This window comes from Actinomadura syzygii, from assembly GCF_008085905.1.
Taxonomy (GTDB): Bacteria; Actinomycetota; Actinomycetes; order Streptosporangiales; family Streptosporangiaceae; genus Spirillospora; species Spirillospora syzygii.
In genome coordinates this window covers 112,241-340,759 of record NZ_VSFF01000010.1, presented here as the reverse complement: position 1 = coordinate 340,759, position 228,519 = coordinate 112,241, and the positions used below count along the sequence as shown (strand labels likewise).

Below are 228,519 nucleotides of genomic sequence, written 5' to 3'. Positions count from 1 at the left end.
GCCGGGGAAGCTGCGACGCCGCGAAGGTGCTGCGCGACCGCGTCGCGTTCTGGTCGGTGCTGGCCGAGGACGAGGGCCGCTCCTGCGAGCTGATCGGCGCGGAACGCCCCGCGCCGCTCCCGCTGCCCGGCACCGAACTCGCCGCCGCCGTGGACGCCCTGCTCGGCAACATCTTCCGGCACACGTCCGAGGGCACCGGGTTCGCCGTCACCCTCCACCAGGGGCAGGGCGTCACCGGCATCCTCGTCGCCGACGGCGGCCCCGGCATCGCCGACCCCGACGCCGCGCTGAAGCGGGGGAGCAGCGGCGGCGGCTCCACCGGCCTCGGCCTGGACATCGCGCGCCGCGCCGCCGAGTCCACAGGCGGCTACCTGCGCATCCACCGGAGCGTCCTCGGCGGCGCGCAGGTGCAGATGTGGTTCCGGACGAAATGGCTCCCGCCCGCCCGCCGCTCCCGCCGCCTCGTCCGCCGCCGCCACTCCCGCTCCCGCGGCTAGCGGTTCGGGTGGCTAGACGTCCCGGTGGTAGCCGGTTTCGCTGTCGATCAGCTCGCGGACGATGTCCATGTGCCCGGCGTGCCGAGCCGTCTCCTCGATCATGTGCAGCAGCACCCACCTCAGCGACACGGTCACGCCGCGCCAGGAGGTGCCGAGGGCGTCGAGGTCCAGCTCGTCGATGGTCCGGTCGGACGCCTCCCGCGCGCGCCGGTAGTAGGCGACGATGTCCGCCGTCGTCTCGTGGGGCTCCGCGCGCATGTCGGCGTCGGGATCGTCCTCCTCGTACGGGACGGCGTCGGACTCGCGGCCGAACGTCTCGCAGAACCACCCGTACTCGACGGACGCCAGATGCTTGGTCAGACCGAGCAGGTTCGTCCCGGACGGCGTCATCGGCCGCCGGACCCGCTCCTCGTCCAGCCCCTCGAGCTTCCACAGCACCACGTCGCGGTGCCGGTCGAGGCTGGACTTCAGGTTCTCCTTCTCGCCGCCGGTGTACGGCACGCCGTCCATACCGGCAGACGCTACCAACGAAGGCCGGGGCCGGCGCCCGCGCGCCGGCCCCGGCGCCCGCTCAGCAGTTCGAGTACCGCACGTACCACTTGCCGTTGTTACCGGTGCCGAGCTTGTAGTCGGCGATCCAGTGGGTGCTGTTGGCGAGCCGCACCCACAGGTAGCCGTCCCGGCGCTGGATGGTGTCCCAGTCCGTCGTGATGTGCGTGCCGCGGTTGTAGTGCCCGACGACGGCGAAACTGAGACCCGGCCCTCTGCGGATGTTCAGCCGCTCGACGACGACCGTCCCGCGGCAGAGGCGGACCCGCTGCTCGTCCTGGTCCACCATCCGCTGCAGCGCGAGGGCGTTGCCCTCGGGCCCGACGAAGATCGCCCCGGGGCCCTGGCCCTCCTCGGCCGGCCCGGGCGCGGCCTGCGCCGACTGGTCCTGCCCCGGCTGCGGCGGGGGCGCCGCGGCCTCGGCGACCGCCCCGTAACTCAGCGCGCTCCCGGCCAGCACGAAGGCCGCCAGCCCCGCACCGAGCTTGACACCTAGCTCCATCTGTTCCCCTCCAGTGTGTTCCGACCTACACCCCGCCAAGTACCCAAAGTAATCAAGCAAATACTCTAAGTAGTGAAGACTCTTAGTGAAGCAACCCCCAAGCCCCCCGCCCCCGAGAGCCACGAGCCCGACTTGTGACCGCATCTCGCCCCAGCGAACGCCCGGATGGAAATCACCGGCGATCGACGTCCTAACGACCTATCCGCACAGGCGGGCGGTTCTCCGTCCGCTCTGGCGACGATATGGCGAGCATGTCCTGGAAAATGCCACTTCCTGTTTGCGGAGCTGAATGGCGCTGGACCAGGCGGCTCGAAAGGAGATAGCCGATTGTGGACACAGTACGGCGTTCGCACGTCGGAGACAGTGCAACCTCATTGTGGGCTGTAATATATAGCCAACAAGGGTCGACTCGCGTGCGTCGCGATCTCAAAATTCGCAGCTATGAGGACGTTGCAACGGATCAATGCCGCGGATCGCATTTCCTGGCATCTGGGCGCCAGTTGGGGTCCCGTAGTGGCCCGCGCCGCTTCTTTCGGCGTCCGCTCCACTTCGGTGCGGGGTCGGGAGCCGATCTCGGGAGCCAGCGCCGGTCGGTTTGGTTCGACGGTGCTGGACGGGCCCGGACTGCTCCCGTTACCTCCATCCCTTGTTTTCGCAGGTGAGCGGCTCCCTGGCCGACTTCCTCGGACGGTGCCGGACGGGGCGTGAATAAGGGTTGCTCAGCGGTTCCCTAAGTGAGGGTTAAGGGGGTTCTTTTGGGGTGGGGGGCGGCTTAGCGTTCTGGGTGTCACATCGGAGACACGGCCGGAGGTGCACAGGCGGAGAGCAGAGCGAACGTCGGCTGAGGTTCCGACTGAGGTTCCTGTATGAGACAGGTTTCTGGCCTGCACGGCCTTGTACCCCGCTCTGGGGCCGTGCGGGCCAGAATCCTTTCTACGGTCGGGGGAGGGCGCCTTGGAGGAGCAGGCGGAAGGCGTCGGCGGTGCCGGTGGCGGTGGTGTCGCCGGTGGCCAGGCGGCGGACGGCCAGGCCGTAGAGGAGGGCCACCACCGCGGGGGCGTGGCGTTCGGCGTCGGGGATGCCCAGGGCGGTGAGGATGGTCGCGGCCAGGCGGTCGTACGCCTCTACCGAGCGGGTCGAGGTCTCGCGGAGGGACGGGTCGCGGGCCGCGTGCAGGTGTAGTTCCAGGTTGGCGATCTGTTCCGGGCCGCGGGCGAAGGCGGCCACGGCCTTTTCCACCTCGGCGGGGACGTCGGCCGGGGACATGGCGGTGAAGGCCGTGACATGGGCCGTGATGCGGGCGATCTCGTTTTCCACGAAGGTGTGCAGGGCTTCGCGGAGAAGGTCTTCCTGGCTCGGGAAATGGTAGGTGAGGGAGCCCAGGGAGACGCCGGCGGCGCGGGCCACGGCGCGGTTGGTCACGGCGCCGATGCCCTGTTCGCCGATCAGGCGGAGGGTGGCCTGGACGATCTCGTCTCGCGCGCTCATCGGTGCACAGTCTTCCGCAGTTTGGGTGCCTTCTGTATCGTTCGTTCGAACGAACGATAGCGGGTGGTGGTGTGGTGCTGGGGTTGGCCGGACAGGCGGACGCGCTGGCGCGGGGGGAGGTGTCCGCGCGGGAGTTGGTCGAGGAGTCTCTGGAGAGCATCGGGCGGCAGGAGTCGCTTGGCGCGTTTCGGGTCGTGCGGGTGGAGGCGGCCCGGCGGGAGGCGCTTGCGGCGGATAGGCGGCTTGCGGAAGGGGAGCGGCTGCCGTTGTTGGGGGTTCCCGTTGCTGTCAAGGACGACACTGATGTGGCGGGGGAGACGACGCCGTTCGCCGTGGCGGGAGACCATCGTCCGGCGGTGAATGACGGGGAGGTCGTGAGCAAGCTGCGGGCGGCCGGGGCGATCGTCGTGGGGAAGACCACGACGTGTGAGCTGGGGCTGTGGCCGTTCAGCGAGTCGCCCGGATTCGGGGCGGCGCGGAATCCGTGGAATCCCGAATACACGCCGGGCGGGTCGTCGGGTGGGTCGGCGGCGGCCGTGGCGGCGGGAATGGTCGCGGGGGCGGTGGGTTCGGACGGGGCCGGGTCGATCCGCATTCCGGCGGCGTGGACGGGGCTCGTCGGCATCAAGCCGCAGCGGGGGAGGGTCTCCGCCCATCCGCACACCGATCCGTTCAACGGGCTCACCGTTTGGGGGCCGCTCGCCAGGAATGTCGCTGACGCGGCGCTTCTGCTCGATGTGTTGAGTGGAAGCCATCGCGAGGACGTGCATCGGCTTGATCCGATGGTGACGCCTTTTGTGGAGGCGGCTAGGAGGGAGCCGGGGAGGCTGCGTGTCGCTGTTTCGTTTCGGACGGCGTTCGGGGTCAGCGGGAAACTCGACCCGGAGATCCGGGCTGCTGTTGAGCGGGTGGCGCGGAGGTTGACCGGGCTCGGGCACAAGGTCTTCCCCGCCGATCCCGATTATGGGTTGGTGGGGCTCGGGCTCATTCCTCGTGGCACGGTCGGGGTCGCTGAGTGGCTCGATTCCATTCCGGGGGCGCGTCCGGAGCGGCGGACGGAGGTCGAAGCGCGGATCGGGCGCACGGTCGGCAAACGGCTGCTGCCCTTGGCGAAACGCTTGGACCCCTATCTGAGGAGAAAGGTCGGGCGGATCTTCCAGGTCGCAGACGTAGTGCTGACGCCGACGACCGCACAGCCGCCGCTGAAAGTGGGCGCCTTCGACGGGAAGGGGTACCGGGAGACGCAGTCCGGGGTCGCCGCCGCGTGCCCCTATGCGTGGACGTGGAACGTCCTCGGCTGGCCGGGAGTGAACGTCCCCGCGGGATTCACCGAAGCGGGATTGCCGATCGGGGCGCAGCTTCTCGGGCACGACTCCGACGAGGCGACGCTGATCTCGCTCGCCGCCCAGTTGGAGTCGGCCGAGGGCTGGGCCGAACGGCGCCCGCGCGAACTCAGTAGCCCGCTCCGGTGAGCATTCCGCCGTCGACGAGGACCTCGCTGCCCGTGCAGTAGGACGAGTCGTCCGACGCCAGGTAGACGACGAGCCCCGAGACCTCTTTCGACTTTCCCATCCGGCCGAGCGGAAGGGCTTTCAGGAAGGCGTCGGCGCTGTCCGCGGTGGCGGCGACGACGTCCTCCTGGAGGGAGAGGGGAGTCAGGACGCCGCCGGGATGAATGGAGTTCACCCGGATCCCGTACTGGCCGAGTTCGCGGGCGGCGGCCTTGGTGAGGCCGCGGACCCCGAACTTGCTGGCGCTGTAGGCGGAGAGGCCGGACGCGCCGATGAAGCCCTCCGTCGAGGACACGTTGACGATCGATCCGCCGCCCGCCTCCCGCATCGGCGCGATGACGGACTTCACCCCGAGCCATTGTCCGAGCAGGTTCACGTCGACGACCCGGCGGAATTCGTCGACGGACATCTCCTCGATGGTCTTGTGCCGGATGATTCCCGCGTTGTTGACGAGGACGTCCAGCCGCCCGAAGGCGGAGGTCGCGGTCTCGACGGCGGCGGACCAGTCGTCCTCGCGCGTCACGTCCATGGCGATGAACCGAGCATTGGGCCCCAGGTCGGCGGCGAGTTCGGCGCCCTCGTCCGTCAGGACGTCGCCGAACACCACCTTGGCGCCCTCGTCCAGGAACCGGCGGACGTGGGACTTGCCCATCCCGCGCGCACCACCGGTGATCAGCGCAACCTTGCCGTCCAGCCGCCCCATCAACGCTCCTCGTGCCGTGCCGCGCGCCCGTACGACCGTTAACCTAGCGAACGCTTGGTCAAACGAACAAGCCTAGCCGGTGCGCAGGCCGTCGAAGAGCAGCGCCAGCATCCGGTCGGAGTACGCGGCCGGGTCGGAGGTGCGCTCGGCGGCGACGCCGATCGCGTTGGTGATCCGCAGCAGGTCGCGCGGGCCGACCTCGGGACGGATGGCGCCCGCGCGCTGCGCCCGGTCCAGCAGCCGGCCGAGCGCGTCGCAGATCGCGGCGGCGGCGGCGCCGAGCCCGGTGTGCGCCCACTCCGCCGACATCGCCTCGATGATCACCGTGGCGGTGCCGCGCGGGGTGGCCGCGCCGGTCAGGTAGGTGCGCAGCCAGCGGCCGAGCGCGGCCTCGGCGTCGAGCGCCTCGGCCTCCGGATCGGGCGCGGCCTCCGGAACGGGCGCGGGCGCGGGCTCGGCGAGGAGCTCGTCGGCGTGGGCGAGCAGCGCGTCGATCCGGTCGCGCAGGACGGCGTGCAGCAGGGCGTCCCTGGTGGGGAAGTGGCGGTAGAGCGTGCCGGAGCCGACTCCGGCACGCTTCGCGATGTCGTCGAGGGACGCGCCCGTGCCGTGCTCCATGAACGCGGTGCGGGCCGTCGTGATCAGTCGTTCGTAGTTGCGGCGGGCGTCGGCCCGCATCGGCCGGGTGTCCAAGGGCACCGTCCAGCGGGTGTCGCGGATGACCTGGGGTTGTCACCGTCTACTTGCAGACGAGGTTGCCATTTTCCGCAACTCCGCGCCACCCGCCGCCGCGCCACCGGTCCGCCGTCATGAGGTGAGGGCGTCGCGCGACAGACGGTCCGCCCTGCGGGTCGTCTCCGGCAGCCGGTACCGGGGCGACAGGGCGAGGACGTTGCGGCACGCCGTGTCGAGGTCGGTGCGGTGGCCGACCGACACGAACACCGGCTTCACGCCGTCCTGCGTGCGGAGGACGCGGCCGACGACCTCGCCGCCGTCCACGAGCGGGGTGGCGTCGCCGCGCCGCGGGCCGGGCGGCGCGTACGTGCCGACGAAGGCGGTCTTGCCCACGCCGACGCAGGGCAGGCCGGTCAGCACGCCGAGGTGGCACGCGAGCCCGAACCGGCGCGGGTGCGCGACGCCGAACCCGTCGCAGACGAGCAGGTCGGGGACGGTCTTGAGGGCGCGCAGCGCGTCGACCAGCGCGGGCAGCTCGCGGAACGCGAACAGCCCGGGGACGTAGGGGAACGCGGCCGTCCCGACGGCGACCGACTCCTCGACGACGTCCAGGGTCGTCCCGTCGAGGACGACGACCGCGGCGGCGAGCCGGCCGTCGTCCGCGTAGGAGACGTCGAGGCCCGCGACGGTGCGGGGCGTCGCGGGGCCGGGAGCGTCCAGTTCGAGCAGCGGGCGCAGCCGGTCCTGGATCGCCTCGGCGGCCGACTCGCCGGACGGCCACTCGTGCGGAACGCGCACCTCCATGAATCCGCACATTACGCCGGATGTTAGGAATTGATCGAACGGGATTCGGAGGTGCGCATGGACGGAATCAGCCTGACCGGGACGAGACTCGACGGCCGCACGGCGGTGGTGACCGGCGGAGCCGGCGGCATGGGACGCGCGATCTGCGCCGACCTCGCCGCGCTCGGCGCCCGCGTAATCGTCGCCGACCGGGACGAGGCGGGCGCCCGCGAGGTCGCGGACGCCCTCGGCGGCGTCGCGGCCCCCGTCGACCTCGCCGACACCGGCGCCGTCGACGCGTTCGCCGCCGGGATCGGGCCGGTCGACGTGCTCGTCCACAACGCGGGCGTCGCGATCATCGAGCCGTTCGCCGCCAGCGACCCGGCGCACTGGGACCTGATGTGGCGCGTCAACCTGCGCGCGCCCATGCAGCTCACGCACCGGCTGCTGCCCGGCATGACCGAGCGCGGCTGGGGACGGCTCGTGTTCGTCTCCTCGGACGGCGCGCGGGCGGGCGGCGGCGGGGAGGCGGCCTACGCGGCGACGAAGTCCGGGCTGTTCGGGCTCGCGAAGACGCTGGCGCGGGAGGCGGCGCGCGGCGGCGTCACGTCCAACGTCGTGTGCCCGGGGCCGACGGACACGCCGATGCTCCGCCGCGGCGGCGCCGACCCCGACTCCGGGATGCTCGACAAGTTCGTCAAGCAGATCCCGCTGCGCCGGATCGGGCGTCCGGACGACGTCGCCGGGCTGGTCGCCTTCCTCTGCACCGACCGCGCCGAATACATCACCGGCCAGACGATCTCCGTCAGCGGCGGCATCACGATGCACTGAGCCTTCAGCAAGCGGCCGTGGAGGCGGCCTGCGTCAGCCGGTAGGCGCGCAGGTCGCCGGACGGCAGGTTCCGCGTCACCCCAGGTGGTGGACGGGCTCGGTCGCCGGGTCCGCGGCGCGGCGGGCCGGGCGCGTCCGGCCGAACTCCAGCGTGAGCAGCGCGGCGGCCACCCAGGCGATGTCGAACCACGACCGGAACATCACGTTGCGCGGCTTGTAGGACGGCCTGAACTTCTTGTCGAACAGGTACAGCGACTCCACCGCGATCCACGGGTCGAGCAGGTGCAGGGCACGGTAGCCCGCCTTCTCCAGGGGCGTGCGGTCCGCTGTGTCGAGCAGCTCGCGGAACGCGGCGAAGTTCAGCGACACGACCCCATGTCCGCGCTCGCCCGCGTACTCGACCATTTCAACGATCAGCCGCTCGTTGACGCCGTTGGGCCCGTCGGGGTCGCGGCGCATCGCGTCCAGGCTGACGCCCTCGCCCGCCGTCACGTAGCGCTGGAACGCGATGGGCTCCGCGTCCTGGTCGTAGGCGATGGCGACGAGCGCGCCGGGGTGGTAGCCGGTGAGCAGCTCGTCCAGGTTCATGGAGAAGCCGCGCTCGGCCGCGCCGCCAAGGGATCGGGACGCGACGTCCAGCAGCCGGTCGCGCAGCGCGGGCGCCAGCTCCCGCTCTGGGACGATCTCGGACGTGACCCCGGCGTTCTCCGTCCGCCGCACCGCCTGCCGGACGTTCCGCATCGTCCGTCCGGACAGCGTGAACTCCGCCGGGCGGATCACGACCTCGTCGCCGAAGCCGATGGAGCGGAACCGTCCCCACACCGGGAGCAGGCCGTCGCTCGCGCCGAGCACGGCGGGACGCCAGCCGGTCGTCCGGCACAGCGCGAGGAACGCGCGGACGGCGGCGGCGTGCGAGCCGGGGTCCCCGACCGGGTCGCCGCCCGCCACCGCCAGCCCGAACAGGACGCGGTAGCCGATCGCGGCGCGCCCGTCCGGGCTGAACACGTACGCCTTGTCGCGGCGCAGCGCGAACGGGGCGAGGGTGTCGGAGCCGGGGTGCGCGACGAGGCCCGCGACGCGGCGGCGCTCGGCCTCGTCGCCGGGCGGCGGCGCCGGGTCGGGCGCGAGCAGCGTGATGACGATGACGAGCAGCCCGGCCGCGCCCGCGAGCGCGAGGACGCCGGGCAGCCACGACGCGCCGTCGATGGGCGCGCCGGTCGCGCCGAGCCCGCCCGCGACCTGCCCGACCGACCGGACCGACACGCCGCCGAGGACGAGCGACCCGGCGACCGCGCCGACCACCAGGAACGCCCCGGTCTTCACGGCCGTGCGGACGCGCTCGGGATGCGGCCGCACCGGGAACCGTCCGCGCTCCAGCCACAGCCCCCCGATGACGGCGGCGAGCAGCGGCAGCCGCCAGGCCGGGTCCTCCCCGGTCAGGACGGCGAGCAGGCCGAGCAGCACCAGCAGGACCAGCCCGTACCAGGCGGCGCGGCGGCGCAGCAGGACGCCGCGCGCGACCAGCAGCAGCGCGAGGCCGAGCGCCATGGCGTGCGCCGGGAGCAGCGGGCTGCCGGTGACCAGCCGGGACACCGGCCCGAGCCACTCGGGCGACACGGTCGCCGCCGGGACGACGACCAGCGCGGCGACGGCCAGCGTGACGGCGGCGAGCGGCCACACCGGCCGTGCCGCGTCGGCGGCCTGTCCCGGCCGTGCCGGAAGTGAGGGATCGTCCCCCCAGGATGATTCGCCTTGCACGAAGGACACCTCCGCTGGGCTCACAACCAAGATCCTTAGGAACTCATTCCCCGGACCGGACGTTGATCATGTCCGCACACTTCAGATTACGGCGGTTCGGGCGAGCCGGGGAGCACCCGGGAAGGGATCCCTTCCCACGTCGGGGCCGTTCGCACACGGTCTAGTGTCGTGGTGGTGAAGAGGCTGCTGATCGTCCATCACACGCCGTCGCCGAACCTCCAGGCGATGTTCGAGGCGGTGCGGTCCGGTGCGGGCGCCGACGAGATCGAGGGCGTGGACGTCGTGACCCGACCGGCGCTCGGGGCCACCGCCGTGGACGTCCTCGAAGCGGACGGCTACCTGCTCGGCTCGCCGGTCAACCTCGGCTACCTGTCCGGGGCGCTCAAGCACTTCTTCGACCAGGTCTACTACCCGTGCCTCGAAGAGACCGTCCGGCGGCCGTTCGGGGCGTACCTGCACGGCGGCAGCGACGCGACGGGCGCGCTGCGCGCCCTTGAGTCGATCACCACGGGGTTGAAGTGGAAGGCCGTGCAACCGCCGGTGGTCGTGACGGGGGAGCCGTCCAGGGAGGATCTGGAGGCGTGCTGGGAGCTCGGCGCCGTCACGGCGGCGGAACTGGGCACCCTCTGATCGGCGGCGTCGCGGCCGGGCCCCGATAACGTGCCCCCATGAGCGGATTCCGGCATGTGGCGATGTTCAGGTGGGCCGAGGGCACGACGACCGGCCAGCAGGACGAGGTCGCGGCGCGGCTGGGCGAGCTGCCCGGCGTGCTCCCGGAGATCCGGGAGTACAGCCTCGGGACGAACGCCGGGGTGAACCCGGGCGGGTACGACTTCGTCGTGGTCGCGGACTTCGCCGACAAGGACGACTACCTCGCCTACCGCGACCACCCGGCCCACCGGGCGGTGGTCGAGGAGTTCGTGTCGCCGATCGCGGCGGAGCGCGCGGCCATCCAGTACGAGCTGTAGCCGCGCGCTCGCGGGCCGGTGACCATGGCGGGCACGCCACCGGTCGAGCTCGGAGAAGCACCGAGCAAGCGCTTGTGCCTGAACGATTTTCAGGTTACGTTCCTGACAGACGCCCGCCGGGGACGGATCGCGCCCCGTCCCCGGTGGGCGGCACGCCGCCCTTTCTCTCCGCGCCCTTTCTTTTCGTGCCCGCTCTTTTCGTAGGGCTCAGCCCCTGCTCCGGATGCTGAGGATCTCCTCGCGGAGCTGCTGCGGAGTCGGCGCCTCCACCAAGCGCGGACCCCCGCGCGTCGGCACCAGCGCCCACCACGACCCGGTCGACTCGCCGTACCAGACCCGCACGCCCGGGAACTGCTCCTGCAGGCCGCGCGCGGTGGCGGCCCGCATCGCGGCGGGCGTGGGCTCGTCGCGACCGGCGGCGCCCCGTTGAGCCGTCATGTCGCCCTCCCCCCGTCGATCTCTCCGGTAACAGCGTCCCCACGGGCCAAAGCGTCACCCCTACTCGGCAAATTGTGACTAAGCACACTATGGGGCTTAGGGGACTCGCACAGTGGGATACCGCGCCGGGTGTACTCCAACGGATGTACACGGCCGGACGGATGACACCGCGCGTCCGATGTGTCGGGGCCCGCCTAAAGGCAACGCTGTAGCAGCCGTCACATTCCCCAGTGCCCGGACGTCACCAGGTCATCGACGGCGCATGCGGACCGACGCATCCAGGCGGACGCACGCAGACGACACGGCACGCACACGAAGGTGGTTCCCCATGAGGCTGGCCCGGCTCGCCCGATTCTGCTATCGGCGGCGACGTCTGACGGTGGCGGGCTGGATAGCCGGCCTGGTCGTCGTGCTGGCGGTCGGCTTCGGCTTCGCGGCCGAGCCGCTGAACGACTTCTCCGGCGGGAACTCCGGGTCGGCGAAGGCGAGCGACATCCTCGACGAGCACTTCCCGAAGCAGAGCGGCGACGAGATCACGCTCGCCGTCCACGCGCCCGGCGGCGTCCAGAGCCCGGAGGCGAAGGCGAAGGTCGAGCAGGCGATCGGACGGCTCGCCAAGACGCCGCACGTGTCGTCGGTGTCGTCGCCCTACGCGACGCCGGGGCAGGTGTCCAAGGACGGGAAGACGGCGTTCGCCGCCGCCAACCTGGACGTCACGTCCGACGAGATGCCGAAGTCCGACGTCAAGGCGTTGCTGGACGACGTCCGCACCGACTCGGGTCCCGTCCAGATCGAGCTGGGCGGCTCGGCCGTGGACTCCGCCGAGACGCCGGGCGGCGGGCCGTCCGAGGGCATCGGCGTGATCGCCGCGATGGTGATCCTGCTCGTCGCGTTCGGCTCGGTGCTCGCGATGGGCCTGCCGATCCTGACCGCGCTGTTCGGCATCGGCACCGGCCTCTCGCTGATCATGCTGATCGGGCACCTGCTGCCCGCCCCGTCGTTCAGCCCGATCGTCGCGGCGCTCATCGGGCTCGGCGTCGGCATCGACTACGCGCTGTTCATCGTCACCCGCTACCGGGAGGAGCTGCACGCCGGGAACGACCCCGAGGACGCGGTCGTCACCTCCGTCACCACCGCCGGGCGCGCCGTCCTGTTCGCGGGCACCACCGTGGTGATCGCGCTGATGGGCCTGTTCGTCATGCAGCAGAGCCTGCTCAACGGCGTCGCGGTCGCCGCCGGGGTCACGGTCCTGATGACGATGTTCGCCGCCGTGACCCTGCTGCCCGCCCTGCTCGGCTTCGCCGGGCACGCCATCGACCGGCTCCGGCTGCCGGGCACCCGGCACGGCGCCGGCGGCGGCGGGCGCCGTCCGCTCGCGGAGCGGTGGGCGCGGGTCGTGCAGCGCCACCCGGTCGTCGCGGGGCTGTGCGCGGCCGCGATCCTGCTGGTCCTCGCCGTGCCCGCGCTGTCGATGCGGCTCAGCCTGCCCGACTCCAGCGTCCAGCCGCACGACCACAGCGGCTACCAGGCGAGCCAGATCATGGCGCGCGGCTTCGGGCCCGGCACGGCCGCGCCGCTGATCCTCGTCACCGAGGGCGGGACGCAGGCCGACGCGGGACGGCTCGCCGCCGCCGTCCGGCAGACGCCGGGCGTCGCGGCCGTCCAGCCGCCGCGCACCAGCGCGGACGGCGCCGCGTCCATCGTCATCGCGTTCCCGACGACCGGCGTGCAGGACGAGGCGACGCCGAAACTCGTCCACACGCTGCGCGACGACGTCATCCCGGGCGTGAACAAGGGGACGGGCGCGCACACCTACGTCGGCGGGCAGAACGCCGCGTCCATCGACTTCGCGGAGAGCGTCAGCACCCGGCTGCCGTGGCTGATCGCCGTCGTCGTCGGCCTGTCGCTGCTGCTGCTCGTCGTCCTCGTCCGGTCGCTGACGGTGGCGCTCCAGGCCGCGGTGATGAACCTGCTGTCGATCGCGGCGGCGTACGGGGTGGTGACGGCGGTCGTCCAGTGGGGCTGGGCGGGGCGCCTGCTCGGGTTCCCGACGGACATGCCGGTGACGACCTGGGTGCCGCTGATGATGTTCCCGATCCTGTTCGGGCTCTCGATGGACTACGAGGTGTTCCTCGTGTCCCGCATCCGCGAGACGTACGAGTCGGGCGTCGCGACCCGGGAGGCGGTGGCGCTCGGGCTGTCCCGCACCGCCCGGGTGATCACGGCGGCCGCGGCGATCATGGTGATGGTGTTCCTGTCGGTGCTGCTCGGCGCGGACGTCGCGGTCAAGCAGATGGGCCTTGGGCTAGGCGTCGCGATCCTGATCGACGCGACGGTGGTGCGGCTGGTGCTCGTCCCGGCGCTGATGGAACTGTTCGGCGAGGCGAACTGGTGGCTCCCGCGCCCGCTGGCGAAGCTGCTGCCCCCGCACCGCGCGGAGCCCGCCGCGGAGCGGCGCCCGGCGGGGGCGCGGGGCTAGGGCTCCCGCGGTCTAGGACTCGGGCGACGCGGCCGGGTGGACGTTGATGCCGTCGAACATCACCTTGAGGTAGTGCTCGGCGAGCCCCTCGGCGTCCAGCCGGCCGCCCGGCCGGAACCACCGGACCGCGACCCAGATCGTGTCGCGGATCATCCGGTAGGTGAGCTGGGGGTCGAGGTCGTCGCGGAACAGGCCCCGCTCCTGGCCGGACGCGAGGGCGTCCACCCAGATCTTCTCGACCTCCTCCTCGGACCTCGTGAGGTAGGCGAAGCGGGACATGCCCTGGAGGTAGTTCCAGTCGTTCTGCATGACCGTGATCGCGGCGCGGTGCGGCTCCAGGCTGCCGAACGCGACCCGGACGAGCCCCGCGACCGTCTCGCGCGGGCCCGCGCTCTCCTCGACCACCCGCTGGTACGCCGCCATGATCTCGGTGAAGAAGCCCGCGAGGATCTCGTCGACGATCGACTCCTTGGAGTCGAAGTGGTGGTACAGGCTGCCCGACAGGATGCCCGCCTCGTCGGCGATGTTGCGGACCGTCGTGGCCTGGAACCCCTTCTCGGCGAACAGCTCGGCGGCCAGCCGCACGAGGTGCTCGCGCCGTTCCGACGCCGGGCCGGACGAGCCCCGGCCGCGGCGGCGGGGCCCGCCCTCGCCGGCGGCGCGGCTTCTCGATCGTCCGGATTCAGCGCTCGTGGTCGTCACCCCCTCATTATGCCGTGCCGGCCCCGCCGAGTCGCCCTACCGCTTGCTCGGTGGGGGCACCAGGGTACGCCTGCACCAAGCGCTTGGTACCACTCCGACGAGGAGGCGGCGGGGGTGAGGCCGGGGCAGGTCGCGCGTAGGGTCGGGGCATGTCCGATGTGATCGTTTTCGACCTGTTCGGAGTCATCGCGCGCGCTCAGACCCCCGAGTCGGTGCGGCGGATCGAGGAGATCGCCGGGGCGGGCGGCGCGTCGTTCTGGGAGGCGTACTGGTCCTGCCGCCCCGCCTACGACGCGGGGCGGGAGAGCGCGGCCTACTGGGCGGACGTCGCGGGCCTGCTCGGCACCGCGTTCCCCGACGTCCCGGCCCTGATCGAGGCCGACCTCGCGAGCTGGACGGAGGCGGACGGGGAGATGGTCGCCCTCGTCCACGAGCTCGCCGACGACGGCCGGACGCTCGGGCTCCTGTCGAACATCATCGACGACCTCGTGCCCCGCTTCGAGGCCCGGCACGGCGGCTGGCTCGGCCGGTTCGACGCGCTCACCTACTCCTGCCGCATCGGCGTCGCCAAGCCCGATCCGCGCGCCTACGAGATCTGCGCCGAACGGCTCGGCGTCGCCCTGTCGGACGTCCTGTTCATCGACGACACCGAGCGCAACATCGCCGCCGCCCGCGCCCTCGGCATGCGCGCCGAGCTGTTCGAGTCGCCCGCCCAGGTCCGCGCTCTCCTCTGAGCCGGGGGGCTAGGGCGGTAGTTCGTCGGCCGCCTCGGCGGCCTTGGCGAGGCGTTCGCGCAGCGTCCTGACCAGCTCGTGGCTCTGCCCGTTCAGCCGCTCGATCGCGGGCAGCGCGAGGTCGTCGCGGACGGTGTCGGCGAGCAGCTCGTCGTACTCGTGCGCCTTCTCGGCGATCGTCTCCAGATGGCGCTGGGCGTGCAGGGCCTCGTCCGCTGCCTGCGCGCTCCGCGCGTACCGTTCGAGCGCCTCGACGCGGCGGGTCACGGCCTCGACGGACACGTCGAGCTTCGCGCGCAGCGGCCGCAGCGCCGCCTCCACCTCCGGCAGCGTCGCGCCCTCGGCCAGCTCCCGCTGCTCGGCCCGCAGCCTGGACTGGCGCGCGAGGACCTGCGCGATCTCCCATTCCTGGCGGGGCAGCGTGACGGCGTTGGCGACCGCGTCCAGCATGCCCTCGCGGTTGACCTCGGAGGCGGTGACCGCGTCCACCGCCGCCTGGACGCGGGCGAGCAGCGCCCGCCCCTCGTCGTCGAAGTCGTCCGGGACGAAGTAGCGGTCGCGGCTGCGTTCGAGCTCGCGGGCGCGCCGCAGGTCGAGCGACACCGACGGGGTGCCGAGCGCGACCAGCACCGCGAGCATGCCGAGCGCGATCAGCCACAGCGAGCCGAGCAGCGGGTGCCCGACCAGCCCGAGCCCGAGGACCGACAGCGGCGCCAGCCACACCAGCGGGCGGCGGCGCGCGATGAGGGTGTCCAGCTCGGCGCGCAGCGCCGGGTCGGCGACCGGGCGCGGCTCGGCGGGGGCGGCGTCCTCGGCGGCGCGGGGCGGCGCGATCCGCCGCCAGTAGGTGGACACGTGCGTCTCGAACGCGAAGTCGGTGCGCGCGATCTCGATCTCGACCGGGCCCGCGGGCAGCGGCCACGAGCCGACCGGGTCGCCGCCGCCGGGGCCGGTGAAGCGCACCCACCAGCCGCCCTTGCCCTGGTCGCACCGGTAGCGGCCGGGGGCGACGTCGATCCCGACGAAGAACGTCCCGACACCCGGTATGGAATCGCTCCACGTGCCACTGGTCACCGGCGACCTCCGACCCGACTGCTCCGCCGTGCCACCTCGCCCGTGACGGCGAGGACCGTCCAGCCCGTGACAGGAGGAACGTCCGGGGGACGGTACAAGTTGCAGTACCCACTACCGGGTCGGGAAAGCCGCGTTCGGTTTGGAATACTCCACCCGTGCGTCCTGAATACGACCCCCGCGACGACCCGCCCTGGGCGATGCAACTGGTGGTACGCGCCGAGAAGGCCGATCCGCCGGGCCACCGCGCCGTGTGCGAGGCGGCGGCCACGGCGGTCGTCCGGCTGCTGACCGACCCGCGCGCGGCCGAGCCCGGCGGGGAGTGGCACGGCGCGGTCCTGGAATGGGAGTCGCGCCGCATCCGGAAGGTGACGCGGCGGGCGCGCGGGGTGCGGTGGCCGGAGGCCGAGGCGCTGCCGGGCGTGACCGTCGAGCACGCGGGCGCGCAGGTCCGGGCGTTCCCACCGGCGCCGGTGGCGGACGTCCCGCCCGCGCTCGCGAAGCTCCAGGTCGCCGGGCTCGACCTCGCGGACGAGGGCGCCGCGCCGCCGCCCGAACCGCCGTACGCGGTGATCGCGATCAACCCGGACGTGACGATGACCACCGGGAAGGCAGCCGCGCAGTGCGGGCACGCCGCCCAGCTCCTGCTGCGCGGCGGGCGCCGCAAGGACGTCGCCGCCTGGGTGGACGGCGGCGCCCGCGTCCACCTCGCGGCCGACGTCCCGTGGCAGCGGTGCGTGAAGGAGGCGGCGGTGGCGGTCCGCGACGGCGGGTTCACCGAGGTCCCGCCCGGCACGATGACCGCGATCGCCTGGATCGTCCGGAAGTAGCGCGCGGCGCGCCGGGACGCCCCCGGCGCGCCGCGCGACCGTCACGGCAGGACGACGGCGACCGGGTCGATCCCGGCCTTCCGGATCAGGGACGGCAGCCGTCCGGCGAACGGATGGTGGTCGGTCGGCAGCCCGCGTGGGTTGTCCACCACGTAGTGAACGACGTCGCCGCTGCGGCTCTCCGTCCACGTCGCGCCGACCGAGCGCAGCACGGACGCCGCCTTCGCCGCGTCGGCCGCCTTCACCGACACGCGGATCGGCGACTCGTACGACGGCAGCGCGGCGGCCCGCTCCGCCGCCTTCGCGGTGGCCGTGGCCTGCGGCGCGTTCGCCGGATCCGGGCCGAGGATCGCGTTGTAGAGCAGCTTGGCCGTCCCGTCGCTGAACGCGCGGAAGTTGGGGTCGGCCGCGAACACCACGGAACGCCCCCTGTCCACGGCCTGGTCGACGACGGCGGCGGTGCCGCCCAGCTCGGCCGCGCCCTTCTCGAACCCGGACACGAACCAGTCGGGCGAGTCCGTCGCCGGGTAGGAGACGGCGACGCCGCCGGACGCCCGCATGACCATGTCGTAGGACGTGAAGTTCCACGCAGTCGCGCCCACGCCCTTGCCGAGCGGGCTGCTCCCGTCCACCTTGACGCGGAACAGGGTGCCGGGGATGTCGGACGTCGGCGCGTCCAGCGTCGCCGTCGTCAGCCCGAGCCAGGCGGCGATCTGCGTGCCGCCCTGCCAGCCGATGTAGCGGCCGCCGTCCCGCGTCCACCGCTGGAGCGCGGCCCGCCCGGCGTCGCCGAGCGCGGCGTAGCCGGGGGCCGCCGGGCCGTCCGGCGTCACCAGGACCTCGATCCCGGCGAGCTTGCCCGCCGCGACGTCGGCCGGGGTGAGGAGGGTGAACGGCAGCTTCCAGTCGCGGTCGAGGCGGTCGCGCAGCCAGCCGGTCGACTGGCGCGCCGCCGACGACGTCGCCGACAGTTGCAGGACGGCGAGCTTCGGCGCCTTCCCCTCATGCCCCGGACGCGCGGCCGGGAGCGTCCGCACCGGCACGGCGTTCGGCCGCAGCACCGCGCCCGACGACCCGCCGGACACGTTCCCGAGCAGCGGCAGGCTCCACGCCGTCACGTCGTAGAAGTAGGGGAACGGCGTGTAGGAGTCCTCGTTGAGCATCGCCTGGATCCAGTGCTTCTGGCCCTGCGCCATCGAGATCCAGTACGTCCCGGCGGGCAGCGTCGTCCTCGCCTCGGCGCGCCCGTACTCCTTGAAGTCCGGGACGGTCAGCGGCCGCACGAGCCGCTCCACGCGCACGCCCATCCGCTGGAGCCGCCGCACGATCAGGTTCACCTGGGCGCGCTTGGCGGGGACGTCGTCCCGCAGGAAGTAGCTCCGCACCTTCCGGTCGGGCACCGGACGGTCGATCTGGTTCGGCGGGTTGTAGATCTGGTTGGGCTCCAGCGTGCCCGCCTTGCCCTGCTCGTAGGCGTCCACGGTCATCTGCCGCCACTCGCCGAGGATGCGGTGCCGGTTGCGCGCCGCCGCCGACAGCGACACCCACTGCGTGAGGTACTGCTCCTTCACGCGCTCCGGGTAGGGGCTCTCGTCGCCCTTCTCGTACGTCATCCCGGCGGCGTGGAACGCGCTGGTCGGGACCGAGTCGCCGTACCCCTGGTAGAAGAGGTCGTACACGTCGCGGTTGAAGTAGTCGATGCCCTGCCGGGTGAACTCGGCGGCCATCGCCGCGCCGTACAGGTCGTTGATCCAGCCGACCGCCTGCTCGGGCGTCTCGTGGTAGATCGGGTCGGCGTTCGGCGGGAAGAAGAACGACGTCCCGCCCATCTCGTGCGCGTCGATGTAGAGCGCGGGCGGGTACTGGTTCAGCATCGCGAGCTTGCCGTCCGTCTCCGGCTGGGTGCGCGCGAACCAGTCGCGGTTCATGTCGAAGCCGTAGGCGTTCTGGCGCGTGACCGCCTCGCGGCCGTCCGGGTTCTGCGTCGGCAGGACGATCACGAGCGCGTTGTCGAGGATCGACGTCGCCGCGCAGTCGGACCGGTCGCCGAGGTCGCGGAGCACCTTCAGCGCCGCGTCCGTGCCGCTCGGCTCGTCGCCGTGCACGTTCCCGCTGATCCACAGGATCGGGACGCCGCGGTCGGTGATGCGCTTCGCGAGCGCGGCGGGCGTGCGCGGGTCGCGGAGCAGTCCCGCCTCCAGCCGGGTCTTCGCCAGGCCCGCCTTGGAGACGAGCGCGGGACGTCCCACGATCGCGTACTTCAGCGGACGGCCCTGCGCCGTCGTCGCGAGCGTCCCGGACACGACCCGCTCGCTCTTCGCGGCGACCGTCTCCAGGTACCTGTCGGACTCGGCGGCCGTGGCCTGCCGGTCACCGAGGTCGAAGCCGAGGACCTGCTTGGGGGAGGGGACCTCGCCCCGGTAGACCGGTGCGGTCTGCGTAGGGTCGCAGGCCGCCGGAGGGGACGCCGGGGGCTGCGCGGTGGCGGGCGTCAGCAGCGACGCGGGCACCACCAGGGACGCCGCCAGTGCCAGCGGCAACGTCAGTCTTCGGGCTCTCATGGGCCACAAGGTGACACCGCCGCGGAGGCCCACCAAGGGCAACTTCTGCCAAGATCGGCCGCGTCGAGGTCGGCTGTGTCTTGGTCGGTCGTGGCTTGGTCAGTCGTGTCGGCCGGGACGGGGCCGGGGGGCGGTCAGCCCGGTGGGGATCCGGTTGATCGCCTGGAGCGCGAACTCCTGCGTCCGGGTGAGCCCGCGCGAACCGGCGGACGGGTCGTCCGGAGCCTCCCGCGCGGCCCCGGCGAGCTGCGCCTTCGCGCTCAGCCCGTAGGACAGGAACAGCAGCAGGACGAATCCGGCCAGGTAGACGAGGTGCTCGGCGAGGCCGCCCCACCGCGCGGTGAACACGTCGAGGACGCCGAACATCGCGAACCCCGCCATCCAGCCCGCGAGCGCGGGCACGAACAGCATGTCGCGGCGCAGCGCCACGCCCGCGACGGCGGCGAGCACGAGCGCCGCCTCCACCGCCTTCACGAGGACGAGCACGCCGGTCGCCGTCCCGGACCCGACGGAGGCGAAGTAGCCCTCGATCTCGTCGCGCCGGTCGGTCCAGAGGAGGACGCCGGTGGCGAGGCCCGTCACGCCGTAGGCGATGAGGAACACGCCGACCGCGTAGTGGAAGCGGTGCCACGTCCGGCCGCTCCGCGTCCGCGCGCCCGCCGGTCCGCCCGGCCCCGGCGCCCCCGGACCCGGTACGCCCGGCAATGGTGCGCCCGGCATCGGTGCGCCCGGCATCGGTGCGCCCGGCATCGGTGCGCCCGGCACCGGTGCGCCCGGCACCGGTGGGACGGCGCCCGCCGGGGTGCCGACGATCGGAGTGGCGTCCGGGTCGGCTGCCGGCTCCGGGCCCAGCGTCATCTTCGCCCCCATGCTCCCGCTTCACTGCCTACGCGCAAGATATCCCGTAACCGCGCGCGATATGTCGCGGAGCCCGCGCGCCGCGTCGTCCGCGCCGCGCCGCACCGCGCTGACCTGCGGGGTGCTTGATTCCCGCGCGGGGAGGGGGGAGGCTGTGATCTCGTCGGGCCACGCGGAGTCCGTGAGGGGACTGAGGATGACGCCTGACGATACGGGAACCGCCGCGCCGTCGAAGACGCGGATCGAATATCTGGAAGAGCTCGGCGAAGAACTCGTGAAGCGCGGTCTCCGGGTGCGGATCGTCCAGCCCAGGGGCCAGTCGCCCGCCCTGCACGTGCTGAACCCGGAGGCGTCCGCGCTCACCGAGAACATCATCGCCGAGCAGGGCCCCGACGGCTGGTGGTACTGGTGGTCGTGGGCCGAGCGCATCGTGCCCGCCGGGGACGCGGCGGGCGCCGCCGACCGCGTCGCGCGCGTCCTCGCCGTCTGAGCGCGTGCCCGCCGTCTAAGAGCGGCGCGCCTTCTCTTCCTTCCCAGCGCCCTGCCCGGGACGGGCGGCTCGTCGCCGCCGCCGGGCACGGCGCGGGCTGAAATGTTGAGCCGCCGAACATTCGGCTGAGCCCGCGCCGTCGCGCGCCCTCCCGCCGCTTCCGCCCACCGTGTCCGACTTCTCGGGCGTGAACTCGCGTTACTTGATTGTTATCGCTCGCAACAAATCGACCGTCCGGCAGGTCTGGCGCGACGGACACGTGCGACATAAGTTGCGGGACACAACATTCCCGGCCGGGGCCGCGCCGAGCGCGGCCACCGGCACCGGCCATCCCCCCGGCCGCGGCACGGCGGCCGCCCCCAGAAAGGACCCGGGCACATGCGCAAGGGGATCCTCACCCTGATGGCCGTCGCGACGACCGCGGCGCTCACTCTCACCGCATGCGGGGACGACTCCGACGGTGGCGCCGCCGCGTCCGGCTCCGGAGCGGTCAAGGGCAAGGTCGGCGTGATCCTGCCCGACACGACATCGTCCGTCCGCTACGAGAGCTTCGACCGGCCCTACCTGGAGCAGGCGTTCAAGGCCGCCGGGGTCGGCTACGACATCCAGAACGCGGAGGGCTCGACCCAGCGGTTCCAGACGATCGCCGACCAGATGCTCACGAGCGGCGTCACCGTCCTCATCGTGGACGGCCTGGACTCCAACTCCGCGGCCGCCGTCCAGCGCAAGGCGCAGGCGCAGGGCGTGAAGACCATCGACTACGACCGGCTGGCGCTCGGCGGCGTGTCCGACTACTACGTGTCGTTCGACAACGTGAAGGTCGGCGAGGAGCTCGGCAAGGGCCTGCAGAAGTGCCTCGGCGACAAGAAGAGCAACATCGTCTACCTGAACGGCGCGCCCACCGACAACAACGCGACGCTGTTCGCGCAGGGCGCGCACGGCGTCCTCGACAAGGCCGCGGCGTACACGAAGGTCGCGGAGCAGGCCGTCCCGGAGTGGAAGGCCGAGAACGCCGCCACGATCTTCGAGCAGATGTGGACGGAGCAGAAGGGCGCCATCGACGGCGTCCTCGCCGCCAACGACGGGGTCGGCAACGCGGTGGTGTCGATCCTCAAGAAGAACAAGGAGGCCGGCAAGGTCGCCGTCACCGGCCAGGACGCGACGCTCGAGGGCCTGCAGAACATCCTCGACGGCAACCAGTGCATGACGGTCTACAAGCCGGTCAAGCAGGAGGCCGACGCCGTCGCCAAGCTCGCCGTCGCCCTGATCAAGGGCGAGAAGGGCGAGACGAACGGCACCGTCAACGACCCGGAGGGCAAGCGGGACGTCCCGTCCATGCTGCTCAACCCCGTCCCGATCTTCAAGGACGGCGTCAAACAGGTCGTCGACGACGGCTTCGTCAAGAAGGCCGACCTCTGCAAGGGCGCGTACGCCGCCAAGTGCAAGGACGCGGGCATCGAGTAGCCCTGCCCACCTCTGCCCACCTCGGAAGGAGACACGTGGCAGAAAACGGAGACCCCGTCCTCCGCCTGATCGGGCTCAACAAGAGCTTCGGCGCCGTCCATGTGCTGCGCGACGTGGACTTCGCGGTGCGGCTCGGCGAGGTGATGGCCCTCGTCGGCGACAACGGCGCCGGGAAGTCCACGCTGATCAAGTGCATCGCCGGGATCCACCCGATCGACTCGGGGCGGATCGAGTTCGACGGCCGCCCGGTGTCGATCGACGGCCCGCGCGCCGCGTCCGCGCTCGGGATCGAGGTCGTCTACCAGGACCTCGCACTTGCCGACAACCTGGACATCGTGCAGAACATGTTCCTCGGCCGCGAACGGCGGAAGGGGATCGTCCTGGACGAGGCGTCCATGGAGGAGGCGGCGAGGCGGACCCTCGCCCGGCTGTCGGTGCGGACGGTGCGGTCCGTCCGGCAGCGGGTCGCGAGCCTGTCCGGCGGGCAGCGGCAGACCGTCGCGATCGCCAAGGCCGCGCTGTGGGAGTCCAAGCTCGTGATCCTGGACGAGCCCACCGCCGCGCTCGGCGTCGCGCAGACCCGGCAGGTGCTCGACCTCGTCCGGCGGCTCGCCGACACCGGGCACGCCGTCGTCCTCATCTCGCACAACATGAACGACGTGTTCGAGGTCGCGGACCGCGTCACCGCGCTCTACCTCGGCCGGGTCGCGGCGGACGTGGCCCGCGCCGACGTCACCCGCGGCCAGGTCGTGGAGCTCATCACCGCCGGCCGATCCGGCGATCTCGGCCTCGCGCCGCGGACCGCCGCCGAGAGCATCTGAAAGGGGGACCAGGTGTCCACCGACATCCCCGGGAAAAGCCTCGCCGCGGGCGGCGCCGCCGACGGCGGGGAGGCGGCCATGGCCCTGTCGGACGGCGACTTCGCCGCCGACCGCCGCGAGCACGACATGCGGTCCGCGCTGCGGGACTACCGGGACCGGATCAGGTCCGGCGAGCTCGGCGCCCTCCCCGCCGTCCTCGGGCTGATCTCCCTGGTCGCGCTGTTCGCCGCGCTGAAGCCCGACACGTTCCTCAGCAAGGGGAACATGGCGAACCTCTCGGTGCAGGCGCTGCCGATCACGATCCTCGCGATGGGGCTCGTGTTCGTCCTGCTCCTCGGCGAGATCGACCTGTCCGCGGGCGTCGCGAGCGGGCTGTGCGCGGCGGTGCTGGCCAAGCTGGTCACCGACGCCGGGCAGCCCTGGTACGTCGCGGCGATCAGCGCCGTCGCGATCGGCATCGTGATCGGGACCACGATCGGGTGGCTCGTCTCGGTGCTGCGGATCCCGTCGTTCGTCGTCACGCTGGCGTTCTTCCTCGGCCTCCAGGGCGTCACGCTGAAGCTGATCGGGCAGGGCGGCACGGTGCCCGTCCGGGACGACGTGGTCTACGCGCTCGCCAACAAGAACATGCCGGTCTGGCTCGGCTGGGTCCTCGCCGCGGGCTGCGCCGCCGCGTACACGGCGACGCAGGTGCTGCGCCGGCGGCGGCAGCGCGTCCGCGGGCTGCACTCCCGGCCGCTGGAGTTCGTCCTCGCGCAGAGCGCGGTCGTCTCCGCGGCCCTGCTGGTCAGCGCCTACGTCCTCAACCTGGACCGCGCGCCCAGCCCGCTGATCACGCTCGGCGGCATTCCGTGGGGCGTGCTGCTCGCGGGCGTCCTGCTGGTCGTCTGCTCGTTCGTGCTCGGACGCACCGCCTACGGACGGCACATCTACGCGGTCGGCGGCAACGCCGAGGCCGCCCGCCGGGCCGGGATCAACGTCACCCGCATCCGGATCTCGGTGTTCATGATCGGGTCAGGGCTGGCCGCGATCAGCGGGATCGTCGCCGCGTCCCGGCTCAGCTCCGTCGCCACCGACGCGGGCGGCGGGAACACGCTGCTGTACGCGGTCGGCGCCGCCGTCATCGGCGGGACGAGCCTGTTCGGCGGGCGCGGCAAGGCCCGCGACGCCGTCCTCGGCGGGCTCGTCATCGCGCTGATCGCCAACGGGCTCGGGCTGCTCGGCACCAGCGCCTACCTCAGCTACCTGATCACCGGCCTGGTGCTGCTGCTCGCCGCGAGCATCGACGCGCTGGCCCGGCGGCGCCGCTCCACCGCCGGGAGATGACCCCGTGAACCCGGCCGGGCACGGTGGCGGCGCGGGCGGCGGGGAGCCGGTGGCCCGCGCCATCGGCTCCCCGGCCGTCCCGGACGGCGCGGGTCCGGATCGTTACGGCGCTCCGTACGCTGCTGATACGCTCACTGACCACGACCGCCTGGCGCGCGGGGGCGGTGTGGCACGGTGGGAGCCCCTCGGCATGTCAGTGACGCCAGCTCTGGATCTGCGCGGCGTCGACAAGAGCTTCGGTTCCGTCCGGGTGCTCCACGACGTCGCGTTCACGGCCTGTCCGGGCGAGGTCACGGCGCTCGTCGGCGACAACGGCGCGGGCAAGACCACCCTCGTGAAGTGCATCGGCGGCATCGACCCGTTCGACCGGGGCGAGTACCGCTTCGAGGGCCGCCCGGTGCGGGTCGGCAGCCCGCGCGACGCGAGCCGGCTCGGGATCGAGGTCGTCCACCAGGACCTCGCGCTCTGCGAGAACCTCGACATCGTCCAGAACCTCTTCCTCGGCCGGGAGCGGCGCCGCGGCCTGTCGCTCGACGAGGACACGATGGAGGAGATGGCGCGGACGGCGCTGTCCGGGCTCGCCGTCCGCACGATGGGGTCGGTGCGGCAGCGGGTCTCGACGCTGTCCGGCGGGCAGCGGCAGACCGTCGCGATCGCCCGCGCCGTCCTCTACGACAGCAAGGTCGTCGTGCTGGACGAGCCCGCCGCCGCGCTCGGCGTCGCGCAGACCCAGCAGGTGCTGGAGACCGTCCGGCGGCTCGCCGACCGCGGCCTCGCCGTCGTGCTGATCTCGCACAACATGAACGACGTCTTCGCGGTCTCCGACCGGATCGCCGCGCTCTACCTCGGCCGGATGGTCGCCCAGGTCAGGACCGCCGACGTCACCCACCGGCAGATCGTCGAGCTGATCACCTCGGGCGCCTCCGGAGACCTCGGGCCGCGTCGATGATGAAGGGCGGACCGTCCCAGGAGGACATCCGGCGCCACAACCTCGGCACGCTGCTGCGGTTCGTGCACCTGCGCGGCCCGGCGTCGCGGGCCGTGCTCGCCGAGTCCCTCGGGCTCAACCGCAGCACGATCATGGCGCTGACGGCCGACCTCACGGCGGCGGGGCTCGTCCGCGAGGAGCTGCCGCGCGGCCCCGGACGGCGGGCCGGGCGGCCGTCCCTGGTCGTGCGGCCCGAGTCGACCCGCGTGTACGTGCTGGCCTTCGAGGTCGGCGTCGACCGGCTCGTCGTCGCCCGGGTGGGGCTCGGCGGCGTCGTCCTGGACCGGCGCGAGGGCGTCCGCGCCCGCGACTCCGACCCCGCCGACCTGCTGGGCGTGCTCGTCGCGGGGGCGCGGGCGCTCGTCCGCAAGGCCGAGCGGGACGCGGTCTGCGTCGGCGCGTCGGTCGGGTTCCCGGGCACCGTCCGCCGCTCCGACGACATGATCATGTTCGGACCCAACCTGGACGTCGGCGACCTGCGGCTCGGCGACGCGCTGTCCCGCCGCCTCGGACTCGGCATCCCGGTCTCCGTCTGCAACGACGCCAACCTCGGCGCGCTCGCCGAGCACGAGCGCGGCGCCGGGGTGGGCTGCGACAACCTGATCTACCTGCACGGCGACGTCGGCGTCGGCGGCGGCATCATCGCGCACGGCCGGCTGCTCGGCGGGGACGAGGGGTACGGCGGCGAGATCGGCCACATGATCGTCAACCCGGGCGGGCGGCCCTGCGCGTGCGGCTCGAACGGCTGCCTGGAGGCCGAGGTGGGGGAGCGGACGCTGCTGTGCCTCGCGGGCCGCGAAGAGATCCCCGGCCAGGCCGGACGGGACGCGGTGCGCGACATCGTCGCCGCCGCCGACGCGGGCGACATCGCCGCGCGGGAGGCGCTCCAGCGGGTCGGCAAGTGGCTCGGGCTCGGCGTCGCCAACCTCGTCAACGTGTTCAACCCCGGCATGGTCGTCTTCGGCGGGACGCTCCGCGACATCTACCTCGGGTCGGCGGCGCAGATCCGCAGCGTCCTCGCCACGGGTGCGCTCGCCGCGCCCCGCGAGAAGGTCAAGCTCCGCACCGCCGCGCTCGGGGACGACACGACCCTGGTCGGCGCGGCGGAGTTCGCCTTCGCCGAGGTCCTCGCGGACCCGCTCCAGGTGCTGGCGCGGCTGCGCGCCCCCGAGGGCTCAACCGTCAGCTGAACGTGCCGTAGGAGCTGCGGTAGAAGACCAGCGGCGCGCCCTCGTGGTGCTCGGCCAGGTCGAGGACGCGGGCGACGACGATCATGTGGTCGCCCGCGACGTGCTCCTGCTCCACCGCGCACTCGATCCAGGCGATCGCGTCGTCGATCATCGGAGCGCCGCCGGGGGACGCCGTCCAGCCGATCCCGGCGAACTTGTCGCCGCCCCGCAGCGCCAGCCGCTCGGACACCTCCAGCTGCGCCTCGCCCAGGATGCTGACGCACAGCAGGTCCGCGTCACGCAGCCGCGGCCAGGTCGTGCTGGTGTGCGCCACGCAGAAAGCGATGAGCGGCGGGTCGAGGGAGACGGACGTGAACGAGTTCGCGACCAGGCCCACGGGACGTCCCGTGCCCGGCTCGGCGGCGGCGACCGCGACCACGCCGGTCGCGAACCGGGCCAGCACCGAGCGGAAGGCGGCGGGGTCGGCGGCGGTCAGCGGTCGACCGGAGGACGGGCCGTTGGGCGATCCGTACATGGCAGTCCGTTTCATGGCCGGGGCTGGGTCGCTGACCACTAAAGCCCCTCATGCGCCCTTCTGATTCCCCGGCCCCTCGATCTCAGCCGAAGGTCCCGCCCCGACCTCGGCCCATCGACCGACTCCGCACCAAGCCCTTTCTAGACGGGCCGGAGTTACGGGCGGCGGGGTTCGGCGGGGGTGTTCATGATGATCGCGGCGTAGGGGGTGAGCGCGACCCTGGTGGTGCCCTCCAGGAACAGGCACACGGCCCCGGCCAGGCGCGCCTTGACGCGGGCCGGGACGCGCGGGCCCTCGTGCAGCGCGAGCCACGCGATCCAGCCGACCGTGACCACCGCCCAGTAGGACACCAGCCGGTAGAGGCCCACGGCCGCGACGGCGGGGGACAGCGTCGCGCCCAGCGCGACCAGCGACGCGGCCATGCTGCCCTCGATCGCGCCGAGCCCGCCGGGCAGCAGCGGCAGGATGCTGCCCGCCGCCTGCGCGGCGAAGTAGGTGAGGGCGACGCCGTCCAGGTCGACGGCGACGCCGACCGCGTGCGCGGCCGCCAGCAGCGCCAGGATGTCGAAGACCCAGTTCAGCACGGAAAGCGCGATCAGCGCCGCCCAGTCGCGCCGGGTCGGGCGCAGCACCGCTGGGACGCCCGCCAGCCGCTCCGCGTGCGGCGCGATCCGCGGGTGGGCCACCGCCGCGCGGTACAGCCGCCGGAGCGGCGCGGTGACGAGGGCGCGCGTCGGCCGCCACGCGAGCGCGGCGGCGACCAGCGCCGCCCCGGCGAGCGGGACGGACAGCGCCACCAGCGCCGGGCCGCGCGACCCCGGCGCGACGAGCAGCGCGGCCAGCCCGATCAGCGAGTACGCCGACGTGGTGATCACCCCGCCGGCGAGGATCACGGCCGTGGCGAGCTGCGCCGACGCCCCGTTGCGGCGGAACTGCCGGAACGTGTAGACGACGCTCACCGCGGGCCCGGCGGGCAGCGTCGTGGACAAGGCGTTGCCCGCGTAGGTGATCGCGCACGCGCGGCGCATCGACATCCGCAGCCCGCCGACACGCAGCAGCCTGCGCTGGAGCCGGGCGAACGCGCCCATCGACCCCGCCACCGCGAGGACGACCACCGCGAGCCAGCCCGCGTCGGCGTGCGACACCGACGTCCACATGAGGCCGAGGTCGGGGAGTTGGTCCTGGTACAGCGGGAACGCGGCGAGCACGCCGACGACCAGCGCCCACTGCGTGAGCACCCCCGCTCGACGCCACCGAGGCCGCGCCCGCGCGCCCTCCGGCTCGACCAAACCCGCACTGAGGTCGACGCCGCCGTCGCCGGTGTCGACGTCCGCCCTGTCGACGGTGTCGGCGGCTGTGATGCCTGCGATGTTGGCGTCTGTGATGCCTGCGGTGCCGATGTCCGTGCTGTCTGTGGCGCCAGCGTGCGGGACTGCGTCCGTGCCGTCCTTGGGGGTGGCGTCGGTCGGAGGGCGGACCGGTGCCGTGACTGTGTCGTGCATGTCCCGGTCACCTCGCAAGCTAGCCCCGCTTTGCGCAACCTATGCCGTGCCTATGACATTCCCCGCGGCGTGAGGCCGAACCGCGAGGAAACTCTCGCCACACCCGTTACCCGGGCAGCGCTCCGCAGGTTGATCAGGACTTCGGGCGGCCCGGCCGGGGCGGCTCCGGCCGCCTCCGGTCAGGGTCTCCGGGTCGGGTTTACGGCGTCGGTCTCGGCGGCGACGTCCGGTCGCGGACGCTCGTCCTCGCCCGGCCGCGCGGCCTCCCGCTCGTACTCGGAGATCCCGAGCCCGTCCCTGCTCTCCTCGGGCTCCTCGATCCTCAGCCCCTCGGGCGGGTCGGTGACGTACTCCTCCGTCAGGGCGATCTGCTCGTCCTGCGTGTTGTCGCCCATGTCGTCGATGTCCGCGCGGAAGTCGCGGGACTCGCCGGGCTCGCGCGCCCTCATGGCTCCTCCCCGGTCGATTGATTTCACCTGGTTCGTTCCATTTTCGCCAGGTTTTGGTGTTGCATCGTTATCCCCGGTGACGGGCGCGCTATGCGCGGGCGGCGGACGGCGACGCGCGGTCCATGCCGAAAACAGGGGTGGTCTGTCGTACCCGGATGGTTACGATCCGGTCATGGGCGTAGAAGCTGTGATCTTCGACTGGGGCGGCACGCTGACCCCGTGGCACGACCTCGAACTGGCCGACATGTGGCGCGCGATCTGCTCCGCCCACCTCCCCCCGGACGACGTCGAGAAGGCCGCGACCGAGCTGGCCCGCGCCGAGCTAGACCTGTGGAAGCGCAGCGACGAGGAGCACCGCAGCGGCACCCTGGACGAGCTCTTCGACCTCGCGGGCGTCCGGCCGACCGGCGAGATGCTCGCCACCCACTTCGAGGTCTGGACGCCGCACACGCACACCGACCCCGCCGTCCCCGTGCTGTTCAACGCCCTCCGCGAGCGGGGGATCAAGGTCGGCGTCCTGTCCAACACGATGTGGTCGCGCGACCTGCACGAGCGCATCTTCGCCCGGGACGACGTCCTGCACCTGCTCGACGGCGCCGTCTATTCCAGCGAGATCCCCTGGACGAAGCCGCACGCGGAGGCGTTCCGCGCCGCCATGGACGCCGTGGGCGCGGCCGACCCCTCGTCCTGCGTGTTCGTCGGCGACCGCCCCTACGACGACATCCACGGAGCCAAGTCCGCCGGGCTGCGCGCCGTGCAGATCTGGCACCAGACGACCCACGCCTTCGACCGTCCCGGCCTCACCCCGCCCGACGCCCTCATCCACGACCTCGGCGAACTGCTCCCGCACGTGGAGCGCTGGCACGCCGTCTGACCGCCCCGCCGTCTGACCGCCGGGTCCGGCTAGGGCTTGCGGGCGGTGATCAGGTCGCGGGTGATGGCCTGGTCGACGCGGTGGCGGAAACCGCGGTACGCCTCGGAGTCCTGCACCTCAAGCCCGCTGGAGGCGAGGATGTCGGCGAGGTCCTCGCGGCGTCCGACGTAGGTGTTCCAGGAGATGCCGACGGCGCCGCCCGGCCGCAGCAGCGCCGCCCATTCGGGGACGGCCGCCGCCAGCAGCTCGACGGGGCTGCGCGAGAGCTGCGGCTTGCCCCGGCGGCTCGGCTGCCCGCCCTTCGGACGGCTCCCGTGCTGCACCCCGTACGGCGCGTCCGTCACGATCAGGTCGAACGAGGCGGGCCGGAAGAAGCTCCCGGCGGCGAGGGAGTCGGCGTTCACGACGGTGATCTCCATCGTCTCGCCGCTCTTGTACCGCTCCTTGGACGCGCCGAGCGTCACGTGGAGGCGGCGGCCGAGCACGGCCTTCTCGCGGCGGATGTTGGCGATCTCCGCCTGGTGCTTCACCCTGTTGTTCTTCAGCCACGTCTTGATGAAGGCGGCGTAGGCGTCGAAGTCCTTGGCGTCGATGTCGATCCCGGCGGCGTCGAGGCCGTACATCATGGCCTGGTTGAGGGTGGTGCCCCGGCCGCACATCGGGTCGAGGACGCGGGGACGTCCCGTCACCAGGTCCATGGGGGAGCCGGACGCCATCGCGGTGACGTTCAGCAGCAGCTTGGTGAAGTACTCGTTCGTCTTGCCGGAGTATTTCTGGATGGTGAGCAGGTCACTGCCGAACAGATCGAGCGGCTGCACCATGACGGGACGCAGCAGCTCGTCGTCCTCGATCTGGAACAGCGCGTAGAGCGACGACAGGTTCGACAGGAGCCGGACGTCCTGCTCCGACAGCTCGTCCGCCGTGAACGTCACGTACGGGACGCCGCCGATGGAGGTCTCGCGGATGTCGCGGACGCGCCCGTCCAAGGCCCGTTCGCTGAACACCGCCAGCTCCGCCTTGACCAGCGCGGCGGCCGACTGTGCGTAGACCCGGTTGTGCGAGGGGGAGACGAGGAGGCCGTACGCGGTCATTCGCCCGACCCTACCGGCTCACCGCCGCCCGTCCCGCCGCAGACGGCGGAGGCCGCCGGGAGCCGTGCTCCCGGCGGCCTCCCCACGGCCCTTGGGCGGGCCGTTCCCTCCCGGTTCAGGCGGCCCGCGCCGGACGCTCCCCGTCACCGGACCCGCCGGACGGGGAGGCCGCGGGCAGGGCCCGGCGGGTGGCGGCCGGAAGCTCCGGCGGCCCGCTCGGCTCCAGGTCGGGAAGGTGGCGCGCGGCGGCGGCCAGCAGTTCCTGGACGCTGCTCTGCAGGCTGGCGAGGTCGGCCCGCGCCACGTCGGCCTGCGCCTGGGCCCGCCGCGCCTGGCGGCGCGCGGCGTCCCGCTCGGCGGCGAGCCGGTTGAGCTGCTCGTGGTACGCGGCCCGCAGTTCGTCGAGGGCGCTGCGCTGCGGAGTGGTGGACATGGCGGGTGTGGACTCCCTCCCCCGAGATCATCCCTTTTGAAAGGGACTAACGCGATCAAACAGGCGTTTCGTTCCCGCCGTGCGGCAGATCACTCGCCCTGATCGAAACGGAATCGGAACAGATCGGCCGCGGATGGGAAGAGGGCCGGACGCGGCTATTCGCCGGGTTCGGGACGCGGGTCCACCGCCGAGTCCGGCAGCCCCGGGAAGGCGTCCGCGGGCATCGCGACGCCCGCCCTGGAGCGCCAGGCGGCCGACCGCGCCACCGACCGTCGCGCCCCGTCGGCGGCGAAGGCGCGCAGGTCGGGGGACGAGACCCCGGCGAGCCCGACATAGGCGGGGACGAGCCCGTCCTCCAGCGCAGCCGCGAGCTGCGCGGCGCTGCGCGCGGACGTCGGCCGGACGGGCAGCCGGTAGGCGGGCGCGGCCGCGACGGGCGTCCCCGACACGATCGCGATCAGCCGGTCGCGCTGGGCGCGGTGCTCCACCCAGACGGCCTTCGCGATCCCGCGCAGCGTCCCGGCGAGCCGGGCGCCGAGCACCCCGTACCCGTAAACCGCGGCGTGCTCGGCGGCCAGCGCCCGCTGGACGGCCTCGGCGTCCGACCGCGTCCCGACCGCCGGCGGCTGCCCCTTCACCGTCACGGCGTGTCCCGCCTCGCACGCGCCGATGCTCGCCAGCAGTTGGGCCAGCGCGGGAGTGGCCTTCGCGGCGTCCGCCGTGCGCGCCCGAGCCGCGCGTTCCTCCAGGTCGCGCAGCACCGCGAGGGCGCCGCCGCCGACCGGCACCGGCACCGCGCGCGGCGCCGGGATCGCGCCGCCCTCCTCCGCCCGGTCGCCCGAACCGGGCAGGTAGTGCCGCCGCAGGGCGGCGAGGTGCGCGCGATGGTGGGCGAGGACCGGCGCCAGCCGCTTCACCAGCCACGACTCCGCGGACCTGGCCGCCGCGTACGCCGCCTCGTAGGTGGCGACGAGGTCCTGCTCGGCCGCGATCGCCGCCGCGAGCGTCGACACGTCCGTGCGCGGGGCGGCCTCCGCGGCGCACCCCGCCAGCCACGGCAGGGCGAGCGCCCCGCCCGCCAGCGCGGCGCCCCGGCCGAGCAGCGCCCGGCGCGACAGGGTTCCGGGCGGGAGGGCTGTTTCGGGCAGGCGCGGCTGAGGTACCGGCCGGGCTCCCCGCGGGGGTCCCGGCGTGCGCGTCCCGGCCTCTGGCAAGGGGGTCTCCTCACCCGGTGACGTGGTGGCGGCGGCCTGGCGCGGCCCCGGCGGCGGGGGCGTCCATCAGGCCAGCTCAAGCATTCCATATCCGCCGCGCCGGTGAGCCGTCCGAAAAACCGCTGCGGTCTCCGGCTGTCGATAGTCTTGAGGTGTCAACGGACGAGCGGCGACATCCGCCCATCACGGGCGGCACAACAGGAGGAGGTCCCATGAGCGTCGAGTCCCGCGGTGGCCGCGCTCAGGGGAGGCGCGGCGAGGCCGACCGCGCGTCCGGCCGCGAACCCGCCCGGACGGACGCGCCCGCGCGTCCCGGCCGGGCCGCCGCCGTCGCCGAGCTGACCGCGCTGCTCGCGCCCGCCGTGGCCGCGGCGGGCTTCGACCTGGAGGAGGTCGAGGTGCGCCCCGCCGGGCGGCGCCGGCTGGTCCGCGTCATCGTGGACGGCGACGACGGAGTCGGCCTCGACGACATCGCCGCGATCAGCGAGCGCGCCTCCGCGCTGCTCGACGCCACCGACGCCATGGGGACCACGCCCTACGTGCTGGAGGTGTCCTCCCCGGGCGTCGACCGCCCCCTCACCGAGCCGCGGCACTGGCGCCGCGCCGTCGGGCGGCTGATCGTCGCCCCGCTGGCCGAGGGCGGCCAGATCGAGGGCCGGGTGGTCGCGGCCGACGACACGACCGTGGAGATCGACGTCGTCCAGAAGCGCAGGGGCAAGGGAACCGGCGCGGGCGGCGCCGGGTCCGCCGGGCAGAAGGCCGCCAAGTCCCCCGGGAAGCCCGCCGGGACCGTGCGCCGCCGGTTCGGCCTGGGCGAGCTGGGGCGCGGCCGCGTGCAGGTGGAGTTCAGCCCGCCGCGCACGGCCGAGGGAACGCGTTCTCCGGCTGAGCCGGACTAGAGGGGGGAACCTCGTGGACATCGACATGACCGCCCTGCGGTCCCTGGAGAGCGAGAAGGACATCTCGCTCGACGTGGCCGTCAAGGCCATCGAAGACGCGCTGCTGATCGCCTACCACCGGACGGAGGGCGCCGCGCCCCGCGCGCGCGTCCAACTCGACCGGCAGAGCGGGCACGTCACCGTGTGGGCGACCGAGACCGACGACGAGGACAACGCCGTCGGGGAGTACGACGACACCCCGTCCGGGTTCGGACGGATCGCCGCGACCACCGCCAAGCAGGTCATCCTGCAGCGCCTCCGCGACGCCGAGGACGAGCTGACCTTCGGCGAGTACGCGGGCCGCGAGGGCGACATCGTCAGCGGCATCATCCAGCAGGGCAAGGACCCGCGGAACGTGCTGGTCGACCTCGGCAAGATCGAGGCCGTCCTGCCGCCGCAGGAGCAGGTGCCCGGCGAGCGCTACGAGCACGGCGAGCGGCTGCGCGCCTACGTGGTGCAGGTCCGCAAGGGGCACCGCGGCCCGTCGGTGCAGCTCTCCCGGACGCACCCGAACCTCGTCCGCAAGCTGTTCGCGCTGGAGGTCCCGGAGATCGCGGACGGCACCGTCGAGATCGCGGCGATCGCCCGCGAGGCCGGCCACCGCACCAAGATCGCGGTGCGTTCGCGCAAGACCGGGGTGAACGCCAAGGGCGCCTGCATCGGCCCGCTCGGCAGCCGCGTCCGCAACGTGATGGCCGAGCTGCACGGCGAGAAGATCGACATCGTCGACTGGTCGGACGACCCGGCCGAGTTCGTCGGGAATGCGCTGTCGCCCGCGCGGGTTTCGCACGTGGAGGTCGTGGACGCCGACGCCAGGGTCGCCCGGGTCGTCGTCCCCGACTACCAGTTGTCCCTGGCCATCGGCAAGGAGGGGCAGAACGCGCGGCTCGCCGCGCGGCTCACCGGCTGGCGGATCGACATCAGGTCCGACACCGAACCCGAGCAGACTTCTCCGAAGGTCGCCGAATCCGACGAAACGGGATCTTCTACGCCAGGGGCCCATGCGACCGGCCCCGCCGACGCGTCGGCGCGGTAGACTCATGAAACGTGGCCGGGCGGCCCGATACAGGTTCGGGCGGTGAACTCAGTTCGCACGTGTGTGGGTTGCCGGGTTCGCACGGTCAAGTCCGACTTGCTGCGCCTTGTTGTGGTCGAGGACGTCATCGTCCCCGACCCGCGTGGGCGGCTGCCGGGGCGGGGCGCGCATCTGCACCCCGATCCGGAGTGCCTTGAGCTCGCAGAGCGGCGTCGGGCGTTCCCGCGGGCTTTTCGCCTGCCGGGGCCGCTCGACAGCGCGGCGCTGCGAGCGCGGCTTGCGGCCCGCGCCGCGCGGCAGCAGGATGGCCGAATGGAAAGCGACGTCTAGTCGGAAGCAGGTCGAGATTGCTATGAGCGCTCGATGAGCACGCCGCGATGAGTACGGCAAGTTAGCGACGGTCCGGAGGCCGCACCCCCGGACCGAGTTAGGGAGTGCAGTGGCCAAGGTCCGGGTGTACGAACTCGCCAAGGAGTTCGGTGTAGAGAGCAAGGTCGTCATGGCCAAGCTCCAGGAGATGGGCGAGTTCGTAAGGTCGGCGTCCTCCACGATCGAGGCGCCGGTCGTCCGCAGGCTGACAGAAGCCTTCTCAAATTCTTCTTCCTCCAAGCAGGGGGACAGGCGGGCCGCGCCGAAGCGCCCTTCGGCGCCGCGGCCCGCCGCGCCGCGTCCGGGTCCGCCCGGCGGCGGCGATTCCCAGGGTTCGCGCCAGCAGGCCCCGCGGCCTGCCGCGCCGCGTCCGCCCGGGCCGAAGCCGGGTCCCGCTGGCCCCGGTGGCCCCGCACCCAGCGTGCCGAGCCCCGGCGGCCAGGGCGGCCCCGGCGGCCAGGGCGCTCCGGGCGGCGGCCCGCGACCGGGTCCGCCCCGGCCGGTCCCGCCCGCGCCGAGCACCCCGGTGAACGCGCCCGCGGCGCAGGCGCCGAGCGCCCCGCCCGCGGCCGCTCCCGGCGGTCAGGGCGGCCAGGGTGGTCAGGGCGGCGCCGGCGGTGCCGGTACCCGCGCGCCGGGTGGCGGCGGTCCGAAGCCGGGCCCCCGCAGTCCGAAGCCCGGTCCGCGTCCCGGCCCCCGACAGGGCGGCGAGCGCGGCGGCCGCGGCCCCGGTGGGCCGCGTCCCGGCAACAACCCGTTCAGCTCGACCAACACCGGCATGGGCCAGGCGCCCAAGCCCGGTCCGCGTCCCGGCCCGCGGCAGGGCGCCGGTGACCGTCCCGGCGGCGGCGAGCGCGGCGACCGAGGCGAGCGCGGCGCCCGTCCCGGGCCGCGGCCCGGCGGCGCTCCGGGCGCCGGCGGTCCCCGTCCGAACCCGGGCGGCATGCCGCCCCGGCCGGGCGGTCCGCGTCCGAGTCCGATGAACATGCCGTCCTCGCGGCCGTCCGGCGCCCCCGGGCGCGGCGGTCCGGGCGGCGGCGGTGGCGGCGGTCGCGGCCCTGGCGGCGGCGGGCGCGGTCCCGGCGGCGGTGGCCGCGGTCCCGGTGGCGGCGGTCGTCCCGGTGGCGGCGGCGGCTTCGGCGCGCCCCGCGCGGGCGGCGGCGGTGGCGGCGGCGGTCGTCCGGGCTTCGGGCCCCGTCCCGGTGGCGGCGGTCGCGGACGCGGCGGCACACAGGGCGCCTTCGGCCGTCCGGGCGGACGTCCCGCGCGCGGTCGCAAGTCGAAGCGGGCGCGTCGTCAGGAGTTCGAGAACATGCAGGCCCCCGCGGTCGGCGGCGTCTCGGCTCCGCGCGGCGGCGGCAAGACGATCCGGCTGCCGCAGGGCGCGTCCCTGACCGACTTCGCCGAGAAGATCGGCGCCAACCCGGCGTCGCTCGTCGCGATCATGATGCACCTCGGCAAGATGGTCACCGCGACCCAGTCCGTCGACCCCGACGACCTCATGTCGCTCGGGCTCGAACTGGACTTCGACGTCCAGGTCGTCAGCCCCGAGGACGAGGACCGCGCCCTCCTCGAGTCGTTCGACATCGAGTACGGCGAGGACGAGGGCGGCGAGGAGCACCTCCAGTCCCGTCCGCCGGTCGTCACCGTCATGGGCCACGTCGACCACGGCAAGACCAAGCTGCTGGACGCCGTCCGCCACGCCAACGTGCAGGCGGGCGAGGCCGGCGGCATCACCCAGCACATCGGCGCCTACCAGGTGGAGACGGAGGTCGACGGCGAGAAGCGCGCCATCACCTTCATCGACACCCCGGGCCACGAGGCGTTCACCGCCATGCGCGCCCGCGGCGCCGACACCACCGACCTGGTGGTGCTGGTGGTCGCCGCCGACGACGGCGTCAAGCCGCAGACCACGGAGGCGATCGACCACGCCACCGCGGCCGGGGTGCCGATCGTCGTCGCGGTCAACAAGATCGACGTCGAGGGCGCCGACCCGAACCGGGTGCGGGCGCAGCTCACCGAGTACGGCCTGGTCGCCGAGGAGTTCGGCGGTCAGACGCAGTTCGTCGACGTGTCCGCCAGGGAGCGGATCAACATCGACGGGCTGCTGGAGGCGATCGTCCTGACCGCCGACGCCGAACTCGACCTGAAGGCCAACCCCGACATGCCCGCCCAGGGCTCCGCGATCGAGGCCCACCTCGACAAGGGCCGGGGCGCCGTGGCGACCGTGCTGGTGCAGCGCGGCACGCTGCGGGTCGGCGACTCGATCGTCTGCGGCGTGGCGCACGGCCGCGTCCGCGCGATGCTCGACGAGAACCTGGAGAACATCACGGAGGCGGGTCCGTCCCGCCCGGTGGAGGTGCTCGGCCTCGCGGCCGTGCCCGGCGCCGGTGACAACTTCCTCGTCGTCGAGGACGACCGGATCGCCCGGCAGATCGCCGACAAGCGGGTCGCGCGCAAGCGCAACGCCGAACTGCTCAAGAGCCGCAAGAGCAGCTCCCTCGAAGAGCTGTTCAAGGACCTGGAGCGCGGCGAGCGGCAGGAGCTGCTGCTCATCCTCAAGGGCGACGTGTCCGGCTCCGTGGAGGCGCTGGAGGACTCCCTGCTCAAGATCGACGTGGGCGAGGAGGTCAACCTGCGGATCATCCGCCGCGGCGTCGGCGCGATCACGCAGGACGACGTCAACCTGTCGCTGGCGTCCGAGGGCGCGGTGATCATCGGCTTCAACGTGCGTCCCGAGCGGAACGCGCAGGAGCTGGCCGACCGCGAGGGCGTCGACATCCGGTACTACTCGATCATCTACCAGGCGATCGAGGAGATCGAGGCCGCCCTCAAGGGCATGCTCAAGCCGGAGTTCGAGGAGGTCCAGCTCGGCCAGGCCGAGATCCGCGAGATCTTCAAGGTGCCGCGGATCGGCAGCGTCGCGGGCTCGATGGTCACTTCGGGGATCATCCAGCGCAACGCCAAGGCCCGGCTCGTCCGCGACGGCGTCGTCGTCGCCGACAACCTCACGGTGTCGTCGCTGCGCCGCTTCAAGGACGACGCGACCGAGGTCCGCGAGGGCTTCGAGTGCGGTATCGGCGTGGGCTACAACGACATCAAGCTCGGCGACGTCATCGAGTGCTTCGAGATGCGGGAGAAGCCGCGCGACTGAGGTCGCGCGACCAGGCCGCGCACGTCCGCGCGGCACCGGCCGGACACCCGTCCGGCCGGTGCCGCGCGGCGTCCGGCCGGGCGCTCCCGCGGGCGCGCCGACGTGATCGTCCGACGCCTTCGCGACTCGATCGCGACGTGATCGTTTAATCCGGTGACATGACGCCAGGCGGATCTTCTAGCCTGGCGTCTGTCATGTCCGGCTCGTCCCCGTCCGGGGGCGGTCCGGGAACACGGCGGGCAGGCACCGTCGTTCAGTCTTCTGTAGATCCCGAGGTGATCGACCAGGTGTACGTGGGTGCGCTGACGCTCGACCTGCTGCTGGGGGACGTCCGCTCGCTGAAGCAGAAGCGGGCCGTCCTGCGGCCCCTCATCGCGGAGGTGCAGAAGCACTTCCCGGGGGTGGCCGTCGCCGAGACCGGCGACAACGACCTGTACCGCAGGGCGGAGATCGGGGTGGCGGTGGTCTCGGGCACCGCCGGGAACTGCACCCAGGTGCTCGACAGGTGCGAACGGCTCGTGGCCGGGAGGCCGGAGATAGAACTGCTGTCCGCGAGGCAGCGGCTTTTCAACGACGACGACGAGTGAGTGTGTCCCCCCGGAGTGGGGGAGGCGGACGGGCGTCGTTGGACCATAGAGGGGTCCGCAGACCACAGAAAGGGAGTGCGATCATGGTGGACGCAGCCCGGGCGCGCAAGCTCGCCGACCGCATCCAGCAGATCGTGGCCGAGATGCTGGAGCGGCGGATCAAGGACCCGCGGCTCGGCTTCGTGACCGTGACGGACACCCGCATCACCAACGACCTGCGCGACGCGACCGTGTACTACACGGTGTACGGGTCGGACGGCGAGCGCGCCGAGACGGCCGCCGCGCTGGAGAGCGCCAAGGGCGTCATCCGGTCGGAGGTGGGCAGGAAGACCGGCGTCCGGCACACGCCGAGCATCACGTTCGTCATGGACTCCCTGATGGAGAACGCGGCGCACATCGACGACCTGCTGGCCCAGGCGAGGGCGAAGGACGCCGAGGTGGCGAAGACCGCGCAGGGCGCGTCCCCGGCGGGCGACCCGAACCCCTACCGCGTCGCGGACGAAGACGAGGGCGAGGACGCCGACACGACCGAGGACACTGACGACGGCTCCGCCGGGCCGCCCGGAGCGGCGGACGGCGCGGACGGCCGTCCGGGTCGCCCGCCGTCGTGACCGGGGACGAGGGGCGCGCGGAGGCGCCCGGCCCCGGCACTTCCGGGGAATGGCCGCCGCACGACGCGGGCGGGCATTCCGTCGCCGGGCACGACGTCGTCTCGCGCAACGGCGCGGGCCGCCGCGTCACCGACCCCGCCTTCGCGTCCACCGCGCCCACGCCGCCCACCGCCGTGACCGCCCTCCCCGCGTCGCCCGGCCCCGCCGGACCGGCGCAGGCGCCGGCCGCGGAGCTGGAGTGGGAGCGCGCCGTCGAGCTGATCCACGCGGCCGGGGAGGTGTCCCTCGCCTGCCACGTCGCCCCGGACGGCGACGCGCTCGGCTCGATGCTGGCGCTCGCGCAGGCGCTCCGCTCGCTGGGCAAACGATGTTTCGCCTCTTTCGGCGAGCCGTTCGCCGTCCCGGCCATCCTCCGGTTCCTGCCCGGCCAGGAGTTGCTGGTCGAGCCCGCCGCGATGCCGCCCGCGCCGGAGCTGATGATCTCCCTGGACGCGGCCGGGCGGGCCCGCCTCGGCGCGCTCGCCGACGCGGCCGACCGGGCCGGTTCGCTGATCGTGGTCGACCACCACGCGTCCAACATCGGGTTCGGCGGCGTGCGGCTCGTCGACCCGGACGCGGCCGCGACGGCGGTGCTCGTCGAGGAGCTGATCCGCAGGCTCGGCGTCCCGCTCGACCAGGACATCGCGCAGGGCCTGTACGCGGGCCTCGCCAGCGACACCGGTTCGTTCAAGTACCCGTGCACGACCCCGAAGGTCCACGACCTGGCGGGACGGCTGCTCACCGCGGGCGTCCGGCCGGAGGCCGTCAGCCGCGAGCTGTGGGACCGGGCGCCGTTCGGCTACCTCCAGGTCCTCGCGGGCGCGCTGTCGCGGGCCCGGCTGGAGCGCGACGCCGCGGGCGGCCGCGGCCTCGTCTGGACGACGATCGCCCGCTCCGACCGCCGCTCCGTCCCCTACGACCAGCTCGAAGGGATCATCGACCAGCTCCGCCGGACGGACGAGGCCGAGGTCGCGGTCGTCTGCAAGGAGACCGACGACGGGCGCTGGTACTTCTCCGTCCGGTCCAAGGGCAACATCGACCTGAGCGTGGTGTGCGCGGCGCTGAACGGCGGCGGCCACCGCGAGATGGCGGGCTTCCTCTGGTCCGGCACCGTGGACGACGCGCTCGACCGCCTCCGCGCCCTGCTCCCCGCCGCGGACTGACGGCACTGGCTGACGGCACGGGGCGGGGCCCGAGGGCCGTTAGAATCGGCGTCTTCCGTTGTCCGCCGAGGTCGAGGTGAAGCGAGAGCCATGGAATCGGGGCTTGTCATCGTGGACAAGCCGGCGGGCTGGACGTCCCACGACGTCGTCGGCCGGATGCGGAAGCTCGCGAAGACCCGGCGGGTCGGGCACGCGGGCACCCTGGACCCGATGGCGACGGGCGTCCTCGTCCTCGGCATCGGGAAGGCGACGCGCCTCCTCGGGCACCTGGCGCTGACGGAGAAGGCGTACGACGGCACGATCCGGCTGGGCGAGTCGACCAACACCGACGACGCCGAGGGTGAGATCACGGCGACCTCGCCCGCCGACTCCGTCGCCGACGTGGAGCTGCGCGCCGGGATCGCCGCCCTGACCGGGCCGATCCGGCAGGTCCCGCCGCAGGTCAGCGCGATCAAGGTGAACGGGGAGCGGGCCTACAAGATGGCGCGCAAGGGCGAGGAGGTCGATCTCGCCGCCCGCCCGGTCACCGTGCACGGCTTCACGGTCACGGGCGTCCGGCGGCACGGCGAGCTGATCGACGTGGACGCGACCGTCGTCTGCTCGTCCGGCACCTACATCCGCGCGCTGGCCCGCGACCTCGGCGCGTCGCTCGGCTGCGGCGGGCACCTCACCGCGCTGCGCCGCACCCGCGTCGGCCCGTACGACCTGTCCATGGCGCGGACGCTCGACCGTCTCGCCGAGAACCTGGAGATCATCCCGATGGAGGACGCGGTGGCCGCCGTGTTCCCGCGCCGGGACGTGTCCGACGACGACGCCCGCAAGGTCGCGCACGGCGGACGGCTCCCGGCGGCGGGCCTCGGCCCCGGTCCCGTCGGGGTCTTCGCGCCGGACGGCTCGCTGCTCGCGCTCGTCGAGGAGCAGGGCGAGGTCGCCAAGCCGCTGGCGGTCTTCGTCCCCTGACTCCGGGGAAGGACAGGGGTGGACGGGACGCCCGGCACGTGGCGATCATCACCGGGGAAACCGGTGCGCTCTCAACCTACGGTCGCGTAACCTACGATTCCGTAGGTTACTTGCCCGAGGAGGTGCCCATGATCTCGGTGGACGAGACCCAGGCGGCGTCCCCGACCCGCCCGATGCTGCGCGGCTGGCTGCACGTCGGGGCGTTCCCCGCGGTGCTGGTCGCCGGGCTCGTGCTGGTCGCGCTCGGCCCGTCGACGCAGGCGCGGCTCGCGTCCGCGATCTACGTGGCGACGTCCGCGATGCTGTTCGGCATCTCGGGGACGTACCACCGGCAGACCTCGCTGCGGCTGCTGGAGGTGCTGCGCCGGTTCGACCACGCCAACATCTACCTGATCATCGCGGGGACGTACACGCCGTTCGCCGTCCTCGCGCTGGACGGCGGCGTCCGCGTCGCCGTCCTCGCCATCGTCTGGACGGGCGCCATCGCGGGCGTCGTCTTCCGGACGACCTGGATCGGCGCCCCGCGCGCCCTCTACGTCACCCTCTACATCGTCCTCGGCTGGGTGGCGGTGTTCTTCCTGCCGCAGTTCGTGTCCGGAGCGGGGCTCCCGGCCTGCCTCATGGTCGCCCTCGGCGGCGTCTGCTACAGCGTCGGGGGAGTGGTGTACGGGCTGCGGCGCCCGAACCCGTCGCCGCGCTGGTTCGGGTTCCACGAGGTCTTCCACGCCTGCACGCTCGCCGCGTACGTCCTGCAGTACATCGCCGTCTCGCTGGTCGTCTACCGTTCCGCCTGAGCCCCGCCTCCGTTCCGCCTGAACCCGGGTTCCACCCCGTCCGCCCGCGCATGGCACTCTTAGGGACGGCAGGAAAGTCCGGGCAGGCACGTCCTACGCAGGGAGAGCATGGTGCGGCGCTGGAATGGCCTCGGCGAGGTCCCCGCTGACTGGGGCCGCTCGGTGGTCACCATCGGGGTGTTCGACGGCGTTCACCGCGGCCATCAGCGGATCGTCGGCGCCGCCGCGGACGAGGCGCGCCGCCGCGGGCTGCGGTCCGTGGTGATCACCTTCGACCCGCACCCGGACGAGGTCGTCCGGCCGGGCACCCACCCGCCGCTGCTCGCCAGCACCCGGCGGCGCGTCGAGCTGCTCGAAGGGCTCGGCACCGACGCCGTCGTGGTCGTGCCGTTCACGCTGGAGCTGTCGAAGATGGCGCCGGACGAGTTCGTCCAGTCGGTGCTGGCCGACCGGCTGCACGCGGCGCACGTGATCGTCGGCGAGGACTTCCGGTTCGGGCACAAGGCCAAGGGCGACGTGGCGCTGCTGCGCGACCTCGGTGAGAAGTACGACTTCACCGCCGAGGGGATGCCGCTCGTGGCGAACGGCGACACGATCACGTCCACCTACGTCCGCGGGCGGCTCGACGCGGGCGAGGTGGCGGAGGCGGCGCGGGCGCTCGGCCGGCCGCACCGGGTCGAGGGCGTCGTCGTGCGCGGGCACCAGCGGGGCCGCGCGCTCGGGTTCCCCACCGCGAACCTGGAGACGCAGCCGCACACCGCGATCCCCGCGGACGGCGTGTACGCGGGCTGGCTCGTCTGCGACTCCGACCGCTACCCGGGCTTCCGCTGGCCCGCCGCGATCTCCATCGGCACGAATCCGACGTTCGAGGGCGCCGGGGAGCGGACCGTCGAGGCGTACGCGCTGGACCGCGACGACCTCGACCTCTACGGCGAGCACATGGCCGTCGACTTCGTCGCCCGCATCCGGGACACGCTCAAGTTCGAGTCGGTCGAGGCGCTGATCGAGGAGATGCACCGGGACGTCGACCGCGCCCGGGAGATCACCTCCCCGTGACCCGCGCGCGACCGGCGGCGGCCGCCACGCGCCTCGGCGGCGGCTGCCACGCCGCCTGGCGGCGGCTGCCTCCGCGAGCGGCGCATACCCTGCGACAACACCGCTTTCCGCAACGTGACCGGGGGGCTTTCCGGCATGGTACGGTGAATAGTCGCCGGGAAGGGCCCCGGCGCGGCTGGCTGCACCCTCATGCGGCCCGCCAATCTCTTAATTACGCACCATGCGGACCCGTGCGCCCACCGGGCCCCGGATCTGCGGGTGTCGATCCATCGAAGGAGCCACGTGTCGCTCGACACCGCCACCAAAAACAAGATCATCTCCGAGTACGCGACCACTGAGGGTGACACCGGTTCCCCGGAGGTCCAGGTCGCGCTGCTCACGCGTCGGATCAACGATCTGACGGAGCACCTCAAGGAGCACAAGCACGACCACCACAGCCGCCGCGGCCTCCTGCTGCTGGTCGGCCGTCGTCGCCGGCTCCTGAAGTACCTGTCCAACAAGGACATCAACCGCTATCGGCAGCTCATCGAGCGACTCGGACTGCGCCGCTAGCAAGGTGCGGGAGTGGCCCCCGGGGCCACTCCCTTCCTTTTTGGCCGGACGGGGAGGCGCCGGAGCACGGCGCGCCCCGACCGGCGCGCCGGAGGCCCGGCCGACACCGTTCGGCCTTCCGGCGCGCCCGGCCGCCCGGGGCCCCGTACGAGGGGCGCGGGAGGGCCAGTAAAACTGGAGACAAGCCTCGCGGACACCGCTGGTGCGGGCCGGTCCTCGGTAGTGGCTTCCGGATCTCGATCCGGGCGCTTCGATCGAAGACCGGCAGCGTGACAAACCACGGGAAACGGCCGCGAGGACCGACATGGAACCCTGAGGAGGTTTCCCGTGACAGAAGCCGTTCGCATCGACGGCGCGCACAGCACCGAGGCCGTGATCGACAACGGCACGTTCGGCACCCGCACCATCCGTTTCGAGACGGGCCGGCTGGCCCGCCAGGCGGCCGGCTCGGCCGTCGCCTACCTCGACGACGACACGATGGTGCTCTCGGCGACGACCGCGTCGAAGAAGCCGAAGGACAACCTCGACTTCTTCCCGCTGACCGTCGACGTCGAGGAGCGCATGTACGCGGCCGGGCGCATCCCCGGCTCGTTCTTCCGGCGCGAGGGCCGGCCGTCCGAGGACGCGATCCTCACCTGCCGCCTGATCGACCGGCCGCTGCGCCCGTCGTTCACCAAGGGGCTGCGCAACGAGATCCAGGTCGTCGAGACGATCATGGCGCTGCACCCCGACCACCTGTACGACGTCGTCGCGATCAACGCGGCCTCGATGTCGACGCAGCTCGCGGGCCTGCCGTTCTCCGGCCCGATCGGCGGCGTCCGCGTCGCGCTGATCGAGGGCCAGTGGATCGGGTTCCCGACCCACCCCGAGCTGGAGAACGCGACCTTCGACATGGTCGTCGCCGGGCGCGTCCTGGAGGACGGCGACGTCGCGATCATGATGGTCGAGGCGGAGTCCACCCGCGACACCCTGAAGCTCGTCGGCGACGGCGCCGCCGCGCCGACCGAGGAGACCGTCGCGCAGGGCCTGGAGGCGGCCAAGCCGTTCATCAAGGCGCTGTGCAAGGCGCAGAGCGACCTCGCGGCCGTCGCCGCGAAGGAGACCGCCGAGTACCCGATCTTCCTCGACTACCAGGACGACGTGCTCGCCGCCGTCACCGAGTCGGTCAGCGAGGACCTCGCGCAGGCCCTCACGATCGCCGGCAAGCAGGAGCGCGAGTCCCGGCTGGACGAGCTGAAGGCCGGCGTCGCGGAGAAGCTCGCCGAGCAGTTCGAGGGGCGCGAGAAGGAGATCTCCGCCGCCTACCGCGCCGTGACCAAGAAGCTCGTCCGGGAGCGGATCATCCGCGACTCGGTCCGCATGGACGGCCGCGGCCCGAAGGACATCCGCCAGCTCACCGCGGAGGCGCACGTCATTCCGCGGGTGCACGGGTCGGCGCTGTTCGAGCGCGGCGAGACGCAGATCCTCGGCGTGACGACGCTGAACATGCTCCGCATGGAGCAGATGATCGACACGCTCAACCCGGAGCGCACCAAGCGCTACATGCACAACTACAACTTCCCGCCGTACTCCACCGGCGAGACGGGCCGGGTCGGGTCGCCGAAGCGCCGCGAGATCGGGCACGGCGCGCTCGCCGAGCGGGCGCTGATCCCGGTGCTGCCGAGCCGCGAGGAGTTCCCGTACGCGATCCGCCAGGTGTCGGAGGCGCTCGGATCGAACGGGTCCACCTCGATGGGCTCGGTGTGCGCGTCCACCATGTCGCTGCTGGACGCGGGCGTGCCGCTCAAGCAGATGGTGGCGGGCATCGCGATGGGCCTGATCAACGAGGGCGACGAGTACGTCACGCTGACCGACATCCTCGGCGCCGAGGACGCCTTCGGCGACATGGACTTCAAGGTCGCCGGCACCCGCGACCTCATCACCGCGCTGCAGCTCGACACCAAGCTCGACGGCATCCCCGCGTCGGTGCTGGCCGCCGCGCTGCGGCAGGCGAAGGGCGCCCGGCTCGCGATCCTCGACGTGATGCAGGAGGCGATCGAGGCCCCGGCCGAGATGAGCCCGAACGCGCCGCGGATCATCACGATCAAGGTCCCGGTCGACAAGATCGGCGAGGTCATCGGCCCCAAGGGCAAGATGATCAACTCGATCCAGGACGACACCGGCGCCGACATCACGATCGAGGACGACGGCACCATCTACGTCGGCGCCACCGACGGGCCGTCCGCGGAGGCCGCGCGGCAGGCGATCAACTCGATCGCGAACCCGCACATGCCGGAGATCGGCGAGCGCTACCTCGGCACCGTCGTGAAGACGACGACGTTCGGCGCGTTCGTGTCGCTGCTGCCCGGCAAGGACGGCCTGCTGCACGTCTCGCAGATCCGCAAGCTGCACGGCGGCGCCCGGATCGAGAACGTCGAGGACGTGATGAGCGTCGGCGAGAAGATCCAGGTCGAGGTCACCGAGATCGACCAGCGCGGCAAGCTGTCGCTGGTCCCGGTCGAGGTCGTCGAGCGCGAGTCCGCGGGCGACGCCGGCGACGGCGGGGCCCCGGCGGGCGGCGCGTCCGACGACGGCGAGTCCGGCGAGCGCAAGGAGGGCCGCGACGACGGCGAGCGGCGGCCGCGCCGCCGCCGCACCCGGCGCGGCGGGGACGACGAGTCCCGCAACTCCTGACCCCTCGGCGATGACCGGCCGGCCGTCCCCCGCGCGGGGACGGTCGGTCGGCGCTTTCCAACGACGGAATGTGAGCGACACGTGACCCTGCCGGCGAGGGCGCAGGAGCCCGGCACCACCACCACGATCCACACGGAGGGCGCCGGCGCGGTGCGGCGCACCGTCCTGCCCGGCGGGCTGCGGATCATCACCGAGACCATGCCGACGGTGCGGTCCGCCGCGTTCGGCATCTGGTCTGCGGTCGGCTCCCGGGACGAGGCGCCCGCCGACGCGGGCGCCAGCCACTACCTGGAGCACGTGCTGTTCAAGGGCACCGCCCGGCGGACGGCGCTGGAGATCTCCGCGGCGGTCGACGCGGTCGGCGGCGACCTCAACGCCTTCACGGCGAAGGAGTACACCTGCTACTACGCGCGGGTGCTCGACTCCGACCTGCCGCTCGCGGTGGACGTGGTGTCCGACATGGTCGCCGGGTCGGTGAACCGCCCGGAGGACGTCGAGGCCGAGCGCGGCGTGATCCTCGAAGAGATCCACATGCGCGACGACGACCCGGGCGACCTGATCCACGACGAGTTCGCGACCGCGCTGTACGGCGACACCCCGCTCGGGCGCCCGATCCTCGGCACCGAGGAGTCGATCAACGCGCTCTCGCGGGACCGCATCCACGGGTACTACCGGGAGCACTACGTCCCGTCCAACCTGGTGGTGTCGGTGGCGGGCAACATCGACCACGACGAGGTCGTGCGGCTCGTGTCCGGCGCGTTCGCCGAGTACCTGACCGGCGACGCCGAGCCCGCCGCGCCCCGGCTGGACGGCGCGGCCGCGCCGGTCGACCCGCGCAACGTGGTGATCGACAAGGACACCGAGCAGGCGCACATCATCCTCGGCGGCGCGGGGGTGTCCCGCACCGACGACCGGCGGTTCGCGCTCGGCGTGCTGAACGCGGCGCTCGGCGGCGGGATGTCGTCCCGCCTGTTCCAGGAGATCCGGGAGAAGCGGGGCCTCGCGTACTCGGTGTACAGCTACACCGCGCAGTACGCCGACTCCGGCGTCTTCGGCGTCTACGCGGGCTGCCAGCCCGCCAAGGCGGAGGAGGTGCTGTCGATCTGCCGGGACGAGCTCGGCAAGGCCGCCGCCGAGAGCCTCACCGACGAGGAACTGGAGCGCGGGAAGGGGCAGCTCCGCGGCGCCATGGTCCTCGGCCTGGAGGACACCGGGTCCCGGATGAGCCGCATCGGCAAGAGCGAGCTGGTGTACGAGTCGCTGCTGCCGGTGGACGAGGTGCTCGCCCGCATCGAGGCCGTCACGCTCGACGACGTGCGCGCGATCGCCCGCGAGGTGCTGACCGCCCCGCAGGCGCTGACGGTGATCGGCCCGGTGGGGGACCGCGACTTCGCGGCCTAGCGGCGGACTTGATAAGCGGACCAGGGTCCGTTACTCTCTCGGGGAGTAACCGGACCCTGGTCCGTATTTCTTTGGGAGGACTCCTCATGTCCCGTCTGCTGCACATCTCCGCCTCGCCCCGGGGCGCCGCGTCCGAGTCCCTGGCGATCGCGGAGACCTTCCTCGACTCCTACCGGGAGACCCACGGGGACGTGGTCGACCACCACGACCTGTGGGACGGCACGCTCCCCGAGTTCGGCCCGGCCGCGGCCGCCGCCAAGATGACCGTGCTGGCGGGCGGGACGCCTACCGGCGACCAGGCCACCGCCTACCAGGCCGCGCGCCGCGTGTTCGAGCGCTATGACTCCTACGACCGGTACCTGTTCAGCGTCCCGATGTGGAACTCCAGCGTCCCGTACATCCTGAAGCAGTTCATCGACGTCGTGTCACAGCCCGGCTGGGTGTTCTCCTTCGACCCGGACGCGGGCTACACCGGCCTGCTGAGCGGCAAGAAGGTCGCCGTCGTCTACACCAGCGCCGTGTACGGCGACGGGCGTCCGCCCGCGTTCGGGACCGACACCCAGCGGCCGTTCCTCGAAGGCTGGCTGCGCTGGACGGGGATCACCGACATCGAGGCCGTCGAGTTCCGCCCGAACCTCGCCACCGCCGACGCCGAGTCGGGCCGCCGCGCCGCGCACGCCGCGGCGCGGGAGCTGGGCAAGCGCTTCTGACGATAGGCTCTGCGGCGGAACGCCGTAGGGGAGGAACACGTGATCAAGGTCGGGGTGCTGGGCGCGCGGGGCCGGATGGGCGCCGAGGTCTGCCGTGCCGTGCGGGACGCGGACGACATGGAACTGGTCGCCGCCGTCGACCAGGACGACGCCCGCGACCCGCTCACCGGGGCCGAGGTCGTCGTCGACTTCACCCACCCGGACGCCGTCATGGGCAACCTCGAATGGTGCGTCGGGCACGGCCTGCACGTCGTCGTCGGCACCACCGGGTTCGACGCGCCCCGGCTCGACTCCGTCCGGTCCTGGCTCGCGGCGGACGGCGCGTCCGGCAACGTGATCATCGCGCCGAACTTCGGCATCGGCGCGGTGCTCATGATGCACTTCGCGCAGAAGGCCGCGCCGTTCTTCGACTCCGTCGAGATCGTCGAGACGCACCACCCGAAGAAGGCCGACGCGCCGTCCGGCACCGCCCGCCGCACCGCCGAGCTGGTCGCCGCGGCCCGCGCCGAGGCGGGCCGCGCGCCGTCCCCGGACGCCACGACGTCCGGGCTCGACGGCGCCCGCGGCGCAGACGTGGACGGCGTCCGCGTGCACGCCGTCCGCATGTCCGGCGCCGTCGCGCACCAGGAGGTCGTCCTCGGCGGGCACGGCGAGCTGCTCACCGTCCGGCACGACTCGATGGACCGCACGTCCTTCATGCCGGGCGTCCTCCTCGCCGTCCGCCGGATCCCCGAGCTCGACCGCCTGACGATCGGCATCGAGACCCTCCTCGGCCTGTGACCGCCCCGCGGCCCGCGGCACCGGACGCCTAGTCGAGGACCGTGAGGTCCAGGGCGGCCAGGCGGTCGGGGTCGGCGAGGATGTCGACGGCGGCGACGCGGCCGTTCACCACCGTGAAGGACAGCACCGACCTGGCGCGGCCGTTCACGATGCCGACCACGCCGGCGGCGCCGTTGACCAGGGCCGGGCGCGCGTCGCCGCCCGCGCTGCGGAAGAGGAGGGCCTGCCCGGCGACGGCCTTCGCGCCGCGGAGCTCGATGCGTCCGACGGCGGGGCCGGGGTCGGCGCGGAGCACCACGTCCGGGGCGAGGACGGCGACGAGCGCGTCGAAGTCGCCGCCCCGGGCCGCGGCGAGGAAGGCGTCCACGACCTCGCGCTGGCGCACCGGGTCCGGCTCCGGGACGGGCGCCGCGCCGCGCACCCGGCGGCGGGCGCGGCTCGCGAGCTGCCGGGCGGCGGCGGGGGAGCGCCCGATGATCGCGGCGATGTCGTCGAACGGGACGGCGAACGTGTCGTGCAGGACGAACGCGAGCCGCTCGGCGGGGCTGAGCGACTGGAGCACCACCTGCAGCGCGAGGCCGACCGAGTCGGCCATGAGCGCCTCGTGCTCGGGGTCGACGCCGGACGCGGGGTCGAGGATCGGGTCCGGCAGCGGCTCGTCGAGGGGGTCCTCGCGGCGGGACGTGCGCGAGCGCAGCATGTCCAGGCAGACGCGCCCGACGACGGTGGTCAGCCAGCCGCCGAGGTTGTCGATGCCGGACGGGTCGGACTTGGCGAGCCGCAGCCACGCCTCCTGGACGGCGTCGTCGGCCTCGGCGAGCGAGCCGAGCATCCGGTACGCCACGGCCCGCAGGTGGCCGCGGTGCCGCTCGAACCGGTCGGCCAGGTAGTCGCGCTCGTCCATCGGGTCCCCCTCGTCCGCTCCGTCTTCAGCCTTGACGGAGCGGCGGGGGCCGATGTGACATCCGCCGGTCAGCCGCCCGCGGACCGGGCGGCCGGGGTGGCGAAGCCGTACTTGTTGAACAGCTTCCGCGCGTCCGGTGTGACCAGCCAGGACAGGAACTCGTCCGTCTCCGCCGCGTGGTCGCCGTCCTTGATCGACGTGGCGGGGAAGGCGGCGGTGACGTTCAGCCGCGCCGGGATCGGGACGCTGCTCGCCGCCACGCCCGCCGAGGCGAGGTCGGTGACGTAGACGAGGCCCGCGTCCGCCTCGCCGGAGCGCACCCGGTCCAGGACGGCCCGCGCGCTGATCTCCTGCGAGCTCCACCGGACGGCCACGCCCGCCTGCGCGAACACCTGCCGCGTGTAGCGGCCCACCGGGACCGACTCCGCGCCGACCGCCACCCGCAGGCCGGGCCGGGTCAGGTCGCGCAGGTCGCGGATGCCGAGCGGGTCGCCGGGCGCGACGGCGATGGTCATCGAGCTGAGCGCGACGATCCGCCGCTGCGGGCCGAGGTAGCGGCTCTCCTCGTCCAGGCTCGCGAGGTCCGTCGTCACGAGGACGTCGCCGGGTTCGTGGCGGGACAGCCGGTTCGCCAGCTCGGGCGCCGCGCCGAACTCGAACCGCAGCCGGACGCCGGGGCGCTCCTGCGCGTAGGCCGTCCCGATCTCGCCGAACACCTCGGTCAGCGACGAGTTCGCGAGGACGGTGAGCGTCACCGGCCCGGACGTCCCGCCGCAGCCCACGCCGAGCAGCGGCAGGGCCAGCGCGGCGAGCGGCACGGAGGCCCGCAGCCGCTGCCGTCGGGGGGAATCGGGCATATGACGTCATCCTAGAGTCGGGGCCGGTCCGCTCCCGGGATTCCGGCCGGTGTGTCAGCCGACCGGTCCGCAGCCCCTGCGGGAAGGCCGTTTCGCCCGGGTCCGCCGCAGCACCGAAAATGGTCAGTGGGCGCGGCTAGGGTTTTCGGCAAGTGGAGATCCCGTCCCGGAGGCCCGACGATGTCGCTCGACCTGATGGAACTGCTGCCCGCCGACTGGCGGGAGCGGCTCGACCCCCTGCTCGACCCGCTGAGCACGGCCGCGCTGGCCGCGTTCGTCGAAGGGGAGTACGCGGAGCAGACCGTCTACCCGCCGCGGGACGACCTGTTCAGCGCGTTCCGGCACTGCCCGTACGACCGGGCCCGCGTCCTCGTCCTCGGCCAGGACCCGTACCACGGGCCGGGGCAGGCGCACGGGCTCAGCTTCAGCGTCCGGGACGGCGTGCGCCTGCCGCCGTCGCTGCGCAACATCTACAAGGAGCTCGCGACCGACCTGGAGGTCCCGGCCGCGAAGTCCGGCGACCTGACCCGCTGGGCCGACCAGGGCGTCCTGCTGCTGAACGCGGTGCTGACCGTCCGCGCGGGCGAGGCGGGCTCGCACGCGGGCAAGGGCTGGGAGGACTTCACCGACGCCGCGATCCGCGCGCTGAACGACAAGGCCGAGCGGGTGGTGTTCGTGCTGTGGGGCGCGTACGCCCGCAAGAAGGCCCGGCTGATCACGGGCCCGCAGCACACCGTGATCGAGTCGGCGCATCCGAGCCCGCTCAGCGCCAAGAAGTTCTTCGGGACGCGCCCGTTCAGCGCCGTGAACAAGGCCCTCGTCGACGCCGGGCTCCCGGAGATCGACTGGGGCGCGGCGGCGCGCACGGACTGACGGCTTACGCCGCGCACGGACTGACGGCTTACGCCGGGGGCGGACTGACGGCGTAGCCCGCGCGGGGGAGGGGCCGCGCCGGTTTCCCCACCCGGCGGGAAGAGCCGCCCGCCGGGTCTGGGCCATCGTCGGGGCATGACCGTTTCAGCTTCGTCGCCCCTCCGGCGGACGCCCGCCGCGCCCGCCGCGCCAGGCTCTCCCGGACGTCTCCGGCTGGCCGTGTGCGCGGCGACCGTCGCGGCGTGCGTCCCGTACCTGGCCATCAAGACCGCGTGGCTGTCCGGCAGCACGGTCGGGTGGAACGACGCCGACGCCGCCCAGGATTCGGCCCTCTACGTGGGCAACGCGATCAGCATGGCCATGGACGCGACGGCCGTGCTGGTCGCGCTCGCGTTCACGTTCCCGTGGGGGCGGCGCGTCCCGGCGTGGCTGGTGCTGACGCCGATGTGGATCGCCGCCGGGCTGCTCGCGCCGATCGCGCTGGCCGTGCCGCTCGGCACCGTGCTGCAGGTGCTGTTCTCCTCGCAGCCGGTGGTCGATCCCGGCGGCGAGCTCCAGGGGTGGGTGTACGGCGTCGTGTACACCGGCTTCACTCTGCAGGGGATCGGGTTGGTCGCGGCGTTCGTCCTGTACGCCCGCGACAGGTGGACGCACGTGTTCACCGTCCGCACCGAGGACATCCCCAGGGGCGCGACACATCAGCTCCAGGTTCTCCTGGCCCGGACGGCGGCCGTGTTCGCCGCCCTGTTCGCGGCCGTGCACCTCTTCTGGGCGTTCGGCGGGACGGCCGGTCTCATCGCGGAGGAGTACCTGAGCCGGGGCCCGGCCAGGCAGACCGTCGACGGCGTGATGGGCCTCCTGGCCCTCGCCGCCGCCGCGGCGCTGCTGGCGAGCGTCGGCCGGGCGCGCCGACCGCGCCGGTTCGCCGTCCCGCTGGCGGGGGCGTGGGTCGGCGCGGCCGCCACGTTCTCCTGGTCGCTCTACCTGCTCATCGTGACGATCGCCCAGCCGGGCCACCTCGGCTCGCACTCGACGGCGGCGGTCAACATGACGCTGCTGTGCGGGCTCCTGGCCGGGCTGCTGATGGGCGTGACGGGGGCCGTCCTGCTCGCGGAACTCGCCGAGCGGGACGTTCAGATCGCCAGTCCGACGGCGAGCAGCACGCCGTAGGCGATCTGGAGCCGGCCGGTCTCGCCCAGCACGGGGATCAGGGCGGGGCCAGCCGCGCCGTTCAGCACCTTCTGCGTCGGCGGCAGCGACAGCGGCGCGGCGAGCAGCGCGATCAGCGCCCACGGGTGCGGTGCCGCCAGCACCAGCACGACCATGAACGGCAGCGCGGTGCATGCCGCGTACAGGATGCGGGTCCAGCGGTCGCCGAGGACGACGGCGAGCGTCCGCTTGTTCGCCTCCCGGTCGGTGGGGATGTCGCGCAGGTTGTTCGCGACGAGCAGCCCGCAGGCCAGCATCCCGATCGGGACGGCCGCCGCCCACGCCTCCCACGGCAGGCCCTCGACCTGCACGTAGACCGTCCCGACGACGGCGACCAGGCCGAAGAACACGAACACCGACACCTCGCCGAGCGCCCGGTACCCGTACGGCGTCTTCCCGCCCGTGTAGAACCAGGCGGCGAGGATCGCGAACGCGCCGACGAGCAGCAGCCACCAGGTCGTCACGGCGGCGAGGACGAGCCCGGCGACGGCGGCGGCGAGGAAGCAGCCGAGCGCGGCGGCGAGCACCTGGCGCGGCGGCGCGGCCTTCGACCCGACGAGCCGCAGCGGTCCGACGCGCTCCTCGTCGGTGCCGCGGACGCCGTCGCTGTAGTCGTTGGAGAAGTTCACCCCGATCTGCAGGACGAGCGCCACGGCCGCGGCGAGCAGGGCGCGCCACCAGACGGCGCCGCCCTCGCCCGCGGCGACGCCGGTTCCGACGACGACGGGGACGAGGGACGTGGGCAGGGTGCGGGGCCGGGATCCGGCGACCCATTGGGACAGCGTGGCCACAGTTACCGCTCGTTCTCGTGGGGCGACAGGGGGACTATCCCTTCGATTCTTCCGGATGACGATCACCGCTCGGACTCAGCCGCAGCGACATCGCGAGGCCGAGCGCGAGAATCGCGGCGGTGGTCAGGGCGGCGTTCCTGGTCGCGGCGGCGAGGCTCGCGTCCGCGGCGTGGGCCTCGGCGGCGCGCGCGGGCGTCGCGTGCAGCTCGCGCCCGTAGGTCCCGGCGCTCTCGCGCAGCTCGTGCGCGACGGCGGCGCGCCGCTCCGGCGGCAGCGCGGACCCCGACAGCCGGTCGGCCATCGCGTGCCCGAGGCTCGTGGCGAAGACCGTCCCGATGGCGGCGATGCCGAGCGCGGCGCCGACCTGCCGGGCGGTGGACTGCGTCCCGGCCGCCTGCCCCGCCCGCTCCGCCGGGACGTCCGCCAGCGACACGTTCGTGAGCTGCGCGGACGTCAGCCCGAGGCCGAGCCCGTAGAGCAGCATCCAGGGCGCGAGCCCGAGCCCGCCGGTGGTCGCCGACACGGTCGCCGCCAGCCCGGCGACGGCGGCGACCTCCAGCGCCATCCCGATCCGCACGACCCGGTGCGGGCCGCGCCGGTTGGCGAGCCGTCCCGCGTACCCGCCGGACAGGAACGAGCCGACCGCGAGGGGCAGGATCGCGAGGCTGATCTGCAGCGGGTTCGTCCCGTGGACGCCGAGCAGGAACAGCGGCAGGACGAACAGCAGCCCCAGCTCGCCCACGTTGATCAGCGCGGACGCGAGGTTGCCGCGCCGGAAGTTCGGGATGCGCCACAGGTCGAGGTCGAGCATCACCGGGCGCCCGGCCGCCGCCCGCGACCGCTCGACGGCGACCAGCGCCGCGAGCAGCAGCGCGCCGAGCGCGAGGACGACCGGCACCGGCGACAGGCCGGGCGCGGGCCAGTCGAACCCGGCGATCGAGAACGGGCGCGTCGCCGCCCACCAGCCGTACGTCTGGCCCTCGATGATCCCGGCCACCAGTGCGCCGAGCCCGAGCGCGGACAGCACGCCGCCAGTCCAGTCGATCTCGTGCCGCGCGGAGCCGCCCGCCCGCGCCCGCCGGGTCTCCGGCATGAACCGCAGCGCCCCCGCGACCAGCAGCGCGCCGAGCGGCAGGTTGACCCCGAACGCCCAGCGCCAGCCGCCGCCGGTGGCGAGCGCGCCGCCCGCGAGCGGCCCGAGCGCCGCCATGCCGCTGATCATCGAGCCCCAGATGCCGAAGGCGACGGCGCGGTCCCGCCCGGTGAACACGGCGTTCAGCGTGGACAGCGTGGCGGGCATGATCATGGCGCCGCCGACGCCCTGCCCGGCCCGCGCCGTGATCAGCGCCGCGCCGCTCCCGGCGAGCGCGGCGGCGACGCTCGCCGCCGCGAACACCGCGACGCCGAGGACGAACATCCGGCGCCGTCCGAACAGGTCGCCCGCGCGCCCGAACGGGATCAGCAGCGCGGCGAAGACCAGCGCGTACACCGAGGTGACCCATTCGGCGTCCGTGGTCGTGAGGCCGAGGTCGGCGACGATCCGCGGGGTCAGGACGCCGACGATCGTCGCGTCCACGACGATCAGCGAGACGCCGAGGCTGATCACCACCATGGCGAGCCAGCGGCGGCGGCCGGCGGGCGGCTCCGCCACGGCGGGGGGCGGCGGCGTCAGGGAGGTGGACTCGGGCACGGATTCAAAGATATGGCCGGTCCGGCCAGGGTCGGCACCTGCCCCCGGCTCAGCCCGCGGCGCCGGAGTCGGAGTCCGCGTCGGCGTCGGCGCTGATGTCGGTGTGGAGGCGGATCTGGCGGACCGGCTCGCCCATGTCGAGGGTGCGGGCCGTCCCGTCCGGGGCCCATCCGGCGGAGCCGAGGAACGTCCGGGTCACGTCGTCGGCCTCGAAGACCCAGCTCGTCAGGACGGTGAAGCCGTCCTCGCGGAGCAGGTCGGCGGTCGCGGCGAGCAGCCTGCTGCCGTGCCCGGCGCGGGTGTGCATCGGGTCGACCAGCAGCGTGATCAGCTCGGCGGCGGAGCCGGGGTCGAGGTCGGCGTCCTCGGCGGGGCCGTGCGCGGCGAACCCGACGACGAGGTCGGAGGCGACCGCGACGAGCAGCCGGTGCCGCGGCGACGGCGGCGCGGTCGCGGCCTCGGCCCACCTGTCCCGCCACACCTCCACGGCCGCGGGCCCGGTGACCTCGGCGAGGACGGCCGCGGGCAGCAGGTCGCGGTAACCGTGCCGCCACGCCCGCACCTGGATGTCGGCGACGGCGGCCGCGTCGGCCCGCCCGGCGGGCCGGACGCCCACGTCGGCCATGGCCCCGTCCTCTCCTCGGTGATCTCCGGTGATCTCCGGCTCACCCTAGCGAGCGGCGGGACGGCGGCGTGCCCGGTAGGCCCGCGTCTTGGTGCGGTTCCCGCAGACGCGCATCGAGCACCAGGAGCGCGACCGGTTCTTGGACGTGTCGAGGAACGCCCAGCGGCAGGTGTCCTCCTGGCAGACCTTGAGGCGGGGCCACGTCCCGGCGGCGACCGAGTCCGTGATCGCGGCGGCGAGGCGGGCGAGCCCGGCGGCGGCCGTCCCCGGCGGGTCGAGCGGGACGAGCGCGGGCCGCGCCCCCGTCAGCGTGATCCGCAGGGGGAGGGCGGCGAGCGCGTCGTCGAGGTCCTCGGGGAGGTCGGCCTCGCGCGGGCCGTGGTGCGCGGACATGGCCTCGCGCAGCCCCTCCCGCAGCGCTGTCGCCACGCGCAGGTCGGCCGTCGTGGCGCTGGCGCCGTCCGGGACCAGCCCGCGCTCGGCGAGCCACCCGCCGACGTCGGCGGGCGTGGCCAGCCGGTCGTCGCCGTCCTCGACGTTGAGCGTGTTGACGAAGTCCGCCAGCAGCAGCGCGGGGTCGTCCTGAGCGCCGGTCATCGCGCCTCCTGCCTGTCCGCCGGGGAGTCTACCAACCTGCGACACCGCCTTTTGGTTTTCACTGGTTGCATCTGTGGCGACACCGACGTTAGGGTTTCGCTGGTGTCAAGCAAGGGAGGGACGCGATGACCGACATCACCCCGCGGGTCACCACGCTCGTGATCGACTGCGCCGACCTCGACGTCATGGCCGCGTTCTGGGGCGGGCTGCTCGGCATGAAGCCGACCGGCCGCGAGGAGGACTGGCTCGACCTGGAGCCCCTAGCGGGCAACGGCCCTGCCTCTGGTGGGGGGACGACCCCCCACGCCCCCCGGAACGGCCCGGTGCTGGCCTTCCAACGCGTCCTCGAGGGCAAGACGGCCAAGAACCGGTTGCACCTCGACCTGGACGTCCCCGACATCCACGCGGCGGGCGAGCGGGCCCGGCGGCTCGGCGCGACGCCCGCGGGCGAGCCGATGGGCGACCCGCGCACGCCGTTCCAGGTCTGGTACGACCCCGAGGGCAACGAGTTCTGCTTCTGCACAGCGCGCTGACTGAGAAGGCTCAGGAGAGGACGGCGGCGAGCCGCCGCGCGCCCTCGGCCAGCTCCGCCGTCGAGGCGGCCGTCCCGTAGCTGATCCGCAGGTGCGGGGCGGGGGCCTCGGCGGGGAAGAACGGCCGTCCCGCGCTGACCAGGACGCCGCCGCGCAGCGCGGCCTCGGCGACGGCGGTGTCGTCGACGCCGTCCGGCAGCCGGATCCACAGGTGGAGCCCGCCGCCCGGCCGGCTCGCCCGCAGCCCCGGCAGGTCGCGGGCGAACGCGGCGAGGGTCGCGTCGCGGCGCTCCCGCAGCGCCGTCCGGACGGCCCGCAGGTGCCGGGCCCAGCCGGGCGAGCTGACGAGTTCGAGCAGCGTCTCCTGCAGCGGCCGCGCCGGGAAGAACTCCTCGACGAGCTGGGTCGCGCGGATCCGCGCGGCGGCCGGGCCGCGGGCGATCACCGCGGCGACGCGCAGGCTGGGCGCGGTCGCCTTGGTCAGCGACGCGATGTGCACGACGCGGCCCTCGCCATCCCGCGCGACGAGCGGCGGCGGCGGGGGAGCGGCGACGCCGAGGTGGCGGGCGAAGTCGTCCTCGATCACGAACGCGCCCGCCGCGCGGGCCACGTCCAGCACCTGGCCGCGGCGCTCGTCGCTCAGCACCGCGCCGGTCGGGTTGTGGAAGGTGGGCTGGGTGTAGAGGGCGCGGGCCCCGCTCAGCGCGAACGCCTCGGCGAGCAGGTCGGGACGGACGCCGTCCGCGTCCACCGGGACGGGCACCGGGTGCAGCCCGCTCGCCCGCGCGACGGCGAGCGCGCCGAGGTAGGTCGGCGACTCGACCAGCAGCGGCGCGCCCGGCGCGAGCAGCGCCCGCAGCACGGTCGTCAGCGACTGCTGCCCGCCGCTGGTGATCACCACGTCGGCGGGGGAGACGGCGCCGCCGACCGTCCGGGCGAACCAGGCGCGCAGCTCGGGCAGGCCGCCGAGCGCGGGCATGTCCCAGGCGTCCGGCCGCCGGGCGGCCCGCGCCGCGGCCGTCGCGAGCGCCCGCACGGGCTGGAGCGAGGGGTGCAGGTAGCCGCCGCTGAGCGCGACGACGCCGTCCGGGGCGGGGGTGAGCAGCCACGACACCCCGGACGGATCGACGGCGCGGTCGCCGAGCGTGACCGCCTGCCAGCCGAAGTCGGCCGGTTCCGGCGCGGCGCTCGGACGCTCCGCCGCGAACGCTCCGCTACCCGGCCGCGTCACGATGAGCCCCTCGGCGGCGAGCAGCCCGAGCGCCCGCGACACCGTCACCGGGCTGACGCGGTGCCGCTCGACCAGCGCCCGGCTCGACGGGAGGCGCTCGCCCGGCCCCATCCGGCGGACGTCGCCGCGCAGCGCGTCGGCCAGCGCCGCCACACTGCTATCCTTTTTCATGAAGACCAAGGATAGCGCTACTGCCTCGACGCCGATAGCGGACGACCGGCCGGGGCTCGGCCTCGGGCTCGCCGCGATCGGCGTCCTGATCTACTCGTTCACCATCCCCAGCACGGCCGCCGTCCTGGGCGACCTCGACCCGTACCTCATCGGCGTCGGCCGCTCCGCCGCCGCGGCCGTGCTCGCCGCCGGGGCCCTGCTCGCGGTGCGCGCCCGCCCGCCCCGCCGCGACCAGCTCGCCGCGTTCGCGGTGGTCGTCGCCGGAGTGGTCTTCGGGTTCCCGGTGCTCAGCACGCTCGCGCTCGACCACGGCGCGTCGTCCGGCCACTCGGCGGTCGTGGTCGGGCTGCTGCCCGCCGCCACCGCCGTGCTCGGCGCGCTGCGCGCGGGCGAGCGGCCGTCGCGGGCGTTCTGGCTGGCGGGCGCGGCGGGCGCGGCGTGCGTCACCGCGTTCGCGGTGGTCCGCGGCGCGGGCCGGGTCACGGCCGCCGACCTGCTGCTGTTCGGCGCGCTGCTCGCCGCGGCGGCCGGGTACACCGAGGGCGCGCGGCTGTCCCGCGACATGCCCGGCTGGCGGGTGATCTCCTGGGCGACCGTGCTGGCCGCGCCGATCACCGTGCCGGTGACGGGGTGGCTGCTCGCGACGAGCGACCCGCACTGGACCGGACGCGCCGTCCTCGGCTTCGGCTACGTCGCCGCCTTCTCCGCCTACCTCGGGTTCTTCGCCTGGTACGAGGGCCTCGCGCGGGCGGGGATCGCCCGCGCGAGCCAGCTCCAGCTCGTCCAGCCGGTGCTGACCCTCGCGTGGTCGGCGGTCCTGCTGGACGAGCGGGTCGACGCGACCACGGCGCTCGCCGCCGTCGCCGTCCTGGTCTGCGTGGCGCTCACCCAGCGCGCCCGCGTCCGCAGGTCCCCGCTCGCCGCGCGCGGCATGCCGCACCGGTCCGGGCGGCGTGGGAGGCCGTCCCCCCACCCGAATCCGGACCGGGCGCGCGACGGGCGGGAGACCCTCACGCCCCGGTGATCTCCGGGGTCGTCCCGGTCTTCCGGATCCTCCTCAGTCCTTGACGATCTGGGCGAGAAGGGTGACGACGCCGACGCCGACCCCGATCGGGAGCGCGAGCCCCGGGGCGGCGAAGGTGAGCGCGGCGGCCCCGACCGCCACGAGGACGATCACGAGGGCGCGCGTGCTGATCAGAGGCTTCGGTTCGGCCTTGTTCGTCGGTTCGGCCCGGTTCGGTCGTCGCATGTCGGTTCGCATGTCGGTTCGACCTCCATCCCCTTGCACGGGTTGGGTCCGCGGCGGCTCCCCGTCGGGTCCGGCGGGCGCGGGTCCACAGAACGCGGGTCCACAGAACGCGAGTCCACAGGGCGCGGGTCCAGCGGGCCGACCTGGAGCCGCCGCGTCGTCACAGCGTGGACCGGCTGTCAACGGCCCGCCGCGCGCGGCGCGCGATCCCGTCCAGATCATGGACGGCGCGTGACCGGATGCTGGACGGGCCGAGGGGGAACCGGGGGCTCGGCGTCCGGTCCGTCCGGAACTTCCGGGATCATTGCCGGATGGCGCGACGCGGATGGGCCCGGCGGGGCCTGCGGTGGCTCGGCTGGACGGCGGCGTACGTCCTCGGCCTGGCGGCGCTCGCGGTCGCGGGCGCGTGGACGTGGTGGCAGCCGGACCCGTCCGCGCCCGGCACCGACACGAACGCGCTGTGGGCCCGCCACCAGTGGGTCGGCGAGCCGCACACCGACGCCGAGTATCAGGCGCTCGGGACGCTCCTCAAGCAGAACCGCATCAGCGACGTCTACTTCCACGCGGGCCCGGTCGAGGCGGACGGGACCGTCCCGCCCGCCAAGTACCGCTACGCGCGGCAGCTCATCGAGGCCGTCCGCGAGTACGCGCCCGGCGTCCGCGCCCAGGCGTACCTGGGGCAGGTGCGAAAGGTGGACGGCTCAGGAGTCATCGACTTGGACGACCCCAAGGTGCGCGAACAGGTCGTCAAGACCGACGCCGTCTTCCTCGACCTCGGTTTCGACGGCATCCACTACGACTTCGAGCCCATCTACCCCGACGACCACGCCTTCCTCAAGCTCATGGACGCCACCCGCGAGCTGACCCGGTCGCGGGGACGGCTCCTGTCCGTCGCGCTCGAACAGCCCGCGCTCCTGGACGCCCTCCAGCCCGTCTACAAGGCGCTGATCCCGCGCACCGGGGCCGTCCACTACCCGCCGCGCCCGACCAGGGACTTCCTGCTCGCCGTCGCCGACCGCGCCGACCAGGTCGCGATCATGACGTACGACGTGTCGCTGCCCACCGACGCCCTCACGGGCTGGCACTTCGCCCGGCACACCCGGACCACCCTGGAGTTGATCGGCGACCGGACGACGGTGTTCATGGGCGTTCCCACCTACCGCCCGCGCGCGGAGTGGTCGGAGACCCTGGACGTCGCGCTCCGTGGCGTCCGGCGCGGTGTCGACGACTTGGAGCGCCCGCCGAAACGCCCGTACGGCGTCGGCGTGTACGCGGATTGGACGACCCGTCCGGACGAATGGGCCCGTTATCGCGCCCTTTGGCCCTCCCCGGCGGCCTCCGCGCCGAGCGGCTGACTTGACCCGAGATGACCGCGGGGTCACGTTATGCGATCGAGTCCGGGAAGTGGCCGGACTGACCCCGTAACGCGGCATTTGCGTGCCACGATGTGTTCTGGGAGCCGTCGCCACGCGTACCCCCGAGCGTGTGGCGGCGGCTTCCTCCGTTCCGCCCTCCGGACCCCGCCCTCGGCGCCCGTCCGATGTCAGCTTGGACCTGCGGGTCCACCGAGTACGGCCGGAACGGTACCGTTCGATACATGGCACCCAGCACAACACCTGACGCTCCGTTCGGGCGGATGCTGACCGCGATGGTCACCCCGTTCCTGCCCGACGGCGGCGTCGACTACGACGGCGCCGCGCGCCTCGCGACCCACCTGGTCGACGAGCGGCGCCACGACGGCCTGGTCGTCAACGGGACGACGGGCGAGTCGCCGACGACGAGCGACGACGAGAAACAGCAGCTTCTGCGCGCGGTGATCGACGCGGTCGGCGACCGCGCCGTGATCGTCGCCGGTGCCGGGACCAACCACACTGAGCACACCCTGAAACTCGCGCGGGAGGCCGAGGCCGCCGGCGCGCACGCCCTGCTCGTGGTGACGCCCTACTACAACAAGCCCCCGCAGGAGGGGCTGATCCGCCACTTCACGGCGGTGGCGGACGCCACCGCCCTGCCCGCCATGCTCTACGACATCCCCGGCCGCGCCGGGGTGCCGATCGAGAACGCGACGCTGATGCGGCTCGCCGAGCACCCGCGGATCATCGCCGTCAAGGACGCCAAGGGCGACCTGTTCGGCGCGTCCCGCGTCATGGCCGAGACCGACCTCGTCTGGTACTCCGGCGACGACAACCTCAACCTGCCGTGGCTGTCGGTCGGCGCCGCCGGGTTCGTCAGCGTGATCGGCCACGTCGTCGGCGCCGAGTTGCATGAGATGATCGACGCGTACCGCGCCGGCGACATCGCCCGCGCTCTGGAGATCCACCGGCGGCTGCTGCCCGTGGTCGCCGCCATCATGACCCGTACGCAGGGCGCCATCGCCGTCAAGGCAGCGCTGAACCTGCTCGGCCTTCCCGGCGGCGGCCCGCTCCGCGCGCCGCTCGTGGAGGCCCCGCCGGAGTTCGCGGCGCGCCTGCGTGAAGACCTGACGATTGGGGGAGTGAAAGTGCCGGAGGTTGTCATCCCGGAGGTCAGCCGATGACCGCAGCGAAACGAGGATCGTCGGGTGACCGGCCCGGACATCTAGGGGGCGCCCCTCGGAAAGGCGGGGGCCGGTGAGTCATCCGCACCCGGAACTGTCGGACCCGCCCGTCGTGCCCAAGGGCGGGCTGCGCATCGTCGCGCTCGGCGGGCTCGGGGAGATCGGCCGCAACATGACGGTGTTCGAGTACGGCAAACGCCTGCTCGTCGTCGACTGCGGCGTCCTCTTCCCCGAGACCGAGCAGCCCGGCGTCGACTTGATACTGCCCGACTTCGAATACATCAGGGAGCGCCTGGACGACATCGAGGCCGTCATCCTCACGCACGGCCACGAGGACCACATCGGCGCCGTCCCGTACCTGCTGCGGGAGCGGCGCGACATCCCGCTCGTCGGCTCCAGGCTCACGCTCGCGCTGCTGGAGGCCAAGCTCGCCGAACACCGCATCAAACCCGTCACCAACGTCGTCGCGGAGGGCGAGCGGTGCGTCCTCGGGCCGTTCGACTGCGAGTTCCTCGCCGTCAACCACTCGATCCCGGACGCGCTCGCCGTCGCGATCCGCACGCCCGCGGGGCTCGTCCTGCACACCGGCGACTTCAAGATGGACCAGCTCCCGCTGGACGGCCGGCTCACCGACCTGCCCGGCTTCGCGCGCCTCGGCGGTGAGGGCATCGACCTGCTGATGTCCGACTCGACCAACGCCGAGGTGCCCGGGTTCGTCACGAGCGAGCGCAACATCGGCCCGGTCGTGGACGAGGTGTTCCGCACCGCGGAGGAACGGCTCATCGTCGCCTGCTTCGCCTCGCACATCCACCGCGTCCAGCAGGTCCTGGACGCGGCCGTCGCCAACGGGCGCAAGGTGTGCTTCGTCGGACGCTCGATGGTCCGCAACATGGGCGTCGCGCGCGAGCTCGGCTACCTCAACGTGCCCGACGACATCATGGTCGAGCAGAAGGAGCTCGACGACATCCCGGGCGACCGGCTGGTCCTGGTCTGCACCGGGTCGCAGGGCGAGCCGATGTCCGCGCTGTCGCGGATGGCGAACCGCGACCACTCGATCCGCATCACCGACCGCGACACCGTGATGCTCGCGTCCTCGCTGATCCCGGGCAACGAGAACGCGGTCAACCGCGTCATCAACGGGCTCACCCGCTGGGGCGCGCGCGTCGTGCACAAGGGCAACGCGCTGGTGCACGTGTCCGGGCACGCGTCGGCGGGCGAACTGCTGTACGTCCTCAACGTGACGAAGCCCGGCAACTTCATGCCGATCCATGGCGAGTGGCGGCACCTTCGCGCGCACGCCAAGCTCGCGGCGCTCACCGGCGTCCCCGAGGACGGCGTCGTCATCGCCGAGGACGGCGTGGTCGTCGACCTCGTGGACGGGCGCGCCGCCATCGTCGGGGCCGTCCCGGCGGGCTACGTGTACGTCGACGGGCTGTCCGTGGGCGAGGTCACCGAGACGTCGCTGAAGGACCGGCGCATCCTCGGCGAGGAGGGGTTCGTCTCCATCGTCGTCGGGATCGACTCGACGTCCGGCAAGGTCGTCGCCGGCCCCGAGGTGCACGCCCGCGGCGCGGGCATCACCAACGAGGACTTCGACGACGTCATCGCCCGCATCGAGGGCGTCCTGCGCGACGCGGCCGGGGACGGCGTCAACGACCTGCACCAGTTGAGCCAGCTCATCCGGCGGACGGTCGGCAAGTGGGTGAGCGACAACTACCGCCGCCGCCCGATGATCGTCCCCGTGGTCGTCGAGGTCTGAGCGCCGCCGAGATGTGAGGGGGCGGGCGGGCGCGTGTCAACACGCCCGCCCGCCATCCCGGGAACCTCTTGGGTCCTTGGTTACTCTCATAATCATGGCCACACGTGCGTCTGGGGGTACCAAGGGGACGGCTGGGCGCAGCCATGGGACGCAGACCTCCTCGCGGACGGGGAGCACGACCCGCAAGTCCGCCGGGACGTCCGCCCGCAGGCGGCCGAGCGCCGCCAAGGGCGGCCGCGGCTCCGGCAGGGCGCGCGCCCAGCAGAAGCCCGACCCGATCTCCCAGGCGGTGCTCGGCTTCTTCAAGCTGCTGTTCAGGCTGTACCTGCTCGCCGCCGTCGCGGTCGGCTCGATCTTCCGCGCGTACGGCAACGGCGCCCGCAACCTCGACGCCGAGCACCGCCGCGACGGCCTCGGCCTCGCGCTGCTCGGCTCGTCCATCGTGCTGGCCTCCGTCACCTGGTTCCGGCCGGACGGCGTCGTCACCATCGCGCTGGAGAAGGTCGTGCGCGGCGGGCTCGGCATCCTCGCGATGGCGCTGCCCGTCCTGCTGGCCCTGCTGGCGTGGCGGACGCTGCGCCACCCCGAGCAGCACGAGGACACCGGGCGCGTCGTCATCGGCGTGACCGCGCTCGGCGTCGGCGTGCTCGGCATCCTGCACATCGCGGCGGGCGTCCCGTCCCCGGCCGAGGACATGCCCGGCGTGCGCGGGGCGGGCGGCGTCGTCGGGTGGCTCGTGTCCGCGCCGCTGGACGCCGCGCTCAGCGGCTGGGTGGCGGTGCCGTTGCTGCTCCTGCTGTCCGGCTTCGGGCTCCTGGTCGTCACGGCGACGCCGATCAACCGCGTCCCCGAGCGGGTGTCCGAGCTGTGGGCCGTGGCGACGCTGCAGGGTCGTCCGCAGCGCGAGTCCGGCGACGAGGCCAAGGAGGAGGGCGGGGACGCGCCGAAGAAGCGCCGCCGCAAGAAGAAGTCCGACGACGACCCGGACGAGCTGGAGGTCGGCGAGCACTCCCGCCCGTACGACACGCCCCTCCTGGAGGACGGCCCCAAGGAGAAGCCCGCGCGCCCGCGCCGCGACCTCGCCGACGAGCTGTTCGAGCCCGACCCGTTCCAGGCCGACGTCCCGCCGCCCGCCCCGCCCGCCGACGACGTCCCGCCCCCGCCGGAGGACGGCGACGAGCACGTCGCGGGCGAGCACATGTCCGAGCAGCCGTCCGGGGTGCACGGCGAGGCGCCCCGCGCGGACGTCCGCGACCCGACGCCCGCGCCGCGCCGGACCGAGCAGCTCCCGCTGTCGTCGTCCGGCGAGATCTACATGCTGCCCGACCCGTCGGCCCTGCGTCCGGGCAGCGTCTCCAAGCCGCGCACGAAGGCCAACGACACGGTCGTGAACGCGCTGACCGGCGTGCTGGAGCAGTTCGACATCGACGCGCAGGTCACCGGCTTCACCCGCGGTCCGACGATCACCCGCTACGAGATCGAGCTCGGCCCGGCGGTGAAGGTCGAGAAGGTCACCGCGCTGACGAAGAACATCGCGTACGCGGTGAAGAGCGCGGACGTGCGCATCATCTCCCCGATCCCCGGCAAGTCGGCGATCGGCGTGGAGATCCCGAACACCGACAAGGACATCGTCAGCCTCGGCGACGTCCTCCGCTCGCCCGCCGCGACCAACGAGCACCACCCGATGGTCGTCGGCCTCGGCAAGGACGTTGAGGGGCGCACCGTCGTCGCCAACCTCGCGAAGATGCCGCACATCCTCATCGCGGGCGCGACCGGCGCGGGCAAGTCGACGTGCATCAACGGGCTCATCACCTCGGTCCTGATGCGCGCCACCCCGGACGAGGTGCGGATGATCCTCGTCGACCCCAAGCGGGTCGAGCTGACGATGTACCAGGGCATCCCGCACCTGATCACACCGATCATCACCAACCCGAAGAAGGCCGCCGAGGCCCTCGAATGGGTCGTCGGCGAGATGGACCGCCGCTACGACGACCTCGCCGCGTCCGGCTTCCGGCACATCGACGACTTCAACAAGGCGGTCAAGGCCGGGAAGCTGAAGGCGCCGCCCGGCAGCGAGCGCGTCTACACCCCCTACCCGTACATGCTCGTCATCGTGGACGAGCTGGCCGACCTCATGATGGTCGCGCCGCGCGACGTGGAGGACTCGGTCGTCCGCATCACCCAGCTCGCCCGCGCCGCCGGGATCCATCTCGTCCTCGCGACGCAGCGCCCCTCGGTGGACGTCGTCACCGGCCTCATCAAGGCGAACGTCCCGTCCCGGCTGGCGTTCGCGACGTCGTCGCTGTCGGACAGCCGCGTCATCCTCGACCAGCCCGGCGCGGAGAAGCTCGTCGGGCAGGGCGACGCGCTGTTCCTGCCGATGGGCGCGAGCAAGCCGATGCGCATCCAGAACGCCTACGTGGCCGAGAAGGAGATCCACGGGATCGTCGACCACTGCAAGGGGCAGATGGAGGCGAACTACCGGGAGGACGTCGCCGAGTCGTCCGCGCCGAAGAAGGAGATCGACGAGGAGATCGGCGACGACATGGACCTGCTCGTCCAGGCCATCGAGCTGGTCGTGTCCACCCAGTTCGGGTCGACGTCGATGCTGCAGCGCAAGCTCCGGGTCGGGTTCGCCAAGGCGGGCCGCCTGATGGACCTGATGGAGAGCCGCGACATCGTCGGGCCGAGCGAGGGCTCGAAGGCGCGCGACGTCCTCACCAAGCCGGACGACCTCCCCGGCGTCCTCGCGGAGCTGCGCGGCGGCTGAGCGGAGGGCGCGGCGGCGGCTCGGCGGGGGGCTCGGTGGGGGGCCGGGCGGCGGCGAGGTGACGCCGGGGCGGCGCGGAGGCGGCGCGAAGGTCACGAGCGGGCGTCGGGCCGCCGGGCATTGCGGAATGATGCGAAATCTTGCCCACTTTCGAACGTGTTGGCTGTCGCCTAGTGGGCATTGCCGTTCCTAGACTGGTTTCCAGAAGATCGGCCACGAGCGCCCTCAAAGGAGGCCCGGCGTGAGCATCGGTGAGACCTTGGCGGAGGAGCGCGAGCGGGCCGGTCTCTCGGTGACACAGGTGAGCCTCCAGACCCGGATACGCGAGACCGTGATCCGCGGCATGGAGGCCGACGACTTCTCGGCCTGCGGCGGCAACTTCTACGCGCGCGGCCACATCCGCAGCATCTCGCGGGTCATCGGCATCGACCCGGAGCCGCTCGTCGCCGAGTTCGACGCGACGCACGGCGGCGCGCCGCAGCCCGTCTCGGCGGTGTCGGCGTTCGAGCCGGAGCAGCCCGTCGCGTTCCGCGAGCGCCGCTCGCCGAACTGGAGCGCCGCGATGGCGCTCGCGCTCGCCCTCGTGGTCATCTACGGGGTCGTCCAGGTGGTCGGGAACGGCGGGGAGAGCGAGCACCGCACCGCGCGGCAGGTCGCCGGCACGCCCGCGCCGCCGACCACGGCGCCGCCCGCGCCGCCGAAGCACGACGGCCCGGTCGCGACCGCGCCGCGCACCAAGGTGGAGGTGCGGGTCGTGGCCAAGCGGACGACGTGGCTGAACGTCCGCGACGACCGCGGCAAGACGCTGTTCAGCGGCATGCTGCGCAAGGGCGACCAGAAGGAGTTCACCGCCAAGAAGAAGGTGAACCTGGTCATCGGCGTCGGCGGCAGCGTCGGACTCACCGTCAACGGCAAGGACCTCGGCGCGCCCGGCAAGGGCAAGGGCGTCCAGCGGGTGAGCTTCGACCGGAACGACCCCGAGCGCGCCTGAGCCCCCGCCGCCCCCCGCTCGCCCGGCGCGGCCCGGATCGGCCGGGTTGCTGGTCTTCCCCGGGGTCCGGGCGCATTACCTTAGGGTCATGTCAACTCGCCGCAAGGTCTCGCTCATCACCCTCGGCTGCGCCCGCAACGAGGTCGACTCCGAGGAGCTCGCCGCGCGCATCGAGGACGCGGGCTGGGACCTGGCGGACGGCGCCGACGGCACGGACGGCGCCGACGTCGTGGTCGTCAACACCTGCGGCTTCATCGAGGCCGCGAAGAAGGACTCCATCGACACGCTCCTCGCCGCGCACGACTCGGGCGCGAAGGTCGTCGCGGCGGGCTGCATGGCGGAGCGGTACGGGCGCGAGCTGGCCGAGGCGCTGCCCGAGGCCGACGCCGTGCTCGGCTTCGACGACTACGCCGACATCGGCGACCGGCTCGACGACGTCCTCGCCGGGCGCAGAAGGGACGCGCACACGCCGCGCGACCGGCGCGTCCTGCTGCCGATCAGCCCGGTGGAGCGCGCGTCGGCGGCGGTGGCGATCCCGGGGCACGGGCCCGAGGACCTCCCGGACGGGGTGGCGCCCGCGTCCGGTCCGCGGGTGCTGCGGCGGCGGCTCGGCGGCGGCCCGGTCGCGCCGCTGAAGCTGGCGTCCGGCTGCGACCGGCGGTGCACGTTCTGCGCGATCCCGGCGTTCCGCGGCGCGTACGTGTCGCGTCCGCCCGCGGAGGTGCTGGCGGAGGCGCGGTGGCTCGCCGGGCACGGTGTGCGCGAGCTGTTCCTCGTCAGCGAGAACTCGACGTCCTACGGCAAGGACCTCGGCGACCTTCGGGCGCTGGAGAAGCTGCTGCCCGAACTCGCCGCCGTCGACGGGATCGAGCGCGTCCGGGTGAGCTACCTGCAACCCGCCGAGACGCGGCCGGGCCTGATCGAGGCGATCTGCGGGACGCCGGGCGTCGCGCCCTACTTCGACCTGTCGTTCCAGCACGCGAGCGGCCCGGTGCTGCGGTCGATGCGTCGGTTCGGCGACCGGGAGCGGTTCCTCGGCCTGCTCGACCGGATCCGCGAGCTGGCGCCCGAGGCGGGCGTCCGGTCGAACTTCATCGTCGGGTTCCCCGGCGAGACCGAGGACGACGTCGACGAACTGGCCGAGTTCCTGTCCGCCGCCCGGCTCGACGCGATCGGCGTGTTCGGCTACTCCGACGAGGACGGCACCGAGGCCGCCGACCTCGACGGCAAGCTCGACGCCGCGGAGGTCGCCGCCCGCGTCGAGGAGCTGTCGAGCCTCGCCGACGAGCTGACCGCGCAGCGCGCCGAGGACCGGATCGGCACGGCGGTCAGCGTCCTGCTGGAGGACAAGGCGGACGACGGCCTCGTCGAGGGCCGCGCCGAGCACCAGGCGCCGGAGGTGGACGGGACGGTCCGCGTCCGCGGCGCCGGGCTCACCCTCGGCGAGATCGTCGCGGCCCGGGTGACCGGCAGCGACGGCGTGGACCTGACCGCGGACGTGTCGTGATCGCGGGCACCCCGGACCCGGTCGCGGGCTCGCAGGGCCCGCCGCCCGCCGGCGTCTGGAACGTCGCGAACGCGCTGACCCTCGTGCGCATCGCGCTGGTGCCGGTGTTCGTCTGGTTCCTGTTCCTGGACGGCGACGGCTGGCGGCTCGCCGCGTTCGCCGTGTTCGCCGCCGCCTCGATCACCGACAAGATCGACGGCGATCTGGCCCGGGCCCGCGGCCTGGTCACCGACTTCGGCAAGATCGCCGACCCGATCGCCGACAAGGCGCTCACCGGCGCGGCGCTCGTCAGCCTGTCGCTGATGGGGGAGCTGTGGTGGTGGGTCACCGCCGTGATCATGACCCGCGAGATCGGCATCACGGTGCTGCGGTTCATCGTGATCCGGCGCGGCGTGATCCCGGCGAGCAAGGGCGGCAAGCTGAAGACGATGCTCCAGGTCATCGCGATCGGCCTGTACATCCTGCCCGGACCGCTCGACCCGCTGCGCTGGGCCACGATGGGCGCCGCGCTGGTCGTCACCGTCGTCACGGGTGCGGACTACGTCGTCCAGGCATGGCGGCTGCGCCGCGGGCCCGCCGCCTCCTGACCGGGGTTCGAGGTGGGCTGCGGGACCACGCCCACCCCGGTCGTGGCCCCGCAGCCCCGATCGCGGCGCCGCGATGCACGATTATCCTCGTGATCCTCCCCGCGGACGAATCGGGGGAATGAGGTCTGACTCACAATGTGACCTGCGATTCCCGAAAGGGTCGGGCGGGGGCCGGGCGGGTCGCGGCGACGATGCGCGTCCCGTCCGCCATGCCCGCCGCGCGCACTGTCGGACGAGGCGGGCGCACGGCGCACAATGCGCGGCCCTCCCTTTTCTTCGGCGACGGAAATGGGAAATCGGGTTGGACCGGTTCGATCTTCGGCCGGGGCCGTCGTCCGCATTCGGACTTCTTCTCCCGTCAACCGGCGGGTGGGCAGGTCCGTCCCGCGACCGGGCCGCCGGTAGATTCGGGACGCCCGGCACCCAGCCCCTGGACCGCCGAAACCTGGACCGCCGAAACGAGGACGCGATGCGGGTCGAACTGCTCACCGTCGGGGACGAGCTGCTCCTCGGCGACACGGTCAACGGCAACGCCGCCTGGCTCGGCCGCCGGCTCGCCGACCACGGAGTCGACGTCACCCGCAGCGTGGTCGTCGGCGACGAGCTGGACGTCATCGTCGAGGCGGTGCGGGCCGCGCTCGGCCGCGCCGACGCGGTGATCACGACCGGCGGGCTCGGCCCCACCTACGACGACCTGACCCGCGACGCGCTCGCCGAGGCGGCGGGGGTGGCGCTCGTCCGGGACGCGGGCCTGGAGCGGCGGCTGCGCGAGCGGGTCGCGCGGGCCGGGCGCGAGCTGCGGCCGATGGCGCTGCGCATGGCGGACGTCCCCGAGGGCGCGCGGATCCTGCGCAACTCGGCCGGGTCGGCGCCCGGCCTGCGCGTCGAGCTGCCCGGCGGGATCGTGTACGCGCTGCCCGGCGTCCCGTTCGAGATGCGGACGATCACCGACGAGGTCGTCCTGCCGGAGCTGAAGGAGATCGCCGGGCTGCCCGCGGTGGCGCGCCGCACCCTGCGCACCGCGCGGATGTGGGAGTCGGTCGTCGCGTCGCGGCTCGCAGAGGTGGAGGAGATGGACGGCGTCCGGCTCGCCTACCTGCCGGATCCCGCCGAGGTGAAGGTCCGCATCACGGTCGCGGGCAGGGACGCCGCCGGACGGCTCGCGGACGTCGAGGCGCGCGTCCGGGAGCTGCTCGGATCCGCGGTGTACGGGGCCGAGGACGAGTCGCTGGACCGGGTCGTCCACCGGCTGCTCGCCGAGCGGTCCGCGACGGTCGCGACGGCCGAGTCGCTCACCGGCGGCCTCATCGGCGCGGAGCTGACCGCGATGCCCGGCTCGTCGGCGACGTTCGCCGGCGGCCTCGTGACGTACGCCACGGACGCGAAGCGGGGCATGCTCGGCGTCCCCGCGGGCCTCCTCGAAGAGCACGGGGCCGTCCACCCGGACGTGGCCGCCGCGATGGCGGCGGGCGCCAGGGACGCGCTCGGCGCGACGTACGGGCTCGCCGTGACCGGAGTCGCCGGACCCGAGCCGCAGGACGGCCAGGAGGTCGGAACGGTCTACATCGGCGTGGCCGGTCCCGGAAAATCGCCCATCGTGGCCGCGCCGCGACTTCCCGTGCCCGGAGCCGGGCCCGAGACCCGGGCGGTGATCCGGCGGATGACCGTCGTCCACGCCCTTGAGCTGCTGAGACGTGTCCTGGTCGGGCTTCCCGAACCGGATCCGGACGACCCGGCTCGGGAAGATCGGGAAGATCCGGGCTGATTACAGCGTTACGTTCCGAGCGAACACGAAATCAACGGTCTGCCATGGCCGCCGTCAAGGCGGGTACGGTGGAACCGGCAGATGGTCCGAACTGAGGGAGGGAGCGAGACGATGGTCCTGCTTCGCCAGCTGCTCGGTGACGTACTGCGGCAGCTGCGGCTGCGCCAGGGACGCACCCTCCGTGAGGTGTCCGCGGCGGCGCGGGTGTCACTCGGCTACCTGTCCGAGGTCGAACGGGGGCAGAAAGAGGCTTCTTCGGAATTGCTCTCCTCGATCTGCAAGGCACTCGGGGTCCCGCTGTCGCACGTGCTCAGGGAAGTGGCGGACCAACTCGCCCTCGCCGAGCTGCAGCACGAGCCGGTCATGGCGGGCGCGCCGGAGCACGAGCGCATCCCCACCGAGCGCATCCCGGAGACGCCCGAGGAGATCACCGGGGAGTTCCGCGGCGACATGGTCGCCGCCTGACGCTCCGCGATTTCCGCACATTCCTCGTCCGCGGGGCACGTGCGGGGGGTTCGCCCTCCCGTGCCGTCCCGCCCGAGCTGAGGCCGCGCGGTGTGCGCGGCCTCACGTATGAGCGCGGCATTTGCGGGGATGGTCCCGTGTTGTAGGCGGACAACCGTAACGACGCGGAAGGAGCCCATCATGGCGGCCGTCAAGAGCCCCCTCAGCGACGAGGCCCTCAAGGTCACCGGGGACGCCCTCCAGGGCTCCCTCATCGACCTCATCGATCTGTCGCTGCTCGCCAAGCAGGCCCACTGGAACCTCACCGGGCGCAACTTCAAGGTCGTTCACGAGCACCTGGACGAGATCGTCGCCCTCGCTCGCACCGGTCAGGACGACGTCGCCGAGCGCGCCGTCGCGATCGGCCTGAACCCCGACGGACGCTCCCGCACGGTGGCGGACCGCACGGCCCTCGCGCAGCTGGAGGCCGGGTACCTCGCCGACGACAAGGTCGTCGCCGCGATCACCGACATCCTCGCGCAGATCATCGCGCGGTTCCGCGAGCGGATCGAGGCGACCGACGAGCCCGACCAGGTCACCCAGGACCTGCTCATCAGCCTCACCGCGCAGCTCGAGAAGCAGCACTGGATGTTCCAGGCGCAGGTCTGACACGTCCCGCGTCCCGGACGTCCGGGACGCGACGAAGCCCCGGTCCCCGCCGCCGTCACGGCGGGGACCGGGGCTTCGCCGTTTCCCGTCGCGGGCGCGGTCAGGGCGGCAGGTGCGCGAGGACGGTCTCCGCGAACTCGGCGGCGAGCGGGCTGAGCGCGTCCCACCGGCGGGCGGCCCACCCGGCCGCGAGCGGCGGCAGGTCCGGGATCGGGACGAGCCGGACGCCGCCCCGCCCGCGTCCCCAGCCGGGCAGCGCGGGCAGGATCGCGTGGCCGAGGCCCAGCTCGGCGAGCAGCAGGGCGGTGTCCCAGTCGGCGACGCTCGTCGTGGACGTCAGCCGCACCCCGTGCCGTCCGAGGTGCGCCTCCAGGTGGACGCGGGACGTCGAGTGCTCCGGCAGCTCGATGTGCCGGATGCCGGACAGGTCGGCCGGCGCGACGGACGCCCGCTCCGCCAGCGGGTCGCCGGAGTGGACGGCGAGCATCCAGGGCAGCTCGCGGGACGGGCGCTGCTCGACGCCGTCCAGCGGCGGCCCGACCGTCACCCACGCCAGGTCGGCGGCGTGCGCGCGGACGGCCTCCAGGCACCGGCGGCTGGACCCGGCCGTCTCGAACTGGAGCGCCGTCTCGGGGCGGCGCTCGCGGAACGCGGCCACGCCCGCCGCCATGAAGTGCCGGACGGTCGTCGCCCCGGTCGCGACGCGGACCGTCCCGCCGACGCCGCGGCGCAGGTCGTCGAGGCGGCGCAGCGCCGCGTCCAGCCCGGCGATGCCCTCCGCGGCGGCCCGCTCCAGGACGCGCCCCGCCCCGGTCGGCACGACGCCGCGCGGCCGCCGCTCCAGCAGGGCGAGCCCCGTCTCCCGTTCGAGCCGCTTGACGTGCTGGCTGACCGCCGACTGGCTGCACGACAGGTCGCGGGCGACGGCGCTGAGGTTGCCCGCCGCGCAGACGGCCACGAACACGCGGAGATCGTCCAAGGTCATTTCCCCAAGGTAGAGCTGGGGGATCGATAAGAAAACCCGAGAATTGACTTGGAACGGTCTCCGACCGAGGATGCGGAGGACGGGCGCAGGATCCGGCGACCCGCGAGAGATCAGGCGGCGACCCGCCCGCACGTCCCGGGGGCGGCCGGGCGGGCGCCGACCGTGTCCGCTAGGCGGGGGCCGGCTGGCAGCGCGGGCACCAGAACGTGACCCGCTCGCCCACCCGGGACGCCTGGTCGCGGCGTTCGATCCGGGCGCCGCAGCGGCGGCAGGGCCGCCCGGCCCGCCCGTACACCCAGTGCTCGCGGCCCCGTCCCAGGTCACCGGTCGTGATGTGGCCGTGCCGCGCCTTGTTGAGGTCCAGGAGCCGGTGAGCGAGCTCCACCAGCCCTTGCAGGTCGGGAACGTCCCTCATGGCGGCCCACGGATGCACGCCCCGCAGGAACAGGATCTCGGCCTTGTAGACGTTCCCGATCCCGGCGAGCAGCGTCTGGTCGAGCAGCGCCTCGCCGATCGCCCGGTCGGGCAGCCCGGCCAGCCGGGCGACCGCCTCGGCCGCGAGCCCCGCGTCCCACGACGGGTCGAGCAGGTCGGGCCCGAGATGGCCGACCGCCCTGTCCTCCTCGGCGGTCCGCAGCAGCTCCACGAGGCCGAGGGAGTAGCCCACCGCCTGCCACTCGGTGTTGGCCAGCACGAGCCGGACGCGGTGGTCGCGCGGCGCGGGCCCTCTCCGGTTCGGGGGGTGTGGGGGGTCGTCCCCCCACGGGAAACCGGCCCGGCCGATCCGCCAGCGCCCCTCCATCAGCAGGTGCGTGTGGACGGTCAGCCCGCCCTCCACCCGGATGAGCAGGTGCTTGCCGCGCGGCTCGGCGGCGAGGACCGTCCGGCCGCGCAGGTCGGCGGTCGCGAGCCGGGGGACGCGGAAGTCCGAGCGCGTGAGCGGCCGCCCGGCGAGCGCCTCGCGCAGCCTGCGGGCGGTCAGCCAGACGACGTCACCTTCCGGCATGGGGACTCAGATGAAGGAGGGGCTTTCCCAGGCGGACGGGTCCTCGGTGAGCTTGCGGACGGGCTCCGGCAGCTCGCCCGCCGCGATGTGGGAGAGCATGACCTGCTCCAGGATGGAGCGCTCGCTGGCGCGCAGCGCGATCCACACCTCCTGGAGGGAGCTCGCGGGCCCCTCGTACCCGACGTGCTCGGGGCGCTCGCCCCGGACGCCGAGCAGCGGCCCGTCGATGGCGCGGATGATGTCGGCGAGGGAGATCTCCTCGGCCGGGCGCGCCAGCCAGTAGCCGCCCTCGGGCCCCCGCTGGCTCCGGATGAGACCGGACCGGCGCAGCTGGCCGAGGATGTTCTCCAGGAACTTGGGCGGTATCTGCTGCGCCTCGGCGAGCTGCACCGCGGTCACCGGGCGGGACCCGGCGACCGCCAGCTCGGCGGAGGCGCGCAAGGCGTAGTCGACCCGGGCGGACAATCGCATGTACGCATTATCCCTTGTCGTCCGCACCGCTCGGACCGGCGGGGCCGCCGTGAGCGTGACACGCCCGCCGGAACCGGGCTCTTGTCCGGCGGGCGCGCCACGGGTCGGCGGGCCGCGTTCCGGCGCCCCCGGCCGGGCCGCACGGGCTCGGCCGGGGGGACGGACGCGGTCGGTTCACGGTCGGTTCACGGTTGGTTCGCCATCAGGCCGCGGTCAGACCGCGGCCGTCAGGCCGAGCAGCTCGGCGGCGGCCTGGGCGTTGGCGGCGGCGGCGCCGTAGGTGGCCACGTACACCGCCGAGCCGGGACGCCACACCGGGAGGCCCATCTCCACCACCACCGTGTCGGGACGGGCCGTCAGCAGCGCGTTGGCGAGCGCGCGCTGGCCGGCGTGGCGGTGCGCGTCCCGCAGCACGATGATCAGACCGCGGTCTTTGGCACGGTCCAAGACCTTCTCCACCGTTCCGTCCGCGCCGTCCGCTCGAACAGCGTCCGGCGCCCACGGACCGAGGCCCCACGGGGTCGGGCCGACCGCGATGTTGCCGCTCGACTCGGTCTCGACGACGAGCGGCGCGGCGTCCCAGCCGGGCAGCGAGCCCGACACCCGGACGGCGCGGCGCGCGGCCTCCAGCCCGGCGGCGCGGTCGACGACGGCGGAGGTGCTGCCCGCGAGCCACTCCTTCAGCCGCCGGGTGCGCTCCCCGGCGTCCCACAGCCGCTCCGGCGCGAGCCGGCCGGTGCGGACGGCCTCGCCGATCGCGGCGAGCGTCGCCGCGACCGTCTCGGCGTGCTCGTTCGGGCCGAGGCAGAGCAGGTCGGCGCCCGCGATGAGGGCCCGCACGGACGCCTCGGGAATGCCGATCGCGCCGCTCGCGCCCTCCATGTCCAGCGCGTCGGTGACGATCACGCCCTGGTAGCCGAGGTGCTCGCGGAGCAGCCCGGTGATCGCCTCGGGGGAGAGGGTCGCCGGCACTCCGCGGGTGATGGCGGGCAGGTTGAGGTGCCCGGTCATCACCGCGCGGGTACCGGCCTCGATCGCCGCCCGGAACGGGACCAGCTCGCGCCGGTCCAGCAGTTCCAGGTCGGCGTCGACGAGCGGGATGGACAGGTGCGAGTCGTCCACGGTCGCGCCGTGGCCGGGGAAGTGCTTCGCGCAGGCGGCGACGCCCGCCTCCTGCGTCCCCGCGACGGACGCGGCGGCGTGCCGCGCGACCAGCTCGGGGTCGGCGCCGAACGAGCGGGTGCCGATCACCGGGTTGTCGTCGGCGGTGTTGACGTCCACCGACGGCGCGAAGTTGAAGTTGACGCCGACCTCGGCGAGCTCGGCGCCGAGCGAGCGGTAGATCCGCCGGGTCAGCTCCGGGTCGTCCACGGCGCCGAGCGCCGCGTTGCCCGGGTAGGGGCTGCCCGCCCGGTGGCCGCCGAGCCGGGTGACGTCGCCGCCCTCCTCGTCGATGGTCACGAACGGGTCGCCGGCCTTGCGCATCTGCGCGGTGAGCGCGGCGAGGGACTCCGGGCTCGGGACGTTCCCGGTCAGCGCGAACAGCGTCACGCCGCCGAGGCCGGCCTCAAGCTCGTCGAGCACCCAGCGGGGCGCGGTCGGACCGGGGAAGGAGGGCAGGAGCGTGCCGCGGGCGAGCCGGTCGATCTCGGCCGCGGTCACGATGTCGTCGGTCGTCACCCCTTCACCGCCCCGGCGGTGAGTCCGGACACCATTCGGCGCTGGACGAGCAGGAAGAAGGCGATCACGGGAATGGTCAGCAGCGTCGACGCCGCCATGATGGGCCCCCATGCGTTTCCGCTGCGGCCGAAGAAGAACTGCAGCATGATCGGGAGGGTGTACTTGTTCTGGTCGTCGAGGAACGTGAACGCGAAGATGAACTCGTTCCACGCGGTGATGAACGAGAAGATGCTGGTCGCGACCAGTCCGGGCGCGACGAGCGGGAGCATGACGCGGAAGAACGTGCGGATCGGGCCGGCGCCGTCGATGGCGGCGGCCTCCTCCAGTTCGCGCGGCACCGCGGCGACGAATCCCCGCAGCATCCAGATCGCGAACGGCACGGCGAAACCGATGTAGACGATCGAGAGACCGGCCAGGCTGTTCAGCAGGTCCAGTTGCTTGAGGTCGAGGAAGAGCGGGATGACCAGCGCTTCCAGCGGCACCATCTGGACCACCAGCAGCATGACCAGGAACGTGGTGCGGAACCGGAAGCGGAACCGCGCCACCGCGACGGCGGCCATCAGCGCGAGCAGGCTCGACACGACGACCGTGACGAGGGCCAGGATCGCGCTGTTGCGGAAGTACTCCCAGAAGGAGACCTCGGCGATGCCGCCGTTCAGGACGAGGTCGAAGTGCGCGAGCGTCGGGTGGGACGGGAACGGCTTCGGCGTCGTGCTGAAGATCTCGGTGTTCGGCTTGAAGGCCGTGGAGACCATCCAGAACACCGGGAAGACCGCGAAGATGAAGACGAGCAGGCCCGTCCCGTTGAGCAGGAACTTGCGCCAGCGCTTCGAGGCGCCGGGGCGGCGGCCGCCCGCGTGCGCGGCGGGCCGCGGACCGGGGCGCCGCGCCGTCGTGGACGTCACTTCATCTCCCCCTGTCGGACCATGACCCGCACGTAGAGAGCGGTGACGATGAGCAGGATGATCGTGAGCACGAGCGCGATCGCCGAGCCCATGCCGAGCTTCGGATTCATCGACCCGAAGGCCTCCGAGTAGGCGTACAGCGACAGGTTGAAGGCGTCGCGGTTGGCCAGCCCGGACATGATGAAGAGCTGCGTGAAGACCTTGAAGTCCCAGATGATCGACATCACGACCAGCACGAGGAAGATCGGCTTGAGCATCGGGTAGGTGAGGCTCCAGAACGTCCGCCACGGGCCCGAGCCGTCCACCCGGGCCGCTTCGTACAGTTCGCCGGGGACGCTCTTCAGTCCCGCGAGCACCGACACCGCGACGAACGGGCACGCCTGCCAGACGACGCACACGGTGAGAACGGTGTAGGTGGACAGCGGGGTCGCGAACCAGTTGTAGTCGTCCCAGCCGCCGCCGACGAGGAAGTTCGGCAGCAGGTCGAGGAACCAGTTGACGACGCCGCCGGTCGAGCCGAACAGCCAGCTGAAGATGATCGCCGCGGTCACCGGCGGGGTCGCCCAGGCGACCATGACGCCGCCCGCGACGAAGGACGACATCTTCTTGCCGAGCTTGTTGAGCAGTAGCCCCACCAGCGTGCCGACGACCATGGTGAGGGCCACGGCGACGACGGCGAACAGCACCGTGTGCCGGAGGGTCTGCCAGAAGAAGGGGTCGTTGAGGATCTTGTCGAAGTTCTCCGTCCCGACCTGCTCGGCCGGCTCCCCGCGCAACTGGCGGTTGCCGACCTTCTGGAACGACATGGTCCCTATCTGGATCATGGGCCAGAACATCAGGACGGCGATCACGATCGCGGTCGGCGCGATCAGCAGGTACGGCCCGAATCGGGGCCTGCGGCGGGACCGCGCCCGGCCGGAAGATCTCCGGCCGGGCGCCTTGCCCACCGCGGGTGCGGTGTCGAGCATGGACGTTCCGATCAGCCGGGTATCACGGGTTCAGCAGGGTGTTGGCCTGCTCGTTCGCCTTCTTCATCTCCGCGTCCGCGGGCTTGCCCTGCATGATCGCCTTGACCGCGTTCGGCAGCACCTTCTTGGCCTGCTCGAACTCGCCCCACCCGGCGCTGATCGGCGGGAACTTGGTGTTCGTCGCGATCTGGGTGAAGATCTGCAGCTTCGGGTCGCTGAACGACACGTCGGAGCGCATGGACGAGAAGCCGCTGTAGTCGGCCCACGCCTTGGCGTTCTTGGCGTTGTTCAGCACGGTGATGTAGTCGAACGCCGCGCCCTTGGCCTTGCTGTCCTTCCAGACGGCGAGGTCGGAGCCGCCCGCCATCACGGGAGCGTTCCCGCCGGCCTTGCTGGGAATGGGGAAGACGCCCCACTTGGCCTCGTTCTTCGCGGAGATCTTCTTCATCTCCTTGAGAGACCAGCTCCCGTCGAAGTACATGCCGAGCTTGCCGAGCGCGAAGTCGCGCTGCGGGCCCTCCAGCTCGTTCTTGCCGATGTACTTCTCCGGCGCGACCTTGTCCTTGTTGACGAGGCCGGCGTAGAAGGTGACCGCCTCGACGGCGGCGGGCTGGTCGAGCTGGCCCTTCCAGGCGTCGTTGTCCTTGGTGGCGACCTCGCCGTTGTTGCCCCAGATGAAGCTGAGGAGGGCGTTGGTCTGGTCGCTCGGGACGCCGATGCCCGGCACCTTCTTGGAGTCCTGGATCTTCTTCGCCGCGGCGGAGAGCTCGGCCCAGGTCTTCGGCTGCTGGATGTTCAGCTCCTGGAACCAGTCCGTGCGGTACCAGACGGCCCGGACGCCGCCGTACCACGGCACCGCGTAGGTCTTGCTGTTCGCCTGGTCGTTCTCCAGCGCGGTCTTGTTCAGCGTCTTGCCGTCGGCCCAGCCGCCGAACTCGTCGCTGATCTCGGCGAGGTTGCCCTGCTCGATGTGCGACTGGACGTCGGTGTTGCCCAGCTCGGTGACGTCCGGGCCCTCGCCGCCGGCCGCCGCCTTCTGGAAGGTGGTCGCGACCTGCGGCCACGGGACGTACTTGATCTGCACGTCGGTGTTCGGGTGCTTGGTCTTGAAGTCGGCCTCGACGGTGTCCAGGAACTTCGTCTGCTCCGGCGTTCCCTCGCCCATCATCCAGACCTTGAGCTGAGCCGGGTCCTTCGCCCCCGCGCTCCCCTTGTCGTCCTTGTCGTCGCCGCCGCAGGCCGTGGCGGCCAGGGCGATCGCGGCCACCGTAGCCGCAACCTTGATGTACTTCACTGGGGATCCTTTCCGGCATCGCCTCGCGCGGCCTTGTGGCCTGCGGTGCGAGGGGAGATGGCGACCCTTTAGGGTCCCAGCCATGCCCCTCTCGCGTTCGCAACGCTCGCGGGCGCCCTGCTCGCCAGTCCGCGCTCTGCGCGCGCCCCCGGCCCGGGGTACCGGACCGGTCGGCGCTTGGGCGTAAACTAACAAGAAACTTTCCTAAACAAAACCTGCCGTTAGCGGATTGAGACATCGAGGGGTACCAGCATGGTCGCCAACCGCCCGGGAACGCCGAGGCTGCTGCGCGAGCTCAACGATCGCGCGGCCCTGGACCTGCTCGTGCGCCAGGGTCCGCTGACCCGCGCGCAGATCGGTGAGCACACCGGGCTCTCCAAGGTAACCGCCTCCCAGCTGTTGTCGCGCCTGGAGGACCGCGGGCTGGTCTCGGTCGTCGGTTCGCAGGCGGGGGGCCGCGGCCCGAACGCCGCGCTGTACGCGGTCGTCCCGTCCAGTGCCTATGTCGCGGGCCTGGAGGTCGGGCCGGACGGCGTCACCGCTGGCGTCGCCGACATCACCGGGCGCCTGGTCGCCCAGGTCACCGTGGATCCGAACGGCGCCGACGAGCCGGTGAAGATGGTGCACAGCGCCGTCGTGAAGGCGTGCCGCTCCGCCCGCGTCGCGCTGTCCAGGTTGAGCGCCTTCGTGATCGGCACCCCCGGCGTCGTCGACCCCCGTTCCGGCGACGTGCAGTTCTCCTTCGACCTGCCCGCCTGGCACGAGGGCGTCCTCGCCGCGCTGCGGACCGACCTGCGCCGTCCCGTGACCATCGAGAACGACGTGAACCTCGCCGCCATCGCCGAGCGGGCCTACGGCGTCGCCTACGACACGCCCGACTTCGCGCTGATGTGGCTGGACCGAGGCATGGGTCTGTCCGTCATGCTCGGCGGACGGCTGCACCGCGGCCGGTGGGGCGGCGCGGGCGAGATCGGGTACCTGCCCGTGCCGGGCGCCCCGCTGCCGATCGGCTCCGCCCGCCGCGCCCCCGTGGACGAGGGCGTCACCGAGTCGACGTCCTGGGGGATCCCGACCCTCGCGGGCGGCTACGGCGCCCTCGTCGGCGCGGACGCGGTCCGCTCCCTCGCCCACGAGCATGGCGTCACCGAGCCGACCGCCGTGGAGTGCGTGCGCGCGGCGGCCGCCGACGAGACCCGGGGCGGCGCGTTCCTGGACGATCTCGCCCGGCGCATCTCGTACGGCGTGACCTCGGTGAACATCGTCCTCGACCCGGGGCTCGTGGTGCTGTCCGGCAGCCTCGGGCGGGCGGGCGGACGGCCTCTCGCCCTCCGCATCGAGGAGATCGTCGGGCGGATCAGCCCGACCAGCCCGACCGTGTCGGTCACCCGGGTGGAGGGCAACCCCGTCCTGCGCGGAGCGCTGTACGCGGCGCTGGTGCAGGCCCGTGACGACGTGTTCTCGACGGCGGGCGCGTCCTGACCCTGCGCGGCCCCGGCCTTTGCAGGACGGGCTCTGAGCTCTGAGAACGCGAAAGCGCCCCCGCCGACGGCGGAGGCGCTCGCTGGATTTTCCCCGATGTCCGGGCCTGCCTACTTGGCGGACGTCGCCTCGGCCGGCTCCGGGAGGCGCCGCGGGTCGTTCAGCGCCCTGTCGATGACGGTCTGACTGATGATCTGGCGCCTGCGCCGGAGCGCGGCGGCCTTGCGTGCCGTAGGTGTCATGGTGAAACCCCGTTCCGCGGCGGCGTTCCCCCCGCCACCGCAACCCCGTGATGAACCCATGGTCTCAAACGAGAGACTCGTCAGGGATCCGTCCGAGGAATGAAATCGGTGTCAGACCAAGTGGGGAGAAGGGCCTCGGTCCACAGGCGGGTCGCGCCCTGGGATCATGGTGGGAACGCAGTCACGCACCGGCCCGTTGGGGGAACCGTGACCGATCGACCGAGGGTGTGCCATGGCGCTGCGTGAGCGGCTGCGGCGGCTCGTGCAGAAGCCCGGAAGCGTCGACCTCGCGCCCTTCCGCGCCCTGGTCGCCGCGGCCGCCGAGCGCGAGGACAGCGCCCGGGCGCTGTCCGACGAAGAGCTGACCGCCGCCGCGTCCGCCCTCCGCCGCGAGGAGGACCTCGCCGAGCTGTGCGCGCTCGGCCGCGAGGCCGCCCGGCGGACGCTCGGCGAGCGGCCGTTCGACGTCCAGCTCGTCGGGACGCTCGCGCTGCTGTCCGGACACGTGGCCGAGATGGCGACCGGCGAGGGCAAGACGCTCTCCGGCGCCCTCGCCGCCGCCGGATACGCCTTGCGCGGACGCCAGGTTCACGTGATGTCCGTCAACGATTATCTGGCGCGGCGTGACGCCGAGTGGATGGGACCGCTGTACGCGATGCTCGGCGTCACCGTCGGGTGGGTCGGGCAGTCGTCCACGCCGGACGAGCGGCGCGCCGCCTACCGCGCGGACGTCGCCTACGCCCCGGTCAGCGAGATCGGCTTCGACCTCCTCCGCGACCGGCTCGCCGTCGACGCCGGCGACGTCGTGCTGCCCGAGCCGTCCGTCGCGCTGATCGACGAGGCCGACTCGGTGCTGGTGGACGAGGCCATGGTGCCGCTCGTCCTCGCGGGCGCCGCCGACCTCGACGCCGCCGACCCCCGGTACGCCGACCTCGTCCGGCGGCTGCGGCCCGGCCTGCACTACGCCGCCGACGACGAGTCGCGGAACGTCCAGCTCACCCCGGCGGGGGCGCGCGAGGTGGAGCGCGTCCTCGACCTCGACCTCTACGCGCAGGAGAACCTCGCCGTCCTGACCGCCGTCAACGTCGCCCTGCACGCCGAGGTGCTGCTGAGCCGCGACGTCGACTACATCGTCCGGAACGGCGAGGTCAAGCTGATCAGCGAGTCGCGCGGCCGGGTCGCGCTGCTGCAGCGCTGGCCGGACGGCCTCCAGGCGGCCGTCGAGGCGAAGGAGGCCCTCGCCGCGTCGCCGAGCGGCGAGATCCTCGACTCGATCACCGTCCAGGAACTGGTCGGGCGCTATCCCGTCCGGTGCGGCATGACCGGGACGGCGATGGCCGTATCCGGCCAGCTCACCGAGTTCTACTCGCTGGAGATCGCGGTCGTGCCGCCGAACCGGCCGTGCGTCCGCGACGACGAGCCCGACCGCCTCTACGCGACCTCCGCCGACAAGGAGGTCGCGATCGTCGAGGCGATCTCCGCCGCGCACGCCGCCGGGCGCCCGGTCCTGGTCGGCACCGGGGACGTCGCCGAGTCCGAGCGGCTCGCGCGCAGGCTCGCCCGCGCCGGGCTGGACCGGGTCGTCCTCAACGCCAAGAACGACGCCGAGGAGGCCGCGATCATCGCCGAGGCCGGGGCCCACGGCGCGATCACCGTCTCCACGCAGATGGCCGGGCGGGGGACCGACATCCGGCTCGGCGGCAGCCCGTCCGCGCCGCCCGGCACGGCCCCGGCGGAGGCGCCGGGCACCGATCACGACCGGGTCGCCGACGCGGGCGGCCTCCTCGTCATCGGGACCGGCCGCTACCACAGCAGCCGCCTGGACGACCAGCTCAGAGGCCGCGCCGGACGGCAGGGCGACCCCGGTGGCTCGGTCTTCTTCACGAGCCTCCAGGACGACCTCGTCACCCGCTACGCCCCCGACGAGAAGACCCGGGCGGGCGCCGACGACGGGCTCATCACCGACAAGGGCGCGCACTGGATCGTCGGGCACGCCCAGCGCGTGGCCGAGGGCGTCGACCTCGAACTGCACCGCAACACCTGGCGCTACAACCAGCTGATCGGGCTCCAGCGCCGCGAGGTGCTCACCGAGCGCGCCGCCGTCCTGACCGGCGACGCCGCCGACCGGACCCTGTCCGCCGACGCGCCGGACAAGCACGCGGAGCTGGTGAAGATCGCGGGGGCCGCGGCGGTGGCGTCGGCGGCACGGCAGATCGTCCTGTACCACCTGGACCGCTGCTGGGCCGAGCACCTCGCCTTCCTCACCGACCTGCGCGAAGGCATCCACCTGCGCTCTCTAGGCCGGGGCCTGGACCCACTGGTCGAGTTCAACCGCGAGGCAGTCCCAGCAGGCAAACGCCTCCTCGGCGACGCCCGCAAGCGCTCCGTCACCGCGTTCGAGGAACTAACCGCCTCCGAAGACGGCATAGACCTCTCCGCCGCCGACTTGAAACGCCCTTCGGCGACCTGGACGTACCTGGTCCACGACAACCCGTTCGGCTCCCTCGACGAACGAGCCCTCCGCGGCCTGATCAACATGTTCAAGCCCCGCCGCCACTAACCCCACCTTCGCACCAGCGGCACCGCGTCGACGGCACCGCGTCGACGGCACCGCTTCAGACCGTCCGTCTCCAGGGACTGGGCACGGCCGCGCAGACCGCGGGGCAGGCGGCCCTGGACGACGCGGCGCGGGGGTCAGGTGCGGAGGCGGAGGCCGCGGGGGGTTGGGTGGAAGCCTGCTGATTCCAGGGCGGCGGCTAGCGGGGAGTCGGTGATCGCTGTGCCGTCGGCGCGTTCGACGGTGAGCTTGCCGAGTGCGCCCTCGCGGACGGCGAGGGCCAGTGCGTCGACCGCCGGTTGCAGGACGGTGGGGTCGTCGTCCCAGGTCAAGAGCGTCCGGCCGCCGCGTTCGACGTAGAGGACGAGGCGGCCCTCGACCAGCGCTACCAGGGCGCCCGCCTTGCGGCCGGGCTTGTGGCCGCTGGCGACCTCGTCGTCGCGTTCGGGCCAGGGGAGGGCCGCGCCGTACGGGTTGGCGGGGTCGGCGGCGGCCAGGATGAGCGCCCGGTCGGCGGGCTTGGGGGGCGTCTCCCAGAGCGCGGAGATGTCGTCCGGCGCGACCGGTCCTGGACGGAGCGCCCGCAGCCGGTCGACGGCGCCGGGCAGGGCGAACTGCGCGGCGCCCAGGCCCTCGACGAAGTAGCCGCGGCGGCACCGGCCGGTCTCCTCGAACGCCCGCAGCACCGGGTAGACGGCGGAGAACCCGCCGGGCGTGCGCTCGGCCGCGACCGCGCCGCGGATGACGATGCCGTACCGCTCAAGCAGCGCCTCCGCGAGTGCATGCGAACGCAAGGTGGCCGTGGATTCGCGCTGGGGGAGCGGCCACCAGCGTCCACCGACCGTGGGCGGACCCGTCCGGGAGGGCATGACGGGACGTCCACGACGGGTCGACCGTGACCGGTGCGTCGGACGCCCCGAGCCGAGCGCCGCGCGCAGCGGAGCCATGGTGTCGTTGGTGAGGTGCCCGGACCAGACGAGGTCCCAGACGGCGGTCACGAGGTCGGGGTCGTTGGCGGTGACGTGCTGGTTGACGCGGTCGGAGAGCGTCCGGAAGAAGAGCGCGCCGCCGTCGCCGAGCGTGTCCAGGACGGCCTGGTGGACGGGCGTGAGGGTGATCTCCGCGGGCTCCGGCATCAGCAGCGGCGCGGTGTCGGCCAGGTAGAGCGCCACCCAGCCGTCGCCGCCCGGCAGCCCGCCCTGGCCCGCCCACACGACCTCGCCCGCGGACGTCAGCTCGTCCAGCATGGCGGGGGAGTAGCCGGGCACGCGCGAGGGCAGCACCAGCGACTCCAGCGCGGACGCGGGCACCGCCGCGCCCTGCAACTGCTCGACCGCCTGGACGAGCGCGTCGACGCCGCGCAGCCGGGACCCGCCGGTGATGCCGTGCCAGACCGGCAGGAACCGGCCGAGCGCCTCGGGCGGGGACGGTTCGACCTCGGCGCGCAGCCGGGCCAGCGAGCGGCGGCGGAGCGTCCGCAGCACGCCGGTGTCGCACCATTCGCCGGTCAGCGGGCCCGACACGGTCTCGACGGGGAGGAACTCGCCCTCGGCGACGCGTCCGGCTCCGGCCAGCCTGCGCAGCGTCTCGACGACTACGGCCACGCCGAGGCCGAAGCGCGCGGCGGGATCGCCTGCCCGGAACGGGCCGTGGGTGCGCCCGTAGCGGGAGATCAGGTCGCCGAGCGGGTCGTCGACCGGTTCGAGGAACGCCTCCGGGATGCCCACCGGCAGCGGCGCGCCGAGCGCGTCGCGGAGCCGTCCGGCGTCCTCGATCGCGGCCCACCGTTCCTCGCCCGCGATCCGCACCCGGATCGCCCGCCGCGTCGCCTCCAATTCAGCCAACCACCGCGACGCCTGAACCAGCATCCCGGGCTCGACACCCCCGCCGCCTTCGCCGGTACCAGCGCGTTCGGTGGCCCTGCCAGGCTCGGTAGCCCTAGCGAGTTCGGTGGCACTGGCGGGCGCGGTGGCACCGGCGTCTTCCGCGTGCTCGGCGGCATCGGCGCGATCAGCCGTGCTGGCGCGTTCGGTATCGGCGATTTCGGCGTGCTCGGCGGCATCGGCGTGTTCAGCGGTGCCGGTGCGTTCCGCATCGGTGCTTTCAGCGATACCGGTGTCTTCGGCTTCGGTGCGCCCAGTGCTTTCGGCGGTATCGATGCGTTGCCTGGCACCGGTGCGTGCGCCGGGATTAGTGCGTTCGGCGACTTCCGTTGTGGTTAGCGGGCCGAGGGTGCGGAGGAGGTCGGCGACGCCCTCCATGTCGCGGGCGCGGCGGTCTGCGGTGAGGCGTTGGAGTTCGCGTTCGATCTCGGCCACCGCGTCGGGGTCGAGCAGTTCGCGCAGGTCGGCCTGGCCGAGCAGTTCGGCGAGCAGCGCAGAGTCGAGCGCGAGGGCCTGGGCGCGGCGTTCGGCGAGGGGCGAGTCGCCCTCGTACATGAACGCGCCGATGTACCGGAACAGCAAGGAGCGTGCGTAGGGCGACGGCTCGGGCGTCTCCACCTCGACCATGCGGACCTTGCGTCCGGACATGTCGCGCATGAGCTGCACCAGGCCAGGGACGTCGAACACGTCCTGCAGGCATTCCCGCATCGTCTCCAGAACGATGGGGAACGACGGGTACTTGCTGGCGACGGCCAGCAGTTGCGCGGCCCGCTGGCGTTGCTGCCAGAGCGGCATGCGCTTGTCAGGACGGCGGCGCGGCAGCAGCAGTGAACGCGCCGCGCATTCACGGAACCGGGCGGCGAACAAGGCGGAGCCGCCCAGCTCGTCCACCACGATGCGCTCGATGTCGTCGGCGTCGAAGACGGCGAGGTCGAGGCCAGGTGGCTCGTCCATGTCGGGGATGCGGATCACGATGCCGTCGTCGGCGTGCATGGCCTGCCCGTCGACTCCGTACCGTTCGCGCAGGCGGCCCGCTATGGCGAGGGCCCAGGGCGCGTGCAGCCGCGCGCCCAGCGGCGAGTGGACGACCATACGCCAGTCGCCGAGTTCGTCGCGGAACCGTTCGACGACCATCGTCCGGTCGTCGGGGACGTGGCCCGTGGCCTCCCGCTGCTCGGTGACGTAGGAGACGAGGTTGGCGGAGGCCCAGTCGTCCAGCCCGGCGGCGGTGACGCGTGCGCGGGCGTCGTCCGCGGGCAGGGCGGACAGCTCGCGGGTGAACGATCCGAGCGCCCGGCCCAGTTCGGCGGGACGTCCGAGCGTGTCGCCGTGCCAGAACGGGAGCTTGCCCGGCTGGCCCGGCGCGGGGGAGACGAGGACGCGGTCGGGGGTGATGTCCTCGATGCGCCACGAACTCGCGCCGAGGACGAACACGTCTCCCACACGTGACTCGTAGACCATTTCCTCATCGAGTTCGCCCACCCGGGACGCCTTCTCACCGACGAGGAACACTCCGAACAGGCCGCGGTCTGGGATCGTCCCCCCGCTGGTCACCGCGAGACGCTGTGCCCCCGGACGTTCGCGCAGTATGCCGGTCACGCGGTCCCAGACGAGGCGGGGACGGAGTTCGCCGAACTCGTCGCTGGGATAGCGCCCGGCGAGCATGTCCAGGGTGGCCTCAAGCGCCGAGCGGGGGAGCGTCGCGTAGGGGGCCGCCCGCTTGACCAGCGACTCCAGGTCGTCGACGGTCCACTCGTCCATGGCGACCATGGCGACGATCTGCTGTGCGAGGACGTCAAGCGGGTTGCGCGGGTAGCGCAGTTCCTCGATCTCGCCGCCGCGCATGCGTTCGGCCACCACCGCCGTCTGGACGAGGTCGCCCCGGTACTTGGGGAAGATGACCCCCTTGGACACGGCACCCACCTGGTGGCCCGCGCGCCCGACCCGTTGGAGCCCATTGGCGACCGACGGCGGCGACTCCACCTGGACGACCAGGTCGACGGCCCCCATATCGATGCCCAACTCCAGGCTGGACGTCGCCACGACCGCCGGTAGGCGACCTTCCTTCAGCGCGTTCTCGATGCCCGCCCGCTCCTCCTTGGACACGGAACCGTGGTGCGCACGGGCGATTTCTGAAGGCGCGCCCTTGGCCGACCCCGCCTCGGCCATCAATTCGGCAGGGGAATGGTTCTCGGGGAGGGGTGCACCGGTCGCACGCTCGTAGGCGAGTTCGTTCAGGCGTCCGCAGAGCCTCTCCGCCAACCGCCGGGAGTTGGCGAACACCAGCGTGGAGCGGTGCGCTTGGATGAGGTCGAGCAAACGGTCTTCGACATGGGGCCAGATGCTGCGCTGGCGTGCGTCGGCCGTGCCGGAGTCGTCGACGAACTGGCCGACCTCGCCCATGTCCTCCACGGGGACGACGATGTCGAGGTCGAACACCTTGTCCGAGGGCGGCTGGACGACGGCGGCGGGCTTCGTCCCGCCCAGGAAGGCCGCCACCTCGTCGGTCGGTCGGACGGTCGCCGACAGCCCGATGCGCTGGGCCGGACGTTCGAGCAGGGCGTCCAGGCGTTCGAGGGACAGCGCCAGGTGCGCGCCGCGCTTGGTGCCCGCCACCGCGTGCACCTCGTCGACGATGACGGTCTCGACGCCGCGCAGCGACTCGCGCGCCTGCGAGGTGAGGATCAGGAACAGCGACTCCGGCGTCGTGATCAGGATGTCGGGCGGTTTCACGGCCAGCCGGCGGCGCTCGTCGGCCGGGGTGTCGCCCGACCGCATCCCGACGCGGACGCCCGGCTCGGGCAGGCCGAGGCGGCGCGCCGCGTGCCGGATGCCGGTCAGCGGTGCGCGCAGGTTGCGCTCGACGTCGACGGCGAGGGCCTTCAGCGGCGACACGTACAGGACGCGGCAGCGGCGCAGCGGCTCGGCCGGGTCGTCGCCGGTCGCGAGCCGGTCGAGCGACCACAGGAACGCGGCGAGGGTCTTGCCGGAGCCGGTCGGCGCCACGACGAGCGTGTCGTCGCCGCTCGAGATCGACTCCCACGCCCCGGCCTGGGCCGGGGTGGGCGCGGCGAACGCCCCGGCGAACCACTCGCGGGTCGCGGGAGAGAAGCGTTCGAGCACGTCACCGGCCATGGCGCCATAGTGCCTCGCGGGTCTGACATTCCGCCGCCGGGTGGCGCGCGTCACATTGTAAGCAAGCACTTGTCCGGGCAAGGTCTACGGGTAGTGCACCCGCCCTCAGGACTCTTCAGGGAGCCGCGATGCCCTACGTCCTCCTCGCTCTCGGGATCCTGTTCGCTCTGGCCGCGGCCAACGCGCACTCTCCCCGGCGCGACATCGTCCTGCTCGTGCCCAGCTTCTTCTGCGGTTGGCTGACCATCGAGATGGCTCCGCATGTGCTCGCCCTCTGGGCGGTGGCGACCACGCTCACAGCCGTGTTCGGCGGACTGGACGGCTGGGCAGGCTGGCTTGGGCTCGTCCTTGCCGTCGCTGGCATGGCGGGTCTCGCGGCCACGATTTTCGCCACCCGCCGTACGGTCGTCACCCTGCGGGACTGCGGCGCACCCCTCGACCTGGATCCGGAGGACGCCCCCCGTTATCCGCTCGCGCACTTGGTCGTGCCGCCGCTGTGCCTGATCCCGCGCAGGGGCGTGCGCGTCGAACGCAACATCGTGTACAGGGAGGACGGACGGCTGCGCCTGAAAGTGGACGTCTACCGTCCCGATGGTGAGGGCCGGTTGCGCCCCGGGCTCATGCAGATTCACGGCGGTGGGTGGGTGATCGGGGACAAGCGCGAGCAAGGGCTGCCGCTCCTCAACCACATGGCCGTCCAGGGCTGGGTCGGCTTCAACGTCAACTACCGGCTGAGCCCACGCGCCACCTGGCCCGAGCACCTGATCGACCTCAAGTACTTCATCGCCTGGTACAGGCAGCACGCCGAGGAATACGGAGCCGACCCCGATTTCCTGTGCGTGACGGGCGGCTCGGCTGGTGGGCACCTCACCGCGATGGTCGCGCTGACCGCGAACCTGCCGGAATTCCAGCCGGGCTTCGAGGACGTCGACACGACCGTGCGCGGGGCCGTCCCGTTCTACGGCGTCTACAACTTCTTCGAGGCCGGGCCATGGCCACGTCCCATGGGCTCCACACACCTCCTGGAACGGATGGTCATCAAGCAGCCTTTCGCTGCCAACCCGGAGGTGTACGCCAAGGCTTCCCCGGTCACGTACATCCGCGAGGACGTGCCGCCCTTCTTCGTCGTCCACGGCAGCCGCGACTCACTAATCCCCGTGGCGGAGGCACACCGATTCGTCGAACAGCTACGGGACGTCTCAGCCGCACCCGTCATCTACGCAGAAATGAAGGGCGCTCAGCACGCGTTCGACGTCTTCCCGTCCTACCGGACGGCCCGCGTCATCGAAGCGGTCGAGCGCTACCTGACCGGCCTGCACCGCCAGGAGACCGGTACCGGGGTGCCCGGTGAGATCGTGCGGTCCTTGGGGGGCCGGTCCGTCGGATAGCGTGGACAGGTGCGGCTCACAGTCTTCTGGGATCGGATGAGGCAGCAGTTCGGCGAGGCCTATGCCGAGAGCGTCGCCAAGGACTACGTCATGGCCGAACTGGACGGCCGCACCATCGAGCAGGCCCTCGCCGACGGCGAGTCCGCCAAGAAGGTCTGGCAGGCCGTCGTCGCCACGTTCGACGTCCCCTCCACGCTCCGATAGCGGGGGCGGCCCGTCACGGTAGGCGGCGAGGGGCGGGCGTGCCGTGCGTGTCCTTCGAGGGTCAGTCCGGAACGGGCAGGTGGGCGTAGAGGTCCATCGCGTCCACGGACGTGGGCAGATCGCTGACCTGACCGTCGCCGACCTCCACCACGCGCCACGCGCCGTCCGTCCGGCGGGCGAGATCGGTCGTGATGAACCGGCAGCCGAGCGCGCGCACGGCCGGGGCCACGATGTCCAGGTCGGGATCGGGCTCCACGCCAGGGCTGTCGGGATGCGGCCCCACCAGTGCGGGCTCGCCGTCCACCCACCACACCCGTGCCTCACCGTCGCCGTCGTAGTGCTCGAACTCGCGCACGACGAGCCCCCCGGTCAGATGCTCGTCCCGCAGAGCGACCATCTTGGAGGCGATGTGGTGGAGCTGAGCGAGATTTCTCACGTCCGGGACGAAGCACGCCTCCTCCCATTCGTGTTTGCACGACTTCACGTAGTCCTTGACGATGCCCGGTCCGTTCTGCAGCGACCGGACGAGTTCCCCGAGTTCGCTCAGGTCGCCTGGGTCCTGGCCCGGTCGGAGGGGACGCCACACACTGTGCGGGGTCAGTCCGGCGAACGTGTCATGCCAGCCGGGCAGTTCGTGTGCGCGCCGGTAGTCGTCAGGATGTGTGAGCAGTACCGTCCCGCGCTGCTTCAAGGCCGCGGACATCGCGGCGTACTCCGCCGCGGTTACCATCCAGCCGCGGTACCAGACGGGGCCCAGATCGGGGGGCACCGCACGGACCGCGTCGTCCACGTCGCCGCGCCGAACCGCGTCGTGGTCGATCAGGGCGATCTCGCCGTAGTGGTCCCGCACGGCCGCGGCCTCGCGGGAGAAATGGGGGTCAACGCGCCGAGGGTGGAGCGGATCGACGCAGAAGAGAACGGTCAGCGTCATGATTGGAACCCTCCGTGGACGGCGCCAGCGTACGGGGTCCAGAGCACGGAACGCACGGAGAATCCACGCGAATCGACGTATCAGACGATGATCGAACGGATGTTCGGTACGCTGGTGCGGCACGCGGCGTTATCCACAATCGCGCCGGCGACTCGAAAGTGTCGGAGGCCCGCCGTAACGTCGCCCTCGACATCGCAAGCAGCGGCCGAGAGCCGACAGTCACGACGAGAAGGACATCTCAATGGCAGCGAACGACCGGGAGAAGGCTCTCGAAACCGCACTCGCCCAGATCGAGCGGCAGTTCGGCAAGGGATCGGTCATGCGGATGGGCGAGGAGGCGCGCGCGCCCGTCGAGATCATCCCCACCGGCGCCATCTCCCTCGACATCGCGCTCGGCATCGGCGGCCTGCCGCGCGGCCGGGTCGTCGAGGTGTACGGCCCCGAGGGCTCCGGCAAGTCGTCGCTCGCGCTGCACGCCGTCGCGAGCGTGCAGAAGAAGGGCGGCATCGCCGCGTTCGTCGACGCCGAGCACGCGCTCGACCCCGAGTACGCGTCCAAGCTCGGCGTCGACATCGACGCGCTGCTGGTCTCCCAGCCCGACACCGGTGAGCAGGCGCTGGAGATCACCGACATGCTGATCCGCTCCGGCGCGATCGACGTCATCGTCATCGACTCGGTCGCCGCGCTCGTCCCGCGCGCCGAGATCGAGGGCGAGATGGGCGACAGCCACGTCGGCCTCCAGGCCCGCCTCATGTCGCAGGCGCTGCGCAAGCTCACCGGCGCGATCAACCAGACCAAGACCACCGCCATCTTCATCAACCAGCTCCGCGAGAAGGTCGGCGTCATGTTCGGCTCCCCGGAGACCACCACCGGCGGCCGGGCGCTGAAGTTCTACGCCTCCGTCCGGCTGGACGTGCGCCGCATCGAGACCCTCAAGGACGGCACCGAGGCCGTGGGCAACCGCGTCCGCGTCAAGGTCGTCAAGAACAAGATGGCCCCGCCGTTCCGCGTCGCCGACTTCGACCTGCTGTACGGCCAGGGCATCAGCCGCGAGGGCGGCCTGATCGACCTCGGCGTGGAGCACGGCTTCGTCCGCAAGTCGGGCGCCTGGTACACCTACGACGGCGACCAGCTCGGCCAGGGCAAGGAGAACGCCCGCAACTTCCTCAAGGCCAACCCCGACCTCGCGGACGGCATCGAGAAGAAGATCAAGGAGAAGCTCGGCATCGGCCCGAAGGTCGACAAGGAGGCCGAGCCGTCCACCCCGGACGGGACCCCCGCGCCGCCCGCCGTCCCGACCATCACGCCGGCCGCCAAGCCCGTGAGCCGGAAGGCGGCCAAGGCCAAGCCGGGTGATTCCTGACGGAGAATGCCCCGATAAGGGTGACTCTTGACGATGAGTAAGCGATGATCTCTTATGCAGGGCGGCGGCGCCCTACCCGACACCACACGACCGGTGCGCGGACCTTCCCCGACGGCGCCGCCGCTCCCAGGCCCCCCGCCCCACCCGGGCCCACGACACCATGACCACCGACCAACCAGACCCACCACCGCCCAAGCGGCCAGCCCCCATGCCTCCGGACACGGCACCATGGGCCACGGAGTCGCAAGGCACGGGGTTGTGGGGCGGCCCAGCACCGCAGAGCGCCGAACGACCGCGCACGGCACGCCCAGGTTCGAAGCCAGCAGACGCCGAGTCACCGGGCACAACGCTGCCGGACGCGGAGTCGGTGAGCACGAACCCGTGGGGCACGGTGCCACAGAGCACCGAACGACCGGACACCCTTCCACAGGGCGCACTTCCGGAAGCCGTGGAGTCGGCGGACACAAGTCCGTGGAGTACGGCGCCGCAGGGCGTCGAACGGCCGGGCATGCTTCCCCAGGGCGTGGAGTCGGCGGGCATTGAGTCGGCGGGCGCTGCCGAGGCAACGGGTGCTGTGCTGCCGGGCGGTCAGTCGCTGGGTGGCAAGTCACCGGGGCGCAAGTCATCGGGTGCCAAGTCATCGGGTCGTAGGTCATCGGGCGGGGTGGCGGGCGCTCCTGGTGCGGCGGGTGGGGAGGCTGCTGCGCGGGAGCACTGCTTGCGTCTACTCACGTCGTCCCCTCGCACGCGGGCTCAGCTCGCGGACGCGTTGCGGCGGAAGAGCGTCCCCGATGACGTCGCTGAGCGCGTTCTCGACCGTCTCACCGCCGCTGGGCTGATCGACGATGAGGCGTTCGCCCAGGCGTGGGTGCAGTCCAGGCACACCGGGCGTGGGCTGGCGAAGCGTGCTCTCGCCGCCGAACTTCGCCGTCGCGGCGTCGCGGACGAGACAGTCAACGACGCCGTCGACGCCCTCGACCCGGAGCAGGAGGAACACACCGCCCGCGCCCTCGTGAACCGCAAGCTCCGGTCCACCAGAGGCGCCGACCCGACCAAACGCATGCGCCGCCTGGTGGGCATGCTCGCACGCAAGGGCTACTCACCCGCCCTCTCCTACCGCCTGGTCAAAGAGGCCCTGGCCGAAGAGGGCGCCGACCCCGAAGCCCTCCCCGAACCCCCGCCCCCGAGCGACTGAGCCGAACCCGCCTCTGACAGAAGAAGAGGGCACCGGTCCCGAACCCTCGTCCCCGACCGACCAAGCAAGTCCGACCCACCCTCACGAAGGGGGACCCGCCGCCTCAACTGTCGAGTCCGCTCGCCATGCCATCCCCCCGCCAGGGGGACCTGCCATCGCGGTTGGCGCGTTCGGGGGGCTTGTCCTCATGGCGTTCGTGCCGAGCCGTGGTTGTCGGGCCGCTGTGCTCCTGACAGGCCGTTACCGCGTGGTGGCTTGGCTGTTGGGCGTGTCAAGTCGGGGGGTTCGGTGGGGTGGTTGGGGGGTGTGTGGCGTGTTGGTGACATGGGGGGTGGCTGGAACGGCGGGGTGGGGGGTGGGTCTGACCCGGTGTTCCGGGGCAGGTCAGGGGGCTGAAAGCGGTCAGGAAGGGCGGTAAGGAAGGACTCACGTTGACGTTCGGTTAGTCCGGAATGCCCTGCGTTTGCTTGCTCATTACCTCCATGCCGCTTACCGTTACGGCAGTGAGGAGTTACTCCGCGTCTCGCGGATTGCCATACGACCGAGCACGTTCCAGCGGCTGAGAGGCATACAGGACACGTTCGCCGACCGGAAGCGGCCGAATCACCGGGTGCGCGCGGTGCGCGGCCCAGCTTGGTCGTGCCTTCGGTCGTCCGCTGAGCGCGAGTAAATCCTCGCTAGGCAGGGTCCCGACTCCGGACGGACCCGCGGCGAGGAAGGATCTGCCTCATGGAGAGCGTCCTGCTGGGTGCAGCGCTGCTGGTGACCCTGGTCGCTCTCGTGATCCTCGTGTCGCGGCGGCCGGGCACTCCCGGCAAGGCCGCGGCGGAGCTGGCCCGGGCGCACAGCGAGGCCGACGAGATCCGGACGCGGGCCGAACGCCAGGCCGCGGCCGTCCTGGAGAAGGGCGAGCGGGACGCGCGCGAGATCGCCGCGACGGCCCGCGCGGAGGCCGAGGACGAGGGCCGTACGCTCCGCGACGACCTCCGCGCCGTCCGGGAGGACCTGGAGCGCCGGGAGGCCCGCCTCGCCGAGCGGGAGCAGCGGCTGGACGGCGAGGTCCGCCGCCTGGAGGAGTGGTCCGGACGCCTCGCCGAGACGAAGAAGTCGCTTGAGACCCGCAAGGAAGAGCTCGACGGCGTCGAGGAGGAGCGGCGCAGGGTGCTGGAGGGCGCCGCCGGGCTCACCGCCGAGCAGGCCAAGGGCGAACTGGTCGCGGCGATCGAGAACCAGGCGAAGCGGGAGTCGATCCCGATCGTCCGGGAGATCGAGAACACCGCGCGGGCGGAGGGCGAGAAGCGCGCCCGCAAGATCGTGACGCTGGCCATCCAGCGGGTGGCGAGCGAGCAGACCGCCGAGTCCGTGGTGTCCGTGCTGCACCTGCCGAGCGACGAGATGAAGGGCCGGATCATCGGCCGCGAGGGCCGCAACATCCGCGCGTTCGAGACGACGACCGGCGTCAACCTGATCATCGACGACACACCCGAGGCGGTGCTGCTGAGCTGCTTCGACCCGGTGCGCCGCGAGGTCGGGCGGCTGACGCTGGAGAAGCTCGTCCTGGACGGCCGGATCCACCCGCAGCGCATCGAGGAGATCTACGAGCGCAGCAAGAGCGACGTGGAGCAGCTCTGCGTCCGGTCGGGCGAGGACGCGCTGGTCGAGGTCGGCATCGGCGACATGCACCCGGAGCTGATCGCCCTGCTCGGGCAGCTCCGGTACCGGACGTCGTACGGGCAGAACGTCCTGAAGCACCTGATCGAGTCCGCGCACCTCGCCGGGATCATGGCGGGCGAGCTGCGGCTGCCGGTGGAGATCGCGAAGCGGTGCACGCTGCTGCACGACATCGGCAAGGCGCTCACCCACGAGGTTGAGGGCAGCCACGCGCTGATCGGCGCGGAGATCGCCCGCAGGTACGGCGAGCACGAGGACGTCGTCCACGCGATCGAGGCGCACCACAACGAGGTCGAGGTCCGGACGGTGGAGGCGGTGCTCACCCAGGCGGCGGACGCGATCAGCGGCAGCCGTCCGGGAGCGCGCCGCGAGTCGCTGGAGGCGTACGTCAAGCGCCTGGAGCGGCTGGAGGAGATCGCCCGCGACAAGCACGAGGGCGTCGAGAAGGTCTTCGCGATGCAGGCCGGGCGGGAGATCCGGGTGATGGTGAAGCCCGACTCCGTCGATGACATCCAGGCGCAGGTCATCGCGCGGGACATCGCCAAGCAGGTCGAGGACGAGCTGACCTACCCGGGCCAGATCCGCGTCACCGTCGTCCGCGAGTCCCGCGCCATCGAGTTCGCCCGCTGACCGCGCTGCCCATTGACCGCTCCGGCCGGTGACCGCTCCGGCCGGTGACCGCCCAGGCGGCCCCGCCCGTCCCGGCTCTGGAGTCGGGGCGGACGGGTGTGCGGGTCAGGCCACGGTCAGGGTGATCGGCTGGACGCCGCGCGGCTCGAAGCCGAGCGTCTGGCCGTAGAACGCCAGCTCCGCCTCCAGGCAGCGGATCACCGTGTCGGCGCGCCGGAAGCCGTGCGACTCGCCCTCGAACGTCAGGTAGGCGTACGGGGTCTTCTTCGCGGCGAGCGCGGCCGCGAAGCGCTCCGACTGGTCCGCCGGGACGACCGGGTCGTTCAGGCCCTGGAGGAGCAGGACGGGGCAGGCCGTCCGGTCGGCGTGCCCGAGCGGCGACCGCTCCTCGTAGGCGCGCTCGAATCCGGGCAGCGGCCCGATCAGCCCGAACAGGTAGTGCGACTCGAAGTCGTGGGTGGCGGCGGCGAAACTCTGCAGGTCGCTGATCCCGTAGTAGGACGTCGCGGCCTTGAACACGTCGGTCTGGGTGATCGCGGCGAGCGTCGTCCAGCCGCCGGCGGAGCCGCCGCGGATCGCGAGCCGGGCCGGGTCGGCGATGCCGCCGTCGATGAGGAAGCGCGCGGCGGCGACGGCGTCCTCGACGTCGACGACGCCCCACTGGCGGCGCAGCCGCTCGCGGTAGGCGCGGCCGTGCCCGGTCGACCCGCCGTAGTTGACGTCGATGACGCCGATGCCGCGGCTGGTGAAGTAGGCGCGTTCCAAATCGAGTGCCTTGGACACGCGCCCGGTCGGACCGCCGTGCACGAACACGACGTACGGCGGCAGCTCGCCCTCGGGCCCGGCGGCCTCGGGGTTGGCGGGCGGGAAGACGTAGGCGTGGACGGGACGTCCGAACGGCCCGTCCACCTGCTCGGCGCGGGGCTTCGACAGGTACGCCACGTCCGGGACCTCGGCGAGTTCGCGGCGCAGGCCCTCGACCCGCCCGGTCGTGGTGTCGACCCGGACGACCGAGGTCGGCAGGTCGGGGCCGCCCGCGATGCCGACGATCGTCCCGCCGTCCGTGGACAGCGCGGTCTGCCAGTGCTCGTACGGGACGTCCAGGTCGATGAGGTCGAGCGTCTCCGGGTCGTAGACGCCGAGCCGCAGGTCGCCCTCGCCGTGCAGGACGGCGAGCCGCCCGTCCCCGAGCAGCGCGTACGGCATGCCGCCGAGGTGCCACAGCGGCCCGGCGAACTCCTCCTCCGCCGGGTACAGCGCCTGCGGCGACTCGCCGTGCAGCCCGACCTGGTAGATGTTCCACCAGCCCGGCCAGTCGGAGATGACGTACAGGGACTCGTCGTCCCGCCACAGCGGCGCGAGCGCCGACTCGGTGAGGCCGCCCTTGACGGTGCGGGGCGCGACCGCCGCGCCGTCCTCCAGGGCGGCGACGCGCAGCTCGGTGCCGTCCCACGGCATGCGCGGGTGGTTCCACTGCACCCACGCCAGGTGGCCGCCGCCCGGCGACGGCGCGGGCGAGGCGTAGAAACCGGCGCCGGTGACCAGCTCGCGGATGGCGCCGGCGTCCTCGGCGGCGCTGCCGTCCAGCGGGACGGCGACGATCGCGCGCCGGATCCCGGTGCCCGCGGGCTTGTCGTCCGCGGGAGCGTCGGCCCCCTCCGGCTGCTCCCGCGGCTCGGCGATGTGGCCCTCGCAGACGCACCAGATCTCCGTCCCGTCGGGGGACAGGACGTAGTCGGCGAAGCGCAGCCCGGCCGGGACGGCGGGCTCGGGGGTCAGCGGGTACGGCTTCGGGTCGCCCTCGTCCAACCGGTGGAGCCGCTGGTCCTCGTAGTTGGAGAACACGATCGACGGCCCGGACTCGGTGCGGACGGGCAGGTACGACCGCCCGCCGTACTCGTGGACGCGCGTCCGCGCGTCCCAGGGCGCATGGAGGAGTTCGGTGCGGTGACCGCCCTTCAGATGGACGACCGTCGTTCGACCGCCCTCCTCGGGTCGCGTCTCCTGCCACCACACGTCGCTGCCCGAGACGGTGGGGAAACTGAGGCGCAGCCGGGCGCGGGCGACGTCGGCTGCGGAGATGGGGGAGGGCCAGGAGCCGTAGGGGAGGGTCGCACGAGCGGTCATACCAGGAATCGTCCCGCATACGGGGACGGGTTGGGGCCATGACGGGCGGTTTGAACTCGGAAAGATACACGCCGACGACTTGGGAACTCTCACGCTGAGCCGCAATTCCGGCACGCGGCGGCCCTCCCGTCCGCCGCCCGCGCCCCGCGAAGCGGTGCTGACGCGAAGACGGCGCCGACCGGTGGAGACCGGTCGGCGCCGTCCAGTGCGGCGCGGAGGGCTCAGACGGCGCCCTGGGCGCCCGAGTAGCCGGAGCCCGGCACGATCGGGGCGCCCCCGCCCGCCGACATGCCCGGGGCGGGCGGCGCGCCCATGTCGCCGCCCATGGTCCTCGCCTCCGTCTTGCGGCTGCGGCGGCTGCGCGCCTCCAGCCAGGTGGCGAGCCTGCTCACCGACATGTTCAGCGCGATGTAGATCACGGCGACGACGATGCCCGCCTGGATCTTGTTGTTGTGGAAGTTGGCGGGCACCTCCCGGAACCCGGCGGACAGCAGTTCGGAGTAGGCGATGATGAACCCGAGCGCGGTGTCCTTCAGCAGGACGACGAGCTGGCTCACGATCGCCGGCATCATCACCGTCACGGCCTGCGGCAGCAGCACCAGCCGCAGCACGCCGTTCTTGCGCAGGCCGACGGAGTAGGCGGCCTCCGACTGCCCCTTCGGGATCGACTGCACGCCCGCGCGGACCACCTCGGCGAGCACCGAGCCGTTGTACATCACCAGGCCGAACACGACCGCGGCGAACGCCGGCACGGTGATCGTCCCGGCGTTGATCTGCACGCCGAAGAGCGAGAAGAAGTTGTCGACCAGGACGCGCTGCAGCGTCCCGAACGACGACTCGGCGATCGACGGGCTGATCTTGTTCGGGATGAAGAACGCCAGGAAGATCAGGATCAGCAGCGGGATCGCGCGGAAGAACTCCACGACGACCCCGGCGGGGACCCGGATCCACCAGTGGTCCGAGAGCCGGGCCAGGCCGAAGACGACGCCGAACACCAGCGCCAGCACGGCGGCCACGGCCGCGGCCTTCAGCGTGTTCCAGAGGCCGGGCAGGATCAGCTTGTCCCAGACTGTCCACTTGGTGAACGGGCTCCACAACTCGCCCGCGAACTGGCCCTTCTCGTTGAAGCGCCAGACGAGCGCGGCGAACAGCGCCAGCAGCACCGCCGTCGTGATGACGGCCACGATCCTGTTCCGCGCCCGCGCACGCGGCCCCGGAACGTCGAACAGGACGGTCGCTTCTTTACTCATCGGGCCCTGCCTTTCCGGGGGGCGCCCCCCGGACCCCCGAGCCGGTGGCCCGATGATCCTCGCTCCGGTCCGGTCATCGGGCCACCGCCATCCGCTTGTGCAACCAGCCGAAGAAGAAGCCGGTCGGCAGTGTGAGGATCATGAAGCCGATGGCGACGCCGATGAACAGCGGGAGCGCACCGCTGGTGAAGGACGGCAGGTCGAGCAGGCTCTTCATGGCCGCCGCGGCCTCGGCGTAGCTTGCCGCGGACGCCACCGTCGTGTTCTTGATCATCGCGATGAAGACGCTGCCCAGCGGCGCGATCACGGCGCGGAACGCCTGCGGGAGGATGATGATCCGCAGCGACTGGGTGAAGGTCAGCCCGATCGAGCGGGCCGCCTCCGCCTGGCCGAGCGGCACCGTGTTGATGCCCGCGCGCAGCGACTCGCAGACGAACGCCCCGGTGTACCCGGACAGGCCGAGCACCGCCCACCAGTAGTAGGTGGTGCCGGGGTTGTCGGAGAAGGTCAGCGCCAGGACGTCGTTGAGCCCGAGGCTGCACATCAGCAGCACGAGCGTGAGAGGAGTGTTGCGGACGACGTTGACGTACGCGGTGCCGAGCACGCGCAGCAGCGGGACCGGGGCGACCCGGAAGCTCGCGAGGACCGTGCCGATCAGGAGGGAGAGCACCGCCGAGACGGCGGCCAGCTTCACGGTGCCCCAGAACCCGTTGAGGATCTCGTCGAAGTTGTCGAAGAACGGGCCGAAGTCAAACATTGCTCAGCAGTTCCATGGCGTTCCAGCGGGTCGGGCCACGCGGGCGCCCCGCCGGGGACCGCGCGGTCCCGGCGAGTGCGCCGCGTGACGTCTCGTCCTCGGAGCGGGCGCCGCGATCGGACGCCCGGCCGGGGCGTCTCGGATCAGCTGCAGCCTTCCATCTGCGGGACGGTCGTGACGAGCTTCAGCCCGGTGCCCGAGAAGTGCTTCTCCAGGTAGGTCTTCGCGGTCCCGTCCGAGTACATCTTGGTGATGGCCTGGTTGACGGCCTCGCAGGTCTCCTTGTCGCCCTTCTTGATGCCGACGCCGTACTTCTCGTCGGTGAAGGGGTCGTTGATGACCTTGAACTTGCCCTTCTGCTGGGCGGCGAAGCCGGCCAGGATCAGGTCGTCGGTGCTGACCGCGTCCAGCGCGCCCGACTGGAGCTTCGCCGCGCAGTCGGAGTAGCTGCTCGCGTCGACGAGCGTGACGCCCTTGATGTTGAGCTTGCCGTCCGGCGGGCCCTCGGTGACGCGGCGGAACGAGTTGGACCCGGCCGCCTTGCACAGCTTCTTGCCCTTGAGGTCGGCGGCCTTCTTGATGTCGGTGTTGCTGGCCTGGACCATCGTGTCCTGGTGGGCGACGTAGTAGGGGCCGCCGAAGGTCACCTGCGCCTTGCGCGCCTCGGTGATCGAGTAGGTGGCGAACACGAGGTCGACCTGGCCGCCGCCGAGGAACGACTCGCGGTTCGCGGAGGTCGTCTCCTTGAACGTGATGCCGCTCTCCGGGACGCCGAGCTCCTTCGCGACGTACTTGGCGACGTCGACGTCGAAGCCGTCGTAGGAGCCGTCGGGCTTCTTCAGCCCGAGCGCGGGCTGGTCGAACTTGATGCCGATCGTCAGCTTCTTGTCGTCCTTGGCCTTCTGGACGACCGTCTTTGCCTCGGTCTTCTCCGTGTCGCTGCCACACGCACTGAGCGCCAGTGACAGCGCCATCCCCGCCCCGATGAGGGCGCCGAAACGACGTACTCGCATTTCTCCTCTACCTCTGCTCTCTGCCGGGGCCCCCGCTGCGCGAACCATTTCGTCCGCTGCCGGCTGAATGGTCCAGGTCGCCGCGGAGACGTCGGGCGAAACTGGTTCAGTGCGTGAGGATCTTCGAAAGGAAGTCCTTGGCGCGATCGGTGCGCGCGTTGGTGAAGAACTCGTCGGGAGTGTTCTCCTCCACGATCTGGCCGTCCGCCATGAAGACGACCTTCTGCGCCGCTCTGCGCGCGAAGCCCATCTCGTGCGTGACGACGATCATCGTCATGCCCTCGCGGGCGAGGCCCGTCATGACGTCGAGCACCTCGTTGACCATCTCTGGGTCGAGCGCGGAGGTCGGCTCGTCGAAGAGCATCACCTTCGGCCGCATCGCGAGGGAACGCGCGATCGCCGCCCGCTGCTGCTGCCCGCCCGACAGCTGGGCGGGGTACTTGTGGGCCTGGTTGGCGATCCCGACCCGGTCGAGCAGCTCCATCGCGTGCTTCTCGGACTCCTGCTTGCCCTGCTTGCGGACCTTGATCGGCCCGAGCGTGACGTTCTCCAGGATCGTCTTGTGGGCGAACAGGTTGAACGACTGGAACACCATGCCCACGTCGGCGCGGAGCTTCGCCAGCTCCTTGCCCTCCTGCGGCAGCTCCTTGCCGTCGACGAGGATCTTCCCCCCGTCGATGGGCTCCAGCCTGTTGATCGACCTGCACAGGGTCGACTTCCCGCCCCCGGACGGGCCGATGACGACGACGACCTCGCCCGAGTTGACGGTCAGGTTGATGTCCTTCAGGACGTGCAGCTCGCCGAAGTGCTTGTCGACGTGCTCGACCACGACGAGGGGCCTTCCGGCGTCCGAGGCCGGCGCAGGCACGGTGTCCTCCGGCCCGTCCTTGGTCAGGTCGGGCCCGCCTTCGCTGTCCGTCATGCGCTCGGACTTTACGTCATCGGCGCGGCCGGGAAAGTCGCCGCGCGGTACCGATACGATCACGAATACCCATGTCGGACGGGGTTCCGCCGTGGCGGAGAGTGATCATCAGTGCCGCCGCCGGAAGGGCGGGCGGCGCGGTGACGGCCCAGGTGACGCGGGTCGCCCCATTCGTTGATATCGCGCCGGGCCCGTACCCTTGGTAACCGTCATGAATGCGCCAATGGAGACGGCACCGCGCACGTACGAGATTCGTACCTACGGGTGCCAGATGAACGTCCACGATTCCGAGCGGCTGTCCGGTCTGCTGGAGTCGGCCGGGTATGTGCGCGCCGGGGACGCCGAACCCGACGTGGTGGTGTTCAACACCTGCGCGGTGCGGGAGAACGCCGACAACCGGCTGTACGGGAACCTGGGGCATCTCCGTCCCGTCAAGGACTCCCATCCCGGCATGCAGATCGCCGTGGGCGGCTGCCTCGCGCAGAAGGACCGCGACACCATCGTCAAGCGCGCCCCCTGGGTGGACGTGGTGTTCGGCACCCACAACATCGGGTCGCTGCCCGCCCTGCTGGAGCGCGCCCGCGTCCAGGACGAGGCGCAGGTCGAGATCGAAGAGTCGCTGGTGACCTTCCCCTCGACGCTGCCCACGCGCCGGGAGTCCCCGTACGCGGCGTGGGTGTCGATCTCCGTCGGGTGCAACAACACGTGCACGTTCTGCATCGTCCCGTCGCTGCGCGGGAAGGAGCGCGACCGCCGTCCCGGCGAGGTCCTCGCGGAGGTTGAGGCGCTCGTCGCCGAGGGCGTCCTCGAGATCACGCTGCTGGGGCAGAACGTCAACGCCTACGGCTCGGGGTTCGGCGCCCTGTCGGACGCGCCCGACGAGGTCCGGTCGATGACGTCCGGCGGGCAGTCGGCGTTCGCCGGGCTGCTGCGGGCGTGCGGCGGGGTCGAGGGGCTGGAGCGGGTGCGGTTCACGTCCCCGCACCCGAAGGACTTCACCGACGACGTCATCGCCGCCATGGCCGAGACCCCGAACGTGATGCCGTCGCTGCACATGCCGCTCCAGTCCGGGTCGGACGCGGTGCTGCGCGCGATGCGCCGCTCGTACCGGCAGGAGCGCTACCTCGGGATCATCGAGAAGGTCCGGGACGCGATCCCGGACGCCGCGATCACCACCGACATCATCGTGGGCTTCCCCGGCGAGACCGAGGCCGACTTCGAGCAGACGCTGCACGTGGTCCGGGAGGCGCGGTTCTCGTCGGCGTTCACGTTCCAGTACTCCAAGCGCCCCGGCACCCCGGCCGCGACCATGGACGGGCAACTGCCGAAGGAGGTCGTCCAGGAGCGGTACGAGCGGCTCGTCGCCCTCCAGGAGGAGGTCTCCTGGGAGGAGAACAAGAAGCAGCTCGGCCGCACGCTGGAGGTCCTGGTCGCCGAGGGCGAGGGCCGCAAGGACGAGGCGACGCGCCGCCTGTCGGGCCGCGCCCGCGACAACCGGCTCGTGCACTTCGGGGTGCCGGACGAGCCGGTCCGGCCGGGCGACATGGTGACCGTCGAGGTCACCTACGCCGCGCCGCACCACCTCGTCGCCGACAAGCCGGCGCTCGCCGTCCGCCGGACGCGCGCGGGCGACGCCTGGGAGGCCCGGCAGGGCGGCGGTGACCGTCCGCAGGGGGTTTCGCTCGGAATGCCGTCGATCGGACGCCCGGCCGCGCCCGACGCGCCCGCCACGGGGTGCGCCACCCGGCCCTGACCTCCGGCATGATCGGGGGTGGTCCAGGTGGACGGCCCGGCTGGGAGGCAGTGTGCTCGTATCTGCGGCGGTGTGCCCGCATCCGCCCCTGCTCGTCCCCGCGATGGCGGGGGAGGCGGCGGGGGAGCTCGACGCGGTGCGCGCCGCCTGCGCGGAGGCCGTCCGGACCGTCCTTCACGGTCTCGCCGCGGGCGGCGGGACGCTGATCGTGGTGGGCGGCGGCCCGGACACGCGCCGCTACGGGCCCGGCGCCTACGCGACGCTCCGCCCGTACGGCCTCGACTGGACGAGCCCGGAGCGCCCCCGTGGCGCGCCGCGGGGCGAGCCGCTGCCGCTGTCCCTCACCATCGGCCGCTGGCTCCTGGAAGGCCACGAAACGGCGACAGAGGTCCGATACCAGGCGATCGCGTCCGACGCCCCGACCGCGGAGTGCCTGGAGCTTGGAGGGGAGCTGGCCGTTTCGTACGACCGGGTCTCGCTCCTGGTCATGGGCGACGGCTCGGCGTGCCGCTCGGAGAAGGCGCCGGGGTATCTGGACAAGCGCGCCGCCCCCTACGACGCGGCGGTGGCGCGTGCCCTGGAACGGGCCGACGCCGCCGCCCTGGCCGCCCTGGACCCGGGGCTCTCCCGGGAGGTGCGGGCGGCCGGGCGCGCGGCGTGGCAGGTGCTCGCGGGCGCGGCCGGCGAGGCGGCCTTCAGGGGCGCCGTCCTCGCCGAGGAGGCGCCGTACGGCGTCGGCTACCTCGTGGCGTCCTGGTCTGCGGCCCGGTCCGAGGCGGCCGGGTCGCTACGGGGTCAGGGCTGACCGGGCCGCCCCGGGCCGGGCTGGTCGCCGCCACCCGGTCCGCCGTGGCCGCCCTCGGAGCCGCGGTCGATGTAGTCGCCGGCCTTGTCCTGGACCTTGTCGATCTTGTCGGCGTACTTGCCGCCGGTGTGCTCGTCGATCTTGTCTCCGGCCTTGTCAACGCCGTGCTTGGCCTTGTCGGAGTGCTGCCCGAGCATCTGCTTGACCTTGTCGACGATGGACATTCCCAAATCCCCCCGGATCCCTCGTCGTCGGCGGCGGCGCGCGAAACCGCGCGACACCCGTACAACCCGGCTATACCCGTTCTGTTGCCACAATCAATCCCGTGACCTCATTGAACGCGTCCCCGGTGGCGGCGGTGGTCGGCGCGACCGCCGCGGGCAAGTCCGACCTCGCCGTGGAGCTGGCGCTGCGGCTGGACGGGGAGGCCGTCAACGCCGACTCGATGCAGCTCTACCGCGGCATGGACATCGGCACCGCCAAACTCACCCGCGCCGAGATGCGCGGCGTCCAGCACCACCTGCTCGACGTCTGGGACGTGACGCGGACGGCGAGCGTCGCCGAGTACCAGCGGCTCAGCGCCGACGCGATCGCGGACGTCCAGGCGCGGGGACGGATCCCGATCCTGGTCGGCGGGTCCGGCCTGTACGTGCGGGCCGCGCTCGACCGGATGGAGTTCCCCGGGACGGACCCGTCCGTCCGCGCGCGCCTGGAGGACGAGCTCGCCCGGATCGGCCCCGGCGCGCTGCACGAGCGGCTGCGCGGGCTCGACCCGGCGGCGGCGGACGCGATCCTGCCGAGCAACGGGCGGCGGATCGTCCGGGCCCTGGAGGTCGTCGAGATCACCGGACGCCCGTTCACCGCGACCCTGCCCGAGCACGTGTACCGCCACGACTCGGTGGCGCAGGTCGGGCTCGGCGTCCCCAGGGACGTGCTGGACGAGCGCATCGCCCTCCGGGTGGAGCGGATGTGGGACGCGGGTCTCGTCGACGAGGTCCGCGAGTTGGAGAAGCACGGCCTCCGGGACGGCCTGACCGCGGGGCGCGCCCTCGGCTACGCGCAGGTGCTCCGCTTCCTCGCGGGGGAGTGGAGCGAGGACCGGGCCAAGGACGAGACGATCCGCGCGACCCGGCGCTTCGCCCGCCGCCAGGAGTCCTGGTTCCGCCGCGACCCGCGCGTCCAGTGGCTCCCGTACGACGCCCCTGACCTGGCCGATCGCGCGCTCGCCCTGGTCGTCGAGGCGTCCCGCCGAGGCTTCCGGACGAGGCCCTAGTATCGAAGGCATGCGGTTCGTCAAGGGGCATGGCACCGAGAACGACTTCGTGATCCTGCCCGATCCCGACGGCGCGCTCGACCTCACGGCGGACGCCGTGGCGCGGCTGTGCGACCGGCGGGCGGGGATCGGCGCGGACGGCGTCCTGCGGGTCGTCCGGGCCAAGGCGGCGGGCCTGGACGCGGGACTGGACACGGGCGACGCCGAGTGGTTCATGGACTACCGGAACGCCGACGGCGGCATCGCCGAGATGTGCGGCAACGGGCTGCGCGTCTTCGCCCGCTACCTGGTCGAGACGGGCCTCGCCGCGCCCGGCGAGTGGGACGTCGCGACCCGGGCCGGGCTCCGCCGCGTCACGCTCGGGCCGTCCGGGGACGTGTGCGTCGACATGGGCCCGGCGTCGATCCTCGGCGGCGGGGAGGCGTCCCTCGCGGGGACGGTGTTCCAGGGCGAGCGCGTGTCCGTGGGCAACCCGCACCTGGCGTGCCGCGTGGACGGCCCGGTCGCCGCGCTCGACCTGTCGCGCGCCCCGGGCTTCGATCCCGCCGTCTTCCCGGACGGGGTGAACGTCGAGTTCTTCCGCCCGGTCGGGGACCGGCACCTGGAGATGCGCGTCTACGAGCGCGGCTCGGGCGAGACCCGCTCGTGCGGGACGGGCACCGTCGCGGTCGCCGCCACCGCCGCCGCGCAGGCCGGGGACGGCCCCTCGGAATGGACGGTGGACGTCCTGGGCGGGCGGGTCACGGTCGCGCTCGGCGAGGCGACGGCCCGCCTGACCGGCCCGGCGGTCCTCGTGGCCGAGGGGGAGACGTGGCCGGGATGGCTCTAGGCGCGGTTCCGCGGCGCGGATCGGGGCCGTCCAACGAGGTCCCGGCTCGAACGGGACAATTGTCCCTCACCAACGGGACCTTCCGCCGCATAACTTCTTTCTTGCACACCCTCTGGTGAATGGCCCGTATGGACCGGGATGGGAGCCTCGGTGCCGTACGGAGCCTGAGGGCCGGTGGCGACCTTCTTGGCGGGGGGCGGTCACCGGCCCTCCCACCGGGTGGGCCGGGACGAGACCCGGCGAACCGCCAAGATGACGTCACCGCTCAGGTGCCGGGCGCGCTCTGCTGAGCCGCTACGGATGGACCCCGTTGACCGGGAGCCTGGCGCGGACCAGCGTCCCGCCCTCGGGTCCGGGCCCCACGGTGCAGGTTCCGCCCAGTTCGGCCGCCCGTTCTCGCATGGACGACATGCCGATCCCGGAACGTACGTGTGACGGCAACCCGACTCCGTCGTCCCCGACCGTGACGTCGAGATCGCCGTTCAGGTGCAGCCGCACCACCGCGCATCCCGCCCTGGCGTGCCGGTGCACGTTGGTCAGCGCCTCCTGGACGATCCGGTAGGCGGCGACCTCGGCGGCGGCGGGCAGGCCCTTCAGATCGCCGTCCACCTGGACGTCGACCTTGGGACCGTCCCCGGTGGCGACCACGCCGCCCAGGGCCTGGATGGCGCCCTCCAGCCCGAGGTCGTCCAGCGCGGGCGGACGGAGCCCGTACACGAGCTCGCGGATGTCGCCGATGGTGCGTCCCATGGTGGCGCGCAGGCTCTCCAGCAGCGCGTCGACGGCCTCGGGGTCGGTCTTCAACGTGATCCGGGCGGCGTCGACGGTCATCGCGAGGCTGGCGAGCGTCGGGCCGAGCCCGTCGTGCAGGTCGCGGCGGAGCCGGCGCCGCTCCTCCTCGCGGGTGCGCAGGATGTGCTCGCGGGACCGCTGGACGTCGGCGGCGAGCCGCGCCGCGTTCGCCAGCTCGGCGAGGTTGCGGGCGAGGATGCCGGACAGCCGCGCGTCCGGGGTGCGGGTGACGCCGAACAGCAGCCGCCCGACCGGCTCGCCGTGCCACACCAGCGGGATGAGCTGCGGACGGTCGCCGAGCATGCCGTCCTCGGCGGAGATCGTCCGGCCGTCGCGGTCGAGCACCTCGATCAGGACGCCGGTGGAGTGCAGCGCGGACCGGGCGACCTCGGCGGCGACGGCGAGCGCCGCGCCCGGGTCGGCGGCGGTCTGCAGCCGCCGGTTCAGCCGGTCGGCGATCCGGTACGGGTCGCGCTCGCCGTGGATGAAGCCGTCCACGGTGCGCTGGAGGCGGCGCCGGACGGGCTCGAACACCGCGCCCGCGACGATCGCCCCGGCGAGCCCGGCGAGGGTGCCGCGGCCGTGCGCCATCAGTCCGGCGGCGCCGACCAGCGCGAAGTACACCCCGGTGATCACGACGACGAGGCCCGCGTACACCAGCGTCCGGCTGACCACGAGATCGATATCGTAGAGCCGGTACCGGGTGATGGCGATGGCGATGCAGATCGGCACGGCGACGATCGTGATGTTGCGGATCGGGTCGCCGATCGGGCCGTTCTCGCCCACGTAGATGATGCCCTCGGCGAGCAGGCCGGGGTAGACCACCCAGCCGATCTGCCGCCGGACGTCCGGCGGCGCCACGACGAAGCGGATCAGCATCGACAGCAGGCCCGCCGCGAGCGTGCCGATGATGATCGCGCTGATGGCCACGGGGATCTCACCGAACGGATACACCGAGACGCCGTTGTGCCAGCGCCGCACGCCGGGGTCGAGCGTCACGTGCACGCAGACGATCACCGGGACGAGGCAGGCGAGCAGCAGCACCGGCCGGAACCAGCGCGACACCAGCCGTCCGTCCGGGAAGATCAGCGGCAGGACGAGGGTCAGGGCGTAGGTGTCAATGGCCCAGAGCCAGGTCGCGAGCCATTTCACGAACCCGGCGGCGGGCTTGTCGTGCAGCTCGAACCAGGGGCCGAGGTTGAGCGACAGGATGTAGACCGAGGCGCTGAACCCGGCCCCGAGCATGAGCCATCCGACCGAGAGCCGGGGCCGGTGCCGGAGCAGGACGGCGGCCGCCGGGGTCCAGGCCAGGGCTACGAGGATCTCCGGGTGCCACCAGACCATCCGCTGGTCGGAGGGCAGTTCCGTGCCGATGGCGAGGGACGTCGCGACGAGCAGCACGGCGCCCAGCGCGAGCATGAACCCGACGCGGCCCGCGCCGCGACCGCGTTCTGCCGTCTCCACATGCACTCCCCTGGACCGAAAGTAATGGAATGTTAAAGCGTCTGGCTCCTTGTCCTGCAGCCCTAAGGGCGTCCGCCTCAGGACACCGGGATGGGGTGCGGCCGAGACTGGGCCCGTCACGGCACATCGGTGCGTGCCGTGATGGTAACCGCGGATTCCGGCGGTGAGAACGGAAGGCGCAGGTCAAGCTCGTCCGATCGGACGTTCTGGACATGTCCCTCCCGCGTCGCCGCCGGGCGGGGCAGCGCGGCGCGGGCGGCGCCGCTGAACCTCACAGGGGCGGGTTCGGATCGTCGCCGGCGCCGGCCCGGAGGACGGCGCGGAACGAATCCGGACGTCGCGACCGGCACTTTTCGGACGCGGGAGCAGGCCGGTCGGTTGTCAGGACGTCCGGGTCAGGCCAGTTGAGTCAGGTCGCCGGGCCCGGCGGGGCGGCAGGCGGGTCTGCGCCATGCGCCGACCAAAAGGGCGGATTCATGCCATCTGAGGGGTCCGCGCCCGGATTCTGCGGCGCGGCCCGGTTCGGATGAGGCTAGGCGAGCGGGGCCAGCATGCTGTCGCGGGTGAGGGCCTTGATGCCGCGCCGGAGTTCCTCGGGCGAGATGTCCTTGACGATGAGCCGCTGCAACAGGAACCCGGGCATGATCGCGAACAGCGCCTTCCCGGCGGCCGCGACGTCGGTGTCGGGCGGGAGCAGCCCGGCGTCGACCAGGCGGCCGAGGTAGTACGTCCACGTTTCGCGGATGCGGGTGAGGTTCTCGGCGACGTACCGGGCGATCTCCGGCTCGTGGACGGCGAGCGCCCACGCCTCGGGGGCCAGCCGGAGCGGGCCGCCCTCGTCCGACAGCTCGGTGAGCCTGACCGCGAGCCGCTCGACCAGCTCGTCGATGGGCAGCGGCGGGTCGGTGCGCACCAGCTCGTGGAAGAACGCCTGCAGTTCGCCGACGACCGACGCGATGTTGGCCTCGATGATCTCGTTCTTGCTCTTGAAGTAGCGGTAGACGGCGCCCGCGGAGAGCCCGGCCTCGGCGAAGATGTCCTGCATGGACGTGTCGTGGATGCCCTTGCGGACGAAGCAGGCGCGCGCCGCGTCCAGGATCTGGCGGCGGCGGCGTTCGAGGTGCTCCTCGCTGACTCGCGGCATCCGGACAATATAAAACGAACGTTCGTTTCTTGACAAGCCGGAAGGGCCGGTGCCACGCTGGCGGCGATTAAAGAGAACGGACATCCGATTTATTTAGGAGCCGTGATGCGGTCCTCCCTCGCCCGGCGCACCCTCGGCGTGGCCGTCGGCGCCGCGCTGCTGCAACTCCTCATGATCACCGCCTTCTGCTGGCCCGCGGCGCGGACGGCGCCGCGCGACGTGCCCATCGTCGTGACCGGGCCCGGGTCCGCCGCCGTCGCGCAGCGGCTGGAGCGGGAACGTCCCGGCGCGTTCGACGTCGCCGCCGTCCGGGACGAGGCCGCCGCCCGGGCCGCGCTCACCGGCCGCGACGCCTACGGCGCGATCGTCACGACGCCGTCCGGCCCGAAGGTGCTCACCGCGTCGGCCGCCTCGCCGGTCGTCGCGCAGCAGCTCGACGCGCTGGCGCGCGGGCTCGGCGGCGGGGCGGCGGACGCGGCGTCGCCGGCCGTCCAGGACGTGGTCGCCGCCGACCCGGACGATCCGCGCGGGGCCGGGCTCGGCGCGCTCGCGCTGCCGCTGATCATGTCCGGGCTCGCCGCCGCGGTCCTGCTCACCTTCGCGGTCCCGGCGGCGGGGTGGCGCGCGCCGGGCGCGGTGGCGTTCGCCGTACTAGGCGGGTTCGGCGCGGCGGGCGTCGCGCAGGGCTGGCTGTCGCTCCTGCCCGGCCCGTACGTCGAGCTGGCCGGGGCGATGGCGCTGGCGATCCTGGCCGTGACCGGCGCCGTCGCCGGTCTCGCCGCGGTCGTCGGACGCGCCGGGATCGGCCTCGGCGGGCTGATGTTCCTGCTGCTCGGCAACCCGCTGTCCGGCGCCACGTCGGCGCCCGAGCTGCTGCCGCGGCCATGGGGCGAGATCGGCCAGTTCCTGCCGCCCGGGGCGGCGGTGACGCTGCTGCGGTCGGTGGCGTTCTTCGACGGCGCCGGTGCGGGACGGCCGCTCGTCGTCCTGGCCGCGTGGGCGGTCGGGGGGCTCGTGCTGCTCACGGTCGGCGGGCTGCGCGGGCGCGTCCGGGACGAGACCGCGCGCGACCGGGAGCCCGCGCTCGTCTGACGCTTTCTCCCGCTACTCCGGACGTTTCCCCCGCGCGGAATGTGATCAATCAGTAGCATTCTGTGATTCTGCCGGACGTCCGAGAGGGAGACATGGCGGCGTTCCTGCTGCGCCGGCTGGCGAACCGGCTGGCGCTCGGCGCGCTGGCCGTGAGCCTCGGCTACCTGCTCGCCGCCGCGGCCCTCGACCCGCGCGCCGGGTACGAAGGCCGCGTCCCGCGTCCGCCGGACGCGGTCGTCGACGCCCGGCTCACCGCCCTCAACCTCAACGACCGGACGCCGTTGGTTGACCGGTATGGGAGGTGGGCGGCGGGCATCCTGCACGGCGACTTCGGCCGGACGTCGGACGGTCGGCCGGTCGGCGGCGAACTGTGGCGGCGGCTCGGGGTGAGCCTGCGGCTGCTGACCGTCGGGGCCGTGCTGGGGAGCGTGCTCGGCGTTCTCGTGGGTGCCTATGCGGCGATGCGACGTGGGCGGGCGGCTGATCGGCTCATCAGTTCTGGGTCTTATCTGCTGGTGGCCGTTCCGGTGTTCGTTCTCGCGGTGTTGTTGCAGATCGCGGCGGGCGCGGCGAATGACGCCATGGGCGTGCGGGTGTTTCAGTGGGTCGGTGAGACGACGCCGGGGGAGTCCGGGTTCTTCGACCGGGTTCAGCATTCGGTGTTGCCGACGATCACCATTGGGCTGACGCAGTTCGCCTTGTACAGCCGGTATCAGCGGGCTCTGATGCTGGACGTTCTGCACGCGGATTTCGTCCGGACGGCGCGGGCCAAAGGGCTGCGGCGGCGGAGTGCTCTGCTGAGGCATGGTCTGCGCACCGCCGTGGCGCCGATGGCGGCCTATTTCGCCTACGCATCCGGACTGCTGCTCCTCGGCGGCGTCTTCACCGAGAAGGTCTTCGGCTGGCACGGGATCGGCGAATGGCTCGTCGACTCGATCGGCCGCGGGGACGTCAACGTCGTCGCGGCGATCGGATGCCTCGCGGCGTGCGGGGTTTCGTCGGCCGGGCTCGTCTCGGATGTGCTGCACGGCGTTCTCGACCCGCGCGTCCGGGCGGCGGTGTGAATGCGGGCGGTCGCCGGAGCGGTTCTGCTGGTTGTACTGGTTGCGCTCGTGGTCGCCGGGCCGTTCGTTTCGCCTTGGGGCTGGGACGAGATCGATTTCTCCGCCTTTCGTGAGGGGCCGTCCGCTGCACATTGGCTCGGCACGACGCGGAGTGGGCGAGATGTGTTCGCCCTCACCCTGCGCGGTGCGCGGACATCGCTGGTCGTCGGCTTCGCCGCCGCCGCGATCTCGACCGGGCTCGCCGCCGTCGTCGGGGCCTTCGCCGGATACGCGGGCGGCGCGCTCGATCGCGGACTGATGTGGGGGACCGATGTGCTGCTGATCCTGCCGCCGCTGCTCGTCGTCGCCGTTGTGCGGCCGGGTGGCGGAATGGCGGCTCTCGCGCCATCGCTGGCCGCGTTCATGTGGATGGTCACTGCTCGGGCGGTGCGTGCCGAGACGCTTTCGCTGCGCGGGCGTGAGTATGTGCTCGCCGCGCGGTTTGTTGGTGTGCGGGCGCCGCGTGCGCTCGTCCGGCATGTGTTGCCGCAGCTCGCGTCGCTGCTGGCCGTGGACGCGAGCCTGAACGTCGGCATCGCGATCGTCGCGGAGAGCGGCCTTTCGTATTTGGGGCTGGGAGTTCGTCCGCCGGACGTTTCGCTGGGCGTCCTGATCGCGGACGGCGGCGGAGTTGGCGGTGCCTTTCCCTGGCCGTTCGGATTCGCCGCCGTCCTGCTCGTCGTCATCGTCCTGGCTGTGAATCTGGTGGGAGACGGATTGCGCGACGTCTTCGATCCGGAGTCGCGGTGACGGTGTTACGGGCGACGGATTTGACGGTCCGGTATGCGAGGGACGTTGCCGCTCTGCGGGGCGTGGACCTCTCGGTCGAGGCGAACGAAGTGCTCGGAATCGTAGGTGAGTCGGGCTCTGGAAAAAGCACGCTGGCGCTCGCTCTGATGGGGCTGCTACCAGAAAAGGCGCGCGTGGACGGATCTGTGCGGCTGGGCGCGCGAGAGCTTCTCGGACGATCGGACGCTCAGCTCTCCCGGATACGCGGCAGGGAAATGTCGATGGTGTTCCAGGACGCGATGTCGGCGCTCACTCCCGTCCGCACGGTGGGGGATCAGATCGCGGAGGCCGTCCGCGTCCATTCGCGGGTCGGCCGGGCGGCGGCGCGTGCGCGAGCCGCCGAACTGCTCGGGCTCGTCGGCGTCGCCTCGCGGAGGGCGGGCGCCTATCCGCATGAGCTTTCGGGCGGAATGCGGCAGCGCGTGCTGATCGCGATGGCGATCGCCAACGAGCCTTCCGTCCTCATCGCGGACGAGCCGACCGCGTCCCTGGACGTGACCGTCCAAGGGCAGGTCATGGACGTGCTGCGGGCTGTAAAGGAGGCGTCGGGAGCCGCGATCGTCCTGATCAGCCACGACCTGGGCGTGGTCGCCGGGCTCGCCGATCGCGTCATGGTCATGCGCGCCGGACGGATGGTGGAGTCGGGCCCGGTGGAACAGATCTACCGCGCCCCGACCGCCCCGGACACGGTCGAGTTGCTGCGGTCGATCCCGCGTCTGGATGAGCCGTCAGTGCGGGAATCCCGCGATGGCTCTGTCGTGCTGGAAGTGGACGGCCTCGTCAAGCATTACCGAACTCGGCGCCGTGGCGGAACGGTGCGCGCCGTGGACGGCATCGCATTCGACGTCCGGGAAGGCGAGACGCTCGCGCTGGTGGGGGAGTCGGGGTGCGGTAAGACCACGGCGCTGATGGAGATCATGCGTTTGTCGCGCCCGGAGAAGGGGCGGATCTCCGTTCTCGGCGAAGACACCGCGCGCCTGAACGCTGCTCGGCGAAGGGCGCTGCGGCAAGCAGTGCAGATCGTGTTCCAGGATTCGCGTTCCTCTCTGAACCCGCGCATGCGCGTCGCCGATATCCTCGCTGAGCCGCTGATCACGCATGGAACTCCGGTGGCGCGGGCGCGGGAGCGCGTCAGCGAATTGCTGGAATCGGTGGGGTTGGAGCCCGGCCACGAGCGCCGTTATCCGCACAGCCTTTCGGGCGGAGAGAGACAGCGCGTCGGCATCGCCAGGGCGCTCGCTCTGGAGCCACGCCTCCTGCTCCTGGACGAACCCATTGCCGCCCTCGATGCGTCATCCCGCGCCGATGTCATGAACCTTGTCGAAGAACGACTCGACATGGCATGCCTGTTCGTCGCGCACGACCTGGCGACCGTCCACCGCCTCGCTCACCGGGTCGCGGTCATGCACTTGGGACGCATCGTCGAAATCGGCCCAGTGGACGACGTGTACGGCAGCCCAGCCCACCCCTACACACGGGCGCTTCTCGATGCCGTCCCGATTCCCGATCCCGTTCTCGCAAGGCGTCGTGACCGCGTCGTCCTGCGAGGAGAACCGCCCGATCTGATGGAGTCTCCCGCCGGATGCCGTTTCCGTTCCCGCTGTCCGCGTTATGCGATGCTCACCGCCACCGAAAGAAGCCTGTGCGAAGAACACGACCCCGCCATGCTGCCGGGCACCGACCGAATGGTCGCCTGCCATCACCCTCTCGTCGGCGTAGGGACCGGGCGATGAAACGCACTCTCGGCGCGATTCTGCTCCTGGCCGGGACGGGTTGCAGTGCAGGCAATACCTCGACCGCGCCCACAAGCCTCCCCGCCTCCGACGTGAACCCCGTGCCGCGAGCCCGCCTTGCGAATGGAGGCACGCTGCGCTGGCCGCTGCCGGAGTTCCCGTCCCAATGGAATTTCCATCACGTCAACGGCACGAAGGGCGTCGTGAACCATGTCGTCCAAGGCGTGTTGCCCTTTCTGATGCGCGCGGACGAGAAGGGCATGCCGCATGCCGTCCCCGAGTACCTCAGGTCGGCGACGCTGGCGCGGACCGCCGACGGGCAGACCGTCACCTACCGCCTCAACCCGCGCGCCAGATGGTCGGACGGCCGCCCCATCGGCTACGACGATTTCGCGGCTCAAGCCCGCGCGTTATCCGGACGCGACCCGCGTTACGAGGTCTCCACGACCACCGGCTACCGCCAGATCGAGTCAGTCGCCCGAGGTGATGCCGAAAATGTCGTCAAGGTGACCTTCGACAGCACGTACGCCGACTGGCGCAGCCTGTTCAGCCCGCTCTACCCGTCCACGGCCTACGGCACGCCCCGCGCGTTCAACGCCGCCTGGACGAACCGTCTCCCCGCCACCGCAGGCCCTTTCAAAATCAACGCGATCGACCAGACGGCCAAAACCGTCACCGTCGTCCGCGACCCCGCCTGGTGGGGCGCACCCGCCAAACTCGACCGCATCGTCTACAGAACGATGGACACCGCCGCGATGCCCGGCGCGTTCGCCAACCACGAGATCGACCTGATGGACGTCGGTCTCGACGCCGACGCCCTGGAACGCGCTGAGAACACGCGCAAGGCGAATGTCCGCCGAGCGGGAGGGCCGGACTGGCGACAGTTCACGTTGAACGCCGCCGGGCCCGTCCTGTCCGACGTCCGCGTGCGGCGCGCGGTCATGCTCGGCATCGACCGGCGGGTCATCGCGAGAGCCGACCTGTCCGGGCTCGGCGTCCCCGTGCAGACGCTCGGAAACCATTTCTACGTCAACACCCAGAACGGTTACCGCGACAATTCAGCGGAGTACGGCACGTACGACCCGGCCCGCGCCCGACGTCTCCTGGACGACGCGGGCTGGAGACCCCACGGGAAGTACCGCGCCAGGGCCGGACGGATGCTCGCGCTCCGTTTCGTCTTCTCGTCCGGAGTCCCGATCAGCGAACGCGAAGCGGAGCTGACCCGCGCGCTGCTCGAACGAATCGGAATCAGGGTGGACATCGAACCCGTTCCGGCAGACGACGCCTTCGACCGCTACGTCGCACCCGGGAACTTCGACATCGTCCCGTTCTCCTGGCTGGGTTCGGCTTTCCCCGTCTCGCCGATGAAATCGGTCTTCGCACGGCCGCGCGGTCAAGGCGTCCAGCAGAACTACTCCCGCACCGGCACCGATGCCATCGACAGGGCCCTCGACCGTGCCGTCGCGGAGGTCGACTCCACGAAGGTGCGCGTTCTCGTGAACGAGACCGACCGGCTTATCTGGAGCCAGGCGTCGGTGTTGCCGCTGTATCAGCGTCCCCAACTCGTCGCCGTCCGGGCGGATCTCGCGAACCTGGGGGCTTGCGGCTTTTTCCAGCCCGCTTACCAAGACATCGGTTTCACCACTAGGGGAACGTGAGCCGGATGCCCTTGCGGTCGCTCGTGAACCGGGCGTTCCACACGTAGAGCCGCAGGTCGTCGGCCGACAGGCCCGCGTCTACCGGGAGGTCGGTGGCGATCCGCACCACGTACGACGCGCCCGCCGGGATCATCGTGCTGCCGTTCTCGTCGGCGGGCGGCTTGGCCCCGTCGATCCTGGCGGTGATCTCGCTGTGGTTGGGGAGCGTGCACATGTCGTCCGGGATGCCGGGCTGCGGCATGCACCGCTCCCGCGCGTCCTCCGGCACCTGCGCCTTGGGCAGGAACAGGTCGGCGGGGTAGTCGAGCAGGACGGGCCGCCGCTGGCTGTTGGTCAGGACGTAGTCGGCGTAGGCGTACGTCGTCCCGGACGGGGGAGCCTTCGTGGCGCCCAGGGGCTGCTTGTCGGTCCCGGCCTTGACGGCGGCGAGGCTGTACCCGTAGCCCTCCGGCGTCATGAAGTCGACCGGCGCGCCGGTCTTCGGCGCGGCCGCCGAGGGGCCGTGACCGCCGGTGCCGGCCTGCCCGGCGGAGGCCGGACGGGCCGGGTCGGCGGCGGAGTCGCCTCCGGGCCGCAGGACCGCGATCCCGGCGGCGACGGCGGCGATCCCGACGGCGCCCGTGAGCGCCCCGGCGATGCCGATCCGCCCGGCGTTGCTCTTCTTCCTCCGGCGGTGCGACCGACGGGGCTGATGGCTGTTGGACATGGTCTCTGCGTGCTCCCTCTGGCCCGCTCCAGGCACGGTAAGCGCGTCCCATCTCAAGGAGGTGGACACGATACCCGACCGCGTGAATCGGTCGTCCCGCAGGTCAGGGGGTTACGCAACGCGCGTGAGGAGGGTGTCGGGGGAAAGGCCGCGCAGCGAGGCGTCCAGGATCTCGGCGGTGTGCGCGACGGCGATGGGCGCGCCGCGGCGGCGCAGCGCGGTGGCGATCTGCATGGAGCAGCCGGGGTTGGCGGCGACGAGCAGCTCGGCTCCGGTGGCGTCCACGTTCACCGCCTTGCGGTCGCCGAGCTCCGCGGCGGCCTCCGGCTGGAACAGGTTGTAGGTCCCGGCGGACCCGCAGCAGATCTCCGGATCGGCGATCTCCCGGACGTCCAGCTCCGGGATCGCGGCGAGCAGCGCGCGCGGCTGGCTCCGCACGCCCTGCGCGTGCGCGAGGTGGCAGGCGTCGTGGTAGGCGACGGTGACCGGCAAAGGCGCCCGCTCCGCGCGGGGGCCCAGTTCGGCGAGGAACTCGGCGAAGTCGCGGGTCTTGGCCGTCAGCGCGTCCGCCCGCCGCGACCAGGCCGGATCGTCGGCGAGGAGGGCCCGGTAGTCCTTCATGGCCGAGCCGCAGCCCGCCGAGTTCACGACGACGACGTCGACGGACTCGAACGTCTCGATCGTCCGGCGGGCGAAGTCGCGGGCCTCGTCCTCGCGGCCGGAGTGCAGGGACAGCGCCCCGCAGCACCCCTGGCCCTTCGGGATGACGACGTCGCAGCCTTCGAGGGCCAGGACGCGGGCCGTCGCGGCGTTGACGCCGGGGAAGAACTCGCCCTGCACGCAGCCGGACAGCATCCCCACCGTCGCGCGGCGTTCGCCCCGGGCCGCGACCCGTTCCGGCAGGCGCGGGGTCCTTCCGAGGGGCGGAGCGAGCCGTTCCATAGCGGCGATGGACGGCGAAATGCGCTCCAGGACGCCGCTGCGTCGCACGAGCCGTTCCAGACCTGATTTCTGGTACGCGCGCAGCGGGCCGCGCAGTGCACGGAGCCTCCGCTTGTACGGGAACAGTTGGAAGACCATTTCCCGTATTGCGCGTTCTTTCAGCGAACGGGGGTGCTCGCGTTCGACGTCCGCGCGGGTCATCTCGATGAGCCGGTCGTACTGCACCCCGGACGGGCAGGACGTCACACACGCCATGCAGCCGAGGCAGGCGTCGAAATGCTGCACCATCGCGTCGCTGAACGGCTCTCCGTCCACGTGCTGCTGCATCAGGTGGATGCGGCCCCGGGGCGAGTCCATCTCCTCGCCCCACAGCGTGTACGTCGGACAGGTCGGCAGGCAGAAACCGCAGTGGACGCAGTCGCCGAGCAGTTTCGGGAGGTCGTCCTGAGCGCTCATCAAATCCCTCCCACGAATCGTCCGGGGGACAACCGGTGGTCCGGGTCGAACTGGTCTTTCACGCGCCGCATGAGCGCCAGCCCTGGAACCGGGCCCCACACATCTATTTCGCCGCGCACTTCCTCAGGCGCGTATCGGACGACGGCACCACCGCGGTGGCGGCTCAGCACGCCCCTAAGCTCACCCAGCACGGTCGCCACCTTCTCCGGGGTCGAGCCCGTAGGGACGCCGACGTGACCTTGCCCGCTTCCACTCCAGGTTACGGCGGTTTCCGGCCCGAGCGTAGTGAGGACGTCACGGAGCGCTGGCGGTGGAGCGGTGACGTCAATGAGGGTTGTGCCGTCCGGGTAGCGTCCCCAGCCGTCCGGTGCCGATTCCGTGATTTCGGCGTTCTCGCCTAGAAGTTCGGCGATTTGCCTTGCGCGTACGTCAACGCCCTCTGGGACGCCCTCCAGGAGAACGGCGACCGTCCCAGGGCTGATGTATTCGAGCGCACTCGGCGCCACCGCGGAATGCAGGACGGTCTGGACGGCATCAAAAGCGTCCTCAGGACCAGTCACCTGACACGACACGAACGCGGCAGCCGACGGAACCGGATGCAAGCGGAACGTGGCGTCCACGATGAGCCCGAGTGTTCCGAACGAACCGGAGAAGAGGCGTCCGAGGTCGTATCCGGCGACGTTCTTCACGACCTTCCCGCCGGAACGCGCGATCTGACCGTCCGCCCGGACGATCGTCAGCCCGATGACCAGGTTCCGCGGCGTCCCGTAGAGCGTGCGCAGCGGACCGGACGCGCCCGTCGCGATCGTCCCGCCCACGGTGGAACCCGGCAGGGGGACGTCGAGCGCGAGCCGCTGACCGCGCTCCGCGAGAAGTGCGCCGAGCCGCTCCATCGGCTGGCCCGCCTCCGCCTTCGCGACGAGGTCCCCCGCGGCGTGTTCGATCAGCCCGTCCATCCGGTGGGTGTCGACCAGCAGATCGCACCGTTCTGGAGGTGTGCCCCAGTCGAGGCGGGTCTCGGCCCCACGCGGGACGACCGCCAGCCCCTTCTCGGCAGCGACGCGCATGACTTCGGCTGCCTCGGAAGCATCCTTCGGCGCGGCGACAAGAGCGGGCTCCACACCGAGGACGCCCTCCGCAGGCTCACCCGGCCGTACATCACCGCAGACCTTCGCCAAGGCGTCGATGGGCTGCATCAGAAGAGGTCCGCCTTTCCCTCGTACGGGTGCGGGCCCTTGCGCACACCGGGCACCTCGCCGCACAGACGCGGTGTGGGGAACACCTTGCCTGGGTTGCACAGTCCCGCCGGGTCGAATCCGCAGCGGACCATCTGCATCGTGTCCAGGTCGGCTTCGGTGAACATCCGCGGCATGTAGCGGGACTTGTCCACCCCTACGCCGTGCTCGCCCGTGATGGAGCCGCCGTGCTCGATGCACAGGTCGAGGATCGCCCCGGAGACCTCTTCCGCGCGCTGCTCCGCGCCCGGCTCGGCGTCGTCGAACAGCACCAGCGGGTGTAGGTTTCCGTCACCCGCGTGGAACACGTTCGCCACCCGCACGCCGGATTCGGCGGACAGCGCGTCGATGCGCGCCAGGACCTGCGGCAGGACCGTGCGGGGGATCACGCCGTCCTGGACGATGTAGGCCGGGCTGATCCGGCCTACCGCCGCGAACGCCGACTTGCGCCCCTTCCAGATCAGCGTGCGCTCCGCGTCGTCGGCGGCGATCCGGATCTCGAACGCGCCCGCGTCCCGGCACAGCCGTTCGACCTGGGCGAACTGGGCCGCGACCTCGGGTTCGGGGCCGTCCAGCTCGACGATCAGCACCGCGCCCGCGCCCGGCGGGTACTCGCAGCGCACCGCCGCCTCGGCCGCCTCGATCGACAGCGCGTCCATCATCTCGATCGCCGCCGGGACGACGCCCGCCCCGATGATCGCCGACACCGCCGCGCCGCCCGCCTCGATCGACTCGAACGCCGCGAGCAGCGTCTGCACGGTCTCCGGCAGCCGCGTCAGCCGCACGGTGATCTTCGTGGTGATGCCGAGCGTGCCCTCCGCGCCGACGAACACGCCGAGCAGGTCGTAGCCGGGGCCGTCCGCGGACAGCTCGACGATCTCCCCGTCCGGCGTCACGACCTCGCAGGACAGCACGTGGTGCGCGGTGAACCCGTACTTCAGGCAGTGCGCGCCGCCGGAGTTCTCCGCGACGTTCCCGCCGACCGAGCAGATCTGCTGGCTGGACGGATCGGGCGCGAAGTAGTACCCGTACTGCCGGACGGCCCGCGTCACGTCCAGGTTGATCACGCCGGGCTCGACCACGGCGCGCTGGCCCGGGATGTCGACCTCCAGGATCCGGCGCATCCGGGACGTGACGATCAGCACGCCGTCCGCGCGGGGGAGCGCCCCGCCGGACAGGCCCGTCCCGGAGCCGCGCGCCACGTAGGGGACCCCGGCCGCCGCGCACTCGCGCACGATCGCGGCGATCTGCTCGGCGGTGTCGGGCAGCACGACGATCCCCGGCGTCGACCGGTGGTTGGTCAGCCCGTCGCACTCGTACGTGCGCAGCCGAACCGGGTCGGTGACCACCCGGTCGGCCCCGAGCAGCTCCGCCAGCCGGCGTCCGAGCTCGTCGGGCAACGGCTCGTTGGGCAACGGTTCCACCTTTTCCACGATCCCCGATATTGGCTCAGGGGCGAACCCTTTGGAACCCATGTTCCTTGGCGGACGCGGGTTCCAAAGGGTGCGTGCCCTCCGGGTCTACGGGAAGCTCTGGTAGGCCGGGATCGTGAGGAACTCGGAGTAGTCGTCCGCGAGGGTGACCTCCTTGAAGAGGGTCACGGCCTGGTCGTAGCGGGGCTCGTTGTACGCCTGGCCCAGCTCGTCCTTGATCTTGGCGAGCTCCTCGTCCAGCAGCTCCTCGACCCACTCCTTGGTGATCTTGCGGCCCTCGGCGGTGGACACGCCGTTGTAGATCCACTGCCAGACCTGGGAGCGGGAGATCTCCGCGGTCGCGGCGTCCTCCATCAGGTTGTGGATGGCGACCGCGCCCGCGCCGTCCAGCCAGGTGGCGAGGTAGCGCAGCGCCACGTCGATGTTGTTGCGCAGGCCCGTCTCGGTGATCTCGCCCGGGGTGGCCTTGACGTTGAGCAGGTCGGCGGCGGTGACGCGCACGTCCTCGCGGAGCCGCTCGCGCTGGTTCGGCCGGTCGCCGAGGACGCCGTCGAACACCTCCCGGCAGACCGGGACGAGGTCGGGGTGCGCCACCCAGGAGCCGTCGAACCCGTCGCCCGACTCGCGGGCCTTGTCCGCCCGCACCTTCTCCAGCGCCATCTTGTTGACCTGCTCGTCGCGGCGGGAAGGGATGAACGCCGCCATTCCGCCGATCGCGTGCGCGCCGCGCTTGTGGCACGTCCGGACGAGCAGCTCGGTGTAGGCCCGCATGAACGGCGCGGTCATCGTGATCGCGTTCCGCTCGGGCAGCACGTAGTCGGCGCCCCGCTCCCGGAACTTCTTGATCACCGAGAAGAGGTAGTCCCAGCGCCCGGCGTTCAGGCCCGCGGAGTGGTCGCGCAGCTCGTAGAGGATCTCCTCCATCTCGAACGCCGCCGGGATCGTCTCGATCAGCACGGTCGCGCGGATCGTCCCGCGCGGGACGCCCAGCGCGTCCTGCGCGATGTTGAAAGCGTCGTTCCAGAGCCGCGCCTCCAGGTGCGACTCCATCTTCGGCAGGTAGTAGTAGGGGCCCTTGCCCTTGGCCAGTTGACGGCGCGCGCTGTGGAAGAAGTACAGGCCGAAGTCGAAGAGCGACCCGGACATGGGCTCGCCGTCGACGAGGAGGTGCTTCTCGTCCAGGTGCCAGCCGCGCGGCCGGACGACGATCGTCGCGAGCTCCGCGTCGTCCTTGAGCGCGTAGGACTTCCCGCTCTTGTCGTCGGTGAAGTCGATGGAGCGGTCGAGGGCGTCGCGGAGGTTGAGCTGGCCCTCGATCATGTTCGTCCACAGCGGCGTGTTGGCGTCCTCGAAGTCGGCCAGCCACACCTTCGCGCCGGAGTTCAGCGCGTTGATCGTCATCTTCCGGTCCGTGGGGCCGGTGATCTCGACGCGGCGGTCCTCCAGTCCGGGCGCGGGGTCGGCGACCCGCCAGGCGTCGTCCGCGCGGACGTCCGCGGTCTCGGGGAGGAAGTCGAGCGTCCCGCCCTCGGACAGGGCGCGCTGCCGCTCCGCGCGGGCGGCCAGCAGCTCCTTCCGCCGGGCGCCCAGCTCACGCTGCAGGGAGGCGAGCAGGCCGAGCGCCTCCGGGGTCAGGATCTCCTCGTACCGATCGCCGAGGGGTCCGGTGACCTCGATGCCGTCAAGTCCAGCCATCTGCGCCATCCCTTTCGCATAGTGAAATTCGGGTTCTGGTATGTGGAGAACGGTACTTGGCGTGGTCGAAGGCGGTCAAAGCGGGGTAGTGCAGTGGCCGGGCGTGTACGGACCCCCGCGTTCACCGGGACACGTCCCCGCGCGCGCTTGCGTCAACCCAGGGAGATAACCGCGTGACCACCGAAGAGGGCCGTGAGACGATCGGCGGGAAGAAACGGCGGGAAGACCGGGAAGACACGGCCGTGCCGCGGCGTTCTACCGAGGACATATGACTCAACCTTTTTCTGCAGACCAGACCCAGACCTCCGAAGAGTTCGAGTACGAGCCGATGACGGGCGAACTCGACCTTGAGGACCGCCGGGCACTGCGCCGCGTAGCGGGGCTGTCCACCGAGCTGGAGGACGTCACCGAGGTCGAGTACCGCTCGCTCCGCCTGGAGCGGGTCGTCCTCGTCGGCGTCTGGACGGACGGCACCGCCGAGGCCGCCGAGAACTCCCTGCGCGAGCTGGCGCTCCTCGCCGAGACCGCGGGCTCGGAGGTGCTGGAGGGACTCGTCCAGCGGCGCTCCCGGCCCGACCCGGCCACCTACATCGGCTCCGGCAAGGCGGCCGAGCTGCGCGACATCGTCATCGCCACCGGTGCCGACACCGTCATCTGCGACGGCGAGCTGGCCCCGAGCCAGCTCCGGCACCTGGAGGAGACCGTCCAGGTCAAGGTCATCGACCGGACCGCGCTGATCCTCGACATCTTCGCCCAGCACGCCAAGAGCCGCGAGGGCAAGGCGCAGGTCGAGCTCGCGCAGCTCGACTACCTGCTGCCGCGGCTGCGCGGCTGGGGCGGCAACCTGTCCCGGCAGGTCGGCGGGCGCGCCGCGGGCGGCGTCGGGATCGGCGGCCGCGGCCCCGGCGAGACCAAGATCGAGCTGGACCGGCGGCGGATCCGCACCCGGATGGCCAAGCTGCGCCGGCAGATCGCCGACATGTCCAAGGCGCGCGACACCAAGCGCGGCGAGCGCCGCCGCCACGCGGTGCCCGCCGTCGCCATCGCGGGCTACACCAACGCGGGCAAGTCGTCCCTGCTGAACCGGCTCACCGGCGCCGGGGTGCTGGTGGAGGACGCCCTGTTCGCCACCCTCGACCCGACCATCCGGCGGGCCGAGACGCCCGGCGGGCGCGCCTACACCCTCGCCGACACGGTCGGGTTCGTCCGGCACCTGCCGCACCAGCTCGTCGAGGCGTTCCGCTCCACGCTGGAGGAGGTCACCGACGCGGGACTGATCCTGCACGTCGTGGACGGCTCCGACCCGGCGCCCGAGGACCAGCTCGACGCCGTCCGCGAGGTGCTGCGCGAGATCGGCGCCGCGGAGATCCCCGAGATCGTCGTGATCAACAAGGCCGACGCCGCCGACGACCTCGCGATCGCCCGGCTGCAGCGCCGCGAGCCGCACAGCGTCGTCGTGTCCGCCCGCACCGGGTTCGGCATCGACGAACTGCGCGCCGCCGTCGAGGCCGACCTGCCGGGGCTGGAGAGCGAACTGCGCGTCCTCGTGCCTTATGACCGGGGCGACCTCGTCGCGCAGGCGCACGAGCGGGGCGACGTGCTCAAGCAGGAGCACGTCGCGGACGGCACCCTGCTCCATGCCCGGGTCCCGGCGGACCTCGCCGGGGAACTGGCGCGATACGAGGCCGTGACCCCCACCGCCTGAAAGGGCGGGCCGATCGTCTGGCGTGACGGCTCGGCCCTCTGACAGGGCGGGCCCGATCGTCTGGCGTGAGGGCTCGACCGTTCGACGGAGCGGGCCGCCCGTCCGGCGTTACCGGGCGACCGTTTGGCGGAGCGGGTCGACCGTTTGGCGGAACGAGGCGGCGTGTGGCCGGTTCGCGCGAACCGGGCGGCGGAACCGATCGTCTGAACAGACTGTCCGGATGGTTCGTTAGAACCGTCCGTCCGAACCGACCGGCGACCCGCCGGGTCCTGAGCGGCCCGGCGGGTCTCCGAGGTTCCGGACGACTCTCGGTTACATTCAGAGCCGTCCGGAACCCGTGGCCCAGTCAATCCTCGTCGCTGAACGGTGACAGCTTCACGATTCGGCTTGACGGTGCGGTTGAAATCCGTACGGTCGTAGAGCTAAGGGGCGGGGAGATGGCTGTCGAAGCGCTGCTATCAGAGGTTGTCGGACGGGCCTTCGGTGCACTACCGTGACGAAACCGATATCTCCGGTCTCGTTGCCCAGTGGTGGTCGCCCGATCACCCGACCCACCAATGGTGAGTCGCCGGCATCCAGTCGGCGTTTCGGATCGAGAGCAGGTGGCCCACTCCATGAAAGATCCAGGCGCCAGACCGAGAGCAGGCGGCCGGCCACGTCCTCACGCCACGTCCGAGCACCGCACCGACGCGCCGTCGCCGCGCGTCGCCCTCGACCGCGCCGAAGCGCACACCGTCGCTGAAGCGCACATCGTCCCACCCAGGTCGGTGACCCTATGACGGTACGGCTGTTGACGAACATCGGCAGGCTCTGGACGGGCACCGACGTCTGCAGCAACGCCGCCGTGCTCATCCACGACGACCGGATCGTCTGGGCCGGGCCCGCCTCCGACCTCCCGCAGCGCGTCCCCGGCATCATCGACGACATCGTCGACGTCGACCACGTCGAGAACCTCGGCGGCGGGCTCGTCACGCCAGGGCTCATCGACGCGCACTCCCACCCGGTCTACGCGGGCAACCGCTGGGCGGAACTCGCGATGCGCACGAGCGGGTCGTCCCACTCCGCCATCACCGCGGCGGGCGGCGGCGTGAACTCGACCGTGACCGTCACCCGCGGGACCGACCCGTGGACGCTCTGCAACGGCGTCCGCGAACGGCTCCGGCAGTGGATCCTCGCCGGGACGACCACCGTCGAGGCCAAGACCGGCTACCACCTCACCCGCGACGGCGAACTCGCCGACATCCGGATGCTGCGGTCGCTGGAGGGCGAGCCGTCCATGCCGCGCATCCACGCGACGTTCCTCGCCGCGCACATCCTGCCGCCGGAGTTCTTCGGACGCCGCCGCGACTACATCGAGGCCGTCCGGCTGTGGGCGGGCGACGCCGCCGTGGCCGGGGCCGACTCGATCGACGTCTACTGCGACGAGGGCCACTTCACCGCCGAGGAGGCCCGCGCCCTGCTGCTCACCGGCAAGCGCGCCGGGCTGAAGGCCCGCATGCACGCCTGCGCCAACGAGCGCGTCGGCGCCGCGCAGGTCGCCGCCGAGGTCGGCTGCGCGTCCGCCGACCTGCTCACCCAGGCCAACGACGACGACATCAAGGCACTCGCGCACGCGGGCGTCACCGCCACCGTCTGCCCCGGCAGCTCGCTCAACAGCAGCCGCGCGCCGGCGCCCGTCCGGCAGATGCTCGACCGCGGCGTCACCGTCGCGCTCGGCACCGACCACAATCCGGGCCAGTGCGGGATCACGTCCATGCCGCTCGTCATCGGGCTGTCCGTCGCGATGTTCGGGTTGAGCGTCACCGAGGCGCTGCGCGCCGCCACGCTCGGCGGAGCCGCCGCCCTGCGCGTCGGCGACCGCGGCTCGCTCGCGCCCGGCATGCTCGCCGACATCGTCCTCTGGGACGCCGACCACGAGGGCGCGTTCGCGTGGGCGTTCGGCCTGCGCGCACTGCGGATCTGGCGCGGCGGCGTGCCCGTCCAGCCCTGACCCGCCGTTCCGGCGGCGGGTACCGTCCTGCCATGGGAAGCGCCGTCGCGGTCGTGACGGACTCGACCGCCTACCTGCCGTCCGGGCTGGCCGAACGGCACGGGCTGACCGTCGTCCCGCTGCAGATCGCCATCGGCGGCGCCACCCGCGACGAAGGCGACATCGGCACCGCCGAGACCGTGCGCGCGCTGAAGGAACGGCACGCCGTGACGACGTCGCGTCCGTCGCCCGGACGTTTCGCCGCCGCCTACAGGTCGGTCGTGGACGCGGGCGCGCGCGAAGTGGTCTCCGTGCACCTGTCCGCCGCCATGTCCGGGACGGTGGAGGCGGCACGGCTCGCCGCCGCCGACGCGCCCGTCCCAGTAAGGGTCGTCGACAGCGGGACCATCGGGATGGGCCTCGGATTCGCCGCGCTCACCGCGGCGTCCGTCGCCCTTGCTGGCGGCACGTCGGAGGACGCCGCGGACGCCGCCCTACGCCGCGCCAGGCTCACCCGGTCACTCCTCTACGTCGACACCCTGGAGCACCTGCGGCGCGGTGGACGGATCGGCGCAGCCGCCACCCTGCTGGGTTCGGCCCTCATGGTGAAGCCTCTCCTCGACATCGCGGACGGACGCATCGCGCCACTGGAGAAGGTCCGTACATCTGCGCGCGCTCTGGCCCGACTGGAGGAACTCGCGGCAGCGGAGGCGGGCGATTTGCACGTTGATCTGGGCGTGCAACACCTCGCCGCATCGGCACGTGCCGACTCGCTTGCGGCCCGCCTGTGCGAACGGATCCCACACGTCGCCGACGTGTACGTGGGCGAGGTAGGCCCAGTGATCGGCGCCCACGTCGGCCCCGGAATGCTCGCCGTGGTCGTGGCCCCACACCTCTAACGGTGCGGGGGCGCCTCACTGCTGGCCTTTGGGCGGGCGGAACCAGAGTTATCCACAATTCGCGGAGCGCTTACGGCGGGTCGCCAGCCGCGCCTAGCGTCGGACGCCATGAGACCCGACACGCAGGCCCGGCTGCAGTCCTTGATGGGGCGGCTCCGCCTTCCCGAGACCCCGCCCTCGGCCCGCTTACGCGCGAGCCCGGAGCGGTCGAACGTCCGCGTCCTCGTGCTCCTCGGCGTGATCGCCGCCGTGGTGGCCGCCGGATACTTCTGGCTGGCGCGTCCACGGCCGCAGCCCGCCGCCGCACCGCTGCCGAGCGCCACCCTCGCGGAGACGCGCGCCGGTCCGTCCCCGTCCGCGAGCCCGGTCGCGGCGGGGCCCCCGGTGGTCGTGCACGTCATCGGGAAGGTCAGGCGCCCCGGTGTGGTCACGCTCCCGGCCGGGTCGCGCGTCGCCGAGGCGATCAAGGCCGCGGGCGGGCTGCGCCCCGGCGCTAAGACCGGCACCCTCAACCTCGCCCGCAAGCTGGTGGACGGCGAGCAGATCCCGGTGGGCGTCCGCGGCTCCGCTCCCGCCGCCCCCGTCGCCGCCGCCCCGTCCGGACCCAACGCCCCGGGCGCACCCACGACGCCGATCGACCTCAACGCCGCCACCGCCGACCAGTTGGACGGCCTCCCCGGCGTCGGCCCCGTCCTCGCCCAGCGCATAGTCGCCTACCGCACCGAACACGGCGGCTTCCGCTCCGTCGACGAACTCCAGGAAGTGAGCGGCATAGGCTCCCGCCGCTTCGACGACCTGAAATCCATGGTCCGCGTATGACCCACGACCTGCGCCTGCTCGCCCCGGCCCTCGCCACCTGGATAACCGCCGCCACGACCATCGGCCTCCCCCCAGCCGTCACCTGCGCCCTGGCAACCATCACAGCCCTAACGGCCCTATACCTCCTAGTTCCTCGCCGCCCCTCGAACACGGCCCAAAGCTCCGGCCCAAGCCCCACCGCCCCCGCTGCTTCAGCTGGGCAGCTTGGGGGCTTCGGGCGGGCAGTGAGGGGAAGCGGGGGTGGTGCGGGGCGGCGGCGATTGGTGGGTGTCGTGCTGGTGTGCGCGGCGGCTTCGGCGGCGGTCGTGGCGTTGCGGACGGCCGCCGTCGACACCGGGCCCGTGCGTGATCTCGCTCGCCACGGGCAGTTCGCGGTGGCTGAGGCCGTGGTGACCGCGGACCCGCAGTCGCGGCCCGGCAACGGACGTCCGATGATCATCATGCGGGCCCGGATGGAGACGGTGACGCGGGCGAAGGTGCGGGTTCCCGTCCTGCTGATCGCGGCGGACCCCGGCTGGCTTCGCCTGCTGCCAAGCCAGCGGGTCCGGTTGCGCGGCCGGTTCACGACGCCCAGGAGCGCTGATCTGCTCGCCGCCGTTGTGATCGTGCGCGGGGCACCCGCTGTTCTGGGGCCGCCTTCGCTGGTGCAACGGGGTGCCGAGCGAGTCCGGGCGAGGTTGCGGGCGGCCGTCGCTCGGCTGCCGCCCGACCAGCGCGGCGTCCTGCCAGGCATGATCGTCGGCGACACCTCCGGCCTCGACCCGGCCCTCGCCGAGGACTTCCGGACGGCCGGGCTCACCCACCTCCTGGTCGTGTCGGGCGCGAACCTGGCGATCGTCACCGGCGCCGTCCTCGGGCTGTGCCGTCTCGCGGGTCTTGGACGACGGCGCGCCCCGCCCGTCGCGGTCCTCGCAGTGGTCGTGTTCGTGGTGATCGCGCGCCCTGAGCCGAGCGTTCTCCGCGCGGCCGTGATGGGTCTCATCGGCTTGTTGGCCATGTTCACTGGGCGGAGCCGCCAAGGGCTGCCCGCCTTGGCCGCCGCCGTGCTTCTCCTGGTCCTGGCCGATCCGGAGCTCGCCCGCTCGTACGGGTTCGCGCTGTCCGTGCTGGCCACGGCGGGGCTGCTCGTCCTGGGCCCGCCATGGCGCGAGAGGCTCGCGCGCCGCCTCCCGGGCCCCGTCGCCGACGCCCTGGCGGTCGCGGCCGCCGCCGAGGTCGCGGTGGCACCGGTCCTGGTCATGCTGTCCGGTGAGGTGGGCGTCGTCTCCGTGTTCGCCAACCTGCTCGCCGCCCCGGCCGTCGCTCCAGCCACCCTCCTCGGGGCGCTCGCCGCCGTCATCGCGTCCGTGTGCCTTCCACTCGCCAGAGTGATCGCCTGGCCGGCGGGCCTCGCCACGGGCTGGATCATCTGGGTGGCCCGCACCGCCGCCACGCTGCCCTACGCGACCATCCCCTGGACGGGCGGAGGCTTGGGCGCGCTCACCCTGCTGCTGGCAGCCGGACTCGCCGTCCTGGTCCTGCGCAGCCGTCGTCTGCGCCTGCTCGTGGCCGCCGCACTGACCGGCGTGCTGGTCGCCGTCGTCGCCATGCGGGTGACGGCCCGGGGATGGCCGCCGCCCGGCTGGCAGATGGTCGCCTGTGACGTAGGGCAAGGGGACGCCGTCGTCCTCGCCACGGCACCGGGGCAGGCCGTCGTCGTGGACACGGGCCCCGAGCCCGCGCCGGTCGACCGCTGCCTGCGGCAACTCCACATCCGGGACGTCCCGTTGCTTGTCCTGACCCACCCGCACGCCGACCACATCAATGGGACGTCCGGCGTCATGCACGGCCGCACCGTCCACGAGATTCTGACGACGCCTCGGACGTCCGGCCGCGAAGCCCGCTTGGCGCGTGGCGTTGCCGCTCGTCCAGCCCAAGCGGGGCAGCAGTGGCGCATCGGCGACCTGACGCTGTCCGTACTCGCCCCGGTGGTGGCTGGTCCAGCCCTCACCTCGGACGACGACGGCACCACAATCAACAACGCGAGCGTGGTTCTTGTGGCCCGCAAGCCGGGGTTCAGCGCACTCCTGTCCGGTGACGTAGAAATCGAAGCGCAGCGCGCCTTAGAGAATGCCGTTCCGCAGGTGCAAGTCCTAAAGGTTCCCCATCACGGCTCACCCAGCCAAGACCTCCGATTCCTGGCCGCTGCTCACGCCTCCATCTCACTTATCTCGGTAGAAGAAGACAACGACTACGGCCATCCGTCTCCAGTGACGGTGAGCCTTCTGAGACGTCTCCACACCCAAGTCCATCGCACAGATCAGGAGGGAGACATAGCCATCGCCCGAACGGCCACCGGCTTGGCAACCATTCCGCACCGCTAGCCCGCAGTTCGGTTGGCTTGCGGTTCGGTTTGCCTGCGGTCGCGTTGGTCGGCGATCCGGTTACCCGCAGGCTGGGTTGACGTTATCCGTGGTCGGCCAATAGGGGCCGCCGAGGTTCTGGCCTTCGTCCCTCCGGCCGTGAGGCAGCTGTGGGGGTCTGGGGGCAGCCGTGGGGCAGTTGACCATCAACAATCGTGTGACGGTGCGTCCGCCAAAGGGATTTCGAGGCGCTGACATCCGAGCATGCGGCTGGCTGGTCTCGGACGTCGACAGCCTGGCTGCGGGACCTGGTTTCCCGACCGCCGGGGAGTTGGGCGGGGTCAGGCTGCCTGGGCGGGGGAGGTGGTGGGTGTGCTGCGGCCCGGGTGCGGGTGCTTTTGGTGTCGTGTTGTCGGCTGGTGACGTGGTGGCCGGGCTGGCGTGGCATGCTGCAGGGGTGTCGATTGAGCCCATCGTCCTGGTCGTCGGTGACGAAGAACTGCTTGTGGACCGTGCGATCGGTGAGGTCGTCGCGTCCGTGCGGGCGGCGGATCCGGAGAACGAGGTGATCGACCTCGCGCCGGGCGGGCTGGAGCCCGGACGGATCGCGGAACTGACCTCGCCTTCGCTGTTCGGGGGCGGGAAGGTGCTCGTCCTGCGGTCGGGGCAGGATTTGGGCAAGGACCTGGTCGCCGAGGTGCTCAAGTACGCCAAGGCGCCCGCCGAGGACGTGGTGCTCGTGGTCGTCCACCACGGCGGGGCCAAGGGGAAGGCGCTGGTGGACGGGCTGACCAAGCTCAAGGCACGCAAGATCTCGTGTCCGAAGGTCACCAAGACGGGGGAGCGCGTCGACTTCGTCCGGGCGGAGATCCGCACGGCAGGAGGGAAGATCTCGGCGGACGCGGCACGCGGGCTGATCGACGCCGTCGGGAACGACCTGCGTGAACTAGCGGCGGCGTGCAGCCAGCTCGTCGCCGACACCGGCGGGAAGATCGACGACGCGGCGGTCGCGCGCTACTACCGGGGACGCGCCGAGGTCAGCGGGTTCACGGTCGCGGACAAGGCCATCGAGGGCCAGCTCGCCGAGGCACTGGAGCAGCTCCGCTGGGCGCTCGCGACCGGGGTGGCGCCGGTGCTGATCGTCAGCGCGCTTGCGCAGGGCGTCCGGGGGCTGGCGAAGGTCGGCGGCGCACCCCGAGGCGCGCGAGGCGCCGCCCTCGCGAAGGAACTCGGGATGCCGCCGTGGAAGATCGAGCGCGTCCAGCGGCAACTGCGCGCCTGGTCAGGAGACGGCGTGGCACGCGCACTGGCCGCGGTGGCCGAGGCCGACGAGCAGGTGAAGGGCGGCGCCGCCGACCCTGCGTACGCATTGGAAAAGGCGGTCGCCGAAATCGTCTCCGCCCGAGCCCAACGCCGCGCCTCCTAAACCCGTCCGCGCCCAACATCGCCTTTCCTGGACCTGGCCACGCTCAACGCCGCGCTTTCTGGACCGTCCGGGCACAACGCCGCCTTTCCCAGACCCCGGCGCCCAATGCCCCGCCTCCTAAATCCGTCCGGGCGCAACGTCGCCTTTCCTGGACCCTCGCGCTCAATGTCGCGCTTCCAAGGTTCTTAAGGGCAGTGGTCCTCGAAGGGTTCGCTTTTGGGGGCCTGTCTGGAGAGGGGTGGGTCAGGTTGGGTGGCTGGGTTGTGGTCGGCGGGCTGAATGACGGGCTTAGGTTGCGGATTCGGATTTGGTTTTTAGGCCGTTTGCTTCCATTGTTACGTAGCGGCGGGAGAGGCGGCCTGTCAGGAGGGAGATGACGGGGGCCAGGGGGCCCTTTTGGGTCAAGGTCAGGCGGACGGCTACCGTGCCGTCTGGCTTTGGGAGGATGTCATGGGCCGCTGCCGTCGTGACGCCGGGGGAGCGGGATTCCCAGGTGAAGGTCTTGTTCTCGTCGAAGGCGGTGACCTTCCAGACGGCGGCTGGGAGTTTCGGCTGGGAGACTCGGGCCCGGCTGGAAAGGGTGAAGGGCTTGTCCAGGATTTCGACGCTGGTAATGGATTCCGTCATCTCCGGCCAGCGTTCCACGTCCTTCAGGAGGTTCCAGACGGTCTCGGGGGCGGCGTCGATGTCGACGGTGATCTCGAAATGCACGGTGTGCTCCTCACTGCGTCGTGGATGGCTGACAGGAGGCCGGTGACCAGGGGGTCGTCGGCGCGGTTCGGGAGATGGAGGGCGTGGTACGGGACGGCCGGCAGGTCGACGATCTCGCGTCCGACCAGGCCGGGGGGCGGGGAGACGCAGCCGTTCACGACGGCGAGGCCGACGCGCAGGGCCACGAAGTGCAGCATGAGCGGCCAGCCCGCGGCTTCGACGGCGACGGTCCAGGGGACGGCGGCGGCGCGCAGGGCGCGTTCGAGGGCGACGCGGTGCGGGCCCGCGGGCGGCGGGACGATCAGCGCCGCCCCCGCCAGGTCGGCGAGGGTGAGCGCGGGCTTCGCGGCCAGCGGATGATCGTCCGGCATGACCAGGACCTGCGGGTATGAGGCGAGCGGGACGGTCCGCACGTCGGTAGGCAGGACGTCCAGCACGGCGACCCCGACGTCGGCGCGGCCGGTGCGGACGGCGGTGAGCGTCCGGGCGCGGTCGCCGTTGATCAGGCGGATGCCGGGGCGGACGACGTCGCCGAGCAGGTACAGGAAGGCGCCCTCCCCGGCGGCGAGCACCGGCGCGCGGGTGGACGCGGCGCCGTGCACGTCGGCGAGGAACGCGGTCATCCGGGCGTCGAGGTCGCGGGCGAAGCGGGCGACCTGCTCGCCGGCGGGGGTGAGGGCGAGGTGGCGGCCGTGCCGCGTGTAGAGGGGGCGTCCGACCGTCTCGGCGAGCTTGCGGACCTTGACGTGCAGGGCGGGCTGGGAGATGCGGAGCTCCCCGGCCGCGCGCGTGAAGTTGAGGTGGTCGGCGAAGACGGCGAACGAGGCGAGCGCGTCCGTGGAGAGGCGGCTCAGATCCATAGCTACAGACTATAGCTGAAATGATCTTAATAGTTCTCTTCTAGCTCTCCAGGTCCGAGGGTGGAGGGCATGGACATCGAATCCCGGCTCGGCGTCGACTTCGGCCGGGTCATCCACGGCGGCCTGCTCGCCCCCGGCGACGACGACACGGCGTTCCTGAGCGGGAGCTTCGCGGCGGCGCTCGCCTCGCCCGCGACGGACGGCGTGTACGACGTGCTGCCCGGCCTGGTTGAAGCGTTCGGCGGACGCGCCTGGATCATCTCCAAGTGCGGCGACCGGGTGCGGAGGCGGACGCTCGCCTGGCTCGACCACCACGACTTCTACGCGCGGACGGGCCTGCCCAGGGAGAACGTCCGGTTCTGCGCGAAGCGTCCGGAGAAGGCGCTGCACTGCGCGGAACTCGGGATCACCCACATGATCGACGACCGGCCGGACGTGCATCGCGCCATTCGGGAGATCGTCCCGTACCGGTATCTGTTCGGGCCTGCGAAAGCGGGAGAGGAAGGGGTGCGGCGCATTCCCGACTGGGCGTCCGCCGAGATCATTCGGAGAGATATTCCGGCGGGACGGATTCGGCCAGCCACACCCCGTTGACGCTGACGCGGAACTCGTGCCCGGCGGCGGCCATCCGTCCGGCGTTGACGACCAGGACGACGGGCTCGCCGCGCCGGGCGCCGACCCGCCGGGCCGTCTCCCGGTCGGGGGACAGGTGGACGGCGTGCCGCCCCATCGGCCGCAGCCCATCCCGCAGAATCGAGGGGACGGAACGGCGCACCGTCCCGTGGAAAAGGAATTCCGGCGGCACCGCCGGAGGCAGTTTCAGGTCGACCGGGATGGAATGGCCCTGGACGGCCCGGATCCGGTCGCCGTCGAGTTCGTAGCGCTTCTTGTCATTGGCGTCGACGACGAACTCAAGTTCGGCGCGGGTGATCGGGAACGAGTGGCGGGCGGCGGCCGCGAGCAGGTCGGCGACGTCGGCCCAGCCCTCGGCGTCGAGCGTGAGCCCGATCCGCTCGGGGCGGTGCCGCAGGTGCTCGGCGAGATACTTGGAGATCTTCACCGCGCGGCGCTCGTCCATCGGAAAAGCCCCCGGACATGCGTCGGGGCCGGCACACGAGCCGGCCCCGGGGCGTGCGGTTGCTACTTGGCGGCCTGCAGCTCGGCGGTGCGCTTGGCGATCGCCGACTTGCGGTTCGCGGCCTGGTTCTTGTGGATGACGCCCTTGCTGACGGCCTTGTCCAGCTTGCGGGCGGCGTGGCGCTGCGCGGCGACGGCCGCGTCCACCTCGCCGGCCTCGGCGGCCTCGCGGAACTTGCGGATCGCCGTCTTCAGCTCGGACTTGACGGCCTTGTTGCGCAGGCGGGCCTTCTCGTTCTGCTTGTTGCGCTTGATCTGGGACTTGATGTTAGCCACGTCGGAGTGCCTCAGCTTGGGTCGCGATACTCGCCTGCTCACGCGCAGGCCCTGACGAATGTCTGAACGGGGGCGGGACGGTGCCCCCGGGGCACGACGCTACGCCACACGCAGTCGCACAGCTTACCAATCACCGGGCCCCACCCCAAACCAGCACGGTGCACGGAGCATCGGACCCGGCATGGGACTATGGGACGAAGACCCTTTCCTTGTCCACCTGTGAGTAGTGCGAACGGACCCCGGTGCCAGCGCCTGTGCCTGACAAGACCGATCCCGCGATCATCCGCAACTTCTGCATCATCGCGCACATCGACCATGGCAAGTCGACCCTCGCGGACCGGATGCTCCAGTTGACGGGTGTCGTCGAGGAGCGCCAGATGCGCGCCCAGTACCTCGACCGCATGGACATCGAGCGCGAGCGCGGCATCACGATCAAGAGCCAGGCCGTGCGGCTGCCGTGGACGTCCGTCGGCGTCGACCACGTCCTCAACCTGATCGACACCCCGGGGCACGTCGACTTCTCCTACGAGGTGTCGCGGTCGCTCGCCGCGTGCGAGGGCGCGGTCCTGCTGGTGGACGCGGCGCAGGGCATCGAGGCGCAGACGCTCGCCAACCTGTACCTGGCGCTCGAGGCCGACCTGCACCTGATCCCCGTCCTCAACAAGATCGACCTGCCCGCCGCGCAGCCCGACAAGTACGCCGAGGAGCTCGCCGGGATCATCGGCTGCGACCCCGCCGACGTGCTGCGGGTGTCCGGCAAGACCGGCGAGGGCGTCCGTGAGCTGCTCGACAAGATCGTCGCGGAGGTGCCCGCGCCGGTCGGCGACCCGGACGGCCCGGCCCGCGCGCTGATCTTCGACTCGGTGTACGACACCTACCGCGGGGTGGTCACCTACGTCCGGATCATGGACGGGCACCTGTCGCGCCGCGAGAAGAGCCTCATGATGTCGACGGGGGCCGCGCACGAGACCCTGGAGGTCGGCGTGATCTCCCCGGAGCCGAAGCCCGTGCAGGGCCTCGGCGTCGGCGAGGTCGGCTACCTGATCACCGGGGTGAAGGACGTCCGGCAGGCGCGCGTCGGCGACACGGTGACGGGCCAGTCGCGCCCGGCGCCGCAGGCGCTCGGCGGCTACCGCGACCCGCGTCCCATGGTGTTCTCCGGCCTGTACCCGGTGGACGGCGACCAGTACCCCGAGCTGCGCGACGCGCTCGACAAGCTCCGCCTGAACGACGCCGCGCTCGTCTACGAGCCGGAGACGTCGGCGGCGCTCGGGTTCGGGTTCCGCTGCGGGTTCCTCGGGCTGCTGCACATGGAGATCGTCCGGGAGCGGCTGGAGCGCGAGTTCGACCTGTCGCTGATCTCGACCGCGCCGAACGTCGTGTACCGCGTGGTCATGGAGGACGGGACGGAGCACACCGTCACGAACCCCAGCGAGTTCCCCGAGGGCAAGATCGGCGTCGTGTACGAGCCGGTGGTGAAGGCGACGCTGCTCAGCCCGTCCGACCACATCGGCGCGATCATGGAGCTGTGCCAGGGCCGCCGCGGTGTGCTGCTCGGCATGGACTACCTGTCCGAGGACCGCGTCGAGATCCGCTACACGCTGCCCCTCGCCGAGATCATCTTCGACTTCTTCGACCAGCTGAAGTCGAAGACCCGCGGGTACGCATCGCTTGACTACGAGCCGAGCGGCGAGCAGGAGGCCGACCTCGTGAAGGTCGACATCCTGCTGCAGGGCGAGTCGGTGGACGCGTTCAGCCAGATCGTCCACAAGGACAAGTCGCGCGAGTACGGGCTGATGATGACGTCCAAGCTCAAGGAGCTGATCCCGCGGCAGCAGTACGAGGTGCCGATCCAGGCCGCGATCGGCGCGCGCATCATCGCCCGGGAGAACATCCGCGCCATCCGCAAGGACGTCCTCGCCAAGTGCTACGGCGGCGACATCTCCCGTAAGCGCAAGCTGCTGGAGAAGCAGAAGGAGGGCAAGAAGCGGATGAAGACCATCGGGCGGGTGGACGTCCCGCAGGAGGCCTTCGTCGCGGCGCTCTCCACGGGCGGCGGGGGCGAGTCCGCCGACAAGGGCCGCAAGTAACCCGCGCCCCGCGAGAACCCCGCGCTACTTCTTGAGCAGCGGCCAGGCGACCGCGGCCGGGACCCGCCGGAACTCGCCCCGGTTGGCGGCGCGTCCCGCGTAGACCAGGAAGAACATCACGACGGCCGTGAACAGCAGCGGCACCCAGATGAGCGCTTCCATGACCAGCGAGAGCAGCCCGAACACGAACCAGACGGCGACGGCGGCGAGGCCCATGTTGAGGCCCTGCGCGGCGTGCCGGCGGACGAACGGAGACCCGCCGCCCTTCCCGACGAGGACGACCGCGGGCGCGATCACGCCGACGAGGAACTGACCCACGTACGCCATGAGCGACCAGGTCTTCTCGTCATCGGACACCGGACCGAAATGGCCCGGCATCTGAGCCGTGCCCCCGCCCTGCTGCGGTTGAGGAGGCTGCTGCTGCCAGGGGCCGCCGGGCTGCTGCTGCGGCGGCTGCTGGGGTTGCTGCTGCCAGAGGTTCCCTGGCTGCTGCCAGGGCGTCTGCTGCTGCCATTCGGGCTGCTGTCCCTGGCCGGGCGACGGGGGAGGCCCGTAGGCCATGGCGGAGTCCTCTCCTAGTTCGCTGAGCGAGCTATGGGCTGAAGTCTATGACTCCTTGGACGCCTCCGGAGTTCGCTCGGGTTCCCGCGAACGCCCGTCCCATGTCCGTTTCGTGCCACCTCGCCGAATGCGAGCGGAGCCCGTCCGGAGACGGAAATGCGATGATCTCTTCGTGGACCCCGGTACGGTCGGAAGGTACGGTGCCGATCAAGCAACGTGTCGATCGAGCTAAGGCGTCCCAGACGGACTTCCGGAGGCGGTGTGACCGCGGCGAAGCGAGGCTCGTGGCGTCCGCCCCTCGGGGGCCTGAGGGTCGTCCCCCTGAAAGGTAGGGCAGCGTGACCGACCCCGACCAGGTTCTGCGTTCCGCGAAGGAGCGGGAGACCGTGAACGGCGCCGTCCGCGCGCTGCGGTCGGCCGCGCCGTCCGGCTGGGAGCGGCTCGACTTCGAGTTCCGCGCGACGGTCGGGATCGACAGCGCGTCCCTGGAGGTGGAGGGCGCGGACGGCGACCGCCGCACCGCACTGCCGCCGGGCCAGGCCGTCGGGATGATGGACGAGCTGCGCCGCGCCATGTACCGCAGCGGCCAGGGCGCCTGGTTCACGGCCCGGCTGAAGGTCGAGCGGTCGGGACGGTTCAGCGCCGAGTTCGACTACGACGGCGAGCCCGATTTCACGCCGCCGCTCACCTCGTCCGCCTACGCGATGGACCTCGACCGCTTCCCCCGCACCGACGAGCACATCCCCGACTGGCTCCGCGCCAAGCTCGGCGAAGACTGACCGAGCGCCGGGGCAGACCTCGGGCAAGCGCCGGAGCAGGGCTCGGGGCACGGCAGACTGGAGGCGTGCCCTCGACCCTTCCCGACGGTGATCCCGTACCCGCCGACGGCTCGCTCCCCGGCAGCGCCCTGGACGGCCTGGGAAAGCGCCCGTTCGCGTTCTACGTGCACGTCCCCTTCTGCGTGACCCGCTGCGGATACTGCGATTTCAACACCTACACGGCCTCCGAGCTAGGTCCGGGCGCGAGCCGCGACTCCTACGCCGACACCGCCATCGCGGAGGTCCGCATGGCCCGGCGCGTGCTGGGCGACGTGGACCTGCCCGTCGAGACGGTATTCGTCGGCGGCGGCACGCCGACCCTGCTCCCAGCCGAGGATCTCGGACGTGTCCTGGCCGCAATCGACGCCGAGTTCGGGCTCGCACCGGGCGCGGAGGTCACCACCGAGGCCAACCCCGAGTCGGTGGACGAGGGCTACGTGTCCAGACTGCGCGAGGTCGGATTCACCCGCGTCTCCTACGGCATGCAGAGCGCGCGCGAGCACGTCCTCGCCGTCCTGGAGCGGACGCATTCGCCGGGACGTGTCCCGCAGGTTGTGGAATGGACGCGCAAGGCAGGCTTCGAGCACATCAACCTCGACCTGATCTACGGCACGCCAGGCGAGACCGACGACGACTGGAGGGGGTCCTTGCGGGCCGCCCTCGAAGCGGAGCCCGACCACGTGTCGGCGTACGCGCTCATCGTCGAGGACGGCACGCGCCTGGCGGCACAGGTCCGGCGCGGCGAACTGACCGCTCCCGACGACGACGCCATGGCCGACCGGTACCTGATCGCGGACGAGACCCTGTCCGCGCACGGCCTGCACTGGTACGAGATCTCCAACTGGGCCGCGACGCCCGCCGCCGCCTGCCGCCACAACATGCTCTACTGGACGGGCGCCGACTGGTGGGGCGTCGGCCCGGGCGCGCACAGCCACGTCGGCGGGACCCGATGGTGGAACGTCAAGCACCCCGCCGCCTACGCCTCCCGCCTGGCCGAGGGCACGACGCCCGCGTACGCCAGGGAGGTCCTGGACGACGACGACCGCCGCATGGAGCGCGTCATGCTCGAACTGCGCCTCGCGCAGGGCTGCCCGTCCACGCTGCTGGACGACAAGGCCGTCCGGAAGGCGATCGACGACGGCCTGGTCGAACCGTCCCCCTACGAGCGGGGCCGGGCCGTCCTGACCCGCAAGGGCCGCCTCCTGGCCGACGCCGTAGTCCGCGACCTCACCTGACGGCCCCCGTGCCACGGGGGTTCCAGGGGGTCGCCCCCCTGGGCTAGCCAGTAACGAAGTCGATCAGCTCTTCCACCCGACCCAGGAGGGCGGGTTCGAGGTCGGTGTAGGAGTTCACGCGGCTCAGGATGCGTTTCCAGGCGGCGCCGGTGTCGTCGTCCCAGCCGAGCCGGGCGACGACGCCCTCCTTCCAGGGGATGCCGCGCGGGACGCGGGGCCACTCCGGGATGCCGACCGACGCGGGCTTCACTGCCTCCCAGATGTCGATGAACGGGTGCCCGGTGACGAGGACGTGCGGCGACGACACCCGCGCCGCGATCCGCGACTCCTTGGAGCCCTCGACGAGGTGGTCGACGAGGACGCCGAGGCGGCGGTCCTCGTCCGGGGCGAACTCCTCGACGATGGCGGGCAGGTCGTCCACGCCTTCGAGGTACTCGACGACGACGCCCTCGACCCGCAGGTCGTGGCCCCAGATCTTCTCGACCAGCTCCGCGTCGTGGACGCCCTCCACGTAGATGCGGCTCTCCTTGGCGACCTGGGCGCGCAGCCCCCGCACGGCGATGGACCCCGACGCCGAGCGCGCGGGACGTCCGCCGCCTGGCGCCGCGGTCGGCCGGACCAGCGTGACCGGCTTGCCGTCGATCAGGAACCCTGACTTGGTCAGGGGGAACACCCGCCGCTTGCCGAACCGGTCCTCCAGGGTGACGCCGAGCTTGTCGCAGGCGACCACGGCGCCGCAGAAGCCGCTGTCGGGATCTTCGGCGACGAGGCCCGGCTCGGCGGGCACCTCCGGGATCTGGCCCTTGCGGGGACGCCGCCAGTCGCCGCCCAGCACGTCGTTTCCATAGTCCTTACTCCGCACGGGTCCGCACATTAACCCGGCGGGACGCCCGCGCGGCGTCGCCCGTCGTCCTTCGGCGTGGCGTCCCGGCGCCCGCGCTGCCCCGCGCCACCCCCGTGCCGCCCCGCGTCGTAAAAGGGTGGTTCCTGGGTGGATGGGCGGCGGCGTCCGAAACGGATAAGATCGCGCAGCCGTGCCGGTGCGCGCGGGGCACTCCAGAGTGGCTCTCCGGGCCGTACAATTGGCACTCGGGAGGAATGAGTGCCAGCGGCGCGGGGGCGCCGGCGGCACGGGCCCCGGCGGGACGAAGGAGGTGACCCGGGTGCTGGACGACCGCAAGCTCTCGGTCCTGCGCGCCATCGTCGAGGACTACGTCTCCACGAACGAGCCGGTCGGCTCCAAGGCCCTCACGGACCGGCACAACCTCGGCGTGTCCCCGGCCACCATCCGCAACGACATGGCGGTGCTGGAGGAGCAGGGCTACATCACCCAGCCGCACACGAGCGCCGGACGCGTCCCCACGGACAAGGGCTACCGGCTGTTCGTCGACCGGCTGTCCACGATCAAGCCGCTGTCGGTCGCCGAGCGCCGCGCGATCGAGACGTTTCTGTCCGGCGCCTACGACCTCGACGACGTCGTCGGCCGGACGGTCCGGCTGCTCGCCCAGCTCACCCGGCAGGTCGCCGTCGTGCAGTACCCGTCGCTGACCCGCTCGACGGTGCGGCACGTGGAACTCGTCCCGGTCGCCGAGGGACGGCTGCTGCTCGTCCTGATCACCGACACGGGCCGGGTCGAGCAGCGGGTGATCGAATCCGCGGGCCCGGTCAGCGAGGAATCCATCGGGCACCTCCGGGCGTTGCTCAACACGTGCCTCGACGGGCTGGGCCTCGGCGACGTGCCGACCGCGGTGGCCGACCTGCCGGACAAGGTCGGCCCGGACGACCGCCCGCTCACGGCGGCGGTGCTGTCGGTGCTGCTGGAGACGCTCGTCGAGAAGCACGAGGAGAAGATCGTCTTCGCCGGGGCGGCGAACCTCGCCTCGGTCGACTTCTCGCAGGGGCTGCGGGAGGTGCTCGTGGCGCTGGAGGAGCAGGTGGTCCTCATGCGACTGCTCGGCGAGACCGGCGACTCCTCTAAAGTTACGGTGCGGATCGGCACCGAGAACCCCGACCTGGGGCTCCGGTCGACCTCGGTCGTCGCCGCCGACTACGGGGTGGGCGACCTCACCCTGGCCCGGCTAGGAGTGCTCGGGCCGACACGCATGGATTACCCCAGCACGATGGGAGCGGTACGGGCAGTGGCACGCTACGTGGGACAGATCCTGGCGGGGTCGTAAGTGGCCAACGACTACTACGCGACCCTGGGCGTCCGGCGGGACGCCAGCGCCGACGAGGTCAAGAAGGCCTATCGCCGGCTCGCGCGGGAACTCCACCCGGACGTCAACCCGGATCCGGAGACCCAGGACAAGTTCAAGGAGATCACCCAGGCGTACGAGGTGCTCTCCGACCCGAAGAAGCGCGAGATGTACGACCTCGGCGCGGACCCGTTCGCGTCCGGCGCCGGTGCGGGCGCGGGAGGCTTTGGCGGCGCCGGGTTCCCGTTCAGCGACATCATGGACGCCTTCTTCGGCACCGCGACCGCGCGCGGCCCCCGGTCGCGCGCGCGCCGCGGCCGGAACGCGACGCTGCGGGTCGAGCTCGACCTCGGCGAGACGGCGTTCGGCACGACCCGCGAGCTGTCCATCGACACCGCGGTCGCCTGCACGACCTGCGAGGGGTCGGGCTGCGCGCCCGGCACCCACCCGGACACCTGCGAGACGTGCCACGGGCGCGGCGAGGTGCAGCAGGTGCAGCGCTCGTTCCTCGGCCAGGTCATGACGGCCCGGCCGTGCCCGGCCTGCGGCGGGTTCGGCTCGGTGATCCGCAACCCGTGCACCGAGTGCTCGGGCGACGGCCGGGTCCGCACCCGGCGGACCGTCAAGGTCAAGATCCCCGCCGGGGTGGAGAACGGCATCCACATCCAGCTCGCCGGGGAGGGCGAGGTCGGCCCCGGCGGCGGCCCGCCCGGCGACCTGTTCCTGGAGATCGTCGAGAAGCCGCACGCGATCTTCGAGCGGGAGGGCGACGACCTGCACTGCACGGTCGAGATCCCGATGACGGCGGCGGCGCTCGGCACCAGCGTCACGATCGAGACGCTGGACGCGGCCGAGAGCGTCGACATCAAGCCCGGCACGCAGTCCGGTCAGGTCATCACGCTGTACAACCGGGGCGTCCGGCACCTCAACGAGAGCGGGCGCGGCGACCTGATGATCCACGTGAACGTCGAGACGCCGAACCGGCTCGACGAGGAGCAGGAGGAGCTGCTCCGGCGGCTCGCCGCGCTGCGCGGCGAGGAGCGCCCGCCCGGCAAGTTCGCGCCGGGCCACCGGACCGGCGTGTTCTCCCGCATCAAGGACGTCTTCAACCAGCACTGAAGAGCCACGGCGGCGGCCTACCGCGAAGGCCGCCGCGGTGAACCGGACGACTGAACGGGAGGGCGCGTGAGCCCGCCGGTGTTCCTCGCCGGGACGGACGCGCTCGCGCGCGACCACGTCGTCCTGGACGGCCCCGAGGGGCGGCACGCCGCGACCGTGCGGCGGCTGCGCCCCGGCGAGCGCGTCGACCTCACCGACGGCGCCGGGCTGCTCGCCGAGTGCGTCGTCGCCGCGGCCGACCGCGCCTCCCTCACGCTGGACGTGCTGGCCCGCCGCCGCGAGCCGGAGCCCGCGCCGCGCATCACGGTCGTGCAGGCCCTCCCGAAGGGCGACCGGGGCGAGCTGGCGGTCGAGACGATGACCGAGGCGGGCGTGGACGAGATCGTCCCGTGGGCGGCGTCCCGCTGCGTCACGCAGTGGCGTCCGGAGCGCCGCGAGAAGGCCCTCGCCCGCTGGCGCAACGCGGCCCGCGAGGCGGGCAAGCAGGCCCGGCGCAGCCGTTTCCCCGACGTCGCCGACCTCGCCTCGACGGACGACGTGGCCGGACGGATCGCCGCCGCGGCCCTGGCCCTCGTCCTGCACGAGGAGGCCGACGCCCCGCTCAGCGCCGCCGCACCGCCCGCGACGGGCGAGATCATCGTCGTGGTGGGCCCGGAGGGCGGGATCACGGACGCGGAACTGGCCGCGCTGGCCGCCGCGGGCGGACGCCCGACCCGGCTGGGCCCGACCGTGCTGCGCACCTCGACGGCGGGAGTGGCGGCAGCGGCCGTCCTACTGGCAGCGACCGGCCGCTGGTAGCCGAGTCATTTTGTTGGGGGACGCCCCCACGCCCCCGGAGGGAGCCGGGCGGTCAGGAGCCGCCGGTGGCGGCGCCATCGCCGTTGTTCGTCTTCGCGGGCTCGCTGGACGGGGGCGCCGTGGGCTGGTCGGTGGGCTCGCCCGGCCCGGGCGTCCCGGTCGCGGGCGGCGTCGGGGTGGCCGACGGCGTCTGCGACGGGGTCTGGCCCGGGCACGAGGAGGCGGACGGCGCGGTGGACGGCTCGGCGCCCGGCGAGGCGGCCGCCGTCGGCGTCCCGGTCCGGGGGATCGTGCAGGACGACAGGCCGGGCGAGGTGCTCGGGCTGGTCGTCGACGTCGCCGCCGACGCGCCGGACGGGTCGCTTCCAGGCGACGCCGGGGCGGGGAACTCGGGGTCGCCGCCGGCGTTGTCGCGGTCGCCGCCCGACTTGTCGTGCCCGCCGCCGGACGGCCCGTTCGCGCCGACCGACTGCTGGATGAGGTCGATGGTCTGCGGGGCGGTCACGCCGAGCCCGGCGATGGCCACGGCGGCGGCCACCGCGAGGACGGGACGCGCCCAGTTGACGGTGAACCGGTCGAACCCGAGCCCGTACCGCGCGAGGCCGAAACGCCCGAGCCGGCGGCCGTCGCCTTCGGCGACGCGGGCCCGTATCCGCTCCAGGCCGTCGCCCGCGGGGTTGACCGTCTCCGCCTCCGCGTGCAGGGCGCGGCGGAGGATCTCGCCGTGCTCGTCGTCGGGGTCGGTGGTCATGAGAACTGCTCCAGGACGTTGCGTAGCGCGGTCATTCCGCGCGCCGTGTGGCTCTTCACGGCGCCGCGGGAGATGCCCATCGTGCTGGCGATCTCGGCTTCGGACAGGTCGGCGTAGTAACGCAGGACGAGTGCCTCGCGCTGACGTGCGGGGAGCCGGGACAGCGCGTCGACCACGGCCGACCGCTCCAGCTCCCCGATGGCCCCGGCCTCGGCGCTCGGCGCGTCCGGCAGGCCCTTCGGGGCGTACTTCTCGACGACGGCGCGATGCCGCAGCACCGACCGCGACCGGTTGACCACCGACTGCCGCAGGTACGACAGCGCCTTGTCCGGGTCGCGCAGGCGGCGCCAGCCGCCGTGCATCGCGACGAACGCGTCCTGGACGACCTCCTCGGCCGTCCCCGCGTCCCGGACGAGCATGGCCGCCAGCCGGACCAGGGAACGGTAGTTGGCGCTGTAGAGCGCGGTCACCGCCTGATCGGCGTCCCAGGCGACGGCCACCGCGCCCGCCGTGCCCCTGGCCACGAGGGTCTCGGTCACGTCAGTTGGACGCGCGCCCTCCTCGCCCGGTTTACGAAAGGGCATGTCCTGCTCTGCCTCGGTCACCTATCCGCCGCCTTTGCCGTCCCCCGGCCGTCCATTCGGATAGTCCTTCGGAGCGGCGTGGATCGGGCGCTCCCGGCCCGGCCGGGAACGCCCAAAAGCCTTGCGGACCGGGGGGTACGCCTTGAGCTGACCACCTTAGCCATTCGACGCTCGGAATGCCGACCGCAACGGGAGGTCCACCGCGCGTACCTTTTTCCGGACGCGCGCCCCGCCGGGTTCCGCCGGGGCCGCTCGATAGGATTCGGCGGGTCGCGCACCGCCGCCGATGGGGAGACCGATGACCGACTGCCTGTTCTGCAAGATCGTTTCCGGGGACGTGCCCGCCGAGATCGTCCGGGAGTCGGCGGGCGCGCTCGCGTTCCGCGACATCAACCCGCAGGCGCCGACGCACGTGCTGGTCATCCCGCGCGACCACCGCCCGACGGTCGCCGAGCTGGCCGCGTCCGACCCCGGGCTGCTCGCCGAGGTGGTCCGGGAGGCGCACCAGGTCGCCGTCGACGAGGGCATCGCCGAGACCGGCTACCGGGTCGTGTTCAACACCGGTCCACAGGCCGGTCAGACCGTCTTCCACGTGCACGCCCACGTGCTCGGGGGCCGTGGCCTCAACTGGCCGCCCGGCTGATCCCCGCCCGCCCCGCGGCCCGCTCGCGTGCGCCGGAAAAACGGACGGCGTCGTGTCGGACGTCCCCAGTACGATGGAACCGACACACCCTGGCACCCGGAGCAGACAGAAGGCAGGTCGGAGAGGCCGCAAGGCCCGGCTGATGGTCGAATCAACTCACACGAGGTCAACTCCCGCGGCGGGCGGCGCCGCGCGCGACGGCGGCGCGGAGCGCTCCCAGATCAAGATCGTCGTGCCGGACGACCACTCGATGGTGAGCCTGCTCGGCTCCCGGGACGAGTCGCTCCACGCGATCGAGCGCGCCATCGGCGCCGACATCGACATCCACGTCCGCGGCAACGAGATCACCGTGACCGGCCCGGAGACCGAGACCGACCTCGTCTCCCGGCTCTTCACCGAGATGCTCGAACTGCTGAAGGGCGGCACCCAGCTCACCCCCGACGCCGTCGAGCGCAGCCTCGCGATGCTGCGCGGCGAGAGCGGCGCGCGCCCGGCCGAGGTCCTCACCCTGGACGTCCTGTCCAGCCGGGGCCGCACGATCCGGCCGAAGACGCTGAACCAGCGCCACTACGTCGACGCGATCGACAAGCACACGATCGTGTTCGGCATCGGCCCGGCGGGCACCGGCAAGACCTACCTGGCGATGGCCAAGGCCGTCCGCGCCCTCCAGGACAAGAAGGTCAACCGGATCATCCTGACGCGCCCGGCGGTGGAGGCGGGGGAGCGGCTCGGGTTCCTGCCCGGAACGCTCTACGAGAAGATCGACCCGTACCTGCGCCCGCTGTACGACGCGCTGCACGACATGGTCGACCCCGACTCCATCCCCCGCCTGATGGCCGCCGGGACGATCGAGGTCGCCCCCCTCGCCTACATGCGCGGCCGCACCTTGAACGACTCGTTCATCATCCTGGACGAGGCGCAGAACACCTCGCCCGAGCAGATGAAGATGTTCCTCACCCGGCTCGGGTTCGGGTCGAAGGTCGTCGTGACCGGCGACGTCACGCAGGTCGACCTGCCGAACGGGCAGCTCAGCGGGCTGCGCGTCGTCCAGGACATCCTGGACGGCGTCGAGGACATCCACTTCTCCCGGCTCGACAGCCGCGACGTCGTCCGGCACCGGCTCGTCACCGACATCGTCGACGCCTACAACCGGTACGACGAGCAGCGGATGCCGCAGATCAAGCCGGGCGGCGGCGGGGCCGGCAAGCGGAGGCGGCGGTGACCGTCGAGGTCGTGAACGAGTCGGGCGTCCCGGTCGACGAGACCGCGCTGGCCGGGCTGTCCCGGCACGTCCTCGACGGGATGCGCGTCCATCCGCTGGCGGAGCTGTCGATCCTGCTGGTCGACGAGGCCGCGATGACCGAGCTGCACGAGAAGTGGATGGACGAGCCCGGCCCCACCGACGTCCTGTCGTTCCCGATGGACGAGCTGCGCCCCGGCCACCTGTCCGGCGGCTCCGACGACGACGAGGACGCCGACCCCGCGCTGCTCGGCGACGTCGTGCTGTGCCCGGCGGTGGCGGAGCGGCAGGCCAGGGACGCGGGCCACGGCACCGGCGACGAGCTGGAGCTGCTGTGCACGCACGGCATCCTGCACCTGCTCGGCTTCGACCACGCCGAACCCGACGAGCACAAGGAGATGTTCGGGCTGCAGGCCGAGCTCCTGACGTCCTGGCGGGAGAAACGCGGCGGCTGATGAGCACGACGCAGGCGTGGCTGTCCGCCCTCGCGGTGGGCCTCGTCCTCACGGCGGGCCTGCTGGCCGGCATCGAGACGGCGCTCGCACGCGTGTCGCGCGTCACCGTAGAGGACGCGCTGCGCGAGGGGCGGCGCGGCGCCAAGCGGCTGGCCGAGGTCGTCGCCGACCCGGCCCGCTACGTGAACATGGTCCTGCTCCTGCGGATCGGCTGCGAGCTGGTCGCGACCGTGATCGTCGCCGACCTGTGCATCACCTGGCTGGACGAGACGTGGCGCGCCTACGTCACCGCCGCCGCCGTCATGATCGTGATCAGCTACGTGGTGATCGGGGTCGGGCCGCGCACGCTCGGCATCCAGCACGCCGACCGGATCGCGCTCGCGGGCGCGGCGGTGATCCACCCGGTGACCCGGGTGTTCGGGCCGCTGCCCCGGCTGCTGATCCTGCTCGGCAACGCGCTCACGCCCGGCAAGGGGTTCCGGGAGGGGCCGTTCGCGTCCGAGGCGGAGCTGCGCGACCTGGTCGACCTCGCCGAGCAGCGCAGCCTGATCGAGCCGGACGAGCGCGAGATGATCCACTCGGTGTTCGAGCTGGGCGACACGCTCGTCCGCGAAGTGATGGTGCCGCGCACCGACATCGTGTTCGTCGAGCGGACGAAGACGCTGCGGCAGGCGATGTCGCTGGCGCTGCGCAGCGGGTTCTCGCGTATCCCGGTCGTCGGCGAGAACGAGGACGACGTCGTCGGCATCGCCTACTTGAAGGACGTCGTCCGGCGCAGCCAGGAGCACCGCGAGGGCGAGTCGGTGGAGACGGTCGACTCGGTGATGCGTCCCGCGACCTACGTCCCCGACAGCAAGCCGATCGACGAGCTGCTCCGCGAGATGCAGGCCCGCCGGATCCACCTCGCGATCGTGATCGACGAGTACGGCGGCACCGCCGGGCTCGTCACCATCGAGGACATCCTGGAGGAGATCGTCGGTGAGATCACCGACGAGTACGACGTGGAGATCCCGCCGGTGACCTGGCTGCCGGACGGCGCCGCCCGGGTCACCGCCCGGCTCCCCGTCGAGGACCTCGCCGAGCTGTTCGACGTGGAGATCGACGCCGAGGACGTCGAGACGGTCGGCGGGCTGCTGGCGCACGCGCTCGGCCGCGTCCCGATCGAGGGGTCCACGGCGCGGGTCGGCTCCGGCGGCGACGGGCCCGTCCTGTCGCTCAAGGCCGAGACGATCGCGGGCCGCCGCAACCGCGTCGGGACCGTCCTCGTGCGGTCGGTCGGCGCCCCGCCCTCCGGCGACTAGGACCGGGCGCCCTCCGGCGGCTAGTCGGCGAGCGTCCGGCGCAGGGTCCCGTCGGGCCCGGCGACCAGGACGGCGGCCTTCGGCCCGAGGTCGCGGACGGCGGACACGTCGGACGGGTCCGGCCCGTCGGCGGCGGTGACGAGCGCGGCGGCCTCCAGGTCGTCGGCGCCGCTGGACGCGGCCATCGCGACGGCCGTCTTCAGCGCCGACAGCTTCAGCGACGGGAGGTCGACGGCGGCGGCGGCGTAGGTGCGTCCCGTCCCGTCGCGGACGGCGGCGCCCTCCGCGGCGCCGGCGCGGGCCCGCGCCGCCCTGGCCAGGGTGATGATCTTCGCGTCCTCGGGGTTCAGCTCACTCACGCCCCCAAGCGTACGGGTCCGGGCGTCCGGGCTTCGCAAGCGGCGCCCGGCGGGGGCACCGGCCGTCGCAAGTCACCTGCAAGTGGACGGCAACCGCCGCGCGTGATCCTCGGACGATCCGATCGAGGATTCTGGGGGAGAAGGACATGTCCCGTCTGCTCTACCGCCTGGGGAAGGCGGCGGCGCTGCGCCCGTGGCGGTTCGTCGCCGTGTGGCTGGTGCTCATCGGCGCGATGGCCGGTCTGGCGGGCGTCGCGGGCGGCGCGCTGCACGACGACTACACGCTGTCCGGGACGGGCTCGCAGCGCGCCACCGACCTGTTGAAGGAGCGGTTCCCCGCGCTGTCGGGCGCGGACGCGAGGGTCGTCGTGCACGCCGAGTCGGGCAAGGTCGACCAGGCGGCGCTGGCGACGGCGTCGGCGGAGCTGCGCAAGCTGCCGCACGTCAGCGAGGTCGACCCGGCGCCGCCGGGCCGCGACGGCGCGACGGCGCTGCTGACCGTCCAGTACTCGGTGCCCGTCACCGACCTGAAGCCGAAGGAGACGCTCGACCGGCTTGAGACGGCGACGCGGAACCTGGACGCCGCCGGATACCAGGTGGAGTTCGGCGGCCAGGTGCCGGAGAACGTGACGGCGCCGGGCGGCCTCGCCGAGGCGGTCGGGATCGTCGCGGCCCTGCTGATCCTGCTGCTGGCGTTCGGGTCGGTGGTCGCGGCCGGGCTGCCGCTCGCGGTGGCCCTCGCCGGGCTCGGCGTCGGCGTCACCGGGATCACTGTGCTGGCCGCGGTCACCGACGTCGCGACGACCGCGCCGACGCTCGCGACCATGACCGGGCTCGGCGTCGGGATCGACTACGCGCTGTTCATCCTGACCAGGCACCGGGAGGGCCTCGCGGGCGGGCTCGACGTCCCGGAGGCGGCGGGCCGCGCCAACGCCACCGCCGGGCAGTCGGTGATCTTCGCCGGGTTCACGGTGCTGCTGGCGCTGTCCGGGCTCGTGCTGTCCGGGACGCCGGTGTTCATGACCATGGGCTTCACCACCGGGCTCGTCGTCGCGACGACCGTGCTCAGCGCCGTGACGCTGCTGCCCGCCGTGCTCGGCCTCGCCGGACGCCGGGTGCTGCGCCGCCGCGACCGCGCCGCCGGCGCGGTGATCAGCGTGGAGTCGCCGCGGGTCAGGCGGTGGGCGCGGCACGTCGGGCGGCACCCGTGGCCGTGGCTGCTCGCCGGGTTCGCGCTGATGGTCGCGCTCGCCGCGCCCGCGCTCGGCATGCGGACGTGGCCGAGCGACGCGAGCAGCGAACCGACGTCCAACACCGTCCGGCAGGCGTACGACCTGGTCGCGGACGGCTACGGCCCAGGGGCGAACGGCCCGCTGCTCGTCGCCGTCGACCTGGAGAAGGTGGACCAGAGCGCCCTGCCCGGCCTGGCGGACGAGCTCGCCCGGACCGACGGCGTCGCGTCCGTCGCGCCGCCACGGGTCTCCCCGGGCCGCGACGCCGCCGTGATCGCGGTCACGCCGGACTACGGCCCGCAGGACAAGCGGGTGACCGGCCTCGTCGACCGGATCCGCGCCGACGCGCTGCCGTCCGGCACGGAGATCACCGGGCTGACCGCCGTGTACGTGGACCTGTCCCGGGTCCTGGCGGACCGGCTCTGGCCGGTGATCGGCGCGGTCGTCGCCACCTCGTTCGTCATGCTGATGATCGTGTTCAGGTCGCTGCTGGTGCCCTTGAAGGCGGCCGTGATGAACCTGCTCTCGATCGGCGCCGCGTACGGGGTGCTCACCGCAGTGTTCCAGTGGGGGTGGGGCGCGGGGCTGCTCGGGCTGCCGCACAGCGTCCCGGTGTCGAGCTTCATCCTGCTGCTGATGTTCGCGGTCCTGTTCGGGGTGTCGATGGACTACGAGGTCTTCCTCCTGTCGCGGGTGAAGGAGGAGTGGCTGCGGCACGGCGACGCGCGCGGGTCGGTGTCCACCGGCCTCGCCGCCACCGGGCGCGTCATCTCCAGCGCCGCGCTGATCATGGTCGCGGTGTTCCTCGGCTTCGCCGCCGACCCGGGCCTCGTGATCAAGCAGATGGGGGTGGGGCTCGCGGTCGCGGTGGCGCTGGACGCGACCGTCGTCCGGCTGGTGCTGGTGCCCGCGACGATGTCGCTGCTCGGACGGGCGAACTGGTGGCTGCCCCGGCCGCTCGCCCGCGTCCTGCCGGAGATCGACCTGCACGGCGGGTCGGTGCCCGACGCGGCGCCCGTGCGGGAGCCCGAGCCCAGCCGCACCTGAGCCGGAGGGCGAGAGGCGCCATGACCGCGACGCCGGAGCGCGGGGTCATGGCGCCTCGCCTCCGGCGGACCGGGGGACGACCTAGAAGGGCGGGGACGAGATGTCACGGTTAGTCTGATCGGGTCATGTCGACCGTCGTACGGGTGCTCGGAGCGTTCGGGGTCGAGGTGGCGGGCGCGCCCGCCGACCTCGGCGGCCCGCGGCAGCGCTCGGTGCTCGCCCGGCTCGCCGTCGCGCGCGGCCGGATGGTGCCCGCCGACCTGCTCGTCGAGGACCTCTGGGCGGGGACGGTCCCGCCCGCCCGCGCCGCCGCCGGGCTCCAGTCGTTCGTGTCGCACCTGCGCCGCGCGCTGGAGCCGGACCGTCCGCCCCGCACGCCCGCGAGCGTCCTCGTCACCGAGCCGCCCGGCTACGCGCTCCGCCTCCCCGACGCGAACGTCGACGCCTGGCGGTTCGACGCGCTGGTCGGCGAGGCCGCCGACCTGCTGGAGGCGGACCCGGCGGCGGCCCGCCGCCGCGCCGAGGCCGCGCTCGCCGCCTGGCGCGGGCCCGCCTACGCCGAGTTCGCCGCGCTGCCCTGGGCCGCGAACGAGGCGGCCCGGCTGGACGAGCGCCGCCGCCTCGCCGTGGAGCGCCGCGCCGAGGCGATGCTGCGGCTCGCGTCCGCCGCCGAGGCCGTGCCCGACCTGGAGGCCCACGCCGCCGCGAACCCGCTGCGGGAGGAGGCGTGGCGCCTGCTCGCCCTCGCCCTCTACCGCGCCGGACGCCAGGGCGACGCGCTCGGCGCGCTCCGCCGCGCCCGCGCCGCGCTGACCGAGGAGCTCGGCGTCGACCCGGGGCCCGCGCTGCGCCGCCTGGAGGCCGACATCCTGGCGCAGGCGCCCGCGCTGGCCGAACCCGTCCGCCCCGTGCTGCGAGCCGTGCCGGAGCCCGCGGACGAACCCGAGCCCGGACCCGCGTTCGTCGGACGCGCCGCCGAGCTCGCCCGCCTCGGCGCCGCCGCCCGCGACGCCGCCGCCGGACGGGGCGGTCTCGTCCTCGTCGGCGGCGACGCGGGCATGGGCAAGACCGCGCTCGCCGAGCGGTTCGCGCGGAGCCTCGCCGGACGCGGCTGGACGTGCGCCTGGGGCCGCGCCCCCGAGACCGGCGGCGCGCCCGCCGCCTGGCCGTGGGCCGAGCTGCTGCGCGAGCTGTCCGCCGCCGCGCCGCCGCCCGCCGACCTCGCCGGACGCCTCGCCCCCCTGCTGGACGACGCGGTGCGGGCCGCCGCCGATCCGGAGGCCGACGTCAGCACCGGCCGGTTCCGCCTCCACCTCGCCGTGGGCGACTACCTCGCCGGGCTCGCGGACGGCGCGCCGCTGCTGCTCGTCCTGGACGACCTGCACTGGGCCGACGAGGAGACGCTCGCGCTGCTCGCCCGGCTCGCGGGACGGCTGCGGGACCGTCCCGTCCTCCTCGTGACGACGTTCCGGCAGACGGAGGTCGGCGACGGCCTCGCCGCCGCGCTCGCCGCCCTCGCCCGGCACGAGCCCGCGCGCATCGACCTGCGCGGGCTGTCCGCGCCCGAGGTCGCCGCGCTGGTCCGCGAGACCTGCGCGACCGGCCTGGACGACGCCGAGCTGTCCGCGATCGCCGAGCGGACCGGCGGGAACCCGTTCTTCACCCGCGAGACGGCCCGGCTGCTCGACGCCGAGGGGCTGCCCGCCGCCGTCCGCCGGGTGCCCGCCGGGGTCGGGGACGTCCTGCGCCGCCGGATCGGGCGGCTGCCGCCGTCCGTGCGGTCCGTGCTGCGCGACGCCGCCGTCGTCGGCCGGGACGCCGACCTGCGCGTCCTCGCCGACCTCGCCGGGGACGAGGACGCCGTGCTCGACGCCGTCGAGGCGGGCCTCGCGGGCGGCCTCGTCACCGAGCCGGAGCCGGGCCGGATGCGGTTCGCGCACGCGCTCGTCCGCGACACCCTCTACGACGGGATCTCGCGGGCCCGCCGCACCCGGCTGCACGGCCGCGTCGCCGTCGCGCTGGAACGGCACGGGCCCGGCGAGGCCGCCGCGATCGCCCACCACTACCTGGAGTCGGGCGCGGACCCGGCGAAGGCCGTCCAGTACGCGCGGCGCGCGGCCGCCGCGGCCGAGGCCCGGTTCGCGCACGGCGCCGCCGCCGCGCTCTGGACCCGCGTCGTGGACACGCTCCGCGCCGAGGGGCCGGACTCGACCGGGGACCGGCTGGCGGCGGAGGTGTCCGCCATCCGCGCGACCGCGCTCGCCGGGAACGTCGTCCAGGCCAGGGAGCGGCGGGCCGCCGCCATCGCCGACGCCCGCGCGTTCGGCGACGTCCGCCTGCTCGCCCGCGTCATCGTGAGCTTCGACGTCCCGACGCTGTGGACGAGCCGCGAGTACGGCACCCTCGACCGCGCCGTCGTCGACGCCGCCGAGGAGGCGCTCGACCGGCTCCCGGCCGACGAGCGCGAGCTGCGCGTCCGGCTGCTGACCACGCTCGCGATCGAGCTGGAGGGGGAGCAGCGCGACCGTGGCGTCACCGCGTCCGCGGAGGCGCTCGGCACGGCCCGCGACCTCGGCGTCCCCGAGCTGGTCGCCGTCGCGCTCAACGGCGCCTACATCAACGCCTACCGGTCCGCGGACGGCCTCGCCGAGCGGCGCCGGTTCGCCGCGGAGCTCCTGGACCTCGCCACCGCGCACGACCTCGGGTCCTACCTCGTCCTCGCGCACCTGCAGCTCCAGCACGCGGCCGTCGCCGCGCTCGACCGGGACGCGGTGCGCCGCCACCTGGACGAGGGGCACCGGCTCGCCGAGCAGTACGGCCTGCCGCTGCTGGCGAAGATCGCGGTCTGGGAGGGCGGCCTCATGCGCGCCTTCGGCGCCCCGCCGGACGAGGCCGAACGCGCCTACGAGCAGGTCAACGACACGATCGGCCGGACCCGGATCTGGGCCAGCGAGCAGGGCATGGCGTTCCTCGGGACGTTCGCCCTGCGGCTCGTCCAGGGCCGGGTGGGGGAGATGGTGGACGGCACCGCCTGGCTGCACCGCCAGTGGGAGCACGTCGACGCCACCGCCGACCTCCACGCCCTCGCGCTCGCCGCCGCCGGGCGTGTCTGCGACGCCCGCCGCGTCGTCGCCGAGGCGGGGCCCGTCCGGCGCGACTACTTCTTCGACCTGACCATGCCGGTGCGGGCGCTGCGCGCCATCGCCCTCGGCGACCGCGCGCTGGCCGAGGAGGCGTACGCCGAGCTGCTCCCGTACGCCGGGCACTTCACGGGCGGGGCCACCGCCGTCGCCACGTTCGGCCCGGTCGGCAGGGTCCTCGGCGATCTCGCGCTGTTCCTGGAACGCCCCGCCGAGGTCGCGACCGGGCACTACCGGGAGGCCGCCGGGGCCGCCGACCGGCTGGGCGCGCCCTACTGGGCCGAGGACGCCGCGTCCGCCCTCGCGCGCCTCGGCGTCCCCGCCGCCTGACCGGAGCCGCCTGACCGGAATGGCGGAAGCCCTGGTCCGGGTGGGCGACAATTGGAAGGTGACGAGACTGGGAGACGGGACGCCCGAGGGGTTCCGGGCGGGGTTCGCCTGCTTCATCGGACGGCCCAACGTCGGCAAGTCGACCCTGATGAACGCCCTGGTCGGCACCAAGGTCGCGATCACCAGCAGCCGCCCGCAGACGACCCGCCGGGCGATCCGCGGGATCGTCCACCGGCCGGACGCGCAGCTCGTCGTCGTCGACACCCCCGGCCTGCACAAGCCGCGGACCCTGCTCGGGGAGCGGCTCGACAGCCTCGTCCGGTCCACGCTGACCGAGGTGGACGTGATCGGCTTCTGCGTCCCTGCCGACCAGCCCGTCGGCCCCGGCGACAAGTACATCGCCCGCGAGCTCGCGGGCGTGAAGAAGACCCCGGTCGTCGCGATCGTGACCAAGACCGACCTCGCCTCGCCCGACCAGGTCGCCGAGCGGCTCGCCTCGGTCGGCGGGCTCGGCGACTTCGCCGACATCGTGCCGTGCTCGGCGGAGCGCGGGTTCCAGGTCGATCTGGTCGGCGACCTGCTGATCTCCCACCTCCCGGACGGCATGCCCCTCTACCCGGAGGGCGACCTCACCGACGAGCCCGAGCAGGTCCTCGTCGCGGAGCTGATCAGGGAGGCGGCGCTGGAGGGCGTCCGGGACGAGCTGCCCCACTCGATCGCCGTCGTCGTCGACGAGATGAACGCCCGCGAGGGGCGCGCCGACCTCGTCGACGTCTACGCGCACCTGTTCGTCGAGCGCTCCAGCCAGAAGGGCATCATCATCGGGCACAAGGGTGCCCGGCTCCGCGAGGTCGGTGCGGCGGCGCGCCGCCAGATCGAGGCGCTGCTCGGCACGAAGGTGTTCCTCGACCTGCGGGTCAGCGTCCTGAAGGACTGGCAGTGCGACCCGAAGCAGCTCCGCCGCCTCGGCTTCTACGACTGATCCCGCTTCGGCTCCTCGGGGGCGTCCGGCGTCTGGCGCGGCTCCGGTTCGCCGTGGTCGTTCGGCTCCTCGCGGCGGCCCCACGCCTGGTCCTCCTGAGGCCAGACCGCGTAGGGGTCGGCCTGGTACCGCGGATCCGCGTAGTACTGCTGGCCCTGGTCGTACTGCTGATCCTGGTCGTACTGGGGGTACTGCTCCGCGGCGTCCCGCCGCCGCGGCTTGGACACCCGCTCGCCGATCGGGCGGGCCAGGCTGAACCCCACCACCAGCAGCGACGTGATCACCGCCGTGTACCAGCCGTAGCGGACGGTGATCTGGTACCCGACGTCGAGCCCGCTCTGCGGCAGGTTGTCGCGGACGTCGCCGAGCCGCAGCACGAACACCCCGCACATCAGCAGGGCGAGCGTCCCGGGGATGGCGGCGAGGCCGCCGATCCGGGGGTCGCGGCCGAGCAGGTCGCCGAACGCGAGCGCGATCGCGATCACCGCCAGCACCGGGACGGCGAGCACGAGGTCGTCGGCGTCGATCCCGGCGACGCTGCCGATGTCGCGGCCGACCGGCTGCCCGAACAGCTCGACGACGATCGACGCGTGCGCCCACGGCAGGAACGCCGACACCACCAGGGCCGCCGCGGCGGCGATCAGCGCGAGCGTCCACGCGGCGCCGCCGTACCGCACGGGCCGCTCCGCCGCCGGAGCGGGCTCTGCCTGCGCCTCCGCCTGGGGCGGCGGGTAGCCGTCGACGGGCGGCAGGAAGGACGGGCGCGACCGCGCGCGGCCCGCCTCGGAACCCAGGTCACCGGTCATGAACCCAGCGTAAACGCAGGGATGCCGTTGGCCGGGACGGCCACGTCGGGCCCCGCCGATCGGTAGTTTGTAAGGAGTCCGTTATGGGAGGAGAGCGCCGGTGTTGCTCGTTTTCGGCCTGACGGCGGTGTTCCGTACGGTCAGCGAGGGGACGTTCCACTGCCCGCAGTGCGGGGGCGACCGCGCCTACCGCAGGCGCGCCGGGCGGCGCTGGCTCTCGGTGTTCTTCGTCCCGCTGGTGCCGCTGTGGCGGCTCGGCCAGTCCGTGGAGTGCCGGACGTGCCGGGCCCGCTTCCCCGTCTCGGCCCTGCGGACGCCGACCGCGCAGCGGATGGCCGAAACCCTCGCGGCGGGCATGCGGGCCGCGGCCGCGCTGGTGCTCCGCGCGGGCGACCCCGGGAACGCGGCGGCCCGCGCCCGCGCCGTGGAGACCGTGACCGGCTACGGCGAGCCCGAGTACGACGGCGGGGCGATCGACGCCGACCTCGCGCTGCGCCGGACGTTCCTGGAGCGCGAGGTCGTCGGCGCCGGGGCGCAGCTCGCCGTGGAGGCCAAGGAGTGGTTCCTCGCGCAGGTCGTCCGGATCGGGCTGGCCTCCGGGCCGCTCGGCGAGCCGCAGCGGCGCGAACTGCACGGTATCGCGGACCTGCTCGGCATGTCGCCCGCCTACGCGCTCGGCGTGATCGTGACCACCGAGGGAGCTGCGCGCTAGATGTGGACCGCTCCCAGCGCCAGGTCCGCGGAGCTGACGCCCGGCATGGGCCGCGCCCTCGTCCGCGCACCCGGCCCGCGCCTCGCGGAGGGCCTCGTCACGCACGCCGACCGGCGTCCGGTGGACGTGGCGCTCGCCATGCGCCAGCACGCCGCCTACACCGCCGCGCTGCGGTCGGCGGGCTGGCGGGTGAGCTCCGTCGCCGCCGCCGACGACCAGCCCGACGCCGTGTTCATCGAGGACGCGCTGATCGTCTGCGGGGACCTCGCCGTCCTCGGCCGGTCCGGGGCGGAGGTCCGGCGCGGCGAGCTGCCCGGCGCGGAGCGGGCCGCGCGACCTCGGCCTGCGGATCGAGCGGATCGAGGCGCCCGGCACCCTGGACGGCGGCGACGTCCTCGCCGTCGGCGACACCGTCTACGCGGGGCGCGGCGCCCGGACGAACGAGGAGGGCATCTGCCAGCTCGCCCGGCTGCTCGGCGGGCGGCGGGTCGTCCCGGTGGACGTGCGCGGCTGCCTGCACCTCAAGTCGGCGATGACCGCGCTGCCGGACGGCGGGCTGATCGGCCTGCCCGAGCACGTCGACACCTCGGTGCTGCCGTGCATGCGGGTCGTCCGGGAGCCGGCGGGCGCGCACGTGGTGGTGCTCGGCCCCGACCACGTGCTGATGGCGGCGTCCGCGCCGCGCACCGCGGCGAGCCTCGCGGCGGACGGCCTGCGCGTCACCAGCGTGGACATCAGCGAGTTCGAGGCGCTCGACGGCTGCGTGACCTGCCTGTCCGTGCTCGTCCCTTGACACACCGGCGTCTCAGCATCCGGACGCCGGTTTCCGGAACCCGGATTCCATCTGTTAGCTTGGCTGACGTGACGCGTGAGCTGCTCCTCCTTAGCGGCCGCAGCGGGGGCCTGTAACGGGTCGGCTCCCTCGCTGCGGGGCTTCGGCGTGACGTCCGGCCGCGAGGTTCGAGCAGAGAGATCACATCGCATGTATCCGCAACAGCAGTCCTCCGGCATGCCCTTCCAGCGCTACCGGCCGTTCGCCCCGATCAAGCTGACCGACCGCACCTGGCCGGACGCCGTGATCGCCGAGGCGCCGCGCTGGTGCGCGGTCGACCTGCGGGACGGCAACCAGGCCCTGATCGACCCCATGGACGCCGACCGCAAGCTACGCATGTTCGAGCTGCTGGTACGCATGGGCTACAAGGAGATCGAGGTCGGCTTCCCGGCGGCCAGCCAGACCGACTTCGACTTCGTCCGGCAGATCATCGAGGAGGGCCGGATCCCGGACGACGTCGTCGTCCAGGTGCTGACGCAGGCCCGTCCCGAGCTGATCGAGCGGACCTTCGAGTCGGTGCGCGGCGCCAAGCAGGCCATCGTCCACCTGTACAACTCGACGAGCACGCTCCAGCGCCGCGTGGTGTTCGAGCAGGACCGCGACGGCATCACCGCGATCGCGGTCGAGGGCGCCAAGCTGTGCGCCAAGCTCGCCGAGGACATGGGCGACACCGAGATCTTCTTCCAGTACTCGCCCGAGTCGTTCACCGGCACGGAGCTGGAGTACGCGGTCGAGGTCTGCGACGCCGTCACCGACGTGTGGAAGCCGACGCCCGAGAAGAAGGTCATCGTCAACCTGCCGGCGACGGTCGAGATGGCCACGCCGAACGTGTACGCCGACCAGATCGAGTGGATGAGCCGCAACCTCGCCCGCCGCGACTCGGTCGTCCTGTCCCTGCACCCGCACAACGACCGGGGCACCGCCGTCGCCGCCGCCGAGCTCGGCTACATGGCGGGCGCCGACCGCATCGAGGGCTGCCTGTTCGGCAACGGCGAGCGCACCGGCAACGTGTGCCTGGTCACGCTGGGCCTGAACCTGTTCACGCAGGGCGTCGACCCGCAGATCGACTTCTCCGACATCGACGAGGTCCGCCGCACCGTCGAGTACTGCAACCAGCTGCCCGTCCACGAGCGGCACCCGTACGGCGGCGACCTGGTCTACACCGCGTTCTCCGGCTCCCACCAGGACGCCATCAACAAGGGCTTCGACCACCTGCGGCGCGACGCCGACGCCGCCGGGGTCCCGGTGGAGGAGCACCGCTGGGAGGTCCCGTACCTGCCGATCGACCCGCACGACGTCGGCCGGACGTACGAGGCCGTGATCAGGGTGAACAGCCAGTCTGGCAAGGGCGGCGTCGCCTACGTCATGAAGACCGAGCACTCGCTGGAGCTGCCGCGCCGGCTGCAGATCGAGTTCTCCCGGGTCGTGCAGCGGCACACCGACGACGAGGGCGGCGAGGTCACCGCCGAGCTCATGTGGGACATCTTCCAGCGCGAGTTCCTCACCGGCGGCCCGCGCGCGGGCCTGCTGGCGCACCGCGCCACGTCCCGGGTCGACGAGAAGGACGCGCTGAGCTGCGACATCCGGCTGGACGGCGAGATCCGCGAGATCGAGGGCGTCGGCAACGGCCCCGTCTCGGCGTTCGAGGACGCGCTCGCCACCGTCGGGATCGACGTCCGCGTCCTGGACTACGCCGAGCACGCGATGAGCGCGGGCGGCGACGCCCGCGCCGCCGCCTACGTCGAGTGCGAGGTCCAGACCGGGGCGGGCGGCAGCGCGACGGTCTGGGGCGTCGGCATCGACGGCAACATCGTCACCGCGTCGCTGAAGGCGATCCTGTCGGCGGTGAACCGGGTGGCACGCGACCAGCAGTGACACCGGCGCGGACGGTCTTCGGGGGGCGCGGGGCGCCCCCCGAACCGCCGGCTCCTACACTCCACCGAGCACGTGGTGGACCAGTTCCCGGAGGGGGCCGTTGAGCTGGGCCTCCCCGACGGTCGCGCGGTCGCCGTCGATGTCGATCTCGTAGAGGAACTGGTCGGGGATTCGGCCGGGCGGGGGGATGGATTTCAGGTCGACGCGCCCGACGAGCCGCGTCAGCATGGGATCGCTGGCGCTGTCGGACTCGGCGCGCCGTTCGATCCCGGCGAACCCCCCGCTCCGGACGACTGTCACTCTCACTGCGCTATCCGTTCGCCTCCGTGGGGACGCCTACCCCCGTCCAGGCCCGGTTCACCGCCTTCGTCTCGTCGGCGTCGGCGCCGTACAGACGAGTGGCCGTGCGGACGGTCTCCGCCGCGAACCCGGCGAAGTCGACGTCCGTGGCCAGTGTCCCGCCGGTGAGCGTTTCGTACCAGACGCGTCCGGCCTTTTCCCACGCTTTCCCGCCGATGGCGGTCGCGGCCAGGTGGAAGGCGCGGTTCGGGATGCCCGAGTTGATGTGGACGCCGCCGTTGTCGCGATGGGTCCTGACGTAGTGGTCCATGTGCCCGGGCTGCGGGTCCTTGCCGAGGCGCGGGTCGTCGTAGGCGGTGCCGGGCTCCTTCATGGAGCGGAGCGCGACGCCGTGGACGCCGGGCGCGAGCAGCCCCTGCCCGATGAGCCAGTCGGCCTGGTCGGCGGTGTGGTTGAGATGCCACTGCTTGATGAGGGACCCGAACACGTCGGACACCGACTCGTTGAGCGCCCCGGACTGGCCGTAGTACTCCAGGTTCGCGGTGTACTGCGTGACGCCGTGGGTGAGCTCGTGGCCGGTGACGTCGAGGGGCCCGGTGAACTCGGTGAACAGGACGCCGTCGCCTTCCCCGTACACCATCTGCTCGCCGTTCCAGAAGGCGTTGTCGTAGGCGTCGCCGTAGTGGACGGTCGACACCAGGGGCAGCCCGGCGCCGTCGATCGAGTTGCGCCGGTAGGCGGCCTCGTAGAAGTCGAACGTCGCGCCGAGCCAGTCGTAGGCCCGGTCGACGCCCTTGTCGCCGGTGGCGGGGGCGCCCTCGGCGCGGACGGCCCGGCCGGGCAGGTCCTCGCGGTGCTGGGCGTCGTGGATCGTGCGGTTCGGGACGAAGTCCTCGGAGGGGGAGGGGGCCTCGGCCGGGGCCGTCCGGCGTTCGGCTGCGTAGGCGGACGTGAGGGCCAGCGTCCGGCGGGCGCGGCTGCGCAGGGCAGGGTCGTCGGCGTCTCGGGCGATGCGTTCCAGCATGTGCGGCGGCACGATGTGGCATCTCATGCCACAACGCTGCCAGCCCTTCCGGAATCGAGCCACAACTTTCGGGATGACGCTACGGCCGAATCCGGTCACGGTACGTAATTGTCAACCGACGGGGAGGAGCCGTCCGGGGGACATGTGAAGAACATGGGGAGATGCCTGGTGGGGAGCCGGGGCATCGGACGCCGTGCGTCAGAATGAACGGGTGACCCTGTACCGCGACGAAGGCATCGTCCTGCGCACCCAGAAGCTGGGCGAGGCCGACCGCATCGTGACGGTGCTGACCCGGCGCACCGGCCGGATCCGCGCCGCGGCGAAGGGGGTGCGCAAGACCAGGTCGCGGTTCGGCGCGCGGCTGGAGCCGTTCACCCACGTCGACCTGCAGCTGTACGAGCGGCGCTCGCTCGACCTGATCACCCAGGCCGAGACGCTGCGGCCGTACGGGGAGGCCATCGTCGCCGACTACCCCCGCTACACGGCGGGCACGGCGATGCTGGAGACCGCGGAGAAGCTGACGAGCGAGGAGGGCGAGCCCGCGCTGCGGCAGTTCCTGCTGCTCGTCGGCGGGCTGCGGACGCTCGCCGAGCGCGGCCACGACCCCCGGCTCGTCCTGGACGCGTTCCTGCTGCGCTCGCTGTCGGTCGCCGGGTGGGCGCCCGCGCTGGACGAGTGCTGCCGCTGCGGCGTCCGCGGCGGGCTGCGCGGGTTCGCCATCGCGGCGGGCGGCGCGGTCTGCGCGAACTGCCGCCAGCCGGGCGCCGCGACCCCGGCGCCGCCGACGTTCGCGCTGATGCTGGCCCTGCTGCGCGGCGACTGGGAGTACGCCGACGGCAGCGAGCAGCGGCACCGGGCGGAGGCCAGCGGCCTCGTCGCCGCCTACCTGCAATGGCACCTGGAGCACGGGATCCGCTCGCTGCGCCACGTCGAGCGCGAACCGGGGCCCGGCCATGACGCCGGCTCCGCCGACACCACCGAGGAGAGAGTTTGAGAAGGGCCGTTTCGCCCCCGGACCCGCATCGGGACGGCGCCACCCCGCCCCCGATCCCCGCGGGGCTCGTCCCGAAGCACGTCGCCATCGTCATGGACGGCAACGGCCGCTGGGCCAAGGAGCGCGGGCTGCCCCGCACCGAGGGGCACAAGCGCGGCGAGGACTCCCTCTTCGACGTGATCATGGGGGCGATCGAGCTCGGCGTCCCGTACCTGTCGGCGTACGCCTTCTCCACCGAGAACTGGAAGCGCTCCCCGGACGAGGTCCGCTTCCTCATGGGCTTCAACCGGGACGTGATCCGCCGCCGCCGCGACCAGCTCCACTCGATGGGCGTCCGGGTCCGCTGGGCGGGCCGCCGCCCCCGGCTGTGGCGCAGCGTGATCAAGGAGCTGGAGACGGCCGAGGAGATGACGCGCGACAACGACGTCCTCACGCTGCAGTTCTGCGTGAACTACGGGGGCCGCGCGGAGATCGCGGACGCGGCCGCGGCGATCGCCCGGGACGTCCGGGACGGCCGGCTCAACCCCGACAAGATCAACGAGCGGGTGTTCGCCCGCTACCTCGACGAGCCCGGCATCCCGGACGTCGACCTGTTCCTGCGCTCGTCGGGGGAGCAGCGCACGTCCAACTTCCTGCTCTGGCAGTCGGCGTACGCGGAGATGGTCTTCCTCGACACCCTCTGGCCCGACTTCGACCGGCGCCACCTGTGGCACGCCTGCGAGCTGTACGCGTCGCGGGACCGCCGGTACGGCGGCGCGATCCCCAACAGCACGGAACCCGCCGCCGCCACCGGCTGACCCCGACTAGACCAGGGCGGCGTCCAACGTGATGGTGGTTCCGGTGAGGGCCTTGCTCACGGGGCAGTTGGCCTTGGCGTCCTGGGCGGCCTTCTCGAAGTCGGCGGCGGACAGGCCGGGCACGCTCGCGCGGACGGTCAGGTGGATGCCGGTGATCCCCTCGCCCGGCTGGAAGGTGACCTCGGCCTTGGTGTCGACCTTCTCCGGCGGCGTGCCGGTGCCGGCGAGCCCGTGCGAGAGCGCCATCGAGTAGCAGGTGGAGTGCGCGGCTGCGATGAGCTCCTCGGGGCTCGTCCGCCCGGCCGGCTCCGCGGACCGCGATGCCCAGGTCACCTCGTAGGTGCCGAGCTTCGACGAGTCGAGCGAGACCTTGCCCTGGCCTTCGAGGAGTGAACCTTCCCAGTGCGCGTTTGCGGTACGTGTCGTTGCCATGGCCTGATTCTCTCGCATGGCCTCCGCGCCGATTCACCGAACCGCCCCATACGGCGCCCCGCGCCCGGGAGGCCGGGCGCGGGGCGTCCCGGCCCCCGGGGCGGGGTCCTCTGGCTTGGTCCCTAGGCGACGTTCACCGCGGACCAGGCGGCGGCGACGGCGTTGTACTGCGGGCTGCCCGCGCCGTACAGGTCCCTGGCCGCGTTGAGGGTCGCGGTGCGCGCGGCCTTGTAATCGGTCGAGGACGTCATGTACGTGGTCAGCGCCCGGTACCAGATCTTCGTGGCGGCGTCCCGTCCGATCCCGGCGACCGTCGAGCCGTTGGACGTCGGGCTGTCGTAGGACACTCCGTTGACGGTCTTCGCGCCGCTGCCCTCGGACAGCAGGTAGAAGAAGTGGTTCGCGACGCCCGACGAGTAGTGCACGTCGAGGTTCTTCGTGCCGGTCGACCAGGAGTCGGGCGAGCTGCCGTCCTTGCTGGGCCTGTCCATGAAGCGCAGCGCGGGCTTGCCGAAGCCGGGCAGGACGACCTCCTCGCCGACGAGGTAGTCGCCGACGTCGGCCGGGTTGTTCGCGTAGAACTCGACGGCGGCGGCCATGATGTCCGACGTCGCCTCGTTCAGCCCGCCGGACTCGCCGCTGTAGGTGAGGTTCGCGGTCGCGCTGGTGACGCCGTGGCTCATCTCGTGCGCGGCGACGTCCAGGGACGTGAGCGGACCGAGCTGCGTGCCGTCGCCGTCGCCGTAGGTCATGCAGAAGCAGGAGTCGTCCCAGAAGGCGTTGGCGTACCTGTCGCCGTAGTGGACGCGGTTGAACGAGCCCTTGCCGTCGCCGCCGATGCCGGTCCGGCCGAAGACGGTCTTGTAGAAGTCCCAGGTCATGTTCGTGCCGAACTGGGCGTCGACGGCGACGGTGGCGCGGTCGGCGGTCGTCCCGCCGCCCCAGTGGTTGTCGGCGTCGGTGAAGATCGTCGCGGGGGCGCGCCGGACGCACCAGACGAGGATGCAGAGGTCGGTCTGGCCTCCGGCGTCGCCGGTGTAGGTGTTGCCGCGGGTCGGGTCCTTGAGCTGGTAGACGCTCCCGGACTTCGTCGTCTCCAGCGGGACGGTCCCGGTGTAGAGCGACTTGCCGTCCCCGGCCTCGGTGCGGATCGTCTCCTCGCTGAGCAGGACCTCGCCGGTGGCGGCGTCCACGGAGGTGAGGATGCGGCTCGGCGTGCCGTCCGCCCGCTTGCCGGTGGTCTGGACGCGCCAGGCGAGCCGGGGCCGGTGGTCGGCGGTGCGGGCCTCGACGACGAGCGCGGGCGGGCCCTGCGCCTTCCGCCGCTTGGCGGCGGCCTTCTTCTCGGCGGCCTTCGCGGAGACCTCCGGGGTGGAGTCGGCCGGGGCGGCGGCGAGCGTGCCGCTGCTGCCGCGCCATCCGCCGGACGCCGACTGGTGGACGACGACGTCCCCGCCGAGGACCGGCAGGCCGTCGTAGGTCCGCGTCATGCGGGTGTGGGACGCGCCGTCCCGGTCCATCAGGACCCGGACGACCTTGAACGCCTGCCCGTCCCCGCCGCGCAGCTCCGCGCCGCGCGCGGCGACGGCGCCGAGCGCGCGCGCCGCCGCCTTCCCGGGGTCGGGCGGGGACGGCGCCTGCCGCGCGGCCGCGGGCGCCGCGAGGACGCCGGTCGCGAGCAGGGTCGCCGAGGCGAGGAGCACGGTTCGTCGGCCGGTGAACGCCCGTCTTGTCATGAACGCCCTCTCGTGCGGGCGCCACGCACCCCCCGGGAGCCCGCCGTCGGGCCTGCCGTGGCGACACGACATTCATGACATAGGCGTACTCACACGTAGATGTAGCAAATTGCCAAGGATTGCACACAGAGCGTGTCAACTACGCGCCTTGTCGGCGGCGACGCCGTGTCATCCGCCGGTCGCGGAAGGTCAACACGACCGTCGACGCGACCGTCGACACGACCCCTTCGCGATGTCGAGGGGCGACCGCTCAGCGGGGCTTCGCGGCGCAGTCGCCGCAGGTCCCGAACACCTCGACGGTGTGGGTGATGTCGCTGAAGCCGTGCTCGCGGGCGATCGCGTCCGCCCAGCGCTCCACGGCCGGGCCCTCGACCTCGACCGTCCGGCCGCAGCCGCGGCAGACGAGGTGGTGGTGGTGCTCCTCGGTGCGGCAGGCGCGGTAGACGGCCTCGCCGTCGTCGGTGCGCAGCACGTCGACCTCGCCCGCGTCGCTGAGCGCCTGGAGCGCCCGGTACACGGTGGTGAGGCCGATCTTGGAGCCGTCCGCGCGCAGGTCGGCGTAGATGTCCTGGGCGCTGCGGAACCCCTCGCAGCCCGTGAGCACCTGCCGCACCGCGTCCCGGCGGGCCGTCGTCATCCTCCAAGTACCTCCGCCTCGGCGTCCACCCGCGTCTGCGCGCCGGGTCCGGCGGCGGGGAGCCCGTCCCCGGCCGTACCGGCCCGCGCGCGCCTGCGACGCGCCACCGAGCCCCCGGCGACCGCGGCGACGAACAGCGCAAGCGCCAGCAGGACGATCGTGGGGCCCGGAGGCAAATCGTACTTGAAGGAGCCCGCCAGACCGGAGACGGCGGACAGCACGCCGAGGCCCATCGCGGCCAGCATCGTGCCGCGGAACCCGCGCGCCACCTGCTGCGCCGCCGCCACCGGGACGATCATCAGCGCGCTGACCAGCAGCAGCCCGATCGCGCGCATCGAGATCACGACGGTCACCGCGGCGGTCGCGGCGATCAGCACGCCGAGGAACCGGACGGGCAGACCGGCCGCCCGCGCCACCTCCTCGTCCTGGCAGAGCAGGAACAGCTCGCGGCCGAACACCCCGACGATCCCGAGGACGGCCGCCGCGAGCGCCGCGACGACGTACAGGTCGGTCATGGTCACGCTGGTGATCGAGCCGAACAGGTAGGACTGGAGGCTCGTCCCGCCGCCGCCGTTCGCGCTGGTGAGGATCACGCCGCCGGCGAGCCCGCCGTAGAACAGCAGGGCGAGGACGACGTCCGCGCCGCTGCGGCTGCGGGCGCGCAGCACCTCGATCGCGACCGCGCCGAGCACCGACACGACCAGCGCGCCGAGCACCGGTGACGTGCTGGTGAGCAGCCCGAGCCCGATCCCCGTGAGCGCGATGTGGCCGATGCCGTCGCCGAGCAGGGACAGCCTGCGCTGGACGATGAACGTTCCCACGGCGGGCGCGGTCAGCCCGATCAGCACCGCCATGACCAGCGCGATCCGCATGAACTCGTAGTGCAGCATCCCGCTCACGCCGCGCTCCCCGCCGTGCGCCGCACGCGATCGTCGCGGACGACGCGGCCGTCACGCAGTTCGACCGTGCGCGTGATCAGCGGCTCCATGGGGCCGAACTCGTGCGTGACGAGGACGATCGTCTTTCCGGCGTCGGCCAGGCCGCGCAGGGCGGACGCGAGCGCCGCCTGGCTGCGCGCGTCCACGCCCGCCGTCGGCTCGTCCATCACGAGGACGTCCGGCTCCCCGGCGAGCGCGCGGGCGATCAGCACCCGCTGCTGCTGGCCGCCCGACAGCAGGTGCGACGACTCGCGGGCGCGTTCGGCGAGGCCGACCGTCTCCAGCGCGCGGTCCACCGCGGCGCGGTCGGCGGCGCGGTCGGCGAACAGCGACGGCAGCCAGCGGGACGTCCGGCCCACCCGCCCGGACATGACGACCTCCCGGACGGTCGCGGGCACCCCGCCGCCCATCGGCAGCCGCTGCGGGACGTACCCGATCCGCCGCCAGCCGCGGAACCGCGCGGGCGGCACGCCGTAGATCTCGACCCGGCCGCCCGCCAGCGGGACGAGCCCGAGCAGCGCCTTGACCAGCGTCGACTTGCCCGCCCCGTTCGGTCCGACGACGGCGAGCACGTCGCCGGGCTCCACCCGCAGGTCGACGCCGGACAGCACGTCGCGGCCGTCCCGCCGGACGCGCCCGCCGGTCACCGCGAAGGGGGGCCGACTCGTGGAGGTGTCGCTCATGTGCACTCCAGCGCGGGACGCAGCGCCCGCAGATTGCCCTGCATGATCGTGAGGTAGTCGGCGTCCGCGCCGTCCGCGACGCCCTCCGCCGGGTCGAGGACGGCCGTCCGCACCCCCGCCTCGCGCGCCAGCGACCGCGCGACCTTGGGGCTGACCAGCGTCTCGGTGAAGATCGTCGTGGCGCCGGAGGCGGCGACCCGGCGGGTGAGCGCGGCCATCCGCCGGGGCGACGGCTCGCTCGCCGGGTCGACCCCGGCGACCGGGATCTGGCGGAGCCCGTAGCGGTCGGCGAGGTAGCCGAACGCGGCGTGCGCGGTGACGATGTCGCGGCGGGCGCAGGTGCGCAGGCCGTCCCGGAACGCGCGGTCGAGCGCGCCGAGCGCGGCGGCGGCGCCCCCGGCGCGGCTCCGGTACCCGGCCGCGTGCGCGGGGTCGGCGGCGGCGAGCCGCTCGCCGAGGGCGGTCGCGACGGCCGCCATCCGGCTCGGGTCGAGCCAGACGTGCGGGTCGTAGGGCGACTCCGCATGGCGGACGCCGTCGTGCGCCTCCGCGTCGTCGGTCTCGCCGGGCGGCGGAAGGGTCTCCACCAGGCTCGCGGCGTCCAGCGACCGGCCCTTCGCGTGGCCCTTCACGGCGTCGTCCACGGCGGGCTGGACGCCCTTCACGTAGACGGTCTGGTCGGCGTCCTCGACGCTCGCGACCTGGCGCGCGGTCAGCTCCAGGTCGTGCGGCTCGGCGCCGGGCTCGGTGAGCGTCCGGACGACGACGTCGCCGCCGCCGACCCGCTCCGCCAGCCACGCGACCGGATAGAACGAGGCGACCACGACGGTCTTGCCGGGCGGGACGTCGGCGCCCGCGTCGGCGCACGCCGCCGTCCCGGCGGCGAGCCCGGCGAGGGCCAGGGCCGCCGCTCCGGCGCGGGACGCGCGGGCACGGGTGTGGCGGGCATGCGCGCGGCGGGCATGGGTTTGGACGGAAAAGCGAGGCACGCACCGATTATGTCCGAGAATGAAAATGATTGTCAAAATCGTCCGAGGCCGCGGCCCAGCGCGAACCCCACGAGGACGACCAGCGCGACGGCCCGCAGCGCCCGGCCGGAGCCGTCCAGCGCGGGCCAGTTCAGGTAGGCGAACCAGGCCAGCGCGGCCGCGAGGACCAGCACCGCCGCCGCGGCCACCCAGCCGGTTCCGGCCATTCCGGCCACCAGCAGGACGAACACGGCGACGAGCAGCACCCACCGCGGCAGCCGGTGCAGGAACACCACCGGCGTCGCGCTCGCCCGCTCGACCGCCGCCCGCAGCCCGGTGCCCCGCTCGCCCCGCCGCCCGTCTCTCGTCTCCACACGCCCAACGTACTGCCAGGATGGACGGATGATCGCGATAACCCGGTACCGGGTGCCAGGCGAGGACGCCGACGGCTTCGCCGAGCGGATGACCGCGGTGCTGACCGCGCTGTCCGCCGCGCCCGGCTTCCGCGCCGGACGGCTCGCCCGGACCGTCGACGACCCCGGCCTGTGGGCCCTCGTCACCGAGTGGGACGGCGCGGGCCACTACCGCCGCGCCCTCGGCGACCATCGGGTCCGGATGGAGTTCATGCCGCTCGCGGTCATGGCCGTGGACGAGCCCGGCGCCTACGAGGTCATCTCCTCCGCCGGTTAGGGGAAACGGCGGGGCAAGAAGCGCGCCGGCCGGTTTCGAGGCCCCGGACCAAGGTCATCTTTGCCGCGTCACGATCATGCCGAGGCCCGCCGGGGAAGCCGCCCGAAGAAGGGTCCCGCGTCTCGTCGGGGGGAGATGTGATGCGCCATGCCGTTCCGTCCGGGGGCCTGCTGTCCGGGGCCGTCCTGCTCAGCGGGGCCGCGGCCGTCCCTCTCGTCCTCGCCGTCCTCGGCGCGCCCGCCGCGCGGACCGCGCCCGACCGGGCCGCCGCGCTGAGCGGCGCCCGCTCCGCGTCCGGAGGCGGCGCCGCGCCGCGCGTCGTCCGGTACCGCGGGCTGAGCGTGCCCGTCCCGGCGGGCTGGAAGGTCTACGACCTCGACCGCGACCCGACCCGGTGCGTCCGCTACGACCGGCACGCCCTCTACCTCGGCCGGCCGGGGCCGCAGCCGGACTGCCCGGCCCGGATCGTCGGCCGGACCGAGGCCGTGCACATCCAGCCCGCGGACCGCGACGCCGGGGACGGCCGCCTGACCAGGACGGTCGTCCACCCCCGCCAGCTCGCCACGTTGACGGTCGCGCGGTCGGTCGACCATGAGGCGCGGCTCGCCCTCCCCGAGGCCGGGGTCACGATCACCGGCGTGTACGGGACGGACCCCGGCGCGCTCCAGCGGCTCCTGCGCGGCACCCGGGTGACGGGGAGAGTTCGGCCCGCCGACCCGTCCCCGCCGCCGCCGGACGTCCGCCGCGAGCGCCCGCCCGGAACCGGTGGCGGCGCACCGGCGCTCGACCGCCCCTGGACGAAGGGCAGGGGGTTCGACACGTGCTCGGCCCCGTCCCTCCCGACCATGAAGGCGTGGCGGCGGGCGTTCAAGGTCACCAACATCTACATCGGCGGCGCGGCGCGCGGCTGCGCGCAGCCCAACCTCACCGGCTCCTGGGTGAGCGAGGTCCGCGCGATGGGCTACCGGGTGACGCCCACCTACGTCGGGCTCCAGGCGCCGTGCGGCACCCGTCCGCAGCGCTTCACCGGGAGGAACGCCGCCGTCCAGGGCCGGAGGTCCGCCGTGGACGCCGCCCGCAAGGCGCGCGACCTCGGCATCCGCGAGGGCGCGCCGATCTACTACGACATGGAGGCGTACAGGCACGGGCGGTCCGCCTGCCGGGCGGCCGTCCTCCGGTTCGTGGACAACTGGGTCCGGCGGCTGCGGGCCGAGGGGTACGAGCCGTGCCTGTACGGCAGCGTCAAGTCGGCGATCCGGGACGTGAGCCGCGCGACCGGGATCCACCGCCCCACCGCCGTCTGGTTCGCGAACTGGGACGGCAACCCCGGCGTGTACGGCGACCCGTTCATCCCGGACGGCCGGTGGAGCCCGCACCGCCGCGTCAAGCAGTACCGGGGCGGCCACCGGGAAAGGCACGGCGGGGTGAGCCTGAACATCGACAGCGACATGGTCGACGGCCGCGTCCACTAGCGGGGCTACCAGACTCGCGGGTGCTCTAAGCTGGGGATGCCCACGGCCGCAGGTGGAAGACCGCGCCGGGGGATCACTGGGATCGCACTCGCCGCCGCCCGCCGCCGCCGCGGGACCGGGGCGCACTCAATGTCCCGCCGACCGCCAGCCGGATGGAGAATACTCATGGCACGCCGTTCCGATGTGCTGGACACGATCGTCAACCTCGCCAAGCGGCGGGGCCTGGTCTACCCGTCGAGCGAGATCTACGGCGGACTCCGCGCCTCCTGGGACTACGGGCCGCTCGGCGTCGAGCTGAAGAACAACGTCAAGCGCCAGTGGTGGAAGTCCATGGTGCAGGGCCGCGACGACGTCGTCGGCCTCGACTCGTGCGTCATCCTGGCGCGCGAGGTCTGGGAGGCCAGCGGCCACGTCCAGGCGTTCGTCGACCCGCTCACCGAGTGCCAGTCCTGCCACAAGCGCTTCCGGGCCGACCACCTGGAGGAGGCGTACCAGGAGAAGCACGGCCGCCCGCCCGCGAACGGCCTCGCCGACATCTCCTGCCCGAACTGCGGCGTCAAGGGCTCGTTCACCGAGCCGAAGATGTTCAACGGGCTGCTGAAGACCTATCTCGGCCCCGTCGAGGACGAGTCCGGCCTCGCCTACCTGCGTCCCGAGACGGCGCAGGGCATCTTCATCAACTACAAGAACGTCGAGCAGTCCGCGCGGCGCAAGGTGCCGTTCGGCATCGGCCAGATCGGCAAGTCGTTCCGCAACGAGATCACGCCCGGCAACTTCATCTTCCGGACCCGCGAGTTCGAGCAGATGGAGATGGAGTTCTTCGTCAAGCCCGGCACCGACGAGGAATGGCACCAGTACTGGATCGACGAGCGCATGCAGTGGTACGTCGACCTCGGCATCAGCAAGGAGAACCTGCGGCTCTACGAGCACCCGGCCGACAAGCTGTCGCACTACTCCAAGCGCACCGTCGACGTGGAGTACAGGTTCGACTTCGTCGGCGGCGAGTGGGGCGAGCTGGAGGGCATCGCCAACCGCACCGACTACGACCTGTCGACGCACTCCAAGGCGTCCGGCGCCGACCTGTCGTTCTTCGACCAGGAGGCGGGGGACCGGTTCGTCCCGTACGTGATCGAGCCCGCGGCGGGCGTCGACCGCTGCACGCTCACGTTCATGATGGACGCCTACGCCGAGGACGAGGCGCCCAACGCCAAGGGCAAGCTGGAGAAGCGCATCGTCATGCGGCTCGACCGGCGGCTCGCCCCGGTCAAGGTCGCGGTGCTGCCGCTGTCGCGCAACGCCGACCTGTCGCCGAAGGCCCGCGACCTCGCCGCGCAGCTCCGCAAGAGCTGGAACGTCGACTTCGACGACGCGGGCGCGATCGGCCGCCGCTACCGCCGCCAGGACGAGATCGGCACCCCGTTCTGCGTCACCGTCGACTTCGACACGCTGGAGGACGACGCGGTCACCGTCCGGGAGCGCGACTCGATGACCCAGGAGCGCATCTCGATCGCCCAGGTCGAGTCGTTCCTCGCGGCGCAGCTCCTCGGCTGCTGACCGCCGACGCGCCGTGACGGGCCGTCCCCGCTCGGGGGCGGCCCGTCCGCGCGTCCGGCGGCGGGACGGGGCGCCGCTCCCGCGCGGGCGCGGCGGCGTCCGCCGGGGAAGGAACCTGGGCTAGGTTGGCTGGAGCGGACCGGCCGGAAGCGGAGCCGTCCGCCGCCGTCCGGTCGACGGCGCCACGGCACGACGAGGGACCTGGGGAGGGCGGGGATGCGCGAGCCGCGTCGTCCTGCCTCGGCCCTCGCCCGGCTGCTGATCCTCGCGCTGGGCCTCGTCGGCGTCGTGGCCGGTCCCGCCGGGGCCGCGACCCACGGCGCGACGGCCTCCACCGGGCTCGTCAGCGCCGTCCGGACCGGGACGGCGCAGCAGGCCCCGGCCCGGCCGCGGTCCTCGTCCAAGCACCGGCCCTCCCACCGCACGTCCGCGCACGCGGCGCGGCTCGTCCAGGTGACGCAGCCCGTTCCACCGGCGCGGTTCGTCCACGCGGCGCAGGCCGGGCATCTCGTCTTCGCCGGTCATCCCGTCCACGCGGCGCTGCCCGCGGCCGGCGTCGACCTCCGGCCGCCGTCCGGGCGCGTGTCCCGGGCCGACGCCGTCCCCCGCTCGCCGGACGTCCGCCCGGCGGGCGCCCCGCGCGGGCGCGCACCCCCCTCCCTCCCACGGATCTGAGCCCTAGTCAGCGGCGCCGCACCGTCCACGGGTGCGCCGCCGAAGTCCCGTGTGGAGGTTCCCTTGACTCGCGCCAACGTGGTGCGGGCGGTACTGGCGTTCGCCGTGCTCGCCACATCGTTCTATTTCGCTTGGTCCAAACCCGCCCGCCTCGGCCTCGACCTCCGCGGCGGGACGCAGATCGTGCTCGAAACCCAGGACTCGCCGACCGTGAAGGCCGACCGCAAGTCCACCGACCGCGCCCGGGAGGTGCTCCACCGGCGGGTCGACGCGCTCGGCGTCGCCGAGTCGTCGATCACCCGGTCCGGCGACCGGCGGCTGATCGTCGAGCTGCCCGACGTCCAGGACCCGGCCCAGGCCGCCGCGACGCTCGGCAAGACCGCGCAGCTCACCGCGCATCCCGTGCTGCCCGACACCGGCAAGCCCGCGCAGGGGCAGCAGCTCATCCCGGACGAGTCCGGGCAGCAGATCCTCATCGGCCCGGCCGCGCTGACCGGGGCGGGCGTCGGCTCGGCGAGCGCCGTCTACGACCCGCAGAACATCGGCGGCTGGGCCGTCAACGTCGACTTCAAGGGCGGCGGCGGCAAGACCTGGGAGAAGCTGACCGCCAAGGCGGCGTGCGCGACCGGTGACGAGCGGCGCGTCGCGATCGTCCTGGACGGCAAGGTCATCTCGTCCCCGCAGGTCACCGGGAGCGTGCCGTGCGGCGTCGGGATCACCGGCGGCTCCACCCAGATCACCGGCAGCTTCGGCGCGGACGAGGCGAAGGACCTGGCGGCGCTGATCGAGGGCGGCTCGCTGCCCGTCCCGGTGAAGGTCATCGAGCAGCGGGTGGTCGGGCCGACGCTCGGCGACGAGGCGATCGACGCCAGCGCCCGCGCCGCCGTCATCGGCATCATCCTGACCGGCCTGTTCATCGTGGCCGTCTACCGGATCGTCGGCCTGCTCGCCACGGTCGCGCTCGCCGGGTACGCGCTGATCTCCTACGCCGCGCTCGTCGCCGTCGGCGCGACGCTCACGTTGCCGGGGCTCGCCGGGTTCGTCCTCGCCATCGGCATGGCCATCGACGCGAACGTCCTCGCCTTCGAACGCGCCAGGGAGGAACGGGCGGCGGCCCCGGGACGCGGAGCGCGCGCGGCGCTCGCCGTCGGCTTCGACAAGGCGTGGTCGGCGATCGCCGACAGCGCCGTCACCACGCTGCTGGCGGGCGGCCTGCTGTTCTTCCTCGCGTCCGGGCCGGTGAAGGGGTTCGGCGTCACGCTGACGATCGGCGTGCTGGCGTCCCTGGTGTCCGCGATGCTGCTCAGCCGCGTGCTCACCGACGCCGCCGCCGCGCGCTTCCCCAAGCTGACCAGGGGCCGGGCGGGCGGCCTCGCCGGGGCCGGGCGGATCCGGCGGTGGCTGGAGGAGAGCGGCCCCGACCTGATGAGGCGCAGCCGCCTGTGGCTCGGGATCTCCGGGCTCGCCGTCCTCATCGCCGCGACCGGGATCTTCAGCCGCGGGCTGAACTACGGCGTCGAGTTCACCGGCGGGCGGCTCGTCGAGTACTCCACCAGCCGCCACGTGGACATCGACACCGCCCGCGCCGCCGTGTCCGACGCCGGGTTCCCGCGCGCCGTCGTCCAGACGTCCGGGAAGGACGACATCTCCGTCCGGACGTCCGACCTGACCAACGAGCAGGAGAAGCGCATCCAGGACGCGCTCGCGAAGGAGGGCGGCGGGGCGGCCAAGCAGCGCGACGAGCTGATCGGGCCGAGCCTCGGCGACGAGCTGCGCAAGAAGGCGCTCATCGCGCTCGGCGTCGCGCTGCTCGTCCAGCTCGCCTACCTGACGATCAGGTTCCGCTGGACGTTCGCGACCGGCTCGGTCCTCGCCATGTTCCACGACATCGTGATCGTCACCGGCGTGTTCGCCTGGCTCGGGAAACCGATCGACGGCGTCTTCCTCGCCGCGCTCCTCACGATCATCGGGTACTCGGTGAACGACTCGGTCGTCGTGTTCGACCGGGTCCGGGAGCTGTGGGGCGACCAGCCGAAGGGCCGGTTCGCGGCGATCGCGAACCGGGGGGTGCTGCAGACCGTCCCGCGGACGATCAACACCGGGATGGGCGCGCTGTTCATCCTCGCGGCGCTCGCCGTCCTCGGCGGGGACTCGCTGCGGGACTTCGCGATCGCCCTGCTGATCGGCATCGTCGTCGGGACGTACTCCAGCGTGTTCACCGCGACGCCGATCGCGGTCGTCCTGGAGCGGTACGCGAAGGCGCCGCCGCCGCAGCGCAAGGGCGGGTCGTCCCGGCGTCCGGCGCGGCGCTCGGCGAACGACTCCGGCGCGGTCGTCTGACCCGCACTGGTGGCCCCCGGCGGGTGCCGGGGGCCACCGGTCAGTGCCGCAGCAGCGACTTCTTCAGGGGCTTCTTGTCGGCCTCCCCGAGGCAGACCGCGGTGCGGACACCGGCCTCCCACTCATATTCGACCGGGTACGCGAAGCGCACCAGCTGCGGGTATTCGCGGACGTCGAAGCCGTCCCACCAGCGCGCGTTGCAGCCCGCCTTGACCTTCCGCTGGAGCGTCTTCTCCCCCGGGTACGAGACGGAGGGCAGCTTGTAGACGGCGTACACCTGCGACCAGTGCGCCTTGTCGCAGGGCAGGACGCTCTGGACGATCGAACCCTCCGACCAGGCGGCGAGGCAGTCGCCGCGGTGCAGCTCCCGCCAGAGCCTCTTGTTCGGATCCATGGTCTCGGCGAGCGGCACGGTGAGCTTCACCGGGCCGATGTAGCGCAGGATGCAGAGCGTCCGGCGGTCCCCGGCGTCCCAGCCCAGCTTGTTCGGCGGGATGGCGTACTGCTCCAGGTGCTCGGCGTACCGGCTCTTCATCAACCGGGCGACCTTGTAGTCGCAGGCGTCGCTCGCCCGCTCCAGGACCTCCCTGTCGCCGGGCCACGGGTCGCGGGGGAGCCGCAGCTCGGCGACGGCCTCGCCCTCGTGCGGCCGCGAGCAGGGCAGGGCCGTGATGGGGGACCTGCTGGAGACGCCCTCCAGCCCGGTGAAGCAGTCGCCGACGCGGAGCATCCCGGGCAGGAGCTTGTCCTTGCCCGTGACGTGCCCGGACTCGTCGCGGTCCGCGGTGAGCAGCGAGGTCGCGACGACCACGACCGCGATGACCGCGATCCAGCCGGCGGCCGCGACGAGGCCGACCACGGCGAGCCACCTGCCCCGCTCGCCGCGGCGCCCGGTCTGGACGAACGCGGCGACGGCGAACCCGATCGCGAAGAGCACGAGTCCGAACAGCCCGGAGAGCAGCGCCATGATCGCGAACGGGTTGATCCGCGGCCGGGGCGCGGCGCCCGGCAGCGGCGCACCACCGGGCGGCGGCCCGTGGCCGTGGGGCGCGGCGCCGGGAAGCGGCGGACCGCCGGGCGGTGGCCCGTGGGCGTGGGGTGCGGCGCCGGGAAGCGGGGGACCGCCGGGCGGGAGGGCGGACTCCACCGGGAGTTCGCCGGGCGCGGCCCAGGCCGGACCGGGCGTGGGCTCGTTGGTGTCGTCGTCAGTGGGCGGTGGCGTTGTCACGGCAGAAAGCTAGCCAGCGCACCCGGCGGAAGATCCGTTTCCGACGGCCCGTCGCCGACTCGTAATAGATTAGAAACCATAGAAAGATACTCCCGTCCATTACAGTGAACAACATCACCTCCGCGGCGCGGGTCGTCCCGTCGTCTGGCGCGGGCGCTCGGTGCACGACCCCGGCGCGGCGGTGCGACCCGTCCGGCGGCCTCCCGAGGGCGGGGGCCGCCGGAGGCCGGTGAAGGGGCGCGGCCGTCGTGATCGTTTTCAGCGTTTCATGAAGGATCGCCGCAGTGGCTCGCTCTTGCTCACGAGCAGGCAGTAGACCAGCCGGTCGCCCTGCGCCCAGGTCTCCCGGCTCGGCCGTATGTACATCGGCTCCACGGACTTCGGCAGGCGCGTCAGGACCCGCCGCGCCTGCGCGTAGCACCGGGCGTCCGCGCGGGGCAGTGCGATCTTGAGTTCGAGGTCGGCCGCCCAGGGGACCTTGGTGAGGAACGCCGTCCGCTCCTTGCACAGGTCCGTCGCCTGGGCGCGGAGCCCTTCGGCGCCGGGGTACGCGCCGTCCCGCAGCGTCGCCTTGGCGCCGACCTCGCCGGTGTGGCCGCGGTCGCACGGCTGCCGCACCGCCGCCGGATCGGTGTACCCGCTGAGGCACTCGCCCGCCGCCAGGGACGCCACCGCCACCATGCCCCCGGGGATCGGACGGCCGCGGGACCCGCCGTCATCGGCGGCGAACCGGACGACCCCGAACACGCCCGCCCCGGCCAGGACGAGCCCGGCGAGCACGGCGCAGAGCATGACCACCGCGCGCCGCCTCGTCCGCACGGGCGCCTCCGCCACGGAGGCGGGGACGGAACGGAACGGTAGTCGGGACGAACCGGGCGGAACGGGTGTTCTGACAGCAGTTGTCAGGTTGTGATCATCCGGCCCGCCGATCCTCGTCAGGCGCCGTCAGGCCAAGGGGGACTGGGGTTCGTCGTTCTCCGCCCTGATCACCTGCATGACCGCGTTGATCAGGGCCAGGTGGGTGAACGCCTGCGGGAAGTTGCCGAGGTGCCGTCCGGTGTGCGGGTCGATCTCCTCCGCGTAGAGCTGGAGCGGGCTCGCGTAGGACAGCAGCTTCTCGCACAGCGCCCGCGCCCGGTCCAGCTCGCCGATCATCACCAGCGCGCTGACCAGCCAGAACGAGCAGATCGTGAAAGTGCCCTCGTCGGAGTCGAAGCCGTCGTCGGTCTCCGCCGCGCGGTAGCGCAGCACGAGGTCGTCCTCCGACAGCTCGTCGGCGATGGCGAGGACGGTCTCACGCACCCGCTTGTCGTCCGCCGGGAGGAAGCCCAGCAGCGGGATCAGCAGCGCGGACGCGTCCAGCGCCGAGGCGCCGTAGTGGGCGGTGAAGACGCCGCGCTCGTCCAGCGCGTGCGCGAGCACGTCGGCGTGGATCTCGTCGGCGGCGGCCTGCCAGCGGCGGGCCCGGTCGCGGTCGCCGCGGATGCGGGCGAGCCGGGCGCCGCGCTCGGCCGCCACCCAGCAGAACACCTTGGACGAGGTGAAGTGCCGCGGCTCCCCGCGCACCTCCCACATGCCGCGGTCGGGGGCGCGCCAGTTGGCGAGCGCGTCCTCCACCTGCTTGATGATGATCTTCCAGAGCCGGTCGTCCAGCCGGTCGCGTTTGCGCACGAACAGGTAGATCGAGCCGATGATCGCGCCCCACACGTCGTGCTGGGCCTGCTTGTACGCCTCGTTGCCGATCCGGACCGGACGGGCGTCGTCGTACCCGGTCAGGTGGTCGAGCGTCGACTCGGGGAGCTCCTCGCGGCCGTCCAGCCCGTACATGATCTGGAGCCGGCCCTCGGCGGCCTCGGCGACGTCGGTGATGAAGTAGAAGAAGTCGTTCGCCTCCCAGTCGTACCCGAGGGTGTAGAAGGCCCAGAGCGCCATCGTCGAGTCGCGGATCCAGGTGTAGCGGTAGTCCCAGTTGCGGTCGCCGCCGGGCGACTCGGGCAGGGACGTCGTCGCCGCCGCGGCCACCGCCCCGGACGGCCCGAACGTCAGCCCCTTCAGCGTCAGCGCGCTGCGCTGCAGGTGGCTGCGCCACGGATGGTCGGGGAACCGGCCCCGGTCGAGCCAGTGCTGCCAGTGGTGGACGGTCCAGGTCAGCCGCTCGCGCGCGTCCTGCCAGGACGACGGCGCCGCGTGCTCGCTCCACGACAGCGCCACGAACCGGGACTCGCCCTGCTTCAGCAGCGTCCGGGCCGTGGCGAGCGACCCCTCGAACCCGACGTTCATGTCGGTGGTGAGCCGCAGCCCGAGCCCGTCGCCGCGCGCCACGGCCTCGTGGTAACCGGCCCCGGCGTGCTCCCAGCGGGCCGGGGTCCGCCCGTAGTCGAACACCGGCATGCAGTCGAGCCGGACCTGGACCTGGCCGTTCACGCACTCCACCATCCGCAGCAGGACGTGGTCGGCGTCGTAGTCGGTCGGGGCCCTGCGGTGCGTATGGGAACGTTCCGTTTCGTGGTGCCACGGGCCCATCAGCAGGGCGTCGGTCACCACGAGCCAGCCGCCGTGCACCCACCAGGTGGTCTCCATGACCATGGTGCCGGGGACGTAGCGCTGCGCGGCGGGCACCTCCACGCCCGCCGGGCCGACCCGGAAGTACCCGGCGTCGCGGTCCAGGATCGACCCGAAGACGCTGGGCGAGTCCATCTTCGGCAGGCACATCCACTCGATGTTGCCGCTCGGCGCGACCAGCGCGGTCGTCTCGCAGTCCGACAGGAATCCGAAATCGGCGATCGGGGCGAACGGGTCTCCCGCCCGGCCGCCGGCGACCTTCGGCCTCACAGCCTCACCTCCGTGATCCATCATTCCCGCGCGCGCCGAGTGGGCACGCCTCCGTGTCCGGGTTGATCCCCGTTGGTCCGAATTGGAATAGACCACTATCCTTAGTCTGACCTGGGCAAACTCCGTCCCGCCGGGTGGGCGCCGAAACATGCGGAAGTTCGCGGGTACAGTCCCCGCAAACAGGGCGGAAGGAGCTCTCCGTGCCGAAGTTCGTTTACGACTTCACTGAGGGAAACAAGGACCTCAAGGACCTGCTGGGCGGCAAAGGCGCCAACCTGGCCGAGATGACCAACCTCGGGCTGCCCGTCCCCCCCGGGTTCACGATCACCGCGGAGGCGTGCCGACACTACCTCGCCCACGGGACCCTGCCCGGCGGGCTCGCCGACGAGGTGAACGCCCACCTCGCCGCGCTGGAGTCGGCGATGGGCAAGAAGCTCGGCCAGAGCGACGACCCGCTTCTGGTCAGCGTGCGGTCCGGGGCCAAGTTCAGCATGCCGGGGATGATGGAGACCGTCCTCAACGTGGGGCTGAACGACGAGTCCGTGCACGGCCTCGCCGCGCAGGCGGGGGACGAGCGCTTCGCGTGGGACTCCTACCGCCGCCTGATCCAGATGTTCGGCAAGACCGTCCTCGACGTCGACGGCGACCTGTTCGAGGACGCGATCGAGGACGTCAAGCGCGCCCGGGGCACCGACAGCGACGGCGACCTGACCGCCGACGACTTCAAGGAGCTCGTCGGACGGTTCAAGGCGATCGTCAAGGAGCAGGCGGGGCGGTCGTTCCCCACCGACCCGCGCGAGCAGATGGACCTCGCCGTCGAGGCGGTGTTCAACTCCTGGAACGCCCCCCGCGCGATCCTGTACCGGCGGCAGGAGCGCATCCCGGTCGACCTCGGCACAGCCGTGAACATCTGCTCGATGGTCTTCGGCAACATGGGCCTCGACTCCGGGACGGGCGTCGCCTTCACCCGCGACCCGGCGTCCGGCCAGCAGGGCGTCTACGGCGACTACCTGCAGAACGCGCAGGGCGAGGACGTGGTCGCGGGCATCCGCAACACCGTCCCGCTGAAGGAGCTCGAGCGGATCGACAAGGCGTCCTACGACCGGCTCCTCGAGATCATGGAGACGCTGGAGAACCACTACCGCGACATGTGCGACATCGAGTTCACGATCGAGCGCGGCAAGCTGTGGATGCTCCAGACCCGGGTCGGCAAGCGGACGGCGGCGGCGGCCTTCCGCATCGCCTGCCAGCTCTTCGACCAGGGCCTCATCGACATGGACGAGACCGCCCGCCGCGTCACCGGCGACCAGCTCGCCCAGCTCATGTTCCCCCGCTTCGCGAGCAAGGTCGACGGGGTGACGAAGCTCACCAAGGGGATGAACGCCTCGCCGGGCGCGGCCGTCGGCAAGGCCGTTTTCACCTCGCCCCGCGCCGTCGAGCTGGCCGGGCGCGGGGAGGACGTGATCCTCGTCCGCCGCGAGACCAACCCCGACGACCTCGCCGGGATGGTGGCCGCGAAGGGCGTGCTGACGTCCCGGGGCGGGAAGACCTCGCACGCCGCCGTCGTCGCCCGGGGGATGGGCAAGACCTGCGTGTGCGGCGCCGAGGAGCTCGACGTCGACGTCAAGGACGGGCACTTCACCGCGCCCGGCGGGGTCACCGTCCGGGAGGGCGACGTGATCTCCATCGACGGGTCGTCCGGCGACGTCTACCTGGGCGAGGTCCCCGTCGAGGACTCGCCCGTCGTCCGGTACTTCGAGGGCGAGCGGACCGAGGGGGACGGCGACGACCTCGTCAACGCCGTCCACCGCGTGATGGAGCACGCCGACGCGCGGGCGAGGCTGGACGTCCGCGCGAACTGCGACACCCCCGAGGACGCCGCCCGCGCCCGCCGGTTCGGCGCGGCCGGGATCGGGCTGTGCCGCACCGAGCACATGTTCCTCGGCGACCGGCGGCAGCTCGTCGAGCAGCTCATCCTCGCCGCGGACGACGAGGGCCGCAAGGCCGCGCTGGACGCCCTCGAACCCCTCCAGAAGCAGGACTTCGAGGGCATCTTCGAGGCGATGGACGGCCTCCCGGTCACCATCCGGCTGATCGACCCGCCGCTGCACGAGTTCCTCCCCGACATCACCGACCTGTCGGTCAAGGTCGCGCTCGCCGGGGACGACGCGGACGCCAAGGACCGGAGGCTACTCGAAGCGGTCACCCGCCTGCACGAGCAGAACCCCATGCTCGGCCTGCGCGGCGTCCGTCTCGGGCTGGTCATCCCGGGCCTGTTCGGCATGCAGGTCCGGGCCATCGCCGAGGCCGCGGCGGCGCGCCGCCGGGCGGGCGGCGACCCGCGCCCGGAGATCATGATCCCGCTGGTCGGCGCGGTGCAGGAGCTGGAGGCCGTCCGGGACGAGGCCCGCGGCATCCTCGCCGAGGTCGCGGAGGCGTCCGGCGTGGACGTCCCCGCGCTGATCGGCACGATGATCGAGCTGCCGAGGGCCGCGCTGACCGCCGGGCAGATCGCCGAGGCCGCCGAGTTCTTCTCCTTCGGCACCAACGACCTCACCCAGACGACCTGGGGCTTCTCCCGCGACGACGTCGAGGCCGCGTTCTTCTCGCAGTACCTGGAACTCGGGATCTTCGGGGTGTCGCCGTTCGAGACGCTCGACCGGGAGGGCGTCGGACGGCTGATCCGCATCGCCGTCGAGGAGGGCCGGCGCGCCCGTCCCGGCCTGCACCTCGGCATCTGCGGCGAGCACGGCGGCGACCCCGACTCGGTGCACTTCTGCCACGAGGCGGGGCTGGACTACGTGTCCTGCTCGCCGTTCCGCATCCCCGTCGCGCGGCTGGAGGCGGGGCGCGCGGCGATCGAGGCGGCGGAGGCCGCGGCCGGATCGGGGACGGGAGCCGGTGCGGGAGGCGGGGACAGCCGCTGACCATATCCGGAAAAGGCAGCTGACACGCCGAATCGCCGAACCCGACGCGCGTGCCGGACCATCTAATTAGTGTGTCCGATGCGATGACGTTGGAAGTGGAATTGCCGGAGAGCCTGCCCGAAGCCGAGCCCGCCGACGCCGACGGGCCAGACACAGCCGAGCACGACGACGAGCCGCGCCGCCGCCCGCGCCGCAGGGGGCGGCGGCGCAGGCGGTCGCCGTGGGTCACGATCCCGGTGAGCGTCTTCGTCGGGCTGCTCGCCATCGTCGTCCTCACCCCGCTCACCGTGGGGCTGCGGATCTGGTACCAGGCCCGGCAGGACGAGCGCCCGCGCTCCGACGCGATCGTCGTGCTCGGCGCCGCCCAGTACAACGGGGTGCCGTCCCCGACGCTGAAATGGCGGCTCCAGCACGCGCTCGACCTGTACCGGCAGGGCGTCGCGCCCGCGATCGTCACGGTGGGCGGCAAGGCGCCCGGCGACAACTTCACCGAGGCGGGCTCGGGCCGCGAATGGCTGATCGCCAAGGGCGGGGTGCCCGCCGCCAAGGTCGTCGCGGTGCCCGTCGGGCGCGACACACTGGAGAGCATGAAGGCCGTCGGCAAGGAGTTCGACCGGCGGCACTGGTCGTCCGCGGTGATCGTCACGGACCCGTGGCACGGGCTGCGGTCCAAGAAGATGGCCGAGGACAGCGGGATCAAGGCGGCCGCGTCCCCGACCCGGAGCGGGCCGAGCGTGCAGACCCGCGACACCCAGTTCCACTACATCGTCCGCGAGACCGGCGGCTACCTGTCGTACGTGCTGCTCGGCAAGAGCGTGAAGACGCCGAGCGAGACGATCAAGCGCATCCACATCGACCCGTCCACGACCGCGACGCCGTCCGGCCCCTGACCGCCGTGCCGCCGGTTCCGGGACGCGCCCGCTTACCCTGGAAAGGGCCATGACGAGCACCTCCACCCACCCGAGCCCCGGCGGCTACGCGCGCCGCGACCGGGAGCGATGGGCCCGCGAGCCCGCCAAGCGGCGCGACCGGACGGCCTTCGAGCGCGACCGGGCCCGCGTCCTGCACAGCGCGGCGCTGCGCAGGCTCGCCGCGAAGACGCAGGTCGCCTCGCCGGGCGCGGACTCCGCCGCCGACACCGTGCAGAGCCTGCGCACCCGGCTCACCCACTCGCTCGAATGCGCCCAGGTGGGCCGCGAGCTGGGCAAGTCGCTCGGCTGCGACCCCGACCTCGTGGAGGCGGCGTGCCTGTCCCACGACATCGGGCACCCGCCGTTCGGGCACAACGGGGAGGCGGCGCTGGACGTCGTCGCCCGCCCCTGCGGCGGGTTCGAGGGCAACGCGCAGAGCCTCCGCGTCCTGACCCGGCTTGAGCCGAAGTCGTTCGCGCCGGACGGCCCGCCCCTGTACGGGCGCAGCGTCGGCCTGAACCTGACCCGCGCCGCGCTGGACGCCGCGATGAAGTACCCGTGGCCCCTGGCCGAGGCGGTCAACGGCAAGTTCGGCATCTACGACGACGACATGCCGGTGGCGGCCTGGGTCCGGGAGGGCGTCGAACCGGGCCGGACGTGCTTCGAGGCCCAGGTCATGGACTGGAGCGACGACGTCGCCTACTCCGTCCACGACCTGGAGGACGCGCTCGTCGCCGGGCACATCGACTTCGCCCGGCTCGCCGACCCGGCCGAGCGGCGGCTCGTCGCGACCACGGCGGCCAAGCTGTACTGCCCGGACGCCGACCTCGCCGAGCTGGAGGAGCGGTTCGCCGCGCTGCTCGCCGAGCCGTACTGGCCGGACCGCTACGAGGGGACGCCGCGCAGCCTCGCCGCGCTGAAGAACCTCACCAGCACGCTGATCGGACGGTTCTGCATGGCCGCCGAGACCGCCACCCGCGCCGCCTACGGCGACCGCCCGCTCACCAGGTACGCGGCGGAGCTGATCGTCCCGCGCGTGCAGCGGCTGGAGAACGCCCTGCTCAAGGGCATCACCGCGCACTACGTCTGGATCAGCCACGAGGAGGTCAGGGCCCGCCAGCGGACGCTGATCACCGAGCTGGCCGAGCTGACGCTCGCGGGCGCGCCGGGCACCCTCGAACCCGGCTTCCGCGCCGCGTTCGAGGACGCGCCCGACGACGCCGGGCGGCTCCGCGCCGTCGTCGACCAGATCGCCTCGCTGACCGACCTGTCGGCGATGGCGCGGCACCGCCTGCTCGGCGGCACCGCCTGACGATCGCGCCTGACGATCGCCGTCGCGCGGATCGGCCCGGACGCCGATTACCCCGGGACGCGCCCGACGATGACCCTTGTCTCGTTACGGAGGCCGCTGTAGGGATAGCTACAGGTCAACTACAGGAGGTCGTCATGCCCGAGGAGACGTTCGTGATCGCCGGAGCCAGCCTGGCCGGGGCCAAGGCGGCGGAGACGCTCCGCCAGGAGGGCTTCACCGGCCGGTTGTTGTTGATCGGGGAGGAGATCGAGCGGCCGTACGAGCGGCCGCCGCTGTCCAAGGGCTTCCTGCTGGACAAGGAGCCCCGTGAAAAGGCGCACGTCCACGAGGCCGACTGGTACGACAAGCACGACGTGGAGCTGCGGCTCGGCGTCACCGTCGACGCCGTCGACCGGGAGGCGCACGAGGTCCGGCTGTCGACCCAGGAGCCGATCCGCTATACCAAGCTGCTGCTGGCGACGGGCGCGTCCCCGAGACGGTTGGACGTTCCGGGGGCCAAGCTCCAGGGCATCCACTATCTGCGCACCATGGCCGATTCGGCGGAGTTGAAGCAGGCGTTCGCGCCCGGCGGGCGGCGCGTCGTCGTCGCCGGGGCGGGGTGGATCGGCCTGGAGACGGCCGCCGCCGCCCGCTCCTACGGCAACGAGGTGACGGTCATCGAGCCCGAGCCGGCCCCGCTGCACGCGGCGCTCGGCCCGGAGCTCGGCGGCGTCTTCGCCGACCTGCACCGCGAGCACGGCGTCGACCTGCGGCTCGACCAGGGCGTGGCGGGTTTCTGGGGCGCCGGGCAGGTGTCGGCGGTGGTCACCTCCGGCGGCGCCGAGGTCCCCGCCGACGTGGTGGTCGTCGGGATCGGCGTGCGGCCGAACACCCGGCTCGCCGAGGAGGCCGGGCTCGAGGTGTCGGACGGCGTCCTCGTCGACCAGTCGCTGCGCACGTCCGACCCGGACATCTACGCGGCCGGGGACGTGGCCAACGCGTTCAACCCGCTGCTCGGCCGCCGGATCAGGGTGGAGCACTGGGCGAACGCGCTGAACGGCGGCCCCGCCGCCGCCCGCGCCATGCTCGGCCAGGACGTGGTGTACGACCGCGTCCCGTACTTCTTCAGCGACCAGTACGACCTCGGCATGGAGATGTCGGGCGTCGCGTCGCCGGGGGAGTACGACCAGGTCGTGTACCGGGGGGACGTCCCCGGCCGGGAGTTCATCGCGTTCTGGCTGTCCGGCGGCCGGGTCGTGGGCGGGATGAACGTCAACGTGTGGGACGTCACGGGCGACATCCAGGGGCTCATCCGCTCGGGCGCCCGGGTGGACGCGGACCGGCTCGCCGACCCCGCCGTCCCGCTCTCCGAACTCGGCTGAATCTCGGCTCACCGGGATGATCTCACCCCGGTAAGCCGCGTACAGTCTGGTGGGTGGTTACGGAGATCGCGACGTTCCGCCGCGCCCGGTTCGCCGTCACGCTGGCGTTCGCGGCGCACGGGACGTTCGGCACCGCCTGGGTCGCCCGCATCCCGCAGATCAAGGAGCACCTCGGGCTGAGCGCGGGCTCGATGGGCGTCGCGCTGCTCGGCGCGCCGGTCGGCGTCGTGATCGCCGTCCGGTTCGCCGGGCGGATCGTCGCCCGCTGGGGCAGCCGCGCGACCACGATCGGCGGCGGGCTCGCCGGGGCGGCGTCGCTGGTCCCGCTCGGCCTGGCCTGGAACCTTCCAGCGCTGATCTTCGCGCTGCTGCTGATGGGCGCGTCCCTCGGCCTGATGGACGTGGCGATGAACGCCCAGGGCGTGGCCGTCGAGCGCGGCTACGGGCGCCCGCTGATGTCCGGCCTGCACGGCTCGTTCAGCATCGGGACGCTCGTGGCCGCGCTGGTCGGCTCCGGGATGGCGCAGGCGGGGGTGCCCGTCGCGCTGCACATGGCCGGGGCGACCGCCGTGCTGGCGGTGCTGATCGTGGTCGGCTGCCGCGAGCTGCTGGACCCGTCCCACGACACCCTGGACGCCGCGCCCGTCCCGGACGACCGCCCGGACGGCCGCCCGTCCGGGGCCGCCGCCGCGGTGCGGGCGTCCAGATGGCCGCTGCTCATGCTCGGCGTCATCGGCCTGTGCTCGTTCGTCGGCGAGGGCGCGATGGCCGACTGGAGCGCCGTCTACCTGCGCGAGGACCTCGGCACCGGGCCGGGGCTCGCCGGACTCGGCTTCGCCGGCTGCGCGGTCGCGATGACCCTCGGACGGCTCGCCGGGGACCGGGTCGTCGCGCGGTTCGGACCCGTCCCGGTGCTGCGCGCCGGGTCGCTGTTCGCCGCGCTCGGCCTCGGGCTCGGGCTCGCCGCCGGGCACCCGGCGGCGGCCGTCTGCGGGTTCACGGTGTTCGGCCTCGGCGTCGCGGTCGTCGCGCCGGTGACGTTCAGCGCGGCGGGGAACGTCCCCGGCGTCCCCGCGGCGACCGGGATCTCCCGCGTGACCGGGGTCGGCTACCTGGGGCTGCTCGGCGGGCCGCCGGTCATCGGGTTCGTCGCGCAGGGCGTCGGGCTCGCGTGGGCGCTGGCGGTGCCGGTCGGGCTGGTCGGGCTGATCGTCCTGCTGGCCCCCGCGGCCGGGACGGCGGCCTCGGCGAGCGCCCCCGCGTCGGCCGCCGCGGACGCCGCCGCCCCGGAACGGTAAAGCGTCTTACCCTTTTTGGCCGGGTTGTGACATTGGTAAATGTCCTACTCAGGTAAGGTCTGGGCGAGTGAGCACCATACAGCGGTCGAGACCGGCCGAAACGGCCGCGACCGCCCCGGCGTACCGCACCTTCCTCAGCGAACTGCTCAGTTTCGGCTTCGTGGGGGTCGTCGGCACCCTGATCATGATCTTCGGCGCCAACCTGATGCGCGCCTGGCTCGGCGGCAGCCCGGTCACCAGCGTCGCCGTGCCGACCGTGCTGTCCACGTTCGCGTCCTACCTGCTCAACCGCTACTGGGTGTTCCGCCACCGGGACAGCGACGGCTCCGGCCGGGAGGTCGCGATCTTCTTCGCGCTGAACGGCGTCGGGCTGCTCATCCAGGTGCTCTGCACCGGCTTCACGTACTACACCCTCGGCCTGCACGGCGGGGTCGCCTACAACGGCGGGCTGCTCGCGGGCGTCGCGTTCGGCGCGGCGTTCCGCTACTGGTCGTACAAGAAGTGGGTATTCACCCCCGCCGCCGCGTAGCCCCCGGGTTCAGCGCCCGGCCGGGACCAGCTTCTCCGTCTGCGCCAGCGCCTCGCCGAGGACGCCCGCGAGGTCCTGCCCGGTGCCCTGGGTGAAGATCGCATGGTCGACGCCCGAGTCGGCGAGCCGCCCGATGGTGTCGACCACCTCGTCCAGGGAGACCGGGCCGGTGATGAGGGACAGCGAGGTCTTCTCGATCTCGGCGTAGTCGCGTCCCTCGCGCTCGCAGTGCTCGCGCAGGACGTCCAGCTTGCGCGGCAGCTCGTCGGAGTCGAAGAGGTTGCACGCGTCGGCGTACTTGGCGACGAACCGCAGCGTCTTCTTCTCTCCGCCGCCGCCGATCAGGATCGGCGGGCGCCGCACCGGCGGCGGCGAGTTCAGCGGGCGCTCCAGCGAGTAGTGGACGCCCTCGAACGCGGACTCGTCGCCGTCCCACATCTGGCGGGCGAGCCGCAGCGTCTCCTCGAGCCGCTCGAACCGCTCCGCGGTCGGCGGGAACCGGACGCCGAGCCCCCGCGACTCCTCCTCGTTCCACGCCGCGCCGATGCCGAGCCAGGCGCGCCCGCCGGACAGGACGTCCAGCGTGGTCACCGTCTTGACCAGGATGCCGGGATGGCGGTAGGTGACGCCGGTGACCATCGTCCCGAGCGAGATCCGCTCGGTGATCGCGGCTGCGTAGGCGAGCGCCGAGTAGCCCTCCAGCATCGGCTCCTCGGACGCGCCCACCCCCTGGATCTGGAAGAAGTGGTCCATCACCCAGAGCGAGTGCAGCCCCGCCTGGTCGGCCTCGCGGGCCATCCGCCCGAAGACCGGGGCGATCTGCTCGGGCCCGCCGGGAAAGGTGAAACTGGGAATCTGAAGTCCAACGCGCATTTGCGCATGCCTTTCGTCTCATGGCTCTTCGTCTCGCAGCCGTGCCGAACCTCACTCTGCGTCCTGGAGCGCGCTCCAGGTCAAGTAGAGGACCTGCCCGCGTTTGACCTGGAGTGCACTCCAGGTGGGAGGCTGGTGAACGTGGGTTCCTACTCTCCGGCCGAGACCGCCGAGAAGAGCGGTTTCAGCATCGACACGCTGCGTTACTACGAGAAGATCGGCCTGCTCTCGGGCATCGCGCGGAACGCGTCCGGCCGCCGGGTGTTCAGCGACGACGACCTGTCCTGGCTCGAGATGCTCCGCTGCCTGCGCGGGACGGGCATGCCGATCGCCGAGATGCTCAGGTACTCCGAGCTGGCCCGGGTCCCCGGCACGGTGGCGGAGCGGCTCGAACTGCTGCAGGCGCACGACCGCCGCGTCGAGGAGCAGATCGCCCTGCTGCGCGAGCAGCAGTCGCGGATCAAGTGGAAGATCGGCATCTACGGCAGCGCGCTCACCGGCGCCTGCGCGGCGCAGCGCGACGAGGGCGACCTCGCCGCCACCGGGGCAGTGAACGGGACCGCGGCCGCTACCGCAGGACGGGGTTGACGCGCCGCCCGTTCGCGCCGAAGAACAGCACGCGGTCGAGGTCGACGGTCAGTGCGACGTGGTCGCCGCGGTTCGGCCGGTTGCCGGGGGCGATGCGGAACACGAGGTCGGACCGGCGGTGGTGCCCGGCGTGCTCCTCCTCGACCGCCTCCCCGACCTGGTTCGGGCGGCCGAGCAGCTCGCGCACCCGGTCGCGCAGCCCGGGGCGCTCCGGCGCCGCGGGCGCGGGCCGGTGCGGGCGCCCGATCTCGGCGGCGTCCACCGTCGGGATGCCCGCCTCGGCGTAGGCGAGCCACTCGTGCCCGTGGAACTCCAGCGCGCGAACCTGCCCGGATAGGACCGTTCCCGGGGCGGCGGGCGTCCCCGGCGCGATGGGCATGAGCGTGTCCGGACGGATCCCCACGATGACCGACTGGCCGTGGTGGCTGATCAGCGAGGAGGCGCGCGCGTCCTCCCAGGGGACGGTCAGCCGCTGCGGCCCGAAGTCGAGCAGCAGCCCCTCGCCCTCCACCGCCCACAGTGTGGCCTGCAGCAGGTTGATCGGCGGGGAGCTGAGGAACGCGGCGACGAACACGGTCGCCGGGTCGGCGTAGATCTGCTCGGGCGTGCCGACGTCCTCCAGGACGCCGTCGCGCAGCACCGCCATCCGGTCGGCCATGGTCATGGCCTCGACCTGGTCGTGCGTGACGTAGACGGTGGTGGTGCCGCTGGAGCGCACCAGCCCGGCGATCTCGACCCGCAGCTCGGTGCGCAGGCCCGCGTCGAGGCTGGACAGCGGCTCGTCCATGAGGAACACCGACGGCTCGCGGATCAGCGCCCGGCCGATCGCGGCGCGCTGCCGCTGGCCGCCGGACAGCGTGCGCGGCAGCCGGTCGATCATCGTGTTGATGCCGAGCGCGCGGGCCAGTTCGAGGACCTTCGCGTGCGCCTCGGCGCGGTCGTCCCCGGAGACCTCCAGGGGGAACATCATGTTCCCCTTGACCGTGCGGTGCGGGTAGAGCGCGCCCTCCTGGAACACCATTGCCACGTTCCGATCCCGGGGCGACAGGTCGTTCGCGACGGACCCGTTCAGCCAGATGTCGCCGCCGGTGATCTCCTCCAGCCCGGCGATCATCCGCAGAATGGTGGATTTGCCGCACCCGGACGGCCCGAGCAGGACGAACAACTCGCCGTCGTTGATCCGCAGGCGTACGTTCCGGACGGCTTCGAACCCTCCGGGATACACCTTGTCGACGCCGTCGAGCACTACATCCGTCATCGGTTTCCGCCTGCGTGTGAGCAAGATCTCGGCTCGTCATCACATCGCGCGACGGGCCGTTTGTCCATAGTCGACCCGGCACGGACCGCCGTCAATCCGGCCGAGTCCGGCCACAAAAACCGGAATTCCGGTCATGTCAGGATGATCCAGACCGCTGGCCCTAAGTGCCGCCCGCCGGAACCCGGCGGAACGTGGACCAAGCGCGGCGGGGCGGGCGGGGGCGCGGGTTCCGGTGCGCGGCGGCGGATGTCGTGGGCCCGCCGTAGACTCCTACGTCGTGGCAGGCAGGATTCGCAACGAGGACATCGCGCTCGTCCGCGAGCGCGCGTCCATCGACGCCGTGATCGGCGAGTACCTGCAGCTCCGCAGCGCGGGCGGCGGCAATCTCAAGGGCCTCTGCCCGTTCCACGAGGAGAAGTCCCCCTCGTTCAACGTGACCCCCGCGCGCGGGCTGTACTTCTGCTTCGGCTGCGAGGCGGGCGGCGACGTCATCAAGTTCGTCCAGGAGATCGAGCACCTGACGTTCGCCGAGGCGGTGGAGCGGCTCGCGGCGCAGGCGGGCGTCCAGCTCCGCTACGAGGACGGCGGCCCCGGCCGCGGCCCCCGGCAGGACGGCGGGCAGCGCGCCCGGCTGGTCGAGGCGCACAAGGCCGCCGCCGAGTACTACGCCGAGCGGCTGCGCTCGCCGGACGGCGCGATCGGCCGCGAGTTCCTGTCCGCGCGCGGGTTCGAGGCCGCCGACGCCGAGCACTTCGGCGTGGGCTTCGCGCCCCGCGAGTGGGAGGGCCTCGTCCGGCACCTGCGCGGGCGCGGCTTCGCCGACCGCGACATCGTCTCGGGCGGCCTGGCCAAGGAGGGCAGGCGCGGCCCGATGGACCGGTTCCGCGGGCGGCTGATGTGGCCGATCCGCGACCTGTCCGGCGACGTCATCGGGTTCGGCGCGCGCCGCCTCTACGAGGACGACGACGGCCCCAAGTACCTGAACACCCCCGAGTCGCCGCTCTTCCACAAGGGCTCGGTGCTGTACGGCGCCGACCTCGCGAAGAAGGAGATCGCGCGCCGCCGCCAGGCCGTCGTGGTCGAGGGCTACACCGACGTGATGGCCTGCCACCTCGCGGGCGTCCCGACCGCCGTCGCCACCTGCGGGACGGCCTTCGGCGACGACCACATCAAGGTGCTGCGCCGCCTCCTCATGGACCAGGACGAGTTCCGCGGCGAGGTGATCTTCACCTTCGACGGCGACTCGGCCGGCCGCAAGGCGGCGCTGCGCGCGTTCGACGACGAGCAGAAGTTCGTCTCGCAGACGTTCGTCGCCGTCCAGCCGGACGGGCTCGACCCGTGCGACCTGCGCGTCCGGCACGGCGACGCGGCCGTGCGCGACCTCGTGGCGTCCCGGCTGCCGCTGTTCGAGTTCGCCGTGCGCAGCGCGATCGAGCAGCACGACCTCGACACGGTCGAGGGGCGGCTCGGCGCGCTCGACGCCGCGGCCCCGGTCGTCGCCGCGATCAAGGACCGCTCGCGCCGCCACATGTACGCGGTGAACCTCGACCGCTGGCTCGGGATCATGGACGAGCAGTTCGTGCTGCGGCGCGTCCGGGAACTCGCGAACCGGCGGCAGGGCCGTCCCGGGCAGGGAGGCGAAAGGCCGGGAAACGGGCGGGCTGGAAACGGCCGTCCCGGCGGCGGCCGCGACCTCGGCGACGCCCGCGGGCAGAACGGGAACGGCGCGCCGGAGGCGCCGCCGCGGCCCGCCTTCGACCCGCGCGACCCGGAGGTCCAGCGGGAGCGTGAGCTGCTGAAACTCGCCGTCCAGCGGCCCGCGCTGCTCGGTCCGGCGTTCGACGACGTGCCGGCCGACGCGTTCATCGCGCCGCCGCACGCGGCGGTGCGCACGGTGATCGCGTCGGCGGGCGGCGTGACGGCGGCGGGCGGCGTCCAGGAGTGGGTCTCCCACCTCCTGGAGCGGGCGCCGAACGACCAGGTGAGAGACCTGATCACCAAACTCGGCGTGGAACCGGCCCGGGCCGCCCAGGATTCGGACGACCGCTATGCCGTAGAACTGCTGGCCCGAATACAGGAACGCCAGCTCACTCGCATGATCGCCGACGCGAAATCTAAACTCGGGCGGCTGAATCCGGTCGAGGCCCCCGAGGAGTACAACCGCCTCTTCGGCGATCTTGTCGCGCTTGAGCAGCAGAGACGGGTGTTGCGGGAGCGAGGGCTTGGGTCACAGTAAGTCAAGAGACCGCAAAATGGGTCCTGTGATCTAGACCCCATTTGACGCAGACTGTCCTCGTGGGCCCTTCGGTGCTGCCAAGCGAGGCGCCATCGGTTGATCAGGTGGCGGACCTCGTCGCACGCGGCAGAGAACGCGGCGGCGTGACCGTCGAGGACGTCGCTGCCGCGCTCGATCGCTCGGACTTGCCGGACGACTCGCTTGAGCGGGTCGTCCGGATGCTCGCAGAGCAGGGGGTGGACGTCCTCGAGTCTCAGCAGGAGACCGAGGACGTCGCGCGAGCGGACGAGGGAGACCTCGGCAAGCGGGCGCCGACGAGCGACCTGGTTCGGATCTACCTGAGAGAGATCGGTCGCGTACCGCTTCTAACGGCAGAAGATGAAGTAGAACTCGCCAAATCGATCGAGGCGGGATTGTTCGCCGAGGAGAAGATGGCGCAGACCGCCGTCCTCGCCCGCGGCGAACTGCTCGACCTCGAACAGCTCTCCCGCGAGGGCACGCGGGCGAAGCAACGCCTGATCGAGGCCAATCTCCGGCTTGTGGTCTCGATCGCGAAACGCTATGTGGGCCGGGGAATGCTGTTCCTCGACCTCATTCAGGAGGGAAATCTCGGACTGATCCGCGCGGTCGAGAAATTCGACTACACGAAGGGGTTCAAGTTCTCCACCTACGCCACCTGGTGGATCCGGCAGGCGATCACCCGGGCGATCGCCGACCAGGCGCGCACGATCCGGATCCCGGTGCACATGGTCGAGACGATCAACAAGCTCGTCCGCGTGCAGCGGCAGATGCACCAGGACCTCGGCAGGGAGCCGAGCCCCGACGAGATCGGCCTGGAGATGGGCCTGTCGCCCGTCCGGGTCGTGGAGATCCAGCGGATCGCGCAGGAGCCGGTATCGCTCCAGTCGCCGATCGGCGAGGAGGACTCCGACCTCGGCGACTTCATCGAGGACGCCGACGCCGTCGTCCCGATCGAGGCGGCGGCGTTCATCCTCCTCCAGGACCAGCTGGAGGACATCCTCGGCACGCTGTCGGAGCGGGAGCAGCGCATCATCCAGTTGCGCTTCGGCCTGACCGACGGGCATCCGCGCACCCTGGAGGAGGTGGGCCGGGAGTTCGGCGTGACGAGGGAGCGGATCCGCCAGATCGAGTCGAAGACGCTCGCGAAGCTGCGCCACCCGTCCCGCGCGCAGATGCTCCGCGAGTACCTGGACTGACCGGGCACCCGGTCGGCCGACCGGACCGAACGAGAGCGGCGCGGACGACGTCCGGCACGACCGTCCTCCCGGACGCACCCCCGGGAGGACGGTCGTGTCTCAAAGGCCGGGCGGCTCGCCGGGCGGATGTCCGGTCCGCGCCGATGCGTCGCGTTCCGTCCGGGCCGTCATCTACCGTGGTGACCATGCTGATCGTGACGACTGACGGCGTGGCGGGGTACGAGATCAAGAGCGTGCTCGGTGAGGTCCTCGGCTCGGCCGTGCAGGCCGAGCAGGGTGCCGCGCCGCAGCCGGGGCACGGCGGGAGCAGCGCGACGTTCCGGGTGACGGGGGAGCGGCCGGTGGCGGGCCTCGCCGCCGCCCGCCGCGAGGCGGTCGACCGGCTCGGCGAGGAGGCGCGCCGCCGGGGCGCGAACACGGTGGTCGGCATGCGCTTCGACACCGCCGCCGTCGGCGGCGGCATCGAGGTCTGCGCCTACGGGACGGCGGTCTGGGCGGAGCTCGCGCCCGCGCAGCACCAGCAGGCGGCCCAGCAGCAGCCGCATCCGCTGCCGCCGTACGGCGAGCCGCAGCCCGGCGGGCCGCCGATGGTCGCCCGCAACCTCACGATGGGCCTCCAGGACAGGCCGCGCTGACCCTCGGCCGACCTCTGACCGGTCCCGCTGACCGACCCTTTCGGCGCCGCCGACCGCGCACTCACGCGGGGGCCACTTGACGCGTTCAGGTGAGGCTTAGCTAATTTAGGTGAGCCTAACCAATTTGTACGCTTCTGGAGCCCCCCATGCGTCCTGTCTCCGCGCTCGCCGTCGCCGGCGTCGCCGCCGTCTCGATGTCCCTGCTCACGGCGTGCGGAGGGGACGACGACGCGGGAGCCGCGGGCGCGATCCCCGTCACCGCGACCGACGACTCCTGCGAGGTCGGCAAGACCGAGCTGACCGCGGGCAAGACCACGTTCAAGGTCACCAACAAGGGCTCGAAGGTCAACGAGTTCGAGGTGCTGAAGCCGGACGGCAAGATCCTCGCCGAGCGGGAGAACATCGGCCCCGGCACCAGCGTCGACTTCGTCGTCAACCTGCCCGCCGGGACGTTCAAGCTGCTGTGCAGCGCGGGCCAGACCGGCAAGGGGCCGTCCAAGGACGTGACCGTCACCGGCACCGCGGGCGAGGGCGGCGACCAGCGCCTCGCCAAGGCCGCCGCCGACTACAAGGCGTTCGTGGTCGTCCGGCTGGACGACACGATCACGAAGACGAAGGCGTTCGTCGACGCGGTCAAGGCGAACGACGTCGCGAAGGCGAAGGAGCTGTACGCGCCGTCGCGGGTCGGCTGGGAGACGATCGAGCCCGTCGCGGAGAAGTTCGGCGACATCGACCCGAAGGTCGACGCCCGCGAGGCCGACCTGAAGCCGGAGGAGAAGAAGGACTGGTCCGGCTGGCACCTGCTGGAGAAGGCGCTCTGGAAGGACGGCTCGGTCAAGGGCAAGGGCAAGTACGGCGACCAGCTCCTCGCCGACCTGGAGACGCTGAAGTCGCGGCTGCCCGGCCTCACCCTCGACCCGGTGAACGACATGGCGGGCGGCGCGAAGGAACTCCTGGACGAGGTCGCGACCGGCAAGGTCACCGGCGAGGAGGAGGCGTTCAGCCACACCGACCTCGTCGACTTCAAGGCCAACGTGGACGGCGCGAAGAAGATCTACGACCTGCTCAAGCCCGTCGTCCAGGAGCGGGACGCGCAGCTCGCGACGGACCTCGACGGAGGCTTCGCCAAGGTCGAGGCGCTGCTGAAGAAGCACGAGAAGGGCGACGGCTACGTCTCCTACGACACGGTGGGCAAGGACGACCGCAAGGAGCTCGCCGACGCGGTGAACGCGCTGGGCGAGCCGCTCTCCAAGCTCGCCGCGGCCGTCGCGAGGTAGCACGTCGCGGAGCGGCGCGCGACCGCGCGGCCGCACGGACCGAAGGACGGTGGCGACATGACAACGGTGGCGACATGACAGAGGCGCGTCCGGGGCTCTCCCGGCGGCGGATGCTCGGGTTCTCCGGCGCGAGCCTGGTGGTCGGCGCCGCCGCCGGCGCCGGGCTCGACCGGGTCGCGTTCGCGGACGAGGACAAGGGCGGCGCGGGCCGGGCCGTCCCCTTCCTCGGCCCGCACCAGGCGGGCATCGCGACGCCCGTCCAGGACCGGCTGCACTTCGCGGCGTTCGACGTCACGACCGGCGACCGCGAGCGGCTCGTCCGGATGCTCAAGGAGTGGACGCAGGCCGCCGCCGCCATGACCGCGGGCCGCCCGGTCGGGGACGGCGCGGTCGGCGGCGTCGCGGTGGCGCCGCCGGACGACACCGGGGAGGCGCTCGGCCTGCCGCCGTCCCGGCTCACGCTGACGATCGGGTTCGGCCCGTCGCTGTTCGAGAAGGACGGCGAGGACCGGTTCGGGATCAAGGCGCGGCGGCCGCCCGCGCTGGTCGACCTGCCGCACTTCCCCGGCGACGCGCTCGAACCCGCCCGCAGCGGCGGCGACATCGCCGTGCAGGCGTGCGCGGACGACCCGCAGGTCGCCGTGCACGCCATCCGGAACCTCGCGCGGATCGGGTTCGGCGTGGTCGCGGTCCGCTGGTCGCAGCTCGGGTTCGGGAAGACGTCGTCCACGACGCCGGGCGCGCAGACCCCGCGCAACCTGTTCGGGTTCAAGGACGGCACCGAGAACATCGCCGAGACCGACGACGAGCTGCTCGGCAGGCACGTCTGGGCGGGCAAGGGCGACGGCTCCGACTGGATGGCGGGCGGCTCGTACATGGTCGCGCGCCGCATCCGGATGCACATCGAGACCTGGGACCGGACGTCCCTGCGCGAGCAGGAGGACATCTTCGGCCGCGACAAGGGCGAGGGCGCCCCCGTCGGCGCGCGCAAGGAGCGGGACGCGCCCGTCCTCGCGAAGATGAAGCCGGACGCGCACGTCAGGCTCGCGCACCCCGACTCCAACGGCGGGGCGCGGATCCTGCGGCGCGGCTACTCGTTCACCGACGGGTCGGACGGCCTCGGACGTCTGGAGGCGGGCCTGTTCTTCATCGCCTTCCAGCGCGACCCGCGCACGGGGTTCATCCGCGTGCAGAGCTCGCTGGCGACCGACGCGCTGAACGAGTACATCCAGCACGTCGGGTCCGGGGTGTTCGCCTGCCCGCCGGGCGTGCAGAAGGGCGGCTTCTGGGGTGACACCCTCTTCGCCTAGGGGATCCCGAGACGGATCAGCCCTGGGCGGCGCGCTCCGACCGGATGCGGGTGACCACGTCGCCCGCCGCCGTCTTGATCGACTCCAGCTCCTGGAGGTAGGCCCAGTAGTCGGGGTGGGAGCCGGAGAGCCGCTTCGGCGCGTTCTCCAGCCGCTCGACCAGCGAGTCGAGGACGCGGGCGTGCTGCGGCGCGGCCCCGCCCGGCTGGGCCATCGCGAGGCGCTGCGCGTCCCGGACGGCGAACCGGACGCCCTCCACCGGCCCCTGCGGGTCGGCGGCGACCGCCTTCAGCTCCTCGACCCGTCCGGTGACCTGCCCGGCCCGCCGGTCGGCCGCGTTCAGCTCGGTGCGGGCCGCGGTGAGCGCCTGCTGCGCCTGCTTCCACTCCGCGCGGGACGTGTGCGCGGACGCCTCGTTCAGCCGCTCCCGCGCCCGCGTCACGCCCGCCTCGATCGACTCGGGCGCGCCCCGGAGGTCCTGCCAGCAGGACTGCGAGTAGCCGCGCAGCAGCACCTTCATCGCCTCCCTGACCGGCCCGGCGCGGTTCGCGACGACGTCCACCCGGGTGCGGACCGACGCGAGAGAGTTGCGGACCTTCTGCGCCATCTGCGGCAGCTCGGCGGCGGCCTCGTGCGCCCGCTCGGCGATCCCGCGGACCTCCTCGGCCTTGCGCATCGCGCCGTCCAGGCCGAGCCCGCCGAGCCCCTGCGAGCCGAGCTGCGCCAGGATCTGCTTCGCCTGCGCCAGCTCCGCCTCGGGGTCGGAGGCGTCCATCCCGGCGTTCTTCGCGGCGGCGACCGCGGCGTCGGCGGCGGCGACCGCGTCGCGGGCGGCGGTCAGCCGGGGCGGGAGCTGGTCGAGGGCGGCCTCCAGCCGCGCCATCTGCGGGGCGAGCCGCTCGGCGAACCCGTTGAGGTTCCCCGTGACCTGCTGGAGCCGCTCGGCGGCCGCGACGAACGCGCGCCGCGCGGCGTCGTACTCGGCGGGTGTCCGGTCCTGGTCAGCGAGGTCGTGGGCGTCCAGGACGGAGATGTAGCCCACCGACGCGGCGTCCGCCGCCTCCGACAGCCCGGCGAACTCCCGCCGGACGGGCCCGGCGGCCGCGGCGTCCAGATCCTCGAAGACGGTGACCCGGCCGGCGATGTACTTCTGCGCCTGGTCCATGTCGTAGAAGGCGGCCGCCGCCGCCTCCCTTGCCTCGACCGCCGCGGTGGCCGCCTGGGCCCCCCGGCCCCGGCGGCGCTGGTCGCCCGCTCCCCGCAACGCTGCCTCCCTTCGTCCCTGCCCAGTCTGGCCCAGCCGGGGCTGGTTTCGCGCCCCGGGCCGGGTGCCGTGAGCAGCCTTTCGTGTAATGCTTCCAGGACGATTGGAACGGATAGCATCGCTGCAACGTCGATAAGGCTGGATGCCTGGTCGGCGTCCGAAACATCCGCATGCGATTTGGAGGCCCATCGTGGGTGTCAGTCTCAGCAAGGGCGGCAACGTCTCGCTCACCAAGCAGGCCCCCGGCCTGTCCGCGGTGACCGTCGGTCTTGGCTGGGACCTGCGCACCACCACGGGGAGCGACTTCGACCTCGACGCCTCCGCCCTGGTGCTGGACGGCTCAGGCAAGATCATCAGCGACCAGCACTTCGTGTTCTTCAACAACCTCCGGACGCCGGACGGCGGGGTCGAGCACAGCGGCGACAACACGACGGGCGCGGGCGAGGGCGACGACGAGCAGCTCAAGGTCAACTTCGGCGCGCTGCCGGCCACCGCGGAGCGGGTGGCCTTCGCCGTGTCGATCTACGAGGCCGACGGCCGCGGCCAGAACTTCGGGCAGGTCCGCAACGCGTACATCCGCGTCCTGAACCAGGGCGACGGGTCGGAGATGGCGCGCTACGACCTGTCGGAGGACGCCTCGATGGAGACCGCGATGGTGTTCGGCGAGCTGTACCGCTCGGGAGCGGAGTGGAAGTTCCGGGCGGTCGGCCAGGGTTACGCCTCGGGGCTGGCCGGAATCGCGCTGGACTTCGGCGTCAACCTCTGACCAGGTCATCCAGCACCACCACGAAGGGAGTGGCCCGTACATGGGTGTCTCACTCGCCAAGGGCGGCAACGTCTCGCTGACGAAGGCCGCCCCCAACCTCACGGCGGTCACCGTCGGCCTCGGCTGGGACGTCCGCGCCACCACCGGCGCCGACTTCGACCTCGACGCGTCCGCGTTGATGCTCGCCCCCACCGGCAAGGTCATCTCGGACCAGCACTTCGTGTTCTTCAACAACCTGAGGAGCCCGGACGGCTCGGTCGAGCACACCGGCGACAACCTGACCGGCGAGGGCGAGGGCGACGACGAGTCGATCAACGTCGACCTCACCGCCGTCCCGCTCGACTGCGACCGCATCGTGTTCCCGGTGTCGATCTACGACGCCGACAACCGGCAGCAGAACTTCGGCCAGGTGCGCAACGCGTTCATCCGGATCGTCAACCGGACGGACGGCAACGAGCTCGCGCGCTTCGACCTCACCGAGGACGCCTCCACCGAGACGGCCATGGTCTTCGGAGAGCTGTACCGGCACAGCGGCGAATGGAAGTTCAGAGCCGTCGGCCAGGGGTACGCCTCCGGCCTGGCGGGCATCGCGATGGACTTCGGCGTCAACGTCGGCTGACCCGCCGCCCCCGCATCCGGCCGCCCCGCTCGGCCGTCCTTCCTAGCAGAAATACGCGCATGATTCTTCGCACCTTCGGTTGGTCCCTCGGCGTCACGGTCGTCGGCCTGCTCATCGCTCTGCTGTACGACGGACCCACCGGGCTCGCCCTGGTCGCCGTGCTGGCCGTCCTGGAGATCTCGCTCTCGTTCGACAACGCCGTGGTGAACGCCAAGGTGCTGGACCGGATGAGCGCGTTCTGGCAGAAGATCTTCCTGACGGTCGGCATCGCGATCGCGGTGTTCGGGATGCGGCTGGTCTTCCCGCTGCTGATCGTGGGGATCACGGCGAAGCTGAACCCCGTCCAGGCGTTCGACCTCGCGTTGAACGACTCGGCGCGGTACCACGAGCTGATGAACGACGCCTACCCGATGATCGCGGCGTTCGGCGGCATGTTCCTCATGATGCTCTTCCTGGACTTCGTGTTCGAGGAGCGCGCCGAGAAGTGGCTGCCGTGGGTGGAGCGCCCGCTGGCCCGCATCGGCAAGCTGGACCAGCTATCCGTGGTCGTCGCGGGCGGGTCGCTCGCGTTCGTGTCGTGGCTCGCCGCCGAGGACCCGGGCCAGGTGATGATCGCCGGCGTGCTCGGCATGATCACCTACATCCTGGTGAACGGGCTCGGCGAGCTGTTCTCGGAGGCGGGCGACGACGACGAGGACGAGGACGGCGCGCGGGAGGGCGCGGGCGGGCGGTCCGGGCCGAGCTCGCTGGCGCTCGCCACCGGCAAGGCGGGGTTCTTCCTCTTCCTGTACCTGGAGGTGCTGGACGCCTCGTTCAGCTTCGACGGCGTCATCGGCGCGTTCGCGATCAGCACCGACCCGATCGTCATCGCGCTCGGCCTCGGCATCGGCGCCATGTACATCCGGTCGCTGACGGTCTTCCTGGTCCGCAAGGGCACCCTGCACGAGTACGTGTACCTGGAGCACGGCGCGCACTGGGCGATCGGCGCGCTCGCGGTCTGCATGCTGGTCAGCATCGGCCACCACGTGCCCGAGTGGATCACCGGCGGGCTCGGCGCGGGCCTGATCATCGCGGCGTTCGCCAGCTCCGTCGTCCGCAACCGCGGCGAGGGCGGCGGCGCGCCCGCGGAGACGCCGCCCGGCGAGGACGGCAAGAAGCTCCACTCCAGCAACGTCTGACCCGCCGACCGGTACCCCGGCGCCCCCGGCCGGGGTACCGGTCGCCGGGGACGTCCGACGTCCGACAGCCCCGCGACCATGATCGATGATCGAAGGAGTCGAACGATGTCCATTTCGCTGCAGAAAGGGCAGAAGGTCTCGCTGACCAAGCCCGGCGGGGGGACGCTCACCCGGGTCAGGATGGGCCTCGGCTGGGACGCCGTCGCCAAGAAGGGCCTGTTCGGCAAGGGCCGCGCCCAGTCCATCGACCTGGACGCGTCCTGCCTGCTCTTCGACGGCAGCGGCAACCTCGCGGACCAGGTCTGGTTCCGCCAGCTCCGCAGCAAGGACGGCTCCGTCCTGCACACCGGCGACAACCTGACCGGCGAGGGCGAGGGCGACGACGAGGTCATCAACGTCGACCTCCAGGGCGTCCCGGCGAACGTGACGCAGCTCGTGTTCACCGTCAACTCCTTCACCGGCCAGGACTTCACCCAGATCGCCAACGCGTTCTGCCGGCTGGTCGACGAGACCACCGGCCAGGAGATCGCCCGCTACGACCTGAGCGGCGCCGGGCAGCACAACGCGCAGATCATGGCCAAGGTGGCGCGGGACGGCGACGGCTGGTCGATGACGGCGATCGGCGCGACCGCGACCGGCCGCACGTTCCAGCACCTGTTGCCCGCCGTGTCGACCCATCTCTGACGCCGTGCCCCGCTCGACGACGCCCCGCTCGACGACGCCCCGCGCGAAAGTGTCCGGCCCGATGGCCCGGCGCGGCTGACGGGGCGGGCCATGCGGCATTTCGACCATGTGGACGCCGCCCTCCGCAAGCACCTGTTCTACCGGCATCCGCGGCCGTTCGACCGGCACGACGACCCGGCGGTGCTCGCGGTGGCGCTGGGCGCGACCCTGTACAGCCCCGCCACCCGGCCGTCCCTCGCCGACGACGTCGAGCGCGCGGCGCGGCGGGGCGTGATGAGCATGGTCGTCTGCCTGGAGGACGCCATCGCCGACGACGAGGTGGGCGCCGGGGAGGCGAACCTCGTGGCGCAGTTCCGGGCGCTGCACGGGCGCGGCTCGGCGGAGCGCGGCGAGGCGCCGCTGCTGTTCGTCCGCGTCCGCGACCCCCGCCAGGTCGGCGCCCTGCTCGACCGGCTCGGCGACGCGGCGGGCCTGGTGTCCGGGTTCGTCCTGCCGAAGTTCACGGCCGCTTCCGGTGGAGCGTTCCTCGACGCGATAGCGGACGCGGCCGCCCGCACCGGCCTCCGCCTCCTCGCGATGCCGGTGATCGAGAGCCCGGAGGCGGTGTACGCGGAGACGCGCACGGAGATGCTGAACGACGTGGCGCGGCTGCTCGCCAAGCACCGGCGGCGGATCCTCGCCGTCCGGATCGGGGCGACCGACATGTCCGCGGCGTACGGGCTGCGCCGCCCGCCCGACCTGACGATCTACGACATCCGGCCGGTCGCGGGCGTGATCTGCGACGTGGTGAACATCCTCGGCCGCGCGGACGGCACCGGCTACGTCGTCACCGGCCCGGTCTGGGAGTACTTCTCGGCGGGGGAGCGGATGTTCAAGCCGCAGCTGCGGCAGTCGCCGTTCGACGCGCTGCGGGCGGCGCCGCTGCGGCAGCGGCTCATCACGTCCGACCTGGACGGCCTGATCCGCGAGGTGCACCTCGACAAGGCGAACGGCCTCACCGGCAAGACCGTCATCCATCCGAGCCATGTGGCGGCCGTGCACGCCCTGTCGGTGGTCACGCACGAGGAGTACTGCGACGCGGCCGACATCCTGGGCGTCGCCGGGGGAGGGGCGATGGCCAGCTCGTACGCGAACAAGATGAACGAGGCGAAGCCGCACCGCGCGTGGGCGCAGCGGCTGATGCTGCGCGCTCGCGTGTTCGGGGTGGCGGCCGAGGGCGTCACGTTCGTCGAGCTGCTCGAAGCGGCGGACAGCCGATGACGCATCTGCATGGAACGTGGGTGGCGGCGCAGCTGGGTGTGCGGCTCGCGGACGGGGCGCGTCCGGTCGGCGTCGGGCTGGCGGACCTGGTCGGGTTGGCGGTGCGGCGCAACCCGAAACGCGCGCATCTGCTGGTCTCGGAGGTGCTGGGCAAGCACGTCCCGACCGATCCGCGGCTGGTGTACGGCTCTGGGCTGCTGCTCGGGGAACTTGTGCGGGCGCGCCTGAGCGGGGACGAGCCGTCCCGTCCGGACGGGGTCCTGGCTGAGGCTTTGGAGGGCGTGCCAGGCGCGGCCGCCCGTCTGCGTGACCGTTTGAGGGCGCCGCAGGGGCCGGTGGACGCGATCGTCCTCGGCTACGCGGAGACCGCCACGGCCCTGGGGCATTCGGTCGCGGACGCCCTCGGCGGCGCCTACTACCTGCACTCCACGCGGCGTCCGGTCGCGGGCTTCTCGACCTACGGGGGGTTCGAGGAGGAGCACAGCCACGCCACGAGCCATCTCCTCCTCCCCGCCGCCCCCGCCGCGTTCGACCGTGACGGGCCGGTCGTGCTGGTGGACGACGAGCTGTCCACCGGCCGCACCGTGCTGAACACCATTGAGGCGTTGCACGCGGTTCGTCGCCGAAGGCATTACGTCCTCGCGGCTTTGGTCGATCTGCGCGCTTCGTCCGATCGCGTGCGGATGGACGAACTCGCTGCCCGGCTTGGTACGCGCATTGACGTGGTCGCGCTGGCAGGCGGGCACGTGGAGCTTCCGGAGGGCGTCCTCGAAGCGGGCAAGGCGCTCGTCGAAGACCTCTCCGCCGCGGGCCTGACGCCGCTGCCCGAGCGGGAGTTCCCCGTGTCCTGGGTCGAGCTGGGCTGGCCCGCCGGGCTCCCGGACGGCGGACGCCACGGCTTCCTCCCCGAACACCGCCGGGTCCTGGAGAAGGAACTGCCGCGCATGGCCGACGCGATCGCGGCCGGACTCGGGCCGGACGCCTCGCGGGTGCTCGTGCTCGGCTTCGAGGAGCTCATGTACACGCCGCTGCGCCTCGCGGAGGCGCTCGCCGACGCCCTGCCCGCCGCCGATGTCCGGTACTCGACGACCACGCGCTCGCCGGTCCTCGCCGTCGACGACCCCGGCTACGCGATCAGGACGCGCCTCGCCTTCCCCGCCCACGACGACCCCGCCGACGGCCCGGGGGAGCGCTACGCCTACAACGTCGCCCCGCCGCGCGGTGAGGACGGCTTCGACCGGATCGTCCTCGTCGTCGACGACCCTGGCGACACCGCCGCGCTCGCCACCGGCCTGCTGGCGCAGTTGCGGACGCTGGCTCCGCTGCTGGTCGCGACCGTCCCGGCGCGGAGGCGCGCGTGAAGCCGCTGTACGGGCCGTCCTTCGGCAGCTACCCGCCCGGGGACGTGGCGTGGCTGCTCAAGGACCTTTCGCACGCCCGGCTCGAAGCGCCGACAGAGGAGCGGGAGGCGGCGATCCAGGCGGGCCGCGCCCACTACGCCGAGTCGCTGCCGGTCGAGTACCAGCCGGGCCCCGAGTACCGGCGGCTGTTCCGGGAGGCCCTGGAGGCGTCCGCCGAACGGCTCGCGTACGCGGCGGGCCTGGTCACCGAGATGATCCTCGCCGAGCGCGGGCCGGGGGCCGTCCTCGTATCGCTGGCGCGGGCCGGGACGCCGGTCGGGATCCTGCTGCGTCGCTGGGCGCGGTTCGCGCACGGGCTCGACCTCCCGCACTACGCGGTCAGCATCGTGCGCGGGCGCGGCATCGACACCGTGGCGCTGCGATATCTGGCCGAGCACCACGACCCGTCCGCCGTGATGTTCGTGGACGGCTGGACGGGCAAGGGCGCGATCACCCGCGAGCTGACCGCCGCGCTGGCCGGGGGCCCGTTCCCGTCCGACCTCGCGGTGCTCGCCGACCCGGGCCGCTGCGCCTCGCTGTACGGGACGCGCGACGACTTCCTGATCCCGTCCGCCTGCCTCAACTCGACCGTGTCCGGCCTGGTCAGCCGGACGGTCCTGAACGGCGACCTGATCGGCCCCGGCGACTTCCACGGCGCGAAGTTCTACGCCGACCTGGCCGCCGACGACGTGTCCGCGCTGTTCCTCGACACGGTCTGCGCCCGCTTCGGCGACGTCGCCGAACGGGTCGCGAAGGACCTCCCCGGCCTGCGCGCCGCCGACCGGGCGCCCGACTGGTCCGGATGGGCGGCCGTCCGGCGCTGCGCGAGCGCCGAGGGCATCGACGACCTGAACCTCGTCAAGCCCGGGATCGGGGAGACGACGCGGGTGCTGCTGCGCCGCGTCCCGTGGAAGGTGCTCGTCCGGGACGACGCGGGCCCCGAGGTCACGCACATCAGGCTGCTGGCGGAGGAGCGCGGGGCGCCGGTCGTCGAGGTCGAGCCCGGACGGTTCCCCTATGCGTGCATGGGCTTCATCCACCCCCGGTTCGGGAAGGGGGCGGCGCAGTGACCGTCCTGGTGTGCTCGGACCTCGACCGCACGCTCATCTACTCCACCGCCGCCTTCCACCTCAGCGGACCGGACGAGACGATGCCGCGCCTGCTGTGCGTGGAGTTCTACCAGGGCGCGCCGCTCTCCTACCTCACCGAGACGGCCGCGCGCACGCTGGAGGCTCTGTCGGAGGCGGCGACGTTCGTCCCGTCCACGACGCGGACACCGGAGCAGTACCGGCGCGTGCGCCTGCTGGAGAAGCCGCCCCCGTACGCCATCTGCGCGAACGGCGGCCACCTCCTCGTGGACGGTGAGGACGACCCGGAATGGGCGGCGTCGGTCCGGCGGCGCGTGTCCGACGAGTGCGCGCCGCTCGCCGAGGTCGAACGCCACCTTGTGGATGTGAGCGGCGACTTCGTCCTGAAGCGGCGCAGCGCGTCCGGCCTGTTCGCCTACACGGTCGTCGACCGGGCGGCCCTCCCGTCCGGCTGGACGGACGACCTGACCGGCTGGTGCGCGGAGCGCGGCTGGCGCACGTCCCTGCAAGGCCGCAAGGTCTACTGCCTGCCCACCGGACTGACCAAGGCCGCCGCCGCGGCGGAGGTCGCCCGCCGGACGGGCGCGTCCCGCACCCTCGCCGCCGGGGACTCGCTCCTCGACGTCGAACTGCTCGAAGCGGCCGACGCCTCGGTCCGCCCGGCGCACGGCGAACTCCATGACACCGGATGGACGTCGCCGGTCACGGCGGTCACCGCCGCGCGCGGCATCGCCGCCGGTCAGGAGATCGCCGGCTGGCTCCTGGAACGCGCCGTCGCAGCGTAAGGCCGGTATGTAAATATTCACGGTCCAGGCGGCCGCCGCGTTGACAAGCGACGGCCCCCAAGGGGTCGCAGCGGCCGCGTTCTGAGGTGACAATCACGGTGAGCCCCCGCGCTGAGGAGGAGGTCAACCTGACCACATGAGCTCTCGTCTGACCGGCGATGAGACCGCGCTGTGGAAGGCCGCGGCCAGGGTCCTCGACGCGAACTGGACCGGGACGTCCACCGCGGCGTCCCCGGGCCTGTACCCGCACCAGTGGAGCTGGGACTCGGCGTTCATCAGCCTGGGCCTCGCCCGCCACCGCCGCGACCGCGCCGAGGCCGAACTGCTCTCCCTGTTCCGCGGCCAGTGGGCGGACGGGATGCTCCCGCACATCGTGTTCAACACGAGCCTCGCCCGGTACGCCTTCTTCCCCGGCCCCGAACTGTGGCGCAGCGAACGCCAGCCCGCCGCGCCGCGCGGCGTCCTCACCTCCGGCCTCACCCAGCCGCCGCTGCACGCCCTCACCGCGCTCCGCCTCCACGAATGCGCGCCCGACACCGAGAGCAGCCGGGCCTTCCTCGCCCGCCTCTACCCGATGCTCGCCGCGCAGCACCGCTACCTCGCCCGCTGCCGCGACATCGGATCGAGCGGCCTCATCGCGATCTGCCACCCGTGGGAGTCGGGGCTCGACAACAGCCCCGCGTGGGACCGTCCGCTCGCCGCGCTGCGGCTCCCGCCGTCCGCGTACGCGCCCGCGCAGCGCCCCCACACTCTCCCGACGGGGGAGGACTACGACCGCTACGTCCGGCTTGTCGCCCTGCTCCGGGACGCCGGATACAACCCGGGATACCTGCGCGACGCGCACCCGTTCGCCGTCGAGGACCCGCTCGTCAACGCCGTCTACCTGGCGTCCACCCACGCGCTCGCCGAGATCGCCGGGATCGTCGGCGCGGACCCCGTCCCGCACCTCGAATGCGCGGGCCGCGTCCACCACGCGATCCTCGCCCGGCTCTGGGACCCCGACACCGGCTGCTTCCGCCCCCGCGACCTGCGCGACGACCGGCTGCTGCCCGTCGTCACCGTCGGCGCGTTCGGACCCCTGCTCGACCCGGAGCTGCCCGCGCCGATCGTCCGGAACCTCGTCGACCTGCTGCTGTCCGCGCGGTTCGCGGGCGCCGCCGGATACCCCGTGCCGACCTGCGACATCCAGGCGCCCGCGTTCGACCGGGGCGGCTACTGGCGCGGCCCCACCTGGATCAGCACGAACTGGCTCGTCTGGTACGGCGCCCTCGGCCACGACCTCCCCGTCGTCGCGGACCTGCTGTACGGGGCGACGATGCGGCTCGTCCGGCAGTCCGGCTTCCGGGAGTTCTTCGACCCGTTCGACGGGACGGGCCGCGGCAGCCACGACTACGCCTGGTCGGCGGCGCTCGTCCTGGACCTGCTCGGAGCCCGCCGCGCGCCGCAGGCCGCCTGAATCGCCTACCGTGGGGGCATGCGCCTACTCCGGGGCCCCCTGCCCGCCGAGGTCCGCGACAAGCTCGCGCTGGAGCGGCGCGAACGCGTCCTCACCGCCGCGCCCACCCGCGGCGGGTCGCACGTGGTCGCCACCACCACCGCCCTCCACCTGCCGACCGCGGAGGGCGGCTTCACGCGCATCCCGTGGGAGCGCGTCGACCACGCCCAGTGGAAGGACGGGTGGCTCCACGTCCAGGAGACGTCGGGGGGCGCCGAACACCACGTCCGCCTCACCGAACCAGGCACAGTGCCCGAGACCGTGCGGGAGCGTGTGACCGCCACCGTCGTCGTCAGCCAACAGGCCGTGCTGCCGGGCGGCGGCAAGGTACGCATCGCCGGACGGCGCCCCGCCACGGGCGGCGACGTCCGCTGGACGTTCGTGTTCGACGCCGGGCTGGACCCCGACGACCCTGGCCTACGCGCGCAAGCCGAACAGATCCTGCACGACCTGCGCCGTCAAACGGGCCTCTAACCGGGGTAGACGCCCGGCTGCTCCCGCTCGCCCGCCGGCTTGCGACCCGGGATCTGCTCGGGCACCCGTTCCTTCAGGTGCCCCGCCTTGTCGCGCGCGGCACCGGCGAACTCCTCGCCCTTGGCCCGCAGCTTCCCGGCCGCCTCCTGCACGTTCGGGTTGTCCGACACCTGCTGCGACAGCCGCTTGATCTGCTCGTACCGCTCGCGCCCGGCCTTGGTGCCGAGGACGTACCCGAGCGCGGCCCCTGCCATGAACATTGTGCGAGCTTTCATGTCCCTGCTCCCGATGACGGCGGAATCGTGCCAACCCCTATACCCGCCAACTCGGCGCCCATCCGTGACGTGGCGCGAATAACGGATGCGCGAACAGCGCGGCACATGCGCTAACCTAGACCCGCCGCCGGGCCCCACCGCCCGGCACGCACCCGATCCCGCGTAGCTCAATTGGCAGAGCAGCCGGCTGTTAACCGGCAGGTTACTGGTTCGAGTCCAGTCGCGGGAGCTTTTCCTTTTCCCAAAAACCCCAGGTCAGGCCCCGTCCGCTCGCACCGGACCGGGGCTCTTCGCTTCTCTGCTTGACTAACTGCGTGACTAAGCCCCGCAGGCGCGGGCGGCTAGGCCCTTGCGACCAGGCCGTTTGCGACGCCTACGGCCTTGGTTCGCCGTGAGCTGGCCTACGACCCGACGCGGTGAGCCGCCGCCGACGGCGGGCCCACGTCGTCCGGGCCTCATCCTCGTACAGCCGCCGCGGCCCGGCGTGACCTCACGAGGGCTCGCCTGGGAAGAGACGGTCCATCTGCGTGGCGCCGCTCTCCATGACGGGTCGGAGCTGGTGCCGGTAGACCGTCTCGGTGACGCGGGTGCTGCTGTGACCGACCAGGCGTGCGATGTCTTCGATCGGCATCTCGTTGTCCGACAGGAGGGACACGAAGGTGTGCCGCAGCTCCCGGGTCGTCCACTCGGAGCCTTTCAGCCCGGCGCGGTCGGCCACCTTCCGGAAGGCTCGCAGGATGTCCATCGGTCCCTGCTTGCCTCCGTCGGGCTTGGGGAAGACCAGCCGGTCCGGATCGGGAGGGAACGCCGCCCTGGCGTCGAGGAAGGCACCGCCCTGGGCGCTGTAGAGCTCGTGCAGGGCTGAGATACACCGGGCAGGGAGCTTGAGGCTGCGCCGGGACTTCTCGGTTTTGGTGTCCTCGCCGTGGCGGTCCGCTCGCCACACGTACACGGCGAACTCCTGGTGGTTCCATCCGGCCTTGTCGACCGGCAGCCATGCCTGGCGCTCGGCGTCGTAGCCGACGACGTGAGACCAGCGGAGCGCCCGCGCCTCCTCCGTCCGGATCCCGGTGAGCATGGACACGGTCACGTAGGCGTGCATGTCCGGCCGTCCGGAAGCCGCAGCCGCCTCCAAGAAAGCGACGGCTTGATCGAACGTCAGGGACTTTGAGGGACGTCCCGGTTGGCCTTTCGGGACCTCGCACAGCAGGACGACGTTCCGCCGGACGCGCTCGCGGGCCTGCGCACGGGCGACGGCCCGCTTGAGAATGGAGACCAGCTCGCGGAGCGTCTTCGTACTGAGGGTCTTGGCCTTGCTCGCCAACCACCGGTCCACGTCATCGGCGGTCAGCTCCCGGAGCTTGCGCGCCCCGAGGTCCGGGATGATGTGGTTCTTGGCGAGGCCCTCCCAGGTCTCCACGGTCTTGGGTGCGCGGCCGGCCAACCCGAACTCGAACCAGTCCTCAACGGCTTGCCGCACGGTGTACCGGGTGTCCTCGCTGGGCAGCCCGTCCTCGCGGTCGCGGAGCTTTTGCTGCAGCTTCTTGAGCGCCCTGCTCTTACTCCTGTCGCTGGCCGTGCGGACGATCCGCTTACCGGCGGGCGTGTACCCGACGGTCACCGAGGCGATCCAGCGGCGTCGGCTCTTGTCCCAGTGCAGTCCGCCGTCTCCGTTGGGGCGCCGCCTCTTGTCGGGCTCGTTGTCGTCGTCGGGCTCTTCGGGGGTGGCGGGAGTGGTTCTGGGCATGGTGATCTCCTTCGAGCAGGCGTCACGCTGAGTGACGAGGTTGGGAGTGGGGAGCGGAGCCATGCGCCTACATGCCTGCAAGAAATACAGAACAATTGATTTCTCTGTATTTCTTGGTGGCTTGTAGGGCCCGTCTGCGGTTCGCGCCTCGGCAGCGGTCACCGTGTGTAGCGGGCCGCAGGGCGCGGCTAGGGGTCTTGAGAGGCGTCTTCGAGGGCGTTCGGATGGACCTCGTAGACGGGTGCGCGGCTGCGGCCGGGGCCACTTGCGCGGGGTGGGGCGGGTAGCCGTCTGACCCAGCCATGGGCTTCCAGGACTCTCAGGCCCGGCTCGACGTCGGCGACCTTGCGGAAGCGGGCGCGCAGGGCCTGGACGGCGTCGCTGGCGGCGAAGCGGTGGGTGCCGGTGCGGGTGATCCAGTCGCGGAGGGCGCGGGCGTCGGCGAGGTCCGGGTCGGCGCCGATGAGGTCGTAGGCGGCTTGGGCGTGGGTGAGGTAGTAGTCGCCGATGTGGCGGGCGCAGGCGAAGGTGTCGGTGGTGATGGGTTTGTTCCAGGTGCCGTGATGGTTCGCGGCTAGGTGGAGGAGTCCGGCGATGCGGACGACGGCGCCGGGGTATTTGCCGCCCCAGTCGGGCATGTGGGCCAGGTCGTTGCCGGGCCGGTAGCGCGGTTCGGTTTCGCGCAGCAGCTCCTGGACGGCGTTCAGGGCCGTGTCGGTGAACTGCAGGGTGATCGGGTCGGTGAGGGCGTGCAGGCGGGTGATGAGACTGGTGAGGGTGTCGGTGTAGGTGTGGGTGATGTGGGCGGGGATGAGTTCGGGGCTTGGGTCTCGGTAGCCGAGCAGTGAGTGCGGGACGGCGTACAGGATCCGGCCGAGTAGTCCCTGGCCGCGGAATTGCGGGGTGTCGGCGAGACCGGCCAGGACGTCGGGTTGGGTGCAGATGCCGAGGGTGACGTGCGCGGATTCGATGATTTCGGAGGGGCGTCCGACGCGGTCGATGCGCATTCCCTCACCGGCGTGGCCGTGTTTGAGGACGGCGAAGTTCGGCGCTCCGCTGTAGCGTCCGGCGGCGATGGAGAAGATCTCGCCCTCGGGGGACAGGACGGCCATCCGGCCGCCCTGCTGCGCGAGCTGCGAGGTCAGGATTTCCGGGGTGGCGTCGTCGGAGAACAGTCGCGGCTCGGCCGGTATCTGCAGTTCCTGGAGCCGTTCGGCGGCGATTCGTGCGTCTTCGAGATGTTGTTCGCGGACGATGGCGTCAATGGCGTTGATCGCGGCCTTTTCCGCTTTTTCCATGTCGGCTTCGGCGACGCGGCGTTGGATGGCGATGTCGGTGATGTGGGGTTGGGCTTGGTCGCGGAGCATGGTCTCGGCGGCGCGGATCGGGCCGGTCATCGCCGCGAACACCTCGGACTTGCGGTTGCCGGGGCCGAGGGCGATGACGGTGAACAGGTTGGTGGGTTCGCGCCAGCCGCGGGCTTGGACCCAGACCTTGCCGCCGGCGGCGACCGCCAGGACGGCCAGGGCGAGGCAGCCGGACAGGTCGGTGGGGGTTTGGGTTTGCTCGGCGAGGCGGGCGGCGTATTCGGCGAGCCAGTCCGGCAGCATCGGCAGCGGGAAGCTCGGGAGTTCCCGCGCGGCTTCCAGCGGGGTGGGTGTGGGCCAGCCGCGGGCGTCGGGTGTGGTGATGTCCTGGACGGCGGCGGCGACGGCGCCGCGCAGGTCAGTGGCGTCGCCGTCGGTTGCCTGGTGGCTGAGCTGGATGAGGTGGGTGCCGGTCATGGCGATGGTGCGGGCGTAGGCCAACTCGGCGAGGCGGTGGGAGTAGTAGCCGGCCTGGGTGGAGGAAACGGTGTCCTGGATGAGGGTGTGCAGGTAGGGGCCGCCGCCGACCTTGGTGAGCCGACGGGGCCCGAGTTCGGCGGCCACGGCGGTGGGTTCGCAGGGGTCGCCGCGGTCGGCCAGGCCGCAGATGGCCTGCCAGATTTCCTGGTGTGCGGGGCGGTAGAACTCGCTGCCGTCCAGCAGGGCGCGGGCGTCGGCGACGGCTCGGGTTGAGAGCATCATCGCGCCGAGTACCTGCCGTTCAGCTCCGATGTCGTGGGGGAGTGAGCGGTGTGGGTCTGGGTCGTCGTGGCCGCCGTCCAGCACGCGCAGCGGAGGCTTGGTCATCGGGTGACCGTCCGCGACGCGACGCGGTGAGTGCGGGCAGTTCTCATTGGGTTCCTCCACGGCGAGGACGGGGCCGTTCGCGAGTAGTGAGAGCGGTGGGCCGGGTGTGATTCGGCGGGCCGGGAAAGGCCCGGCCCGCGCGTGGCGCCGGGCCGGGCCAGTGGGGTGGCTACTCGCGTTCGCCTGCGGGGCGGATGCCTTCGGTGAGGATGGCCAGGGATTCGACGAGGCTGTACACCGCGCCTTGGGCGCCGGGCAGGGCGTCGTGGGCGCGGTCGCTGAGCCACTCGTCCAGTTCCATGCTGAACAGGAGGGCGCCGAGTCCGGCGACGGTGTCGTGCAGTAGCGCGACGAAGATCGCCACGTTGGTGCGTCGCAGGTCCAGGGACTGGTCGGTGACCTCCTCCAGTCGGTCATCGGTGATCTGGTCGGAGATCGCGGCGAGGGTGTCCATCAGCTCGGCGACGGCGGGCGCGTACTCGCCCACCTTCTCGATCACCGTGTGGAGCGCGTCGCCGCGTTCGACCAGGCCGTCCAGGGCGGACGGCAGTTCGAGCAGGTTGGACATGGGTTTCTCCTTCGGTTGGGGCGGGGGCCGGTCCAGGGCCCCCGCCGAAATTGGGTTGATCGGGTCGGGTGGTCAGTGGCCGCGTATCCGGGCTAGGACGCGGTCGAGGTCGTGCGGGCCGGTTAGGACCTGGCGGGCTTGGGAGCCTTCGGCCGGGCCGACGACGCCGATGGCCTGCAGCCGGTCCATCAGGGCGTTGGCCTTGGCGTAGCCGACGCGGAGTTTGCGCTGCAGCATCGAGGTGGATCCGAACTGGGTGGACACCACCAGTTCCGCCGCGGCGGCCACCAGCTCGGCGTCGCCGTCGTCCTCGGCGGACCGGCCGGGCTCGCCGTCCCCGACGTCGGCGGCGTCCTGGCCGTGCCCGCGCGAGTCGGTGGCGGGCAGTTCCCAGCCGCCAGCGGCGGCGGGGCGGGCGCGGCCCTGGTCGACCAGGGCGGCCATGCGCCGGTACACGGTGGGGCGGCTGAGCCCGGTCGCCTCGGCCAGGGGCTCCCAGGTCACCGGCTCGTCTCCGGCGGCCTGCAGCACCGCGATCAGCCGGTCCTCGATGGACGGCTGGGCCGTGCCGGTGGCGGTGGCCTCGGCCGGTGGGGCGGCCGGGGCGTCCAGGCCCGGCCCGTCGTCGACGTCGTGCGCGTCGTCCTCGCCGTCGTCCTGGGGATCGTCCTGCGCCCGGTCGTCGACGCCGGACCCGCTGCCGGTGCCGCTGGCCGTGTCGGCGTCCGGGGCGGCCTGGTAGGCGGTGTCGTAGGGCGCTGCCGCGTCTGTGGCCGTGTCCTCGGCCCGGTCGCTGGCCCGCTCGCCGGGCTGGTCGGCGTCCGGCCCGCTCGCGGCCGCTGCGGGGACGCCCTGCCGTTTGCAGACGGCGACGACGCGGTTGATCTCCCGGTCGGAGACGAAGGCGTTCTGCAGCCGCATCGGTTCACCGGCGCCCATCGGCAGGAACAGCGCGTCGCCTTGGCCGAGGAGTTTCTCGGCGCCGGTCTGGTCGAGGATGACTCGGCTGTCGGTGCCGGAGCTGGTGGCGAACGCCAGCCGGGACGGGACGTTGGCCTTGATGAGTCCAGTGACGACGTCGACGCTGGGCCGCTGGGTGGCCAGGATCAGGTGAATTCCGGCGGCGCGGGCGAGCTGGGTGATCCGCACGATGGAGGCTTCGACGTCCTTGGGCGCGATCATCATCAGGTCGGCGAGCTCGTCCACGATCACCAGCAGGTAGGGCATCGACTGGGCCCGCTCGCCCTCGGCGGCGCGGGTGATCTTTCCGGCGGTCGCCGCGGTGTTGTACTCGTCGATGTTGCGGACCCCGGCCGCGGCCAGCTCGTCGTAGCGGCGGTCCATCTCACCGGCGACCCACTCCAGCGCCTCGGCCGCCTTGCGCGGATTGGTGATGATCGGGGTGAGCAGATGCGGGAGGCCCCGGTAGGGCGTCAGCTCGACCCGCTTGGGGTCGACCAGGATCATCCGCACCACTGCCGGGGTGGCGCGCATCAGAATCGAGATGATCAGGCCGTTAATGCAGGTCGACTTGCCCGCGCCGGTCGCACCGGCGATCAGCAGATGCGGCATCTTGGCCAGGTTCGCCAACACGGTCCGGCCCTCGACGTCGCGGCCCAGGCCGACGATCAGCGGGTGCCGCTCGGCTTGCGCGATCTCCGAGCGCAGGACGTCGCCGAGGCTGACGACGTCCTTGACCGCGTTGGGGATCTCCACCCCGACCACGGACTTGCCGGGAATGGGCGCCTGCATCCGCAGCGCCACCGCGCGGGTGGCCAGCGCGAGCGTCTTCTGCAGGGTGGTGATCTTCTCGACCTTCACGCCCGGCGCGGGCGCGATCTCATACCGGGTAACGGTCGGCCCGCGCGTGTACCCGGTCACCTTCGCCTCCACGTTGTGATCGGCCAGCACCTTGGCGATCCGCTCGCAGACCCGGTCGGCCTCCCGGCCCCCGCCGGACGCCGGTGGCTGGGCCTTGAGCAGGTCCTCGGCGGGCAGCGCGTACTGCGGCGCCTCCACCTGGGCGGCGTCGCCGTCCTCGCCCTGGCGCTCGTTGGGGCCGGCGGCCTGGGCGGCGTCCTCGGCCAGGACCGGCGCACCGCCGGACGGGGTGGCGTCGGCGCCCTGCTGCGCGGCCGCCGTAGCGGTGGGCGTCGACGCGGCCTCGCCGTCGTCGGCGAGGCGGTCGGGGTCCGGGGCGGTTTCGGCGCGGCGGCCGAGCCACCACGCGCCTGCCAGGCCACCGGCGATCACCACCGCCAAGAGCAGCGGCATCCGCATCGCGGCCTGCCAGCCCAGCACCACCGCCGCGGCCGAGCCGCCGCCGCGCGCCCACCGGATCCGGGACCGGGTCGAGGCGATCTCGGCGGCGGTCGGCTCGATGTCCTCGGCCCGCACCCGCGCCGACCGCGATGCCGTCCCAGAGCCCCGGGGCGTCCGGGAGGTCCGGCCGCCGCGCCGCTCAGCGGCCACCTCACGGGCCCGCTGCCAGTTCTCCTCCTCGGCTTCGGCCTCGTCCCGGAGCCGCTCGGCGACGCGCTCAGCGGCCCGCTCGGTCAGTTCGTCTTCGGTCAAGTCCGCCGCGGTCACCCACACCCGCCACCGCACGACGCCCACCCGCGCGCCGACCTTGACGTGGGCACCCTGCCGAGCGGCCCAACCCGTCCCCGCCGCATCGGCGGGAAGCGCGGCCGCCGGACCAGGCTCGGCGTCAGGCTCGTCCCCGTAGGGGGAGACCGGCGGGGGTTCGTCGCGCTCGCGCCAGTTCTGGACGGCGTCGCGCACCACGTCCAGGATCCCGGACCGGTACCGCCGCGGCACCCGCTCCTGTGGCCGCGTCGCGGCGGGCGAGTCGGTCTTGTCCGACTCGACCGGGGCTCGGCCCGGCCTCGGCCTGGGACGACGCTGGGCGCGCTCGTCGGTGCCGTGCTCGTCGGGGTCGTCGTTGGGCTGCACGATCACGGCCGGTCTCCTTGCAGGGCGGTCAGGTGGTCGATCTGGTCGGCGAGGCGGTCGGCGATGTCCTCGGCGAGCCGCTCGGCTTCGGCGTCGGGCAGGTCGCGGATCAGGGCGCGCCACTGGTCCCACGCCGTGGCGGCGCGGTCGGTCGCGGTGGCGGCCGCGGCGCGCTTGGCGGCGAAGAACTCCCGGCGGTTGTCGGCCCGCCGGCGCGCTTGGCGGAGTTCACGCGCCGTAGCGGGCCGGGCCGGGACGGCGTCAGGGTCAAAGGTCATCAGGTGTCCTCTCCCAGGGCGGTCTGGCGGGCTGTCTCAAGGGCGCTGTCTCAGAAGCGGCTCGCGCGCGCGCATACGCGCGCGCCTTGGGGCGTGTCAAGAGGAGGATGCGAGACGGTGAGACGAGACGGTGAGACGCCGCCCTGAGACGAGGGCCGTCCGGGGCCGTCCGAGGGCCTGGGCGGCGGCGCGGGGGTGCGTGCCCGGCGCCGCCGCCGCTCACTGCCTGTCACCACCACGGGGTGTCAGCGGCCGGTTCCCGGGCCCGAGCCGTTGCCCGAGCCGCCGGTGGTGGTGACGGTGCTGAACATCGACTGCATGCCGGTGCCCAGAGACGCCGAGACCTGCCGAGCCATCAGCCCGAACAGCGACCCGGCCAGCAGCACCCCGGCGACGAAGGAGACCACGACGTGGGTGGGCTTTGCCTTCTTGTGCTTGAGGATGTACCAGAGGAACGCCAAGACCACGAGGATCATGATCGTGCCGCCCTCGGCCTCGCCCGGCAGTTGCGTGGGCGCCTGCTGCGGCGCCTCGGCCAGCACCAACGCCGTGGCCTGACCAGCCGGAACCGCGGGCCGTATCGCCGGGTGCCCGGTCGCCTGGACTGCGGCGACCGCCCCGGCCTGGATGGTGAATGCCATCATTGGAAGCTCCTTCGGAACTGGGTTGATCTCCGTTGGGTAGCGGGGCCGGTCGGTCCAGGACCGGCCCCGCGTCTTACCTGGTCAGCGGTCGGCTCAGCGGGCGGGTGTGGTGAACTCGCCGTGCTGGGAGCACCGCCACACGTCCCGGCTCGGGCCGGAGGTGCCTCGGCGGCCGCCGTAGCTGACCCGGGCGTCGTTCCTGCAGCTCGGGCAGCACGCCTTCCCGCCGCTCACTTGCCGCTCCGCTTCTTGTCGTAGGCGTCCCGCACGCTCTGCGGCTCGCCCCTGGACGCCGGTCCGCCGCCGCTGCTGACGGTTCCGCCGCTGCTGCTGCGCTGGTCGGCCATACTGGGACCTGCCTCTCTTGAGGTGGCCTCGCCGGTGATCTTTGCTAGGGACTTCCGGCGGGGCCTTTCGCCTGCCCGGGAGCGGGATTGCCCGCCGAGCACGGGCGGTGGATCACGCGATCACCGCCACGCCGAGCGCGATCCCGACCAGGACCAGCCCCGTGATCAGCAGATCGATCGCCCTGCGCAGGCGACGCTGCTTGACCAGGACCAGTTCCGACAGGAACCGCAGGTCAGTAGAGGTCTCGTTAGGGGTCCACCCGGCGAACGCCGTGGTGATCTGAGCCGGGGTCATCGCCGCGTACCGCACGAACCCCGAGGTGCCGAGCCGCGGCCGCAACACCCCGGCCAGCAGCACCACCGCCGACGCGGCCAACGCCACCCCGGCCAGCGCCAGGACCACGCGGACCGCCACTGGGGTCCGGCCGATCTGGCTGGTCAGGATCGCCATCACCGCGCCGACCACGGCCGTGAGCGTGCCGCACTTGGCGTCCAGCCGGACCTGCTCACCGCGCACCGCCGCCAGCTCGGCGTCGATCGGCTTCGGGGTCGGCGCGGTCATCGCGGGTCCTGCAGCCCGGCCGCGACGGCCAGGCCCTCGGCCACCAGGGCGTCAGGAACCGCGCCGTCTGGCGGCAGCAGGCCGATCTCGTCCAGGTACCCGGCCAGGTGACCGGCCCGCTGCGGCGTCCCGGTCCGGGTCTCGGCGACCTCGGCGCGGGCCCGCGCGAGCAACTCCACGTAGGCCACGTGCATCTCGGCGTACCGCAACCGCCACGCCTCGGCGTCACGGCGCGCCCTGCTCAGCGCCTTGCGCAACTGCCCGGGGCTGCGCAACAAGGCCAGCGGGGACGGCGCCGGGGCCGAGTTCTTGACCGCCATCACCGCACACCCCCCGCCAGCACCGTCAGCGGACGGTCGCCCTGGTCGCCGGACTCGACCGCCGGCCCGGGCACCGGGTTCTCGCCGAGACCGGCCAGCTCCAGCACCCGCTTGGCGCGGTCGCGTCCGACGCCGAGCGCGCGCTCGACCGCGCGCACCGACACCGGCTCCAACTCCCCGGACTCCACCAACTCGGCCAGCCGCGCGCTCAGCTCCTCATCGCTGCGGCTGCGGTTGGCGCTGGCGCGCCGACGCGCGGTCGGCGGAACCCGCACACCCCGGTTCGGACGCACCTCACGGTGGTTGGCAGACGGGTCGGCCGACGCCTCCGCGCCACCCTGGCGCGGCCGCTCGCCGTCCCGGTCAGCCCGCGTTCGTGACACGCCCCGTCCCAACGACTCCACGGGCCCTACGGGCTGCGGGCGGGCCACCACCGGCAGCCCGGTACGGTCACCGCGCAGGACCGGCCACACCACTGCCGCCCGCACCTCGGACGCAGTCTCGGGCGCGTCCTCGTCCTGGGACGCAGCGGCGAACGCGGGGACGGACGCGGGGACGGACGCGGCCGGGACGCTCAAGTCCATCTCGGCCAGCCGCGGCACCGCGACCTTGTTCTCGCCCTTGCCCTCGTGCCACGGGTCGGCCTCGCCGATCGATCGGTCAACCAGGCCGATCAGGTGCGCTGTAACCGCGGCGCCGACCGGGCCGAGCGCGTGCGCGAACATCGCGCCCGGCACCGCCCACCCCGAAGGGTGCGGCCCGTCGCCGACCGGGACGGCCGCGATCAGGTTCAGGAACACCGACGTGGTCAGGCACCCGACCCCGATCCGCTCAGCCGACGCCGCCAACTTCCCGCCGGACGCCGACAGGCGAGCGCGGGCGATGATGATCCAGCACACCGCGCCGATCAGCAGCGCCTCCAGACCCCACAGCGCCCACCACACCGGCGAGCCGGAGGCGGCGGCCATCAGCCGGGCCGCGCCCTGCTGCACACCGGTCGTCGACCAGATCCCGAACCCGACCAGGACCGGCACCAGCACGCGCAGGTTCAGTCGGCGTAGCCACTCCAACCGCAGCGCCCGCGCCTCACCCGACCGCGCCATGTCCGCCCGGACCCGGGTCCGCGCACCGTTCGCGCGGAACTCCCGGAACATCCGCGCCAGCTCGGCGTCGGCCTGCACGTCGGCCTCGCGCTCGGCCCGCGCCAGCTCGGCCAGCCGCGTCTCCTCGGCCACGTCCGCCCGGGCCCGGCCGTGCCCGGCCTCAGCCCGAGCCCGCGCCAACTCGTCCGCACGCCGCGCGTCCGCCAGCTCCCGTTGCCGGGCCAGCTCCCGCGCCAGTTCCTCGGGCACTTGCACCTCGGGCAGCGCTTCCTCGGCGGCCTGGCGCCGCCCGCCGCGAATCCTCGCCGTCGTCATCGCGGCCGCCTCCCGTCCAGCACGTCCAGGACCGGCCGCACGATGTAGTTCAGCTCGGCGGCCAGGACCTGCACCGTCTGCCGGGCCCGGCCCACCACGTCGCGACGCGGACCGGCCGGGGCCGAGGGCATCCGGTCGAGCGGCACCGGGAAGGTCAGCGCGAGACTGGCCTGCAGGAACGGCGACTCGGTGACGTCCCGCTCACTTGGGTGGACGAAGTCGTGGCCTTCGCCGCGCAGCTCGGTGGGCCAGTCCCGCCAGGACAGGCCGCGCCGCCAGCCCGCCGAGCGAGCCAGCTCCGCCGGCCACGGCGCCACCAAGCTCACCGACGCGATCAGCGACCCGTCCCAGGTGCTGCGCTCCACCTGAGCGCCCAGCACCCGCGAGTGGCAGCGGATGTAGCCGGGCGCCATCACCGGCCCGGTCGCCGTCCGCCAGGCCGCGGCCGCGAACTCCGCCAGCCGGAACGCCGGGGAGTCCCCGTCGTCCCAGCACTCGGCGAACGTGGTGTCCAGCCGGTCCCGGACGTAGGCGCCGTACCTGGACACGCCATCACTGGCGTAATCCCGGTCGTAGTCCCCATCGACCCAGAACGGAGCCGTCGAGGTGTCAGAATGAGAGTTCATCGGGTTGGACCTCCCAAGGTCCGATCAAGGCCCTCGTCCGGCGGTTGCGTCGCCAGGACGAGGGCCGCTCTACGTTCCAGAGCTCTTGAACCGCGCTTCCACGTACACGCGCACGTTCCGGGACGCGCCGCGGGACGGGTACGCCTTGGAGACCTCGACCAGGTCGAACACCTCGGCCAGCACCTCAGCGCCCGCCCGCACCTCCTCCGGCAGACCGATCAGCCGGATCCGCAGCCCCGACACCGGCGCCGAACCGGCGGCCTTGGGGGTGGCGCGGGTCATGACGCCTCGTCCGGGGAGCGCTCGGCCGCCTCAGCCGCCATCTGGGCGAGGATCGCGATGGTGGCGCGGCAGTCGCCCAGCGCGGTGTGGTCTCCACCGGGCAGCCGCTGCCACCGGTAGTTGCCGTGGTAGTCGTTCCACTCACCGCAGAACGCCGCGTATTGCTGCATCGCGCACTCCCACCGCGCGGTGTTGAGCGCCTCCCGCACCTCGTCGGCCGAGGGGTCCAGCCGCCGGATCTCGTTGCGCAGGATCTGCATGTCGAACGCGGCGTTGTAGATCACCACCGTCCGGTCCCGCAGGATCCGGGCCAGCGTGCCGGCGACCTCACCGAACCGCGGCATCGCGCCCAACTGCGCAGCGGCCAGCCGGTGCATCGACGTGGCCTTGGCGTCGATGGGGGTGCCGGGGTTGAGTTGGGTGCCCAGCAGCACCCGGCCCTGCAGGTCGGTGACGGCCAATTCGACCAAGTAGCCGTCCAGCGAGGTGGTCTCGGTGTCCAGCACCACCACCCGCCCGGCCGGCGCGGCCAGTAATCCCTGCGCCCACACCGCGGCCGCCCGCCGGTCGGACTCCCACGCGGGCGCCCCGGCCATCACCGCGCCTCGCTTTCCAGCAGCGCGATGTACTCGGCGATCGCCGAACCCGGGATCCGCCGCGAACGACCCTCCCGAACCGACCGCAGCCGACCCGACCGGATCAGCTCATAGATCACGCTGCGCGACAGCGACAGCAACTCCATCGCCTCACCCACCCGGTACAACCGGGCGGGCGAAGCCGCCTGAACAGGGGGACTGGTCACGATGGGGGTACCTCCCAAGAGTTTCGGGGCCCGAGGCGGCACCTTGCCGAGGGCCTTCCTTGTTCGTTCGCAAGCGTCCGTGGTCGGTCGCTAGCACCGATGCGGAGCCTAACACATATGTCATAGGTGCCAAGACTGAGCGACAACCAGCACACTGACCAGCAGAAACAGGACGCAACCGGCGCAGGCGCTAGGGTTGTGGTCATAAGCTCCTGCAGCTCGGAGGAGAGACCGTGCCCCTGCAGCACCCAAGATCGCGCTACCGCCAGGTGGCAGACGATCTCCGTGAGGCCATCGTCCGGGGCACCTACGGGCCGGGTGCCGCGCTGCCGAGCCAGCCCGAGCTGGCCCGCAAGTACGGGCTCAACCAGACCTCCATCAGCCGTGCCATCGGGATCCTCGAATCAGAGGGACTCATCCGGACGGAACGGGGCGTCGGTTCATTTGTGCTCGACATCCCCACGGTTAAGCGTGTCCGCCGCATTCCTGCCCGCGGGAACGGGTCGGGTAGCAGCTTTGCCGAGGGCATGCGTAAAGCGGGTCTTGCGCCGAGAACGGAGCTAAAGCAGGCTGAGGCCGTCGAACCGCCTCCCGATGTAGCCACACGTCTAGATCTGCCAGAGGGGGAGTTGACGCTCATCCGAAAGCGTCACATGTTCGCGGACGAACGGCCTGTGCAACTCGCCGCGTCCTACATCCCGATGTCCGTAGCTGGCGAAGTCGATATTGCATTCCCGGATACCGGGCCGACGGGCCTCTATGAGCGCTTGGCCGAGCGCGGACATCGAGTTGTGCGCTTTGCCGAAGAGATCGAATCCCGGAGGGCATCTCCCGAGGAAGCTGACTTCCTACGGATCAGCACCGCTCAGCATGTCCTCGAAGTGGTGCGGTTCGCCTTCGACCGGACAGGCAGGCCCCTAGAAGTTGTTATCAACGCCTTTCCTAGTCAGCTATGGAAGCTCACCTATGAATGGACGGTTGAAGAGTGATGAGCGCTGACCTTCCTCGTCATTCGGTGAGCGTGTCGGGAATCGTGCGACGTCCGGACGGTTGCATCCTGGCAATCAAGAGAGCTGACGATGGCCGATGGGTGCCACCAGGCGGCGTGCTGGAACTGGACGAGACTCCGTATGAGGGCGTAGTCCGTGAGGTGCTCGAAGAAACCGGTGTAAAAGTCGAGCCGGAGCGACTGACTGGTGTCTACAAAAACATGAAGCTCGGCGTGGTCTCCCTAGCCATCCTCTGCCGGCCCGTCGATGGAGAGCCGCATACATCAGACGAAGCCGTCTCAGTCGCCTGGCTCCGTCCCGCGGAGGCGATCGAAGCAATGCCAGAGGCTCGGGCCATCCGCGTCACGGACGCCCTCAGCGAGGGCGGCCCGTTCGTCCGAGCTCACGATGGGACCGCACTGCTGTGAGTGCAGACAGCCGCCACTCTGTCAGCGTGGCTGGCGTCATCGTCGACGACCAAGGCCGCGCCCTCCTGATCCAGCGCCGAGACAACGGCCACTGGGAAGTGCCCGGCGGCGTCCTAGAGCGGAACGAAGACATCATCTCGGGCCTCCGCCGTGAGGTCCAGGAGGAGACCGGCCTGGAGGTAACGCCGATTGCTCTGACCGGCGTCTACAAAAATATGCCCCGTGGCATCGTGGCACTGGTCTTCCGCTGCAAGGTCGAGTCCGACTCCTTACGAGAGTCCGACGAATCCTCCGGCTTCCGCTGGGTCACAGCCGACGAGGTAGCCGAGCTGGCCCACGAAGCCTTCGCCATCCGAGTCCAAGACGCACTGGTCACCCAGTCAACAGTTCTCATCCGCGCACACGACGGGACCCGTCTCCTGGGCTGATTATCTGTTGGTGGTAGCACTCGCCATCTAATTATGGTGTTTGCTGTCCAGACTTATCCAAGTCATTCTCGTGACTTCAGGCCCTGTGCAAATTTAGACGGCGGTTGCGAAAGATTCAAAAGTCTATTGCTTTTACCTAAGTAGAGCAAGTGTCTTCAAGCGCTTGTCAAGTTCGGAGTATTTGTCTCTGGTTAGATGATCTTTTAAAATACTCCAATTGGCCATAACTTTCTCGACGGTTAGCCGCGCCCTGTCGGCCGCCTGGGAGGCCCCAAAGCTGGACCGTCGTCCCAATTGCTCAAAGTGAGACGGCGTAATAAGCGTGAAATTCTTAGTCTTATTGAGGTTCATTCCTAGGTCGTCTTCGGGAATATAAAGGACGGTTGGCAGGATGTCGTAAACTGGACTAAGTTTGGGATTCTTGCCGTCAAGATACAAGAAAGCCCAGTTTTTGAGATGTGCGTCTCCATTGCCGAGCAGGATATTTAGTACGATCCTATCGATGGCCTCGCCAACGGCATCAATGCCGACCAGTCCTCCGATCACGGCAGCGACGACTTCAAAATTTGCCTTGTTGTACTTTGCGTTTTGGTTGACGGTGGGAATATCTAGGACTTGGGCAAGTTCCTCCATGTGAACTCTGCGTTGGTCTGTCGATCGATCAAATCTTCTGACGGCTAGTGCCTGCTTAGCACCCGTTTTTGATGTCCACTCTTCAAGTCCAGTAATTGTAGCGGGATTGATCAGAAAGAACTCTGGTGTGGGAATTCCGATAGCTTGAGCAAGGCGAAGGCTGGCTGCCTCTGCCTCAGGAACGCCATCGAAGCCCGGCCGATTGTCCGGAAACTTGACGATGAAATTGCCCGCTTGTCCCTTAACGGGAACAGTGAGTCCTTTCGAAGTTCCGTACAAGGAGAACTTAAGTTGTGCGCCATCCAGGCTGAACTTTAGTAGTGGGTCGTCGATGCGCTCTTCGGTTCCAGGAGCGGCGGGGACGGGTGTCCATTCTCTGTCTTCAACGGCGAAAGCGCGGATACCACCCGGCAGATCACTTAGACCCAGGCGCGAAATCAACTCGAACTCTCGTGCCGCGTTCACCTGTGCGGCCCTTGCGACCGCTTCACGCAGCGGCCCTTCCGGCAACAAGTGTGAGAACCATCTGGGAAGCGTTACCGTAGACCTGCTCTTCCATCGAAGGCCAGATTCCTCAAAAGCCTGGCCTAGAACCGGGCGGTCTCTGATGTGCCAATACTCTTCTGAGAACGAGAACCAGTTTGTTTGGTCGCGCCTCTCGAGCCATCCCACGTCAACCCAGCTTCCGTCTGGACGCTGAAGTTGGACCGCCAATGCTCCGTCTGACGACATTAGTCGTCTTCCTCTGCTGTCGCCAACTCGATAAGTTCAGACAGAGGTGGGCGGATGGGAGCGTTCGGTTCAAGGCGACTATCGAGAAAATTATGCACCAGAGGATTAATCTCTTCTTCCCGTAGACTCATAAACCTCTCTTTGTCGCCGGACTCTAGAGCCTCCAGGGCGAGAGGAGTAATAGCGTGGGAACAAAGAATCGATTTGTCACTCACCGCAGTAATCGGTGGCGAGGAACTCTGCCAAAAACCTCGTGCGCCGGCACGTGAGCGGTTGTTGCGCACAAATTCAGTCAACGCATCAATTCCTTTGTCCTCCAGTTCAGTGGCGAGGTCAATCTTTTGGCCCTGATTGTCAAGAGGCCCGAGCGATGCGAGAGCAAGGACGATTAGCCGTCCATTCGCGCCCTTAGTGTACAAAGCCTGAAGGTTGAAATCGGGAACGGCCCGATCGGGAGTAAATTCCAGTAGAGACTTAACGGCCTCAAAAGGGCTCGGCGCGTTCTGCGGGTTCCGATAGTCGGGGTTGACCGAGCGAATTGCCCGGCGAAGAACCGGTGTTTGCCCGCCTTCACGGCCGAAACCATGTACCCATCCGCGCCAAAGCCACCGACTGAGGAGGCGTAGGATCCACGGCTCTGGGGTCGGATGAAGATGGAAGAACGCTGCCAGGACCGGCAGGGGTAGGGTATTTGGCATCAGCCGAATGTGCAGAACACCCTCTGCACGAAGGAAGTTGATGGCGAGGCGCAGGGCCTCTTCAGTCTTATCGAACCAGTCGGCAGGGTCTTCGCCGCCTCTGAATTCGTCATGGATATCACGCTGTACGTCGCCGCCCCGTAGGGCGAGGACACTCTGGACGATTCGGTTTTCTTCGAGCGTACCGAAGTTGAGGTCTTCTAGTGCAGAGACAACGGCGGCCGGACTAGCCAGGTCTGCCTCGCCTCCGAACAAAGCATGGAAGACCTGTGCTCTACTAATCGGCTTACCGGCAGAATTTACCCGGTCGAATACTTCGCGAAGAAGAGCCTGATCTTCTTCGTTGACGATGTATGCGGGAATTCTGTAATCCCGGAGTTGGCCGACGAGTTGATCTGCTGTGTCGTAGTCTTCCGGTGTCAGTTCGTCCCAATGGTTTCGCAGCCACGCTTGAAGTGTGCGAGTCTCCATGGCCTCTCTGACAGGGATCTGGCGCGGATTGATAACGCCCTTCCGTGGCGTAACAAACTTCTGCGTAGTAAGATCAAAATTTACGCGGAAGCGCGTATCTTCTATCTCGAATTTTTTGGTCAGGGCGGCGAATAGGCTAGTAATTCTTTGCTGGCCGTCGACTACCCAAAGGGCGTCACTTCTTTCTTCGGTGTCAAACTCGATAGGGCCGAGTTGTACTCGACCTGCCGGTGAATGGCGGGTCCATAGGAGCAGTGTGCCTACCGGAAAACCTCGATACAAACTGTCAAATAGGTTGCGAACATCGCCTGCGTTCCACACAAATTGGCGCTGAAAAGTGGGGACTCTAATTCTTCCCACTTCGGCTGCTGACACAATTTCTGGAATTGAAAAGCTGGATGAGCCAGACTTTTCAAGTGGCGCGATTGTCATACGCTAGTCTCCCCGCATCGTGAGATCGAGCACTAACAGCCTATCCAAAACTCGTCTGAGACGCTTGGTTCTTGGGAGTCAGAGGTGTGGCTGCATGAGGACACGGCCCCTGGTCGCTGCTCGACCGGGTCGGGGCCGGGGACCCTATGGCCTCCCCAAGGGGCACCCATAAAGAGTACTGAGCGCTGTAAGGAGATTCCAGCAGGAGGAACAACGCCCTAACCGCTGCCGAAGCTCCATGCAACCCCTTGGCCCTGACCGAGATGAGAGAGAGGAGCCGATGACACACGCCGCATGACCGGCTCGCGACTCAGGCGTGGCGGCTGGGCGCCGCGCTAGTGGGTGTTTTGAGTTGTCGTAAGAGTTTTCACCGGAGATCCGTCGGTGTGCTGGGCCAGGTGGCCGTGCCGGGCTCACAGGGGCAACGGTTCTTTTAGGGAGCCGGTTGCAGGTGGCTCTTGGGCGTGTGGAGAGGGACCGTCGTACAGCATGCCTGGTCGCTCCATATGGGTGTCTAGCTGAGTGACAGTCGTGGGGGAGGCTGGTGGACGTTGCTGAGCTGTGGAGTGCCACTGTGCAGGGCGGGGTGTTGTGTCTTGGCGGGGCGAGCTTGGCTTACAAACGAGAAGGCAGCAGCGCAGGGCCATTAGGCCAACATCCGTCGCTGTCCTAAGCCGACGCAGCGACGGTAGGGCTGGCGCTGCTTGACGGACTGCTTGACGATCGCCGTGTCGCCGTGCGGACTCTGCTGGACCTTGGCGGTCGTGTGCGCCCTGGTCAGAACCTACGCCGACCTGCTGAAACGTTGCTTGCCACTGGTTCGAGTCCAGTCGCGGGAGCCGAGGCGGGGTGGTGTGCTCATCGAGCTCCGCTCGCTTTCGCCGGGGCCCGCAGTGCCTTCCCGGGGGACGACCCCCGGACCCCCGATGTGGGGCTCTCGCCCCATACCCCTCTTTCTCAGTGTCCTTCGGGGCGGCGTCGGTGTCGGTTTCTGCGGGTGCTTTGGGTTGGTAGGGCGAGGAGGAAGGTGGTGCCTTCCTCGGGTGTCGTGGTTACTGAGAGTGTTCCGCCGTGGGTGTGGGCGATCCAGCGGGCGATGGTGAGTCCCAGGCCGGTCGATCCTGATCCGCTGTGGAAGCGGGTGAAGATCGTTTCGGCGATGTCGGGCGGGATGCCTGGGCCCCGGTCGGCTACCGTGACCTGGCCTTCGGCGACGGTGACGGTGACCTGGGCGGGTTCGCCGGGGGCGTGACCGTGTCGCAGCGCGTTGTCGATCAGGTTGGCGACGGCCCTGCGCAGCAGGTCCGGGTCGCCGGGCACCACGCTGGGGCGGAGGTCGGCGTCTGGTCGTTCTTCCTCGGGACGCTCGTCGAGGACGCTTTCGACGAGCTGGTCGAGGCGGAGGGGCTGCGGCGCGAACCGTTCGACGCCGGCGACGAGCCGGGCCCGGGTGAGGAGCCCGTCGATGAGGCCGCTCATCCGTTCCGCCAGCCGCACGGTGCGGGGGAGCAGCTCCGCCTGCTGGGCCGGGTCGGCGCGGGCCGTCTCGGCGAGGACGCGCAGCGCGGCGAGCGGCGAGCGCA

207 protein-coding genes and 1 tRNA gene (2 of these 208 only partly in view) are annotated in these 228,519 nt (G+C 72.1%); 116 read left to right on the top strand and 92 right to left on the bottom strand.

Annotation, left to right across the window (positions count from 1 at the left end; translation table 11 throughout):
• A protein-coding gene (locus FXF65_RS26930; protein ID WP_148352811.1) for a sensor histidine kinase crosses the window boundary here: on the top strand, positions 1 to 497 show its end. 853 nt of this gene lie to the left of the window's left edge; 497 of the gene's 1,350 nt are visible here — the last part of the coding sequence; its start codon lies beyond the left edge, outside the window; it ends in the stop codon at positions 495 to 497.
• A gap of 12 nt (positions 498 to 509) precedes the next feature.
• On the opposite strand, the gene FXF65_RS26925 is transcribed toward FXF65_RS26930, so the two are convergent.
• From FXF65_RS26925 to FXF65_RS26915, 3 genes are all read right to left on the bottom strand, one after another.
• A complete protein-coding gene (locus tag FXF65_RS26925; protein ID WP_148352810.1) occupies positions 510 to 1,007 on the bottom strand; it encodes a DinB family protein in 498 nt (165 codons plus the stop codon).
• 61 nt (positions 1,008 to 1,068) lie between these two features.
• Positions 1,069 to 1,548 carry an SH3 domain-containing protein gene (locus FXF65_RS26920; RefSeq protein ID WP_148352809.1) on the bottom strand — a complete coding sequence of 160 codons (480 nt, stop codon included), beginning with the start codon at positions 1,546 to 1,548 and terminating at the stop codon, positions 1,069 to 1,071.
• Positions 1,549 to 2,481: 933 nt separating this feature from the next.
• Positions 2,482 to 3,036: a TetR/AcrR family transcriptional regulator gene (locus FXF65_RS26915; RefSeq protein WP_148352808.1), complete on the bottom strand. Its 555-nt coding sequence runs from the start codon at positions 3,034 to 3,036 to the stop codon at positions 2,482 to 2,484.
• 71 nt (positions 3,037 to 3,107) lie between these two features.
• Between FXF65_RS26915 and FXF65_RS26910 the strand changes: the two genes are divergently transcribed.
• Complete coding sequence (locus FXF65_RS26910; RefSeq protein WP_148353010.1) at positions 3,108 to 4,508, top strand: amidase; 1,401 nt, start codon at positions 3,108 to 3,110, stop codon at positions 4,506 to 4,508.
• On the opposite strand, the gene FXF65_RS26905 is transcribed toward FXF65_RS26910, so the two are convergent.
• The 3 genes from FXF65_RS26905 to FXF65_RS26895 form a co-directional block, all read right to left on the bottom strand.
• Positions 4,489 to 5,250, bottom strand: a complete 762-nt coding sequence (locus FXF65_RS26905; RefSeq protein ID WP_148352807.1) for a glucose 1-dehydrogenase — start codon at positions 5,248 to 5,250, stop codon at positions 4,489 to 4,491. The two genes, FXF65_RS26910 and FXF65_RS26905, sit on opposite strands and share 20 nt — an antisense overlap.
• A gap of 72 nt (positions 5,251 to 5,322) precedes the next feature.
• Positions 5,323 to 5,949, bottom strand: a complete 627-nt coding sequence (locus FXF65_RS26900) for a TetR/AcrR family transcriptional regulator (protein WP_246199124.1) — start codon at positions 5,947 to 5,949, stop codon at positions 5,323 to 5,325.
• A gap of 108 nt (positions 5,950 to 6,057) precedes the next feature.
• Positions 6,058 to 6,729 carry an endonuclease V gene (locus FXF65_RS26895; protein ID WP_148352806.1) on the bottom strand — a complete coding sequence of 224 codons (672 nt, stop codon included), beginning with the start codon at positions 6,727 to 6,729 and terminating at the stop codon, positions 6,058 to 6,060.
• Positions 6,730 to 6,786: 57 nt separating this feature from the next.
• Between FXF65_RS26895 and FXF65_RS26890 the strand changes: the two genes are divergently transcribed.
• Positions 6,787 to 7,539, top strand: a complete 753-nt coding sequence (locus FXF65_RS26890) for an SDR family NAD(P)-dependent oxidoreductase (protein WP_148352805.1) — start codon at positions 6,787 to 6,789, stop codon at positions 7,537 to 7,539.
• A 75-nt stretch (positions 7,540 to 7,614) separates the two neighbouring features.
• On the opposite strand, the gene FXF65_RS26885 is transcribed toward FXF65_RS26890, so the two are convergent.
• Positions 7,615 to 9,321, bottom strand: coding sequence for a bifunctional lysylphosphatidylglycerol flippase/synthetase MprF (locus tag FXF65_RS26885; RefSeq protein ID WP_148352804.1), 1,707 nt, complete (start codon positions 9,319 to 9,321; stop codon positions 7,615 to 7,617).
• A 150-nt stretch (positions 9,322 to 9,471) separates the two neighbouring features.
• On the opposite strand from FXF65_RS26885, the gene FXF65_RS26880 reads away from it, so the two are divergent.
• Both FXF65_RS26880 and FXF65_RS26875 read left to right on the top strand, forming a co-directional pair.
• On the top strand, positions 9,472 to 9,927 hold the full coding sequence (locus FXF65_RS26880; RefSeq protein ID WP_148352803.1) for a flavodoxin family protein: 456 nt from the start codon (positions 9,472 to 9,474) through the stop codon (positions 9,925 to 9,927).
• Positions 9,928 to 9,965: 38 nt separating this feature from the next.
• Entirely contained in the window at positions 9,966 to 10,265 is a 300-nt protein-coding gene (locus tag FXF65_RS26875; RefSeq protein ID WP_148352802.1) for a Dabb family protein, read from the top strand.
• Positions 10,266 to 10,472: 207 nt separating this feature from the next.
• Here FXF65_RS26875 and FXF65_RS26870 read toward each other — a convergent pair whose 3' ends face one another.
• Positions 10,473 to 10,703: a hypothetical protein gene (locus tag FXF65_RS26870; protein WP_148352801.1), complete on the bottom strand. Its 231-nt coding sequence runs from the start codon at positions 10,701 to 10,703 to the stop codon at positions 10,473 to 10,475.
• A gap of 328 nt (positions 10,704 to 11,031) precedes the next feature.
• On the opposite strand from FXF65_RS26870, the gene FXF65_RS26865 reads away from it, so the two are divergent.
• Positions 11,032 to 13,182 (top strand): MMPL family transporter, encoded by a 2,151-nt coding sequence (locus tag FXF65_RS26865; protein ID WP_148352800.1) that lies wholly within the window; start codon positions 11,032 to 11,034, stop codon positions 13,180 to 13,182.
• A 12-nt stretch (positions 13,183 to 13,194) separates the two neighbouring features.
• Here the strand turns inward: FXF65_RS26865 and FXF65_RS26860 are convergent, their stop codons facing one another.
• A complete protein-coding gene (locus FXF65_RS26860; protein ID WP_148352799.1) occupies positions 13,195 to 13,884 on the bottom strand; it encodes a TetR/AcrR family transcriptional regulator in 690 nt (229 codons plus the stop codon).
• Positions 13,885 to 14,033: 149 nt separating this feature from the next.
• Here FXF65_RS26860 and FXF65_RS26855 point away from each other — a divergent pair, with 149 nt between their 5' ends.
• Entirely contained in the window at positions 14,034 to 14,618 is a 585-nt protein-coding gene (locus FXF65_RS26855) for an HAD family hydrolase (protein WP_148352798.1), read from the top strand.
• 9 nt (positions 14,619 to 14,627) lie between these two features.
• On the opposite strand, the gene FXF65_RS26850 is transcribed toward FXF65_RS26855, so the two are convergent.
• The gene (locus tag FXF65_RS26850) at positions 14,628 to 15,692 is read right to left on the bottom strand and encodes an Rv1352/Rv1906c domain-containing protein (protein WP_148352797.1); all 1,065 of its coding nucleotides are present in this window, start codon (positions 15,690 to 15,692) and stop codon (positions 14,628 to 14,630) included.
• Positions 15,693 to 15,847: 155 nt separating this feature from the next.
• Here FXF65_RS26850 and FXF65_RS26845 point away from each other — a divergent pair, with 155 nt between their 5' ends.
• Positions 15,848 to 16,519, top strand: coding sequence for a peptidyl-tRNA hydrolase (locus FXF65_RS26845; protein WP_148352796.1), 672 nt, complete (start codon positions 15,848 to 15,850; stop codon positions 16,517 to 16,519).
• A 41-nt stretch (positions 16,520 to 16,560) separates the two neighbouring features.
• On the opposite strand, the gene FXF65_RS26840 is transcribed toward FXF65_RS26845, so the two are convergent.
• Positions 16,561 to 19,080, bottom strand: coding sequence for a M14 family zinc carboxypeptidase (locus FXF65_RS26840; RefSeq protein ID WP_148352795.1), 2,520 nt, complete (start codon positions 19,078 to 19,080; stop codon positions 16,561 to 16,563).
• Between the two features lie 99 nt (positions 19,081 to 19,179).
• Positions 19,180 to 19,938, bottom strand: a complete 759-nt coding sequence (locus FXF65_RS26835) for a hypothetical protein (RefSeq protein ID WP_148352794.1) — start codon at positions 19,936 to 19,938, stop codon at positions 19,180 to 19,182.
• Between the two features lie 196 nt (positions 19,939 to 20,134).
• Between FXF65_RS26835 and FXF65_RS26830 the strand changes: the two genes are divergently transcribed.
• The 6 genes from FXF65_RS26830 to FXF65_RS26805 all read left to right on the top strand — a co-directional run bounded on the left by FXF65_RS26830 (position 20,135) and on the right by FXF65_RS26805 (position 26,217).
• Positions 20,135 to 20,428, top strand: a complete 294-nt coding sequence (locus tag FXF65_RS26830; RefSeq protein ID WP_187412519.1) for a hypothetical protein — start codon at positions 20,135 to 20,137, stop codon at positions 20,426 to 20,428.
• A 378-nt stretch (positions 20,429 to 20,806) separates the two neighbouring features.
• On the top strand, positions 20,807 to 21,892 hold the full coding sequence (locus tag FXF65_RS26825; RefSeq protein ID WP_148352793.1) for a sugar ABC transporter substrate-binding protein: 1,086 nt from the start codon (positions 20,807 to 20,809) through the stop codon (positions 21,890 to 21,892).
• A 35-nt stretch (positions 21,893 to 21,927) separates the two neighbouring features.
• On the top strand, positions 21,928 to 22,713 hold the full coding sequence (locus FXF65_RS26820) for an ATP-binding cassette domain-containing protein (RefSeq protein WP_148352792.1): 786 nt from the start codon (positions 21,928 to 21,930) through the stop codon (positions 22,711 to 22,713).
• A gap of 12 nt (positions 22,714 to 22,725) precedes the next feature.
• Positions 22,726 to 24,039: a sugar ABC transporter permease gene (locus FXF65_RS26815; RefSeq protein ID WP_246199123.1), complete on the top strand. Its 1,314-nt coding sequence runs from the start codon at positions 22,726 to 22,728 to the stop codon at positions 24,037 to 24,039.
• A gap of 190 nt (positions 24,040 to 24,229) precedes the next feature.
• Positions 24,230 to 24,988, top strand: coding sequence for an ATP-binding cassette domain-containing protein (locus FXF65_RS26810; RefSeq protein WP_148352791.1), 759 nt, complete (start codon positions 24,230 to 24,232; stop codon positions 24,986 to 24,988).
• Entirely contained in the window at positions 24,988 to 26,217 is a 1,230-nt protein-coding gene (locus FXF65_RS26805; protein WP_148353006.1) for an ROK family transcriptional regulator, read from the top strand. The genes FXF65_RS26810 and FXF65_RS26805 overlap by 1 nt, the downstream gene beginning before the upstream one ends.
• On the opposite strand, the gene FXF65_RS26800 is transcribed toward FXF65_RS26805, so the two are convergent.
• The 3 genes from FXF65_RS26800 to FXF65_RS26790 all read right to left on the bottom strand — a co-directional run bounded on the left by FXF65_RS26800 (position 26,210) and on the right by FXF65_RS26790 (position 28,682).
• Positions 26,210 to 26,731, bottom strand: a complete 522-nt coding sequence (locus FXF65_RS26800) for a flavin reductase family protein (protein ID WP_148352790.1) — start codon at positions 26,729 to 26,731, stop codon at positions 26,210 to 26,212. The genes FXF65_RS26805 and FXF65_RS26800 overlap by 8 nt on opposite strands.
• A gap of 155 nt (positions 26,732 to 26,886) precedes the next feature.
• Complete coding sequence (locus tag FXF65_RS26795; RefSeq protein WP_148352789.1) at positions 26,887 to 28,233, bottom strand: lysylphosphatidylglycerol synthase transmembrane domain-containing protein; 1,347 nt, start codon at positions 28,231 to 28,233, stop codon at positions 26,887 to 26,889.
• Positions 28,234 to 28,412: 179 nt separating this feature from the next.
• Positions 28,413 to 28,682, bottom strand: coding sequence for a hypothetical protein (locus FXF65_RS26790; protein WP_148352788.1), 270 nt, complete (start codon positions 28,680 to 28,682; stop codon positions 28,413 to 28,415).
• Positions 28,683 to 28,854: 172 nt separating this feature from the next.
• On the opposite strand from FXF65_RS26790, the gene FXF65_RS26785 reads away from it, so the two are divergent.
• The gene (locus tag FXF65_RS26785) at positions 28,855 to 29,556 is read left to right on the top strand and encodes an HAD family hydrolase (RefSeq protein ID WP_148352787.1); all 702 of its coding nucleotides are present in this window, start codon (positions 28,855 to 28,857) and stop codon (positions 29,554 to 29,556) included.
• 29 nt (positions 29,557 to 29,585) lie between these two features.
• On the opposite strand, the gene FXF65_RS26780 is transcribed toward FXF65_RS26785, so the two are convergent.
• The 3 genes from FXF65_RS26780 to FXF65_RS45465 form a co-directional block, all read right to left on the bottom strand.
• On the bottom strand, positions 29,586 to 30,647 hold the full coding sequence (locus FXF65_RS26780) for a TRM11 family SAM-dependent methyltransferase (protein WP_148352786.1): 1,062 nt from the start codon (positions 30,645 to 30,647) through the stop codon (positions 29,586 to 29,588).
• A 115-nt stretch (positions 30,648 to 30,762) separates the two neighbouring features.
• Complete coding sequence (locus tag FXF65_RS26775) at positions 30,763 to 31,080, bottom strand: hypothetical protein (RefSeq protein WP_148352785.1); 318 nt, start codon at positions 31,078 to 31,080, stop codon at positions 30,763 to 30,765.
• A 155-nt stretch (positions 31,081 to 31,235) separates the two neighbouring features.
• Positions 31,236 to 32,294: a ferritin-like domain-containing protein gene (locus FXF65_RS45465; RefSeq protein ID WP_246199122.1), complete on the bottom strand. Its 1,059-nt coding sequence runs from the start codon at positions 32,292 to 32,294 to the stop codon at positions 31,236 to 31,238.
• A gap of 212 nt (positions 32,295 to 32,506) precedes the next feature.
• On the opposite strand from FXF65_RS45465, the gene rimP reads away from it, so the two are divergent.
• From rimP to dapB, 15 genes are all read left to right on the top strand, one after another.
• The gene (rimP, locus tag FXF65_RS26765; RefSeq protein WP_148352784.1) at positions 32,507 to 33,193 is read left to right on the top strand and encodes a ribosome maturation factor RimP; all 687 of its coding nucleotides are present in this window, start codon (positions 32,507 to 32,509) and stop codon (positions 33,191 to 33,193) included.
• Positions 33,194 to 33,218: 25 nt separating this feature from the next.
• The gene (nusA, locus tag FXF65_RS26760) at positions 33,219 to 34,268 is read left to right on the top strand and encodes a transcription termination factor NusA (RefSeq protein ID WP_148353004.1); all 1,050 of its coding nucleotides are present in this window, start codon (positions 33,219 to 33,221) and stop codon (positions 34,266 to 34,268) included.
• A 42-nt stretch (positions 34,269 to 34,310) separates the two neighbouring features.
• Entirely contained in the window at positions 34,311 to 34,598 is a 288-nt protein-coding gene (locus FXF65_RS26755; protein ID WP_342787539.1) for a YlxR family protein, read from the top strand.
• Between the two features lie 109 nt (positions 34,599 to 34,707).
• Positions 34,708 to 37,791, top strand: coding sequence for a translation initiation factor IF-2 (infB, locus tag FXF65_RS26750; protein ID WP_148352783.1), 3,084 nt, complete (start codon positions 34,708 to 34,710; stop codon positions 37,789 to 37,791).
• A gap of 275 nt (positions 37,792 to 38,066) precedes the next feature.
• Positions 38,067 to 38,378 carry a DUF503 domain-containing protein gene (locus FXF65_RS26745; protein WP_246199121.1) on the top strand — a complete coding sequence of 104 codons (312 nt, stop codon included), beginning with the start codon at positions 38,067 to 38,069 and terminating at the stop codon, positions 38,376 to 38,378.
• Positions 38,379 to 38,461: 83 nt separating this feature from the next.
• Positions 38,462 to 38,989 carry a 30S ribosome-binding factor RbfA gene (rbfA, locus tag FXF65_RS26740; protein WP_148352782.1) on the top strand — a complete coding sequence of 176 codons (528 nt, stop codon included), beginning with the start codon at positions 38,462 to 38,464 and terminating at the stop codon, positions 38,987 to 38,989.
• The gene (locus FXF65_RS26735; RefSeq protein ID WP_342787538.1) at positions 38,986 to 40,191 is read left to right on the top strand and encodes a DHH family phosphoesterase; all 1,206 of its coding nucleotides are present in this window, start codon (positions 38,986 to 38,988) and stop codon (positions 40,189 to 40,191) included. The genes rbfA and FXF65_RS26735 overlap by 4 nt, the downstream gene beginning before the upstream one ends.
• A gap of 90 nt (positions 40,192 to 40,281) precedes the next feature.
• Positions 40,282 to 41,151, top strand: coding sequence for a tRNA pseudouridine(55) synthase TruB (truB, locus tag FXF65_RS26730; RefSeq protein WP_148352781.1), 870 nt, complete (start codon positions 40,282 to 40,284; stop codon positions 41,149 to 41,151).
• Between the two features lie 128 nt (positions 41,152 to 41,279).
• Positions 41,280 to 41,945 (top strand): PAQR family membrane homeostasis protein TrhA, encoded by a 666-nt coding sequence (gene trhA, locus FXF65_RS26725; protein WP_148352780.1) that lies wholly within the window; start codon positions 41,280 to 41,282, stop codon positions 41,943 to 41,945.
• A gap of 111 nt (positions 41,946 to 42,056) precedes the next feature.
• A complete protein-coding gene (locus FXF65_RS26720; RefSeq protein ID WP_148352779.1) occupies positions 42,057 to 43,001 on the top strand; it encodes a bifunctional riboflavin kinase/FAD synthetase in 945 nt (314 codons plus the stop codon).
• A 282-nt stretch (positions 43,002 to 43,283) separates the two neighbouring features.
• Entirely contained in the window at positions 43,284 to 43,553 is a 270-nt protein-coding gene (gene rpsO, locus FXF65_RS26715) for a 30S ribosomal protein S15 (protein ID WP_067884254.1), read from the top strand.
• A gap of 345 nt (positions 43,554 to 43,898) precedes the next feature.
• Positions 43,899 to 46,226, top strand: coding sequence for a polyribonucleotide nucleotidyltransferase (locus tag FXF65_RS26710; RefSeq protein ID WP_148353000.1), 2,328 nt, complete (start codon positions 43,899 to 43,901; stop codon positions 46,224 to 46,226).
• A gap of 81 nt (positions 46,227 to 46,307) precedes the next feature.
• Positions 46,308 to 47,627: a M16 family metallopeptidase gene (locus FXF65_RS26705; RefSeq protein WP_148352778.1), complete on the top strand. Its 1,320-nt coding sequence runs from the start codon at positions 46,308 to 46,310 to the stop codon at positions 47,625 to 47,627.
• 86 nt (positions 47,628 to 47,713) lie between these two features.
• On the top strand, positions 47,714 to 48,337 hold the full coding sequence (locus tag FXF65_RS26700) for an FMN-dependent NADH-azoreductase (RefSeq protein WP_148352777.1): 624 nt from the start codon (positions 47,714 to 47,716) through the stop codon (positions 48,335 to 48,337).
• Between the two features lie 39 nt (positions 48,338 to 48,376).
• A complete protein-coding gene (gene dapB / locus FXF65_RS26695) occupies positions 48,377 to 49,117 on the top strand; it encodes a 4-hydroxy-tetrahydrodipicolinate reductase (RefSeq protein ID WP_148352776.1) in 741 nt (246 codons plus the stop codon).
• Between the two features lie 28 nt (positions 49,118 to 49,145).
• Here the strand turns inward: dapB and FXF65_RS26690 are convergent, their stop codons facing one another.
• Together FXF65_RS26690 and modA are read right to left on the bottom strand one after the other, a co-directional pair.
• Complete coding sequence (locus tag FXF65_RS26690; RefSeq protein WP_148352775.1) at positions 49,146 to 50,021, bottom strand: sigma-70 family RNA polymerase sigma factor; 876 nt, start codon at positions 50,019 to 50,021, stop codon at positions 49,146 to 49,148.
• A 68-nt stretch (positions 50,022 to 50,089) separates the two neighbouring features.
• Complete coding sequence (modA, locus tag FXF65_RS26685; RefSeq protein ID WP_148352774.1) at positions 50,090 to 50,878, bottom strand: molybdate ABC transporter substrate-binding protein; 789 nt, start codon at positions 50,876 to 50,878, stop codon at positions 50,090 to 50,092.
• Positions 50,879 to 51,058: 180 nt separating this feature from the next.
• Here modA and FXF65_RS26680 point away from each other — a divergent pair, with 180 nt between their 5' ends.
• On the top strand, positions 51,059 to 51,751 hold the full coding sequence (locus FXF65_RS26680) for a uracil-DNA glycosylase (protein ID WP_148352773.1): 693 nt from the start codon (positions 51,059 to 51,061) through the stop codon (positions 51,749 to 51,751).
• Between the two features lie 135 nt (positions 51,752 to 51,886).
• Positions 51,887 to 52,921 (top strand): hypothetical protein, encoded by a 1,035-nt coding sequence (locus FXF65_RS26675; protein WP_148352772.1) that lies wholly within the window; start codon positions 51,887 to 51,889, stop codon positions 52,919 to 52,921.
• Here FXF65_RS26675 and FXF65_RS26670 read toward each other — a convergent pair.
• Genes FXF65_RS26670 through FXF65_RS26655 form a run of 4 tightly spaced genes read right to left on the bottom strand, consistent with a single transcriptional unit; the run spans position 52,885 to position 56,663 of the window.
• Entirely contained in the window at positions 52,885 to 53,751 is an 867-nt protein-coding gene (locus FXF65_RS26670; RefSeq protein ID WP_148352771.1) for a 1,4-dihydroxy-2-naphthoate polyprenyltransferase, read from the bottom strand. The genes FXF65_RS26675 and FXF65_RS26670 overlap by 37 nt on opposite strands.
• Positions 53,752 to 53,785: 34 nt before the next feature.
• A complete protein-coding gene (locus FXF65_RS26665; RefSeq protein WP_246199120.1) occupies positions 53,786 to 55,441 on the bottom strand; it encodes an MFS transporter in 1,656 nt (551 codons plus the stop codon).
• 49 nt (positions 55,442 to 55,490) lie between these two features.
• The gene (locus FXF65_RS26660) at positions 55,491 to 56,066 is read right to left on the bottom strand and encodes a GNAT family N-acetyltransferase (RefSeq protein ID WP_148352770.1); all 576 of its coding nucleotides are present in this window, start codon (positions 56,064 to 56,066) and stop codon (positions 55,491 to 55,493) included.
• 45 nt (positions 56,067 to 56,111) lie between these two features.
• On the bottom strand, positions 56,112 to 56,663 hold the full coding sequence (locus FXF65_RS26655) for a CGNR zinc finger domain-containing protein (RefSeq protein WP_148352769.1): 552 nt from the start codon (positions 56,661 to 56,663) through the stop codon (positions 56,112 to 56,114).
• 125 nt (positions 56,664 to 56,788) lie between these two features.
• Here FXF65_RS26655 and FXF65_RS26650 point away from each other — a divergent pair, with 125 nt between their 5' ends.
• Positions 56,789 to 57,196, top strand: coding sequence for a VOC family protein (locus FXF65_RS26650; RefSeq protein WP_187412517.1), 408 nt, complete (start codon positions 56,789 to 56,791; stop codon positions 57,194 to 57,196).
• 10 nt (positions 57,197 to 57,206) lie between these two features.
• Here the strand turns inward: FXF65_RS26650 and FXF65_RS26645 are convergent, their stop codons facing one another.
• The gene (locus tag FXF65_RS26645) at positions 57,207 to 58,598 is read right to left on the bottom strand and encodes an aminotransferase-like domain-containing protein (RefSeq protein ID WP_148352768.1); all 1,392 of its coding nucleotides are present in this window, start codon (positions 58,596 to 58,598) and stop codon (positions 57,207 to 57,209) included.
• Here FXF65_RS26645 and FXF65_RS26640 point away from each other — a divergent pair.
• The gene (locus FXF65_RS26640; RefSeq protein ID WP_148352767.1) at positions 58,597 to 59,622 is read left to right on the top strand and encodes a DMT family transporter; all 1,026 of its coding nucleotides are present in this window, start codon (positions 58,597 to 58,599) and stop codon (positions 59,620 to 59,622) included. The genes FXF65_RS26645 and FXF65_RS26640 overlap by 2 nt on opposite strands.
• 33 nt (positions 59,623 to 59,655) lie before the next feature.
• Here the strand turns inward: FXF65_RS26640 and FXF65_RS26635 are convergent, their stop codons facing one another.
• Positions 59,656 to 59,847, bottom strand: a complete 192-nt coding sequence (locus FXF65_RS26635) for a hypothetical protein (protein ID WP_148352766.1) — start codon at positions 59,845 to 59,847, stop codon at positions 59,656 to 59,658.
• A 311-nt stretch (positions 59,848 to 60,158) separates the two neighbouring features.
• Between FXF65_RS26635 and FXF65_RS26630 the strand changes: the two genes are divergently transcribed.
• The 10 genes from FXF65_RS26630 (at position 60,159) to FXF65_RS26585 (ending at position 72,875) form a co-directional block, all read left to right on the top strand.
• Positions 60,159 to 61,202, top strand: a complete 1,044-nt coding sequence (locus FXF65_RS26630) for a glycoside hydrolase family 18 protein (protein ID WP_246199119.1) — start codon at positions 60,159 to 60,161, stop codon at positions 61,200 to 61,202.
• Between the two features lie 242 nt (positions 61,203 to 61,444).
• On the top strand, positions 61,445 to 62,383 hold the full coding sequence (gene dapA, locus FXF65_RS26625) for a 4-hydroxy-tetrahydrodipicolinate synthase (RefSeq protein WP_148352765.1): 939 nt from the start codon (positions 61,445 to 61,447) through the stop codon (positions 62,381 to 62,383).
• Positions 62,384 to 62,456: 73 nt separating this feature from the next.
• On the top strand, positions 62,457 to 64,142 hold the full coding sequence (locus FXF65_RS26620) for a ribonuclease J (RefSeq protein ID WP_148352764.1): 1,686 nt from the start codon (positions 62,457 to 62,459) through the stop codon (positions 64,140 to 64,142).
• 94 nt (positions 64,143 to 64,236) lie between these two features.
• Positions 64,237 to 66,912, top strand: a complete 2,676-nt coding sequence (locus tag FXF65_RS26615; protein WP_148352763.1) for a DNA translocase FtsK — start codon at positions 64,237 to 64,239, stop codon at positions 66,910 to 66,912.
• 241 nt (positions 66,913 to 67,153) lie between these two features.
• Positions 67,154 to 67,903, top strand: coding sequence for a helix-turn-helix domain-containing protein (locus FXF65_RS26610; RefSeq protein WP_148352762.1), 750 nt, complete (start codon positions 67,154 to 67,156; stop codon positions 67,901 to 67,903).
• Between the two features lie 88 nt (positions 67,904 to 67,991).
• The gene (gene rimO / locus FXF65_RS26605; protein WP_148352761.1) at positions 67,992 to 69,410 is read left to right on the top strand and encodes a 30S ribosomal protein S12 methylthiotransferase RimO; all 1,419 of its coding nucleotides are present in this window, start codon (positions 67,992 to 67,994) and stop codon (positions 69,408 to 69,410) included.
• Positions 69,407 to 69,997, top strand: a complete 591-nt coding sequence (locus FXF65_RS26600) for a CDP-alcohol phosphatidyltransferase family protein (RefSeq protein WP_148352760.1) — start codon at positions 69,407 to 69,409, stop codon at positions 69,995 to 69,997. Before rimO ends, FXF65_RS26600 begins: the two co-directional genes overlap by 4 nt.
• A 469-nt stretch (positions 69,998 to 70,466) precedes the next feature.
• On the top strand, positions 70,467 to 71,762 hold the full coding sequence (locus FXF65_RS26595; RefSeq protein WP_148352759.1) for a CinA family nicotinamide mononucleotide deamidase-related protein: 1,296 nt from the start codon (positions 70,467 to 70,469) through the stop codon (positions 71,760 to 71,762).
• A gap of 111 nt (positions 71,763 to 71,873) precedes the next feature.
• The gene (locus FXF65_RS26590; protein WP_067884328.1) at positions 71,874 to 72,227 is read left to right on the top strand and encodes a helix-turn-helix domain-containing protein; all 354 of its coding nucleotides are present in this window, start codon (positions 71,874 to 71,876) and stop codon (positions 72,225 to 72,227) included.
• Between the two features lie 180 nt (positions 72,228 to 72,407).
• Positions 72,408 to 72,875: a Dps family protein gene (locus FXF65_RS26585; RefSeq protein ID WP_148352758.1), complete on the top strand. Its 468-nt coding sequence runs from the start codon at positions 72,408 to 72,410 to the stop codon at positions 72,873 to 72,875.
• Positions 72,876 to 72,975: 100 nt separating this feature from the next.
• Here the strand turns inward: FXF65_RS26585 and FXF65_RS26580 are convergent, their stop codons facing one another.
• From FXF65_RS26580 to FXF65_RS26550, 7 genes are all read right to left on the bottom strand, one after another.
• Complete coding sequence (locus FXF65_RS26580) at positions 72,976 to 73,860, bottom strand: LysR family transcriptional regulator (RefSeq protein WP_148352757.1); 885 nt, start codon at positions 73,858 to 73,860, stop codon at positions 72,976 to 72,978.
• A gap of 169 nt (positions 73,861 to 74,029) precedes the next feature.
• Positions 74,030 to 74,866, bottom strand: a complete 837-nt coding sequence (locus FXF65_RS26575) for a DNA-formamidopyrimidine glycosylase family protein (protein ID WP_148352756.1) — start codon at positions 74,864 to 74,866, stop codon at positions 74,030 to 74,032.
• Between the two features lie 6 nt (positions 74,867 to 74,872).
• A complete protein-coding gene (locus FXF65_RS26570; RefSeq protein WP_148352755.1) occupies positions 74,873 to 75,337 on the bottom strand; it encodes an RrF2 family transcriptional regulator in 465 nt (154 codons plus the stop codon).
• A gap of 213 nt (positions 75,338 to 75,550) precedes the next feature.
• The gene (locus FXF65_RS26565) at positions 75,551 to 77,017 is read right to left on the bottom strand and encodes a glycoside hydrolase family 3 protein (protein WP_246199118.1); all 1,467 of its coding nucleotides are present in this window, start codon (positions 77,015 to 77,017) and stop codon (positions 75,551 to 75,553) included.
• Positions 77,014 to 77,922, bottom strand: coding sequence for a carbohydrate ABC transporter permease (locus FXF65_RS26560; RefSeq protein WP_148352753.1), 909 nt, complete (start codon positions 77,920 to 77,922; stop codon positions 77,014 to 77,016). Before FXF65_RS26560 ends, FXF65_RS26565 begins: the two co-directional genes overlap by 4 nt.
• On the bottom strand, positions 77,919 to 78,890 hold the full coding sequence (locus FXF65_RS26555) for a carbohydrate ABC transporter permease (RefSeq protein ID WP_148352752.1): 972 nt from the start codon (positions 78,888 to 78,890) through the stop codon (positions 77,919 to 77,921). The genes FXF65_RS26560 and FXF65_RS26555 overlap by 4 nt, the downstream gene beginning before the upstream one ends.
• A 22-nt stretch (positions 78,891 to 78,912) precedes the next feature.
• Positions 78,913 to 80,184, bottom strand: coding sequence for an extracellular solute-binding protein (locus FXF65_RS26550; protein WP_148352751.1), 1,272 nt, complete (start codon positions 80,182 to 80,184; stop codon positions 78,913 to 78,915).
• A 252-nt stretch (positions 80,185 to 80,436) separates the two neighbouring features.
• Between FXF65_RS26550 and FXF65_RS26545 the strand changes: the two genes are divergently transcribed.
• On the top strand, positions 80,437 to 81,663 hold the full coding sequence (locus FXF65_RS26545; RefSeq protein ID WP_148352750.1) for an ROK family transcriptional regulator: 1,227 nt from the start codon (positions 80,437 to 80,439) through the stop codon (positions 81,661 to 81,663).
• A 110-nt stretch (positions 81,664 to 81,773) separates the two neighbouring features.
• Here the strand turns inward: FXF65_RS26545 and FXF65_RS45980 are convergent, their stop codons facing one another.
• Complete coding sequence (locus FXF65_RS45980) at positions 81,774 to 81,905, bottom strand: hypothetical protein (protein ID WP_255220025.1); 132 nt, start codon at positions 81,903 to 81,905, stop codon at positions 81,774 to 81,776.
• Positions 81,906 to 82,137: 232 nt separating this feature from the next.
• Between FXF65_RS45980 and secA2 the strand changes: the two genes are divergently transcribed.
• Positions 82,138 to 84,465: an accessory Sec system translocase SecA2 gene (gene secA2, locus FXF65_RS26540; protein WP_148352749.1), complete on the top strand. Its 2,328-nt coding sequence runs from the start codon at positions 82,138 to 82,140 to the stop codon at positions 84,463 to 84,465.
• A gap of 134 nt (positions 84,466 to 84,599) precedes the next feature.
• Here secA2 and FXF65_RS44810 read toward each other — a convergent pair whose 3' ends face one another.
• Positions 84,600 to 89,480, bottom strand: a complete 4,881-nt coding sequence (locus tag FXF65_RS44810) for an Lhr family helicase (protein WP_222868750.1) — start codon at positions 89,478 to 89,480, stop codon at positions 84,600 to 84,602.
• 128 nt (positions 89,481 to 89,608) lie between these two features.
• Here FXF65_RS44810 and FXF65_RS26525 point away from each other — a divergent pair, with 128 nt between their 5' ends.
• Positions 89,609 to 90,868, top strand: a complete 1,260-nt coding sequence (locus tag FXF65_RS26525) for an alpha/beta hydrolase (protein ID WP_148352748.1) — start codon at positions 89,609 to 89,611, stop codon at positions 90,866 to 90,868.
• 9 nt (positions 90,869 to 90,877) lie between these two features.
• Positions 90,878 to 91,072, top strand: coding sequence for a DUF3046 domain-containing protein (locus tag FXF65_RS26520; RefSeq protein ID WP_148352747.1), 195 nt, complete (start codon positions 90,878 to 90,880; stop codon positions 91,070 to 91,072).
• Between the two features lie 61 nt (positions 91,073 to 91,133).
• Here FXF65_RS26520 and FXF65_RS26515 read toward each other — a convergent pair whose 3' ends face one another.
• The gene (locus FXF65_RS26515) at positions 91,134 to 92,003 is read right to left on the bottom strand and encodes an ATP-grasp domain-containing protein (protein WP_148352746.1); all 870 of its coding nucleotides are present in this window, start codon (positions 92,001 to 92,003) and stop codon (positions 91,134 to 91,136) included.
• A gap of 241 nt (positions 92,004 to 92,244) precedes the next feature.
• On the opposite strand from FXF65_RS26515, the gene recA reads away from it, so the two are divergent.
• The 3 genes from recA to rny all read left to right on the top strand — a co-directional run bounded on the left by recA (position 92,245) and on the right by rny (position 96,862).
• Entirely contained in the window at positions 92,245 to 93,366 is a 1,122-nt protein-coding gene (gene recA, locus FXF65_RS26510; protein WP_148352745.1) for a recombinase RecA, read from the top strand.
• Positions 93,367 to 93,940: 574 nt separating this feature from the next.
• Positions 93,941 to 94,561 carry a regulatory protein RecX gene (locus FXF65_RS26505; RefSeq protein ID WP_425458754.1) on the top strand — a complete coding sequence of 207 codons (621 nt, stop codon included), beginning with the start codon at positions 93,941 to 93,943 and terminating at the stop codon, positions 94,559 to 94,561.
• A 729-nt stretch (positions 94,562 to 95,290) separates the two neighbouring features.
• On the top strand, positions 95,291 to 96,862 hold the full coding sequence (gene rny / locus FXF65_RS26500) for a ribonuclease Y (protein WP_148352743.1): 1,572 nt from the start codon (positions 95,291 to 95,293) through the stop codon (positions 96,860 to 96,862).
• Positions 96,863 to 96,967: 105 nt separating this feature from the next.
• Here the strand turns inward: rny and FXF65_RS26495 are convergent, their stop codons facing one another.
• The 5 genes from FXF65_RS26495 to FXF65_RS26475 form a co-directional block, all read right to left on the bottom strand.
• Positions 96,968 to 98,989 (bottom strand): S9 family peptidase, encoded by a 2,022-nt coding sequence (locus tag FXF65_RS26495; protein ID WP_148352742.1) that lies wholly within the window; start codon positions 98,987 to 98,989, stop codon positions 96,968 to 96,970.
• A 221-nt stretch (positions 98,990 to 99,210) separates the two neighbouring features.
• The gene (locus FXF65_RS26490) at positions 99,211 to 100,239 is read right to left on the bottom strand and encodes an amino acid ABC transporter permease (protein ID WP_148352741.1); all 1,029 of its coding nucleotides are present in this window, start codon (positions 100,237 to 100,239) and stop codon (positions 99,211 to 99,213) included.
• 73 nt (positions 100,240 to 100,312) lie between these two features.
• The gene (locus tag FXF65_RS26485) at positions 100,313 to 100,996 is read right to left on the bottom strand and encodes an amino acid ABC transporter permease (protein WP_148352740.1); all 684 of its coding nucleotides are present in this window, start codon (positions 100,994 to 100,996) and stop codon (positions 100,313 to 100,315) included.
• 143 nt (positions 100,997 to 101,139) lie between these two features.
• Positions 101,140 to 102,009, bottom strand: coding sequence for a glutamate ABC transporter substrate-binding protein (locus FXF65_RS26480; protein WP_148352739.1), 870 nt, complete (start codon positions 102,007 to 102,009; stop codon positions 101,140 to 101,142).
• A gap of 106 nt (positions 102,010 to 102,115) precedes the next feature.
• Positions 102,116 to 102,838, bottom strand: a complete 723-nt coding sequence (locus tag FXF65_RS26475; RefSeq protein WP_246199147.1) for an amino acid ABC transporter ATP-binding protein — start codon at positions 102,836 to 102,838, stop codon at positions 102,116 to 102,118.
• A 304-nt stretch (positions 102,839 to 103,142) separates the two neighbouring features.
• On the opposite strand from FXF65_RS26475, the gene miaB reads away from it, so the two are divergent.
• Positions 103,143 to 104,684: a tRNA (N6-isopentenyl adenosine(37)-C2)-methylthiotransferase MiaB gene (gene miaB, locus FXF65_RS26470; protein ID WP_187412516.1), complete on the top strand. Its 1,542-nt coding sequence runs from the start codon at positions 103,143 to 103,145 to the stop codon at positions 104,682 to 104,684.
• Between the two features lie 52 nt (positions 104,685 to 104,736).
• Positions 104,737 to 105,489: a class III extradiol ring-cleavage dioxygenase family protein gene (locus tag FXF65_RS26465; RefSeq protein WP_148352736.1), complete on the top strand. Its 753-nt coding sequence runs from the start codon at positions 104,737 to 104,739 to the stop codon at positions 105,487 to 105,489.
• On the opposite strand, the gene FXF65_RS26460 is transcribed toward FXF65_RS26465, so the two are convergent.
• Positions 105,480 to 105,713: an antitoxin gene (locus tag FXF65_RS26460; RefSeq protein ID WP_148352735.1), complete on the bottom strand. Its 234-nt coding sequence runs from the start codon at positions 105,711 to 105,713 to the stop codon at positions 105,480 to 105,482. The two genes, FXF65_RS26465 and FXF65_RS26460, sit on opposite strands and share 10 nt — an antisense overlap.
• A 125-nt stretch (positions 105,714 to 105,838) precedes the next feature.
• Between FXF65_RS26460 and miaA the strand changes: the two genes are divergently transcribed.
• On the top strand, positions 105,839 to 106,762 hold the full coding sequence (gene miaA / locus FXF65_RS26455; protein ID WP_148352996.1) for a tRNA (adenosine(37)-N6)-dimethylallyltransferase MiaA: 924 nt from the start codon (positions 105,839 to 105,841) through the stop codon (positions 106,760 to 106,762).
• 10 nt (positions 106,763 to 106,772) lie between these two features.
• Positions 106,773 to 107,591 (top strand): diaminopimelate epimerase, encoded by an 819-nt coding sequence (gene dapF, locus FXF65_RS26450; RefSeq protein ID WP_148352734.1) that lies wholly within the window; start codon positions 106,773 to 106,775, stop codon positions 107,589 to 107,591.
• Between the two features lie 294 nt (positions 107,592 to 107,885).
• Here dapF and FXF65_RS26445 read toward each other — a convergent pair whose 3' ends face one another.
• Both FXF65_RS26445 and FXF65_RS26440 read right to left on the bottom strand, forming a co-directional pair.
• Positions 107,886 to 109,847, bottom strand: coding sequence for a sensor histidine kinase (locus tag FXF65_RS26445; protein ID WP_246199114.1), 1,962 nt, complete (start codon positions 109,845 to 109,847; stop codon positions 107,886 to 107,888).
• Between the two features lie 532 nt (positions 109,848 to 110,379).
• Positions 110,380 to 110,991, bottom strand: a complete 612-nt coding sequence (locus FXF65_RS26440) for a TetR/AcrR family transcriptional regulator (RefSeq protein ID WP_148352733.1) — start codon at positions 110,989 to 110,991, stop codon at positions 110,380 to 110,382.
• 105 nt (positions 110,992 to 111,096) lie between these two features.
• On the opposite strand from FXF65_RS26440, the gene FXF65_RS26435 reads away from it, so the two are divergent.
• From FXF65_RS26435 to FXF65_RS26415, 5 genes are all read left to right on the top strand, one after another.
• A complete protein-coding gene (locus FXF65_RS26435) occupies positions 111,097 to 112,083 on the top strand; it encodes a hypothetical protein (protein ID WP_148352732.1) in 987 nt (328 codons plus the stop codon).
• A gap of 92 nt (positions 112,084 to 112,175) precedes the next feature.
• A complete protein-coding gene (locus FXF65_RS26430; protein ID WP_148352731.1) occupies positions 112,176 to 113,147 on the top strand; it encodes an ABC transporter permease in 972 nt (323 codons plus the stop codon).
• On the top strand, positions 113,148 to 113,936 hold the full coding sequence (locus FXF65_RS26425) for an ABC transporter permease (RefSeq protein ID WP_148352730.1): 789 nt from the start codon (positions 113,148 to 113,150) through the stop codon (positions 113,934 to 113,936).
• A complete protein-coding gene (locus tag FXF65_RS26420; protein ID WP_148352729.1) occupies positions 113,933 to 115,708 on the top strand; it encodes a dipeptide ABC transporter ATP-binding protein in 1,776 nt (591 codons plus the stop codon). The genes FXF65_RS26425 and FXF65_RS26420 overlap by 4 nt, the downstream gene beginning before the upstream one ends.
• Entirely contained in the window at positions 115,705 to 117,366 is a 1,662-nt protein-coding gene (locus tag FXF65_RS26415; RefSeq protein ID WP_148352728.1) for an ABC transporter family substrate-binding protein, read from the top strand. The genes FXF65_RS26420 and FXF65_RS26415 overlap by 4 nt, the downstream gene beginning before the upstream one ends.
• On the opposite strand, the gene FXF65_RS26410 is transcribed toward FXF65_RS26415, so the two are convergent.
• The 5 genes from FXF65_RS26410 to aceB form a co-directional block, all read right to left on the bottom strand.
• Positions 117,353 to 118,072 carry a hypothetical protein gene (locus FXF65_RS26410; RefSeq protein ID WP_148352727.1) on the bottom strand — a complete coding sequence of 240 codons (720 nt, stop codon included), beginning with the start codon at positions 118,070 to 118,072 and terminating at the stop codon, positions 117,353 to 117,355. The genes FXF65_RS26415 and FXF65_RS26410 overlap by 14 nt on opposite strands.
• A 111-nt stretch (positions 118,073 to 118,183) precedes the next feature.
• Positions 118,184 to 119,470 (bottom strand): (Fe-S)-binding protein, encoded by a 1,287-nt coding sequence (locus FXF65_RS26405; RefSeq protein WP_148352726.1) that lies wholly within the window; start codon positions 119,468 to 119,470, stop codon positions 118,184 to 118,186.
• The gene (locus FXF65_RS26400) at positions 119,470 to 120,666 is read right to left on the bottom strand and encodes an FAD-binding oxidoreductase (protein WP_148352725.1); all 1,197 of its coding nucleotides are present in this window, start codon (positions 120,664 to 120,666) and stop codon (positions 119,470 to 119,472) included. The genes FXF65_RS26405 and FXF65_RS26400 overlap by 1 nt, the downstream gene beginning before the upstream one ends.
• Complete coding sequence (locus FXF65_RS26395; RefSeq protein WP_148352724.1) at positions 120,666 to 122,180, bottom strand: FAD-linked oxidase C-terminal domain-containing protein; 1,515 nt, start codon at positions 122,178 to 122,180, stop codon at positions 120,666 to 120,668. The genes FXF65_RS26400 and FXF65_RS26395 overlap by 1 nt, the downstream gene beginning before the upstream one ends.
• Positions 122,181 to 122,225: 45 nt before the next feature.
• On the bottom strand, positions 122,226 to 123,833 hold the full coding sequence (aceB, locus tag FXF65_RS26390) for a malate synthase A (protein WP_148352723.1): 1,608 nt from the start codon (positions 123,831 to 123,833) through the stop codon (positions 122,226 to 122,228).
• 268 nt (positions 123,834 to 124,101) lie between these two features.
• On the opposite strand from aceB, the gene hflX reads away from it, so the two are divergent.
• The 6 genes from hflX to holA all read left to right on the top strand — a co-directional run bounded on the left by hflX (position 124,102) and on the right by holA (position 132,993).
• Positions 124,102 to 125,538: a GTPase HflX gene (hflX, locus tag FXF65_RS26385; RefSeq protein ID WP_378232338.1), complete on the top strand. Its 1,437-nt coding sequence runs from the start codon at positions 124,102 to 124,104 to the stop codon at positions 125,536 to 125,538.
• A 775-nt stretch (positions 125,539 to 126,313) separates the two neighbouring features.
• A complete protein-coding gene (hutI, locus tag FXF65_RS26380; protein WP_067884426.1) occupies positions 126,314 to 127,528 on the top strand; it encodes an imidazolonepropionase in 1,215 nt (404 codons plus the stop codon).
• 32 nt (positions 127,529 to 127,560) lie between these two features.
• Positions 127,561 to 128,406, top strand: a complete 846-nt coding sequence (locus tag FXF65_RS26375) for a DegV family protein (RefSeq protein WP_148352722.1) — start codon at positions 127,561 to 127,563, stop codon at positions 128,404 to 128,406.
• A gap of 108 nt (positions 128,407 to 128,514) precedes the next feature.
• The gene (locus FXF65_RS45975; RefSeq protein WP_148352721.1) at positions 128,515 to 129,225 is read left to right on the top strand and encodes a ComEA family DNA-binding protein; all 711 of its coding nucleotides are present in this window, start codon (positions 128,515 to 128,517) and stop codon (positions 129,223 to 129,225) included.
• A gap of 263 nt (positions 129,226 to 129,488) precedes the next feature.
• The gene (locus FXF65_RS26365; protein WP_246199113.1) at positions 129,489 to 131,588 is read left to right on the top strand and encodes a DNA internalization-related competence protein ComEC/Rec2; all 2,100 of its coding nucleotides are present in this window, start codon (positions 129,489 to 129,491) and stop codon (positions 131,586 to 131,588) included.
• Positions 131,589 to 132,024: 436 nt separating this feature from the next.
• Positions 132,025 to 132,993 (top strand): DNA polymerase III subunit delta, encoded by a 969-nt coding sequence (holA, locus tag FXF65_RS26360; RefSeq protein WP_148352719.1) that lies wholly within the window; start codon positions 132,025 to 132,027, stop codon positions 132,991 to 132,993.
• A 288-nt stretch (positions 132,994 to 133,281) separates the two neighbouring features.
• Here the strand turns inward: holA and FXF65_RS26355 are convergent, their stop codons facing one another.
• Both FXF65_RS26355 and FXF65_RS26350 read right to left on the bottom strand, forming a co-directional pair.
• Positions 133,282 to 133,704 (bottom strand): SRPBCC family protein, encoded by a 423-nt coding sequence (locus tag FXF65_RS26355; RefSeq protein ID WP_148352718.1) that lies wholly within the window; start codon positions 133,702 to 133,704, stop codon positions 133,282 to 133,284.
• On the bottom strand, positions 133,644 to 134,564 hold the full coding sequence (locus FXF65_RS26350) for a LysR family transcriptional regulator (protein WP_148352717.1): 921 nt from the start codon (positions 134,562 to 134,564) through the stop codon (positions 133,644 to 133,646). The genes FXF65_RS26355 and FXF65_RS26350 overlap by 61 nt, the downstream gene beginning before the upstream one ends.
• 69 nt (positions 134,565 to 134,633) lie before the next feature.
• Between FXF65_RS26350 and FXF65_RS26345 the strand changes: the two genes are divergently transcribed.
• Entirely contained in the window at positions 134,634 to 135,158 is a 525-nt protein-coding gene (locus FXF65_RS26345; protein WP_148352716.1) for a hypothetical protein, read from the top strand.
• Here FXF65_RS26345 and FXF65_RS26340 read toward each other — a convergent pair.
• Positions 135,106 to 135,642 (bottom strand): RNA 2'-phosphotransferase, encoded by a 537-nt coding sequence (locus FXF65_RS26340; protein WP_148352715.1) that lies wholly within the window; start codon positions 135,640 to 135,642, stop codon positions 135,106 to 135,108. The genes FXF65_RS26345 and FXF65_RS26340 overlap by 53 nt on opposite strands.
• Before the next feature lie 62 nt (positions 135,643 to 135,704).
• Complete coding sequence (gene rpsT / locus FXF65_RS26335; protein ID WP_148352714.1) at positions 135,705 to 135,977, bottom strand: 30S ribosomal protein S20; 273 nt, start codon at positions 135,975 to 135,977, stop codon at positions 135,705 to 135,707.
• 242 nt (positions 135,978 to 136,219) lie between these two features.
• Here rpsT and lepA point away from each other — a divergent pair, with 242 nt between their 5' ends.
• Complete coding sequence (gene lepA / locus FXF65_RS26330) at positions 136,220 to 138,067, top strand: translation elongation factor 4 (protein ID WP_148352713.1); 1,848 nt, start codon at positions 136,220 to 136,222, stop codon at positions 138,065 to 138,067.
• 24 nt (positions 138,068 to 138,091) lie between these two features.
• On the opposite strand, the gene FXF65_RS26325 is transcribed toward lepA, so the two are convergent.
• Entirely contained in the window at positions 138,092 to 138,628 is a 537-nt protein-coding gene (locus FXF65_RS26325; RefSeq protein WP_148352712.1) for a DUF4870 domain-containing protein, read from the bottom strand.
• A 338-nt stretch (positions 138,629 to 138,966) separates the two neighbouring features.
• On the opposite strand from FXF65_RS26325, the gene FXF65_RS26320 reads away from it, so the two are divergent.
• On the top strand, positions 138,967 to 139,407 hold the full coding sequence (locus tag FXF65_RS26320) for an antitoxin YezG family protein (RefSeq protein ID WP_148352711.1): 441 nt from the start codon (positions 138,967 to 138,969) through the stop codon (positions 139,405 to 139,407).
• Between the two features lie 65 nt (positions 139,408 to 139,472).
• Entirely contained in the window at positions 139,473 to 140,681 is a 1,209-nt protein-coding gene (hemW, locus tag FXF65_RS26315; RefSeq protein WP_148352710.1) for a radical SAM family heme chaperone HemW, read from the top strand.
• Between the two features lie 43 nt (positions 140,682 to 140,724).
• Here hemW and FXF65_RS26310 read toward each other — a convergent pair whose 3' ends face one another.
• The gene (locus FXF65_RS26310) at positions 140,725 to 141,543 is read right to left on the bottom strand and encodes a DUF3097 domain-containing protein (RefSeq protein WP_246199112.1); all 819 of its coding nucleotides are present in this window, start codon (positions 141,541 to 141,543) and stop codon (positions 140,725 to 140,727) included.
• A 301-nt stretch (positions 141,544 to 141,844) separates the two neighbouring features.
• Here FXF65_RS26310 and hrcA point away from each other — a divergent pair, with 301 nt between their 5' ends.
• The 3 genes from hrcA to FXF65_RS26295 all read left to right on the top strand — a co-directional run bounded on the left by hrcA (position 141,845) and on the right by FXF65_RS26295 (position 144,793).
• Positions 141,845 to 142,858: a heat-inducible transcriptional repressor HrcA gene (gene hrcA, locus FXF65_RS26305; protein ID WP_148352993.1), complete on the top strand. Its 1,014-nt coding sequence runs from the start codon at positions 141,845 to 141,847 to the stop codon at positions 142,856 to 142,858.
• Positions 142,859 to 143,995, top strand: a complete 1,137-nt coding sequence (gene dnaJ, locus FXF65_RS26300; protein ID WP_148352708.1) for a molecular chaperone DnaJ — start codon at positions 142,859 to 142,861, stop codon at positions 143,993 to 143,995.
• Between the two features lie 66 nt (positions 143,996 to 144,061).
• Complete coding sequence (locus FXF65_RS26295; protein ID WP_148352707.1) at positions 144,062 to 144,793, top strand: 16S rRNA (uracil(1498)-N(3))-methyltransferase; 732 nt, start codon at positions 144,062 to 144,064, stop codon at positions 144,791 to 144,793.
• Between the two features lie 52 nt (positions 144,794 to 144,845).
• Here the strand turns inward: FXF65_RS26295 and FXF65_RS26290 are convergent, their stop codons facing one another.
• Positions 144,846 to 145,544: a hypothetical protein gene (locus tag FXF65_RS26290; RefSeq protein WP_148352706.1), complete on the bottom strand. Its 699-nt coding sequence runs from the start codon at positions 145,542 to 145,544 to the stop codon at positions 144,846 to 144,848.
• The gene (locus FXF65_RS26285; RefSeq protein ID WP_067884542.1) at positions 145,541 to 146,128 is read right to left on the bottom strand and encodes a SigE family RNA polymerase sigma factor; all 588 of its coding nucleotides are present in this window, start codon (positions 146,126 to 146,128) and stop codon (positions 145,541 to 145,543) included. The genes FXF65_RS26290 and FXF65_RS26285 overlap by 4 nt, the downstream gene beginning before the upstream one ends.
• 298 nt (positions 146,129 to 146,426) lie before the next feature.
• Between FXF65_RS26285 and FXF65_RS26280 the strand changes: the two genes are divergently transcribed.
• The 4 genes from FXF65_RS26280 (at position 146,427) to FXF65_RS26265 (ending at position 149,767) form a co-directional block, all read left to right on the top strand.
• Positions 146,427 to 146,771, top strand: coding sequence for a histidine triad nucleotide-binding protein (locus tag FXF65_RS26280; RefSeq protein WP_187412515.1), 345 nt, complete (start codon positions 146,427 to 146,429; stop codon positions 146,769 to 146,771).
• Between the two features lie 142 nt (positions 146,772 to 146,913).
• Positions 146,914 to 147,993, top strand: a complete 1,080-nt coding sequence (locus tag FXF65_RS26275) for a PhoH family protein (protein WP_148352704.1) — start codon at positions 146,914 to 146,916, stop codon at positions 147,991 to 147,993.
• Complete coding sequence (gene ybeY / locus FXF65_RS26270) at positions 147,990 to 148,466, top strand: rRNA maturation RNase YbeY (protein WP_148352703.1); 477 nt, start codon at positions 147,990 to 147,992, stop codon at positions 148,464 to 148,466. Before FXF65_RS26275 ends, ybeY begins: the two co-directional genes overlap by 4 nt.
• Positions 148,466 to 149,767: a hemolysin family protein gene (locus tag FXF65_RS26265; protein ID WP_187412514.1), complete on the top strand. Its 1,302-nt coding sequence runs from the start codon at positions 148,466 to 148,468 to the stop codon at positions 149,765 to 149,767. The genes ybeY and FXF65_RS26265 overlap by 1 nt, the downstream gene beginning before the upstream one ends.
• Positions 149,768 to 149,787: 20 nt before the next feature.
• On the opposite strand, the gene FXF65_RS26260 is transcribed toward FXF65_RS26265, so the two are convergent.
• Positions 149,788 to 150,126, bottom strand: a complete 339-nt coding sequence (locus FXF65_RS26260) for a cytidine deaminase (protein ID WP_148352702.1) — start codon at positions 150,124 to 150,126, stop codon at positions 149,788 to 149,790.
• A gap of 146 nt (positions 150,127 to 150,272) precedes the next feature.
• Between FXF65_RS26260 and FXF65_RS26255 the strand changes: the two genes are divergently transcribed.
• The 3 genes from FXF65_RS26255 (at position 150,273) to era (ending at position 156,857) form a co-directional block, all read left to right on the top strand.
• A complete protein-coding gene (locus FXF65_RS26255; protein ID WP_148352701.1) occupies positions 150,273 to 152,405 on the top strand; it encodes an MMPL family transporter in 2,133 nt (710 codons plus the stop codon).
• 125 nt (positions 152,406 to 152,530) lie between these two features.
• Positions 152,531 to 155,875, top strand: coding sequence for an ATP-binding protein (locus FXF65_RS26250; RefSeq protein ID WP_148352700.1), 3,345 nt, complete (start codon positions 152,531 to 152,533; stop codon positions 155,873 to 155,875).
• A 58-nt stretch (positions 155,876 to 155,933) separates the two neighbouring features.
• Positions 155,934 to 156,857, top strand: coding sequence for a GTPase Era (era, locus tag FXF65_RS26245; RefSeq protein WP_246199111.1), 924 nt, complete (start codon positions 155,934 to 155,936; stop codon positions 156,855 to 156,857).
• Here era and FXF65_RS26240 read toward each other — a convergent pair.
• Positions 156,848 to 157,663 carry a hypothetical protein gene (locus FXF65_RS26240; RefSeq protein ID WP_148352698.1) on the bottom strand — a complete coding sequence of 272 codons (816 nt, stop codon included), beginning with the start codon at positions 157,661 to 157,663 and terminating at the stop codon, positions 156,848 to 156,850. The genes era and FXF65_RS26240 overlap by 10 nt on opposite strands.
• A gap of 100 nt (positions 157,664 to 157,763) precedes the next feature.
• Here FXF65_RS26240 and FXF65_RS26235 point away from each other — a divergent pair, with 100 nt between their 5' ends.
• The 3 genes from FXF65_RS26235 to leuA all read left to right on the top strand — a co-directional run bounded on the left by FXF65_RS26235 (position 157,764) and on the right by leuA (position 161,082).
• Complete coding sequence (locus tag FXF65_RS26235; protein ID WP_148352697.1) at positions 157,764 to 158,375, top strand: hypothetical protein; 612 nt, start codon at positions 157,764 to 157,766, stop codon at positions 158,373 to 158,375.
• Between the two features lie 496 nt (positions 158,376 to 158,871).
• A complete protein-coding gene (locus FXF65_RS46145) occupies positions 158,872 to 159,168 on the top strand; it encodes a hypothetical protein (protein WP_342787533.1) in 297 nt (98 codons plus the stop codon).
• Positions 159,169 to 159,357: 189 nt separating this feature from the next.
• Complete coding sequence (gene leuA / locus FXF65_RS26225; RefSeq protein ID WP_148352696.1) at positions 159,358 to 161,082, top strand: 2-isopropylmalate synthase; 1,725 nt, start codon at positions 159,358 to 159,360, stop codon at positions 161,080 to 161,082.
• Between the two features lie 54 nt (positions 161,083 to 161,136).
• Here leuA and FXF65_RS26220 read toward each other — a convergent pair whose 3' ends face one another.
• Both FXF65_RS26220 and FXF65_RS26215 read right to left on the bottom strand, forming a co-directional pair.
• Positions 161,137 to 161,388 (bottom strand): protealysin inhibitor emfourin, encoded by a 252-nt coding sequence (locus FXF65_RS26220; RefSeq protein ID WP_246178833.1) that lies wholly within the window; start codon positions 161,386 to 161,388, stop codon positions 161,137 to 161,139.
• Positions 161,389 to 161,392: 4 nt separating this feature from the next.
• The gene (locus FXF65_RS26215) at positions 161,393 to 162,433 is read right to left on the bottom strand and encodes a M4 family metallopeptidase (protein WP_148352695.1); all 1,041 of its coding nucleotides are present in this window, start codon (positions 162,431 to 162,433) and stop codon (positions 161,393 to 161,395) included.
• Between the two features lie 184 nt (positions 162,434 to 162,617).
• Here FXF65_RS26215 and recO point away from each other — a divergent pair, with 184 nt between their 5' ends.
• Positions 162,618 to 163,400 carry a DNA repair protein RecO gene (gene recO / locus FXF65_RS26210; RefSeq protein WP_148352694.1) on the top strand — a complete coding sequence of 261 codons (783 nt, stop codon included), beginning with the start codon at positions 162,618 to 162,620 and terminating at the stop codon, positions 163,398 to 163,400.
• Positions 163,397 to 164,197 (top strand): isoprenyl transferase, encoded by an 801-nt coding sequence (locus FXF65_RS26205; protein WP_148352693.1) that lies wholly within the window; start codon positions 163,397 to 163,399, stop codon positions 164,195 to 164,197. The genes recO and FXF65_RS26205 overlap by 4 nt, the downstream gene beginning before the upstream one ends.
• Before the next feature lie 6 nt (positions 164,198 to 164,203).
• Here FXF65_RS26205 and FXF65_RS26200 read toward each other — a convergent pair whose 3' ends face one another.
• The 7 genes from FXF65_RS26200 to FXF65_RS26170 form a co-directional block, all read right to left on the bottom strand.
• Positions 164,204 to 164,629 (bottom strand): OsmC family protein, encoded by a 426-nt coding sequence (locus FXF65_RS26200; RefSeq protein ID WP_148352692.1) that lies wholly within the window; start codon positions 164,627 to 164,629, stop codon positions 164,204 to 164,206.
• Between the two features lie 122 nt (positions 164,630 to 164,751).
• The gene (locus tag FXF65_RS26195) at positions 164,752 to 166,365 is read right to left on the bottom strand and encodes a M4 family metallopeptidase (RefSeq protein ID WP_148352691.1); all 1,614 of its coding nucleotides are present in this window, start codon (positions 166,363 to 166,365) and stop codon (positions 164,752 to 164,754) included.
• A 250-nt stretch (positions 166,366 to 166,615) separates the two neighbouring features.
• Positions 166,616 to 167,002, bottom strand: a complete 387-nt coding sequence (locus tag FXF65_RS26190; RefSeq protein ID WP_148352690.1) for a Fur family transcriptional regulator — start codon at positions 167,000 to 167,002, stop codon at positions 166,616 to 166,618.
• On the bottom strand, positions 166,999 to 167,901 hold the full coding sequence (locus FXF65_RS26185; protein WP_148352689.1) for a metal ABC transporter permease: 903 nt from the start codon (positions 167,899 to 167,901) through the stop codon (positions 166,999 to 167,001). The genes FXF65_RS26190 and FXF65_RS26185 overlap by 4 nt, the downstream gene beginning before the upstream one ends.
• Complete coding sequence (locus FXF65_RS26180; RefSeq protein ID WP_148352688.1) at positions 167,898 to 168,623, bottom strand: metal ABC transporter ATP-binding protein; 726 nt, start codon at positions 168,621 to 168,623, stop codon at positions 167,898 to 167,900. Before FXF65_RS26180 ends, FXF65_RS26185 begins: the two co-directional genes overlap by 4 nt.
• The gene (locus FXF65_RS26175; protein ID WP_246199110.1) at positions 168,620 to 169,612 is read right to left on the bottom strand and encodes a metal ABC transporter substrate-binding protein; all 993 of its coding nucleotides are present in this window, start codon (positions 169,610 to 169,612) and stop codon (positions 168,620 to 168,622) included. The genes FXF65_RS26180 and FXF65_RS26175 overlap by 4 nt, the downstream gene beginning before the upstream one ends.
• Positions 169,613 to 169,644: 32 nt before the next feature.
• Positions 169,645 to 169,965, bottom strand: a complete 321-nt coding sequence (locus FXF65_RS26170) for a DUF6703 family protein (RefSeq protein ID WP_148352687.1) — start codon at positions 169,963 to 169,965, stop codon at positions 169,645 to 169,647.
• Positions 169,966 to 169,993: 28 nt separating this feature from the next.
• Between FXF65_RS26170 and FXF65_RS26165 the strand changes: the two genes are divergently transcribed.
• The 5 genes from FXF65_RS26165 to secD all read left to right on the top strand — a co-directional run bounded on the left by FXF65_RS26165 (position 169,994) and on the right by secD (position 176,322).
• Positions 169,994 to 170,281: an antibiotic biosynthesis monooxygenase family protein gene (locus FXF65_RS26165; RefSeq protein ID WP_148352686.1), complete on the top strand. Its 288-nt coding sequence runs from the start codon at positions 169,994 to 169,996 to the stop codon at positions 170,279 to 170,281.
• Between the two features lie 140 nt (positions 170,282 to 170,421).
• Positions 170,422 to 171,753: a glycoside hydrolase domain-containing protein gene (locus FXF65_RS26160; RefSeq protein WP_148352685.1), complete on the top strand. Its 1,332-nt coding sequence runs from the start codon at positions 170,422 to 170,424 to the stop codon at positions 171,751 to 171,753.
• Positions 171,754 to 171,918: 165 nt separating this feature from the next.
• Positions 171,919 to 173,307 carry a glycine--tRNA ligase gene (locus tag FXF65_RS26155; protein ID WP_148352684.1) on the top strand — a complete coding sequence of 463 codons (1,389 nt, stop codon included), beginning with the start codon at positions 171,919 to 171,921 and terminating at the stop codon, positions 173,305 to 173,307.
• A 216-nt stretch (positions 173,308 to 173,523) separates the two neighbouring features.
• Complete coding sequence (locus FXF65_RS26150; protein ID WP_148352683.1) at positions 173,524 to 173,982, top strand: hypothetical protein; 459 nt, start codon at positions 173,524 to 173,526, stop codon at positions 173,980 to 173,982.
• Between the two features lie 63 nt (positions 173,983 to 174,045).
• Positions 174,046 to 176,322 (top strand): protein translocase subunit SecD, encoded by a 2,277-nt coding sequence (gene secD, locus FXF65_RS26145; protein ID WP_148352682.1) that lies wholly within the window; start codon positions 174,046 to 174,048, stop codon positions 176,320 to 176,322.
• 40 nt (positions 176,323 to 176,362) lie between these two features.
• On the opposite strand, the gene FXF65_RS26140 is transcribed toward secD, so the two are convergent.
• The 3 genes from FXF65_RS26140 to FXF65_RS26125 form a co-directional block, all read right to left on the bottom strand.
• Complete coding sequence (locus tag FXF65_RS26140; RefSeq protein ID WP_187412513.1) at positions 176,363 to 177,550, bottom strand: DUF4190 domain-containing protein; 1,188 nt, start codon at positions 177,548 to 177,550, stop codon at positions 176,363 to 176,365.
• Positions 177,551 to 177,808: 258 nt separating this feature from the next.
• On the bottom strand, positions 177,809 to 178,369 hold the full coding sequence (locus FXF65_RS26130) for a hypothetical protein (protein WP_148352679.1): 561 nt from the start codon (positions 178,367 to 178,369) through the stop codon (positions 177,809 to 177,811).
• Between the two features lie 126 nt (positions 178,370 to 178,495).
• A complete protein-coding gene (locus tag FXF65_RS26125; RefSeq protein ID WP_246199108.1) occupies positions 178,496 to 180,382 on the bottom strand; it encodes a glycoside hydrolase family 15 protein in 1,887 nt (628 codons plus the stop codon).
• A 200-nt stretch (positions 180,383 to 180,582) separates the two neighbouring features.
• On the opposite strand from FXF65_RS26125, the gene ppdK reads away from it, so the two are divergent.
• The 6 genes from ppdK to FXF65_RS26095 all read left to right on the top strand — a co-directional run bounded on the left by ppdK (position 180,583) and on the right by FXF65_RS26095 (position 188,720).
• Positions 180,583 to 183,309, top strand: coding sequence for a pyruvate, phosphate dikinase (ppdK, locus tag FXF65_RS26120; RefSeq protein ID WP_148352677.1), 2,727 nt, complete (start codon positions 180,583 to 180,585; stop codon positions 183,307 to 183,309).
• 83 nt (positions 183,310 to 183,392) lie between these two features.
• Positions 183,393 to 184,199, top strand: a complete 807-nt coding sequence (locus FXF65_RS26115) for a YdcF family protein (RefSeq protein ID WP_148352676.1) — start codon at positions 183,393 to 183,395, stop codon at positions 184,197 to 184,199.
• Between the two features lie 49 nt (positions 184,200 to 184,248).
• On the top strand, positions 184,249 to 185,532 hold the full coding sequence (locus FXF65_RS26110) for a deoxyguanosinetriphosphate triphosphohydrolase (protein ID WP_148352675.1): 1,284 nt from the start codon (positions 184,249 to 184,251) through the stop codon (positions 185,530 to 185,532).
• A 134-nt stretch (positions 185,533 to 185,666) separates the two neighbouring features.
• The gene (locus tag FXF65_RS26105; RefSeq protein WP_148352674.1) at positions 185,667 to 186,893 is read left to right on the top strand and encodes an NAD(P)/FAD-dependent oxidoreductase; all 1,227 of its coding nucleotides are present in this window, start codon (positions 185,667 to 185,669) and stop codon (positions 186,891 to 186,893) included.
• A gap of 53 nt (positions 186,894 to 186,946) precedes the next feature.
• Positions 186,947 to 188,191: an MFS transporter gene (locus FXF65_RS26100; protein WP_148352673.1), complete on the top strand. Its 1,245-nt coding sequence runs from the start codon at positions 186,947 to 186,949 to the stop codon at positions 188,189 to 188,191.
• 67 nt (positions 188,192 to 188,258) lie between these two features.
• Positions 188,259 to 188,720 (top strand): GtrA family protein, encoded by a 462-nt coding sequence (locus tag FXF65_RS26095; RefSeq protein ID WP_148352672.1) that lies wholly within the window; start codon positions 188,259 to 188,261, stop codon positions 188,718 to 188,720.
• 9 nt (positions 188,721 to 188,729) lie between these two features.
• On the opposite strand, the gene FXF65_RS26090 is transcribed toward FXF65_RS26095, so the two are convergent.
• On the bottom strand, positions 188,730 to 189,593 hold the full coding sequence (locus tag FXF65_RS26090) for an LLM class F420-dependent oxidoreductase (RefSeq protein WP_148352671.1): 864 nt from the start codon (positions 189,591 to 189,593) through the stop codon (positions 188,730 to 188,732).
• Between the two features lie 135 nt (positions 189,594 to 189,728).
• Here FXF65_RS26090 and FXF65_RS26085 point away from each other — a divergent pair, with 135 nt between their 5' ends.
• Positions 189,729 to 190,181 (top strand): MerR family transcriptional regulator, encoded by a 453-nt coding sequence (locus FXF65_RS26085; protein WP_246199106.1) that lies wholly within the window; start codon positions 189,729 to 189,731, stop codon positions 190,179 to 190,181.
• On the opposite strand, the gene FXF65_RS26080 is transcribed toward FXF65_RS26085, so the two are convergent.
• A complete protein-coding gene (locus FXF65_RS26080; protein ID WP_148352670.1) occupies positions 190,162 to 191,439 on the bottom strand; it encodes an ABC transporter ATP-binding protein in 1,278 nt (425 codons plus the stop codon). The two genes, FXF65_RS26085 and FXF65_RS26080, sit on opposite strands and share 20 nt — an antisense overlap.
• Positions 191,440 to 191,716: 277 nt before the next feature.
• Here FXF65_RS26080 and dnaG point away from each other — a divergent pair, with 277 nt between their 5' ends.
• The 5 genes from dnaG (at position 191,717) to efeB (ending at position 198,114) form a co-directional block, all read left to right on the top strand.
• The gene (dnaG, locus tag FXF65_RS26075; protein WP_148352669.1) at positions 191,717 to 193,675 is read left to right on the top strand and encodes a DNA primase; all 1,959 of its coding nucleotides are present in this window, start codon (positions 191,717 to 191,719) and stop codon (positions 193,673 to 193,675) included.
• Positions 193,676 to 193,746: 71 nt separating this feature from the next.
• Positions 193,747 to 194,892, top strand: a complete 1,146-nt coding sequence (rpoD, locus tag FXF65_RS26070) for an RNA polymerase sigma factor RpoD (protein ID WP_148352988.1) — start codon at positions 193,747 to 193,749, stop codon at positions 194,890 to 194,892.
• 185 nt (positions 194,893 to 195,077) lie between these two features.
• On the top strand, positions 195,078 to 195,527 hold the full coding sequence (locus FXF65_RS26065) for a YbjQ family protein (protein WP_148352668.1): 450 nt from the start codon (positions 195,078 to 195,080) through the stop codon (positions 195,525 to 195,527).
• A gap of 146 nt (positions 195,528 to 195,673) precedes the next feature.
• Positions 195,674 to 196,804 (top strand): iron uptake system protein EfeO, encoded by a 1,131-nt coding sequence (efeO, locus tag FXF65_RS26060; RefSeq protein WP_148352667.1) that lies wholly within the window; start codon positions 195,674 to 195,676, stop codon positions 196,802 to 196,804.
• 74 nt (positions 196,805 to 196,878) lie between these two features.
• Positions 196,879 to 198,114 (top strand): iron uptake transporter deferrochelatase/peroxidase subunit, encoded by a 1,236-nt coding sequence (gene efeB, locus FXF65_RS26055; RefSeq protein WP_148352666.1) that lies wholly within the window; start codon positions 196,879 to 196,881, stop codon positions 198,112 to 198,114.
• Positions 198,115 to 198,130: 16 nt separating this feature from the next.
• On the opposite strand, the gene FXF65_RS26050 is transcribed toward efeB, so the two are convergent.
• Positions 198,131 to 199,378, bottom strand: coding sequence for a molecular chaperone DnaJ (locus tag FXF65_RS26050; RefSeq protein WP_148352665.1), 1,248 nt, complete (start codon positions 199,376 to 199,378; stop codon positions 198,131 to 198,133).
• Between the two features lie 190 nt (positions 199,379 to 199,568).
• On the opposite strand from FXF65_RS26050, the gene FXF65_RS26045 reads away from it, so the two are divergent.
• The 10 genes from FXF65_RS26045 to FXF65_RS26005 all read left to right on the top strand — a co-directional run bounded on the left by FXF65_RS26045 (position 199,569) and on the right by FXF65_RS26005 (position 209,127).
• On the top strand, positions 199,569 to 200,144 hold the full coding sequence (locus FXF65_RS26045; RefSeq protein ID WP_148352664.1) for a TerD family protein: 576 nt from the start codon (positions 199,569 to 199,571) through the stop codon (positions 200,142 to 200,144).
• Between the two features lie 40 nt (positions 200,145 to 200,184).
• Positions 200,185 to 200,763, top strand: coding sequence for a TerD family protein (locus FXF65_RS26040; RefSeq protein WP_148352663.1), 579 nt, complete (start codon positions 200,185 to 200,187; stop codon positions 200,761 to 200,763).
• 59 nt (positions 200,764 to 200,822) lie between these two features.
• Positions 200,823 to 201,941, top strand: coding sequence for a DUF475 domain-containing protein (locus FXF65_RS26035; protein ID WP_148352662.1), 1,119 nt, complete (start codon positions 200,823 to 200,825; stop codon positions 201,939 to 201,941).
• Positions 201,942 to 202,046: 105 nt separating this feature from the next.
• Positions 202,047 to 202,625, top strand: a complete 579-nt coding sequence (locus FXF65_RS26030; RefSeq protein ID WP_148352661.1) for a TerD family protein — start codon at positions 202,047 to 202,049, stop codon at positions 202,623 to 202,625.
• Positions 202,626 to 202,715: 90 nt separating this feature from the next.
• Positions 202,716 to 203,885 (top strand): HpcH/HpaI aldolase/citrate lyase family protein, encoded by a 1,170-nt coding sequence (locus FXF65_RS26025; protein WP_148352660.1) that lies wholly within the window; start codon positions 202,716 to 202,718, stop codon positions 203,883 to 203,885.
• Entirely contained in the window at positions 203,882 to 205,246 is a 1,365-nt protein-coding gene (locus FXF65_RS43955; RefSeq protein ID WP_187412511.1) for a phosphoribosyltransferase family protein, read from the top strand. Before FXF65_RS26025 ends, FXF65_RS43955 begins: the two co-directional genes overlap by 4 nt.
• Entirely contained in the window at positions 205,243 to 206,355 is a 1,113-nt protein-coding gene (locus FXF65_RS43950; protein ID WP_187412510.1) for a cysteine protease StiP family protein, read from the top strand. The genes FXF65_RS43955 and FXF65_RS43950 overlap by 4 nt, the downstream gene beginning before the upstream one ends.
• Positions 206,352 to 207,158 (top strand): HAD family hydrolase, encoded by an 807-nt coding sequence (locus tag FXF65_RS26015; RefSeq protein ID WP_148352659.1) that lies wholly within the window; start codon positions 206,352 to 206,354, stop codon positions 207,156 to 207,158. Before FXF65_RS43950 ends, FXF65_RS26015 begins: the two co-directional genes overlap by 4 nt.
• Before the next feature lie 136 nt (positions 207,159 to 207,294).
• On the top strand, positions 207,295 to 208,614 hold the full coding sequence (locus FXF65_RS26010; protein WP_148352658.1) for an MGH1-like glycoside hydrolase domain-containing protein: 1,320 nt from the start codon (positions 207,295 to 207,297) through the stop codon (positions 208,612 to 208,614).
• A gap of 18 nt (positions 208,615 to 208,632) precedes the next feature.
• Positions 208,633 to 209,127 carry a hypothetical protein gene (locus FXF65_RS26005; RefSeq protein ID WP_148352657.1) on the top strand — a complete coding sequence of 165 codons (495 nt, stop codon included), beginning with the start codon at positions 208,633 to 208,635 and terminating at the stop codon, positions 209,125 to 209,127.
• On the opposite strand, the gene FXF65_RS26000 is transcribed toward FXF65_RS26005, so the two are convergent.
• Entirely contained in the window at positions 209,124 to 209,402 is a 279-nt protein-coding gene (locus tag FXF65_RS26000) for a YtxH domain-containing protein (protein WP_148352656.1), read from the bottom strand. The genes FXF65_RS26005 and FXF65_RS26000 overlap by 4 nt on opposite strands.
• A gap of 156 nt (positions 209,403 to 209,558) precedes the next feature.
• Between FXF65_RS26000 and FXF65_RS25995 the strand changes: the two genes are divergently transcribed.
• Positions 209,559 to 209,631 (top strand) — tRNA-Asn (locus tag FXF65_RS25995).
• Between the two features lie 261 nt (positions 209,632 to 209,892).
• On the opposite strand, the gene FXF65_RS25990 is transcribed toward FXF65_RS25995, so the two are convergent.
• The 14 genes from FXF65_RS25990 to FXF65_RS25935 form a co-directional block, all read right to left on the bottom strand.
• Positions 209,893 to 211,149 (bottom strand): tyrosine-type recombinase/integrase, encoded by a 1,257-nt coding sequence (locus tag FXF65_RS25990; protein WP_148352655.1) that lies wholly within the window; start codon positions 211,147 to 211,149, stop codon positions 209,893 to 209,895.
• A gap of 188 nt (positions 211,150 to 211,337) precedes the next feature.
• Positions 211,338 to 213,323: a DUF3987 domain-containing protein gene (locus tag FXF65_RS25985; RefSeq protein WP_187412509.1), complete on the bottom strand. Its 1,986-nt coding sequence runs from the start codon at positions 213,321 to 213,323 to the stop codon at positions 211,338 to 211,340.
• Positions 213,324 to 213,492: 169 nt separating this feature from the next.
• A complete protein-coding gene (locus FXF65_RS43945) occupies positions 213,493 to 213,891 on the bottom strand; it encodes a hypothetical protein (RefSeq protein WP_187412508.1) in 399 nt (132 codons plus the stop codon).
• A gap of 72 nt (positions 213,892 to 213,963) precedes the next feature.
• The gene (locus FXF65_RS45445) at positions 213,964 to 216,852 is read right to left on the bottom strand and encodes a DNA translocase FtsK (RefSeq protein ID WP_246199103.1); all 2,889 of its coding nucleotides are present in this window, start codon (positions 216,850 to 216,852) and stop codon (positions 213,964 to 213,966) included.
• Positions 216,849 to 217,124 (bottom strand): hypothetical protein, encoded by a 276-nt coding sequence (locus FXF65_RS25975; protein WP_148352653.1) that lies wholly within the window; start codon positions 217,122 to 217,124, stop codon positions 216,849 to 216,851. The genes FXF65_RS45445 and FXF65_RS25975 overlap by 4 nt, the downstream gene beginning before the upstream one ends.
• 245 nt (positions 217,125 to 217,369) lie before the next feature.
• Positions 217,370 to 217,768, bottom strand: a complete 399-nt coding sequence (locus FXF65_RS25970) for a hypothetical protein (protein ID WP_148352652.1) — start codon at positions 217,766 to 217,768, stop codon at positions 217,370 to 217,372.
• A 93-nt stretch (positions 217,769 to 217,861) separates the two neighbouring features.
• Positions 217,862 to 218,002, bottom strand: a complete 141-nt coding sequence (locus FXF65_RS43940; protein ID WP_187412506.1) for a hypothetical protein — start codon at positions 218,000 to 218,002, stop codon at positions 217,862 to 217,864.
• Between the two features lie 225 nt (positions 218,003 to 218,227).
• Positions 218,228 to 218,677 (bottom strand): Pycsar system effector family protein, encoded by a 450-nt coding sequence (locus FXF65_RS25965; RefSeq protein ID WP_148352651.1) that lies wholly within the window; start codon positions 218,675 to 218,677, stop codon positions 218,228 to 218,230.
• Complete coding sequence (locus FXF65_RS25960) at positions 218,674 to 218,997, bottom strand: hypothetical protein (RefSeq protein ID WP_148352650.1); 324 nt, start codon at positions 218,995 to 218,997, stop codon at positions 218,674 to 218,676. Before FXF65_RS25960 ends, FXF65_RS25965 begins: the two co-directional genes overlap by 4 nt.
• Entirely contained in the window at positions 218,997 to 220,415 is a 1,419-nt protein-coding gene (locus tag FXF65_RS45970) for a hypothetical protein (RefSeq protein WP_148352649.1), read from the bottom strand. The genes FXF65_RS25960 and FXF65_RS45970 overlap by 1 nt, the downstream gene beginning before the upstream one ends.
• The gene (locus tag FXF65_RS45965) at positions 220,412 to 221,041 is read right to left on the bottom strand and encodes a hypothetical protein (RefSeq protein WP_148352648.1); all 630 of its coding nucleotides are present in this window, start codon (positions 221,039 to 221,041) and stop codon (positions 220,412 to 220,414) included. Before FXF65_RS45965 ends, FXF65_RS45970 begins: the two co-directional genes overlap by 4 nt.
• Before the next feature lie 69 nt (positions 221,042 to 221,110).
• Complete coding sequence (locus tag FXF65_RS25945; protein ID WP_148352647.1) at positions 221,111 to 221,323, bottom strand: hypothetical protein; 213 nt, start codon at positions 221,321 to 221,323, stop codon at positions 221,111 to 221,113.
• Positions 221,320 to 221,919 (bottom strand): 3'-5' exonuclease, encoded by a 600-nt coding sequence (locus FXF65_RS25940; RefSeq protein ID WP_148352646.1) that lies wholly within the window; start codon positions 221,917 to 221,919, stop codon positions 221,320 to 221,322. Before FXF65_RS25940 ends, FXF65_RS25945 begins: the two co-directional genes overlap by 4 nt.
• Positions 221,919 to 222,125 (bottom strand): helix-turn-helix domain-containing protein, encoded by a 207-nt coding sequence (locus FXF65_RS25935; protein ID WP_148352645.1) that lies wholly within the window; start codon positions 222,123 to 222,125, stop codon positions 221,919 to 221,921. Before FXF65_RS25935 ends, FXF65_RS25940 begins: the two co-directional genes overlap by 1 nt.
• 233 nt (positions 222,126 to 222,358) lie before the next feature.
• Here FXF65_RS25935 and FXF65_RS25930 point away from each other — a divergent pair, with 233 nt between their 5' ends.
• Genes FXF65_RS25930 through FXF65_RS25920 form a run of 3 tightly spaced genes read left to right on the top strand, consistent with a single transcriptional unit; the run spans position 222,359 to position 223,970 of the window.
• A complete protein-coding gene (locus FXF65_RS25930; protein WP_148352644.1) occupies positions 222,359 to 223,114 on the top strand; it encodes a GntR family transcriptional regulator in 756 nt (251 codons plus the stop codon).
• Positions 223,114 to 223,542, top strand: coding sequence for an NUDIX hydrolase (locus FXF65_RS25925; protein ID WP_148352643.1), 429 nt, complete (start codon positions 223,114 to 223,116; stop codon positions 223,540 to 223,542). Before FXF65_RS25930 ends, FXF65_RS25925 begins: the two co-directional genes overlap by 1 nt.
• Positions 223,543 to 223,568: 26 nt before the next feature.
• Positions 223,569 to 223,970 (top strand): NUDIX hydrolase, encoded by a 402-nt coding sequence (locus tag FXF65_RS25920; RefSeq protein ID WP_246199102.1) that lies wholly within the window; start codon positions 223,569 to 223,571, stop codon positions 223,968 to 223,970.
• A gap of 132 nt (positions 223,971 to 224,102) precedes the next feature.
• Here FXF65_RS25920 and FXF65_RS25915 read toward each other — a convergent pair whose 3' ends face one another.
• From FXF65_RS25915 to FXF65_RS25905, 3 genes are all read right to left on the bottom strand, one after another.
• A complete protein-coding gene (locus tag FXF65_RS25915) occupies positions 224,103 to 225,335 on the bottom strand; it encodes a type II toxin-antitoxin system HipA family toxin (protein WP_148352641.1) in 1,233 nt (410 codons plus the stop codon).
• Positions 225,335 to 226,936, bottom strand: a complete 1,602-nt coding sequence (locus FXF65_RS25910; protein ID WP_148352640.1) for a DUF262 domain-containing protein — start codon at positions 226,934 to 226,936, stop codon at positions 225,335 to 225,337. Before FXF65_RS25910 ends, FXF65_RS25915 begins: the two co-directional genes overlap by 1 nt.
• A 957-nt stretch (positions 226,937 to 227,893) precedes the next feature.
• Positions 227,894 to 228,519: the 3' portion of a sensor histidine kinase gene (locus FXF65_RS25905; RefSeq protein WP_148352639.1), read on the bottom strand. 697 nt of this gene lie beyond the right edge of the window; only the last 626 of its 1,323 coding nucleotides appear in the window; its start codon lies off the right edge, out of view; the stop codon is at positions 227,894 to 227,896.

Coding starts and splice junctions, on each gene's coding strand:
- FXF65_RS26925 (WP_148352810.1), bottom strand. CDS start 1,007: ATGGACGGCGTGCCGTACACCGGCGGCGAGAAGGAGAACCTGAAGTCC.
- FXF65_RS26920 (WP_148352809.1), bottom strand. CDS start 1,548: ATGGAGCTAGGTGTCAAGCTCGGTGCGGGGCTGGCGGCCTTCGTGCTG.
- FXF65_RS26915 (WP_148352808.1), bottom strand. CDS start 3,036: ATGAGCGCGCGAGACGAGATCGTCCAGGCCACCCTCCGCCTGATCGGC.
- FXF65_RS26905 (WP_148352807.1), bottom strand. CDS start 5,250: ATGGGGCGGCTGGACGGCAAGGTTGCGCTGATCACCGGTGGTGCGCGC.
- FXF65_RS26895 (WP_148352806.1), bottom strand. CDS start 6,729: ATGGAGGTGCGCGTTCCGCACGAGTGGCCGTCCGGCGAGTCGGCCGCC.
- FXF65_RS26890 (WP_148352805.1), top strand. CDS start 6,787: ATGGACGGAATCAGCCTGACCGGGACGAGACTCGACGGCCGCACGGCG.
- FXF65_RS26875 (WP_148352802.1), top strand. CDS start 9,966: ATGAGCGGATTCCGGCATGTGGCGATGTTCAGGTGGGCCGAGGGCACG.
- FXF65_RS26870 (WP_148352801.1), bottom strand. CDS start 10,703: ATGACGGCTCAACGGGGCGCCGCCGGTCGCGACGAGCCCACGCCCGCC.
- FXF65_RS26865 (WP_148352800.1), top strand. CDS start 11,032: ATGAGGCTGGCCCGGCTCGCCCGATTCTGCTATCGGCGGCGACGTCTG.
- FXF65_RS26855 (WP_148352798.1), top strand. CDS start 14,034: ATGTCCGATGTGATCGTTTTCGACCTGTTCGGAGTCATCGCGCGCGCT.
- FXF65_RS26840 (WP_148352795.1), bottom strand. CDS start 19,080: ATGAGAGCCCGAAGACTGACGTTGCCGCTGGCACTGGCGGCGTCCCTG.
- FXF65_RS26835 (WP_148352794.1), bottom strand. CDS start 19,938: ATGACGCTGGGCCCGGAGCCGGCAGCCGACCCGGACGCCACTCCGATC.
- FXF65_RS26830 (WP_187412519.1), top strand. CDS start 20,135: ATGACGCCTGACGATACGGGAACCGCCGCGCCGTCGAAGACGCGGATC.
- FXF65_RS26825 (WP_148352793.1), top strand. CDS start 20,807: ATGCGCAAGGGGATCCTCACCCTGATGGCCGTCGCGACGACCGCGGCG.
- FXF65_RS26810 (WP_148352791.1), top strand. CDS start 24,230: ATGTCAGTGACGCCAGCTCTGGATCTGCGCGGCGTCGACAAGAGCTTC.
- FXF65_RS26805 (WP_148353006.1), top strand. CDS start 24,988: ATGAAGGGCGGACCGTCCCAGGAGGACATCCGGCGCCACAACCTCGGC.
- FXF65_RS26800 (WP_148352790.1), bottom strand. CDS start 26,731: ATGTACGGATCGCCCAACGGCCCGTCCTCCGGTCGACCGCTGACCGCC.
- FXF65_RS26795 (WP_148352789.1), bottom strand. CDS start 28,233: ATGCACGACACAGTCACGGCACCGGTCCGCCCTCCGACCGACGCCACC.
- FXF65_RS26790 (WP_148352788.1), bottom strand. CDS start 28,682: ATGAGGGCGCGCGAGCCCGGCGAGTCCCGCGACTTCCGCGCGGACATC.
- FXF65_RS26785 (WP_148352787.1), top strand. CDS start 28,855: ATGGGCGTAGAAGCTGTGATCTTCGACTGGGGCGGCACGCTGACCCCG.
- FXF65_RS26780 (WP_148352786.1), bottom strand. CDS start 30,647: ATGACCGCGTACGGCCTCCTCGTCTCCCCCTCGCACAACCGGGTCTAC.
- FXF65_RS26775 (WP_148352785.1), bottom strand. CDS start 31,080: ATGTCCACCACTCCGCAGCGCAGCGCCCTCGACGAACTGCGGGCCGCG.
- rimP (WP_148352784.1), top strand. CDS start 32,507: ATGAGCGTCGAGTCCCGCGGTGGCCGCGCTCAGGGGAGGCGCGGCGAG.
- nusA (WP_148353004.1), top strand. CDS start 33,219: ATGACCGCCCTGCGGTCCCTGGAGAGCGAGAAGGACATCTCGCTCGAC.
- rbfA (WP_148352782.1), top strand. CDS start 38,462: ATGGTGGACGCAGCCCGGGCGCGCAAGCTCGCCGACCGCATCCAGCAG.
- truB (WP_148352781.1), top strand. CDS start 40,282: ATGGAATCGGGGCTTGTCATCGTGGACAAGCCGGCGGGCTGGACGTCC.
- trhA (WP_148352780.1), top strand. CDS start 41,280: ATGATCTCGGTGGACGAGACCCAGGCGGCGTCCCCGACCCGCCCGATG.
- FXF65_RS26700 (WP_148352777.1), top strand. CDS start 47,714: ATGTCCCGTCTGCTGCACATCTCCGCCTCGCCCCGGGGCGCCGCGTCC.
- FXF65_RS26690 (WP_148352775.1), bottom strand. CDS start 50,021: ATGGACGAGCGCGACTACCTGGCCGACCGGTTCGAGCGGCACCGCGGC.
- modA (WP_148352774.1), bottom strand. CDS start 50,878: ATGCCCGATTCCCCCCGACGGCAGCGGCTGCGGGCCTCCGTGCCGCTC.
- FXF65_RS26680 (WP_148352773.1), top strand. CDS start 51,059: ATGTCGCTCGACCTGATGGAACTGCTGCCCGCCGACTGGCGGGAGCGG.
- FXF65_RS26675 (WP_148352772.1), top strand. CDS start 51,887: ATGACCGTTTCAGCTTCGTCGCCCCTCCGGCGGACGCCCGCCGCGCCC.
- FXF65_RS26660 (WP_148352770.1), bottom strand. CDS start 56,066: ATGGCCGACGTGGGCGTCCGGCCCGCCGGGCGGGCCGACGCGGCCGCC.
- FXF65_RS26655 (WP_148352769.1), bottom strand. CDS start 56,663: ATGACCGGCGCTCAGGACGACCCCGCGCTGCTGCTGGCGGACTTCGTC.
- FXF65_RS26650 (WP_187412517.1), top strand. CDS start 56,789: ATGACCGACATCACCCCGCGGGTCACCACGCTCGTGATCGACTGCGCC.
- FXF65_RS26640 (WP_148352767.1), top strand. CDS start 58,597: ATGAAGACCAAGGATAGCGCTACTGCCTCGACGCCGATAGCGGACGAC.
- FXF65_RS26645 (WP_148352768.1), bottom strand. CDS start 58,598: ATGAAAAAGGATAGCAGTGTGGCGGCGCTGGCCGACGCGCTGCGCGGC.
- FXF65_RS26635 (WP_148352766.1), bottom strand. CDS start 59,847: ATGCGACGACCGAACCGGGCCGAACCGACGAACAAGGCCGAACCGAAG.
- FXF65_RS26630 (WP_246199119.1), top strand. CDS start 60,159: ATGGCGCGACGCGGATGGGCCCGGCGGGGCCTGCGGTGGCTCGGCTGG.
- dapA (WP_148352765.1), top strand. CDS start 61,445: ATGGCACCCAGCACAACACCTGACGCTCCGTTCGGGCGGATGCTGACC.
- FXF65_RS26615 (WP_148352763.1), top strand. CDS start 64,237: ATGGCCACACGTGCGTCTGGGGGTACCAAGGGGACGGCTGGGCGCAGC.
- rimO (WP_148352761.1), top strand. CDS start 67,992: ATGTCAACTCGCCGCAAGGTCTCGCTCATCACCCTCGGCTGCGCCCGC.
- FXF65_RS26595 (WP_148352759.1), top strand. CDS start 70,467: ATGCGGGTCGAACTGCTCACCGTCGGGGACGAGCTGCTCCTCGGCGAC.
- FXF65_RS26590 (WP_067884328.1), top strand. CDS start 71,874: ATGGTCCTGCTTCGCCAGCTGCTCGGTGACGTACTGCGGCAGCTGCGG.
- FXF65_RS26585 (WP_148352758.1), top strand. CDS start 72,408: ATGGCGGCCGTCAAGAGCCCCCTCAGCGACGAGGCCCTCAAGGTCACC.
- FXF65_RS26580 (WP_148352757.1), bottom strand. CDS start 73,860: ATGACCTTGGACGATCTCCGCGTGTTCGTGGCCGTCTGCGCGGCGGGC.
- FXF65_RS26575 (WP_148352756.1), bottom strand. CDS start 74,866: ATGCCGGAAGGTGACGTCGTCTGGCTGACCGCCCGCAGGCTGCGCGAG.
- FXF65_RS26570 (WP_148352755.1), bottom strand. CDS start 75,337: ATGCGATTGTCCGCCCGGGTCGACTACGCCTTGCGCGCCTCCGCCGAG.
- FXF65_RS26555 (WP_148352752.1), bottom strand. CDS start 78,890: ATGCTCGACACCGCACCCGCGGTGGGCAAGGCGCCCGGCCGGAGATCT.
- FXF65_RS26545 (WP_148352750.1), top strand. CDS start 80,437: ATGGTCGCCAACCGCCCGGGAACGCCGAGGCTGCTGCGCGAGCTCAAC.
- FXF65_RS45980 (WP_255220025.1), bottom strand. CDS start 81,905: ATGACACCTACGGCACGCAAGGCCGCCGCGCTCCGGCGCAGGCGCCAG.
- secA2 (WP_148352749.1), top strand. CDS start 82,138: ATGGCGCTGCGTGAGCGGCTGCGGCGGCTCGTGCAGAAGCCCGGAAGC.
- FXF65_RS44810 (WP_222868750.1), bottom strand. CDS start 89,480: ATGGCCGGTGACGTGCTCGAACGCTTCTCTCCCGCGACCCGCGAGTGG.
- FXF65_RS26525 (WP_148352748.1), top strand. CDS start 89,609: ATGCCCTACGTCCTCCTCGCTCTCGGGATCCTGTTCGCTCTGGCCGCG.
- FXF65_RS26515 (WP_148352746.1), bottom strand. CDS start 92,003: ATGACGCTGACCGTTCTCTTCTGCGTCGATCCGCTCCACCCTCGGCGC.
- recA (WP_148352745.1), top strand. CDS start 92,245: ATGGCAGCGAACGACCGGGAGAAGGCTCTCGAAACCGCACTCGCCCAG.
- rny (WP_148352743.1), top strand. CDS start 95,291: ATGGAGAGCGTCCTGCTGGGTGCAGCGCTGCTGGTGACCCTGGTCGCT.
- FXF65_RS26495 (WP_148352742.1), bottom strand. CDS start 98,989: ATGACCGCTCGTGCGACCCTCCCCTACGGCTCCTGGCCCTCCCCCATC.
- FXF65_RS26490 (WP_148352741.1), bottom strand. CDS start 100,239: ATGAGTAAAGAAGCGACCGTCCTGTTCGACGTTCCGGGGCCGCGTGCG.
- FXF65_RS26485 (WP_148352740.1), bottom strand. CDS start 100,996: ATGTTTGACTTCGGCCCGTTCTTCGACAACTTCGACGAGATCCTCAAC.
- FXF65_RS26480 (WP_148352739.1), bottom strand. CDS start 102,009: ATGCGAGTACGTCGTTTCGGCGCCCTCATCGGGGCGGGGATGGCGCTG.
- miaB (WP_187412516.1), top strand. CDS start 103,143: ATGAATGCGCCAATGGAGACGGCACCGCGCACGTACGAGATTCGTACC.
- FXF65_RS26460 (WP_148352735.1), bottom strand. CDS start 105,713: ATGTCCATCGTCGACAAGGTCAAGCAGATGCTCGGGCAGCACTCCGAC.
- dapF (WP_148352734.1), top strand. CDS start 106,773: ATGCGGTTCGTCAAGGGGCATGGCACCGAGAACGACTTCGTGATCCTG.
- FXF65_RS26440 (WP_148352733.1), bottom strand. CDS start 110,991: ATGCCGCGAGTCAGCGAGGAGCACCTCGAACGCCGCCGCCGCCAGATC.
- FXF65_RS26435 (WP_148352732.1), top strand. CDS start 111,097: ATGCGGTCCTCCCTCGCCCGGCGCACCCTCGGCGTGGCCGTCGGCGCC.
- FXF65_RS26430 (WP_148352731.1), top strand. CDS start 112,176: ATGGCGGCGTTCCTGCTGCGCCGGCTGGCGAACCGGCTGGCGCTCGGC.
- FXF65_RS26425 (WP_148352730.1), top strand. CDS start 113,148: ATGCGGGCGGTCGCCGGAGCGGTTCTGCTGGTTGTACTGGTTGCGCTC.
- FXF65_RS26415 (WP_148352728.1), top strand. CDS start 115,705: ATGAAACGCACTCTCGGCGCGATTCTGCTCCTGGCCGGGACGGGTTGC.
- FXF65_RS26410 (WP_148352727.1), bottom strand. CDS start 118,072: ATGTCCAACAGCCATCAGCCCCGTCGGTCGCACCGCCGGAGGAAGAAG.
- FXF65_RS26405 (WP_148352726.1), bottom strand. CDS start 119,470: ATGAGCGCTCAGGACGACCTCCCGAAACTGCTCGGCGACTGCGTCCAC.
- FXF65_RS26400 (WP_148352725.1), bottom strand. CDS start 120,666: ATGCAGCCCATCGACGCCTTGGCGAAGGTCTGCGGTGATGTACGGCCG.
- FXF65_RS26395 (WP_148352724.1), bottom strand. CDS start 122,180: ATGGGTTCCAAAGGGTTCGCCCCTGAGCCAATATCGGGGATCGTGGAA.
- aceB (WP_148352723.1), bottom strand. CDS start 123,833: ATGGCTGGACTTGACGGCATCGAGGTCACCGGACCCCTCGGCGATCGG.
- hflX (WP_378232338.1), top strand. CDS start 124,102: ATGACTCAACCTTTTTCTGCAGACCAGACCCAGACCTCCGAAGAGTTC.
- hutI (WP_067884426.1), top strand. CDS start 126,314: ATGACGGTACGGCTGTTGACGAACATCGGCAGGCTCTGGACGGGCACC.
- FXF65_RS26375 (WP_148352722.1), top strand. CDS start 127,561: ATGGGAAGCGCCGTCGCGGTCGTGACGGACTCGACCGCCTACCTGCCG.
- FXF65_RS45975 (WP_148352721.1), top strand. CDS start 128,515: ATGAGACCCGACACGCAGGCCCGGCTGCAGTCCTTGATGGGGCGGCTC.
- FXF65_RS26350 (WP_148352717.1), bottom strand. CDS start 134,564: ATGGATCTGAGCCGCCTCTCCACGGACGCGCTCGCCTCGTTCGCCGTC.
- FXF65_RS26345 (WP_148352716.1), top strand. CDS start 134,634: ATGGACATCGAATCCCGGCTCGGCGTCGACTTCGGCCGGGTCATCCAC.
- FXF65_RS26340 (WP_148352715.1), bottom strand. CDS start 135,642: ATGGACGAGCGCCGCGCGGTGAAGATCTCCAAGTATCTCGCCGAGCAC.
- FXF65_RS26325 (WP_148352712.1), bottom strand. CDS start 138,628: ATGGCCTACGGGCCTCCCCCGTCGCCCGGCCAGGGACAGCAGCCCGAA.
- FXF65_RS26290 (WP_148352706.1), bottom strand. CDS start 145,544: ATGACCACCGACCCCGACGACGAGCACGGCGAGATCCTCCGCCGCGCC.
- FXF65_RS26285 (WP_067884542.1), bottom strand. CDS start 146,128: ATGCCCTTTCGTAAACCGGGCGAGGAGGGCGCGCGTCCAACTGACGTG.
- FXF65_RS26280 (WP_187412515.1), top strand. CDS start 146,427: ATGACCGACTGCCTGTTCTGCAAGATCGTTTCCGGGGACGTGCCCGCC.
- FXF65_RS26275 (WP_148352704.1), top strand. CDS start 146,914: ATGGTCGAATCAACTCACACGAGGTCAACTCCCGCGGCGGGCGGCGCC.
- FXF65_RS26265 (WP_187412514.1), top strand. CDS start 148,466: ATGAGCACGACGCAGGCGTGGCTGTCCGCCCTCGCGGTGGGCCTCGTC.
- FXF65_RS26255 (WP_148352701.1), top strand. CDS start 150,273: ATGTCCCGTCTGCTCTACCGCCTGGGGAAGGCGGCGGCGCTGCGCCCG.
- FXF65_RS26250 (WP_148352700.1), top strand. CDS start 152,531: ATGTCGACCGTCGTACGGGTGCTCGGAGCGTTCGGGGTCGAGGTGGCG.
- FXF65_RS26240 (WP_148352698.1), bottom strand. CDS start 157,663: ATGACCGGTGACCTGGGTTCCGAGGCGGGCCGCGCGCGGTCGCGCCCG.
- leuA (WP_148352696.1), top strand. CDS start 159,358: ATGTATCCGCAACAGCAGTCCTCCGGCATGCCCTTCCAGCGCTACCGG.
- FXF65_RS26215 (WP_148352695.1), bottom strand. CDS start 162,433: ATGAGATGCCACATCGTGCCGCCGCACATGCTGGAACGCATCGCCCGA.
- FXF65_RS26200 (WP_148352692.1), bottom strand. CDS start 164,629: ATGGCAACGACACGTACCGCAAACGCGCACTGGGAAGGTTCACTCCTC.
- FXF65_RS26195 (WP_148352691.1), bottom strand. CDS start 166,365: ATGACAAGACGGGCGTTCACCGGCCGACGAACCGTGCTCCTCGCCTCG.
- FXF65_RS26190 (WP_148352690.1), bottom strand. CDS start 167,002: ATGACGACGGCCCGCCGGGACGCGGTGCGGCAGGTGCTCACGGGCTGC.
- FXF65_RS26180 (WP_148352688.1), bottom strand. CDS start 168,623: ATGAGCGACACCTCCACGAGTCGGCCCCCCTTCGCGGTGACCGGCGGG.
- FXF65_RS26165 (WP_148352686.1), top strand. CDS start 169,994: ATGATCGCGATAACCCGGTACCGGGTGCCAGGCGAGGACGCCGACGGC.
- FXF65_RS26160 (WP_148352685.1), top strand. CDS start 170,422: ATGCGCCATGCCGTTCCGTCCGGGGGCCTGCTGTCCGGGGCCGTCCTG.
- FXF65_RS26155 (WP_148352684.1), top strand. CDS start 171,919: ATGGCACGCCGTTCCGATGTGCTGGACACGATCGTCAACCTCGCCAAG.
- FXF65_RS26150 (WP_148352683.1), top strand. CDS start 173,524: ATGCGCGAGCCGCGTCGTCCTGCCTCGGCCCTCGCCCGGCTGCTGATC.
- FXF65_RS26115 (WP_148352676.1), top strand. CDS start 183,393: ATGACGTTGGAAGTGGAATTGCCGGAGAGCCTGCCCGAAGCCGAGCCC.
- FXF65_RS26110 (WP_148352675.1), top strand. CDS start 184,249: ATGACGAGCACCTCCACCCACCCGAGCCCCGGCGGCTACGCGCGCCGC.
- FXF65_RS26105 (WP_148352674.1), top strand. CDS start 185,667: ATGCCCGAGGAGACGTTCGTGATCGCCGGAGCCAGCCTGGCCGGGGCC.
- FXF65_RS26090 (WP_148352671.1), bottom strand. CDS start 189,593: ATGCGCGTTGGACTTCAGATTCCCAGTTTCACCTTTCCCGGCGGGCCC.
- FXF65_RS26080 (WP_148352670.1), bottom strand. CDS start 191,439: ATGACGGATGTAGTGCTCGACGGCGTCGACAAGGTGTATCCCGGAGGG.
- FXF65_RS26065 (WP_148352668.1), top strand. CDS start 195,078: ATGCTGATCGTGACGACTGACGGCGTGGCGGGGTACGAGATCAAGAGC.
- efeO (WP_148352667.1), top strand. CDS start 195,674: ATGCGTCCTGTCTCCGCGCTCGCCGTCGCCGGCGTCGCCGCCGTCTCG.
- efeB (WP_148352666.1), top strand. CDS start 196,879: ATGACAGAGGCGCGTCCGGGGCTCTCCCGGCGGCGGATGCTCGGGTTC.
- FXF65_RS26040 (WP_148352663.1), top strand. CDS start 200,185: ATGGGTGTCTCACTCGCCAAGGGCGGCAACGTCTCGCTGACGAAGGCC.
- FXF65_RS26035 (WP_148352662.1), top strand. CDS start 200,823: ATGATTCTTCGCACCTTCGGTTGGTCCCTCGGCGTCACGGTCGTCGGC.
- FXF65_RS26030 (WP_148352661.1), top strand. CDS start 202,047: ATGTCCATTTCGCTGCAGAAAGGGCAGAAGGTCTCGCTGACCAAGCCC.
- FXF65_RS26025 (WP_148352660.1), top strand. CDS start 202,716: ATGCGGCATTTCGACCATGTGGACGCCGCCCTCCGCAAGCACCTGTTC.
- FXF65_RS43955 (WP_187412511.1), top strand. CDS start 203,882: ATGACGCATCTGCATGGAACGTGGGTGGCGGCGCAGCTGGGTGTGCGG.
- FXF65_RS26010 (WP_148352658.1), top strand. CDS start 207,295: ATGAGCTCTCGTCTGACCGGCGATGAGACCGCGCTGTGGAAGGCCGCG.
- FXF65_RS26005 (WP_148352657.1), top strand. CDS start 208,633: ATGCGCCTACTCCGGGGCCCCCTGCCCGCCGAGGTCCGCGACAAGCTC.
- FXF65_RS26000 (WP_148352656.1), bottom strand. CDS start 209,402: ATGAAAGCTCGCACAATGTTCATGGCAGGGGCCGCGCTCGGGTACGTC.
- FXF65_RS25990 (WP_148352655.1), bottom strand. CDS start 211,149: ATGCCCAGAACCACTCCCGCCACCCCCGAAGAGCCCGACGACGACAAC.
- FXF65_RS25985 (WP_187412509.1), bottom strand. CDS start 213,323: ATGACCAAGCCTCCGCTGCGCGTGCTGGACGGCGGCCACGACGACCCA.
- FXF65_RS43945 (WP_187412508.1), bottom strand. CDS start 213,891: ATGTCCAACCTGCTCGAACTGCCGTCCGCCCTGGACGGCCTGGTCGAA.
- FXF65_RS25975 (WP_148352653.1), bottom strand. CDS start 217,124: ATGACCTTTGACCCTGACGCCGTCCCGGCCCGGCCCGCTACGGCGCGT.
- FXF65_RS25970 (WP_148352652.1), bottom strand. CDS start 217,768: ATGATGGCATTCACCATCCAGGCCGGGGCGGTCGCCGCAGTCCAGGCG.
- FXF65_RS25965 (WP_148352651.1), bottom strand. CDS start 218,677: ATGACCGCGCCGACCCCGAAGCCGATCGACGCCGAGCTGGCGGCGGTG.
- FXF65_RS25960 (WP_148352650.1), bottom strand. CDS start 218,997: ATGGCGGTCAAGAACTCGGCCCCGGCGCCGTCCCCGCTGGCCTTGTTG.
- FXF65_RS45970 (WP_148352649.1), bottom strand. CDS start 220,415: ATGACGACGGCGAGGATTCGCGGCGGGCGGCGCCAGGCCGCCGAGGAA.
- FXF65_RS45965 (WP_148352648.1), bottom strand. CDS start 221,041: ATGAACTCTCATTCTGACACCTCGACGGCTCCGTTCTGGGTCGATGGG.
- FXF65_RS25945 (WP_148352647.1), bottom strand. CDS start 221,323: ATGACCCGCGCCACCCCCAAGGCCGCCGGTTCGGCGCCGGTGTCGGGG.
- FXF65_RS25940 (WP_148352646.1), bottom strand. CDS start 221,919: ATGGCCGGGGCGCCCGCGTGGGAGTCCGACCGGCGGGCGGCCGCGGTG.
- FXF65_RS25925 (WP_148352643.1), top strand. CDS start 223,114: ATGAGCGCTGACCTTCCTCGTCATTCGGTGAGCGTGTCGGGAATCGTG.
- FXF65_RS25915 (WP_148352641.1), bottom strand. CDS start 225,335: ATGTCGTCAGACGGAGCATTGGCGGTCCAACTTCAGCGTCCAGACGGA.
- FXF65_RS25910 (WP_148352640.1), bottom strand. CDS start 226,936: ATGACAATCGCGCCACTTGAAAAGTCTGGCTCATCCAGCTTTTCAATT.